Source organism: Arthrobacter sp. UYEF36 (assembly GCF_040547025.1).
GTDB lineage: Bacteria > Actinomycetota > Actinomycetes > Actinomycetales > Micrococcaceae > Arthrobacter.
Window position 1 is genome coordinate 1 of record NZ_JBEPOX010000001.1, and the last position, 226,227, is coordinate 226,227.

At 67.1% G+C, this 226,227-nt stretch carries 213 protein-coding genes, 4 tRNA genes and 2 pseudogenes (1 of these 219 only partly in view); 129 read left to right on the forward strand and 90 right to left on the reverse strand.

Annotated features, from left to right (window positions below; all coding sequences use genetic code 11):
* Window positions 1-42: 42 nt before the first annotated feature.
* A complete protein-coding gene (locus ABIB29_RS00005; RefSeq protein ID WP_354170234.1) occupies window positions 43-624 on the reverse strand; it encodes an ATP-binding protein in 582 nt (193 codons plus the stop codon).
* A 36-nt stretch (window positions 625-660) separates the two neighbouring features.
* Window positions 661-2,165, reverse strand: a pseudogene (gene istA / locus ABIB29_RS00010) (IS21 family transposase); the annotation flags it as partial.
* Between the two features lie 1,400 nt (window positions 2,166-3,565).
* Here istA and ABIB29_RS00015 point away from each other — a divergent pair.
* A complete protein-coding gene (locus ABIB29_RS00015; RefSeq protein ID WP_354170235.1) occupies window positions 3,566-4,852 on the forward strand; it encodes a polysaccharide deacetylase family protein in 1,287 nt (428 codons plus the stop codon).
* A gap of 34 nt (window positions 4,853-4,886) precedes the next feature.
* Here ABIB29_RS00015 and ABIB29_RS00020 read toward each other — a convergent pair whose 3' ends face one another.
* Window positions 4,887-6,032 carry a glycosyltransferase family 4 protein gene (locus ABIB29_RS00020; protein WP_354168842.1) on the reverse strand — a complete coding sequence of 382 codons (1,146 nt, stop codon included), beginning with the start codon at window positions 6,030-6,032 and terminating at the stop codon, window positions 4,887-4,889.
* A 517-nt stretch (window positions 6,033-6,549) separates the two neighbouring features.
* On the opposite strand from ABIB29_RS00020, the gene ABIB29_RS00025 reads away from it, so the two are divergent.
* Window positions 6,550-8,106 (forward strand): tyrosine-protein kinase domain-containing protein, encoded by a 1,557-nt coding sequence (locus ABIB29_RS00025; RefSeq protein ID WP_354168845.1) that lies wholly within the window; start codon window positions 6,550-6,552, stop codon window positions 8,104-8,106.
* Between the two features lie 141 nt (window positions 8,107-8,247).
* Window positions 8,248-9,528: an oligosaccharide flippase family protein gene (locus ABIB29_RS00030; RefSeq protein ID WP_354170237.1), complete on the forward strand. Its 1,281-nt coding sequence runs from the start codon at window positions 8,248-8,250 to the stop codon at window positions 9,526-9,528.
* Window positions 9,529-9,582: 54 nt separating this feature from the next.
* Here the strand turns inward: ABIB29_RS00030 and ABIB29_RS00035 are convergent, their stop codons facing one another.
* Entirely contained in the window at window positions 9,583-10,047 is a 465-nt protein-coding gene (locus ABIB29_RS00035) for an Lrp/AsnC family transcriptional regulator (protein WP_354168848.1), read from the reverse strand.
* Between the two features lie 159 nt (window positions 10,048-10,206).
* Here ABIB29_RS00035 and pdhA point away from each other — a divergent pair, with 159 nt between their 5' ends.
* The 4 genes from pdhA to ABIB29_RS00055 all read left to right on the forward strand — a co-directional run bounded on the left by pdhA (window position 10,207) and on the right by ABIB29_RS00055 (window position 15,362).
* Complete coding sequence (gene pdhA, locus ABIB29_RS00040; protein ID WP_354168851.1) at window positions 10,207-11,457, forward strand: pyruvate dehydrogenase (acetyl-transferring) E1 component subunit alpha; 1,251 nt, start codon at window positions 10,207-10,209, stop codon at window positions 11,455-11,457.
* The gene (locus tag ABIB29_RS00045) at window positions 11,454-12,578 is read left to right on the forward strand and encodes an alpha-ketoacid dehydrogenase subunit beta (protein ID WP_354168853.1); all 1,125 of its coding nucleotides are present in this window, start codon (window positions 11,454-11,456) and stop codon (window positions 12,576-12,578) included. The genes pdhA and ABIB29_RS00045 overlap by 4 nt, the downstream gene beginning before the upstream one ends.
* A 2-nt stretch (window positions 12,579-12,580) precedes the next feature.
* A complete protein-coding gene (locus tag ABIB29_RS00050) occupies window positions 12,581-14,032 on the forward strand; it encodes a dihydrolipoamide acetyltransferase family protein (protein WP_354168856.1) in 1,452 nt (483 codons plus the stop codon).
* A gap of 226 nt (window positions 14,033-14,258) precedes the next feature.
* Complete coding sequence (locus ABIB29_RS00055; protein WP_354168859.1) at window positions 14,259-15,362, forward strand: acyltransferase family protein; 1,104 nt, start codon at window positions 14,259-14,261, stop codon at window positions 15,360-15,362.
* Window position 15,363: 1 nt separating this feature from the next.
* Here ABIB29_RS00055 and ABIB29_RS00060 read toward each other — a convergent pair whose 3' ends face one another.
* Complete coding sequence (locus tag ABIB29_RS00060; RefSeq protein ID WP_354170239.1) at window positions 15,364-16,668, reverse strand: SGNH/GDSL hydrolase family protein; 1,305 nt, start codon at window positions 16,666-16,668, stop codon at window positions 15,364-15,366.
* Window positions 16,669-17,136: 468 nt separating this feature from the next.
* Between ABIB29_RS00060 and ABIB29_RS00065 the strand changes: the two genes are divergently transcribed.
* The 3 genes from ABIB29_RS00065 to ABIB29_RS00075 all read left to right on the forward strand — a co-directional run bounded on the left by ABIB29_RS00065 (window position 17,137) and on the right by ABIB29_RS00075 (window position 20,988).
* Complete coding sequence (locus tag ABIB29_RS00065) at window positions 17,137-17,952, forward strand: MBL fold metallo-hydrolase (protein ID WP_354168862.1); 816 nt, start codon at window positions 17,137-17,139, stop codon at window positions 17,950-17,952.
* Window positions 17,953-18,908: 956 nt separating this feature from the next.
* Complete coding sequence (locus ABIB29_RS00070; protein WP_502915524.1) at window positions 18,909-19,526, forward strand: LysM peptidoglycan-binding domain-containing protein; 618 nt, start codon at window positions 18,909-18,911, stop codon at window positions 19,524-19,526.
* Window positions 19,527-19,767: 241 nt separating this feature from the next.
* Window positions 19,768-20,988: a MinD/ParA family ATP-binding protein gene (locus tag ABIB29_RS00075; protein WP_502915525.1), complete on the forward strand. Its 1,221-nt coding sequence runs from the start codon at window positions 19,768-19,770 to the stop codon at window positions 20,986-20,988.
* Between the two features lie 9 nt (window positions 20,989-20,997).
* Here ABIB29_RS00075 and ABIB29_RS00080 read toward each other — a convergent pair whose 3' ends face one another.
* A complete protein-coding gene (locus tag ABIB29_RS00080) occupies window positions 20,998-21,894 on the reverse strand; it encodes a nucleotidyltransferase family protein (protein WP_354168871.1) in 897 nt (298 codons plus the stop codon).
* Entirely contained in the window at window positions 21,894-22,190 is a 297-nt protein-coding gene (locus ABIB29_RS00085) for a PqqD family protein (RefSeq protein WP_354168874.1), read from the reverse strand. The genes ABIB29_RS00080 and ABIB29_RS00085 overlap by 1 nt, the downstream gene beginning before the upstream one ends.
* A 116-nt stretch (window positions 22,191-22,306) precedes the next feature.
* Here ABIB29_RS00085 and ABIB29_RS00090 point away from each other — a divergent pair, with 116 nt between their 5' ends.
* The 3 genes from ABIB29_RS00090 to ABIB29_RS00100 all read left to right on the forward strand — a co-directional run bounded on the left by ABIB29_RS00090 (window position 22,307) and on the right by ABIB29_RS00100 (window position 25,218).
* Complete coding sequence (locus ABIB29_RS00090; protein WP_354168877.1) at window positions 22,307-23,041, forward strand: GAF and ANTAR domain-containing protein; 735 nt, start codon at window positions 22,307-22,309, stop codon at window positions 23,039-23,041.
* Window positions 23,042-23,578: 537 nt separating this feature from the next.
* A complete protein-coding gene (locus tag ABIB29_RS00095) occupies window positions 23,579-24,793 on the forward strand; it encodes an MFS transporter (RefSeq protein ID WP_354168880.1) in 1,215 nt (404 codons plus the stop codon).
* Window positions 24,794-24,867: 74 nt separating this feature from the next.
* Entirely contained in the window at window positions 24,868-25,218 is a 351-nt protein-coding gene (locus ABIB29_RS00100) for a cytoplasmic protein (protein WP_354168883.1), read from the forward strand.
* A gap of 43 nt (window positions 25,219-25,261) precedes the next feature.
* On the opposite strand, the gene ABIB29_RS00105 is transcribed toward ABIB29_RS00100, so the two are convergent.
* Window positions 25,262-26,497 (reverse strand): aminotransferase class I/II-fold pyridoxal phosphate-dependent enzyme, encoded by a 1,236-nt coding sequence (locus ABIB29_RS00105; RefSeq protein ID WP_354168885.1) that lies wholly within the window; start codon window positions 26,495-26,497, stop codon window positions 25,262-25,264.
* Between the two features lie 340 nt (window positions 26,498-26,837).
* On the opposite strand from ABIB29_RS00105, the gene ABIB29_RS00110 reads away from it, so the two are divergent.
* Window positions 26,838-27,347, forward strand: coding sequence for a hypothetical protein (locus tag ABIB29_RS00110; protein ID WP_354168888.1), 510 nt, complete (start codon window positions 26,838-26,840; stop codon window positions 27,345-27,347).
* A 135-nt stretch (window positions 27,348-27,482) separates the two neighbouring features.
* Here ABIB29_RS00110 and ABIB29_RS00115 read toward each other — a convergent pair.
* The 6 genes and pseudogenes from ABIB29_RS00115 to ABIB29_RS00140 form a co-directional block, all read right to left on the reverse strand.
* Window positions 27,483-27,680 (reverse strand): annotated as a pseudogene (locus ABIB29_RS00115) (phosphatase PAP2 family protein); the annotation flags it as partial.
* Between the two features lie 43 nt (window positions 27,681-27,723).
* Window positions 27,724-29,199, reverse strand: a complete 1,476-nt coding sequence (locus ABIB29_RS00120; protein ID WP_354168891.1) for an amidase — start codon at window positions 29,197-29,199, stop codon at window positions 27,724-27,726.
* Complete coding sequence (locus tag ABIB29_RS00125; protein ID WP_354168893.1) at window positions 29,196-30,440, reverse strand: amidohydrolase; 1,245 nt, start codon at window positions 30,438-30,440, stop codon at window positions 29,196-29,198. The genes ABIB29_RS00120 and ABIB29_RS00125 overlap by 4 nt, the downstream gene beginning before the upstream one ends.
* Window positions 30,441-30,528: 88 nt before the next feature.
* A complete protein-coding gene (locus tag ABIB29_RS00130) occupies window positions 30,529-31,254 on the reverse strand; it encodes a hypothetical protein (protein WP_354168896.1) in 726 nt (241 codons plus the stop codon).
* Between the two features lie 44 nt (window positions 31,255-31,298).
* Complete coding sequence (locus ABIB29_RS00135; protein WP_354168899.1) at window positions 31,299-32,045, reverse strand: DUF5058 family protein; 747 nt, start codon at window positions 32,043-32,045, stop codon at window positions 31,299-31,301.
* 82 nt (window positions 32,046-32,127) lie between these two features.
* A complete protein-coding gene (locus ABIB29_RS00140; protein ID WP_354168902.1) occupies window positions 32,128-33,408 on the reverse strand; it encodes a M20 family metallo-hydrolase in 1,281 nt (426 codons plus the stop codon).
* A gap of 298 nt (window positions 33,409-33,706) precedes the next feature.
* On the opposite strand from ABIB29_RS00140, the gene ABIB29_RS00145 reads away from it, so the two are divergent.
* A complete protein-coding gene (locus ABIB29_RS00145) occupies window positions 33,707-34,678 on the forward strand; it encodes a LacI family DNA-binding transcriptional regulator (RefSeq protein WP_354168904.1) in 972 nt (323 codons plus the stop codon).
* 296 nt (window positions 34,679-34,974) lie between these two features.
* Window positions 34,975-36,204, forward strand: coding sequence for a hypothetical protein (locus ABIB29_RS00150; RefSeq protein WP_354168907.1), 1,230 nt, complete (start codon window positions 34,975-34,977; stop codon window positions 36,202-36,204).
* Here the strand turns inward: ABIB29_RS00150 and ABIB29_RS00155 are convergent.
* Entirely contained in the window at window positions 36,146-37,147 is a 1,002-nt protein-coding gene (locus ABIB29_RS00155; RefSeq protein ID WP_502915526.1) for a phosphatase PAP2 family protein, read from the reverse strand. The genes ABIB29_RS00150 and ABIB29_RS00155 overlap by 59 nt on opposite strands.
* Before the next feature lie 75 nt (window positions 37,148-37,222).
* Here ABIB29_RS00155 and ABIB29_RS00160 point away from each other — a divergent pair, with 75 nt between their 5' ends.
* Entirely contained in the window at window positions 37,223-38,575 is a 1,353-nt protein-coding gene (locus ABIB29_RS00160) for a glycoside hydrolase family 32 protein (protein WP_354168910.1), read from the forward strand.
* Between the two features lie 37 nt (window positions 38,576-38,612).
* On the opposite strand, the gene ABIB29_RS00165 is transcribed toward ABIB29_RS00160, so the two are convergent.
* From ABIB29_RS00165 to ABIB29_RS00180, 4 genes are all read right to left on the reverse strand, one after another.
* Window positions 38,613-39,023, reverse strand: coding sequence for a four-helix bundle copper-binding protein (locus tag ABIB29_RS00165; protein WP_354168913.1), 411 nt, complete (start codon window positions 39,021-39,023; stop codon window positions 38,613-38,615).
* Window positions 39,024-39,135: 112 nt separating this feature from the next.
* Window positions 39,136-40,017, reverse strand: a complete 882-nt coding sequence (locus ABIB29_RS00170) for a F510_1955 family glycosylhydrolase (protein WP_354168916.1) — start codon at window positions 40,015-40,017, stop codon at window positions 39,136-39,138.
* A gap of 89 nt (window positions 40,018-40,106) precedes the next feature.
* Complete coding sequence (locus ABIB29_RS00175) at window positions 40,107-40,748, reverse strand: DUF305 domain-containing protein (protein ID WP_354168919.1); 642 nt, start codon at window positions 40,746-40,748, stop codon at window positions 40,107-40,109.
* Window positions 40,749-40,879: 131 nt separating this feature from the next.
* Window positions 40,880-41,353, reverse strand: a complete 474-nt coding sequence (locus ABIB29_RS00180) for a hypothetical protein (protein ID WP_354168922.1) — start codon at window positions 41,351-41,353, stop codon at window positions 40,880-40,882.
* Window positions 41,354-41,558: 205 nt separating this feature from the next.
* On the opposite strand from ABIB29_RS00180, the gene ABIB29_RS00185 reads away from it, so the two are divergent.
* Window positions 41,559-41,951, forward strand: a complete 393-nt coding sequence (locus tag ABIB29_RS00185) for a hypothetical protein (RefSeq protein WP_354168925.1) — start codon at window positions 41,559-41,561, stop codon at window positions 41,949-41,951.
* Between the two features lie 56 nt (window positions 41,952-42,007).
* Here ABIB29_RS00185 and ABIB29_RS00190 read toward each other — a convergent pair whose 3' ends face one another.
* Window positions 42,008-42,346, reverse strand: coding sequence for a heavy-metal-associated domain-containing protein (locus tag ABIB29_RS00190; RefSeq protein WP_354168928.1), 339 nt, complete (start codon window positions 42,344-42,346; stop codon window positions 42,008-42,010).
* 289 nt (window positions 42,347-42,635) lie between these two features.
* On the opposite strand from ABIB29_RS00190, the gene ABIB29_RS00195 reads away from it, so the two are divergent.
* From ABIB29_RS00195 to ABIB29_RS00220, 6 genes are all read left to right on the forward strand, one after another.
* Window positions 42,636-44,003, forward strand: a complete 1,368-nt coding sequence (locus ABIB29_RS00195) for a phenylacetate--CoA ligase family protein (RefSeq protein WP_354168931.1) — start codon at window positions 42,636-42,638, stop codon at window positions 44,001-44,003.
* A 137-nt stretch (window positions 44,004-44,140) separates the two neighbouring features.
* The gene (locus ABIB29_RS00200) at window positions 44,141-44,665 is read left to right on the forward strand and encodes a DUF6993 domain-containing protein (RefSeq protein ID WP_354168933.1); all 525 of its coding nucleotides are present in this window, start codon (window positions 44,141-44,143) and stop codon (window positions 44,663-44,665) included.
* Window positions 44,666-44,679: 14 nt separating this feature from the next.
* Complete coding sequence (locus tag ABIB29_RS00205) at window positions 44,680-45,489, forward strand: class E sortase (protein ID WP_502915527.1); 810 nt, start codon at window positions 44,680-44,682, stop codon at window positions 45,487-45,489.
* A 3-nt stretch (window positions 45,490-45,492) separates the two neighbouring features.
* Window positions 45,493-45,648 (forward strand): hypothetical protein, encoded by a 156-nt coding sequence (locus ABIB29_RS00210; RefSeq protein WP_354168936.1) that lies wholly within the window; start codon window positions 45,493-45,495, stop codon window positions 45,646-45,648.
* A gap of 3 nt (window positions 45,649-45,651) precedes the next feature.
* A complete protein-coding gene (locus tag ABIB29_RS00215; protein WP_354168939.1) occupies window positions 45,652-46,644 on the forward strand; it encodes an o-succinylbenzoate synthase in 993 nt (330 codons plus the stop codon).
* Window positions 46,645-46,722: 78 nt separating this feature from the next.
* The gene (locus ABIB29_RS00220) at window positions 46,723-47,244 is read left to right on the forward strand and encodes a MarR family winged helix-turn-helix transcriptional regulator (protein ID WP_354168942.1); all 522 of its coding nucleotides are present in this window, start codon (window positions 46,723-46,725) and stop codon (window positions 47,242-47,244) included.
* A 185-nt stretch (window positions 47,245-47,429) separates the two neighbouring features.
* Here the strand turns inward: ABIB29_RS00220 and ABIB29_RS00225 are convergent, their stop codons facing one another.
* A complete protein-coding gene (locus ABIB29_RS00225; RefSeq protein ID WP_354168945.1) occupies window positions 47,430-47,831 on the reverse strand; it encodes a VOC family protein in 402 nt (133 codons plus the stop codon).
* A gap of 209 nt (window positions 47,832-48,040) precedes the next feature.
* Between ABIB29_RS00225 and ABIB29_RS00230 the strand changes: the two genes are divergently transcribed.
* The 5 genes from ABIB29_RS00230 to ABIB29_RS00250 all read left to right on the forward strand — a co-directional run bounded on the left by ABIB29_RS00230 (window position 48,041) and on the right by ABIB29_RS00250 (window position 57,732).
* Window positions 48,041-50,125, forward strand: a complete 2,085-nt coding sequence (locus tag ABIB29_RS00230; RefSeq protein ID WP_354168947.1) for a PhoX family protein — start codon at window positions 48,041-48,043, stop codon at window positions 50,123-50,125.
* Window positions 50,126-50,558: 433 nt separating this feature from the next.
* Window positions 50,559-52,313, forward strand: coding sequence for a multicopper oxidase family protein (locus ABIB29_RS00235; RefSeq protein ID WP_354168950.1), 1,755 nt, complete (start codon window positions 50,559-50,561; stop codon window positions 52,311-52,313).
* Window positions 52,314-52,490: 177 nt separating this feature from the next.
* Window positions 52,491-54,254: an arginine--tRNA ligase gene (gene argS / locus ABIB29_RS00240; protein ID WP_354168953.1), complete on the forward strand. Its 1,764-nt coding sequence runs from the start codon at window positions 52,491-52,493 to the stop codon at window positions 54,252-54,254.
* Window positions 54,251-56,089, forward strand: coding sequence for a 2-succinyl-5-enolpyruvyl-6-hydroxy-3-cyclohexene-1-carboxylic-acid synthase (gene menD / locus ABIB29_RS00245; RefSeq protein ID WP_354168955.1), 1,839 nt, complete (start codon window positions 54,251-54,253; stop codon window positions 56,087-56,089). Before argS ends, menD begins: the two co-directional genes overlap by 4 nt.
* 689 nt (window positions 56,090-56,778) lie before the next feature.
* Window positions 56,779-57,732 carry a type IV toxin-antitoxin system AbiEi family antitoxin domain-containing protein gene (locus tag ABIB29_RS00250; RefSeq protein WP_354168958.1) on the forward strand — a complete coding sequence of 318 codons (954 nt, stop codon included), beginning with the start codon at window positions 56,779-56,781 and terminating at the stop codon, window positions 57,730-57,732.
* A 133-nt stretch (window positions 57,733-57,865) separates the two neighbouring features.
* On the opposite strand, the gene ABIB29_RS00255 is transcribed toward ABIB29_RS00250, so the two are convergent.
* The 6 genes from ABIB29_RS00255 to pxpA form a co-directional block, all read right to left on the reverse strand.
* Entirely contained in the window at window positions 57,866-58,150 is a 285-nt protein-coding gene (locus tag ABIB29_RS00255; RefSeq protein WP_354168961.1) for a hypothetical protein, read from the reverse strand.
* 193 nt (window positions 58,151-58,343) lie between these two features.
* Complete coding sequence (locus ABIB29_RS00260; protein WP_354168964.1) at window positions 58,344-59,330, reverse strand: 5-oxoprolinase subunit C family protein; 987 nt, start codon at window positions 59,328-59,330, stop codon at window positions 58,344-58,346.
* Window positions 59,320-60,225: a 5-oxoprolinase subunit B family protein gene (locus ABIB29_RS00265; RefSeq protein WP_354168967.1), complete on the reverse strand. Its 906-nt coding sequence runs from the start codon at window positions 60,223-60,225 to the stop codon at window positions 59,320-59,322. The genes ABIB29_RS00260 and ABIB29_RS00265 overlap by 11 nt, the downstream gene beginning before the upstream one ends.
* Window positions 60,222-61,574 carry an acetyl-CoA carboxylase biotin carboxylase subunit gene (locus tag ABIB29_RS00270; RefSeq protein ID WP_354168970.1) on the reverse strand — a complete coding sequence of 451 codons (1,353 nt, stop codon included), beginning with the start codon at window positions 61,572-61,574 and terminating at the stop codon, window positions 60,222-60,224. The genes ABIB29_RS00265 and ABIB29_RS00270 overlap by 4 nt, the downstream gene beginning before the upstream one ends.
* Before the next feature lie 2 nt (window positions 61,575-61,576).
* A complete protein-coding gene (locus tag ABIB29_RS00275; protein ID WP_028276237.1) occupies window positions 61,577-61,816 on the reverse strand; it encodes an acetyl-CoA carboxylase in 240 nt (79 codons plus the stop codon).
* Window positions 61,817-61,854: 38 nt separating this feature from the next.
* Window positions 61,855-62,610: a 5-oxoprolinase subunit PxpA gene (gene pxpA / locus ABIB29_RS00280; RefSeq protein WP_354168974.1), complete on the reverse strand. Its 756-nt coding sequence runs from the start codon at window positions 62,608-62,610 to the stop codon at window positions 61,855-61,857.
* Window positions 62,611-62,729: 119 nt separating this feature from the next.
* Here pxpA and ABIB29_RS00285 point away from each other — a divergent pair, with 119 nt between their 5' ends.
* Window positions 62,730-64,175, forward strand: coding sequence for a PucR family transcriptional regulator (locus tag ABIB29_RS00285; protein ID WP_354168977.1), 1,446 nt, complete (start codon window positions 62,730-62,732; stop codon window positions 64,173-64,175).
* A 51-nt stretch (window positions 64,176-64,226) separates the two neighbouring features.
* On the opposite strand, the gene ABIB29_RS00290 is transcribed toward ABIB29_RS00285, so the two are convergent.
* A complete protein-coding gene (locus tag ABIB29_RS00290) occupies window positions 64,227-65,252 on the reverse strand; it encodes a LacI family DNA-binding transcriptional regulator (protein ID WP_354168980.1) in 1,026 nt (341 codons plus the stop codon).
* 285 nt (window positions 65,253-65,537) lie between these two features.
* Here ABIB29_RS00290 and ABIB29_RS00295 point away from each other — a divergent pair, with 285 nt between their 5' ends.
* The 5 genes from ABIB29_RS00295 (at window position 65,538) to ABIB29_RS00315 (ending at window position 70,418) form a co-directional block, all read left to right on the forward strand.
* Window positions 65,538-66,557, forward strand: a complete 1,020-nt coding sequence (locus ABIB29_RS00295; protein ID WP_354168983.1) for an asparaginase — start codon at window positions 65,538-65,540, stop codon at window positions 66,555-66,557.
* A gap of 73 nt (window positions 66,558-66,630) precedes the next feature.
* Window positions 66,631-67,521 (forward strand): polysaccharide deacetylase family protein, encoded by an 891-nt coding sequence (locus ABIB29_RS00300; RefSeq protein ID WP_354168986.1) that lies wholly within the window; start codon window positions 66,631-66,633, stop codon window positions 67,519-67,521.
* Window positions 67,518-68,912, forward strand: coding sequence for an MFS transporter (locus tag ABIB29_RS00305; RefSeq protein ID WP_354168989.1), 1,395 nt, complete (start codon window positions 67,518-67,520; stop codon window positions 68,910-68,912). Before ABIB29_RS00300 ends, ABIB29_RS00305 begins: the two co-directional genes overlap by 4 nt.
* A complete protein-coding gene (locus ABIB29_RS00310; protein WP_354168991.1) occupies window positions 68,909-69,676 on the forward strand; it encodes an SDR family NAD(P)-dependent oxidoreductase in 768 nt (255 codons plus the stop codon). Before ABIB29_RS00305 ends, ABIB29_RS00310 begins: the two co-directional genes overlap by 4 nt.
* 19 nt (window positions 69,677-69,695) lie before the next feature.
* A complete protein-coding gene (locus tag ABIB29_RS00315; RefSeq protein ID WP_354168994.1) occupies window positions 69,696-70,418 on the forward strand; it encodes an SDR family NAD(P)-dependent oxidoreductase in 723 nt (240 codons plus the stop codon).
* A gap of 500 nt (window positions 70,419-70,918) precedes the next feature.
* Here the strand turns inward: ABIB29_RS00315 and ABIB29_RS00320 are convergent, their stop codons facing one another.
* The 4 genes from ABIB29_RS00320 to ABIB29_RS00335 form a co-directional block, all read right to left on the reverse strand.
* Window positions 70,919-71,722, reverse strand: coding sequence for an amino acid ABC transporter ATP-binding protein (locus ABIB29_RS00320; protein WP_354168997.1), 804 nt, complete (start codon window positions 71,720-71,722; stop codon window positions 70,919-70,921).
* An 11-nt stretch (window positions 71,723-71,733) separates the two neighbouring features.
* Entirely contained in the window at window positions 71,734-72,525 is a 792-nt protein-coding gene (locus tag ABIB29_RS00325) for an amino acid ABC transporter permease (RefSeq protein WP_354169000.1), read from the reverse strand.
* 94 nt (window positions 72,526-72,619) lie between these two features.
* Window positions 72,620-73,423 (reverse strand): ABC transporter substrate-binding protein, encoded by an 804-nt coding sequence (locus ABIB29_RS00330; RefSeq protein WP_354169003.1) that lies wholly within the window; start codon window positions 73,421-73,423, stop codon window positions 72,620-72,622.
* A gap of 163 nt (window positions 73,424-73,586) precedes the next feature.
* A complete protein-coding gene (locus tag ABIB29_RS00335) occupies window positions 73,587-74,948 on the reverse strand; it encodes an isochorismate synthase (RefSeq protein WP_354169006.1) in 1,362 nt (453 codons plus the stop codon).
* Window positions 74,949-75,079: 131 nt separating this feature from the next.
* Between ABIB29_RS00335 and ABIB29_RS00340 the strand changes: the two genes are divergently transcribed.
* From ABIB29_RS00340 to ABIB29_RS00355, 4 genes are all read left to right on the forward strand, one after another.
* Entirely contained in the window at window positions 75,080-75,868 is a 789-nt protein-coding gene (locus tag ABIB29_RS00340) for a demethylmenaquinone methyltransferase (RefSeq protein WP_354169009.1), read from the forward strand.
* A 12-nt stretch (window positions 75,869-75,880) separates the two neighbouring features.
* A complete protein-coding gene (locus ABIB29_RS00345; RefSeq protein WP_354169011.1) occupies window positions 75,881-77,287 on the forward strand; it encodes a geranylgeranyl reductase family protein in 1,407 nt (468 codons plus the stop codon).
* Window positions 77,284-78,384: a polyprenyl synthetase family protein gene (locus ABIB29_RS00350; RefSeq protein ID WP_354169013.1), complete on the forward strand. Its 1,101-nt coding sequence runs from the start codon at window positions 77,284-77,286 to the stop codon at window positions 78,382-78,384. Before ABIB29_RS00345 ends, ABIB29_RS00350 begins: the two co-directional genes overlap by 4 nt.
* A 427-nt stretch (window positions 78,385-78,811) precedes the next feature.
* Window positions 78,812-79,633 (forward strand): endonuclease domain-containing protein, encoded by an 822-nt coding sequence (locus ABIB29_RS00355; protein ID WP_354169016.1) that lies wholly within the window; start codon window positions 78,812-78,814, stop codon window positions 79,631-79,633.
* Window positions 79,634-79,737: 104 nt separating this feature from the next.
* On the opposite strand, the gene ABIB29_RS00360 is transcribed toward ABIB29_RS00355, so the two are convergent.
* Window positions 79,738-80,166: a hypothetical protein gene (locus tag ABIB29_RS00360; protein WP_354169018.1), complete on the reverse strand. Its 429-nt coding sequence runs from the start codon at window positions 80,164-80,166 to the stop codon at window positions 79,738-79,740.
* A gap of 14 nt (window positions 80,167-80,180) precedes the next feature.
* A complete protein-coding gene (locus tag ABIB29_RS00365) occupies window positions 80,181-80,852 on the reverse strand; it encodes a trimeric intracellular cation channel family protein (RefSeq protein WP_354169020.1) in 672 nt (223 codons plus the stop codon).
* A 62-nt stretch (window positions 80,853-80,914) separates the two neighbouring features.
* On the opposite strand from ABIB29_RS00365, the gene ABIB29_RS00370 reads away from it, so the two are divergent.
* The 10 genes from ABIB29_RS00370 (at window position 80,915) to ABIB29_RS00415 (ending at window position 91,833) form a co-directional block, all read left to right on the forward strand.
* Entirely contained in the window at window positions 80,915-81,649 is a 735-nt protein-coding gene (locus tag ABIB29_RS00370) for a sirohydrochlorin chelatase (RefSeq protein WP_354169023.1), read from the forward strand.
* Between the two features lie 156 nt (window positions 81,650-81,805).
* A complete protein-coding gene (locus tag ABIB29_RS00375) occupies window positions 81,806-83,554 on the forward strand; it encodes a nitrite/sulfite reductase (protein ID WP_354169026.1) in 1,749 nt (582 codons plus the stop codon).
* Window positions 83,551-84,282 (forward strand): phosphoadenylyl-sulfate reductase, encoded by a 732-nt coding sequence (locus ABIB29_RS00380; protein WP_354169029.1) that lies wholly within the window; start codon window positions 83,551-83,553, stop codon window positions 84,280-84,282. The genes ABIB29_RS00375 and ABIB29_RS00380 overlap by 4 nt, the downstream gene beginning before the upstream one ends.
* Window positions 84,279-85,388, forward strand: coding sequence for a sulfate adenylyltransferase subunit CysD (cysD, locus tag ABIB29_RS00385; protein ID WP_354169032.1), 1,110 nt, complete (start codon window positions 84,279-84,281; stop codon window positions 85,386-85,388). The genes ABIB29_RS00380 and cysD overlap by 4 nt, the downstream gene beginning before the upstream one ends.
* Window positions 85,388-86,833 carry a sulfate adenylyltransferase subunit 1 gene (locus tag ABIB29_RS00390; protein WP_354169034.1) on the forward strand — a complete coding sequence of 482 codons (1,446 nt, stop codon included), beginning with the start codon at window positions 85,388-85,390 and terminating at the stop codon, window positions 86,831-86,833. The genes cysD and ABIB29_RS00390 overlap by 1 nt, the downstream gene beginning before the upstream one ends.
* Before the next feature lie 158 nt (window positions 86,834-86,991).
* Window positions 86,992-88,158: an RtcB family protein gene (locus tag ABIB29_RS00395; RefSeq protein ID WP_354169036.1), complete on the forward strand. Its 1,167-nt coding sequence runs from the start codon at window positions 86,992-86,994 to the stop codon at window positions 88,156-88,158.
* 237 nt (window positions 88,159-88,395) lie between these two features.
* Window positions 88,396-89,559, forward strand: coding sequence for an ABC transporter substrate-binding protein (locus ABIB29_RS00400; RefSeq protein WP_354169038.1), 1,164 nt, complete (start codon window positions 88,396-88,398; stop codon window positions 89,557-89,559).
* Window positions 89,560-89,615: 56 nt separating this feature from the next.
* A complete protein-coding gene (locus ABIB29_RS00405; RefSeq protein WP_354169040.1) occupies window positions 89,616-90,341 on the forward strand; it encodes an ABC transporter ATP-binding protein in 726 nt (241 codons plus the stop codon).
* Window positions 90,331-91,266, forward strand: a complete 936-nt coding sequence (locus tag ABIB29_RS00410; protein ID WP_354169043.1) for an ABC transporter permease — start codon at window positions 90,331-90,333, stop codon at window positions 91,264-91,266. Before ABIB29_RS00405 ends, ABIB29_RS00410 begins: the two co-directional genes overlap by 11 nt.
* Before the next feature lie 270 nt (window positions 91,267-91,536).
* Window positions 91,537-91,833: a putative quinol monooxygenase gene (locus ABIB29_RS00415; RefSeq protein WP_354169046.1), complete on the forward strand. Its 297-nt coding sequence runs from the start codon at window positions 91,537-91,539 to the stop codon at window positions 91,831-91,833.
* Between the two features lie 56 nt (window positions 91,834-91,889).
* Here the strand turns inward: ABIB29_RS00415 and ABIB29_RS00420 are convergent, their stop codons facing one another.
* Complete coding sequence (locus tag ABIB29_RS00420; protein ID WP_354169048.1) at window positions 91,890-92,381, reverse strand: cupin domain-containing protein; 492 nt, start codon at window positions 92,379-92,381, stop codon at window positions 91,890-91,892.
* Between the two features lie 75 nt (window positions 92,382-92,456).
* Between ABIB29_RS00420 and ABIB29_RS00425 the strand changes: the two genes are divergently transcribed.
* The 4 genes from ABIB29_RS00425 (at window position 92,457) to ABIB29_RS00440 (ending at window position 97,292) form a co-directional block, all read left to right on the forward strand.
* Window positions 92,457-93,131, forward strand: coding sequence for a TetR/AcrR family transcriptional regulator (locus ABIB29_RS00425; RefSeq protein WP_354169051.1), 675 nt, complete (start codon window positions 92,457-92,459; stop codon window positions 93,129-93,131).
* Window positions 93,132-93,185: 54 nt separating this feature from the next.
* Window positions 93,186-94,487, forward strand: coding sequence for a uroporphyrinogen-III C-methyltransferase (gene cobA, locus ABIB29_RS00430; RefSeq protein WP_354169054.1), 1,302 nt, complete (start codon window positions 93,186-93,188; stop codon window positions 94,485-94,487).
* 89 nt (window positions 94,488-94,576) lie between these two features.
* On the forward strand, window positions 94,577-96,055 hold the full coding sequence (locus ABIB29_RS00435) for an FAD-dependent oxidoreductase (protein ID WP_354169057.1): 1,479 nt from the start codon (window positions 94,577-94,579) through the stop codon (window positions 96,053-96,055).
* A 247-nt stretch (window positions 96,056-96,302) separates the two neighbouring features.
* Complete coding sequence (locus ABIB29_RS00440; protein ID WP_354169060.1) at window positions 96,303-97,292, forward strand: DNA topoisomerase IB; 990 nt, start codon at window positions 96,303-96,305, stop codon at window positions 97,290-97,292.
* Window positions 97,293-97,313: 21 nt separating this feature from the next.
* Here ABIB29_RS00440 and ABIB29_RS00445 read toward each other — a convergent pair whose 3' ends face one another.
* Window positions 97,314-98,039, reverse strand: a complete 726-nt coding sequence (locus tag ABIB29_RS00445) for a DUF1206 domain-containing protein (RefSeq protein ID WP_502915540.1) — start codon at window positions 98,037-98,039, stop codon at window positions 97,314-97,316.
* Between the two features lie 383 nt (window positions 98,040-98,422).
* On the opposite strand from ABIB29_RS00445, the gene ABIB29_RS00450 reads away from it, so the two are divergent.
* The gene (locus ABIB29_RS00450; RefSeq protein ID WP_354169065.1) at window positions 98,423-98,959 is read left to right on the forward strand and encodes a hypothetical protein; all 537 of its coding nucleotides are present in this window, start codon (window positions 98,423-98,425) and stop codon (window positions 98,957-98,959) included.
* Between the two features lie 96 nt (window positions 98,960-99,055).
* Here ABIB29_RS00450 and ABIB29_RS00455 read toward each other — a convergent pair whose 3' ends face one another.
* The 3 genes from ABIB29_RS00455 to ABIB29_RS00465 all read right to left on the reverse strand — a co-directional run bounded on the left by ABIB29_RS00455 (window position 99,056) and on the right by ABIB29_RS00465 (window position 102,657).
* Window positions 99,056-99,736 (reverse strand): FadR/GntR family transcriptional regulator, encoded by a 681-nt coding sequence (locus ABIB29_RS00455; RefSeq protein ID WP_354169068.1) that lies wholly within the window; start codon window positions 99,734-99,736, stop codon window positions 99,056-99,058.
* Complete coding sequence (locus tag ABIB29_RS00460) at window positions 99,736-101,037, reverse strand: MFS transporter (protein ID WP_354169071.1); 1,302 nt, start codon at window positions 101,035-101,037, stop codon at window positions 99,736-99,738. Before ABIB29_RS00460 ends, ABIB29_RS00455 begins: the two co-directional genes overlap by 1 nt.
* Before the next feature lie 177 nt (window positions 101,038-101,214).
* Window positions 101,215-102,657 (reverse strand): PucR family transcriptional regulator, encoded by a 1,443-nt coding sequence (locus ABIB29_RS00465; RefSeq protein WP_354169074.1) that lies wholly within the window; start codon window positions 102,655-102,657, stop codon window positions 101,215-101,217.
* A gap of 145 nt (window positions 102,658-102,802) precedes the next feature.
* Between ABIB29_RS00465 and ABIB29_RS00470 the strand changes: the two genes are divergently transcribed.
* Complete coding sequence (locus tag ABIB29_RS00470) at window positions 102,803-104,233, forward strand: gamma-aminobutyraldehyde dehydrogenase (RefSeq protein WP_354169077.1); 1,431 nt, start codon at window positions 102,803-102,805, stop codon at window positions 104,231-104,233.
* A gap of 80 nt (window positions 104,234-104,313) precedes the next feature.
* Entirely contained in the window at window positions 104,314-105,669 is a 1,356-nt protein-coding gene (gene gabT / locus ABIB29_RS00475; RefSeq protein ID WP_354169080.1) for a 4-aminobutyrate--2-oxoglutarate transaminase, read from the forward strand.
* 135 nt (window positions 105,670-105,804) lie between these two features.
* Here gabT and ABIB29_RS00480 read toward each other — a convergent pair whose 3' ends face one another.
* Window positions 105,805-106,620 (reverse strand): AMIN-like domain-containing (lipo)protein, encoded by an 816-nt coding sequence (locus ABIB29_RS00480; protein WP_354169082.1) that lies wholly within the window; start codon window positions 106,618-106,620, stop codon window positions 105,805-105,807.
* Between the two features lie 201 nt (window positions 106,621-106,821).
* Here ABIB29_RS00480 and ABIB29_RS00485 point away from each other — a divergent pair, with 201 nt between their 5' ends.
* Complete coding sequence (locus ABIB29_RS00485; protein ID WP_354169084.1) at window positions 106,822-107,694, forward strand: universal stress protein; 873 nt, start codon at window positions 106,822-106,824, stop codon at window positions 107,692-107,694.
* Window positions 107,695-107,751: 57 nt separating this feature from the next.
* Here the strand turns inward: ABIB29_RS00485 and rarD are convergent, their stop codons facing one another.
* Window positions 107,752-108,777, reverse strand: coding sequence for an EamA family transporter RarD (rarD, locus tag ABIB29_RS00490; RefSeq protein WP_354169087.1), 1,026 nt, complete (start codon window positions 108,775-108,777; stop codon window positions 107,752-107,754).
* Window positions 108,778-108,961: 184 nt separating this feature from the next.
* On the opposite strand from rarD, the gene ABIB29_RS00495 reads away from it, so the two are divergent.
* The 7 genes from ABIB29_RS00495 (at window position 108,962) to ABIB29_RS00525 (ending at window position 118,100) form a co-directional block, all read left to right on the forward strand.
* On the forward strand, window positions 108,962-110,422 hold the full coding sequence (locus ABIB29_RS00495) for an FAD-dependent oxidoreductase (RefSeq protein WP_354169090.1): 1,461 nt from the start codon (window positions 108,962-108,964) through the stop codon (window positions 110,420-110,422).
* Window positions 110,423-110,945: 523 nt separating this feature from the next.
* A complete protein-coding gene (locus ABIB29_RS00500) occupies window positions 110,946-112,334 on the forward strand; it encodes a GAF domain-containing protein (protein ID WP_354169092.1) in 1,389 nt (462 codons plus the stop codon).
* Window positions 112,335-112,490: 156 nt separating this feature from the next.
* The gene (exaC, locus tag ABIB29_RS00505) at window positions 112,491-114,014 is read left to right on the forward strand and encodes an acetaldehyde dehydrogenase ExaC (RefSeq protein WP_354169095.1); all 1,524 of its coding nucleotides are present in this window, start codon (window positions 112,491-112,493) and stop codon (window positions 114,012-114,014) included.
* Between the two features lie 165 nt (window positions 114,015-114,179).
* Window positions 114,180-115,190, forward strand: coding sequence for an alcohol dehydrogenase AdhP (gene adhP / locus ABIB29_RS00510; protein WP_354170245.1), 1,011 nt, complete (start codon window positions 114,180-114,182; stop codon window positions 115,188-115,190).
* 16 nt (window positions 115,191-115,206) lie between these two features.
* Window positions 115,207-115,614: a DUF779 domain-containing protein gene (locus tag ABIB29_RS00515; protein ID WP_354169098.1), complete on the forward strand. Its 408-nt coding sequence runs from the start codon at window positions 115,207-115,209 to the stop codon at window positions 115,612-115,614.
* Window positions 115,615-115,770: 156 nt separating this feature from the next.
* Window positions 115,771-117,345: an APC family permease gene (locus ABIB29_RS00520; protein ID WP_354169100.1), complete on the forward strand. Its 1,575-nt coding sequence runs from the start codon at window positions 115,771-115,773 to the stop codon at window positions 117,343-117,345.
* Between the two features lie 149 nt (window positions 117,346-117,494).
* Window positions 117,495-118,100 (forward strand): TetR/AcrR family transcriptional regulator, encoded by a 606-nt coding sequence (locus ABIB29_RS00525; protein WP_354169103.1) that lies wholly within the window; start codon window positions 117,495-117,497, stop codon window positions 118,098-118,100.
* Window positions 118,101-118,146: 46 nt separating this feature from the next.
* Here the strand turns inward: ABIB29_RS00525 and ABIB29_RS00530 are convergent, their stop codons facing one another.
* Complete coding sequence (locus ABIB29_RS00530; RefSeq protein WP_354169106.1) at window positions 118,147-118,782, reverse strand: DUF2461 domain-containing protein; 636 nt, start codon at window positions 118,780-118,782, stop codon at window positions 118,147-118,149.
* 285 nt (window positions 118,783-119,067) lie between these two features.
* On the opposite strand from ABIB29_RS00530, the gene ABIB29_RS00535 reads away from it, so the two are divergent.
* The 4 genes from ABIB29_RS00535 to ABIB29_RS00550 are packed head-to-tail and all read left to right on the forward strand — an operon-like array spanning window position 119,068 to window position 122,528.
* A complete protein-coding gene (locus ABIB29_RS00535; RefSeq protein WP_354169108.1) occupies window positions 119,068-120,054 on the forward strand; it encodes an ABC transporter substrate-binding protein in 987 nt (328 codons plus the stop codon).
* A complete protein-coding gene (locus tag ABIB29_RS00540; RefSeq protein ID WP_354169111.1) occupies window positions 120,051-120,893 on the forward strand; it encodes an ABC transporter permease in 843 nt (280 codons plus the stop codon). The genes ABIB29_RS00535 and ABIB29_RS00540 overlap by 4 nt, the downstream gene beginning before the upstream one ends.
* Window positions 120,890-121,663 (forward strand): ABC transporter permease, encoded by a 774-nt coding sequence (locus ABIB29_RS00545; protein WP_354169114.1) that lies wholly within the window; start codon window positions 120,890-120,892, stop codon window positions 121,661-121,663. Before ABIB29_RS00540 ends, ABIB29_RS00545 begins: the two co-directional genes overlap by 4 nt.
* Window positions 121,653-122,528, forward strand: a complete 876-nt coding sequence (locus ABIB29_RS00550) for an ABC transporter ATP-binding protein (RefSeq protein WP_354169116.1) — start codon at window positions 121,653-121,655, stop codon at window positions 122,526-122,528. The genes ABIB29_RS00545 and ABIB29_RS00550 overlap by 11 nt, the downstream gene beginning before the upstream one ends.
* A gap of 70 nt (window positions 122,529-122,598) precedes the next feature.
* Here ABIB29_RS00550 and ABIB29_RS00555 read toward each other — a convergent pair whose 3' ends face one another.
* Both ABIB29_RS00555 and ABIB29_RS00560 read right to left on the reverse strand, forming a co-directional pair.
* Entirely contained in the window at window positions 122,599-124,107 is a 1,509-nt protein-coding gene (locus ABIB29_RS00555; protein WP_354169119.1) for a catalase, read from the reverse strand.
* Window positions 124,107-124,598: a Fur family transcriptional regulator gene (locus tag ABIB29_RS00560; RefSeq protein WP_354169122.1), complete on the reverse strand. Its 492-nt coding sequence runs from the start codon at window positions 124,596-124,598 to the stop codon at window positions 124,107-124,109. Before ABIB29_RS00560 ends, ABIB29_RS00555 begins: the two co-directional genes overlap by 1 nt.
* Before the next feature lie 160 nt (window positions 124,599-124,758).
* Between ABIB29_RS00560 and ABIB29_RS00565 the strand changes: the two genes are divergently transcribed.
* Together ABIB29_RS00565 and htpX are read left to right on the forward strand one after the other, a co-directional pair.
* Window positions 124,759-126,030, forward strand: a complete 1,272-nt coding sequence (locus ABIB29_RS00565) for an MFS transporter (protein WP_354169125.1) — start codon at window positions 124,759-124,761, stop codon at window positions 126,028-126,030.
* 50 nt (window positions 126,031-126,080) lie between these two features.
* The gene (gene htpX, locus ABIB29_RS00570) at window positions 126,081-126,953 is read left to right on the forward strand and encodes a zinc metalloprotease HtpX (protein WP_354169128.1); all 873 of its coding nucleotides are present in this window, start codon (window positions 126,081-126,083) and stop codon (window positions 126,951-126,953) included.
* A gap of 160 nt (window positions 126,954-127,113) precedes the next feature.
* Here the strand turns inward: htpX and ABIB29_RS00575 are convergent, their stop codons facing one another.
* Window positions 127,114-127,605, reverse strand: coding sequence for a YajQ family cyclic di-GMP-binding protein (locus ABIB29_RS00575; protein ID WP_354169131.1), 492 nt, complete (start codon window positions 127,603-127,605; stop codon window positions 127,114-127,116).
* 212 nt (window positions 127,606-127,817) lie between these two features.
* Here ABIB29_RS00575 and ABIB29_RS00580 point away from each other — a divergent pair, with 212 nt between their 5' ends.
* Window positions 127,818-128,072, forward strand: coding sequence for a hypothetical protein (locus tag ABIB29_RS00580; RefSeq protein ID WP_354169133.1), 255 nt, complete (start codon window positions 127,818-127,820; stop codon window positions 128,070-128,072).
* A gap of 150 nt (window positions 128,073-128,222) precedes the next feature.
* Window positions 128,223-128,304 (forward strand) — tRNA-Tyr (locus tag ABIB29_RS00585).
* 71 nt (window positions 128,305-128,375) lie between these two features.
* Here ABIB29_RS00585 and ABIB29_RS00590 read toward each other — a convergent pair.
* The 6 genes from ABIB29_RS00590 to ABIB29_RS00615 all read right to left on the reverse strand — a co-directional run bounded on the left by ABIB29_RS00590 (window position 128,376) and on the right by ABIB29_RS00615 (window position 135,132).
* Window positions 128,376-129,605 carry a glycoside hydrolase family 26 protein gene (locus ABIB29_RS00590; RefSeq protein WP_354169136.1) on the reverse strand — a complete coding sequence of 410 codons (1,230 nt, stop codon included), beginning with the start codon at window positions 129,603-129,605 and terminating at the stop codon, window positions 128,376-128,378.
* 153 nt (window positions 129,606-129,758) lie between these two features.
* Window positions 129,759-130,187, reverse strand: a complete 429-nt coding sequence (locus ABIB29_RS00595) for an ATP-binding protein (RefSeq protein WP_354169139.1) — start codon at window positions 130,185-130,187, stop codon at window positions 129,759-129,761.
* Window positions 130,180-130,512, reverse strand: a complete 333-nt coding sequence (locus ABIB29_RS00600; RefSeq protein WP_354169142.1) for an STAS domain-containing protein — start codon at window positions 130,510-130,512, stop codon at window positions 130,180-130,182. The genes ABIB29_RS00595 and ABIB29_RS00600 overlap by 8 nt, the downstream gene beginning before the upstream one ends.
* Window positions 130,496-132,493 carry a glycosyltransferase family 2 protein gene (locus tag ABIB29_RS00605; RefSeq protein ID WP_354169145.1) on the reverse strand — a complete coding sequence of 666 codons (1,998 nt, stop codon included), beginning with the start codon at window positions 132,491-132,493 and terminating at the stop codon, window positions 130,496-130,498. Before ABIB29_RS00605 ends, ABIB29_RS00600 begins: the two co-directional genes overlap by 17 nt.
* The gene (locus tag ABIB29_RS00610) at window positions 132,490-133,734 is read right to left on the reverse strand and encodes a PP2C family protein-serine/threonine phosphatase (protein WP_354169148.1); all 1,245 of its coding nucleotides are present in this window, start codon (window positions 133,732-133,734) and stop codon (window positions 132,490-132,492) included. Before ABIB29_RS00610 ends, ABIB29_RS00605 begins: the two co-directional genes overlap by 4 nt.
* Window positions 133,735-133,914: 180 nt before the next feature.
* Window positions 133,915-135,132, reverse strand: a complete 1,218-nt coding sequence (locus ABIB29_RS00615) for a PP2C family protein-serine/threonine phosphatase (RefSeq protein WP_354169150.1) — start codon at window positions 135,130-135,132, stop codon at window positions 133,915-133,917.
* 392 nt (window positions 135,133-135,524) lie between these two features.
* Here ABIB29_RS00615 and ABIB29_RS00620 point away from each other — a divergent pair, with 392 nt between their 5' ends.
* Together ABIB29_RS00620 and ABIB29_RS00625 are read left to right on the forward strand one after the other, a co-directional pair.
* Entirely contained in the window at window positions 135,525-135,980 is a 456-nt protein-coding gene (locus tag ABIB29_RS00620; RefSeq protein WP_354169153.1) for a DUF6325 family protein, read from the forward strand.
* A 34-nt stretch (window positions 135,981-136,014) separates the two neighbouring features.
* Window positions 136,015-136,338 carry an SHOCT domain-containing protein gene (locus ABIB29_RS00625; protein WP_354169155.1) on the forward strand — a complete coding sequence of 108 codons (324 nt, stop codon included), beginning with the start codon at window positions 136,015-136,017 and terminating at the stop codon, window positions 136,336-136,338.
* Between the two features lie 105 nt (window positions 136,339-136,443).
* Here the strand turns inward: ABIB29_RS00625 and ABIB29_RS00630 are convergent, their stop codons facing one another.
* The 4 genes from ABIB29_RS00630 to ABIB29_RS00645 all read right to left on the reverse strand — a co-directional run bounded on the left by ABIB29_RS00630 (window position 136,444) and on the right by ABIB29_RS00645 (window position 137,916).
* The gene (locus tag ABIB29_RS00630; protein WP_354169158.1) at window positions 136,444-136,941 is read right to left on the reverse strand and encodes an SRPBCC family protein; all 498 of its coding nucleotides are present in this window, start codon (window positions 136,939-136,941) and stop codon (window positions 136,444-136,446) included.
* A 15-nt stretch (window positions 136,942-136,956) separates the two neighbouring features.
* Window positions 136,957-137,289 carry an ArsR/SmtB family transcription factor gene (locus ABIB29_RS00635; RefSeq protein WP_354169160.1) on the reverse strand — a complete coding sequence of 111 codons (333 nt, stop codon included), beginning with the start codon at window positions 137,287-137,289 and terminating at the stop codon, window positions 136,957-136,959.
* Between the two features lie 52 nt (window positions 137,290-137,341).
* Window positions 137,342-137,608 (reverse strand): hypothetical protein, encoded by a 267-nt coding sequence (locus ABIB29_RS00640; RefSeq protein ID WP_354169163.1) that lies wholly within the window; start codon window positions 137,606-137,608, stop codon window positions 137,342-137,344.
* Between the two features lie 119 nt (window positions 137,609-137,727).
* Window positions 137,728-137,916 carry a hypothetical protein gene (locus ABIB29_RS00645; protein WP_354169166.1) on the reverse strand — a complete coding sequence of 63 codons (189 nt, stop codon included), beginning with the start codon at window positions 137,914-137,916 and terminating at the stop codon, window positions 137,728-137,730.
* A 153-nt stretch (window positions 137,917-138,069) separates the two neighbouring features.
* Here ABIB29_RS00645 and ABIB29_RS00650 point away from each other — a divergent pair, with 153 nt between their 5' ends.
* Complete coding sequence (locus tag ABIB29_RS00650; protein ID WP_354169169.1) at window positions 138,070-138,384, forward strand: hypothetical protein; 315 nt, start codon at window positions 138,070-138,072, stop codon at window positions 138,382-138,384.
* A 153-nt stretch (window positions 138,385-138,537) separates the two neighbouring features.
* On the opposite strand, the gene ABIB29_RS00655 is transcribed toward ABIB29_RS00650, so the two are convergent.
* Entirely contained in the window at window positions 138,538-138,972 is a 435-nt protein-coding gene (locus tag ABIB29_RS00655; RefSeq protein WP_354170246.1) for a DUF1810 domain-containing protein, read from the reverse strand.
* 26 nt (window positions 138,973-138,998) lie between these two features.
* On the reverse strand, window positions 138,999-139,628 hold the full coding sequence (locus ABIB29_RS00660) for a GAF and ANTAR domain-containing protein (protein ID WP_354169174.1): 630 nt from the start codon (window positions 139,626-139,628) through the stop codon (window positions 138,999-139,001).
* Window positions 139,629-139,827: 199 nt separating this feature from the next.
* Between ABIB29_RS00660 and ABIB29_RS00665 the strand changes: the two genes are divergently transcribed.
* From ABIB29_RS00665 to ABIB29_RS00685, 5 genes are all read left to right on the forward strand, one after another.
* Window positions 139,828-140,097: a hypothetical protein gene (locus tag ABIB29_RS00665; protein WP_354169176.1), complete on the forward strand. Its 270-nt coding sequence runs from the start codon at window positions 139,828-139,830 to the stop codon at window positions 140,095-140,097.
* Between the two features lie 14 nt (window positions 140,098-140,111).
* The gene (locus ABIB29_RS00670; protein ID WP_354169178.1) at window positions 140,112-140,456 is read left to right on the forward strand and encodes a hypothetical protein; all 345 of its coding nucleotides are present in this window, start codon (window positions 140,112-140,114) and stop codon (window positions 140,454-140,456) included.
* 85 nt (window positions 140,457-140,541) lie between these two features.
* Window positions 140,542-141,267, forward strand: a complete 726-nt coding sequence (locus ABIB29_RS00675) for an MgtC/SapB family protein (RefSeq protein ID WP_354169181.1) — start codon at window positions 140,542-140,544, stop codon at window positions 141,265-141,267.
* Between the two features lie 21 nt (window positions 141,268-141,288).
* Entirely contained in the window at window positions 141,289-141,831 is a 543-nt protein-coding gene (locus ABIB29_RS00680; RefSeq protein ID WP_354169184.1) for a GNAT family N-acetyltransferase, read from the forward strand.
* Window positions 141,832-141,883: 52 nt separating this feature from the next.
* The gene (locus tag ABIB29_RS00685) at window positions 141,884-142,288 is read left to right on the forward strand and encodes a VOC family protein (protein WP_354169187.1); all 405 of its coding nucleotides are present in this window, start codon (window positions 141,884-141,886) and stop codon (window positions 142,286-142,288) included.
* Window positions 142,289-142,317: 29 nt separating this feature from the next.
* Here ABIB29_RS00685 and ABIB29_RS00690 read toward each other — a convergent pair whose 3' ends face one another.
* Complete coding sequence (locus tag ABIB29_RS00690) at window positions 142,318-142,806, reverse strand: GNAT family N-acetyltransferase (protein WP_354169190.1); 489 nt, start codon at window positions 142,804-142,806, stop codon at window positions 142,318-142,320.
* A 61-nt stretch (window positions 142,807-142,867) separates the two neighbouring features.
* On the opposite strand from ABIB29_RS00690, the gene ABIB29_RS00695 reads away from it, so the two are divergent.
* Together ABIB29_RS00695 and ABIB29_RS00700 are read left to right on the forward strand one after the other, a co-directional pair.
* Window positions 142,868-143,608, forward strand: a complete 741-nt coding sequence (locus ABIB29_RS00695) for a Type 1 glutamine amidotransferase-like domain-containing protein (protein WP_354169192.1) — start codon at window positions 142,868-142,870, stop codon at window positions 143,606-143,608.
* 10 nt (window positions 143,609-143,618) lie between these two features.
* The gene (locus ABIB29_RS00700; RefSeq protein ID WP_354169195.1) at window positions 143,619-144,164 is read left to right on the forward strand and encodes an acyl-CoA thioesterase; all 546 of its coding nucleotides are present in this window, start codon (window positions 143,619-143,621) and stop codon (window positions 144,162-144,164) included.
* 78 nt (window positions 144,165-144,242) lie between these two features.
* On the opposite strand, the gene ABIB29_RS00705 is transcribed toward ABIB29_RS00700, so the two are convergent.
* Both ABIB29_RS00705 and ABIB29_RS00710 read right to left on the reverse strand, forming a co-directional pair.
* Window positions 144,243-145,043: an ABC transporter permease subunit gene (locus ABIB29_RS00705; protein ID WP_354169198.1), complete on the reverse strand. Its 801-nt coding sequence runs from the start codon at window positions 145,041-145,043 to the stop codon at window positions 144,243-144,245.
* The gene (locus tag ABIB29_RS00710; RefSeq protein ID WP_354169201.1) at window positions 145,040-146,044 is read right to left on the reverse strand and encodes an ABC transporter ATP-binding protein; all 1,005 of its coding nucleotides are present in this window, start codon (window positions 146,042-146,044) and stop codon (window positions 145,040-145,042) included. The genes ABIB29_RS00705 and ABIB29_RS00710 overlap by 4 nt, the downstream gene beginning before the upstream one ends.
* A gap of 147 nt (window positions 146,045-146,191) precedes the next feature.
* Between ABIB29_RS00710 and trxA the strand changes: the two genes are divergently transcribed.
* A complete protein-coding gene (trxA, locus tag ABIB29_RS00715; protein WP_354169204.1) occupies window positions 146,192-146,605 on the forward strand; it encodes a thioredoxin in 414 nt (137 codons plus the stop codon).
* A 104-nt stretch (window positions 146,606-146,709) separates the two neighbouring features.
* Here trxA and ABIB29_RS00720 read toward each other — a convergent pair whose 3' ends face one another.
* On the reverse strand, window positions 146,710-146,988 hold the full coding sequence (locus ABIB29_RS00720; RefSeq protein ID WP_144671282.1) for a putative quinol monooxygenase: 279 nt from the start codon (window positions 146,986-146,988) through the stop codon (window positions 146,710-146,712).
* A 101-nt stretch (window positions 146,989-147,089) separates the two neighbouring features.
* Here ABIB29_RS00720 and ABIB29_RS00725 point away from each other — a divergent pair, with 101 nt between their 5' ends.
* Window positions 147,090-148,766: an AMP-binding protein gene (locus tag ABIB29_RS00725; RefSeq protein WP_354169207.1), complete on the forward strand. Its 1,677-nt coding sequence runs from the start codon at window positions 147,090-147,092 to the stop codon at window positions 148,764-148,766.
* A gap of 183 nt (window positions 148,767-148,949) precedes the next feature.
* On the opposite strand, the gene ABIB29_RS00730 is transcribed toward ABIB29_RS00725, so the two are convergent.
* The gene (locus ABIB29_RS00730; protein ID WP_354169210.1) at window positions 148,950-149,666 is read right to left on the reverse strand and encodes a GntR family transcriptional regulator; all 717 of its coding nucleotides are present in this window, start codon (window positions 149,664-149,666) and stop codon (window positions 148,950-148,952) included.
* Window positions 149,667-149,838: 172 nt separating this feature from the next.
* On the opposite strand from ABIB29_RS00730, the gene ABIB29_RS00735 reads away from it, so the two are divergent.
* From ABIB29_RS00735 to ABIB29_RS00760, 6 genes are read left to right on the forward strand one after another with little or no spacing between them, the layout of a single operon-like run.
* Complete coding sequence (locus tag ABIB29_RS00735; protein ID WP_354169213.1) at window positions 149,839-150,879, forward strand: sialic acid TRAP transporter substrate-binding protein SiaP; 1,041 nt, start codon at window positions 149,839-149,841, stop codon at window positions 150,877-150,879.
* Window positions 150,876-151,469: a TRAP transporter small permease gene (locus ABIB29_RS00740; RefSeq protein WP_354169216.1), complete on the forward strand. Its 594-nt coding sequence runs from the start codon at window positions 150,876-150,878 to the stop codon at window positions 151,467-151,469. The genes ABIB29_RS00735 and ABIB29_RS00740 overlap by 4 nt, the downstream gene beginning before the upstream one ends.
* A 9-nt stretch (window positions 151,470-151,478) precedes the next feature.
* The gene (locus ABIB29_RS00745) at window positions 151,479-152,759 is read left to right on the forward strand and encodes a TRAP transporter large permease (RefSeq protein ID WP_354169219.1); all 1,281 of its coding nucleotides are present in this window, start codon (window positions 151,479-151,481) and stop codon (window positions 152,757-152,759) included.
* 22 nt (window positions 152,760-152,781) lie between these two features.
* On the forward strand, window positions 152,782-154,113 hold the full coding sequence (locus ABIB29_RS00750) for an enolase C-terminal domain-like protein (protein WP_354169223.1): 1,332 nt from the start codon (window positions 152,782-152,784) through the stop codon (window positions 154,111-154,113).
* Window positions 154,110-155,648: an aldehyde dehydrogenase (NADP(+)) gene (locus tag ABIB29_RS00755; protein WP_354169226.1), complete on the forward strand. Its 1,539-nt coding sequence runs from the start codon at window positions 154,110-154,112 to the stop codon at window positions 155,646-155,648. Before ABIB29_RS00750 ends, ABIB29_RS00755 begins: the two co-directional genes overlap by 4 nt.
* Before the next feature lie 13 nt (window positions 155,649-155,661).
* Window positions 155,662-156,876 carry a fumarylacetoacetate hydrolase family protein gene (locus ABIB29_RS00760; protein ID WP_354169228.1) on the forward strand — a complete coding sequence of 405 codons (1,215 nt, stop codon included), beginning with the start codon at window positions 155,662-155,664 and terminating at the stop codon, window positions 156,874-156,876.
* Between the two features lie 130 nt (window positions 156,877-157,006).
* Here the strand turns inward: ABIB29_RS00760 and ABIB29_RS00765 are convergent, their stop codons facing one another.
* Entirely contained in the window at window positions 157,007-157,987 is a 981-nt protein-coding gene (locus tag ABIB29_RS00765) for a DNA-3-methyladenine glycosylase family protein (protein ID WP_354169230.1), read from the reverse strand.
* A gap of 177 nt (window positions 157,988-158,164) precedes the next feature.
* On the opposite strand from ABIB29_RS00765, the gene ABIB29_RS00770 reads away from it, so the two are divergent.
* The 5 genes from ABIB29_RS00770 (at window position 158,165) to ABIB29_RS00790 (ending at window position 163,681) form a co-directional block, all read left to right on the forward strand.
* On the forward strand, window positions 158,165-158,587 hold the full coding sequence (locus tag ABIB29_RS00770; protein ID WP_354169232.1) for a VOC family protein: 423 nt from the start codon (window positions 158,165-158,167) through the stop codon (window positions 158,585-158,587).
* Between the two features lie 112 nt (window positions 158,588-158,699).
* Window positions 158,700-160,085 (forward strand): cystathionine beta-synthase, encoded by a 1,386-nt coding sequence (locus ABIB29_RS00775; protein WP_354169234.1) that lies wholly within the window; start codon window positions 158,700-158,702, stop codon window positions 160,083-160,085.
* Between the two features lie 96 nt (window positions 160,086-160,181).
* Window positions 160,182-161,384 carry a cystathionine gamma-synthase gene (locus ABIB29_RS00780; RefSeq protein ID WP_354169236.1) on the forward strand — a complete coding sequence of 401 codons (1,203 nt, stop codon included), beginning with the start codon at window positions 160,182-160,184 and terminating at the stop codon, window positions 161,382-161,384.
* A 6-nt stretch (window positions 161,385-161,390) separates the two neighbouring features.
* Window positions 161,391-162,671, forward strand: a complete 1,281-nt coding sequence (locus tag ABIB29_RS00785) for a glycosyltransferase 87 family protein (protein ID WP_354169237.1) — start codon at window positions 161,391-161,393, stop codon at window positions 162,669-162,671.
* Between the two features lie 185 nt (window positions 162,672-162,856).
* A complete protein-coding gene (locus ABIB29_RS00790; RefSeq protein ID WP_354169239.1) occupies window positions 162,857-163,681 on the forward strand; it encodes an SDR family oxidoreductase in 825 nt (274 codons plus the stop codon).
* 10 nt (window positions 163,682-163,691) lie between these two features.
* Here ABIB29_RS00790 and ABIB29_RS00795 read toward each other — a convergent pair whose 3' ends face one another.
* A complete protein-coding gene (locus ABIB29_RS00795) occupies window positions 163,692-164,900 on the reverse strand; it encodes an acyl-CoA dehydrogenase family protein (RefSeq protein ID WP_354169241.1) in 1,209 nt (402 codons plus the stop codon).
* Window positions 164,901-165,079: 179 nt separating this feature from the next.
* Here ABIB29_RS00795 and ABIB29_RS00800 point away from each other — a divergent pair, with 179 nt between their 5' ends.
* From ABIB29_RS00800 to ABIB29_RS00820, 5 genes are all read left to right on the forward strand, one after another.
* Entirely contained in the window at window positions 165,080-165,733 is a 654-nt protein-coding gene (locus ABIB29_RS00800) for an MOSC domain-containing protein (RefSeq protein WP_354169243.1), read from the forward strand.
* A 391-nt stretch (window positions 165,734-166,124) separates the two neighbouring features.
* The gene (locus tag ABIB29_RS00805) at window positions 166,125-168,269 is read left to right on the forward strand and encodes a DEAD/DEAH box helicase (RefSeq protein ID WP_354169245.1); all 2,145 of its coding nucleotides are present in this window, start codon (window positions 166,125-166,127) and stop codon (window positions 168,267-168,269) included.
* Between the two features lie 231 nt (window positions 168,270-168,500).
* Window positions 168,501-168,572: transfer RNA gene (locus tag ABIB29_RS00810), tRNA-Thr, on the forward strand.
* Window positions 168,573-168,634: 62 nt separating this feature from the next.
* Window positions 168,635-168,708: transfer RNA gene (locus ABIB29_RS00815), tRNA-Met, on the forward strand.
* A gap of 139 nt (window positions 168,709-168,847) precedes the next feature.
* Window positions 168,848-169,507, forward strand: a complete 660-nt coding sequence (locus ABIB29_RS00820; RefSeq protein ID WP_354169246.1) for an NAD(P)-dependent oxidoreductase — start codon at window positions 168,848-168,850, stop codon at window positions 169,505-169,507.
* Between the two features lie 106 nt (window positions 169,508-169,613).
* On the opposite strand, the gene ABIB29_RS00825 is transcribed toward ABIB29_RS00820, so the two are convergent.
* Together ABIB29_RS00825 and ABIB29_RS00830 are read right to left on the reverse strand one after the other, a co-directional pair.
* Window positions 169,614-172,556: an FG-GAP-like repeat-containing protein gene (locus ABIB29_RS00825; RefSeq protein ID WP_354169248.1), complete on the reverse strand. Its 2,943-nt coding sequence runs from the start codon at window positions 172,554-172,556 to the stop codon at window positions 169,614-169,616.
* Between the two features lie 206 nt (window positions 172,557-172,762).
* Window positions 172,763-173,941, reverse strand: coding sequence for an ROK family protein (locus ABIB29_RS00830; RefSeq protein WP_354169249.1), 1,179 nt, complete (start codon window positions 173,939-173,941; stop codon window positions 172,763-172,765).
* Window positions 173,942-174,048: 107 nt separating this feature from the next.
* On the opposite strand from ABIB29_RS00830, the gene ABIB29_RS00835 reads away from it, so the two are divergent.
* The 5 genes from ABIB29_RS00835 (at window position 174,049) to ABIB29_RS00855 (ending at window position 179,081) form a co-directional block, all read left to right on the forward strand.
* Window positions 174,049-175,755: a glycoside hydrolase family 13 protein gene (locus tag ABIB29_RS00835; RefSeq protein WP_354169251.1), complete on the forward strand. Its 1,707-nt coding sequence runs from the start codon at window positions 174,049-174,051 to the stop codon at window positions 175,753-175,755.
* The gene (locus tag ABIB29_RS00840; protein ID WP_354169252.1) at window positions 175,752-176,726 is read left to right on the forward strand and encodes an aldo/keto reductase; all 975 of its coding nucleotides are present in this window, start codon (window positions 175,752-175,754) and stop codon (window positions 176,724-176,726) included. The genes ABIB29_RS00835 and ABIB29_RS00840 overlap by 4 nt, the downstream gene beginning before the upstream one ends.
* A 162-nt stretch (window positions 176,727-176,888) precedes the next feature.
* Window positions 176,889-177,752, forward strand: a complete 864-nt coding sequence (locus ABIB29_RS00845; RefSeq protein WP_354169254.1) for an HpcH/HpaI aldolase/citrate lyase family protein — start codon at window positions 176,889-176,891, stop codon at window positions 177,750-177,752.
* A 24-nt stretch (window positions 177,753-177,776) separates the two neighbouring features.
* Window positions 177,777-178,727: a DUF2797 domain-containing protein gene (locus tag ABIB29_RS00850; RefSeq protein WP_354169256.1), complete on the forward strand. Its 951-nt coding sequence runs from the start codon at window positions 177,777-177,779 to the stop codon at window positions 178,725-178,727.
* 129 nt (window positions 178,728-178,856) lie between these two features.
* Window positions 178,857-179,081, forward strand: a complete 225-nt coding sequence (locus tag ABIB29_RS00855; protein WP_354169258.1) for a DUF3188 domain-containing protein — start codon at window positions 178,857-178,859, stop codon at window positions 179,079-179,081.
* On the opposite strand, the gene ABIB29_RS00860 is transcribed toward ABIB29_RS00855, so the two are convergent.
* Window positions 179,071-180,732, reverse strand: a complete 1,662-nt coding sequence (locus ABIB29_RS00860) for a SulP family inorganic anion transporter (protein ID WP_354169260.1) — start codon at window positions 180,730-180,732, stop codon at window positions 179,071-179,073. The two genes, ABIB29_RS00855 and ABIB29_RS00860, sit on opposite strands and share 11 nt — an antisense overlap.
* Window positions 180,729-181,106 (reverse strand): ArsR/SmtB family transcription factor, encoded by a 378-nt coding sequence (locus tag ABIB29_RS00865; RefSeq protein ID WP_354170248.1) that lies wholly within the window; start codon window positions 181,104-181,106, stop codon window positions 180,729-180,731. The genes ABIB29_RS00860 and ABIB29_RS00865 overlap by 4 nt, the downstream gene beginning before the upstream one ends.
* Window positions 181,107-181,253: 147 nt before the next feature.
* On the opposite strand from ABIB29_RS00865, the gene ABIB29_RS00870 reads away from it, so the two are divergent.
* From ABIB29_RS00870 to ABIB29_RS00885, 4 genes are read left to right on the forward strand one after another with little or no spacing between them, the layout of a single operon-like run.
* Window positions 181,254-181,739 (forward strand): FAS1-like dehydratase domain-containing protein, encoded by a 486-nt coding sequence (locus ABIB29_RS00870; protein ID WP_354169262.1) that lies wholly within the window; start codon window positions 181,254-181,256, stop codon window positions 181,737-181,739.
* 2 nt (window positions 181,740-181,741) lie between these two features.
* Entirely contained in the window at window positions 181,742-182,179 is a 438-nt protein-coding gene (locus ABIB29_RS00875) for a MaoC family dehydratase (RefSeq protein WP_354169264.1), read from the forward strand.
* Between the two features lie 15 nt (window positions 182,180-182,194).
* Window positions 182,195-183,472 carry an MFS transporter gene (locus tag ABIB29_RS00880; protein WP_354169266.1) on the forward strand — a complete coding sequence of 426 codons (1,278 nt, stop codon included), beginning with the start codon at window positions 182,195-182,197 and terminating at the stop codon, window positions 183,470-183,472.
* 51 nt (window positions 183,473-183,523) lie between these two features.
* Window positions 183,524-184,591, forward strand: a complete 1,068-nt coding sequence (locus ABIB29_RS00885; protein ID WP_354169267.1) for a UDP-N-acetylmuramate dehydrogenase — start codon at window positions 183,524-183,526, stop codon at window positions 184,589-184,591.
* 7 nt (window positions 184,592-184,598) lie between these two features.
* On the opposite strand, the gene ABIB29_RS00890 is transcribed toward ABIB29_RS00885, so the two are convergent.
* Window positions 184,599-185,084, reverse strand: coding sequence for a hypothetical protein (locus ABIB29_RS00890; RefSeq protein ID WP_354169268.1), 486 nt, complete (start codon window positions 185,082-185,084; stop codon window positions 184,599-184,601).
* A gap of 69 nt (window positions 185,085-185,153) precedes the next feature.
* Here ABIB29_RS00890 and ABIB29_RS00895 point away from each other — a divergent pair, with 69 nt between their 5' ends.
* Window positions 185,154-186,260 carry a winged helix DNA-binding domain-containing protein gene (locus tag ABIB29_RS00895; RefSeq protein WP_354169270.1) on the forward strand — a complete coding sequence of 369 codons (1,107 nt, stop codon included), beginning with the start codon at window positions 185,154-185,156 and terminating at the stop codon, window positions 186,258-186,260.
* 18 nt (window positions 186,261-186,278) lie between these two features.
* Here the strand turns inward: ABIB29_RS00895 and asd are convergent, their stop codons facing one another.
* From asd to ABIB29_RS00960, 13 genes are all read right to left on the reverse strand, one after another.
* Window positions 186,279-187,421, reverse strand: a complete 1,143-nt coding sequence (gene asd / locus ABIB29_RS00900) for an aspartate-semialdehyde dehydrogenase (RefSeq protein WP_354169271.1) — start codon at window positions 187,419-187,421, stop codon at window positions 186,279-186,281.
* Window positions 187,422-187,473: 52 nt separating this feature from the next.
* On the reverse strand, window positions 187,474-187,890 hold the full coding sequence (locus tag ABIB29_RS00905) for a hypothetical protein (RefSeq protein WP_354169273.1): 417 nt from the start codon (window positions 187,888-187,890) through the stop codon (window positions 187,474-187,476).
* 5 nt (window positions 187,891-187,895) lie between these two features.
* Window positions 187,896-188,549, reverse strand: a complete 654-nt coding sequence (locus tag ABIB29_RS00910; protein ID WP_354169274.1) for a hypothetical protein — start codon at window positions 188,547-188,549, stop codon at window positions 187,896-187,898.
* A gap of 19 nt (window positions 188,550-188,568) precedes the next feature.
* Window positions 188,569-189,567: a WXG100 family type VII secretion target gene (locus ABIB29_RS00915; RefSeq protein ID WP_354169276.1), complete on the reverse strand. Its 999-nt coding sequence runs from the start codon at window positions 189,565-189,567 to the stop codon at window positions 188,569-188,571.
* 158 nt (window positions 189,568-189,725) lie between these two features.
* Complete coding sequence (locus tag ABIB29_RS00920; RefSeq protein ID WP_354169278.1) at window positions 189,726-189,944, reverse strand: NF038396 family protein; 219 nt, start codon at window positions 189,942-189,944, stop codon at window positions 189,726-189,728.
* 4 nt (window positions 189,945-189,948) lie between these two features.
* On the reverse strand, window positions 189,949-190,536 hold the full coding sequence (locus tag ABIB29_RS00925) for a dihydrofolate reductase (RefSeq protein WP_354169280.1): 588 nt from the start codon (window positions 190,534-190,536) through the stop codon (window positions 189,949-189,951).
* Window positions 190,533-191,336 (reverse strand): thymidylate synthase, encoded by an 804-nt coding sequence (locus ABIB29_RS00930; protein ID WP_354169282.1) that lies wholly within the window; start codon window positions 191,334-191,336, stop codon window positions 190,533-190,535. Before ABIB29_RS00930 ends, ABIB29_RS00925 begins: the two co-directional genes overlap by 4 nt.
* Window positions 191,337-191,369: 33 nt before the next feature.
* Window positions 191,370-191,786 carry a GntR family transcriptional regulator gene (locus ABIB29_RS00935; RefSeq protein ID WP_354169284.1) on the reverse strand — a complete coding sequence of 139 codons (417 nt, stop codon included), beginning with the start codon at window positions 191,784-191,786 and terminating at the stop codon, window positions 191,370-191,372.
* Window positions 191,783-193,429, reverse strand: coding sequence for a hypothetical protein (locus ABIB29_RS00940; protein ID WP_354169285.1), 1,647 nt, complete (start codon window positions 193,427-193,429; stop codon window positions 191,783-191,785). Before ABIB29_RS00940 ends, ABIB29_RS00935 begins: the two co-directional genes overlap by 4 nt.
* A 79-nt stretch (window positions 193,430-193,508) precedes the next feature.
* A complete protein-coding gene (locus ABIB29_RS00945; protein WP_354169287.1) occupies window positions 193,509-194,486 on the reverse strand; it encodes an NUDIX hydrolase in 978 nt (325 codons plus the stop codon).
* Between the two features lie 11 nt (window positions 194,487-194,497).
* Window positions 194,498-196,762 carry an RNA degradosome polyphosphate kinase gene (locus tag ABIB29_RS00950; RefSeq protein ID WP_354169289.1) on the reverse strand — a complete coding sequence of 755 codons (2,265 nt, stop codon included), beginning with the start codon at window positions 196,760-196,762 and terminating at the stop codon, window positions 194,498-194,500.
* Window positions 196,763-196,876: 114 nt separating this feature from the next.
* Entirely contained in the window at window positions 196,877-197,860 is a 984-nt protein-coding gene (gene mshD / locus ABIB29_RS00955; RefSeq protein ID WP_354169291.1) for a mycothiol synthase, read from the reverse strand.
* Between the two features lie 285 nt (window positions 197,861-198,145).
* Window positions 198,146-198,844 (reverse strand): winged helix-turn-helix transcriptional regulator, encoded by a 699-nt coding sequence (locus tag ABIB29_RS00960; protein ID WP_307465631.1) that lies wholly within the window; start codon window positions 198,842-198,844, stop codon window positions 198,146-198,148.
* A gap of 215 nt (window positions 198,845-199,059) precedes the next feature.
* On the opposite strand from ABIB29_RS00960, the gene ABIB29_RS00965 reads away from it, so the two are divergent.
* From ABIB29_RS00965 to ABIB29_RS00990, 6 genes are all read left to right on the forward strand, one after another.
* On the forward strand, window positions 199,060-199,794 hold the full coding sequence (locus ABIB29_RS00965) for a permease (RefSeq protein WP_354169293.1): 735 nt from the start codon (window positions 199,060-199,062) through the stop codon (window positions 199,792-199,794).
* Window positions 199,795-199,969: 175 nt separating this feature from the next.
* Window positions 199,970-200,584 (forward strand): nitrobindin family protein, encoded by a 615-nt coding sequence (locus tag ABIB29_RS00970; RefSeq protein WP_354169294.1) that lies wholly within the window; start codon window positions 199,970-199,972, stop codon window positions 200,582-200,584.
* 90 nt (window positions 200,585-200,674) lie between these two features.
* Window positions 200,675-201,409, forward strand: coding sequence for a flavodoxin family protein (locus ABIB29_RS00975; protein WP_354169295.1), 735 nt, complete (start codon window positions 200,675-200,677; stop codon window positions 201,407-201,409).
* Window positions 201,410-201,431: 22 nt separating this feature from the next.
* Entirely contained in the window at window positions 201,432-202,514 is a 1,083-nt protein-coding gene (ygfZ, locus tag ABIB29_RS00980; RefSeq protein ID WP_354169297.1) for a CAF17-like 4Fe-4S cluster assembly/insertion protein YgfZ, read from the forward strand.
* Window positions 202,511-202,906: an ankyrin repeat domain-containing protein gene (locus ABIB29_RS00985; protein ID WP_354169299.1), complete on the forward strand. Its 396-nt coding sequence runs from the start codon at window positions 202,511-202,513 to the stop codon at window positions 202,904-202,906. The genes ygfZ and ABIB29_RS00985 overlap by 4 nt, the downstream gene beginning before the upstream one ends.
* 92 nt (window positions 202,907-202,998) lie before the next feature.
* Window positions 202,999-204,525, forward strand: coding sequence for a DHA2 family efflux MFS transporter permease subunit (locus tag ABIB29_RS00990; protein WP_354169301.1), 1,527 nt, complete (start codon window positions 202,999-203,001; stop codon window positions 204,523-204,525).
* A 19-nt stretch (window positions 204,526-204,544) separates the two neighbouring features.
* On the opposite strand, the gene ABIB29_RS00995 is transcribed toward ABIB29_RS00990, so the two are convergent.
* The 5 genes from ABIB29_RS00995 to ABIB29_RS01015 form a co-directional block, all read right to left on the reverse strand.
* Entirely contained in the window at window positions 204,545-205,255 is a 711-nt protein-coding gene (locus tag ABIB29_RS00995) for a GNAT family N-acetyltransferase (protein WP_354169302.1), read from the reverse strand.
* Between the two features lie 51 nt (window positions 205,256-205,306).
* Window positions 205,307-206,332 (reverse strand): 6-phosphofructokinase, encoded by a 1,026-nt coding sequence (locus ABIB29_RS01000; protein WP_354169304.1) that lies wholly within the window; start codon window positions 206,330-206,332, stop codon window positions 205,307-205,309.
* A 171-nt stretch (window positions 206,333-206,503) separates the two neighbouring features.
* On the reverse strand, window positions 206,504-206,758 hold the full coding sequence (locus ABIB29_RS01005) for a PspC domain-containing protein (protein ID WP_354169306.1): 255 nt from the start codon (window positions 206,756-206,758) through the stop codon (window positions 206,504-206,506).
* Between the two features lie 3 nt (window positions 206,759-206,761).
* A complete protein-coding gene (locus tag ABIB29_RS01010; protein WP_354169307.1) occupies window positions 206,762-207,058 on the reverse strand; it encodes a hypothetical protein in 297 nt (98 codons plus the stop codon).
* 1 nt (window position 207,059) lies between these two features.
* Window positions 207,060-208,748: a PspC domain-containing protein gene (locus ABIB29_RS01015; RefSeq protein WP_354169309.1), complete on the reverse strand. Its 1,689-nt coding sequence runs from the start codon at window positions 208,746-208,748 to the stop codon at window positions 207,060-207,062.
* A gap of 124 nt (window positions 208,749-208,872) precedes the next feature.
* Between ABIB29_RS01015 and ABIB29_RS01020 the strand changes: the two genes are divergently transcribed.
* Window positions 208,873-210,285 (forward strand): ATP-binding protein, encoded by a 1,413-nt coding sequence (locus tag ABIB29_RS01020; protein ID WP_354169311.1) that lies wholly within the window; start codon window positions 208,873-208,875, stop codon window positions 210,283-210,285.
* Window positions 210,282-210,956 (forward strand): LuxR C-terminal-related transcriptional regulator, encoded by a 675-nt coding sequence (locus ABIB29_RS01025; RefSeq protein WP_354169313.1) that lies wholly within the window; start codon window positions 210,282-210,284, stop codon window positions 210,954-210,956. The genes ABIB29_RS01020 and ABIB29_RS01025 overlap by 4 nt, the downstream gene beginning before the upstream one ends.
* Before the next feature lie 209 nt (window positions 210,957-211,165).
* On the opposite strand, the gene ABIB29_RS01030 is transcribed toward ABIB29_RS01025, so the two are convergent.
* On the reverse strand, window positions 211,166-212,383 hold the full coding sequence (locus tag ABIB29_RS01030) for a pyridoxal phosphate-dependent aminotransferase (RefSeq protein WP_354169315.1): 1,218 nt from the start codon (window positions 212,381-212,383) through the stop codon (window positions 211,166-211,168).
* Window positions 212,384-212,645: 262 nt separating this feature from the next.
* Between ABIB29_RS01030 and ABIB29_RS01035 the strand changes: the two genes are divergently transcribed.
* From ABIB29_RS01035 to rplL, 9 genes are all read left to right on the forward strand, one after another.
* A tRNA-Trp gene (locus ABIB29_RS01035) sits at window positions 212,646-212,718 on the forward strand.
* 78 nt (window positions 212,719-212,796) lie between these two features.
* Window positions 212,797-213,081 (forward strand): preprotein translocase subunit SecE, encoded by a 285-nt coding sequence (secE, locus tag ABIB29_RS01040; protein ID WP_354169317.1) that lies wholly within the window; start codon window positions 212,797-212,799, stop codon window positions 213,079-213,081.
* A gap of 115 nt (window positions 213,082-213,196) precedes the next feature.
* A complete protein-coding gene (gene nusG / locus ABIB29_RS01045) occupies window positions 213,197-214,045 on the forward strand; it encodes a transcription termination/antitermination protein NusG (protein ID WP_354169319.1) in 849 nt (282 codons plus the stop codon).
* Between the two features lie 130 nt (window positions 214,046-214,175).
* Window positions 214,176-214,607, forward strand: a complete 432-nt coding sequence (gene rplK, locus ABIB29_RS01050; protein WP_024365990.1) for a 50S ribosomal protein L11 — start codon at window positions 214,176-214,178, stop codon at window positions 214,605-214,607.
* A gap of 141 nt (window positions 214,608-214,748) precedes the next feature.
* Complete coding sequence (gene rplA / locus ABIB29_RS01055) at window positions 214,749-215,456, forward strand: 50S ribosomal protein L1 (RefSeq protein ID WP_104172017.1); 708 nt, start codon at window positions 214,749-214,751, stop codon at window positions 215,454-215,456.
* Window positions 215,457-215,549: 93 nt separating this feature from the next.
* Entirely contained in the window at window positions 215,550-216,659 is a 1,110-nt protein-coding gene (locus tag ABIB29_RS01060) for a GNAT family N-acetyltransferase (protein WP_354169321.1), read from the forward strand.
* A gap of 123 nt (window positions 216,660-216,782) precedes the next feature.
* Complete coding sequence (locus ABIB29_RS01065) at window positions 216,783-217,892, forward strand: GNAT family N-acetyltransferase (RefSeq protein WP_354169323.1); 1,110 nt, start codon at window positions 216,783-216,785, stop codon at window positions 217,890-217,892.
* A gap of 309 nt (window positions 217,893-218,201) precedes the next feature.
* Window positions 218,202-218,810: a 50S ribosomal protein L10 gene (gene rplJ, locus ABIB29_RS01070; protein ID WP_354169324.1), complete on the forward strand. Its 609-nt coding sequence runs from the start codon at window positions 218,202-218,204 to the stop codon at window positions 218,808-218,810.
* A 73-nt stretch (window positions 218,811-218,883) separates the two neighbouring features.
* Entirely contained in the window at window positions 218,884-219,258 is a 375-nt protein-coding gene (rplL, locus tag ABIB29_RS01075) for a 50S ribosomal protein L7/L12 (RefSeq protein WP_024365995.1), read from the forward strand.
* Between the two features lie 256 nt (window positions 219,259-219,514).
* Here the strand turns inward: rplL and ABIB29_RS01080 are convergent, their stop codons facing one another.
* Window positions 219,515-220,042 (reverse strand): aminoacyl-tRNA deacylase, encoded by a 528-nt coding sequence (locus tag ABIB29_RS01080; protein WP_502915528.1) that lies wholly within the window; start codon window positions 220,040-220,042, stop codon window positions 219,515-219,517.
* Window positions 220,043-220,047: 5 nt separating this feature from the next.
* Window positions 220,048-221,247, reverse strand: a complete 1,200-nt coding sequence (locus ABIB29_RS01085; protein WP_354169326.1) for an acetyl-CoA C-acetyltransferase — start codon at window positions 221,245-221,247, stop codon at window positions 220,048-220,050.
* A gap of 400 nt (window positions 221,248-221,647) precedes the next feature.
* Here ABIB29_RS01085 and rpoB point away from each other — a divergent pair, with 400 nt between their 5' ends.
* Together rpoB and ABIB29_RS01095 are read left to right on the forward strand one after the other, a co-directional pair.
* On the forward strand, window positions 221,648-225,166 hold the full coding sequence (gene rpoB, locus ABIB29_RS01090; protein WP_354169328.1) for a DNA-directed RNA polymerase subunit beta: 3,519 nt from the start codon (window positions 221,648-221,650) through the stop codon (window positions 225,164-225,166).
* Between the two features lie 105 nt (window positions 225,167-225,271).
* Window positions 225,272-226,227: the start of a DNA-directed RNA polymerase subunit beta' gene (locus ABIB29_RS01095; RefSeq protein ID WP_307465583.1), read on the forward strand. It continues 2,944 nt past the right edge of the window; 956 of the gene's 3,900 nt are visible here — the first part of the coding sequence; it begins with the start codon at window positions 225,272-225,274; the stop codon falls past the right edge of the window.

A 226,227-nucleotide genomic window follows, 5' to 3' on the forward strand; every position in this document is an offset into this window, starting at 1 on the left:
AGAACGTCCATCACGGCCTGAAACGCCCCACCGTCAACGGCTTTACCGGCCACCACCGAATGCCTCGGCATAGTCACGGGCTCGGCATAGGTCGATCACCACGAGCTCGGCGCGCAGGATCCGGGCCACGGCCCGGGTGACGCTGTCATCGGTGCGATGCGCGCGGATCAGGACGCCGAGGTCCTCGAGCCTGAACCACGCCACCCGCATCCCGGCTTCCACGGCCTGCTGGCCGAGGGCTTCGAGGAAGAACGTCTTGCCGGTGCCGGACGGACCGCAGACGACCAGGTTCTCCCGCCGGGTGATCCATTCCAGGGTCCGCAGCGCCTGCTGGGTCGGGGCCGGGATGGAGGACGCGGCCGGGTCCCAGGCATCGAAGGTTTTCCCGGTCGGGAAGCCCGCGGCCTTGCGGCGGGAGGCGAGCATGGACCGGGCCCGGCCGGCGGCTTCCTCGGTGAAGAGGGCCTTGATGACCTCGGCCGGTTCCCAGCGCTGCGCGCGGGCTGTCGCGATCAGGTCCGGAGCCAGCGCCCGGGCGTGAGGCATCTTCAGGGACCGCATCAGGGCCTCGAGGTCCGCCGGCAGCGGCGGGGCTCCGGTGTTGGTCGTCGTGACGGGGCTCATCGGGCGTCCTCCGGGGCGATGTTCTTGGCCGTGGTGTTCAAGGGTGGGGTTGCCGATCGCGGCCCACGCGCCGGTTCCCTGGGTCAGTGAGGTGGCTTCGTTGGCGGCGTGCGTGGTGGTGCGGCGGATGTTGGCGTTCAGGATGGAGGCGAGGTCCGGGTGCGCGAAACGGCCGTGCAGGGCCGCGTCGCCCAGGGCCCGGTCCACCTGGTCGGTGCCGGCGATTTTCGCCAGGGTCACGGCCTCGGCCATCTTCACGTTCATCCGTGCCGTCCCGGCCGCGGCGGCCTCGACCAGCCAGGTCCTGGCGCCGTCACCGATAGCCAGGAACGCGGCCTCATCCGCGCTGCGGGCCCTGACCTCGTAGTCGCCGGGGATCCGGGTCCTGGTTCCGGGGAAATGCTCATCGTTGATGGCGGGGCTGCCGGGCCGTGCCCGGTCGTGGCAGGCGACTTCGACCGGGCCGAGGCACCAGCGTGGACGATGATGACCTGTTCGCCGGGTCCCGTCCCGTGGGTTCGCACGAACACCCGGGCCCCGAGCAGGTGCGCCGGCACAGAGTATTGGGCGTTCTCGAACGTGACCATCGGGGTGTTCTCCGGGACGGTGCGGGCCAGCCCGAAGGCGACCGTGTGGGCGGTATCGGGGATCCGGTGCAGCCTGGGGGCTTCCTCCGCGAGCATGGCCGCCGGTCTGCGCCGGGTCCCCCGATGCTCACGGTTGTTGACCTCCTCCATGAACGCCGCGCAGGCAGCCTCGAGTTCGGCGAAGGTGCCGTACTCGTCGCGGAGGTTGGTGTCCTCGGGCACGATGTCGGCCTTGGCGAGTTTCACGGACGCTTCGACCCCGCCTTTGGTGGCAGGATCCGCCGGCTGGCAGGTCAGCACGGTGACACCGTAGTGCCGGGCGAAGTCCAAAGTCTGCTGGTTCCTGATCGGGACCCCGGCGACATGGGCGGTGGTGACGGTCTTCTCGTTGTCCGTCAGCACATACGTTGGTGCCCCGCCGAGGATCCGGAAGCACCGGTCCAGGGCAGCGAACACGCTTTGCGCGGTCCGGTCTTTGAGCGGGATCACGATGCGGAACCGGGAGAACGCCAGCCACGCCACGAACAGGATGGTCTTGACCCCGCCGATCCGGGGCCCGTCGCCGAAGTCGTACCGCAGCCACATCCCCGGCTCGGTGATCCAGGGCCGGTGCACGCGGGTATGGCCCCGCCGCCACGCCGCTTTGACCTGCGCGATCGCGCGGCGGGTGGATCGTTCCGAACCCGTATAACCCAGGGCGAGGAGCTTTTCGTGGGCTTTGTCCGCGCGGATCCGGCCCTTGGATCCTTCGATCCATTCCTCGATCTTGGGCAGAAACGCATCGGTGACCCGGCCGCGGGCTGCGGGTTCCCCGATCGGCCGGCCAGCATCCCTGGCAGCGACGTGTTTGGCAACGGTGTGGTGCGAGCAGCCCGTGAGCTCCGCGGTGGCGCGCAACGATCCGGTCAGATCGTAGGCAGCAAGAACTTCCATGATTTCTCCGTCAGACTTCATACAGGGCCTCTTCCTGGTTCGCTTTTGGTGCGCTTAGACACCGTCATCAAACCCCAGGGAGAGGCCCCCACCGCTTAAGACGCGGTCGGTTCAGTAAGGAAGTGGGCAGATCTCATGGCCACCGCCGGGCAGTTCTACTGGCCGTCAGTGGGCACTTTCCTGGCCGCCCATGGGCAGTTTTTCATGGCCGCTAACAGGTTGAGCAGACAGGCTTCGGTCAGCGGGGCACGGACCATCCACTAGGACACTGCAAACGCCGCACCAGTCTCGGAAACGGCCCGGCGTGAACTGGTGATCGCGTCAACGACGTGGTCCCGGCCCATGGACAGGGCACGGCGGCGGGCAAACATCGTCGTCTGGGGTCCCTCCGGGCGCCGCAGCGGAGGCAAGGAAAGTGCCGGGGGCAGGCGCGTTTGCCGCGTAGTCGGTGCCTAACAAGCAAGCTCCTCTGCACCGCATGCAGGTGGTGGGACGAGACCGATCTCCCCATAGTCACCTGCGTCATCACACGCCATGCCGAAGCCCAGTAACACCAGGATCCTGGGGTCAGATGCACCGCAACGCAGGCAATTACAATTCGGTAAATCCGGACTGCCGCTGTCCGGATGGCACTCTGACTACTTACCCCGCATCTCATGCACCCACGAACCTGGTATAACCACCACCACTGGTATAGGGCGGAGCCATTACTGGTTTCTGTACAGGACTGCAGTGCCAGGTCGATCGGGTACGACCTGGCGCAAGGCTGCCCTACACTTTCATGCTCGGAACGATGGAGACGGCTCAGCTACGCATTTCCGTCAGCGTTGCATTCTGGAGCGTGATCTCCTTCCGGGCTGTACCTGATGGTTGCGCCGGCAGTAGACATTGCCTTAATGCAACCACCGCACGCGACCAGCCCGTATTTCCCGCGGACCTACACGCATTATCCAACAAAGGCACGGTCGGTACATTCATTTCGGTGCGAGAAGCAAGTAGTTGCAGCATCATTCCGCAGAATTTCCAAGTACTCGCTACTGGTGTGCCCGATCCTCCATTCCGGATTAGATGAACTCGTCCGACAACTGGAGAGGCGATCGCGAGTCGTTTCTCCGGCCAGATGGGCGTGATTGAAAAGCTGGCAGTGCGTCTCAGCTACATTGCTGAGGCGCACAAGTGTATCGAATACTAATCGGAAGCCGAGGCGGTCATACGTGAAGTCCTTAGTTGGCGTTTTGGGAACGGCGTGGAGTGCCAAATTGAGACGGATTGTTGGCGCAGCGCACTCTGCTGACGCTGAGTTCAAAGAGCCGACCGCTGCGCTAGTGGATCGACCTTTCACACAACCAGCTGATAAATTCGAAGTGGATGCTGACTCGAGGCTTCCGCTCTGTAGCAGCCCGGATATCAAGCGGAGATCAATGCTCCGGATAAGTACTGCTGCCGCAATCGGTGCGGGCGCAGCCACTGTTCAGGCAGCGGCTCCAGCAGGTGCTGAACCGGTTCGACCAACAGCGTTAGTCAGGAGTTTAGCGGTGTCGTCGCCGCGGAGTTCGCCCTCGGGGCGCGGCGCAGTGATGCTGTCTATGGATGACGGATATCTGGCAATGGACACAGTCCGGAGAATGCTCGACGACCGGGGTCAGAGAGGCACATTCTTCATAACACCAGGACTGCTTAACGGCCCTTCGAAGATTGATGCTTCACATATCTCGGCGATGACAGAAAACGGTCATGAAGTTGGCGCGCATTCCCAAACCCATCCTAACTTTACGAAGATCACACAGTCGCAGCGCATCGCTGAACTCGAAACACCTAAGGTCTACTTGCAGAGCATTACGGGACTCCCAGTGGGCTCATTTGCCTACCCCTACGGTATCGATGGCAGGAATTCGACGACGGATCTGGAACTGTACCTTCGGTATGAGCGGGTATTCGATACTGCCCAATACAACCAGACAGCTCTTCAGGGCCGATACTCAAGGGCGCAAACCCTGATTCGGCGGACCTGCGTAGACGGAAGCAACCACAATCAATGCCTATCCATGATCCGAGAGGCTGCCGTGCGTCCCGTGATTGCTTCGCTTTTCTTTCACAACATCGATACACCGATTAATCCATCCATGACGCAACTAACCGAAATGTTGGATCTTGCCCAGACCTTGGGAGTTGAGCTGTGCACGGCGTCGGAGGCGTTCAGCTCGCATAGAATGATCGCGAACGCCGGGTTTGAAAGTAGCAGTGTTGATGCTTACCCCTGGAGATGGTTCAAGAGCGGTACGGGAGGTCTCTCTATAACGACAGAAGATCCCCCGCCTGGACTTCCCGGCACGCGATCGTTACACCTGCACACGTCGGACAGGTCGTATTCGCAAGTTGCACAAGCTATAGAGGTTGAGCCGGGTACGACTTACGTATTATCGTTCCGCGCGAGAGCCGTCTCCGGGCCGGCCTGGGGAACAAACTGCGCTTATGGGAGCGTCACTGCCCTGGACTACGCACAGGCGCCGATTTCAGGCTCACAAGTTCGTAGCGGACCCATAATGGCCACGAACACCAGCTGGGACAAATATAGAGCCGAATTCACCCCCTCCGCAGCGTGCACAAGAGTGCTTGTGGGCCTGACGATTGACGGCCCTTGGGGCGGCGGCAGGGTGGCTTTTGATCACGTTTGGTTCGGGCCAAGTTCAATGGCCGACTTAGGCTAGATACGGGTGAGCTCTCGTACTTTCGGCTCGTGGCTCAACTCGATCCCGAACCACGAGCTAGAGACATCATGTTTTCGACAAGGCCCATTACACGCTGCCCACATCTGGCCCACGTAAAGTGCTCTTCGTATCGCGTCCGGGCGGAGCGGCTCATCGTGGCGTAGATAGACTTATCTTTGATGATGGTCGAAATTGCGAGAGCATAATCTGCAGTGCTGGCGTCTTCTTCTAGGGTAAGGCCGGTCACGCCATGCTCGATGATTTCGGGCACGCCGCCAATTTTCGCTGCCACCGATGGCAGCGCGTAAGCAGCCGCCTCTTGGAAGACTATGCCGAAGGGCTCATTCCGGGTGGGTAACACAAAGATGTCTGCTTTGGTGTAAAGAGAATGTAATTTCTGAACATCAGTTGGCCGGTCCTTTCTTAGGCGGCCATGGTACGTGACGTGAGCCCGCAGCCATGTGTTGTCCGGTGGGTGCACACCAACTACGTCGAGATGAACATCGAGTCCTTGCGCTACGAGGTTGTCCGCGGCAGCGACGGCTCTGTCCATGCCCTTCCTGTGCCATTTGACGCCGACTGCCAGGAGCTGCGTCGGTCTGACCTGCGCGGATCCACGCGGAACTGCGAGGGGGTCTTCCAAATTGGACGCAAATGGAACGCAATGCGTATTCGTCAACCCGTAGCGGTTTATGGCATCGTTCTGTGCCCACTTTGAAGCCCAGAAGGTTCCGGCCAGAGAACCTAGGCACTTCGCTTCGATGTGCTGAGCCTGAGTCCGGGTTCGCGCCGAAAGATTGCTCCAGTGGGGGGCCAGATCGATTCGTTGGCCGATGGTGGCATCACCCCAATAGATCATTGGAATCTCGCTACGCGAATTTAGCGGGAACCACCCCATTAGAATAACGACGTCCGGGCGGATCCGATCAAGCTGTGCGTCGAGTGCGCGGGTGAACATCCGAAGGGCTAGCGGTTCTGTTTCCCAGTTCAATTTCCTGCCCAAACGGCCGCTGGCTCCGGAGACCTTGTTCAGCAGCTGATATGCCATCCGATAGAGCGGACCAATGCTAATGACTTCCGCCCCAGCCGACCTCAATCCTTGAACAAAATGAGCAGGCGTCCCTGACCAGACCGTCACGTCTTCTGGACTACCGGCCAGTGTGCAAACTGCAATCTTCATTGGAACTCCAGAATAGGTGGTTCGGACGAGTCGACATCCGCCGCTGATCCAAAATTCAGGCTTGCTAATTGCTCCCGCAAGAAGCAAAGGTCCAGCGACGCCGGAACGGTTGAACAACTCGGTGTCAACGGGAGCTGACATCTTCGGGAGGTCCGGAGTCCATACTTATTTCGAAAGTCTAGTCATTGCAGGCATGCTCCTGGCTCTGCCGGGAGGATTGTGACCCGTCTGATCCTAGACTTGAAGGATCCGTGAGATGGCATAGGCAGGCTACGCGCCAGCAGTTGCCTAAAGGGCGAGGCACGCTCGAACACTCGCACATCCGATTGCGACCCGACAGACGTCGGTCCGGGTCGTGGTCACTAACGCGATGTGGACGTCTGAGAGTATCTCGATGCCCCGGCCCCACGGCGTTACTGAGCGCTGATGGCCTGAAGGTATAGTGGGGGCGACCGACAGAGTATTGCAGGCGGGCCGCAGAGCGCCGAGGCCAGTGACGAAAACAGGGGGACCGGCTTTGGATTTACGAGACTACGCACGCATACTGCGCCGCAGTTGGAAGTTGATTCTTGCCACAACACTATTAGGGCTCATTACTGGCGGAGCCGTGTCGGTAGCAGTGAAGCCGACTTACACATCGCAGACTCAGCTTTTTGTTGCCATTCAGAATTCGGGCACGGTTCAAGAGCTTCAGCAGGGAAATACCTTCACGCAGTCGCGTGTTCAATCGTATGTTAAGACAACCGTTACGCCTGTAGTATTGCAGCCGACTATTGACAGCCTAGGCTTGAATATCAGCCCGGAAGAGCTGGCAACAAAGGTCAAAGCTGGCACCGACTTGAACACAGTTCTAATAAATATTGAGGTGTCTGATACGTCGCCCGTCCAGGCGGCTGCCATTGCTCAGAGTGTGGCCAGTAGCCTGATCAAGGCAGTAGACGCGCTGGAGGAACCCAAAGCCGGCGGGACTTCGCCGGTTAATTTGTCGGTGATAACGCCCGCTGTTGCCCCGACCTCGCCGTCCGCGCCAAATACGAAGTTAAACCTTGCGTTGGGGCTCCTTGTCGGTTTGGGGGCTGGCCTGGGTGTCGCAGTAGTCCGAGGTAGCTTCGATACGCGTATCCGCGGAGAGGCCGAACTGCGGAACGTCACAAACGCGCCTTTGCTGGGGGGAATCGCGTTCGAATCAGATGCGGTACGCAAACCGCTCATTACACAAGTGGGCCATCAGAGTCCAAGGGCGGAGTCCTACCGCACTCTGCGAACAAACCTTCGATTCGCTAACGTTTCAGTTCAGGCGAAGTCGTTTATCGTAACGTCCTCATTGCCGGGCGAAGGGAAAAGTACGACCGCGACCAACCTTGCGATAACGCTGGCTCAATCCGGACAATCAGTCTGCCTTGTCGACGCCGATTTACGACGCCCCATGGTTGGTGAATATCTTGGCCTTGAACGGGGGGCAGGCTTAACGACTGCCCTAGTAGGAGCAGCGGACGTTAACGACCTTCTCCAGCCTTGGGGGGAAGACAACCTTTACGTTTTGACTTCTGGTCAAGTTCCGCCCAATCCGAGCGAACTCCTTGGGTCCACGCCGATGCAAGATCTAGTCAAACGGTTGGAATCAGTGTTCGATACCGTAGTAATTGATGCTCCGCCGCTGCTTCCTGTGACTGATGCGGCTGTACTTGCCCAACATGTAGGGGGAGTCGTCATGGTGGTCGGGGTCCAGAAGGTGCGCCAGCCGGCACTCGAAAGGTCCATAGCTGCACTTGAGATGGTCGGTGCAAATCTTCTAGGAGTCGTCCTGAACCGCCTGCCCAACAAGGGACCTGATTCTTATTCATACAGCTACTACAGCCAGCAAGACAGCCTCGATGGTCAGAAATTCACGCCAGGATTGGTGAGCTCGCCGTCCTCGCATCTCCGTTTCAATAACCCGGAGCACCGCGGATCCCAACCCGACATTTTCGCCGATTCCTTGAATGCTGTCCATCCAGTGTCTGAGGCCGAGGTACGAGATGCGAGGTTGCGTGAAGCCCGCAAGTTTCCAATCTCAGGCGCGGTCACCGACTGATGTAACCTCGGCATTGAGTGACTTCTGACAACCCTGCTTTGATATCGTTTGCCCTTTTCACTGTTGGAAATTAACGGAGTGGTTGACCTAACCTCTCGTGCGGCGAACGCGGACTATAAAGGACTTTCAGTGTCATTAAGCATGGCTTCTTTTCGGGGAAACGTACTTGGTTTGCTAGCGGGACAGTTGACGCGTCTTGCACTCCAAGCCGGATACTTTGTTATCTTGGCGAGAATGTTGGGCGCTACGGGGTATGGAGCGTTCGCGGCCGCAATTGCACTTTGCGCGCTGGTAACTCCGTTCACTAGCCTCGGCGCGAACACGCTCATGCTGAAGAACGTTTCGCGAGACGCGACCTCCGCAGCCCGCGAATGGAAGAAGGCTCTCGCCTACACAGTTATGGGCGGTCTACTCTTAGCGGCTGTCCTGACGTTGTTGGCACATCTCATCGCTCCGCCCGAGCTGTCTCGACTTTCGATCTTCCAAATCGCAATAGCTGAGCTGATTGGTTTGAAATTGGTGGAGCTGACGGGTGCCGTGTGGCAGGGCCTGGGGCAAAGCCGACCTTTGATCGTATGGCCCACACTGTTGAACCTGATTCGACTAGTTGCTGCTGGTGCGACATTCTTCTGGGTGGGTGAGTCTTCGCTTGAACTTTGGGCCACTATTTACACGGCTTCCACCCTCCCTCTCGGCCTGTTAGTGGCTATGCGCACCACTTCCAAGCTTGGCTACACAAAAGGGGGGATGCGCCTACGAGGGCGAGACGTCAAGGAAGGACTCCTCTTTTCTGTTGCGATGTCATCCCAGAATGTTTACAACGACATAGACAAAGCAATGCTCGCGCGAATCGACTCAGTAGGTGCAGCCGGTGTCTATTCAGCGGCATTCAGGATTATTGACATGGCGTACGCCCCAATTAGGTCAATCTCGGCTGCCGCGTATCCCCTCTATTTTCGCGAAGGTGAGGGAGGATTGGCCGCCGCTCTTCAGTTGACGCGCAAAATCACCGCTCCGGTACTGATCGTCGGAAGTCTCGCTGCAATTGGCGCGTTTGTAACCGCGCCGGTTGCACCACTTATTTTAGGGGCCGACTACGAAAGCGCAATCGATGTCATCAGGCTGTTGGCTCCGTTGATTCTTCTTCGAGGGTTAACATTCCTTGCAGCCGACACTCTCACCGGGTGCGGACGACAAGGCTTCCGGACCGGTACCCAGATTGCCGTTGCGGTAGCCAATATATGCATGAATCTGATTCTCATCCCGTCTCTCGGGATTATTGGCGCCGTTGTGGCTACTCTTTTTTGCGAATTTCTCCTGGCATCAATTTTGTGGATCTATATCTACGTTGCCCGCAAGCGGACTGGCGGAGATGTGCACTCAAAGTTGGCTTCTGAACAGTTTCTGGGAGGCAAGGGATAGTTCTTCTACCGTAAATTTCGGATCAAGACTCCCGGTCCAGCTATATCCAATCCATTAGCGCGTATCCAAGTCCTCAAACACGAGAAACGTCTGCGTGTCCAGCACCCCCGGCATGGACTGTAGCTGGTCGAAGATCACCCTGCGCAGGTCGATGTTGTCCACGGCGCGCACCAGCAGGATGACATCGAAGTCCCCGCCCACCAGGGCGATGTGGTGCACTTCCGGGATGGCACGCAGCAGCTCCCGGAGTTCCCGCCAGGAATGCTGCCGGACCTTAAGGGTCACGTAGGCCGAGGACTTCAGGCCGGCCTTGATCGGATCCACCAAGGCCGTGAACTTGGTCAGAACCCCCTCGCCGGTCAGCCGGGCAATCCGCGTGTACGCGTGGGCGCGCGAGATGTGGACATTCTCCGCGACCTGCGTGACGGACATCCGGCCGTCCCGGGTCAGCTCCGCGATGATGTTCCGGTCCACACCATCCAGCGGCACCGCCGCCTGGTCCGCCTCGTCCTCTGCCATTCGTCCACCACCCCTGCCGGTAATGCAGCTCACACTTACGATTCGTCTTCCAGAGTAGGCCAATATTCTGGACTTCTCCACGATTCCCGCCGGAGCTGGATACGAAACATCGCCCGGGGCCATACTTGGAACGATTAGTGGCTACAGAAGGACGGACCAATGACGATCTCCGCAGACCACACTGCGCAGCACCCGGCGCCCGAGGACCAGATGCCTGGTGCCGCGGGACCCGGCACTGCTCCGGAAGACGCCGCCAGCGAGGCGGTGCGCAAATTCGGCATCACTGTCGAGGACTACATGCTGCCCGCCCGGCACCAGATCCAGATGGTCGGCCCGGACGGCACCCTGAACCCCCACACCGAACAGGGCACCCAGCCCGGCCACGAATACTCCCTCCCCGGCGACGAGGAACTGCTGGCCGCCTACGAGCAGCTGGTCGTCGGACGCCGCGTCAATGACCAGAACTCCGCACTGGTCCGGCAGGGCCGCATGGCCGTCTACCCGTCCAGCCACGGCCAGGAGGCCTGCCAGGTCGCCGCCGCCCTGTGCCTGTCCGACGGCGACTGGATGTTCCCCACCTACCGCGACTCCGTGGCCGTGATGGCCCGCGGCGTCGACCCGGTCCAGACCATGACGCTGTTCCGCGGCGACTGGCACGGCGGCTACGACCCGTCCCAGCACAAGGTCGGCATCCAGTGCACCCCGCTGACCACCCAGCTGCTGCACGGCGTCGGCGTGGCCCACGCCGCCAAGCTGCGCGGCGAGGACACCGTGGTCCTGGCCATGTGCGGCGACGGCGCCACGAGTGAAGGCGACTTCCATGAGGCGCTGAACTTCGCTGCGGTGTTCCACCTGCCGGTGGTGTTTTTCGTCCAGAATAACCAGTACGCGATCTCCGTGCCGCTGGCGCACCAGTCCGTCGCGCCGTCGCTCGCCCACAAGGCCGTGGGCTACGGCATGGCCGGCGAACGCGTGGACGGCAACGACGTCGTCGCTCTCCTCGCCGTGCTGGGCCGCGCCGTCCGGCTCGCCCGGGAGGGCTCCGGCCCGCTGCTCGTGGAGGCGCACACCTACCGCATGCAGGCCCACACCAATGCCGACGACGCCACCCGGTACCGCCAGGACAGCGAAGTCGCCGAGTGGGTGGCAAAGGACCCGCTGAGCCGGATGAAGACCTACCTGACGGACCGCGGACTGCTCGACGACGACCGCGCCGCCGGGATCGCCGAGAAGGCCGAAGCCATCGCCACCCAGCTCCGCGAGGGCCTCAGCGAGGAAGTCCCGGTGGAACCGCAGGATCTTTTCAAGTACGTCTTCTCCACCCCCACCCCACAGCTGAACGAACAGTCCGCCATGCTCGCCGACGAACTCGCCCGCGACGCCGAATCGAAGACGGAGGCCGCGAAATGAGCCCCACCATCACCACCTCATCCGAGGCGAACGGCAACGTCAGCGCCGCCACCGCCCGCGCCGCCGCCGCGGCCGCAACTGCTGCTGAGCAAAAAGCAGCACAGGCCGGCCCGCAGACCATCACCCTCGCCAAGGCCCTGAACACCGCCATGGTTGACTCCATGCACGCGGACCCCTCGGTCCTGGTCTTCGGTGAGGACGTCGGCATGCTCGGCGGCGTCTTCCGGATCACCGACGGGCTCACCAAGACCTTCGGACAGAGCCGCTGCTTCGACACCCCGCTGGCCGAGTCCGGCATCGTCGGCATGGCCGTGGGCATGGCGATGAACGGTATGCGCCCGGTCATCGAGATGCAGTTTGACGCCTTCGCCTACCCGGCCTTCGAACAGATCGTCAGCCACGTCGCCAAGATGCACAACCGCACCAAGGGCACGGTCAAGCTGCCCATGGTCATCCGTGTGCCCTACGCCGGCGGGATCGGGGGAGTGGAGCACCACTGCGATTCCTCCGAGGCCTACTACGCCCACACTGCCGGCCTGAAGGTTTTCACTCCGGCCACCGTTGCCGACGGGTACCGGATGCTCCGCGAGGCCATCGACTCCGACGACCCGGTGATGTTCATGGAGCCCAAGAAGCTCTACTGGTCCAAGGACCAGGTGGACCTGGACGCCCTGCGCGCCGAACACACTGAGAACGCCGAACGCGGGACTTCCTCCGAAGGCCGCGCGGCCGTCGCCCGCCCCGGCACCGACGCGACCCTGATCGCCTACGGGCCATCGGTCCCGACGGCGCTCGCCGCGGCAGCCGCGGCCGCCGAGGAGGGACGCTCGCTCGAAGTGATCGACGTCCGCTCGATCGTGCCGTTCGACGACGAAACGGTCTGCGCCTCGGTCCGCAAGACCGGCCGCGCCGTGGTCATCGCCGAGGCCCACGGTTTCGCCTCCGTGTCCTCCGAGATCGTCGCCCGGGTCCAGGAACGCTGTTTCCACCACCTGGCCGCCCCGATCCGCCGGGTCACCGGCTTTGACGTCCCGTACCCGGCGCCGAAACTCGAGCACTACTACCTGCCCGGCGTGGACCGCATCCTCGACGCCGTTGACGACCTCCAGTGGGAAGACTGACCATGAGCGAACCGAAAGTATTCCTCCTCCCGGACCTCGGCGAGGGCCTCACCGAAGCCGAACTCGTGAACTGGCTCGTGGCCGTGGGCGACGAAATCCGCGTCGACCAGCCCATTGCCGAGGTCGAAACCGCCAAGTCCATGGTCGAGGTGCCTTCCCCATACGCCGGCACCGTCGCGGTGCTGCACGGCGAGCCCGGCCAGACCCTCGACGTCGGCAAGCCGCTGATCTCCGTGACGCCGATCGGTGCGGCGGCTGGGCCCCCTAAGGCAGCGGCGGCCGAGCCGGCCGACACCGCTGACGTTGCCGCGGAGGTTTACCGCGAGGAAGAAAAGGCCGGGTCCGGAAATGTCCTGATCGGGTACGGCACTCCCGGCGGGCACGGGGTTGCCCGCAGGACACGTCCCCGGAAGTCCTCGGCCGGGACCGCGGTGGTCGAGCCGGTGGCCCCGGTGCCCGCGGCCGAGAAGGCTGCCGATGACCTGCTGCTGATGCGGACCCGGGTGCCCGGTAAGCTCGGGGCCGTTATTTCCCCGCTGGTCCGGCGGATGGCCCGCGACCACGGGGTCGACCTGGGCGAACTCCAAGGCTCGGGGGCCAGCGGGCTCATCATGCGCCGCGACGTCGAGGCTGTCATCAAACCCCCCGTGGTTGAGCGTCCGGAGGCTGAGCCGGTCGAAAGCACGCCTGCGGCTCCGGTTCCGACCACCGGTGACACCGACACCCGCACCGGACTGGGCATCACCGGCAGGACCGCCGTCCGCGGCGTCCGGAAGGCCGTCGCGGCGAACATGGCGCGCAGCCGCTCCGAGATCCCGGAAGCCACGGTCTGGGTGGACGTGGACGCCACCGCGCTCGTGGAGATGCGCGCCGCGTTGAAGAAATCGGACCCGCACCACACTCCGGGTTTGCTCGCGTTCATCGCGCGCTTCGTCACCGCTGGGCTGAAGAAGTTCCCGGAACTGAACACCCGAATCGTCACCACCGAAGATACCGCCGGTGGAACATCCCAGGAGATTGTGGCCTTCGACGGCGTCAACCTCGGCTTCGCGGCGCAGACCGACCGCGGCCTGATGGTGCCGTCGGTGCGCAATGCGGACAAACTCAGTGCCCGCGAACTGGACGCCGAAATCCGGCGGCTCACCGCCGTCGTCCGCGACGGCAAGGCCAGCCCCGCGGAACTGGGCAGCGGCACCTTCACGCTGAACAACTACGGCGTGTTCGGGGTGGACGGCTCCGCCGCGATCATCAACCACCCCGAGGTCGGGATCCTGGGCGTCGGGCGCATCATCGACAAGCCCTGGGTCGTTAACGGCGAGCTCGCGGTCCGCAAGGTCACCGAGCTGACGCTGACCTTCGACCACCGCGTCTGCGACGGCGGCACCGCTGGCGGTTTCCTCCGCTATGTGGCCGACGCGATTGAGAACCCGGGCTCGGCGTTGGCTGATATGTGAGACACGAGAAGTCGGCCTCGCGCCGAGCCTTGGCGTGATGGTGACTGACGGGGGAGTAATCAAGCAGTCCACGGTGGCTCTCATGTCATTTGAATACGAATGTCGATGGGGGTTGGCGGACGTCGCGGCCACGAGACCTGTCACGGCCGCGCCGGGGCACTTATCCGGTCTTATTGGCCCCTTATAATGGGGGCAGTCTCGCGTCAAAATCTCTGGGGGAACGACCATGTCAACTGCCGCTGCGGCGCGCCGCCCGAACCTTGCCAGCCTCACCGGCTTCCGTTTCTTCGCGGCGCTGCTGGTCGTCCTCTATCACGCATGGAAGATTCTCGACCCGAACGGATGGCTGGTTCCGGTTGCCGGGTTCGGACACACAGCGGTGGCGTTCTTCTTCATCCTGTCAGGGTTCCTGCTGACGTGGTCTTGGCGGCCAGGGAACTCCGTACGCAGCTTCTACCAGCGACGCTTCGCCAGGATTTGGCCGGCGCACGCCCTCACCACGGCAATAGCCGTTCCGGTCCTGCTTCTCACGGGCGGAACCATCATGTGGTCGGCGCTCCCGCTGGTCCTGACCCTAACGCAAGCGTGGCTCCCGGGTGATACCCGGTTTGCGTTCAATCTTGTATCGTGGTCGCTGGCCTGCGAGGCCTTCTTCTACCTGATGTTCCCCGCACTAATTTTGTGGATCGAAAAGCGGGGGCGGCTAGTGACTCTGGCGCTGGGCATTTTCGCGGCCATGGTCATTGGTGGTGGAACTGTCGCCATTGCGGCACGCGGGCAGGGGCTCCACTTCCTGCTGTACACGATGCCCGCCTACCGGATCGGGGAGTTCATTATCGGGATGTGTCTGGCCCTGGCCCTGCGCCGTGGATGGCGGCCGGCTTTCCGGGTTGGGCATGCAGTCGCGCTCACTGTGGGGTCCTATGCCGGGCTGATGCTCGTCGTGTTCCTGGCGGGCGGTAGCCCGGTCGACGTCCCCGAGTTCATCCCCGACCTCCTGATGATCCCGGCGTTCGCGGCCCTCATAGCTGCCTCCGCCCATGCGGACGCATCGGGTGCGCGCCAGAGCTTCATAGGTTCCCTGCCCATGGTCAAGCTTGGGCAGTGGTCGTTCGCGCTGTACCTAGTGCACTTCATGCTATTCAAGCTCGCTGAGCCGATGGTCGATGGAATGGCACCCGCGCTGGCCGGGGTATCGACTGTTGTCCTGATCGCCATCGCAGTGGGGCTCTCCGCAGCACTCTACGAATTCTTCGAGCGTCCCCTTGAAATCCGACTCCGCGGCCGGTCCCGGCCCCGTAGGGACGCCGTCCTCGAACCAGCACCGTGACCTATACTTCACGCATGGGGGCTCTTCCGATTGACCGTTTACGGCTTGGCTGGTTTCGACTCGTCCACGGCGTACCGGCTGGTGACGCCGCGCCGTGCCGGCGTCTACTGCGACGACGACTGCTCCCGACTGGACTTCGAGCGCATCGCTTAGAGCGGCATGTGCTCGAAGTTGTCGAACTCGGACGGCACGCCAAGGTTTGTCCATGCGCCCTGACGGGTGCCGGTGTTGCTGGCATCGGTGATGTCAGCGAACTGCACGCCGTTGATGCTCGCCTTGATGTTGACCCGTTGAGGATGACGCTGACGACGTCGTCGGCTGTCGGGGTGATCCCGGAGGAGGTGACAAGCGTAGTGTAAGCAACCGCGGTCGTCCGCTTGGCGGGCAGGTAGTTGCCGCTGCTGCGGTAGATCAGGTAGCCGGTGGAGTTGTCCGCCGACACACGGAACGCGAGGCCGGAGCTGGTCGGGTTGGACGACCGCGTGATCTTGACCGTGCCGTTTGCCTGCCCGGTGTTGACGAGGCAGTCGTTGGGTGCGATGCCGCCGGCGGCACTGGTGGAGACGAGCTTGTTGAGAACAATGTTCCAGTACGTCGGGTTGGCGGTGGTCCACGCCTGCCCACCGGTTTCGGCGTTCCCCAGGTTTGCACTGTCTCCCCGGCTGAACGTGTCCGCAGAGTAGGGCTGCACGGGCGGGGTGTAGGTGATGAGGGTGCGTCCGGCGATGGCGCGGGCAATGTTGGTCGCCCACTGGTCGTATCCGGTGTCGTTCGGGTGGATGCCGTCAGTGAGGTTCTGCGGTTCACCCTGGAAGGCGGCGAACAAGTCCACAACCTGCACACCAAGCTCGGCCATTGCGGCTTTCACAAGCGTGTTAGCCTGACCCTGTTCGGTGACGGACTGGGCACTGTAAGGTGCGCCGAATGTCTGCCAGAAGATCGGCGCGGACGTGCCCACGATCGGGGTTGCCCCGAACATGCGAACCATGGACACGGCGGCGCGCATGTTTTCCACGGTGTGGTCCGGGGTGATGGCGAGGTCGTCGCGGGTGTCGTTGATCGACGTTTCGATGAAGACGTAGGCGGGTCGGTGGGTTTCCATTTGCCCCTGGAGCCTCACGTACATTTGCCCCGACGTGTTGCCGTTTACGCCTGCCGGGACGGATGTGATGGTGAGGCTTTGCAGGAGTGCGCTGGTCTTCGCCGCGAGCAGGGTTGCGTAACCCTTCGCTACGGTGGTTGCCCCGGTGGCGTTGGCGATTGACGTACCCAGGACGAGTACCTTGCCGAACGATCCGGCTACTATCCCTGCGGTTGAGCCCTTCGGCTCAAAGGTGGCAGAAAGTGCCGCAAGGACGCGTTTTGCCGCAAAATAACCACCGCCGCGCTTTCGTCGGGTGAGTAGGTTTAATGGGGTCCGAGAAAGAGATTATTGAGGACAACCACTGAGCGCTGGTGGCAAGCCTGCGCCGGGATTGTTGACCCAGAAATCAGGAACATGGCCGTCCGCAACAGCACCGAGCTTAGGCTCCCATCCGTTAACTACGTGTGGGATGTGAGCCGCCGGTGGCTTGCTGCGCTACGGCCTGCACGTTCCAGACACGTAGGACGGTGTACTGGTGGAAGACCAGAATGAGGCGAACACCGCGCAGGAGGAAAGGGCTCCCTCGGGGTGCCCGCTTCCAGCTTCCGGCCAGCTCCCGCGGGTACAATCGAGGGCAGAACATCGCACCAACGACGCCGGGAAAAAAATGCCGGAATACGGAGATTCTTAATGTCACGATGGCTCGAGATTGGCCCGGACAACTACGTCCTGACCACCCAAGGTTCCCTGCTCAACACCGGGCTTGTGATCGGCTCCGAACGCGCGCTGGTGATCGATACCGGCAGCGGACCCCGGCAGGGCCGCGAGATCCTTGAGGCCGTGCGGGAAAGGACCCGGTTGCCGCTTGTGGTGGTCAACACCCACGCCCACTATGACCACTTTTTTGGCAACGCGGTGTTCGCCGAGGCCGGAGTGACCGAGTTCTGGGCGCACGAGAACTGCGCCGCAGAGATCGAGGAGAACGGCGACAGCCAGCGCCGCTCCGTCGGGGCCGATGAGCCGGAGATGGCAGCCGGCGAGGGCGGCAACGTGGAACTGGTGGTCCCGAACGCCGTCGTTAAGGACCAGCCTGTCCTGCTGGACCTCGGCGGCCAGGCCGTCACGCTCTTCTACCTGGGCCACGGGCACACCGACGGCGACCTCCTCGTGGGCACCGCCACGACCCTGTACACCGGCGATCTGGTGGAGCAGGGCTCGCATCCGTCCTTCGAGGATTCATATCCCGAACAGTGGGCGGACGTCCTTCGGCATGTCTCGGCCCTCCGCCACCGGTACGAATTCCTGATTCCCGGGCACGGCGAGCCCTGCAGCGACCAGTTCGTTAAGACCATGGCCAACACGATGACCACGGCGGTGCGTCAGGCCACCCAGGCGACACGGGAGACCCCGGATGACGCCACCAAGGCCATCCCGATCCTGCCCTATGGGCCGGAGCAGTCCCGTTGGTTCATCAAGCGCCTGCAGGAGACTCGGGCGCACCACTGAGCCGCGGAGGACTTGGGCGCGTCGCATGGACAACGAGGGTAACCCGTGAGTAACCTCGTGGAGTATCCGCAACCGGGGTCCAAACCCGCTAGCGCTCAGCTCGCCCGGGGGATGGGGATCCCAAGGCGCGTCAACGATGACGCTGTTCCCAGGAGGTCTCACCTGTGACTCTGCCCGGCTATATGTTCGCCCTGTGCATTTTGTTGGGAAGCCTGGTGCTTCTCTCCGCGGTTTTCTACGTGATTCTTCGCCTCCAACGCGCACGGCAAGCTTCCGTCCTTCAACGACAGGTACCCTAGTTGTGCCTTACATCGACATCAACCCCCACCGCAACCGCCCCAAGTGGTGGGCGTATGTGGGCCTTGCGCTCCTCGCGCTGGTAACAGTGATCGTCGTCGTTTTGGCCCTGACACCCCGCTAGCAGCAGTGGCGCTAAGCCCGGCACAGCAACCGCGTAGACCACTGGGCACCCACGTGGCTTGGCCGAAAAAACTTGGGTAGCGGGTACGCGTGTGAAAAGCGTTTCCGCTTCATACGCTCAGCCTAAGTCCGGAACTGCCCGGGGTTTCCGCCGGGTTCGGGGTGTCTGCCACCGCATCTTGGAGAGTGCAGCCACCTTGAAGTTTTGAGTTCGGCGCAAGGCCAGGACCGGTTGGCTCTGGTCATGAAGCGGGCTGATGCAGATGGTTCCGAACGAGTACGATTTCCGGGGCAACCGCAGGACGACGCAAGTCGCCAAATCACTGATCACCGCGGGGTCTTTGCTGCTCGCCTGCGTTCTGGCGGCCTCCCTTGCGCCTCAACCGCCTGCCGGCGTTTCTACCACAGCCCGCCAGAGCCTTGCAGCTTCGGACACGTCGTCGCCGGCTGTTCAGGAGTCATCGTCCGAGCCCCCTGCCATCCCGGTTTCAGCTGCTGTGCCTCCACCAGCCGCTCCCTTTGAGGCAGGCGGCGGGGTGGCTGAGCCGTCACGGGCAGCTCCTCCGGAGGCGCCCGGAGTCGATGCAGATTCCAACCGGTACCTCGTGGTTGCCGGAGACACTGTCGGCGCCATCGCGTCACGGTTCGGCGTCAACGTCTACGACATGCTGGCAGCCAACGGGCTGGGCGCTTACAGCCTCATCTACCCGGGCCAGACACTGAAACTGTCGGGTCCCCCCGTTCCCGTTCCCGTTCCCGTTCCCGTGCCGGCCCTTGCCGCCCCGGTTCCCGCCGCCCCGGCGTTAACCGCGGCGGTCGCTCCAGCTGTGCGCACCGTTTTCGTGGCGGGCGCGGGCGGCCAGGCCATGGTGGACCGGTGCATCGGCCCCATCCACTTCACGCCCACTGATGCCTATTCGCTGTTCATCACCGAACACGACTTCTGCGGAGGGTGGGCGCGATTCTCGGGGGTCGGCGTCGGCGAAACCGTGGTCATCTCCGGCTACGGCACTTACACCGCGACCGGCCGCGGGCAGGTTGCCCAGGGGGCTACAACCAACGCCGTCTCTGCCGTCTTCGGGGGCTTCCCCCGGGCGATTCTGCAGACCTGCATTCCCGGCACGAACCGGATGCTGCTGATAGCGCTGAACTAGCCGGATCGATACGTGCGAAGGCTTGCCTGTCCGCGTGCCAATGCGTCTGCGCCTAGAATTGCGGTTGAACCAATTCAAACGAGCACCGCAGCGGTCTGCGCTGTGAGTCCCAGGGGGGACCAACATGCCCGATCCGGTGAACAACGACACTGCCTACACTACCGAGGAGGCAGAACAGCCCGAACTCCGGCGGCGGCGTGACCGCCGACGCGGCGATGACTCCGACCCCCGGACAGGAACCATGCCTACCATCACGCCCGACGATGTCGACAGCCCGCCGGCGCGTACAGTCCGCAGCGGCTCCTGGGCCGAGGCGGCCGCCGCGGCCGACGCACCTGCGGCGCCTAGCCGTGCTCCGCAGGACAGCGCTCCCATCACGTCGGTTTCACTGGATGCATCTACCGACAACTCGGGCGTGCTTCCTCCATCGAGGGCGGCCGTGCCCGCCGCGCCCGAGACCGCGCCGTCTGTGCCGCCGATGCCGGTCCGGTCCAGCCGGTCTGAAAGCCGCGCAGCAGCCCTCGCCGCCCCCGCCCCAGACTTCATCAGCTCGCCCGGGCTCTTTGTCCGCGAACAGAAACCCCGCCCGGTCGGAGGTTTCCGCGGCGCCCTCTACAAGATGACCGGCGGCGGTCTGAACTTGGGACCCAGCGCCCGGCAGCGCGAGGAAGACGAACTCGCCCGGCGCATCTCCCGCCAGCTTCAGGGCAGTTACAACACCGCAGTGCTGAGCCTTAAGGGCGGCATCGGCAAGACGTCCACGACGGTAGGCGTCGGACTGACCCTGGCAGAGTTCCGCGGCGACCCGCCCTGCGCGATCGACGCGAACCCGGACTCCGGCGACCTAGTGGAGCGCGCACTCGGCGAGGGCATCTACCAGCAGCAGAGCCCCCGCACCATCACGGACCTGCTCAAGAATGTCGACTCCATCGATTCGCTCACCGCGCTGGCCCGGTACATGCACCATGCCGGCCGGTTGCACCTGATTGCCGGGGAACAGGATCCTGAGGTCTCGGATTCGCTGACTGCCGAGGAATATCTGCGGATCCGCAAGCTCATCTCCGGCTACTACTCGGTGGCCCTCACCGACTGCGGCACCGGCGTCACGCATAACGCCATGAGCGGCATCCTGCAGTCCGCGGACAACCTCATCATCGCGGCGGGCTATGCCGTCAGCGGCGCCAAGCGTGCCCGTAGCACGCTGCAGTGGCTCGCCAGCCACGGCTACGAGGAACTGGCTCGCAAAGCGATCGTGGTCATCACCGACAAGGACGAGGTGTCCTCGCGGGTGGACAAGGACGCGATCGAGGACCACTTGGCCGGGATCTGCCGCCAGCTGATTGCCGTGCCGCACGACCGGGGCGTGGCCGACGGTGACCTGGTTACCCTGGATGTGCTGCGTCCGGATACCCGTCGCGCTTACCGGGAGATCGCCGCCGCGATCGTGGACGGGTACGTCTAGGGCGGACCGCTATCGGCCGCGTGACGCTCGGATCTTCCAGGCTGCTGCTGGAAGGCTGACCAGTATGCGGCGCCAACGGGCAATGTAGGCCCTGGAGAGCCCCGAGAGGGATTCGTCCATATGAAGGTCCTCGTGGCGTAAGGTCTGCCGCGATGGGAAGACCGTTTGAGTGAGCAAACGCGGTTTGGCTCGCCAGGGACTTTCCAGGAGAGCGACTAGGTGGGCCGTCCCGGTTCCTTGAACGGAAGTGCGGTGCCGCCACTCCTCGCTGACAGTTCCCTGCCGGTCCGGCAGATCTGCTATGCCCAGGTCGCTAAGGAGAGGTTTCAGCGCCGCCGTCGCCTGCAGCTCGACGCTGAGATCCACGATGTCCCGGTGCTTGGAGGCATCCACCCACTGGAGCAGCCCTGAGTACTCACGTTGATGGCGTGCATCGTCCATGGCCCGAAGACTGTGCAGCGCCTGGAAAATCACCGCTGCAGGGATGGAAGGAACGGGCACGCTCCTGGTCGCCATGACCAGGAGTTGTCTGTCGCGCCAGAGCGTGTAGAACGCGCCGTCTGGTGGGGCTTCCATCCCGGGGAATCTGTCATGCACATCGATATCACAGTTCCATTGCGGATGGTACAGAGTCCTGGAGTGCGAGTAACGGCGGACGACTGACACGCCGGACGGCCGTTCGAGCCAGCCCCGTCCGCCCAGCAGTTCCACCATTTTGTCCAGGTCATCCGGGCGGACCAGGACATCCACGTCCGCAGAGACATGGTTCTCGCGCAGCCCCATCATAGTGGCCCCGGGACCTTTGATGAACAGCGCTTGGAGCCCGGCGGATGCCGCCACGTAGTCCACGAGGGCCGTGGCCAGGAGGACGGCTTCCTCCTGGTGCAGGGTCTCTGCAGCGGCCATCAGCTGACCGCCGTGCCGCGGGACGACAGGGTAATCATTCCGCTGTTGCTCAGACTGCGGATCAGGTCCATCACGTCCCCGTTGATCGCGGCGGCATCAGTTCCGTAGTCGCGGGCAAGGTCCTCGATGAGCTCGGCCTCGGTTCTGGTCCCGTCCAGCCCGTTCCAGACGGACGCGGCCGTACCCACCAGAATGACCGGCACGTCCTGCTGCAGGTGCAGGACGGCGACGCGGCCGCCGTCGGGACTTTGGACGCAGGCAACGCAGTCACTGACGCGCCACACCTGTTCCGTCATGAGACCTCCACCGGTACCAGAGGAGCCGCAGATCATCACGCGGGGCCCTCTCAAAGCTTCATGCTACCGCGCAGCACGCACGTTGTTTCGCGGCCGGGACCGGCTAAGGTTTAGGAATGACCAACAACCTCGGGGATGAAGCCGCCCTGCAACTGCAGGACCTCCTGATGGGGACGGAAAACGTCGAGGACTTCCTCGGCCGCCTCGCTGAATTCGCGGCGTCCACGCTGAGCAACGCCGCCGGCGCTGAAATCGAATGCGGCGTGACGCTGCAGCGCCGGAAGAAGACTGCCACCGTGGCCGGAAGCAGCCCCCGAGCCGTCGTCCTGGACCGCATCGAGCAAAGCCTCGGTGAAGGCCCGTGTATCGAGGCCCTGCGGACTCGCTCCGTGGTCCTGCTGGCGGACGTCCACACCGACCCGCGCTGGCCCGCGTACCAGCGGGAGCTCGCCGCCCAGGGCGTCCGCAGCACCCTCGGCGTTCCCCTGGAAATCGGCAAGGACGCGGCCGCGGCCCTGAACTTCTTCGGCGCCAAGACCGATATGTTCACCGAGGACATCATTGCCGAAGCCTCCGGATTCGCCGACCTCGCGGAACGTTCCCTCCGCCTGGCCGTCCGGATCGGGACCGCCCAGTCCCGGGCCGAGGACCTGAAGGCCGCCATGGAGCACCGCACCTCGATCGACCTGGCCTGCGGCGTGGTGATGGCCCAGAACCGCTGCTCCCAGGAGGAAGCCATGGGCATCCTCACCCGGGTGTCCAGCAACCGGAACCAGAAGCTCCGCGACGTCGCCGCGGACGTGCTCCGGAACCTCACCGCAGCGGAAGTCCGCACGCACTTCGACGCCTGAGCGGCCTGGCGCGTCCAGCCGGATCGGCTTTTCATCGGCGCCGACGGGGTCGGCTTCGTCGCCAAGGTTGCGGGCGCCGCCCTGTCTCCGGCGGAGCCGACCTGGCCCGGACGCGGAGCCTTCCGCTGGAGCCGTCCTAATAAACGAAGCAAGTAGTCGGTGAGACGAAGACAGGTACTCACCACTCTGTCCCCGCGTATTCCCAATCTTGCACGCTTGGTCGCGTGGGTGACATACCTGCGCAGCCGGGGAAGGCTGTGACGCTGAGTCTGGGGAGATCAAAATGAGCACTAGCAACGACATGTATGCACGTGAGGAACTGGGTTCCTCGCGGCGACGGGCTTGGCGATTGGCGCAACTTTCTGGGCTGGCTGTCCTCGCTGCCATAACGTTCACGGTTGTTTACCTCGCTCTAACCCGTCAGTTCTAGGTCCGACAACTCGGGTGATCCAGCCCCAGGGAGCTGGAAGACCCGAGTTTCTCGCTGACCACGAGTGCTTGCGGGCTGATGCGGGTGCCCGTCCTAGGATGAAGGGGATGACCACCACAAACACCGCACCCTTCAGCTTCCGCAGCATCGCCGTCCCCGCGTTCGGCCCGGCCCTGCTGTTCAGCATCGGCGAGGGCGCCATTTTGCCCGTGGTGGCGCTGTCCGCCCGTGGCCTTGGCGCGTCGGTGGCCGTCGCCGCCCTGGTGGTCACCCTGATCGGCCTGGGCTCCTGGTTCTTCAACCTGCCCGCCTCGCTCATCACCCTGAAGTTCGGCGAACGCTGGGCGATCGTCGGCGCCGCGGCGGCCAGCGCCGTCGCCCTCTCCGCCGCGGCCCTGGCCCCGCTGGTCTCGGGAGGGCTCTGGCTGCTCGCCGCGGCGATGCTGGTGGTCGGCATGGCCTCGAGCGTCTTCAGCCTGGCCCGGCAGAAGTACCTGACCGAAGCGGTGCCGGTGATCCTCCGGGCCCGGGCCCTGTCCACGCTCGGTGGCGTCAACCGGATCGGCATTTTCATCGGGCCGTTTATCGGCGCCGCCGCGATGCAGTTCGTCGGCATCACCGGCGCCTACTGGGTGGGCGTCGCCGCGATGGCCGCGGCCGCCGTCGTATCCGTGCGCATCCCGGACCTTGTGGCCAAGCCCGCGGCGGACGACGGCGTCCCCGTCCAGCAGGCGACGCTGCGCAGCGTCGCCGTCTCCCACGCGGGGGTGTTCCTGAGCGTGGGCATGGGGGTGCTGCTGCTCAGTGCGCTGCGCGCGTCCCGGCAGGTGGTGATCCCGCTGTGGGCCGAGCACCTCGGGATGGACGCGACGCAGGCCTCGCTGATCTACGGGCTCTCCGGCGCGATCGACATGCTGGTGTTCTATCCGGCCGGGAAGCTGATGGACCGCAAGGGCCGGCAGTGGGTGGCCATCCCGTCGACCCTCATCATGGGCACGGCCATGCTGCTGATCCCGCTCAGCACCGGCTTCGTGGGGCTGCTGCTCGCGGCCCTGCTGATCGGGTTCGGCAACGGCATCAGCTCGGGCCTGAACATGACGCTGGGGGCCGACTTTTCACCCGACAACGGCCGCGGCCAGTTCCTGGGCATCTGGCGGTTCATGGCCGACGCCGGGGCCACCGGCGGCCCGGTGCTGCTCTCCGGTGTGACCGCCGTGGCCTCTCTCGGGGCGGGGGTGGCCGCCACCGGGGCGCTGGGCTTCGCTGCCGCCTTGGTCTTCGCCGTCACCATTCCCAGGCTGAAGCACCGGCGCAACTACTGACGGGTCCGGTCCACGCATGCACCGGAACCAACTGCCCTCTGGCGCAGTAGACCGTGCCAGCGTAGATTCCGCCCATGGCAAAGGATCCTGTTGAGACGAATCCGGAGAATTACCGGGTGGTATTTGAGAACGATCGGGTGCGTGTGCTCGAGTACACGGACGGCCCCGGTCACACGACAACGGAGCACCATCATCCCGACACTGTGATGCTTACGACCAGCGCCTTCCGGCGCCGGCTTTCCTCGAACGGTAAGACCCTTGAGGTGGAGTTGCCGGCCGGCGTGGCCCGGTGGGTGCCGGCCCAGGACCATTCCGGAGAAAACATCGGGGAGACGGACACCCACGCTTTTTTTGTGGAGCTCAAGGAAGCCGCTCCGGGTTCGTCCCGTGAGAGGGGTGATCATCTGGGGCCCACCGGATCGTAGAACATCCCGTGGCGCAGCCGAACGAGCTTGCATGCCCGCCCTGTCAGCCCTGCGGCAGAGCCCCGCCCGAGCGCTGGATCGCCGCCGCGAAGACCGGCAGGGCCCGCTGGATCATGTCCTCGGACGCGGTGAGCGAGATCCGGAAATAGCCCGGGGTCTCGAACAGGGTGCCGGGCAGCACGAAGACGTCCTGGTCCGCGAGGGCGGAGGTGAACTGCTCGTCGTCGTCGGCCGGGGTGCGGACGAACAGGTAGAACGCCCCCTCCGGCCGCGTGACCTGGTACCCCATGCCGGCCAGCGCCTCCACCATCAGGTCGCGTTTGCGTTGCAGCTGCCCGACGTCGATCGAGAACTGTTCCAGCCGCGGCAGCGCATACTGCAGCAGGGCGTTGGGGTAGATCCAGCCCATCGCCATCTGCAGGGCGCTGATCGCCTCCCGCAGCGGGCCGCGGTCCGGCATGGTGGGCGGCAGCGCCAGGTAGCCGATCCGCTGCCCGGGCGCCAGATGGGTCTTGCCGTACGAGTAGGCCAGGAGGGTGTATGGATAATATTCGGCGGGGCTGTGGAACCGGGCGCCGTCGTAGACGATCCGGTTGTACGGCTCGTCGGAGAGCAGGTAGACCCGCCGCCCGTTGCTGCGCGAGGCCCCTTCCAGCATGGCGGCCAGGTCCTTCAGCAGCGACGGCGGGTAGATCCGGCCGGTCGGATTGTTGGGCGTGTTGACGATCACCACCCGGGTCCGCGGGGTGATGGCCGCCCCCAGCGCCGCCAGATCGACGTCGAACGTCTCGGGCTCGCAGCGGATCTTGACCGGCACCAGCCCGGCCTCGAGCACGAGCGGTTCGTAGAAGAACCAGGGCGGCAGGGTGAAGATGACCTCGTCGCCGGGATCGGCGACGGCCTTCAGCGCCAGCGGAAGCGCGGTGAAGCCGCCCGTGGTGAGGTGGATGTCCGCCGGCTCGAAGGGCATGCCCAGCAGGCGCTGCAGGGACGCCGCCGCCGCGGCCTGCGCTTCCGGTTCGTTGGTCTTGTAGGCAAACCAGCGCTCATTCCGGGGCGTCAACGCGTCCGCCAGGGCCTCGACGTAGGCGGCCTGCGGCATCTGGTGCGGGTTGCCCAGGGCCAGGTCGCAGATCCCCGGCACGTGCTGGCGCCGGGCGTAGACGGAGTCGCGGAGGAAGGTGTTGATCCGCTGTTGCGACGGGACGGACGCGAGGGTGGTGGCGCGCCGTGAAACGCTCGGTGAAGTTCCCGGTGAAACCGGAGAATCAGAGCTCATGACACTCCCTCAAGACGTGGCGGCTTGACCGGGGTGGGTCCGGCGCTGCGGGGCCAGTGGCTGTGCGGGACTAATTGTGGCCCTCGGCGGGCCGGATGTAAACGGGTCCGGGGTCGGGTGGCGGTCCTCAACCGGGAGCGGGTACCCGCGGGGCGAGTTACGAGTACCCGCTACTCGGGCGGAAGCCAAGGGGGGCTTAGTACGGTCGGGCGAGTGCGCCGGTGCATCCGACAAAACCGGCCCTACGTGGGGCGGCAGGAGTGCCGCCGTCAGGGTTCGCCCGTGACTATTTGCCGCGCATGGTCTCCGCCCGGAAGGGTGATGCGTTTCGACGTAAAAAATGGAGGAGAAACTCATGTTTGGAAAGACGCCCCGCCGGTTCGCCCCGGCAGCAGCCCTGTTAGCTGCCCTCACGCTCGCAGCACCGCAATCTGCCTTCGCCGCGGAGCCCGTGTTGGAATACCCTGGCTGCGACGGCTTCGCCATCACCATTTCGGGCACTGGCGGTAACCAGGCGGTGAGGTTGCTCCGGGATAAGGACGGTGTCACCTACACCATTATTGGCGGACACGGCACAGTCCTGACAGTCGGCAAGGCCGGAACAGATAAGTCAGTGACGTTTCCCACCAACGGATCAGTCACGAAGATTACCAGCTACCCGGACGGCACAGCTGATTTCCAGCTGACGGGGAAGAACTTGTTTGTCCTTTTCCCAACGGATGAACCCGGACCCTCCACCGTCCTCTATACCGGTCGCGTCACGTTCAGCAACGATGCCACCGGTGTTTCTACAGTGACGAGTACCTCTGGTACGCAGAGAGACATCTGCGCAGAACTAGCCGCCCTCTAGGTTTACACCTCCGGGGACGACGGGTGGGTGAACGTGCTAGCGCGCTGGGGTCTTTGACTCAAAGATGAGGACCTCCGGTTGCGCCAAACTGAACAAAGAACGGCCCCGCACGCGCTGGCGTGCGGGGCCGTTTTAGGCTGCTCCGGTGAGCGGCGGGGTGTGCTCGGAAAAAGCCCAGTGCTGGCCGTAGCCGTCCCAGACGTTCCGGAGCGGACCGTTGCGGATGATCAGCCAGCCCGCCGGGAGCATAAACACGGCCACGACGAGGAGGGCGGCGACGACGTCGGCGGGCCGGTGCCACTGGTTGATCAGCGTGGACACCCCGGTGGCGAGGTTGGCGCCCACGCGTGCCGCCACGGCGATCCCCGCCGTCCCTTCACCCCACCGCCGGCTCCCGCCTCGCGTGGCCGGTGGCCTGCTCGAAGCCGTAGGCCACCTGGAGCAGCTCGAAATCCTGCCCGTGGTTCATGGCCAGCTGCAGCCCCACCGGCAGGCCGCCGTCGCTGAACCCTGCCGGGACCGAGATGGCAGGGATGCCGGTCGCGGAGATCAGGCAGGCCGAGCGCATCCAGTCCAGGTAAGTCTCGAACTCGACGCCGTTGATGGACGTCGGGTACCGCAGGGACGCCTCAAAGGGCAGCAACTGCGCGGTGGGGCTGGCGAACACGTCATACCGGCCGAAGAAGCGCCGCACGCTGGTGTCCAGCCGGGTCCGGGCGAGGGCTGCGGAGACCAGGTCCTGGCCGCTGAGTGCCCGGCCCCTGTCCACGTTCCAGCGCACCTCGGGCTTGACCACGTCCAGGTGCTTGGCCACCAGCTCACCCAGGGCCAGGGCAAAATCGAACGCCCGGGTGGTGCCGAACACTTCATCCGCGTCCCGCAGGTCCGGCGCGGCTTCCTCCACGGTGGCGCCGAGATCCTCGAAGATCCGCAGCTGGCTTTCCAGGACGCGCAGCACCTCCTTCTCCACCGGCACGCCCAGGCCGAAGTCCGGCGACCAGCCAATCCGCAGGCCGGTCAGGTCGCGCCGCAGCGGTTCGGTGAATCGCCCGGCCGCCACCGGAGCGGCGTAGGGCACGGCGGCGTCCGGCCCGGCCACGGCCGCCATGGCCAGGGCAATGTCTTCCACGTCGCGGGCCATGGTGCCGGTCCGGGCGAGCCAGGCCCACGCGTTGCGGGTCGGCGCCACCGGGATCACGCCCACCGACGGCCGGAACCCCACCACGTTGCAGAACGACGCCGGGATCCGCAGCGAGCCGCCCATATCGCTGCCGTCACCGAGCGGCTGGATACGGGCCGCGATGGCGGCGGCCGCGCCGCCGCTGCTGCCGCCGGCGCTCTTAGCCGTGTCGTAGGGGTTGACGGTGGTGCCGAAGACGTCGTTGAAGGTGTGCGAGCCCGCCGCGAACTCCGGCACGTTGGTCTTGCCGGTGGTGACCACCCCGGCCGCCTTGAACCTGGCGATGATGAGGTCATCAAAGTCCGGCACAAAATCCCGGAAGATGACCGAGCCCTGCGTGGTCCGCAGGCCCTTGGTGTTGTTGGTGTCCTTGTGCGTCATGGGCAGGCCATGGAGCGGCGGGAGCTCCGCCCCGGAGGCGGTGAGCGCGTCGGCGGCCGCGGCCAGCGCCGCAGCACCCTCGCGGTCCTCGGTCACCACGGCGTTGAGCTGTCCGTTCACGGCGTCGATCCGGGCGAAGTGCGCATCGAGGGCCTCCCGTGCGGAGATGTCCCGACGCCGGATGGCCGCGGTCAGCTCCGTGGCGGACAGCGCGCTGATGCCGTCGGCGGCCGCGAAGGCCGCTGGGCGTGTGGCCGGGCCGGTCCCGGACCGGGCCGCCGCCTCGGTCATAGCGCGGCCCCGGACCGGCCCACCCGGGAGAGCAGGGAGGTCAAGGCGGCGCGGAGGCCCGTGCTCAGGGTCGGCTCGATGTCCGGTGCGAAGTACGGAGAGTGGTTCCCGGGAAGGGGAGTCTCGGCGTCGAGCCTTTCCTGCGTGTAGGCACCGAACATCCAGTACACGGACGGTACCTCCAGCACCTCGGCGAGGAGCCCGAAGTCCTCGCTGCCCATCACCGGCGGGACCACGTTGACGCAGTCCTCGCCGAGGGCGGCCTGGAACTCGCTGATCAGGGAGTCAGCGGAGGCGGGGTCGTTGTAGCACCGCGGGAAGCTGGAGATTTCCTCGATCTCGGGGGCGGGGGCTCCGGAGGCATCCGCTTCGGCGTGCAGTATGCGTCGCAGGGAATCGAGCACGCGGGTGCGGACGTCGACGTCGAACGTCCGGACATTGACGGAGAATTCAGCCGTGGCCGGGATGATGTTTTCCTTCAGCCCGGCATGGAAGGTGCCCACGGTCACCACGGCGGACTTCATCGGGTGGACCTCGCGGGAGACGATGGTCTGCAGCCGCACCACCATGTGGGCGCCGAGGACGATCGGGTCGATGGACTGTTCCGGCTGGGAGCCGTGCGCCTGGCGGCCGTGGACGGTGATCTTCCAGGAGTCGGCCATGGCCATGGCCGTACCGCTGCTGATGTTGACTGTCCCGGACAGGCCCGGCCAGACATGCTGCCCGTAGATAATTTCCGGCTTCGGGGCCTTGTCCCAGAGCCCGTTTTCGATCATGGCCTTGGCCCCGGCGGCGGTTTCCTCGCCGGGCTGGAAGATGAAGACCACGGTCCCGGACCACGCGTCTAGGTTTTCGCTCAGCAGTTGGGCGGCCGTCAGGGCGACGGTCATGTGGGTGTCGTGGCCGCAGCCGTGCATCACCGGGACGGCCGTGCCGTCCGCGAGCGTGCCCGTGGCGGTGCTGGCGAACTCCAGGCCGGTGTCTTCCTTCATCGGCAGGCCGTCGGTGTCCGCGCGGTAGCCCACGACGGGTCCAGTCCCGTTGCGCAGGATCCCCACGACGCCGGTGCCGCCGCAGATAAACGTGTCCAGGCCCAGCACGTCGAGCTTTTGCTGGATGAACGCCGCTGTGTTGGTCTCCTGCATGGAGAGTTCAGGATGGGTGTGAAGGTGGCGGTAAAGCTCGTGCATTTCGGCCCGGCGGGTGTCGGTGAGTTCAAACAAGGCAGTGCTGGTGGTCATGGTGTTCCTTCCGGAAGAGTTCGGAGTTCGGTTCGGGGCGCTCTGTGGGCTTGGTTCAGCGGCCCTGGTTCGCTGGGTGCAGATGCGCCTAGTTCACGAGGGTGGCGGCGGGCGCGTGCTTGCGGGGCCGCAGGAACCACGCCAGGGCCGCCGTCAGCAGGACCACGATCCCGGTGGCCGGCTTGGCGAGCGCCGGGACGGCGGGGACCAAGACGAAGAGGACGACGACGGCGACGAGGACGGCGATAACCGTCACCCGGGGCTGCTTCATGGTGACGACGAGCTGGACCAGAACCGCGCCGATGATGCTGGGGAAGATGTAAAGCCGGGCGACGTCGACGACGCCGGCCGGGATGACGCTGACCAGCCAGGTGCCGAGCACACCGACGAACAGCAGCATCGAGAACACGTGCACCATCGCGGCTCCGCAGATGGCCATGAGGGCCGCAAACTCGCCGCGTTTGGTGCCTGCCTTGGCGCCAATGGTTGCTTGGGCCACGAGGGCCGACGGGAGCAGCTTGTTGGCGATGTTGCCGATCATAAAGGCCTGGTACATCGCGGCCGGGCCGAGGACCGGGTAGTAGGTGATGGGCTCGACAAACCACAACACGAAGAACGCGGCCGCGACGGCGAAGAAGGCCGTCCAGACCTGGCCGGAGGTGATGCCCAGATCGCCGAAGAGGACCAGGTAGAGCGGAGCCGCGAGCGAGAGGATGAGCGCGGAGCCCATGGTGATCTGGCCCCAGCGGGAGGTGGTGCGGTCGAATTCAAGGAGGGTCGCGGCGCGTGAGGCATCAGTAGCGAGAGCAGTCATGAAAATCAATCCTTTCGAGACGGGAGATGGCTGGAATTCGCTGCCTAGGCAGCCATGCCGGACGTGTGGGCGGCGTAGGCGACGAACAGGCCAACCAGGATCGAGATCCCGAGTCCCCATTCCCGGAGCCACGCGACGTCGAACTTCTTGGCCAGCGCGAGGCAGATGCCCATGACCAGGGCGGACACGATGACCGTGATGATATGCACGGGGGTCTTGCCGAGCTCCGCGATGCCAAGGCTGGCGAACGCCCCAATCAGGGCCGCCGCGGGAACGATCGCCATCAGGGCCGGGTTGACCCTGCGCAGTTTCGAATCACCGCGCCGGAGGATCGGGGTGAGGATCAACGTCGAAATCATCCACATGGCACCGGACATGCTCATCGCCATGAACGCCACCGCAAAGACGCCCTGGTTGTAACCCGGGCCGCCGAGCGTTGCCCCCATGGTGGTGGCGGCGAGGCTCGCCGATGCGGATTCTGTGGCTGCGGAACCCACCAGGCCGATCCGCACCAGCACCGCGGGCGTCCCGAACAGTGTCATCAGCGCAATGCTGACCAGCACGACGGCGAGGGACGGGCCGATCGCCGCCACGCCCCCGGCACGGAATGCTTGTTTCAACTCGGTCTGGGAAATGTCAGCAGCCGGCCCGGCCTTCCTGGCGGCGCGCATGTAGATGACGGATTGGAGAATGATGGCCCCGAAGACACCGATGGCCAGAACCCACAGGACGGGGATGTTGGCGATCGAGAGGATGTCCGTGGAGGCCCCGGGAGTTTCTGCAGTAGTCATGGATGCTCCGATGCTGGATGAGGATGCGAGCGGATAAGGGAATGGCGTGCTGCTGGGTGAATGAAGCTCAGGTCAGGTCAGGTCAGGTCAGGTCTGCGGGGGACGGCTCGGTGCGGTCGAGCAGGGTCAGCGTCTGCGCCAGGGCGCCGACGCCGGTGGCAATGTCCGCGAAATCGGTCCATTCCTCCGGGCAGTGGCTCTTGCCAGCCCTGGAGGGGACAAAAATCATGCCCATCGGCGCCAGCGCCGCCATGTGAACGGCGTCGTGGGTGGCCCCGCTGGGGATGGGCATCCACGGAATGCCGATGGCGTCGGCGGCCGCGGCGGCGACGTCGTGGATACGGGGGTGGGCGTGAACCACGGTGTTGTCGGTGGTCCAGTCGAACTCGACGTCGACCCCCAGATTCCGGGCGTTGGCCAGGATCTCCTCGGCCAGGCGGCCGCGGACCCCGCTGAGCCAGGCGGTGTCGACGCTCCGGACTTCGCTGGTCATCCGGACGAGGGACGGGACCACGTTGGGCGACCGCGACTCGGATTCGATGCGGGTGGTGGTGGCGACCCCGTGGTTGGGGGCTCCGCAGCCTTCGCGGCGGACCGAGAGCACCGCTTCGGCCGCGGCGACCATGGCGTCCTTTCGATCATTCATCGGCCGGGTGCCGGCGTGGTCGGGGCTCCCCGTGAAGGTTGCGACGAGCCGCTCGATCCCGGTGATCGCGGTGACGATGCCCAGCGGCAGCTGGCGCTGTTCCAGCGTGGGGCCCTGTTCGATGTGCAGCTCGATGAAGGCATGGAGCGGTGCGGTGCGGGCCCAGCGTGTCTGGAGCACGGCCGCGGGATCGAGCCCGAAGTCCCGGTACGCCTGGCCGAGGCTGGCGCCGCGGTAATCCTGCCGGTCAAAGTCGGCGGGGGTTAGTTCGCCGGCGATGGCCCTGCTGCCCAGACAGCTGAGGCCGAAGGCATTGGATTCCTCGCCGAGGAAGTCCACCACCAGAAGGTCGCGGCTGAGCCGTTGCCCGGATTCCCGAAGCAGCTGCACGGCTTCCAGCGCGCCGAGCACCCCCACGACGCCGTCGAAACGGCCGCCGCCGTCGACCGTGTCCGTGTGTGAACCGGTCACCAGCGCCGGGGCCTTGGGGTCTGTGCCGGCGAGCCGGCCGACGATATTGCCGGCGGAGTCCACCTGGACCTCCAGCCCCGCGGCAGCCATCCGTCCGGAAACCCACTGCCGGGACTCCCGGTACGCCTCGCTGAACACCTCCCTGGTCCAGCCGGGCCGGGCCGTTTCCCGGTACTTGGCCAGTTCCAGGATGCCGTCACCGAGTCGGTCGGCGGCTTCCTGGCTCTGAACGGTGAGGTCGAGCATCGGGCTCCTTCGTCGAGCATCGGTCCGGACATGCGACGGTTAGTGCAATCGATTGCGCTGCGCCGGTTGCAGGACGGAGCGGAGGGAAGAGTTACGTACATCACACTAGAATCCTGCTGTTTCGTCAAGGTTTCTTCCCGATTAATATTTGGATGATCATGCTGGTCTGGTGAAATGGCGCAAACCTTTGCATTGATTTCAACCGGATGGCTCTAGACTTCAGGGAACACTCGAAGGGGGCACTACCATCGCCGATTCACCCGCACCCGGGCGCTCCAAGCCCGTCACGCTGGCCACGGTGGCCCGTCACGCCCAGGTGCATGTCTCCACCGCCTCCCGGGCGCTCAGCGACGACCCCGCGGGGATCAGCACCGAGACCGTCCGGCGCGTGCGCGAGCTCGCTGCCATGCTCGGTTACCACCGCAATCTGGGCGCCGCCGGGCTCCGGACCGGAAATTCACGACTGATTGGCGTATTGGTTCCCCGCCTGACCGATCTGGCGCTCGCCACGATCTACGAGAGCATTGACGCGACTGCGGAGTCGGCCGGCTACAGCACCGTGGTAGCGAACACCTACGACGACCCCGAGCAGCGCCGGGCCCGGCTCGATGCCATGCTGTCCCGGCGGATGGACGGGGTGATTATTGGGGATTCGCACATCGGTGACACGGCCGGCTACGAGCTGCAGAGCCGCGGCGTCCCCTATGTGCTCGTGATGCGCCGGCTGGAGGGTCATCTGTCCGTGGCGACCGACGACGAGCTTGGCGGCAGACTGGCCGCGCAGCACCTTTTGGAGTTGGGTCACAAGCGGGTCGGCATCATCGCCGGGGACCTGCTGGCGAGCACCGGACGGGAACGGTCCCAGGGCTTCCGGCGTGCGTTCGAAGCCGCGGGCTATCCGGTGGAGGACCCGTATGTGGTGAGCACCGGATTCGGCACGGCTGCCGGTCGCGTGGCCGGAGCGCAGCTGCTGGCACTGCCCGAGCCGCCCACGGCGATCTTTGCCGTGGACGACCTCACCGCCCTTGGTGCGATGGGTGCCATCCGGGCCGCCGGAAAAAGGCTGCGAGAAGATGTAGCGCTCATCGGCTACAACGACCTCATCCTGGCCGCCAACCTGCCCGTCCCGCTCACGTCAGTGCGTTCGGACCTGAAGGCCATGGGCCGGCTCAGCGTCGAGGCCCTGCTGCAGGGGATCGGCGGCAAAACGGCGAGCTCAACGCTGCTCCCGCCGGTCCTGGTGCCGCGGGCGACGACGGTGGCTGACTAGTTGAAATTCCCACTGACGTCGTGAATGCGCCCGATGGGTGAGCGGCCTTTGATGCCGCTGTGGGGTCTGTGGTGAACGTAGTGGTGGCCCAAGTCCGGGTGCCGAACCAGAAGCCGGCCGCGGTGTCCTTCCTTCCACGGCTCGCCGCCGGTGGTGGAGGTCCCGCAGGCTCACTCCAGGTGCGGATAGCCTGCCAAGATCAGGCCGGCCGTGGCAATGCCATGCCCTGCGGCAGGACACCTCTGTAACGGAAAGCGAGCACATTCGTCGTGACATCTGGCCCCCACCCCCACCCCGTGCCGGAGACCTCTGTGGCCGGCAGCCCGGCCATCCACGTTCAGCAAGAGAAAGCAGCCGACCTGTTCTGGCAGGTCGCCGCCGTCGTCGCTTTGTTCTTCGTCGCGGTGATTATCGCTATCGCCATCGGAGTCCCCATCCTGCTGATGCTGATGTTCTGGAACCCCTGGCTGCTGTTCCTGCTGGTGATGGTTGCCGGCGGGGTTTGGCTTCTGGTAAAGACGGTGGCTGCGGTGCGGAACATGGCCTGGCGCTCGCGGCACCGCTCGCGCTTTGAGCTGCGCCAGGCCGGGATCGAGACGACGGAGTGGAACACCCTGGGCGCAGACTTCCCGGTGCGCCGGACGATTCCCTTCGACTCTGTGACCGGGGTGGTGGCCTCCTACCGGATCGTGCGCCGCATGGTCCGCGTGAACCGCATGATCCCCATGGGAAACGGCCCCCGCACGATCACCGAGACGGCACCGGTCCTCCATGTCCTGTTCCACCAGGATGGGCGGCGACAGATCACCAGCATCCCGTTCACCTCCCATCAGGACCCCGGTGTGGACACCTGGATCGCGGAGCTCCGGAAGCGCGGCGTGGAGCTGGGCTACACCTCCAGGTTCCTCGTCTGGCAGGACGAGAAATACCTCAGCGATGAGGCCCGGCTCGAGTACTTCAAGACGACCGGGGAGGTCATTCCCTTTCCGGAGGCGGGCGGCTGGCTGGAGAACGTGGTTCCGCTGGACCATCTCTGGTCCGGGCACACCAGACAGCTCCAGGAACAGGCGGAACAGCGGGACCCTGCGCTGCGGGCCGCCCGCCTGAAACCCACGGCCAGGGACTGGCTCAGGGGTGCCTGGTTTGCCACCATGTACGCCTTGGGGTCCAGCTACCTTCTCCTGCATCTGGTGAACGACGGGACGCTGCCCGCGGGCAGCTGGCCGCTCGGGGTCGGCGTGATCCTGCCGGCCGCTGCGCTGTTTTTCCTGCCGCTGCGCCACGGCCTGCGCTGGTATCACGCGCTGGGCTGCTGGCTTCTGCTGCTGGTCATCTCCTTCACCGGCGTGGTGAACACCCTCGAGGTCATGCCCGCGGCCGAGCAGGTGGCCCTGGCCCTATTGGGGTTGACCGCCGTGTCTCCGGCGCTGTTGTGGATCCCGTACCTGCTGGTGAAACGGACGGCGCTCAGCGGCGGGACGCGCTCCGCCGTCGTGCCGCATGCCCGAACAGCCACACGCCGGTGACGGTGGCGAGGTAGCCGGCGATGACGATCAGCGCGGTCCCGGCCCAGAAATAGTGGGTGGTGCTGCCTGCGAGGCCCGTGGCGGCGACGCTGAGCAGTGAAAAGGCGGCCACGGCGGCTGCGAGGAGCCCGGCAATCAGCGGCAGCGCCAGCCACAGCCGGGAGGAAGCCCAGTGCCGCCCGTAGCCGTCCCAGACGTTCCAGCGCGGACCCTTGCGGATGATCAGCCAGCCAGCCGGGAGCATAAACACCGCCACCACGAGGAAAGCGGCGACGACGTCGGCGGGCCGGTGCCACTGGTTGATCAGCGTGGACACCCCGGTGGCGACGGCGAAGCTGCCGCCCAGAAAACCGACGAGCGGGCGCCAGCGCGGGGAGACCATCAGGAACACCGCGGCCGCGGCCGAGGCCGCCAGGGTGGTGTGGCCGGAGGGCAGCGAGTTCAGCTCCAGGGTCTCGATCCCGCGGTAGGGCCGGTCCGGGACAATGTCCTTCAGGATCTGGGTGGCCACGTTGGCGCCCACGCAGGCCGCCACGGCGATCCCCGCCGCGGTCCAGCGCCGCTTCACGACGGTGACGATCAGGACCACCACCGCGGAGATCAGCAGGGACAGCGCGGGCAGCGAGTCGAGGAGCCTGTTGGCGGCTTTGCCGGCGGTGCCGTGGGTTTCGACCGCCTCCACGAGGGCCGATTCGTCGATGAACTGGCCCGTGGTGGTGCGGACGAAGAAGTAGTAGGTCGCGGCCAGCGCCGCCATGCTGGCGAGGGTGGCCAGGAAGAACAGGAACCCGGTTCCCCAGCCCTGGCGGCCGGCGGGCTCCGCCGGGGTGCCCTCGCGGCTGCTCTCGCGGGTGCCCGGGCGGGTGCCCGCGGCGCGCGGGGACGCCGGCTGCGGGTACGCCGAAGCCGGCTGCATACTGGTGTGTTCCTGCCGAAAAATCATCCATCTCAGGTTCCCACAGAACCCTGCGAACTTTCTGAGGGCACCCCGCTGCGGCGCACGGGTAGTGTTTTGGCCATGGACACCGCCACGCCGCATCCGGACCCAGCCTTCCCCCGCTTCCACCCGCGGCCCGCGCACGGCTGGATCAACGACCCCAACGGCCTGAGCTACGTGGACGGCCGCTACCACGTGTTTTTCCAGTACAACCCGGACTCGGCGCGGCACCACAGCATCTGCTGGGGGCACCTGAGTTCCCCCGACCTGGTCCACTGGGACGAGGAGCCGGTGGCGCTCCGGCCCCAGCCCGGCGGGCCGGACGCGCTGGGCTGCTGGTCCGGTGTGGTGACCGACGACGGCGGCGTCCCCACCGCCGTGTACTCCGGCGTCGACACCGTGGGCGGCCACTCCCGCGTGGTCCTGGCCCGCGCGGATGAGGCCCTGCGCAGCTGGACCCAGGACGGGCACGTCGCGGCAGAGGTGCCCCCCGACCCGCAGGTCACCGCCGTCCGCGACCCGTTCCTCTTCACTTTCCAGGGCCGCCGCTTCGCCCTCCAGGGCGCCGGGCTCGCCTCCGGCCACGCCGCCGTGCTGCTCTACAGCGTGGAGGACCTCCGCCACTGGAGGTACGAGGGGATCTGGTTCAGCTCGGAGGACCCGCTCGCGGCCCGGCACCTGCCCGCGGAAATCTGGGAATGCCCGCAGCTGGTCCGGGTCCCGGATTCCTCCGGTGCGGAGACCTGGGTGCTGATGGCCTCGCTGTGGCTCGCGGCCGACCACCACGACCACCCCAACGGCGTCGGCTACCTCCTCGGCTCGCTGGCGCCGGACCCCGCCGGGCTGCCGGTGTTCACGCCGGCGTCGGGCGGGAAAGCCGACCTGGGCCGGGACTTCTACGGCCCGCAGCTCCTCTCCCTGCCGGACCGGGCGCTGCTCTGGGGCTGGTCCGGTGAGGCGGAGGACCGCGAGGACCGGCCCGGACGCAGCCAGGCGGACACGGACGACGCCGGCTGGGCCGGGATCCTGACGTTCCCGCGCCAGCTGTCCGTGCACGGCGAAGTCCTCGCCGTCGAGCCTGCCCCCGAACTCCGTGCGTACCGCGGCGCCCGGCTGCACCACGGCGCGGCGGGAACCGTGCCCCTGCCGGCCGCGGCGGAGGTCCGGGTGGCCGGGGGAGAGGGCACCCTCCGGCTGGTCCTCGTCTCGGCGGAGCGGCGGCGGACCGTGTTCGCCGACGCCGTGGCGGGCGGCGACGAACTGCGGATCTTCATTGACGCCTCGATCGTGGAGGTCTACCGCCACGGCTCCGTGCCCACGACGCTGCGCGCCTACCCCGGCCCGGGCGAGGAATGGCAGCTCGAGCTGCCGCACGGCGCCGCGGCGGACGTCTGGGAACTCCGGCACCCGGAGGGGCCGGAAACGGTCCGGTAGACGACGGCTTTCCCGCCGGCGGATGGCTACCTGGTACTCAGGCCAAGGCGGCGAGGAGAGAGGCGCAGGCTGTTTCGCACCGGCGGCAGGCCTCGGCGCAGATCCTGCAGTGCTCGTGCATACCGGAGTGCTTCTCGCACTCTTCGGCACAGGCGGCGCAGGCGGTGCGGCAGGCCTCCAGAATTGCGTGGCTGATGCCCGCGTTGGACGCTGTTTGGCGGGTCATGACAGCACCGGTGGCGGCACAGATGTCCGCGCAGTCCAGATCCATGCGGATGCACGGGACAAGGTCGGCAACCATGTCTTCGGCCAAGCACGCGTCAGCGCAAGCTGTGCAGGTCATGGCGCACTCAAAGCACGCGGCGACGCATTCGGCCAGCATTGTTTTCTCCGCACCTTCCGCAGCCTGCGGGTGAACGTCGAGCATGGCAGTGATGTGGTGGGTCATGATGCAGCTCCTCACGGGTGACGGGCGGCCGGCCAGCCCGGCCGTCATGCCCACCCTAATCCCGTGACGCTCACGCCGTCATCCCTTCTCAGGACAGCCACCCGGGGTGGGGTCAGGAGGCGCCGGCGGGCCGGAACGTGACTCCGCCGTCGGTGGAGACGAGGAGCCCGCTGGCCGTGGCGGCCCAGATGGTAAGGCCTGCCTCCGCGCCCTTGACTGCTGCCACAGCCTGGACCGTGTCCTGGATTTTGCCCTTTCGGGACCAGGTCGCGCCGGCGTCCGCCGAGACGTGGATTGTCCCGTCGGGTTCGATCCCGACCGCCTCGGCGGGGCTGGCGAAGGCGGCAAACTGGACCACGGGTGCGGCACTTACCGTACTCCAGGTCTTACCGCCGTCCGTTGACCGGCGGATCCCTTGTGGAGTGGTTGCCAGGACAGTGTCGCTGGTGGGGTTTCCGGCGAGTGCGGCCGGGACGAAATCGGCAGCCACGCTGTTCCAGGTTTTCCCGTCCGGGCTGGTGCGCAGTGCGCCGTCGAAGCCGACGATGCCGGATTTGGTCGCGGTGAGTGCGTGGAAGTCGGATTCGCCCTGACGGGAGAGCTTTTCCCAGGTTTTACCGCCGTCGGTGGATTTGATCAGCCCGAGCGGGTTGGCCAGGTCGGAGCCTTGTCCGGGGTGTCCGGAAGCGTAGAGGACCCCGTGGTCGGTGCCGCCGGTGAAGCCCATCAGGTCGTTGGTGGGGCCGATTTTGGCAGCGGGTTGGTTCGTGACGTCGAACAGGCCATCGTGGGTGGCCAGGAGCACCTGGCCGGTTGTGCTGCTGACGCTCAGCCCGTGAACGTGCGCGTCCGGCAGGGGACTGCCGGTGCTGCCTGAGGGGAAGGGGCCTGCCGTGACGGCGGACGGGCTGCATGCTGACAGGGCAAGGATGAGGCCGGCGGCGGATGCCAGAGCAGCTGCGGCGCGGACGCGGGGGCGGGAGGGAATAGGCATGGGGGCTCCAGGGATTCAGTGGGTGTGGCGGGGGTGGGCGCCGGCCCGTGCGCCGGCCCGTGAGGGTCCGGCGCCGGAGGACACACCGGTCAGAGAGTGGCCAGCAGGTCCTGCATTTCCTTGATTTCGGCTTCCTGGGCGGTCACGATGTCTTTGCTTAGTTGGACCGCGTCGGCGTTCTTGCCCTGGGACATTTCGGTCCGGGCCATGATGACCGCGCCCTGGTGGTGCGCAACCATCTGCGTCAGGAAGAGCTTGGCCGCTTCGGTGCCCTGGGCGACGTCGAGCTGCTTCATGTCATCCTCGCCCATCATGCCGTCCTTGTTGTGGCCGGCACCCATGGTCGGGGATTCGTTCCAGGCCGTGAGCCAGCCGGCCATCGTTTCGATTTCCGGTGCCTGGGCTGCTTTGATCCGTGTGGCCAGGTCGGTGACCGACGCGGGGATGTCGTTCTTCTGGAGTATCGTCTCGCTCATTTCCACGGCCTGTTCGTGGTGCGGGATCATTCTCTGGGCGAAGATGGTGTCGGCTTCATTGTGTTCGGCAGCGACAGCCGGTGCACTGCTGGACATCATCCCGGCGCCCGGGTCCATTCCCGGCATCGAGCTGGCAGAGGAGGCAGGGCTGCTGGACGTGACGGGCGGTGCGGAGGGGCTGGTTGAGCAGCCGGCGAGGGCGAGTGCCCCGGCGATGGCGGCCGAGGAAAGGGTCAGAAACTTTGTGTTCATCATGGCTTTTCAAGTCCTTTAGGACATTAGGGGGCGCGTGGGCGCCAAGGGTGAGTGCATTAGCGATGCGCCCGGCTCAGAAGCGAGTCAGGCAGGAACGGGCGCCGGTCAGGTCACAGCGCGGGGCCCCTGTTTTACGTTCGGCTGATGCAGAGCCGGCCCGGTGAAGGGCTGCCGGGAAGATAGGACCAAAGCGCGCCCATAGTGCTCTGCATCCCTGGGTTGGTGTGCCGGGCGATGACTCCGGTGCCCGGCAGCGGGGCTGCCAAGGAACCGGTTTTCGCCGACGGGGTGCAGGATGCGGTCATGGACTGCCTGCTGGTGCAGTGGTTCGAGTCCGTGCACTGCACGGTCCGGGCAACCGCTTCGTCCTGCGCTGCGGGCATCTCCGGGGATGGTCCCGCAGGATGTTCTCCCGCGTGGCCGGCACGGGGTGAGTCCTGATGGGCGGCGCTGATAGTTGCTGCCGCCGCGGCCGGGGAGTGCATGGCATGGGTCGCGGTCATGACGTGCATACCCAAAATCCCGGCGATGAGGGCCAGGACGGCGGTAAGCAGGCCCGCAAAGCGAAGGAACGCGATCGCGGCGGTGTGTGCCGGTGCGGTCATGACGGTCCTTCCTTCCTGTGGCGGGCTATCTGTTTCAAGGCTACCGGCCCTGCGGAAGGGCGCCTACCGGTACAACGATCCTGTACCGGATTCTGTTTCTGCCGCCGGCCGGTGCACGTGGTCGGGACTTTCGATCTTGCGGGAAAAACCTTGCGCGGACCACACTAAGGGCAACAGTTGCAGGATTTGGCGGAGGGCGGCGCTCGTGGGCGGCGACGACGGTGTACCCAGGACGGTCCGGGGCAGGCTCCACTCGCTGTGGCACACGGTGGTCGGGGCGGTGGGCCTGCTCATGGGCCTCCTTCCACACGTGCTGCACCACATCGGACTGCTCGCCGGAACCGCACTGGTGGCCGGGTCCGGCGGCACCGCACTCTTCGGGGTGCTCGGGCTTCTGGCATCCATTCCCATGCTGGTGCGCCTCTACCGCCGGTTCGGCAGCTGGGTCGCGCCGGCGCTGGGACTGGCCGTCTTCGCTGCCATGTTCTCCCTGTCAGCGTTTGTCATTGGCCCGGCAATCAGCGGCACCGGAGCGGACGTGACCCCGGGCCCCGTACCCACCCCGGGCCACACCGGCGAGCACACCGGAGGCCACTGAACACGCCTGGGCACGCGGGAACCACGTCCTTGACCGGAGCCAAGGACGTGGAAACTCTATTTCGCGCCGGTCAGGACGTAGCCGGAGGCGCGCACAGCCTCAGTTAGCGCCTCATGGTCTGCGGTGCCGGTGACGCTGAGGCGCGAGGTGCCGCCCGGGACCAGGTCTACGGCCACTGACTGGACCCCGGATACCCGGGACACGGCCTTTTCGACGGTCTGGACGCAGTGCCCGCAGGTCAGCCCTTCCACGGCGTACTGCGCGCCGGACGCCTGGGCCTCCGACGTTTCCGCTGCCGGAGCCTGCGTTTCGGCCGCGGGGCCGCAGCAGCTGCAGCCGTGTTCCGCAGTGGAGGCCAGAGGGAGTTGGGTTCGTGTTTCGGTTGTTCCGCACATGTCAGTTTTCCTTCGAAGCGAGGGATAAAGGGGGCTGTTGTGGTTGAACGGCTGTAGCGGCCCGGGGCCGGACAAACCACGTCACTGACAACAGTCCAATGATACCCCTAGGGGGTATCGGTCGCAAGAGTCAAGGCACCACCGAGCCGCCGTTCCACGCCGGGGGTCTTCAGGCTCTACTCCATCAGCCGGGCCGGGGCGATACTCAGGGCATGGGCATACCTCCTGAACTCGAGCAGTTCTCTGAGCGGCCGCGGGCCAGTGCCGGGAACCGCTAGGCAACCCGGCCATGGACCTCCGCCTCGTGTCCCGGGTGTTGTTCCTGCGGGGCGCGTGGCGGAGGCGGGACCACTGGGACGCGCCCCGGATCGCTGCCCACCAGGACCACGCCCTGCGGGAGCTGCGCCGCGCAGCCTACGCCGGCTCCGAGTTCTACCGGCGCCATCACGCAGGCCTGCACGATGCTCCCCTGGACCAGCTGCCGTCCGTGACCAAAGCGGACCTGATGAACCACTTCGACGAGGCTGTTACCACACCGGACGTGAGGCTGGCGGATCTGGAGCACCATCTGCGGTCCCTGACGGAACGCGGGGGAGACCCGGGGCTGCCGTGGAAGGGCCGGTGGTGGACGGCGGCAACCGCCGGGACCACGGGCCGGCGCGGAACTTTCGTCTGGAACCGTTCCGAATGGGGGACGATCCTTGCCTCCTACACCCGGGCCAACGATTGGGCCGGGATCCCCGTCGGCCCTGCCCGCCCCCTGAAAATGGCGTTGGTGAGCTCCCGCGTCCCCACGCACCAGTCCGCCGTCGTCGGTGCCTCGTTGCGCTCCGGGCTCGTCCCCACCCTCCGCCTGGACGTCACGGCGCCGATCGATGAGACGGTCGCCGCGCTGAACCGGTTCCAGCCCAGGGTCCTGGTCGGCTACGCCTCAGCACTCAAACCGCTGGCGGCAGAGCAGCTCGCCGGACGCCTGCACATCTCACCCGAAGGCGTGATGTCCGCCTCCGAAGTGCTCAGCCCACACACCGCCTCTGGACTGGAGGCGGCATGGGGAAGCACACCCTTCGATGTCTACGCAGCCACTGAAACGGCCGGAATCGCGTCCCCCTGTATCTATGGGAACCGCCACGTTTACGAGGACCTGCTGATCATCGAGCCCGTCGACCGGAACGGAAACCCCGTGCCGCCGGGGACAACCGGGGCCAAGCTCCTCGTCACAGTCCTGTTCTCCCGCACCCTTCCGCTGATCCGCTACGAAATGTCCGACACCGTGAGATTGGGGGGACGAGGATGCCCCTGCGGCCGCTCCTTCACCATTCTGGAGGACATCGAAGGGCGGATCGAAGACGTCCTCCAGCTCCCAGGCAAGGCAGGCCATGTAGGTGTCCATCCAATCGTGTTCCACCATGTTCTGGACCAGGCCGCTGCTTCGGGGTGGCAGGTCATCCAGGAGAACTCGGGGCTGCGCGTGCTCCTCGTCGGCCTCGCTCCGGGAGCCTCCATCGAGGGGGTTCGGACTGCCGTGGCCGCCGCGTTGGAGGAGGCCGGTGTCATAGACACCCCGGTGGACGTTCACGTTGGGGAACGCGTCGAGCGGACCGCCCTGGGGAAAGCGCCTTTCGTGCGGGGGTTAAGGGGCGCGGCGCCTTTCTGATGGGTCGTTCCAACGGACGGGCGGTCATACTTTCCGCATTTCGTGCAGTGCCGGCGCGCCAAGCCCCGTCCGGGAGCGGAGGTGTGGGCACGTCATCGGGGCCGGCACTCCAGCCCCGGTATGAAAGGATGATCCCGATGACTTCCCGCGACCCCGCCCCGCTCCGCCGCCCCCGCGGCCGCCGGTTCAGTGGACGCGTGCACGTGGGCCTGGTGGCTGCGGTCTTGCCCCTGGCGATCGGGATGGCCGCGTGCTCGGCCCCCGCGCCCACGGTGTCCTCCGGCCCCTCCGGCTCAGCCGGCTCGGTGAGCGCGGCGCCGGCACCCGCGGAGGCTGTCCCGCCCGCTGCTTCTGCCGCCACCCCCGCTCCGTCCGGCGTTTCCTCTGCGGTGGAGGCGGCGCTGCAGGCATTGCTCGCGTCATCGCCGCAACCCACCACGGCGCAAATCCGCGAAATCCTCTCCGCAGCGGGGTTCGCCCCGGCCGCCGTCGAGGTGTCGGCGTCGCGCACCCCCACCGGACTGGCCGCCGACGCCGTCGAGGTCGGCGTCCTGGGCGAGAACGAATGTGTGTTGGCGCAGGTCCGGTCCGGAACTGTGGCAACGTCAGTCTTGCCGGTTCTTCCGAACGGGCGATGCTTTATCGGCAGCGTCCAGCGGTAGCTAACAGGAGTGGCATGACGAAGGTACTGAACCGCCGCGCCGGGATTGCGCAGGAAACCCGCCGCACCCGCCCGCGGCGCTCGCTGATGGCTGTCCAGGTGGCCGGCGAACTGCTGATCACCCTCGGCGTGATCGCAGGCCTCTTCGTCGCCTGGCAATTGTGGTGGACCAACGTCGAGGCGGACGCGGCCCAGGGTGCTGCCGTGAAGCAATTCGTCCAGGAGCACCAGGCACCGATCCCGGCTGACCCGTCCGGCAGCGGGGCTGCCCCGGCGGATCCCGCGGCGCCCGTAGACCCCGCCACCGTGCCGGTCGGTAACGCGCCGGCCCACGGGGCGGCAATCGGAGTCGTCTACATCCCCCGCTTCGGAGCCGACTACAGCCGCCCGATCATCGAGGGCACCAGCAGCGACGTGATCGACACCCTGGGCCTGGGCCGCTACGCGGGCACGGCGATGCCCGGGGCCGTGGGGAACTTTGTGGTGGCAGGCCACCGCCAGACGCACGGCGCGGTGCTGGACAACATCCATACCCTGGTGCCCGGGGACAAAATCTACGTCCAGACCGCCGACGGGTTCTACACCTACGTCTTCCGGAACCAGGAGATCGTCCTGCCGGACCGGACCGACGTGATCGCGCCCGTGCCCACCCAGCCCGGGGCGGTGCCGGAGCAGCGGCTGCTGACCATGACCAGCTGCAATCCGCGCTTCGGGTCCGAGGAGCGCATCATCGCCTACTCGGCCTTCGAATCCTGGCAGCCGCTCAGCGCCGGGCCCCCGGCACCCATCGCCAAACAACTCGCCGCACTGCAGGGGAAAGGCTAGACCATGTACCTTTGGCTTTTTCAGCACCTCCCCGGGCCGCTCTGGCTGAGGATCCTGCTCTCCGCCGCTCTCCTCGCGGGGGCGCTGTTTCTGCTGGTCGACTTTGTCTTCCCCTGGCTGGCCGACATCACCAACCTGACCGACGCGACGGTGGGCTGACCGGTGCAGCTCCCGTCTTTGGAGGAACTGCTCGCCGGCGCCCATGTGGTGAGCCTGCCGATGCGGGTGAAGTTCCGCGGCATCGTCCAGCGCGAGGCCCTGCTGCTGGACGGTCCGCTGGGCTGGGGTGAATTCTGCCCGTTCCCGGAGTACGGCGACCCGGAAGCCTCCCGCTGGCTCGCCGCCGCCATTGAGGCCGGCTGGCAGGGCTTCCCCGCGCCGGTCCGTACGCTGATTCCCGTCAACGCCACGGTTCCGGCGGTCGCCGCGGACCGGGTCCCGGAGATCCTGGCCCGCTTCGGCCGGGTGGACGCCGTCAAGATCAAGGTGGCGGAGCCCGGGCAGAGCCTCGACGACGACGCCGCCCGGGTCGCCGCGGTCCGCGCGGCTTTGCCGAACGCCGCGATCCGGGTGGACGCGAACGGCGGCTGGGACGTCCCGGCCGCCGTCGAGGCACTGACCCGGCTGGCCGACGTCGGGCTGGAATACGCCGAACAACCGGTGCCGGACATCGCCGGCCTCGCCGAGGTCCGCCGCCGGCTGCGCGACGCGGGGATCCCGGTGCTGATCGCCGCGGACGAAAGCGTGCGCAAGGAGGACGACCCGCTCAAGGTGGCCCGCGCCGGCGCAGCGGACCTGATCGTCGTGAAGGTGGCACCGCTGGGGGGAGTGCGGCGCGCCCTGGACATCGTGGCGCAGGCCGGGCTCCCCGCCGTCGTCAGCTCAGCGCTGGACACCTCCGTGGGAATCCGCGCCGGACTGGCGCTCGCCGCCGCGCTGCCGGACCTGCCGTACGCCTGCGGGCTGGGGACCGTGTCGCTGCTCGCCGCCGACGTCACCCGGGACTCCCTGGTGCCTGACGACGGCGCCATCCGGGTCCGCGAAGTCGCCGCCGATCCGGGGCTGCTGTCGGAATACGCGGCCGCGCCGGAGCGCCGGGACTGGTGGCTGGAGCGCCTGCGCCGGGTCCACGCGGTGCTGGCCGCCGACGGGTGACGCACCCGGGTGCGAGTAAAGTGGTTGCGGACGCGGCGACGTTGCCGCCGGAATTAGCTTTAGAACGGAAGATTCGTCATGACCACCCCGGTACCCCAGCACGTTAACGAGCTGGCCAAGGCCACGCCTGCGGAGGGCCACGACGCGACCCACCAAGCCGGGCTGCTCCGCATTGTCCAGGGCCTGCGGCGCGTTGACACGGGGACCTATGCGCTCCGGATCCGGCTGTCCGAAAAACTGGGGATCGGCACGATCGACATCAATGCGATGGCCTTCGTGGGCGAGGTGGACGGGCTCACCCCCAAGGACCTGGGCAAGGCGCTGAACATCACCACCGGCTCGGTCACCGCGATGGTGGACCGGCTGGAATCCAAGGGCTTTATGGTGCGCAAGCCCAACCCCACGGACCGGCGCAGCGTGCTGCTGCACCTGAGCCCGGAAGGGACCGAGGCGATGCAGTGGGCCAACGACCACTTCGCCGCGGCCGCCGGGGCCCTGCTCCAGGCCTCCTCGGAGGAGAGCATTGTGGACATCGCCGAATTCCTCGAAGGGATCGGCCAGCGGCTGATGGCCGCCGCCAGCTCCCCGGAAGAGGACTAACCCCCGACGCTCCCTCAGGTGTGGCGGGTGTCGGGGGGACGCTCCCTCAGGTGTGGCGGGTTTCGGGGGGACGCTCCCTCAGGTGTGGCGGCCGAAGCCATGTCGGAGGCAGCGCCGAGATCCGGAACATGTCGTCGTCGAGCGCGAAGCGGTCAAGAAGCCGCCACGATCGTCCGGTGCCTCGCTCAGGGTGTGGGTTCGTAGCCGATGAGCCAGTGGAGTCCGTGCCGGTCGATCACCTGGCCATCCGATGCGCCCCAAGGCTTGGGGGCGAGAGGATCGACCACGCGGCCGCCGACGGCAAGCTTGTCGAACCACTCGTGGAGGGTCTCCGGTTCGGCGGTCCCGAGCAACGAGAGCATGAGGCCTTCGAACCGGACCGTCTCCCCGTCGGCTGGCGCATCCGATCCGGCCAGGGCGACGGTGCCACTGAGAACTCCGTGGGCGATGTGATCCGGCGGGCCGTCGCTGTTGCCGAAGTCCTCCTTGGTGTGAAGAGATAGCTCTCCGCCGAAGACGTCACGGTAGAAGGTGAGTGCTTCGCGCGCCGTGCCCGGGAAACTGACATAGATCTGCGGTGCTGTCATGCACACAGCCTACACACGCGGTTTTCGGCGCCGGTGTCCCGCTGGCGGCGCTGTATCGGGGCCGCGATGGCAGCCAGAAACCGACCCGTTGACGAGATTCCTTCGTTTGGCCCGCGGTGTTCACCCGGACTTCATGTAAGAGTCGGCTCCGCGTCGTCCGCGGCTGGAACGGTGGGCAGGCCCCCAATCCACCCGTGGAAGGTCCCTCCATGTCTGTTTCCTCCGGACGCAAGTTCTCCCTGCTCCCCATGCTTGGCCACACCAAAGGCAAGCGAAGCGCCGTCACCTGCGCGCTGAAGTGCGACAACGCCTGCACCGGCGAGGTCTGCAACACCAGCTCGAACAGCTACTTCCGCGACATCGCCTCCGCGACCATGTCCCGCCGCGCCGCCCTGGGCTTCGGCGCCGCCGGAGCCCTCGCCGTTGCGTTCGGCGGTGCCCTGGCCTCGCCCGAGGCCGCAGTGGCCGACGGCGGTCCGGGCCTGTCCGCTGCGGCCAAGAACGGCTACGGAGCCTCCAAGCTCCGGTTCACGGCCATCGCCCCGGTGGATGCCGCCGTCGACGCCGTCACCGTGCCGGAAGGCTTCACCTGGCAGCCCGTGATCCGCTGGGGTGACCCGATCTTCAACGATGCCCCGGACTTCGACCTCGACAACCAGAGCGCGGCCGCGCAGGCGCGGCAGTTCGGCTACAACAACGACTACACGGACATCCTCGAGATCCCGGGCAGCAAGGGCCGGCGCGCGGTGCTGTTCACCAACCACGAATACACCAACGAGGCCATCATGTTCCCGGCCTCGCTGCCCGCCGCAGACGTCCGGGCGATCGGCGCCGCCGCGCACGGGCTCTCCGTGGTGGAGCTGGAGCGCAAGAACAAGAACAAGCCGTGGAGCTACGTCAAGGGTGCCGGGCTGAACCGCCGCTACCTGAACTCGACGCCGTACCAGCTCACCGGCCCGGTGGCCGGCTCCTCGCTGGTCCGCACCGTTGCCGACCCCTCCGGCCGCAGCATCCTCGGCACGCTGGGCAACTGCTCCGGCGGCACCACCCCCTGGGGCACCATCCTCTCCGGCGAGGAGAACTTCAACGGGTACTTCGTTACGCCCGGCACCTCGGCCGAAGACAAGCGCTACGGGCTCACCAACAAGCCCACGGCGCGCCAGTGGGAGCTCGATGACCCGCGCTTCGACACCCGCAACTCCGGCTACGAAAACGAGGCCAACCGCTTCGGCTGGATCGTGGAAGTCGACCCGTTCGATCCCACCTCCACCCCGAAGAAGCACTCCTCCCTGGGCCGGTTCAAGCACGAGGGCGCCAACGTGATCGTGGCCGAATCCGGCCATGTGGTGGCCTACATGGGCGACGACGAGCGCTTCGACTACCTCTACAAGTTCGTCTCCGCCGCGAAGTACCGTGAAGGCGACCGCAAGCACAACATGACCCTGCTCTCTGAGGGCGACCTTTACGTGGCGCGGTTCAGCGGCAACTCCCCGGCCCTCGAGATCACCGGGACCGGTGCGGTCCCGTCCGACGGCGGGTTCGACGGCACCGGCGAATGGCTGCCGCTCGTCGTCGGCGGTGCGTCCAAGGTGCCCGGAATGTCCGTCGAGGAGGTGCTGGTGTACACGCGCCTGGCCGCGGACAAGGTGGGCCCCACCAAGATGGACCGCTGCGAGGACGTCGAGCCCAGCCTGCACACCGGCAAGGTCTACGTGGCCTGCACCAACAACTCCGACCGCGGCAAGATCGGCAAGGAAGGCGCCACCGAGGTCAACCCCCGCAACGCCAACCGCGACGGCCACATCGTGGAAATCACCGAGACCGGCGGCCAGACCTCCACGAAGTTCACCTGGAACCTGCTGATGGTCTGCGGCGATCCGGCTTCCGGCGACGTGACCTACTTCTCCGGCTTCCCGGTGGACCAGGTCTCGCCCATCTCCTGCCCGGACAACCTCGCGTTCGACTCGGTCGGCAACCTCTGGATCTCCACCGACGGCGCCCCCTCCGGCATCGGCAAGGCCGACGGGCTGTTCAAGGTCACCCTCGACGGCGCCGAACGCGGCCGCGTGGAGCAGTTCCTCGCCGTCCCGCGCGACGCCGAGACCTGCGGACCGATCATCCGCGACGAGGAACGCACGGTCTTCGTCTCCGTGCAGCACCCGGGCGAGGACGGCACCTTCGACGCGCAGCTGTCCTTCTTCCCGGACTACGTCCCGGCAGGCACGACGCCGGCCCGGGGCCAGGTCCGCGCCCCGCGCCCCTCGGTGGTCCAGGTCTTCCGCACCGACGCCTGACCCTTCCCCCTTCCGGCGCTCCCTCACGTTTGGCGGGTTTCCGGTTGACGCTCCCTCACGTTTGGCGGGTTTCCGGTTGACGCTCCCTCACGTTTGGCGGGTTTCCGGTTGACGCTCCCTCACGTTTGGCGGGTTTCCGGCCCGACGCTCCCTCACGTTTGGCGGGTTTCCGGCCCGACGCTCCCTCACGTTTGGCGGGTTTCCGGTTGACGCTCCCTCACGTTCCGCATTTCGATGGCGGTACGTGAGGGAGCGTTTGTTCGCGGCGGCCGGTTCACGTTCCTGACTCAACTGGGAGGCGCAGGTGTTTCCGGCCACGAACCAAGTGTTGGGTCCGTCCAGATCCGCATTGGTGCTACTCGTGCGCTGACACGGTTAGGCCCGTATCCTTCGACTCATTCGGGGAAACCGACTAGCCGGGGGATCGTTTGATATGGACATCACAAGGCGAACTCTGCTTGAGGCCGGCGCTGCGGCCGGCGCAGGTTTGTTACTGGCGCCGGTCATCACAACGGCGGCCTCCGCGGCCGTTCCAGCAGGGGTCACACCCTTCACCGAGCAACTGCCGACCCTGGCGGACCTGGGCGTCATCGATGCTACGGACGGTGGCAGCGCAACCATCGAGATGGTCAACGCAACCCATCAATTCCACAGCGCGATGGCCGCGACACCGACGTATGCCTACCGGGGCGGTGCCGTCTCGCAGAACTACCTCGGCCCCGTCATCGTAGCGAAGCAGGGTGTCCCGTTCGACCTGACAATGGTAAATAGTCTCGGCGCGCACCCGCTGGCGTCCGCCATCGACTACGGACTCGACGGCGTCGCCGCCGCCGACGCCACCGCCCCACGGGCCTCCATCCACCTGCATGGTGGGAACACCAGCCCGGGCAACGACGGCGACCCCACCGACACCTTCGTAACTGGCGAATCGAAGACCTACCATTACGGGAACACGCAGGAGGCTGCTGGTCTCTGGTATCACGATCATGCCGTGGGCATCACGAGGCTCAACGTGTTCGCGGGACTTGCCGGCGGCTACCTGGTTCGCAACGGCGATGACCCCGGCGACGGCACGACGGGCCTGCCCCCTGCCCCGTTCGAGGAGCCGCTGATAATCCAAGATCGTATGTTCAACGGCGACGGGACATTCCTTTACCCGCCCAACGAAAATCCTGGAACGGTTGGCCGGCCTTGGGCCCCCGAATTCTTCGGCGACGTGGCAACGGTCAACGGCAAAGTGTGGCCGAACCTCGACGTCGCCCGGGGCAAGTACCGGTTCCGCGTCTACAACGGGTCCAATGCGCGTTTCTACAGCCTCAGTCTCAAGTCCGCCGGCCCTGCCAACACGTTCTTCCAGATCGGCTCGGATGGCGGCCTCCTTAACGCTCCCGTTCCCCTTAGAACGCTGTTGCTCGGCCCCGGCGAACGCGCCGACATCGTGATCGACTTTGCCGGGATGAAGCCGGGCGCCAAGGTCGTTCTCACTAACGACGCCCGTGTTCCGTTCCCTGGAGGTCCGCGCGCAGTGAGGCGAGGTGGTTTGCCCCTTCCTCAGATCATGCAGTTCTCGGTGACGAGTGCACCCGGGTGGACAGCGCCGCTGCCTGCAACTCTGCGCGCAGTGCCCATCAGGCCGCTGGCCACCGCGGCCCGGCCGGTTGCAGTAGTCCGGACCATGACGATGGTTGAGAACCTTAACACGTTTGGTTCTCCGCTCATGGCGTTGCTGAACAACAGGAAGTTTGAGGCCCCGGGCGCGACCACAAACGTCGGCACAGACACCCTCGAACGGTGGGATTTGGTCAACACCACCGTCGACGCTCACCCGATCCACTTGCACTTCACCCAGTTCCAGTTGCTCAACAGGCAGAAGTTCGACTCTGCGGGATATCTGGCCGCCAATTACGGGCCGCAACCGTTGGCGCCCGGCACCGGTTCCTTCCCGCCACCACCCGTTGCCGCGTTCCTGAGAGGCGGCCCGCAGGTACCCCCTGCCAACGAACAGGGGTGGAAGGACACCGTCGTAGCCATGCCGGGAGAGGTCACCCGGATCGTTGTACCGTTCGGCGCGAACGCGGGCGGGTCCGTGACCGCTTTCCAGACCTCGTTCACCGGGCCATACGTATGGCACTGCCACATCCTCGAACACGAGGACAACGACATGATGCAGCGCTACGTCATCGCCTAGCCACCCCGCCCGCGGACGCTCCCACACATGCCGCAGACTTCGGGAGGGACGTGAGGGAGCGTTTGCCCTTTGACGGTCGGACGTGAGGGAGCGTTGGTCGTTTGGGGGACGGAAGTGAGGGAGCGTCGGGGGTGGGGCGGAACTGATAATTTGAACAGTGTGAATAATCCGGCCGAAATGGTTGTCCCCAGAGTCCAGGCAGCAATTGCCAGCGCGTTCGGCGAAGAGTACCGGGACACGGATCCCGTGGTCCGGCCCTCGCAGTTTGCGGACATCCAGATCAATGCGGCGATGGCGCTGGCCAAGAAGGTCGGCCTGCCGCCGCGGGACGCCGCCGCCCGGATCGTCGAGTCCCTGGACCTGGACGGGATCTGCACCTCGGTCGAGATCTCCGGACCCGGCTTCATCAACCTCACCTTCGACGGGACCTGGATCGAGGAACTGCTCAACGCCCAGTCACCCGGCGCCCCGGCCGTGCCGGCAGCGGAAGCCCAGCGCGTCGTCGTCGACTATTCCTCCCCGAACGTTGCGAAGGAAATGCACGTCGGCCACCTGCGCACCACAGTGGTGGGCGACAGCCTCGTGAAGGTCTTCGAGGCGCTGGGGGACACCGTCATCCGGCAGAACCACATCGGCGACTGGGGCACCCCGTTCGGCATGCTGATCGAGCACTGGCTGGAGATCGGCGAGGATTCCCCGGAAGCGGCGCTGCTGGTTGATGACCCCAGCGCGTTCTACCAGGCCGCGCGGGCCAAGTTCGACGCGTCTGCCACCGACGAGGACGGCTTCGCCACCCGCGCCCGGCAACGGGTGGTCGCGCTGCAGGGCGGCGACGCGGAGACCTTCGCCGTCTGGCAGCGGCTCGTGGCCCAGTCCAAACGCTACTTCAACGCCATCTACTCGATGCTGGGCATCAGCCTCACCGACGACCACATCGCCGGCGAAAGCTCCTACGACGCCCATCTGGCACAGCTGTGCCAGGAGCTCGAGGAACGCGGCATCGCACGGCTCAGCGACGGCGCCCTCTGCACGTTCCCGGCCGGCTTCACGGGCCGCGACGGCGAGCCGATGCCGCTGATCATCCGCAAGTCCGACGGCGGCTACGGCTACGGCACCACGGACCTCGCCACCATCCGGTACCGGGTCCGCGAGCTCGAGGCCAACCGCGTCCTGTACGTCGTGGGCGCCCCGCAGAACATGCACCTGCGCATGGTCATGGCCACGGCCCGCGACGCCGGGTGGCTGCCGGACGCGGTAGAGGCCGTGCACGTGCAGATCGGCAACGTGCTGGGGGAGGACGGGAAGATCCTGAAGTCCCGCTCCGGCGCCCCGGTCAAGCTGATGGCCCTGCTGGAGGAGGCCGTGGACCGCGCCCGCGCCGTGATCGACGCCAGCCGGCCCGAGCTCACAGAGGAGGAACGCACCGTGACCGCCCGGCAGGTGGGCATCGGCGCGGTCAAATACGCCGACCTCTCCGTGGGCCACGACACCGAGTACGTCTTCGACTTCGACCGGATGCTGGCCCTGAGCGGCAACACCGGGCCCTACGTGCAGTACGCCGCCGCCCGGATCCGCTCGATCCTGCGCAAGGCCGGTGTGCTGGAGCGGTACACCGCGCTGGACTTTGCCGACAGCGACAGCGACGGCGGCACGCCGGCGACACCGATCGCCGTCGTCGAACCCGCTGAACGCGCCCTGGCCCTGCACCTGCTCGAGTACGGCGTCACGCTGTTCAAGGTGCGCGAGGCGCTGGAGCCGCACCGGCTGTGCACCTACCTGTTCGAACTCGCCCAGCTGTTCACGTCCTTCTATGACCAGTGCCCCGTGCTGAAGTCCGAGGATTCGGTCCGGGAATCGCGGCTTGCCCTGTGCGCCCTGGTGCTGCGCCGGCTGTCCGAGGGCCTGGACCTGCTCGGCATCGAGACGCCGGAGAACATGTGAGTTCGGAGGAGCTGAGCGCGCTGGATGCGGCCCGGATCGCCGTCGCGGCCCTGCTGCTCGAGGGCGTGCGGTACGTGGTGGTGGCGCCGGGCTCGCGCTCCGCACCGATGGCGTACGCCCTGGCCGAGGCCGACGCCGCCGGACGGGTCGAGCTGCTGGTCCGGATCGATGAGCGCGACGCCGGATTCACCGCCTTGGGTCTGGCCCTCGCCACGGGCGCGCCCGCGGCCGTGCTGACCACCTCCGGGACCGCCGTCGGCAATCTCCTGCCGGCCGTGATGGAGGCCAACCACGCCGCCGTTCCGCTTGTGGTGATCTCCGCCGACCGGCCCGGGGAGCTCCGCGGGACCGGCGCCAACCAGACCACCGTGCAGCTGGATTTGTTCGGTGAGCATGTCCGGTTCGCCGCCGACGTGCCAGCCGGCAGCGACCCGCGGCGTGCCGTCGAGACCGCACTCAGCGCCGCCACCGGGGCCTTCGAGGACACCCCGCCCGGGCCGGTGCAGCTGAACCTGGCCTTCCGCGACCCGCTCGTTCCCGCGCCCGGCGACCGGCTGCCGCCCGAGTCCGGCCGCCGGGTGTACCGCGCGCCCCGAGGCCCGCTGGCCCTCGACTTCCCGCCCGCCTCGGCCGGCCTGCCGGAACGGCGCACCGTGGTGCTGGCCGGGCACGACGCCGGCCCGGTCGCCGAAGCTTTCGCCCGCGCCCACGGCCTGCCGCTGCTCGCCGAGCCGTCCTCCAACGCGCGGTTCGGGCCCAATGCGGTGGGACCGTACCGGATTGTTTTGGATGCGTTCGGCCCGGAGTCCGCGCAGCCGATCGAGCGCGTGGTGCTCTTTGGCCGGCCCACCCTCTCCCGCCCGGTGAGCGCCCTGCTGGCCCGTGCCGACGTCCCCTCCGCGCTGTACCAGCCGGTTCCCGTGGCCTGGTATGAGCCGGGCCGCCGCACGGAGCTCCCGCTCAACAACCTCGGCGACCTGGCGGATTTCGCCGGCCGCGGTTCCGCTGCCTGGCTGGATGCCTGGCTCCTGGCCGGGGCCGCCGCGCAGCACGCGGTCGACGTGGTGCTGTCCGGGGCCGGGGCTGGGGCTGGGGATGCGACCGGGCCCGCGACTGGGACCGGGGCCGCCGCGACCGGGCCCGCGGCCGCCGGTCCCGCGGCGACCGGGACTGGTGACGCTGGGCCGTCGACCGGGCCCGCGGCCGCCGGCCCTGCGGCGACCGGGCCCGCCGTCGGCGCCCTGGTCTGGGAACATACGCGCGGGCAGCTGGTGCTCGGTTCCTCCAATGGCATCCGCGACGTGGACCTCGCCGGCGCACCCGCATCCGAGCCGGCCGCCGTCGTCTTCGCGAACCGCGGCCTGTCCGGCATCGACGGGACCCTCGCCACGGCCACCGGCATCGCCCTGGCCGGCCGGCAGGAAACCACGGTGCTGCTGGGCGACGTCACCTTCCTGCACGACGCCGGCGGGCTGCTGCTCGGCGCCGGGGAGGAGGAGCCCACCCTGCGGATCGTGGTCCTCAACGACGCAGGCGGGGCCATCTTCGGGCTGCTGGAACACGGCGCCGTCGAGGCCGCGGGCCGTTACGGAACCGCCGTCGAACGCCTCTTCGGCACCCCGCACAACGTGGACCTGGCGGCACTCGCGGCCGCGTACGGCGTCGCGCACCGCTCGGTCAGCACAACGGCGGAGCTCGCCGCGGCGCTGGCGGAGCCGTGGGAGGGCCGCAGCATTATCGAGGTCCACACGGACCGCCACGGGCTGCGGGATCTGCACGAGCGCATCCGTGCCGCCGTTGGCGCCGCCGTGGCCGGAGTGCTCGCGGCGCAGTAGCCCGGGCGCGAGCATGCCTGGCGACGCGCCACGCACCCGGCGACGCGCGAGGTACCGGGCGATGCGCCACGAGCTTTCCGGTGCGCGGCATGTCCTGCGATGCGCCAAATACCCTGCGCGCTCGTATACCCGCCGCGTCAGGATTTTCGCGCCGCGCACAACGCGAAGCGCGTCGCAGGGTGCGGGGCCCCCGCGCGCAAGGAGCCCGGCGATGCGCGAGGTACCCGGCGACGCGCCACGTGTCCTGGGACGCAGAACGCACCTGGCGACGCGCCACGAGCTTTCCGACGCGCCAAATACCCTGCGCGCTCGTATACCCACCGCGTCAGGATTTTCGCGCCGCGCACAACGCGAAGCGCGTCGCAGGGTGCGGGGCCCCCGCGTGCAAGGAGCCCGGCGATGCGCGAGGTACCCGGCGTCGCGCCACGTGTCCTGCGACGCAGAACGCACCTGGCGACGCGCCACGAGCTTTCCGACGCGCCAAATACCCTGCGCGCTCGTATACCCGCCGCGTCAGGATTTTCGCGCCGCGCACAACGGGAAGCGCCGCGCACAACGGGAAGCGCGTCGCGGAACGGGAATCGCGTCGCGGAACGGGAATCGCGTCAGAGAACGGGAAGCGCCTCCGATTGTCCACATGGCAGCGCTGCGGGATGGTGCGGCCGCCGATGGGCTGGGACCTTCGTTCCATGAACGAGCTGCCAAAGTTGATCCTCACACGCGAGAACATCCAACAAGGGCTGACCCCCAAGGAGCTGGCTAGCCGCTGCCGCTCAGGCGCGCTGGTCCGAGTGCGCCGCGGTGTCTATGTCGACGGCGGCGTCTGGCGGGCCTTGAAACCGTGGGAGCAGTACCGGGTCCGGGTCAGTGCAGCGGCGGAGACCTTTGTTGCCCCGACGATCTTCGCCCGGCACTCAGCTGCGTCCGTGTGGCGGATCCCGACCATCGGACTCCGGCACCCCCTGCATGCCCTGACCCTGCAGAACGACGGCGGACGCTCCCGGGCGGGTGTGCTGAGGCATTACGCTCCTTCGGCCGGATTGGAGTGCGTCCGGCGGGACGGGCTCCTGGTGACCGGGAGAGTGCGCACAGTGCTGGATCTCGCGGCCTTCACGCCGTTTGTCGAGGCAGTGGTCCCTGTGGACCACGTGCTCAAGCCGGACACTGCGCAGCGCCTGCCGGCCCTGACTAAGGAGCAGCTTCTGGCCGGAATCGAGGGAAATTACACTGCGGCTGCGGAGCGGCGGATCCGGACGGCAGTGGAGTTTGCCGATCCGAGGTCCGGCTCTGCCGGTGAGTCATACAGCCGCGCGCTCATGCGGGCAGCTGGGTTCCAGGCGCCGGAACTCCAGCACGAGATTCGCGATAATTCAGGACTCGTCGGCTACACCGACTACTACTGGGACGGCGTGCGGGTTGCGGGCGAGTTTGACGGCGTCGAAAAGTACGTCAAAACCGAATACCTGAACGGCCGGACCACCTCGCAAGCCGTTGTCGAGGAAAAGGACAGGGAGAACCGGATCCGCGCACTGGGCAACGGCGTGGTCCGGTGGGTCTGGGCCGATCTGATGGCAGCCGGGCAACTCGAACGGAAACTGGCAGCGGCGGGCGTGCGCAGGCGTCGTGCACGCTCGGCGCGGTGACGGCGATGCGCAATCCGTCTCAGGACGCGCCAAAGCCCCGACGGCGTGACGGCCACGCCATTGACGCTTGGCGAACCGACTTCCGCCGACCGTCCCTGGCGACGACCGTTCTCGACCCTCGCTCCTCGTTGCCTCATTCCTTGAGGTGTCGTGTCAGCACTTCGAATTCCTCGACGCCCAGGATCTGCAAGTGCTGCTCCGCGCTGGTCTCGGAGCGAATTTTGCCGGCTGCCTGCTCACTTCCGGCGAGAGCGTCCGCATCCTCCCACAGCGTGATGGACAGTGACTTGTTGTCCTTACCCAGCAAGTAATAGATGCCCAGGCATCCCGGCAGCTGGAGCACCCGGTTGACGGTGTCATCTGAGGGTGCCCCGGAGCTGTCCGGGCCGGGCTGATATGTGCTGACGCGAGCGAACATCACTGTCCTCCTAGGTCCAGATCTGACGGTCGGAGCGCCTGCCGCCCAACCCGTTGAACTGGGAGCTGGATCCTTGGGATATCGCGCCCTGGTCGCGGGCGGCCTGGTCTCCTCCCACCAGTAAGGACCCGTCGGCGCAGAAGCACAAGGATCCTGTACCGGGGCCATCCGCCGTAGTTTGCCGGTCCGCTGCTCAGCTGCCGGCGCCGAGGGCCGCCCGGGCGCTTCTCTTCAGCTCGGCGAGTTCCCTGCGCGCCACGAGAGCCTCGTCCTGGCTGACGGCCACAAATCTGGTGGCCGTTCCGGGGGCGGCGCGGGCCACCAGATCCATGTCGGCGCTAATCACAGTACCCACCATGGCGTAGCCGCCACCGGATACGGCATCGCGGTGCAGGATGATGGGTTGCGTGCCGCCGGGAATCTGGATCGACCCCACGGCGTAGCCGGCATCCACAATGTTGGACGGGTCGGAGCCGGCGCCGAACGGCTGCTCCCGTTCCTTCCACTTAACTCCGGGACCGGAGTACCTCAGCCCCATCCGGTCAGCCACCGGGGTCACCTTCCATTCGCCCTGCAGCAGGTTGTCCAGTCCTTCGCCGGTGAGGCGGTGGTCGTACAGGCCCAGGACGATCCGGACGGACTGTTCCTTCGCGAACACGGGCCGGAATTCTTCCGGAACAGTATCGGCGTCGGGCACGGTTCCGCCGTTGAGCGGGCTGCCCACGGGAATCCGGTCGCCGGCCTCCAGCTTCCGGCCGTGGAAGCCGCCGATCGCGCCCAGGCTGTAGGTGGACCGGCTGCCGAGCACCTCGGGAACGTCGATCCCGCCCTGGACCGCGATGTAGTAGCGCGTGCCGCCCCTGATGACCCCGAAGCTGAGCTCGTCGCCGGCCACCAGCTGCAGCCGTGTCCACTGCGGCCGGGACTCACCGTTCACCTTGACCTCAACCGGTGCTCCGGTGACGGCGACGACGGCATCCTGGTCGGTGGTCAGCACGGGGCCCATGTAGGTGCATTCCAGGACAGCTTCCGCGGCGGAGTTGCCCACCAGGACGTTGCCGAGTTCGGCGGAGTACTGGTCCATGGAACCGCTCTGCGGGATGCCCACGTTGTAGTGGCCGGTCCGTCCCTGGTCCTGGACGGTGGTGGCCAGTCCGGGGTTTTTGATATCAAACGCCATTGAGGGCCTCCATAAGTTCCTGGTTGTAACCTTCGGGATTCGCCAGGGCCTTGGACAGGTCAAAGGTCACGGGCGCCTGCCGGTAGCGGAATGTTCCCGCGTCGATCTCGGCCTGGATGTTGTTATATTCGGACTCGGTGACCGGCTTGAACTTCACGATGTCGCCGGGCTTGAAGAACACCATGAAGTCCTTGAAGTCGGCAAGGGACTGGGCAGGGTCGAAGATCGGCGCGGCGGCGACGCCGAACATCTGGTACCCGCCGGCCCCCCGCACGGAGTAGATGCAGCCGAAGCAGCCGCCGTGGCCCACCGTCAATTTGGGGGTATCGGTGCGGGGACTCAGATACTTCGGAACTTCGAGTTGCTTCTCCCGTTCCACCAATTGGAAGAGGAACGGCAGTCCTGCAACGAACCCCACCATGGAGACAAGCCACGGCTGCTCATGGTGGCGCTGGATGAATTCCGCGGCATCCTTGAGGTTGTTGACTTTGGCCGCGTAATCGATGTCGGTGCCACCGGGCTCCTGGTGGAATCCTTCGCGGAAACGTTCCGCCACCTCCGCCGTGAACGGATCGTCGTACCAGACCGGGACTTCAACGATCCGTGTTTCCAGCGCCTGGTCCTGGTGGTGGGCCAGGTCCCCTTCAATGGTCCGGACGGTCTCTTCAAGGGTCGACGGCGGCAGGACGTCGGGATCGAACCTCACCAGTAGCGAAGCGTTGGCAGGACAGACATCCACGATGCCGGGCAGGTCCATGGCGGAAAGCCCAGCAGCCATGGACATGACCCTGAAGTTGGCGGCCAGGCTCATGGACTCCGAGACTTCAACGAACAGGAATTCGTCGCCGCCCCAGGTGTAACGTGCCTCCGCAACGGTCGCTTCCGGGCTGGTCACTTTGCCTCCATCAGATTGTCGACGGTTTCGATGAACTTCGAGTGGTGGCTGACCGCCGCAAATTCGGGCCGCCTCAGCAGTTTCTTGTGCACCGGGATGGTGGTCTTGACCCCTTCTATGCGGGACTCATCCAGGGCCGTCAGCATCGTGGCAATGGCCGCTTCGCGGGTGTCCGCATGCACAATCAGCTTGGCCAGCAGCGAGTCGTAATAGGGACTGACCGTGGATCCGGCCTCCACCCCGGTGTCCACCCTGACGCCGGCGCCCGCGGGCCACTCCATGGCCGTGATGAGGCCCGGGCTCGGGAAGAAGTGGTGGTCGGGGTCCTCGGCATTGATGCGGCATTCGATGGCGTGGCCATGGAATGCGATGTCCTCCTGGCGGAGGGACATCACCCCGGTGGACGCTATCTGCAGCTGTTCGCGGATCAGGTCGATCCCGGTGATTTGCTCGGTGATCGGGTGCTCAACCTGGATACGTGTGTTCATTTCGATGAACGCGGCTTCGTGGTTGACCGGGTCATAGAGGAATTCGACGGTCCCGGCGCCGCTGTAGCCGCACTCCCGGGCGAGTTCCACGGAGGATTCCCGGATCCTCTGGCGGACGTGGTCCGGGAGGTCCGGCGCCGGTGCTTCTTCAATGACCTTCTGGGAGCGCCGCTGCATGGAGCAGTCGCGGTCGCCGAGGTGGACGAAGTTTGTACCGTCGCCGAGGACCTGTACCTCCACGTGACGGGCATGCTGCACAAAGCGTTCCAGGTAAACCGTGGGATCGCCGAAGACGGCCGCCGCTTCGCCGCGCGTCTGCTCAATGGATTCCAGAAGCTCGGCTTCGCCGTGTACAAAGCGGATGCCCCGGCCGCCGCCGCCGGCGGAGGCCTTGATCACGAGCGGGTAGCCGATGCCACGGGCGATTTCTACGGCGTCGGCCGCCGGATCGAGGGGTCCGTCAGAGCCGGGGAGCACGGGGACGCCGGCTTTCCGGGCCGATTCCCTGGCCATGGACTTGTTGCCCATCATCGCGATGGCGTCCGCACGCGGCCCCACCCAGATCAGGCCCGCATCAGCGACCTTCCGGGCGAAGTCCGCATTCTCGGAGAGGAACCCGTAGCCCGGATGGACGGCATCGCAGCCGTTGTCCACGGCCGCGGCGACGATGGCGTCCTGGTTCAGGTAGCTGGCGGGGGCAGGAGCCGGACCCACCACGACGACGTGGTCAGCAGACCGGGCAGCCAAGGATTCGACGTCGGCTTCGCTGGCCACCACGAGTGTCTCGATGCCCATTTCGCGGGCGGTCCGGGCGATGCGCACCGCGATCTCGCCGCGATTGGCGATGAGTAGTTTCTTCACGGCTATCCTTCCCGGACGACGACGATTGCATCGCCCGGGTTGACCATGTCGCCCTCGTTGACCTCAAACGACTCCAGGGTCCCGGCCACATCGGACTGGATTTCGGTGAACTGCTTCATGATTTCGATGATGCCGAGGGTCTGTCCGACCTCGATGGCGTCGCCTTCATTGGCGAAAGGCGGCTTGCCGGGGCCGGGCTTGCGGTAGAAGACGCCGGGGAGCGGGGAAACGATGGTTGCCACGGGATGCTCTCTTTCAGATGGTTGGATAGATCGGGTGTTCAGCCCAGGACCGCACGCACTGCGGTGGCTACTGCAACAGAATTGGGTGCGTCGGAGTGGACGCAAATGCTTTGAAACTGGATGTCCAGCTCGGTGCCGTCCACGGCGAGGACTGACTTGCCGGCCAGCGCCCGGCTCACGCGCTCGGCGGCGGCGTCGGGGTCGGTGGGCGCCGGACGGCGCTGGATCAGCAGCTCACCGGCCGGACCGTAGTTCAGGTCAACATAGAGTTCCGGCACGAATTCCACCCCCATGGCCCGGCACACGCGTTCGTGGGCGGTGCCGGCGAGCCCAAAGAAGGGCACGCCGAACTGCAGGGCAGTTCCGGCGGCGGCCTGCATCAGTTCCTCGTCGCCGGCCAGCATTCCGTACAGGGCGCCATGGGGCTTGATGTGATTCAGTTCCAGCCCGTGCTTTCCGAGGAACGCCGTCAGGGCTCCGGTCTGGTAGAGGATGATCGACTCGACCTCATCCGGGCTTAGGACCATTCGACGGCGTCCAAAGCCCACGACATCCGGGAGGCCAGGGTGCGCCCCGACTGCCACGCCGTTTTCCGCAGCCAGAGCCACGGTCCGGTTCATGACGTCGGGATCACCCGCATGGTATCCGCAGGCCACGTTGGCGACGTCGATGATGCGCATGAGTTCTTCGTCGTTGCCGAACTCGTGGAGGCCGAGGCCTTCGCCCATATCCGAGTTCAGGAGAACACGCCCTTGGGGCCGGGCAGGGGTGTCGTGAGTCACAGTGGTTTGCATAAGGGCAACGCTACTCAGCAATGCGTGATCGGGATATTGTGCAGCTCGCTGAATCTGGCGGCTTGAATTATGGTTGTTGCACTGCCCGGCGGGCTGTCCCCGCCGTTTTGGAGGTTTCCGTGCGTATTTCTGACCTGGTGGACGACGCCGATCTCAACATCCGCCTTTGCGTTGCCGGAAGCGAAGACCGCCTGGCCCGGCCGATCACTTGGTGCGCCCCCACCGAACACATGGACCCGACGCCCTTCCTCAGTGTCAATGCCCTTGTGCTGACCAACGGCATGGGGTTGAACGTCAAGGATTTCAGAATCTGGGATGCCTACGTGGAACGGCTGGTCGCCGTTCCCGTCTCCGGACTGGTGTTCGGCCTGGGGGCCGCGCACAGCGAGCTGCCGGCGGGGCTGGTCCAGGCCTGCGAGCTGCACGGTCTGCCGCTGCTGGAGCTGCCGCACGAAGTGCCCTTCGTGCTGGTCATGCGCCACGTGGAGCAAATTATCGCCGCGGAGCGCTACGAGGAGCTGCGCCAGGGCTGGGAGTTGGCGGATGAATGCACCCGGCTGGCGGCCGACGGGCATTCTTTGGCCGAAGTCCTTGGACGGGTGGCGGACGCCGTCAATGCGAGGGTGGCTGTGATCGACCACAACGCGTTCGAGCTCGTGTCCGCCGGCGCAGCTCACGGCGGGACCGCGCGGACCACGCTGCGTCTGCCGAGCGGCGCATCCGAGCAATTCCGGCTTGCTATCGAGGGGATGGGCAGCAGCATCGTGCTGCAGCCCATTCTGGGTCCTGTGGCCGCCGTGATCGCCATGCAGCTGAGCTATACCCTCGGATCCCGTTCACCCCTACATTCCCGGGAGGCTGCACGCTTCATGGAGGCCCTCTATGAGGACCGCGGCGAGCCCTCCGCCCCGCTGCGCCGCTATGCCCTCGAGGCCGGGTTTGATCCCGACGGCGACTGGGGCGCGGTACTGATCGGCAGTTCAGAAGACGTGGCCCCCGCCAAGCTGCGGGCCATCGCGTGGCGCGCACGCGTGGGGCTGCAGGACACGTTCAGCACGGTGAGGTTCATGGAGGAATCCGGGCTCACCACGCTGCTGCTGCAGGACAGGCACGGCGCCGCAGAGTTGCTTGATGCCGTCCAGGATTTCTTCACGGATGCGCCGGAACTGTCGGTCATCGTCTCAGAACCCGTAAGCCTGGGCGAACTGCCGCTGATGCTTCAGCTTTCCCGCCGTCACGTGGGCCGGCCCGGCGTGCGCCGGGCGCCGCTGGCTGATCTCGCCGGCATTGTGCAGGGGTTGCCCAGTTCCGGCCTGCTGGCAATGTGCCGGCGCCTGCTGGCCCCGCTTGCTTCCGACGGCGGCAGCGCGTTGTGGGAGACGTTCGACGCCTACCTGCGCCACAGCGGGAATTCCGCGAAGATTTGCGATGACCTCTTCATCCACCGGAACACGCTCAGCTACAGGTTGCGGAAAATCGAGGAGATCCTCCAGCTGGATTTGTCCGACGGCGAAGTCCGCGCCACCTGCATGCTCGCCTTCAGAATCGTCGCGGCAGCGCACTGACTCAATCCCGCTCGGGTCTTTCCGGAACATCCCTCCGGGCCTCACCCGGCCTCAGGCGCTGCTTTCCCGCACGCACAGGGTCGGCTCCAGCCTGACGGATTCGACCTCCCGGCCGTCCAGGACAACCTTGAGAAGCCGCACAGCCGTCCGCCCGATGTCCAGCATGGGCGATCGGACCGAAGAGAGCGGGATGGGAAGTTCCGCGGCCAGGGAGGTGTCATTGAAGCCAACAATCGCCACGTCGCGGCCGACGCTGAGGCCATGGGAACGCACGGCTCCCATGGCGCCGATGGCCGCGAAGTCGTTGACGGCGAACAGTGCAGTCGGACGGGGGTTGCAGTGAGCCAGGATGGTCTCGGCCGCCTCCCGTCCACCGGCCGTGTCGAACCGGGACCACACAACTGCGTCCCGGGGAATCGCCCCACCCAGCGCAAGCCAGCGCTCCACGAAGCCGGCCGTCCGGTCGACGGCCGTGCTGGCATAAGGCTCGCCGGCGATCACGGCGACGTTCCGGTGTCCTTTGTTCCACAGGTGGTCGGCCACGAGCTCGCCGCCAAGGACGTCGTCGCACGTGGCCGACGGGAAGCCCGGGACGCGGCGGTTCACGAGCACGAACGGCACCTTCCGTGCGGCCAGCTGCCGCAACGGGCCGCTGTCCAGGTGTGCGTCGCCGATAATCAGCCCGTCCACGCGTCGGGCCAGCATGGAGTCCGTTTTGCGGCGCTGCTCCGCCGGGTCGTCGCGGGAGTTCATGACGAACGTGGAATAGCCGAGCTCCGCCGCGGCCTCGTCAATTCCCTCGTACATGATCGCCAGGACGAGGTCCGATAGTCGGGGAACGATCACGCCCATGAGGTTCGTGCGTCGCGTCCGCAAGCCGGCGGCCTGCGGGTCGGGGGAGTAGCCGCGCTTCCGCGCCAGCTCGCGCACTCGTTCGGCCGTAGCCACGGAAGCTGCCCCTCGTGCCACCTCGGATCCCGAATGCAGGATCCTGGACACGGTCGACGGGTGGATGCCGAGTTCGTTCGCGAGATCCTTCAACGTGACTGTCCGGCCCCCGGCCGCGCTTTCTTCCATTCGTTCCCTGCCTCGGCTCCAAAAGACGTCACTACCAAGACTGCCCGATATCGGGCGGATCGCTGACCCGGGTGCCCTTGACGTGCCGCAGCTCACATTCTATAGTCATTTCACCGCTAACCCAATCGATTGGGTTGTTGCGATTCCGGTACAAGCCGGCGAAATGTTTACAGCCTCGAAACACCCGGAGGCATCTGCGGGAAACAACGCATCGATACTTTTTATCCGACAGCCCAATCGATTGGGTGAGCATCCGGCAGCAGATGCAAAACAAACGGAGTGGACATGACTGGCACAGATTTGCTTGGCCCCCACGTGGTGCTGTTGGCCACGGGAGGAACAATTTCCTCCCGCGGGTCGGCGGCCGGGGGAGCCTCCGTGGCCTCGGACACGGGCGAGCAGGTGTTCGCCGGCATGGGGGTGCCGGCCCCGCATCCGGTCCGCGTGGTCGATGTCTTCCGGAAGGGCTCGTACCTGCTGACGGTCGAGGACATGATCGCCGTCTGCGCCAGGATCAGCGAAACTCTGGCCGACCCGCAGGTGTTGGGTGTCGTGGTCACCCACGGCACGGACACGATGGAGGAGACGGCGTACCTTGCCAGCCTGACTCACGATGATCCCCGCCCCGTGGTGTTCACCGGAGCCCAGCAGGCGGCCGACTCCGAAGACCCGGACGGTCCCGGCAATCTCTCCCGCGCGATCGCCGTCGCCGGTTCCCCGGAAGCGCGGGAGCGGGGCGTGCTGCTGGCGTTTGCGGGGACCATCTTTCCGGCGGCCGGAGTCCGGAAGAGCCACACAACGAGGCTCGATGCTTTTGCCAACCCGGATTTCGGGACCGCAGGATCCGTTTCCGGCGCCGGCGAGGTCCGTATGCAGCCGGCCCGGCCCGGTATTGCGTCATTGCCGTTGCCGGGCGTAGGCGCCGGTTCGCCGCGCGTGGACCTCATCGCCGCCTATCCCGGCGCGGATGCCACCCTTTTTCGGGCCGCCCGCCAGGCGGGGGCGGCGGGCGTTGTGCTCCAGGGGACGGGCACGGGCAACGCCAACCCCGCGCTGTGCCGTGAAGTGGCCGACGCCACCGCGGCCGGCGTCGTGGTGGTGACGAGCACGCGGGTGGAAGCCGGCGCCGTCGTACCCCGGTACGGCGACGGCGGCGGTGACGACCTGCGCGCGGCCGGTGCCATACCGTCCGGGCTCCTGAAGCCATCCCAGGCACTGGTGCTCCTCAGTCTTCTGCTCAGGCTGGACACGCCTGCCGCCGGCATTGCGGAAACCTTCGCCCGCCGGGGCGCGCTCCCTGACTAGCTCCACCCCGACACCACAACCCAGCACCAGAACCAGAACATCCCAACAAGAACCGCAGTGAAAGGTTGAACTCATGACTAAGGACATCCAAGTCGCGTTCGGCGTCGACGTGGACGCCGTGGCCGGAATGCTCGGCTCCTATGGGGGCGAGGATTCCCCATGCGATATCTCCCGCGGCCTGTTCAGCGGCGAGGTCGGCGGCCCGCGCCTCATTCGTCTCTTCGAGAAATACGGACTGCCCGCGACCTGGTTCGTGCCGGGCCACTCGATCGAAACGTTCCCGGACCTGACCCGGATGATCGTGGACGCAGGGCACGAAATCGGCGTGCACGGGTACTCGCACGAAAACCCCATCGCCATGAGCCGCGAGCAGGAAACGGCCATCCTGGACCGGTCGATTGAACTCATCGAAAAGGTGTCCGGCCGCCGTCCCACGGGTTACGTCGCTCCCTGGTGGGAATTTTCGCCCGTCACCAATGAGATCCTCCTCGAACGCGGGATCAAGTACGACCACTCCCTGATGCACCGTGATTTCGAACCGTACTACGTCCGGGTTGGTGACAGCTGGAAAAAGATCGACTACACCAAGGCCGCAGAAACCTGGATGGAGCCGCTCGTCCGGGGCAAGGAAACCGACCTCGTCGAGATCCCGGCGAACTGGTACCTGGATGACCTCCCTCCCATGATGTTCATCAAGGCGGCCCCGAACTCGCACGGTTTCGTCAGCCCCCGGGACATCGAACAGATGTGGCGGGACCAGTTCGACTGGGTGTACCGGGAAATGGACCAGGCAGTCTTCACCATGACCATCCACCCGGATGTCTCGGGCCGCCCCCAGGTCCTGCTCATGCTCGAACGCCTCATCGAACATATCAACTCCCATGAGGGAGTCAGTTGGCTCACATTCGACCAAATCGCGGACTCCTTCCTCGCCCGCAGCCCCCGAAAGGATAACCAGTCATGACCCTCCAGCAGCCCGCCGTCGACCTGACGCAACCCGGACCCAACGAAAAACGCCGCTTCCCGGTATTCTCCAAGCACCACACGACCACCGCCACCGTCCTGGCCCTGCTGGCCTGGACCGTGGCCGTGTTCGACTTCGGGCTATTTGGCACCCTCCTGCCGGCCATGCAGGAAGAGTTTGGTTGGACTGAAACCGAAGCCTATGCGCTCAATACCTGGATCGCCGTCGGCACCGCGATCGTCTGCTTCGGAATCGGTCCGGTCATTGACCGGCTCGGCCGCCGCAAGGGCATGATGGTCACCGTCGGCGGAACCGCCGTTGTCTCCGGTCTGACCGCCCTGATCCCGACCGGAATCCCGTTCCTCAGCAACGGCCTGCTGGTGCTGGTCCGTTCCTTCGGCGGGCTCGGATTCTCGGAGCAAGCCGTCAACGCGACTTACATGAACGAGGTCTACCAAGTCACTGAAGTCGCCGACAAGCGCAAGCGCCCCGGCTTCCACTACTCCTTCATCCAGGGCGGCTGGCCGCTGGGATTCCTGCTCGCCAGTGCCCTCGCCCTCGTCTTCCTTCCGTCCCTTGGCTGGCGCGCCCTGTACGTGATGGCGACTGTTCCGGCAGCAATCATCGTGTGGCTCATTGCCAAGAAACTGAAGGAGACGCCGCAGTTCGAACTCCACCACAAACTGACCGAACTCGAGAAGAGCGGCAAGACCGAGGAAGCCCACTCCCTGGCCCACGCATTCGGCGTCGAGCACTCCTCCGCGGCCCCGCTCAAGCGCATCTGGGAGCCGCACCTGCGCCGGAACACGATCGTCTTCTCGCTGGCCTGGATCTTCAACTTCTTCGGCATCCTGATCTTCAGCATTCTCGGCAGCTCCGTCCTGAAAAACGCCAAGGGTGTGGAACTTTCCGATGCCTTCTGGATGCTGATCGTCATCAACTTGCTGGCGTACTTCGGCTACGTCTTCCACGGCTGGATCGGTGACAAGATCGGCCGGAAGCGGACAATCATCGGCGGCTGGATTCTCTCCGGCATTTCGTTCACCATCATGCTCAGCCCGCTCGCCGAGAGCCCCTTCATGATCATCGTGACTTACGGTGCCGGACTGTTCTTCCTGGTCGGACCGTACGCCGCGATCCAGTACTTCATGGCCGAGTGCTACCCCGTCAGCTGCCGTGCCACCGGCACGGCGTTCATCGGGGCCATGAGCCAGCCCGGAACCATTCTCGGCGGTGCACTCTTCACAGCAGCAGCCGCCAGCGCAGGAACCGGTACTGCAGCCCTGTGGGTCGGTGCAGCCGGAACGCTGTTCTCCGGACTCCTGATGATCGCCGCCAAGCCGCCGGCTGAGGCCCTGCTCGAGGACCACCCGCACGAGGTCGAAGCATGACACCGGAAACAAGGGTGGCCGTGATCACCGGAGCTGCCAGCGGCATCGGACGGGCCCTCGCGGTCCACTACGCCCACCGGGGCGTGCATTCGGTGATCGGCACCTTTCCCGGCGACCCGCACGACCCGGAGGAAACCCTGCGCCTGGTGAAGGACGCCGGCGGCGAGGGGGTGGTCCAGGAAGTGGACGTCCGGAGTACTCCGTCCGTTGATGCTTTCGCCGAACGGGCCGTTCAGGAGTACGGACGTCTGGACTACGCGGTGGCCAACGCCGGAATCCTGCGTAATTCACCGCTAAAGGAGATGACCGATGAGCGCTGGCACGACATGCTCGACGTCGACCTCACCGGCGTGCTGCGGACCCTGCGCGCCGGGTCCGCGAAGATGACCGACGGCGGAGCGATGGTTGCCGTGTCCTCCATTGCCGGAGGCGTCTATGGGTGGGAGGAACATGCCCACTACGCCGCCGCCAAGGCCGGTGTGCTCGGGCTGGTCCGCAGCGTCGCCGCCGAACTGGGCCCGCGCGGCATCCGCGCCAACGCCGTCATTCCCGGACTCATCGAAACTCCACAGTCTTTGGACCCGGTGAACTCCCTTGGACCCGACGGCCTGCAGCGCGCCGGGCTGGACATCCCCTGGGGCCGGGTCGGACAGCCCCAGGAAGTTGCCAGCGTGATCGGCTTCCTGACCTCCGATGACGCCGTCTACGTCACGGGCCAGTCGCTGATAGTCGACGGCGGTCTCACCATCAAGATGCGTGCCTGAAAGCACTGGAAGGACAACAATGAACAACCCTGACGCCTCCCGTCACACGGAGGGCCGCGCCGTCGTGGTCACGGGCGGAGCCAGCGGCATCGGCAAGGCCATCGCCGAAGCCTTCGCCTCCAACGGGGACAGAGTGGCAGTCCTGGACAGGTCAGGCGGGGCGGGTACCATCGCCGTCGACGTTTCGGATGAAGCCAGCGTCAAAGCGGCGTTCACCGAAGCGCGGACGCAGCTCGGCAGTATCGACATTCTCGTGAACAGCGCAGGCCTGCTGACCGAATCGCGGTTGGAGGACATGTCCCTTTCCATGTGGAACGAAACGATTGCCGTTGACCTGACGGGTGTGTTCCTTTGTTGCCGGGAGGTGGTGGGGGAGATGCGGCAGCAGAAGTGGGGCCGCATCATCAACATCGCCTCCCAGTTGGCCATCAAGGGCGGCACCGGGCTGAGTCACTACAGCGCGGCCAAAGCCGGAGTCGTGGGGTTGACCAAGGCGCTTGCCCTGGAATCCGCCGCCGACAACGTGCTGGTCAACAGCATCGCCCCGGGTCCCATCGAGACACCCCTGGTGGACGGCATATCCGAAGAGTGGAAGGCGGCGAAGCGCGCCGGGCTGCCGCTGCTTCGCTTCGGGCAGGCTGCAGAGGTGGCCCCGACGGCGCTGCTTCTTGCCAGCGATCCGGGTGGCAACTTGTATGTCGGACAGACGCTCGGGCCAAATTCCGGCGATGTCATGCCCTAGGAGGACTCTCACATGTGCGGTGCCTGCGGACGAAGTGTAGTGAGCGATCCCGTCCTGGGGCCGATCAGGACGCTGCGGCTGCACCTGATCGTCGCCCAAACGGTCAACGGTGCTTGCCAATCCTGGCCGGGAGCGCCGAAAGTGGCCGCTACCAGCATCGGATGGCTGGTCTCGGGACCGACGGGAGTCACGGAACCCGTATCGACCGTGGAAGCGCTGTGGTCGGCTGTCCTCCGGGGCACGCCGGGAGCACGGTGGCAGGACCTGCGTCGAGCCACGGACCCGGAAACGGAGGACCCGGAAGGGGAGGGCTTGTCCCTCCGGGTGCTGAAAGTCGGCCGTGAGATGGCACGCAGCGCGGGTGCGTCACGTCGCGCTCCGCTCGGTCAGCACGACGGCGGAGCTCGCCGCGGCGAATCCGCTACGGAAACAGACAGCCGCCACGTGGATCCACGTAGCGGCTGTCTGAAATCGGCGCGGAATCCGCCGCGGTAGGGAAACTACTCCGCGATGTCGATGTGCGTCGGGTCGAGGACGCGGCGGAGGAACTCCTTGGTCCGGGCGTGGGTGGGGGCGCTGATGACCTTCTCGGCCACGCCTTCCTCCACCACGACGCCGCCGTCCATGAAGACCACACGGTCGGCGACCTCGCGGGCGAAGCCCATCTCGTGGGTCACCACCAGCATGGTCATGCCTTCCTTGGCCAGGTTCCGCATGACGGACAGGACGTCGCCCACGGTCTCCGGGTCCAGGGCCGAGGTGGGCTCATCGAAGAGCATCAGCTCGGGGTCCATGCTCAGCGCCCGGGCGATCGCCACGCGCTGCTGCTGCCCGCCGGAGAGCTGGTCGGGGAAGCGGTCGGCGAGGTGCCCCAGGCCCACGCGCTCCAGGTTCTTCATGGCCGCGGCCGAGGCGTCCGCCTGGCTGCGCTTGAGCACCTTGGTCTGCGCGATGGTGCAGTTCTGCAGTGCACTCAGGTGCGGGAAGAGGTTGAACTGCTGGAAGACCATACCGACCTTGCGGCGCATCTTGTCGATGTCCACATCCGGGTCGGTGGCCTCGAAGCCGCCCACGTGGACGCTGCCCACGTTCGGCTGCTCCAGCAGGTTGACGCAGCGGAGCAGGGTGGACTTGCCGGACCCGGACGGGCCGATCAGGCAGACAACCTCGCCGGGGGCGACGGTCAGGCTGATGCCCTTGAGCACCTCGTTGGTTCCGTAGGACTTGCGGAGGTCCGTGATGGACACGCCGGCGGCCTTGACGGCCCCGCTGCGGTCATTCGCGTTCTGTACGACGTCGTTCATGACTGTCCTGCCTATCGCTTCGTCCGCGCGGAGCGGCTTTCGAACTTCCGGGCCAAGAGGCTCAGCGGGATGGTGATCACCAGGTAGAAGGCGCCGGCGACCAGGAGCGGGGTCAGGCCCGCGCCGAGGCTGGAGATGCCGTCGCGGCCGAACTTGGTGAGCTCGTACTGCGAGGCGGTGAGGCCCAGCACGTAGATCAGCGAGGAGTCCTTGGTCAGCAGGATGACCTCGTTGGTCAGCGGCGGCAGGACGATCCGGAAGGCCTGCGGGATGACGATGGAGATCATCGCCCGCCACTGCGGCATGCCGAGGGACCGGGCGGCCTCCAGCTGGCCCTTCGGCACCGCCTGCAGACCGGCGCGCAGGGTTTCGGCGATGTAGGCCGCGGCCACCATACCGAGCGAGACCATAACCACCACGGTCACGTTCCAGGAAACACCGAAGGCCAGCGGCACGCCGTAGCCGAACGCGATGAAGACCAGCAGGGCCGGGATGCCGCGGAAGAACTCGATGTACCCGGTGGCCAGCCAGCGGTACAGCGGGAACGAGGAGAGCTTCATAAGGGCCAGCAGCAGGCCGCCGGACAGGCCCACGATGAAGCCCAGGGCGGTGTAGATCAGGGTGTTCTTCAGGCCCACCAGGATGATGTCCGGGAACATCGGGCCGATCTTGGCGAAGTTGAAGACGCTGGTGCTGATGGTCTTCCAGTCCGTGGCCAGGATCAGGGCGATCAAGGCCACCACAAAGATGCCGGCCTGGACGTACAGGCTGACTCTGGCTCGTTGACGTGCGGTCATTGCCATGGTGCTCTCACATTCGTTTTGCGCAGTTGAGGCCCCGTACGGACTGTCGTCCAGCGGTACGGGGCCTCAACTGTGTCGGTCTCAGGCCGGGGTGCTACTTGGCGGCTTCGCCGAACCAGGTGGTCTCGAACTTCTTCAGGGTGCCGTCGTCGGTCAGGCGCTTGAGCGTGCCGTTGACCTGGGTGGCCATCGCGGTGTTGCCCTTCTTGATGGAGATGCCGAGCTGCTCGCCCGTGGTGTAGTTCTCCACGCGCTTGAACTTGGCGTCGTCCTTGATGGCGTAGGCGAGGACGGACTGGTTGCCCAGGGCGGCGTCGATGGTGCCGGCCTGCAGGGCCTGGACCAGGAGGCCGGAATCCTCGAACTGCTGGGCGTCGAGGCCCTTTTCCTGGGCGTACTTGGCGCCGGTGGTGGCCTGCTGGACGCCGACCTTCTTGCCTTTGGCGCCCTCGAGGTCGTTGATCCCGGAAGCCTCACTGGCCACCAGGGTCAGGTCATCGTCCATGTACGGGCTGGAGAAGTCCATGACCGACTTGCGGGTGTCCGTGATGGAGACGGAGGAGATGGAGACGTCGCACTGGGTCAGCGCGGTGCCGGTCTCGATGGCCTCGAAGGAGCTGTCCACGACGCTGAGTTCGGCCTTCAGGTCCTTGGCCACCTCCGCGGCGATGTCCATGTCGAAGCCGACGATCTTGCCGTCCTGCTGGAATTCGAACGGCTCGTAGGGCACGTCCGAGCAGACGGTCAGCTTGCCGGCGTTGATGAGCTGCACGCCGCCTTCGGAGGAGGCTGCGGGGGTGGAGCTGCCGCCGCAGGCCGTGAGCGTGAGGGCGCCGACGGCGAGGAGGGCGGCTGCCTTGGCGGCCACCTTTGCCGTGGCGAGGGACTTGAGCTGCATGGTTTTTTACCTCTTGTTGCAGGAGCAGACGTGACTTAGTCGGCTTATAGTGTAACGCCGAAAACGAGATGTGCATCACAGGAAACTAAGTTTCACCATTGGATAACTATTGACGACACTAATGCAAGCCCCGGCGGACCCGCAGTGTCTCCTATCCCGGACTCTAGCTTTTGATCCCGAGCGACTCCAGCATCGGCCGGAACTTCGCCCAGGTTTCGGCGAGCTCGGCTTCCGGCACGGAGCCCTCGACGACGCCGCAGCCCGCGTAGAGCCGCACGGTCTCCGGGGACTCAATGACGGCGCCGCGCAGCGCGATGCCCCATTCCCCGTTGCCGGCCGCGTCCAGCCAGCCGACCGGTCCGGCGTACGGGCCGCGGTCCAGGTGCTCGAGCTGGCGGATCAGGGCGCCCGCCACGGTGGTCGGTGTGCCGCAGACCGCCGCGGTGGGATGCAGGGCGTTGATCAGCGCGAGGCAGGTGGGCACATGGCCTTCGACCTCGGCGAGCTCGGCTTTTACATCCGAGGCCAGGTGCCAGACGTTGGGCAGTTCCAGGATGAAAGGTTCGCTGTGGGCGTTCATCGCCTCCGAGAACGGTGCCAGCTGCGTGGTCAGCGACTGGATGGCGATGTCGTGTTCGTGCCGCTGCTTTTCGGACCCGGCCAGCACACGCTCGGCGAACTCCAGCGGCGAGCCGTCCATGCCGTCGGCGTCGCGGCGGTCCAGAGTGCCGGCCAGGACGCGGGCCTGCGCCGTGCGGCCCTCCACCTGGATCAGCATCTCGGGGGTCGCGCCGACGAGCCCGTCCACGCCATAGGTCCAACATTCGCGGTAGCGGACGGCGAGCTGGCGGAGGATCTCGGCGGCGTTCACGCCGGCCGGAACGGTGGCGACGATGTCGCGGGCCAGCACCAGCTTCTCCAGCGCCCCGGTGCGGATTTCCGCCACGCCCGCGGCCACGGCCGCCATCCAGTCCGCCTCGCTCAGCGACCCGGTGTTCAGGGTGGCCTCGCGCGGCGGCAGGGCAGCCGGGGCTGCACCAGGGTCTGCGGCGGCGTCTGCTTCAGCGGGTACGACGCCGGGTGTCCCCAGCCAGCGGTCCAGCGCGGCGCGCGCGCCCGCTTCGGTGAGGTCGCCGTCGTCGAACGTCATCTGCGTGAGCCAGGCCTTGCCGTCACGCATGCCGACGACGATTTCGGGAACGATCAGCCGCGACTCGTGCGCGGAGGCTTTGGAGAAGGCGAAGGAGCCGAAGGCGACGGGGCCGGTGCCGGGCCAGTCGACGGGGTCGTCGATCTCGGCCTCGATGACCAGGTGGCGCCACCAGATGTCCGCCTCGAGGAAACGCTCGGGTCCCGTGGCGGTGAAGCGGGCCACCTCGCCGAAGCCGACCAGGCCGGCTTCGCGGCGGGTCCAGCAGAGGAGGTCGTCCCGGACCAGAAACGACGGCAGCCCCCCGGGGAAAGATTCTGCATCGAGGGGCAGTGTCAGTGTTCTGATAGTTCTGGTTGGGAACGCGCTCGTCATAGTGAGACAACACTACTCCCGCCCCCGCCGTAGCCCCTGCCGGAGGCTCGGCCCTGCCGCCGCGGATACCCGGTTCAGCACCAGTTCAGGCGTGGTTAGGGTGTGTGCTGATCATTTGAGACAATGTCAGGGTGAACCGAGCATCCTTGGATAAGCGTCCGGACGAAGTAGCCACGATGTTTGACGACGTCGCCCCCAAATACGACGTCGTCAACGATGTCCTGTCGATGGGGCAGACGCGCCGTTGGCGCAAGGTTGTGGTCGAAGCCATGGATGTGAAGACCGGCCAGCGGGTCCTCGATCTCGCCGCCGGCACCGGCACCTCCAGCGAACCGTATGCCGACGCCGGCATCGACGTGATCGCCTGCGACTTCTCCCTCGGCATGCTCAAGGTCGGCAAGCGCCGCCGCCCCGACATCGACTTCATCGCCGGTGACGCCACCCGTCTGCCGTTCGCGGACAACACCTTCGACGCCAGCACCATCTCCTTCGGCCTGCGCAACGTCAACGAGCCGAAGAAGGCCCTGGCCGAGATGCTCCGGGTCACCAAGCCCGGCGGCAAACTGGTCATCGCCGAGTTCTCCCAGCCCGTGGTGCCGCTGTGGCGCACCATGTACACCGAGTACCTCATGCGCGCGCTGCCCGCGATCGCCGTCAAGGTCTCCTCCAATCCGGACGCCTACGTCTACCTCGCCGAGTCCATCCGCGCCTGGCCGGACCAGGACCACCTCGCGGCCTGGCTGCAGGAAGCCGGCTGGGACAAGGTCTCCTACCGCAACCTCAGCGGCGGCATCGTCGCCGTTCACCGTGCCGTTAAGCCCGGCGCCGAGGCCGGCCCCTCCGCGGCCGCCGCGGCGCTGGCCGCCCACACCGGACCGGTGGCGAAGCTGCGCCGCAACATCACCCGGCCCGCGCGTTAGTCCGTCGCTGCCGTGAAAGTACTGATCGTCGGAGCAGGTCCGGCCGGATCCACTGCCGCCTACTACCTGGCGCAGGCGGGCATCGACGTCACGGTGCTGGAAAAAACCAGTTTCCCCCGGGAAAAGGTCTGCGGCGACGGGCTCACCCCCCGCGCCGTCCGCGAGATCCAGAAGCTTGGCCTGCCGCACCCCGAAGGCGACGGCTGGCGCCGCAACAAGGGCCTGCGCCTGCTGGCCGGCGGGCGCAGCATCGAACTGCCCTGGCCCGAGGTCTCCGACTTCCCGCAGTACGGCCTGATCCGGACCCGCCTGGGCTTTGATGAGGAACTGGCCCGGCACGCCCAGTCCGCGGGCGCCGTCGTGCTGGAACGCCACAGCGTCACCGAGGCACTGCGCGACGACGCCGGCCGCGTCACCGGGGTCCGTGCCGCGTTGCTGGATGAGTCCGGCCGCAAGACGGGGCAGACCCGGGACTTCGGTGCCGACGTCGTGCTCGCCGCGGACGGGAACTCGAGCCGCACGGCTGTGTCGCTGGGCATCCGGAAGCGCGACGACCGGCCGCTCGGCGTCGCCGTCCGCACGTATTTCACTTCTCCGCGGCACGACGACGACTGGATGGAAGGCTGGCTGGAGCTCCCCGGCCGCGACGGAAAGCTGCTGCCCGGCTACGGCTGGGTGTTCGGCGTCGGCGACGGCACCTCCAACGTGGGCCTGGGCATCCTGAACTCGTCCAAGGAATTCGGCAAGCTGGACTACAAGCAGGTCCTGCGTGAATGGACCGCCGGCATGCCCGCCGAGTGGGGCTTCACTCCGGAAAACCAGGTCGGCGAGATCCGCGGCGCCGCGCTGCCGATGGGCTTCAACCGCACCCCGCACTATTCGCCCGGTCTGCTGCTGCTCGGCGACGCCGGCGGCATGGTTTCCCCGTTCAACGGCGAGGGCATCTCCTACGCAATGGAGTCGGCCCGGTTCGCGGCCGAGTTCATCATCGACGGCGCCGCCCGCTCGGCCTCGGCCGGCTGGAACGAGGCCGACGCCGATGCGCACCTCGCCCGGTACGCGGACTACGTGCGGGACCAGTGGGGTTCGCACTTCACCCTGGGCCGCGCCTTCGCGGCCTTGATCGGCAAACCGGCCGTGATGAAACTGGCCCTCCGGACGGGCATGCCCATCCCTGTGCTGATGCGGTTCGTAGTGCGGCTGCTGGCCAACCTGACCGATCCCGCGGCCAAGGGCTTCGAGGACCGCGTCATCCGGGTGCTGGAATCGCTGGTCCCGGCGACGTCGAACCAGGGCCTGTCCAGGGCGGACGCTGCCAGTGCGGGCTCGTCGCAGATCGGCCCGACCCGCACCGACACCCCTGCGCACACCGGCGCCAACTCCGCGGTTTCCGCAACAAAAGTTAGGGTTAACCCGTGACCAACTCTGCAGACCAAAGCTGGACGCACGCCGGACACGGCCTGCCGAGCTCCGAACCCAGCCTCAATACCACCGCGATCGCCACCGGATTGCAGCTGCCGGCCGGCTTTGCCGCGATCGCGGGGGACCCCGAACTGGGGCCTGCGATCACCACCAACCTGGCCCGCGTCGAGAAGAAGCTGCGCGAGGCCATCGCCAACTCCGATCCGCTGGCTGACGCGACGTCGCGCCACCTCGTGGAAGCCGGTGGCAAGCGCATCCGGCCTTTGTTGACTCTGCTCTGCGCCCACCTGGGCGACGCCTCCCGGCCGGCCGTGGTGCAGGCCGCCGTCGTGGTTGAACTGACCCACCTGGCGACGCTCTACCACGACGACGTGATGGACTCCGCGCCGTTCCGCCGCGGCGCCCCCACGGCCCACGAGGTCTGGGGCAACTCGGTCGCGGTCCTGACCGGCGACCTGATTTTTGCCCGCGCCTCCATCCTGGTCTCCGAGCTCGGTTCCCGCGCGCTTGGCATCCAGGCCCGCACCTTTGAGCGGCTCTGCTTGGGCCAGCTGCACGAAACCGTGGGCCCGCGCCCGGACGAGGACCCGGTGGAGCACTACCTCTCGGTCATCGCGGACAAGACCGGCTCGCTGGTGGCGGCCTCCGGTCAGCTCGGCGCGATCTTCTCCGGCGCCGACGAGGCCTACGAGCCGATGCTGGTCGAGTACGGCGAAAAGGTGGGTGTGGCTTTCCAGCTCGCCGACGACGTCATTGATGTCACCGGCGTCAAGGTCAAGTCCGGCAAGTCCCCGGGCACCGACCTGCGCGAAGGTGTGCCGACGCTGCCCGTGCTGCTGCTGCGCAAGAAGGCCGAGGCCGGCGACGCGTCCGCCGTCGAACTCCTGAAGCTGATCGACGGCGACCTCAGCTCCGACGAGGCCCTCGCCGCCGCGGTTGCCGGCCTGCGGGAACACCCCGTGACGGCGGAATCCTGGGTGGTGGCCCGGGCCTGGGCCGATGAGGCGATTGCCGCCCTCGCGCCGCTGCCCGAGGGTGTGGTCAAGACCTCGCTGAGCAACTTCGCGCTGGCCGTGGTGGACCGCGCCAGCTGAGTTTGTCCCGGGTTGCGCCTTGGCGGGGCTGCTTTTGTCCTATAACCGTTTCCCCGGTTGCTGGTTCTACGGCTTAAACGGAATGGCCCCGGTTCCTTGCAACGTTTCGAGTCAAACGTTGCGTCGAACCGGGGCCATTTCTCCGTTCGCATCAGGTCCACCGGAGGCATTTGATGAACCCATGAACGAGCATATGACAGAAATGTCACGTTGTCTAGGCCGACTGTAAATTGCTTGTCACAGGGCCCTTTTGGGTGATGCCCGGTGGACTTTCCCCATGTTTCAACGTTTCGACGACGGAAACCCCGGCCTTTCGCAGCGGCACGCCGTGGAGGTGTCTGATACCCGGGGAAATCCGGCGGCGAGTTTGTCCACATAGTCCAACAGCCGGGGCTACGGCGTGGTCACCGCCGGGTCTGCTGGAGTCATGGACGTCACCGAGTACTTGAAATACGCCGGCTCAGTGGCCCGGACGGCGACGCTGTTGCAGGCCGGATTCACCGAACGGACCATCAGGAGCACCCTGGCTTCCGGGCAGGCGGTGCGGTTGCGGCACGGAGTAGTGGCGCTGCACAATGCGCAGCCGGACCTCGTTGCCGCCGTGCTGGCCAACGGCCTGCTGTGCTGTGCCTCGGCGGCCCCGCACCACAGGCTCTGGCGGCTCCACGCCCCCGAGCGGCTGCACCTCCTGTGCCGGCACGGCTCGGCTGCCGGCGTCGTGGTTCATCGGGGCAGTGTGGTGCCGCCGGATTTCCCCCGCCCGGTGGCCGGGTTGACCGACTCGTTGTTGCATGCACTGAGATGCCTGCCCGCCGTGGAAGCCGCGGTCATGGTGGAAAGCGCCCTGGTTCAGGGCCGCACCACGCTCGGCTATCTTGGGCAACGTCTTCCGGGAAATCGAAACGGCGGGGCACGCAGTGTCCTGGAGCTGGTCGACGGAACCGCGGACTCCGCGATAGAAGTTGTGGCCAGGCTGCTGTTCCGGAGCGAAGGGATCTACACCCAGACGCAGGTGGACCTGCCGGGAATCGGCATCGTGGACTTCCTGCTGGAAGGCTTCCTCATCGTGGAGATCGATGGATGCACGCACTTGGAAGCCCGGCAGGTCAAGAAAGACCGCCTGAGGAACAATGCCAGCACACTCACCGGCTACGCCGTACTCCGTTACGGGTACCAGGACGTGGTCTACAACCCGCAAAAGATCGTCCGGGAGGTGTGGCAGGTTCTGCGGGGCCGGGTGGTGCGCTGAGATTCCCCACTTTTGGCTTCCTGGCGCCGGGTATCCCCAGCGGTTCCGGGCAACACGCGGGTTGCGCCAGTCAAAGGTGGGGAGAATCCGCCGGCTGGGGGAGCTTAGTCCTCGTCCTCGTCGTTGAACGCCCACTCGAACATGTCGAAGACGAACTCGGAGAAGGTGCCTTCCTCGCTCTTCCACTGGCCGCGGGCGTTGTTGCGGCGGTACACAATCGGGTCCGGGACACTGAGGTCGCCGACCCGGAACCCCCAGGTGAACTGTTCTTCCTCGTCCTCGAGGAACATGAGGAAGCCTTCGTCATCGACTTCGAGCTCTTCGGGGTCCCAGAAGTAGTGGTACGCCTCCATGATGTCCTCGCAGCCGCCGACCGCCAGGTAGAACTCCCGCAACACCATCGGCACCTGGAACTGGTGCTCGGCGAGGGCCTCGTCCAGTTCCCCGGCCAGGAGGCCGTCCTCTTCCTGCCATTCGTCTTCGAGATACTTCGGAACAAGCGCGCGGAATTTCTCGAGGAACATGTCAGTCATGGTTCTTATCCTAGCTAATCCTTGGACCCGCCATCCCCAGCGCCCAGGCCCAGCCGGTGCCAGCCGCGGACCGCCAGCGGAACGTGCCACTTCCGCCGCCAGGCCGTGACCCGGAAGGCGAAGACGATGGCCGCAACAGCCCCCGCGGTGACTGCGTTGAAGGTGCCGGTGAGGGACAGGACCACGGTCAGGGCCGCCCCCGTGAACGCCGGCAGCGCGTAGATATCCTTCGGGTCGAACAGCTGCGGCACCTCATTGGCGGTGATGTCGCGCAGCAGGCCCCCGCCCACCGCCGTCGTGACCCCCAGCAGTACCGCTGCAATGGGGTTCATCCCGGCGTCCATCGCCTTGAGGCTTCCGGTGATGCAGAAGAGCGCCAGGCCGCCGGCGTCGAACAGGACCAGCAGCGAGGTGTAGCGCTGGACGCTGGAGAACAGGAAGTACACCAGCACCGTGGCGAGCAGCGGCGGCGCCAGGTACGCGGGGTTGGTGAAGGCCGCGGGCGGGCCGGCGTTGATGATGATGTCGCGGATGACGCCGCCGCCCAGGCTCACCACCGAGGCCAGGAGCAGGGAGCCGATGATGTCGAACTGTTTCCGCGCCGCGAGCAGGGACCCGGAGACCGCGAAGAAGAAGACGCCAGCCAGGTCCAGCCAGAGCAGAACAACGCTGAAGGAAAAAGTCATGGAGGGTCCCGGTGGGATATCAAGGGGGCGGATGGGGCGGCTCCAAGGTTACGCTAACGGCTATGAATAGCCCCATCCTGATCGCCTGCGCCCACGGCACCTCGAGCACCGAGGGTGCCGCCGAAGTCAACGCCCTCCGGGACGGGATCGCCGCGCTGCGGCCCGGACTCGACGTCCGCGAGGCCTACGTCGACGTCCAGGACCCCGAGCTGCCGGACGTCGTCGCGGGCCTGCCGGCGGGGGAGACCGCCGTCGTCGTCCCGCTGCTGCTCAGCGTCGGGTACCACGTCAAGGTGGACATCGCCCGGGCCGTCAAGAGCCGCCCGGACACCCGCGCCGCCGCTCCGCTGGGGCCCGATCCGCGGCTCGCGGCGCTGCTGGACGTCCGGCTCCGGGAAGCCGGCGTGACCGACAACGACGCCGTGATCCTCGCCGCTGCCGGTTCCTCCGACCCCACCGCCGCGCAGAATGTCGAGGAACTCACGGACCAGCTCCGCGCGCTGCGGTCCAACCGCATCGTGGCCGCCTACGGCGCGTCCGCGAAGCCGTCCGTGCCTGAGGCCGTGGCCATGCTCCGCGAGGAGGCCGCGGGCGGCGCGGGCGCGGGGGAATCCGCCGGGGGAGTGGACCTGGGCGGCCGTGTGGTGATCGCCGCCTACCTGCTGGCCCCGGGCTTCTTCCACGACCAGCTGCACAAGGCCGGCGCGGACCTCGTCACGGCGGCCCTGCTGCCGTCGCCGGTCCTCGCCGAAATCGCGCTCGAACGCTACGACGCCGCCCTCGCCGCCGGTGCCTGACCCGCCGCCGCGGCACAACCGTCCCGCGCCCCTTCCCTTGCACACCACCCGCGCCACTTCAAGGCTCGCCGACGCTTCGTGACGATTTGTTGCCCTAGGTGACCCCGCGTTTCCGGACCTTTGTGACGGCATTACGGCCACCCCTACAGTCGATCCATGACTGATACAGCTCTAGCCGGAGCGTCCCCGGACCAGGCTGCCCCAGGCCGCACCAAGCGCCCCACCTCCCGCCCCGCCGCAAAGCCGCACGGGCAGTGGAAAGTGGACGGCACCGCGCCGCTGAACGCCAACGAAACCTGGAAGCAGGAAGACAACGGCCTCAACGTCCGCGAGCGTATCGAGTCCGTCTACTCCAAGCACGGCTTCGACTCGATCGACGGCACGGACCTGCACGGCCGCTTCCGCTGGTGGGGCCTCTACACCCAGCGCAAGCCCGGGATCGACGGCGGCAAGACCGCCACGCTCGAGCCGCACGAGCTGGAGGACAAGTACTTCATGCTGCGGGTCCGGATCGACGGCGGCGCCCTCACCACCGAGCAGCTGCGCGTCATCGGCCAGATCTCCGTCGACTTCGCCCGCGACTCGGCCGACCTCACCGACCGGCAGAACATCCAGCTGCACTGGATCCGGGTCGAGGACGTGCCGGAAATCTGGCGCCGGCTCGAATCGGTGGACCTGTCCACCACGGAAGCGTGCGGCGACGTGCCCCGCGTCATCCTCGGCTCACCGGTCGCCGGCATCGCCAAGGACGAGATCATCGACCCGACACCGCTGATCCACGAGCTCGCCGAACGCTTCATCGGCGACCCGGAACTGGCCAACCTGCCGCGCAAATTCAAGACCGCCATCACCGGCCACCCCAGCCAGGACGTGGTCCACGAGATCAACGACGTCGCCCTGGTGGGCCTGGTCCACCCCGAACTCGGCATCGGCTACGACCTTTGGGTGGGCGGCGCGCTCTCCACGAACCCGATGCTGGGCAAGCGCCTCGGCGCCTTCGTCCGGCCGGACCAGGCCGCCGACGTCTGGCTCGGCGTCACCAGCATCTTCCGCGACTACGGCTACCGGCGCATGCGCACCAAGGCCCGGCTGAAGTTCCTGCTGGCTGACTGGGGCCCGGTGAAGTTCCGCCAGGTCCTCGAGGACGAATACCTCGGCTACAAGCTCAACGACGGCCCGGCCGCGCCCAAGCCCTCCACCCCCGGCGACCACATCGGCGTGCACGAGCAGAAGGACGGCAAGTTCTTCATCGGCGCCACCCCGCTGGCCGGACGCCTCTCCGGCGGCCAGCTCGTGAAGCTCGCGGACACCCTGGAGGCCCGCGGCTCGCACCGGCTGCGCACCACCCCGCACCAGAAGCTCGTGGTCCTCGACGTGCCCAAGGACCAGGTGGAACCGCTGGTCGCCGAGCTCGACGCCCTGGGCCTCTCCGCCCGGCCGTCCGTGTTCCGCCGCGGCACCATCGCCTGCACCGGGATCGAATACTGCAAGCTCGCCATCGTCGAAACCAAGGTCACGGCCGCCACCGCCGTCGCCGAGCTGGAACGCCGCCTCGCCGACCTGGTCGAGACCAAGCAGCTCCCGCAGGCCCTGTCGCTGCACATCAACGGCTGCCCCAACTCCTGCGCCCGGATCCAGACCGCGGACATCGGCCTCAAGGGCATGATGCTTCCCACGCCCGACGGCGACCCCACCCCGGGTTTCCAGGTCCACCTCGGCGGCGGGCTGGCTTCCGACAGCCGCGAGGAAGCAGGCCTGGGACGCACCGTCCGCGGCCTCAAGGTCACGGCCGAGGATCTGCCCGACTACGTGGAGCGCGTGGTCCGGAAGTTCGTCGCCGACCACGCCGAGGGCCAGACCTTCGCCGAGTGGGCCTTCGCGGCGGACGAGGGTGATCTGCAGTGAGCAAGCACGCCCTCGGAGTGGACCCCGTCCTTCGCACCCACGACGAGCTCAAGGCCATCGCCGAGTCCGGCGCGGCCGAACTCGGCTGGGACGCCCCGGCCCGCGAGGTGATCGCCTGGGTGGCGCGCAACTTCGAGCTGCCCGCCGTCGCCGTCGCCTGCTCCATGGCCGACGCGGTCCTTCCGGCGCTCGTCGCCGACCAGCTTCCCGGCGTCGACGTGCTCTTCCTGGAGACCGGCTACCACTTCCCGGAGACCCACACGACCCGCAACGAGGTCGCGGCGAGCCTGCGCGTCAACGTCGTCGACGTGCTGCCGGAGAACACCGTGGAGCAGCAGGACCGGCTGCTCGGCAAGGACCTCTTCGCCCGCGACCCCGCCCAGTGCTGCGCGCTGCGCAAGGTGGCCCCGCTGCGCCGCACCCTGGCCGGCTACGAACTTTGGTTCACCGGCGTCCGCCGCGACGAGGCCCCCACCCGCACCAATACGCCGCTGGTGACATGGGACGACACCAACGGTCTGGTCAAGGTCAACCCGGTCGCGGCCTGGAGCTTCGACCAGCTGGTCCAGTACTCCGATGACAACCTCCTCCCCGTCAACCCGCTGCTTTCACAGGGCTACCCGTCCATTGGCTGCCAGCCCTGCACCCGCAAGGTAGCGCCCGGCGATGACCCCCGCACCGGACGCTGGGCAGGAACCGACAAGACAGAATGCGGACTACACGTATGAGCAACTTGAGCACGACGACGACGGCTGGCTACGCCTCCGCAGCAGATGCCGCCCCCGCCCCTGCGCCGCGCGGCATACGTCCTTCGGACGATGCGCGCGGCTCCGACAGCGGCAGCGGCCTTCCCAACGCTCGCAAGCTCGCGCCGGGTCCCTCGGCCGATGCCTTAGATGCCACTCCCGGGGCGGCATCTGCTGCTCCGGCTTTGCGGTCGGGTCGGCTCTCGTCCCTGGACACGCTCGAGTCCGAGGCGATTCATATCATCCGCGAGGTCGTTGCCGAGTTTGAGAAGCCTGCGCTGCTGTTTTCCGGCGGCAAGGATTCCGTGGTGATGCTGCACCTGGCCACCAAGGCGTTCTGGCCGGGCAAGGTTCCGTTCCCGGTGCTGCACGTGGATACCGGGCACAACTTCCCCGAGGTCATCGAGTTCCGCGACCGGACCGTGGAGCGGCTGGGGCTCAAGCTCGTCGTCGGCAGTGTCCAGGAGTTCATTGATTCCGGCGAGTTGGCCGAGCGGGCCGACGGGACCCGCAACCCGCTGCAGACCGTGCCGCTGCTGGACGCGATCCAGCGCAACAAGTTCGACGCCGTGTTCGGCGGCGGCCGCCGCGACGAGGACAAGGCCCGGGCCAAGGAACGCATCCTGAGCCTGCGCGACGAGTTCGGCCAGTGGGATCCGCGCAACCAGCGGCCCGAGCTGTGGAACCTCTACAACGGCCGGCACACCGTGGGCCAGCATGTCCGCGCCTTCCCGATCAGCAACTGGACCGAACTCGACGTCTGGCGCTACATCGAGCGCGAAAACATCGACCTGCCCGGCCTCTACTACGCCCACGACCGCGAGGTCTTTGCCCGCGACGGCATGTGGCGCGCGGTCGGCGAGGTCTCCCAGCCCCGCGACAACGAGCAGGTCATCACCAAGACCGTCCGCTACCGCACCGTCGGGGACATGTCCTGCACCGGCGCCGTGGAATCGGCCGCCGCCACCGTGCGCGACGTCGTGATCGAAGTTGCCGCCTCCACCATCACCGAACGTGGCGCCACCCGGGCGGATGACCGCATCTCCGAGGCAGCCATGGAAGACCGCAAGAAGGATGGCTATTTCTAATGAGCACCGACATCGACACCGCCCGCGCGGCTGCCCTTCTTGACGAGGCCCCGCTGGCCCATGCTTCCCTGTTCCGCTTCGCGACCGCCGGATCGGTCGACGACGGCAAGTCCACCCTGGTGGGCCGGCTGCTGCACGACTCCAAGGCCATCCTCGCCGACCAGCTCGACGCCGTCGCCCGCACCTCCGCGGACCGCGGCTTCGGCGGGGCCGGCGCGGCCGAAGCCCCCGACGGGAAACAGCGGATCGACCTGGCGCTGCTCACCGACGGCCTGCGCGCAGAGCGGGAACAGGGCATCACCATCGACGTCGCCTACCGCTACTTCGCGACCGACCGCCGCAGCTTCATCCTCGCGGACTGCCCCGGGCACGTGCAGTACACCAAGAACACGGTGACCGGTGCGTCCACCGCGGATGCCGTCGTCGTGCTCATTGACGCCCGCAAGGGTGTCCTGGAGCAGACCCGCCGGCACCTGTCCGTGCTGCAGCTGCTGCGCGTGGCGCACGTGATTGTCGCCGTGAACAAGATCGACCTGGTGGACTTCAGCGAGGCCGTGTTCCGCGTGATCGAGGCCGACGTGCAGAAGGTCGGCCGCGAGCTCGGTTTGGGTTCCGATGGGATTGCCGACCTGCTGGTGGTCCCGGTGTCCGCGCTCGACGGCGACAACGTCGTGGACCGCTCGGACCGCACGCCCTGGTACGACGGGCCGGCCCTGCTCGAAGTCCTGGAGACGCTGCCGGCCGCGGACGAACTCGAAAGCCACCTGGAGAGCTTCCGGTTCCCGGTGCAGCTGGTGGTCCGGCCGCAGGGTGCGCTGGCTCCCGACGCCGTCGCTGGCGGGCTCGACGTCGAAGGTTACCGCGACTACCGCGCCTACGCCGGGCAGATCACCGAGGGCTCCGTGAAACTGGGGGACCAGGTCAGCGTCCTCACCCCGGGCCAGGCACCGCGCACCACCACGGTGGTTGGCATCGACTTCGCGGGACGGCGGCTCACCGAGGCCGTGGCACCGCAGTCCGTGGCGCTGCGCCTGGCGGATGAGTTCGACGTCGCCCGCGGCGACACGATCGCGGCGGCCGGCACCATCCGGGAAGCCTCGGCGGACCTGTACGCCGCGCTGTGCTGGCTCTCGCCGAAACCGCTCCGCGAGGGCGCCAAGGTCCTCGTCAAGCACGGCACCCGCACGGTCCAGGCCCTGGTCCGGAACGTGACGGGAAAGCTGGACCTCGCCACCTTCCAGCTGGAGCCCACCACCACCCTGGAGCTCAACGACATTGGACATGCCCAGTTGCGGCTCGCCGCGCCGCTGCCGCTGGAGAACTATCTGCACCACCGCCGCACCGGGGCGTTCCTGGTGATTGACCCGCAGGACGGCAACACACTGGCCGCGGGCCTGGTCAAGGACCACCCCGGCGACCACGAGGACGAGCGCTACTCGATCTGAGTGCCGGCTTCGTCGGCGCTGCTGCCTCGAAGTCGCCGGAAACGCTCGAGCTCGCGGGGAAACTTACGGCGAATTCGAGCGCTTCCGGCGAACCCGACGCCGGCGGCCCTTGCCACCGGGCTGCCCTCCCACGATCATCGTCATGGGAGGGCAGATCGTTGGAAGTCATCAACAACAAACTGTTCAACTGGGCGTCGATCCTGGATGACAAAACCCGCGAACAGGCCCTGGCCACGGCGCAGCTGTCCATCATCTATCCGCATCTGGCGCTGATGCCGGACGCCCACCTGGGCCTGGGCGCCACCGTGGGATCCGTCATCCCCACCCTCGGCGCCATCATCCCCGCGGCCGTGGGCGTGGACATCGGCTGCGGCATGATCGCCGTCCGTACGCAGTACTCCGTGAAGGACCTGCCCAGGGACCGCAAACCGCTGCGGGAGGGCATTGAGCACGCCGTTCCGCTGTCCGCCGGCCACTTCAACCACAGAATCAGCGCCACCGCCGCACCCCGGATTGACCAACTGCGGCGGATGGCAGCCAAGGCACGGTTCGACCCCGCCCAGTACGCCGCGAACTGGACACTGCAGCTGGGGTCGCTGGGCTCGGGCAACCACTTCATCGAGGTGTGCGCGGATGAGACGGACGCCGTGTGGCTGTTCCTGCATTCCGGCTCCCGCGGCGTCGGCAACAAACTCGCCCAGCGGCACATCGGCGAGGCCCGGAGCATCATCCGGAGCCGGCACATCGCCCTGCCGCATCCGGACCTGGCCTACCTCGAGGAAGGCACCCCGGAGTTCGACCGCTACATCAGGGAACTCCGCTGGGCCCAGCACTTCGCCCTGCTGAACCGTGAGGAGATGATGGACCGGGTGATCCGGCAGTTTGAATCCTGGACCGGCGGCTCGGTCCGGGAGGCCGAACGGATCAACTGCCACCACAATTTCACCGCGAAGGAACACCACTACGGCAAGTCCGTCTGGGTCTCGCGCAAGGGAGCGATCCGGGCCGAGGCGGGGGACCCCGGGCTGATCCCCGGCTCCATGGGCACCGCGTCCTATGTTGTGGTGGGCCTGGGGAACCGCGAGTCGCTGAACTCCTCGCCGCACGGCGCCGGGCGGGAATACTCCAGGCACGCCGCCCAGAAGATCTTTACCCTGGCCGAGCTGAAGACCGCCATGCAAGGCATCGAATTCCGGCCCAGCAAGGCCTTCATCGACGAGATCCCGGCGGCGTACAAACCCATCGACCAGGTGATGCGCGACTCCGCGGACCTTGTCAAGATACGGCACAAGCTCCGGCAGCTCGTCAACGTTAAAGGCGATTAATCCGCAATAATTCCGCTGCAGAGCCCCGATCGCAGCCCGCATGTGACGCTGCATGAACCCGCGTGACCCCGGGTTTCCGGTCCGTTGAACCGGGTTCCCCGCAGTCCCTATGGTGAAGCAATGACAACCACGGAACGGCTTTCCCCTGGCACCGCCAGCCGGGTAGCCCGGGGGCGATGTCGCCGGCGCTGACCACCCGCCCGGCCTCCCCGAACCCCCAGGAACAGGAACTCCACCATGTCATCCCGCTCGAACAACCCCACCCCCGGCCAGGTCCCCGGAACCATCCGGATCGTCGCCGGCGAATCCAGCAAGCCCAGGCGCAAGCGCATGCTGGAGATCTGCCTGGCTGTTGGCCTCGTGCTGCTGATCGGTGCCGGTGCCGCCGTCGCCTCAACGGTGTCCCGCACCCCTGACGCCGCCCCCGCGCCAACCCCCGCCGTCGAGCTCAAACTGGGCTACTTCGGCAACATCACCCACGCCCCTGCCCTGATCGGCACCAGCCAAGGCCTGATCGCGAAGAGCCTCGGCGACACCCGGCTCAGCACCCAGGTCTTCAACGCCGGCCCCGCCGCGATCGAAGCCCTCAACGCCGGCGCCCTCGACGCCACCTACATTGGCCCCAACCCGGCCATCAACTCCTACGTCAAGAGCAACGGCGAATCGGTCAGCATCATCGCCGGCGCCGCATCCGGTGGAGCGCAGCTGGTGGTCAAACCTGAGATCACCTCGGCCGCGGACCTGGCGGGCAAGAAGCTCGCGACGCCGCAGCTCGGCGGCACCCAGGACGTGGCACTGCGCGCCTGGCTCGGTGCGCAGGGCTACCAGACCAACACCGACGGCAGCGGCGACGTCGCCATCAACCCCACCGAGAACGCCCAGACGCTTAAACTCTTCCAGGACGGAAAGCTCGACGGCGCGTGGCTGCCGGAGCCCTGGGCCTCCCGCCTGGTGCTCCAGGCCGGCGCAAAGGTCCTCGTCGATGAAAAGGACCTGTGGGAGAAGGGCGAGTTCATCACCACCGTCCTGATCGTCAACAAGAACTTCGCCGCCGCGCACCCCGACACGGTCCAGGCACTGCTGAAGGGCCACGTCGAATCCGTGGACTGGCTCAACGCCGCCCCCGCGGACGAGAAGGCCACGGTCCTCAACGCCGCGCTCAAGGACTCCGCCGGCGCCGCCCTGCCGGCTGACGTGATTGACCGTTCGCTGAAGAACATCGTCTACACCGTCGACCCGCTCGCCGGCACATACCAAAAGCTGCTCCAGGACGGCGTCGACGCGGGCACCACCAAACAGGCCGGCATCAACGGCATCTTCGACCTCACGGCCCTGAACAGCGTCCTCGGCGCGGGCGCCACGGGCACGACGATCTCCGCGCAGGGACTGGGTACGGACTAAGCAGTTCCTTCCCCCGGCCCGCCAACAGAAGTGCCAACAGAAGTAAGGACGTGACCATGCCAGTCGTACTGGAAAACCTGGGCAAGCGCTTCGGCGACGGCGCCCCGGTGCTGGACGACGTCAACGCCACCATCGGGCAGGGCGAGTTCGTCGCCCTGCTCGGTGCGTCCGGCTGCGGCAAGTCCACCCTGCTGAACATCATGGCGGGACTGGAGGCGCCGACGTCGGGCGCCCTGGAAGTGCCGAGCGACGGCGCCGCCTTTATGTTCCAGGACGCGGCGCTGTTCCCCTGGCTGACCGCGCGGGAGAACATCGAGCTGGCCCTGAAGCTGCGCGGCGTCGGCAAGGCCGAGCGCCGGGTCAAGGCGGGTGAGCTGCTGGACCTCGTGCACCTGGGCGGCGCGGGGGACAAGCGCCCGCACGAGCTTTCCGGCGGGATGCGCCAGCGCGTTTCCCTGGCCCGCTCGCTGGCGCAGGACCGGCAGCTGCTGCTGATGGATGAGCCGTTCGCCGCCCTGGACGCGATCACCCGCGACCTGCTGCACGACGAGCTGGAGCGGATCTGGAAGGAAACCGGCCGCACCATCGTTTTTGTCACCCACAACGTCCGCGAAGCCGTCCGGCTGGGCCAGCGCGTGCTGCTGCTCTCTTCCCGGCCCGGCCGCGTGGTGCGGGAATGGCAGGTCAGCGAAGAGCACCGCACCGACGCCGGACTGGCGGGCCAGCTCACCGGCGAAATCACCGCCCGGCTACGCGAGGAGATCCGCCGCCATGCCAAATAAACAAACGTCGCTGGTTGAGCCCGCCGAGACCCGCCACATCACGGCGGCCCTGACCCGGTCCTCGACCGGCCCGGCCGACCTGCGCGAGCTCGAGGCGGGGCTGGACTCACTGCAGTCCGACGCCGTGCGCAAGGCCCGCGTCGACTGGAGCCGCGTCCTGCTGCCGGTTGCCGCGCTCGCGGTGCTCATCATCATCTGGCAGCTCTACGTGTCCCTGGGCTTCAAGCGGCAGGACCTGGTGCCCGGGCCGCTGGACGTGCTGGGCCAGCTGGGTACCCTGTGGGCCGACGGGAAACTGCAGGAAGCGGTGTGGACCTCGCTGCAGCGCGGGCTCGTCGGGTTCCTGATCAGCGTGGCCATCGCGACCCCGGTCGGACTCCTGCTTGCCCAGGTCGCCCCGCTGCGCCGCGCCTTCGGGCCGCTGATCTCCGGGCTGCAGGTGCTGCCGTCCGTGGCCTGGGTACCCGCCGCCATCATCTGGTTCGGCCTCACCGACGCCACCGTGTACTTCGTGGTGTTTATGGGCGCCATCCCCTCGATCATCAACGGGCTGATCTCCGGCGTGGACCAGATCCCGCCGCAGTACCGCAGCGTCGGGAAAGTCCTGGGTGCGTCCCGCCTGCAGCTGGCCCTGCAGATCATCCTTCCGGCCGCCCTGCCGGGGTACCTGGGCGGGCTCAAGCAGGGCTGGGCCTTCTCCTGGCGCTCGCTGATGGCCGCGGAAATCATCGCCGTCGGCGGCACCATCGGCTTCGGCCTGGGCTCGCTCCTGGACCAGGGCCGGGTGCTGTCCGACATGACGGTGGTGATGGCCGCCATCCTGCTGATCCTGGCCGTCGGCATCCTGATCGAACTGCTGGTCTTCGCCCCGATCGAAAAGCGCCTTCTCCGCCGTCGTGGCCTCCTCGCCGGCAGCACCCGCTAAGCACCACCCACCAACCCTCCCTCCCTCCCTCCCTCCCTCCAAGCACAAGCAACGCGGGGTCACCTAGCGCCCATAAACCTGGGGTTTATGGGCCGGAAGTGACCCCGCGTTGCTGTTGTAGAGCGGGTCATCCTGCGCCGCTATCTGGAACGTCTTATTGCCGGGCGCGGGGCGCTCCTCGCGACGCCTTGTCCGGACCCCGGGACCGGCCTACACTCGCGGCTATAGGCCGGTTTCCGGCCGATCCAGCCCAACTTTGAGGAGACAGCCGTGGCGCCAAAATTTGGAGTGCTGGCACTGGTGGAAGCCAAACCGGGGAAGGAACAGGACGTCTGGGACTTCCTCAACGGTGGCCGTGAGATCGTGCTCACGGAGCCCGGCACACGGACCTGGTACGCCTTCCGGGTCAACGAGAACACGTTTGGCATTTTTGACACTTTCGACACCGAGGAGGACCGGCAGGCCCACCTCAACGGAGCCATCCCCGCGGCCCTCGGCGAACACGGCCCCGCCCTGCTGGCCAAGGACCCCGACATCAAACTCATCGAGCTCATCGCGGTGAAGTAGGCGCCGGGTGCGGCCGGCCGCGCCGCGTACCCCGCGGCCGGGCCCCGACATTGGTCCTAATCGAACGGCGGGGGTCCCAGGATTTCGATGCCGCCGTGCAGACGCCCGGATTCGCGGATCCGGTCAAAGTCCACGGCCCGCTCACCATCGTCATCAACGCCAAGCGGCTCGCTTGCCCCAAAGTAGAAGGCCTGGGCGCCGCCGGGCGTGTGCAGGCAGAGTATGCGGGTCCCCTCCTGCAGCACCTTGAACGCATGGGGAACGCCGCGCGGGGCCAGGGCCAGTCCGCCGGCCGCAACCCGGTACTCCGTGCCGTCCATGTTCATCAGGATCTCGCCGGACAGGATGTACAGCGTTTCGTCGGAGGCGGGATGGGTGTGCATCGGGGTGACCTTGTTCAGGGCCATTTCGTCTTCGAAGAGAAGGAACGCCCCCGCGGTGTCCTCCTCTGTCGCCTTCCAGGTCTGCACCCCGCCGCCGAAGAACCACCGCCTGGCCCCTTCGCCGGGCTGCAGGACAATTGCGGATGCTGCGCTTTGCGTCTCCATGATGCTCGCCTCGATGCCTGACAAATGACTTATGGGACTGTTGTCCCATAACAAGACTCATGTACCATGAAGCACATGTCAAGACCCTATGTGGAGGCAGGCCGCACAGGCCAGAAGCGGCGTACCTTTGATGCTCTCGTGGCGGCGGCCCGCCAACTCGTCGCGTCCGGCACGACTCCCACCGTGGACGAGGCCGCTCTCGCAGCAGGGGTGGCCCGGAGCACCGCCTACCGGTACTTTCCCGGCCAACGGGAGCTGCTGGCGGCAGCCCATCCCGAGACCGCGCGCAAGTCGATGCTGCCGGACAATCCCCCTGAAGATGTGGCTGAGCGGCTTGATGCCGTGGTGGTCGAGTTCACCCGGATGATCGTCGAAACCGAGGCGCAGCAGCGCACCATGTTGCGGCTCTCCCTGGAGCCTGCCGACGGCCTGGAGAAGAGCCTGCCGCTCCGTCAGGGCCGCGCCATCGCCTGGATCGCGGAGGCGCTGGCCCCGCTGCAGAAACAGCTGTCAGAGCAGGAGATTCATCAGCTGGTGCTGGCGATCCGCAGCGCCATAGGAATTGAGTCCCTGGTCTGGCTGACGGATGTGGGCGGCCTGAGCAGGGAAGCCGCCGTCGCTTCGATGCGGTGGACAGCCGGTGCCCTTCTCAGCCGGGCGCTCCTGGGCGGGCTGCCGGCACCTGATCCGGCCCCATCCGGCGGCCACCGGCCCGAGTGGCCAAAGGTTACGCCCCGTTACCCCGCGTGAACGGGTGTTTCCGGACCGTTGTTCCGCTCCCTAACGCCGCCCTATCGTCGATGCATGGCAATTCAGGACATTTACCCCACGGCGCTGCGCCTCCTCGGCCGTCCCGTGCTGGTCGTTGGCGGCGGCCCCGTCGCCGCACGCCGCGCCAAGGGACTGCTCGACGCCGGCGCCCGCGTCACCGTCGTCGCGCCCCTGGCCTGCCCGGCCCTGACCGGTCTCGCCGACGCCGGCCTCCTCGCCTGGTATCCCCGCACCTACCGCACGGCCGACGTCGACGGCGTCTGGTTCGTCCAGACCGCCACCGGTGACGCCGCCGTGGACGCGCAGGTATCCGCCGACGCCGAGGCGCAGCGCATCTGGTGCGTCAACGCCTCCGACCACGAAGCCTCCGCCGCCTGGACGCCCGCCGTCGCCGTCGTGGATGACGTCAAGATCGCCGTGAACGCCGGGGGAGACCCGCGCCGCGCCATGGCCCTCCGCGACGCCGTCGCCACCGCCCTGGAAACCGGGGACCTGCCGCTGCGCCGGCGTCGAACCCCGGCCGATTCAACCCCCGGCACCGTCGCGCTCGTGGGCGGCGGACCGGGCGACACCGGACTCATCACCGTCCGGGGCCGGCGGCTCCTGGGCCAGGCCGACGTCGTCGTCGCGGACCGCCTGGGCCCGCGGGAACTCCTGGCCGAACTGGCACCCGACGTCCGAGTGATCGAGGTCGGCAAGACCCCCGGCCACCACCCCGTCCCGCAGTCCGAGATCAACCGGATCCTGGTCGACGAAGCCCTGCAGGGACACCGCGTGGTCCGGCTCAAGGGCGGCGACCCGTACGTCCTGGGCCGCGGCGGCGAGGAAGCCGAGTTCTGCCGGCAGCACGGCGTCGAGGTTGAAGTGGTTTCCGGCGTCACCTCCGCCATCTCCGTCCCGGCCGCCGCCGGCATCCCGGTCACGCACCGCGGCCTGGCCAAGGGCTTCAGCGTCGTCACCGGCCACGAGGAGCTCTCCGAAGTCCCCGCCCGGCCCGACCACACCGTGATCCTGCTCATGGGTGTGGGCCAGCTGCGCGATTCCGCGGCCTCGCTGGGCCGCGCCGGTTTGCCAGCGGAGACGCCTGTTGGCATCGTAGAGAATGGTTATCTGCCGAACCAGCGGGTGACCATCGGAACGCTCGGGACCATCGCGGACCAGGCGGAGGCAGCAGGCGTCGCGAACCCCGCCGTGATCGTGATCGGTGACGTGGTCCGCGTCAGTCCGTTCGCGCCGTCGCACTTCAAGACCGCGGACTACAGCACCACCTCCCCGAACGCCCCCCGCACGCCAAGCACCGCCCGCACCACCCTGACCCGCGTACTGACCCCCTAACCCCCGTCGATTGCCCCATAACTGCCGTTACCAAGCCTCAAAAGGGCGGTTGTGGAGCAACGGATGCAGAAGAACAAAGGAACACAGCCGTGTCAACGAACACCCCTGTAGGAACTGCTGCCCGCCCGCTGCGCATCGCCGTCGTCGGCTCCGGACCCGCCGGGGTGTACGCCGCGGACATCCTGACCAAGAGCGAGGCCGTCAAGAGCGGCGAGCTCACGGTCAGCATCGACCTCTTCGACCGCTACCCGGCGCCCTACGGACTGATCCGCTATGGCGTGGCCCCGGACCACCCGCGGATCAAGGGCATCGTCAACGCCCTGCACAAGGTCCTGGACCGCGGGGATATCCGCTTCTTCGGCAACGTCGACTACGGCACGGACCTCTCCCTCGAGGACCTCCGCACCCACTACGACGCCGTCATCTTCGCCACCGGCGCCATCAAGGACGCGGACCTGAACATTCCCGGGATCGAGCTTCAGGGCTCCTACGGCGGCGCCGACTTCGTCTCCTGGTACGACGGCCACCCGGACGTCTCCCGCGAATGGCCCCTGGACGCCAAGGAAATCGCCGTGATCGGCAACGGCAACGTGGCCCTCGACGTCGCCCGGATGCTCTCCAAGCACGCCGATGACCTCCTGGTCTCCGAAATCCCGGACAACGTCTACGCCGGCCTCAAGTCCTCCCCGGTCACCGACGTGCACGTCTTCGGCCGCCGCGGCCCCGCCCAGGTCAAGTTCACCCCGCTGGAGCTGCGCGAACTGTCCCATTCCAAGGACGTGGACATCATCCTGTACGCCGAGGACTTCGAATTCGACGCCGAATCGGACCGGCAGATCCAGAGCAACAACCAGACCAAGACCATGGCGGGCACACTCACCAACTGGATCGCCGAGCAGCCCGAGGACCTCGCCGAGCTCACCGCGTCCCGCCGCCTCCACCTGCACTTCCTGCACAGCCCGGTCGAGGTCTACGACGACGCCGAAACCCCCGGCCGCGTCGCCGGCATCAAGTTCGAGCGCACCGAACTGGACGGCACGGGCAACGCCCGCGGCACCGGCGAGGTCGTCGACTACCCGGTCCAGGCCGTGTACCGAGCCATCGGCTACTTCGGCTCGTCACTGCCCGAGGTCGAGTTCGACCACAGCAAGGGCGTTGTCCCGAACGACGGCGGCCGCGTCCTGGATGCCTCCGGCGCCCACGTGCCGGGCATCTACGCCACCGGCTGGATCAAGCGCGGCCCGGTGGGCCTGATCGGGCACACCAAGGGCGATGCCCTCGAAACCGTGACCTACCTGCTGGAGGACCGCGAAAACCTGCCGCTCGCCGCGGCGCCTGCCCCGGAGACGGTCGTCGAACTGCTGGAGAACCGCGGCGTGCAGTACACCAGCTGGGAAGGCTGGCTGGCCCTGGACGCGCACGAGCGGTCCCTCGGCGCGAAGGCCAGCGCCGACGCCGGTGCCGACGGCGATGCCGGCGGCGGCGGCATCGTCCGCGAACGCATCAAGGTGGTCCCGCGCGAGGACATGGTGGAGATTTCCCGCGGCGGGGTCGCCGCAGAGGTCTGATCCACGCGCCACCCGACACCACCGCACCGCAACGCGGGGTCACATCGCGCCCATCCCGGAGGGGATTATGGGCCGCAAGTGACCCCGCGTTGTTTTAAGTGGGGGCGGAAAACCCGGGTTTAGTCAGTAGGCTTACCGTCATGGATGAGCAGCGCATGCCAGCAACCCCCGGACCGGGATCCCGCCGAGCAGTAGCCACCCGACCAGCAACCCCCGGACTGGGATCCCGCCAAACGGGGGCCCGCCGATGAGGCTCCGGCGCAGCAACGCGTCCGGCCGCGGCTACCGTCGGGTCCCGGCCGGGACCGGCTTCAGCTACCGGGACCTGGACGGCTCCACCCTGCCGCCCGGACCCGTGCGCGAGCGGCTCGAAAGCGTCGGCATCCCGCCGGCCTGGACGGATGTCTGGATTGCGCCGTACGACAACGGGCACATCCAGGCCACCGGGCTCGACGCCGTCGGCCGCCGCCAGTACATCTACCACCCGGGCTGGCGCGAAAAGAAGGACCGGCTGAAGTTCGACCGCGCCCTCCAGCTCGCCGAAACCCTGCCGGCCGCGCGCCGGCTCGTCACCCTGGACCTCCGGTCGGAGGGCCTCACCCGGGAGCGGGTGCTGGCCGCCGCCTTCAGGATGCTGGACAGCGGCTCGCTGCGGGTCGGCTCCGAGCGCTACACGAACGAGAACGGCAGCCACGGCCTCGCCACGCTGCTCTGCGCCCACGTCGGCGTGCGCAAGGACGAGCTCCGGCTCAGTTTCCCCGCCAAGAGCGGCAAGAACTGGGAATCGCGGATCAACGACGCCGACCTCGCCGCCGTCGTGCGCCAGCTCAAGCGCCGCGGCGGCAACGCCCGCCTGCTGGCCTACAAGGACGGCCGGAGCTGGCACCCGGTGTCCAGCTCGGACATCAACCAGTACGTCAAGGAGCGCACCGGCCAGGACTTCACCGCCAAGGACTTCCGCACCCTGCGCGGGACGGTGGCCGCGGCCGCCAGCCTGGCGCGGACCGGCCCGCAGCCCAAGGTGTCTGCCCGGAAGCGGGCGGTGAGCCGCGCCATGATGGACGCGTCCGACGTCCTTGGCAACACGCCGTCAATCGCCCGGAAGAGTTATGTGGATCCGCGGGTCCTGGACCACTTCGCCGCGGGGGAGACCATCGACCCGAAACGGCTGGACTCCGCAGAATCCGAGGTCCGCGCACTGCTGTACCAGGAAGGCGACGTCGTTCCGCTGGGCTGAGGGGGCAAGGCGGCCGCCGGTCTACATCCGTCCGAAGCGGGCCCGGACCAGGGCGAACAGGCCGTAGGCGATGAAGCCCGCGCCGATCGCCAGGAGCAGGGCGGCGCCAAACGGGTGGTCCTGCAGGGCCTTGAGGCTGCCGTCGAGTCCGGTGGAGGAGGCGGGATCGTTGGTCACTGCGGCGATGACAAACAGCAGGCCCGTCAGGATCAGCGCCACCCCCTTGGCGATGTGGCCGGCGACGCCCAGGCCGCTGATCAGCCGGCCGCGGCGCATCCCCTCAAAATGGCGCAGCTCCTCTTTGAACTTCTTTCCCGCGCCCTTGACGATGAAGTACACGCCGATCCCGATGATGGTCAGGCCCAGGCCGATCAGCGCCGGCACCCCGAAGGGGGAGCGGACCAGGGCGGTGCTGAAGTCCCGGGTCGAGTCGCCCGAATCGCCCCGGTTGCCCAGCGCGAAGCCCGCGAAGCTGAGCCCCACGCTGCCGTAGGCGATGCTGAGGAAGCCGGAGGAAACGAGCTTCCCGAGCCGCTGCCGGCGCGGGAGATGCCTGGCCCGCAGGGTAGCCTCGCTCAGCTGCCACAGCGAGAGCCCGGCGCAGGCGATGAACCCGGCCCACATGACCGCCGGACCCCACGGGTTGGCCGCGAGCTGTTCGATCGCCCCGGTCGGCTCGGCCTGGCCCGGGGCGCCCAGGACCAGGGCCACCGCAATCGCGCCGATCACGATGTGCAGCAGCGCCATCACGGCAAAGCCGGACCGGGCGACGACGTCGAGCGTTGCGCTGTCCGACGCCGCTTCCGCGGCGTCGGCCGCGCCGCCGGCGGCCGTCCCGAGGGTCCCGGTCCCGCCGGCCGTCCCGAGGGTTCCGCCGAGGGTCCCGCCGGACGTTCCGCCGCCGGCCGTCCCGAGGGTCCCGGCGGACGTCCCGAGGGTTCCGCCGGGGGTTCGGCCGGGCGCTGGCTGGCCGCTTGGCCCGGGTGATTCCATGCCGTCGAGTCTACGCAGGGGCATTCCCGCCCATCGAACTATCAAGTTTTTGATAAGTGTGCTTACCATAGCCGGGACGTCGCCTTTCGCGGGCGACGACAGTTCCGGATTCGAACTCAGACGATAGGAAGCTCACCATGGCAGGAAATCTTGTTGCCCGATCCATCCACGACCTGACGGCGGGTGCCTGGTTCGGCGGTTCGCTGATGGGCGCCATTGGGCTGAACGGGGCGGCGGCGGAAGCCAAGGATCCGGCCGAACGCACCCGGCTGTCGAGCCTGGGCTGGAAGAAGTGGGCCCCGGTCCAGACCGCGGCCTTCGGCGCGCACTTCCTCTCCGGCCTCGCCATCATGTGGGAAAACAAGGGCCGGATGGCCAAGCAGGACGGCGTTATGCGCCTCAGCGTCATCAAGTCCATCGTCACCCTCGCCGGTGCCGGCGTGAGCCTCTACGCCGGGCTCCAGGGCGCCAAGGTGGACACGCTGGCCAGCGAGGGCGCCAAGGGTGCCACCGAGCCCAAGCCCGGTGCCTCCGAGGAACTCCGCTCCGCGCAGCAGCAGCTGAAAATCCTGCAGTGGGCCATCCCCGTCTTTGCCGGTTCGGTGATCGTCATGGGCGCCAAGCACGGCGAAATGCAGCGTCCCAAGAACGTCTTCGCGGGCCTCTCACGCTAGTCGCGGCTTCCGCGCCAGCCGCGCGGCATTGAGCCTGAACACAAAGGCCTCCGAACCGGAATCCCGGTGCGGAGGCCTTTGTGCTGTGCGGGGCAGCTATTGCTGGATCCACTCCGCGCAGGAGTTCAGGTTCCGGTGCACGCTCTCGACGGCGGCCGTCTCGTCGTGAGCGGCGATGGCGTCGACGAGTTCGTCGTGGCCTTCGTGCGGGACGCCGTTGAAGCCGGTGCGGCCCTGCTGCCGGAGCAGGTCGGCGTGGAAGACGACGCCGAAGCTGACGTACAGCTCGTGCAGCAGCGGGTTGCCCGAGGCCTGCGCCACGAGGACATGGAAGTCCCAGTCGGCCCGGGCCCAGCCGGCGTAGTCCTCCGCCAGCCACGCGACACGGCGCGCCTCCAGCAGTGCCCGCATCGCCCCGACGTCGTCGGCAGTGGCGTGGCGGGCGGCGAGCCGGCCGGCCTGGGTGTCCAGTCCGATCCGGACCTCCAGGATGTGGACCTGGGAGTGGTCCCGGTACATGCGCTGGGCCGCGCCGGAGATCTCGCTGGTGGCGCGGACGTAGGTGCCGTCCCCGCGCCGGACTTCCAGCATGCCGCTGTGGGCCAGGGCCTTGATGGCCTCGCGCAGCGTGCCCCGGGAGACGCCGAGGACGGCCATCAGCTCCGGTTCGGCCGGGATCCGCTGCTGCAGCGGCCATTCGCCGGAATGGATCAGTTCACGGAGCTTGGCGGTGATCTCCTCCACCAGCGGCGGGCGGTGGGACGTGGTGAGTGTCATCACTGTTCCTCTCGGGCGGAGACCAGGGTGGACGTCCCGGCAGCGCGCGGCTCCGTAGACCCCGGGTCCGGGCGGCGGGGGACCTTGGGTTTGGCGGTCAGCAGGTGCCCGACGGCGATCTGGGCCAGGGCCACGGCCAGCAGCAGGATCAGCGGCAGCGTCCAGGACCCGGTGGCGCTGTGCAGCAGCCCCATGCCGAAGGGGCCGAGCGTCGCCAGCAGGTAGCCCGCGGACTGCGCGACCGTGGACAGGGCCGTGGTTTCGGCGGTGGTGCGGCCGCTGCGGCTGATCATCACCATCACCAGCGGGAAGATGCCCAGCCCGAAGCCGAGCAGCACGGCGGTCAGCGGCGCCCAGGAGACCGGCAGGACCAGCATGGACAGGACGCCCACGGCCATCGTGACCGTCGCCAGGTAAAACGCGGTGCGCTGCATCCGGGGGCGTGAGCCGATCGCAACCAGCACCATGCCGGCCGGGACGGACACCAGCTGCATCAGGCCGAACATCAGCCCGCCCTCGGAGGCCGTCATGCCCAGCGTGACCAGCATGTAGGGGAACCAGCTCAGCACGGCGTAGGCCAGCAACGCCTGGACCGTGAAACCGAGTGTGATCAGCACGCCCGTGCGGGTCCGCAGCAGGGGCCAGGGGGACACCCGGCCGGCCTTGACGGCGGGCGCGTTCCGGTGCGCGTGCAGCGCGATCGGCAGGAAGCCGAGGCAGGCGCCCAGCGCCAGGAACCCGATCGCCCCGACGCCGGCAGAGGGCGAGCCGAGCTGCTGCGCGACCGGGACGATCAGCACGGCAACTACGGTGGCGCCCGTCGTCATGGTCACGGTATACAGCGCCGTCATCAGCGATGTCCGGTGCGCGAAATAGACCCGGATGAAGGACGGCATCGCCACGTTGCAGATCGCCAGTCCGGACATCCCGACGACGGTGCCCGCCATCAACATGCCGGTGGAGGGGATCCCGCGGACCAGCAGACCGGCCGCGAGCAGCACCAGGGAGAGCAGGATGGCCTTCTCGAGCCCCAGGATCCGGGTGAGCCACGAGGTTGCGGCACCGGCCACGGCGAAGGACAGCGTCGGAATGGAGGGGATGATGGCGGCGATCAGCGGCCCGTAACCCAGGACTGCCTGCAGGTCATGCAGGAGCGCGGCGGCGCCGGTGATGCCGGCGCGCAGGTTGAGGCCGATCAGCACGACCGCGACGACGCCGGCGATGATCACGCCGCGCGGTGCACGCACGACGGCGGGAGGTGCTGTCTGGGGAAGGGCGGACGCCGCCGTGCTGCTAGCCATTCCTAAAGGTTAGACGTTTGATGTTTGCACTTTCATCTTAAGTGGCGAATATCTCGGCACGTGACGCGGCCGCCGTCGCCCAGACAAGCAACGCGGGGTCACCTCGCGCCCATCCAAGGCCCAATTATGGGCGCGATGTGACCCCGCGTTGCTTTGGTGGTGGTGGTGGGGGGAGGGTCAGCGCGGGTGCCGGGCGCCCAGCCGCTGCACGGCCAGTGCGAGCCACAGCTGCACCCGGTCCGCGGTCTGGGCCGGGTCGTAGCCGGTGAGCTCGGTGATCTGGGCCAGCCGGTAGCGGACCGTGTTCCGGTGCAGCGTGAGCTCCTCCGCCACGGCCGCCACCGAGCCGTTGTTGTTCAGGTAGCTCTCCAGTGTCGTCAGCAGCTCGGCGCCGTGGGTGGCATCGAAGCTCCGGAGCGGATTGAGGGACTCGTTGGCCATGTCCGCCAGCGGCACGTCCTCGCTGGCCAGCAGCAGCGAGGTCAGGCTGAGCCGCTCGGGTTCGTTGACGGGCAGGCCGTGGCTTGCCGCGTCGCGGGCCTCGAAGTAGCTCCAGCGCAGCCCGTTGGGTTTCGTGTACGCCCCGCCGATCCCGATCGTGGCGTGGATCCCCGCCTCGGCCAGGTGGTCGCTGAGGCTTTTGGCCAGCGCACTGGCGCCGCTGCCGTCGTCGGGAAAGACCACCACCAGATCCTTGCCGACGACGGCGCTCACCGACCTTTCCAGCGGCTGCGGCAGGGAGGACGTGCCCAGCTGTTTGACGTGCGCGGCGGACTCGGCCAGCAGGACGACGTTCCGGCGGGTGCTGTTGACGCCGATGCCGGCGAGCCGCCGGGTGGCCTCGCTCGGGTCCAGGGTCCCGTGGATCACGTCCTCCAGAACCTGCCCGGCCAGGGCGCGCTGGGACTGCCGCTGCTTGGACATGTTGTTGAGCTCGACGCTGATCAGGTTCTGCGCGTACCCCACGATCCCCGAGTCGTCGAAGGGCTGCCTGACCCACAGTGTGCACGCGTCGCGGCGGCCGGTGGGAATCGGGAAGGACGCCCAGCCCTCGGCGCTCGGGGCGGGATGGCCGGCCACGCTGTTGTAGAGCTGGGCGGTGAACTGGGTCAGCACGATCTCGGTCCGCAGCATGGACCCGAGGTGCTTGAGGAGTTCGGCGAGCCCGCCGCCGGTGAGCAGCGCGCGGGCCAGGATCTGGTGCCCGGCGATAAGCCGCTCCAGTTTGGTGAAGTGGTCCGCGGACTGGGCGTCGGCGACCAGCTTGCCGATGGCGATAAACGGCGTCTCGTACGGCACCTCCACCACCGGCAGCCCCCAGCGGTTGGCCTCGGCAACCAGGGCCGGAGGCACGGCGTCGTGCGTCAGGCCGATGCCAAAGCCGATGCCCACCGCACCGGCGCGCTGGACCTGGCGGACGAAGCGGCGCTGTTCCGGGGCGCTCTTGAGCCGCATGCCCGTGGTGAGGACCAGTTCGCCGCCGTTGAGGAACCGCTGCGGGTCTTCCTGTTCGGTAACGGCCACCCAGACAATGTCCTCGTGCCAGGTGGTCTCCGCGAGGCCAGCCTTGGCGAGTTTGAGGGACGGCACCCCCAGCAGGGCAGCAAGTGAAATGGCCATGGATTCAGGATAACCGCGGGCTGGGCAAGCGCACTAAAATATGGCGGCAACGGTGTGCAGGTGACTATTCCCCGGGGTTGGCCGGCTGGCATAGGCTCGGAGCAGTCTCATTGGGTCCTTTTCAGCGCGAAAGAGGTTGTACACCGTGGTTCAAACCTTGCAGAACTTCATCAACGGCGAGTTTGTCACTCCTGCCGGAACCGGGATGCTGGACATCGTCAATCCCACCAACGGCGACGTCGTGGCGAAGTCGCCCGTCTCGGGGCAGGCCGACGTCGACGCCGCCATGACCGCCGCGAAGGACGCCTTCAAAAGCTGGAAGCACACGACGCCGGGGCAGCGCCAGCTGATGCTGCTCAAGCTCGCCGACGCCGTCGAGGCGAACAGTGACGAGCTCGTCGAGGCCCAGCACCGGAACACCGGACAGGTCCGGTCCCTGATCGCCTCCGAGGAAGTTGCCGCCGGTGCGGACCAGCTGCGCTTCTTCGCCGGGGCCGCCCGCATTATGGAGGGCAAGTCCGCCGGAGAGTACTTCGAGGGCCACACCTCCTACGTCCGGCGCGAACCCATCGGCGTCGTCGCGCAGGTGGCGCCCTGGAACTACCCGTTCCTGATGGCCGTCTGGAAGATCGGCCCCGCCCTGGCCGCGGGCAACACCGTGGTGCTCAAGCCCTCGGACACCACCCCGGAATCCACCCTCGTCCTGGCCCGGCTCGCCGGCGGGATCTTCCCGGCCGGCGTGCTCAACGTCGTCCTGGGCACCGGCGAGACCGGCGCCCTGATGGTGGAGCACAAGGTCCCCGGGCTGGTCTCCATCACCGGCTCAGTCCGGGCCGGCATCGCCGTCGCCTCCGGTGCCGCGAAGGGCCTCAAGCGCGCCCACCTGGAGCTTGGCGGCAAGGCTCCGGCCGTGGTCTTCGCCGACGCCGACATCAAGAAGAGCGCCGCGGCCATCGCCGAGTTCGCGTTCTTCAACGCCGGCCAGGACTGCACCGCGATCGCCCGGGTGCTGGTCCAGGACGCCGCCTACGACGATCTCGTGGCGGCCCTCGTGGAGCACACCAAGACCCTCCGCACCGGCTCGCAGAACGACGAGGACAACTACTTCGGCCCGCTGAACAACGTCAACCACTTCAACACGGTCAAGTCCCTGGTGGAGTCCCTGCCGGAGAACTGCAGGATCGAGACCGGCGGCCACCAGGCCGGGGAGAAGGGGTTCTTCTTCGAGCCCACCATCGTCAGCGGCGCGAAGCAGAGCGACGACATCGTGCAGAAGGAAGCCTTCGGCCCGGTCATCACGGTGCAGAAGTTCAGCACGGAGGAAGAAGCCGTGGAGATGGCGAACGACGTCGACTACGCCCTCGCCTCCAGCGTCTGGACCTCCAACCACGGCACGGCCATGCGCCTGAGCCGCGACCTGGACTTCGGCGCCGTCTGGATCAACACCCACATCCTCCTCACCGCCGAAATGCCGCACGGCGGCTTCAAGCAGTCCGGCTACGGCAAGGACCTCTCCATGTACGGCGTGGAGGACTACACCCGCATCAAGCACGTCATGAGTGCGCTGGACGCATAATCCCCACCGGCGCCCTAACCTCGCTCCGCTCGGCCAGGGAACCCTGCCGGCGTGGCCCAATCAGTTGAGAAGGAAACTCCATGACCACCACCGCGAATGACATCACCTACCGTCTTGAGCAGAAGCGCCGCGTCCAGGCCGACTTCCCGGGCCCCAAGTCCGTTGCCCTGACCGCGCGCCGCAAGGCCGTCGTCGCCGCCGGCGTCGCGTCCACCGTTCCCGTGTTCGTCGCCGACGCCGACGGCGGCATCATCCACGACGTCGACGGCAACTCCTTCATCGACCTCGGCTCCGGCATCGCCGTGACCAGCGTCGGCGCCTCCGACCCCGCCGTCGTCGGCGCGGTCAAGGAAGCCGTGGAGCACTTCACCCACACCTGCTTTATGGTCACGCCCTACGAGGGCTACGTCGCCGTCGCGGAGCAGCTGAACCGGCTCACCCCGGGCGACCACGAGAAGCGCACGGTGCTGTTCAACTCCGGCGCTGAAGCCGTGGAGAACGCCGTCAAGGTGGCGCGCCTGGCCACCGGCAGGGACGCCGTCGTCGCCTTCGACCACGCCTACCATGGCCGCACCAACCTGACCATGGCGCTGACCGCCAAGGCCATGCCTTACAAGACCAACTTCGGCCCGTTCGCGCCCGAGGTCTACCGCATGCCGATGAGCTACCCGTACCGCGAGGAAAACCCGGCGATCACCGGTGCCGAGGCCGCCAAGCGCGCCATCACCATGATCGAGAAGCAGATCGGCGGCGAGCAGGTTGCCGCGATCATCATCGAACCCATCCAGGGCGAGGGCGGCTTCATCGTCCCCGCCGAGGGCTTCCTCCCCGCGCTGGCAGCCTGGGCCAAGGACAAGGGCATCGTCTTCATCGCCGACGAGGTCCAGTCCGGCTTCTGCCGCACCGGCGAGTGGTTCGCCGTGAACCACGAGGGCGTCATCCCGGACATCATCACCATGGCCAAGGGCATCGCCGGCGGTATGCCGCTCTCCGCCATCACCGGCCGCGCCGACCTGCTCGACGCCGTCCACCCGGGCGGCCTCGGCGGCACCTACGGCGGCAACCCGGTGGCCTGCGCCGCGGCCCTGGCGTCGATCGGGTCCATGGAGCAGTACGGCCTCAATGCCCGCGCCAAGCACATCGAGGAGCTCGCCCTCGGCAAGCTGCGCGAACTGGCGTCCGAGCAGCCTGTGATCGGCGACGTCCGCGGGCGCGGCGCGATGCTCGCGATCGAACTGGTCCAGGCCGGCTCGAAGGAGCCGAACCCGGAGCTGACCAAGGCCGTCGCCGCGGCCTGCCTCAAGGAGGGTGTCATCATCCTCACCTGCGGCACCTACGGCAACGTCATCCGCCTGCTGCCGCCGCTGGTCATCAGCGACGAGCTGCTGCTGGACGGGCTGGCGGTCCTCGCCGCGGCCATCAAGGCCAACGCCTAACAAACCGGGCAGCCGGCCATCCGGGCAGCCGGGCAGCCGGCCATCCGCCGGACACACCGGATGCCTGGCACCAGCAGAGCCGCGGACAAACCGTCCGCGGCTCTGCTGCGTTAAGCCCGTGCTGTTTCTCGGGAGCTACTTCCAGGACGTGGCGTCGAGCTGGACCGCGACGACGTAGAGGTGCTGGCCCTGCTCGATTTTCTCTACTTCGTACACCCGCACCCTGGTCTCGGGAACCGTCTCCCTGGGCTGGCCGACGCCGATCCCGTAGCTGAGGACACCTTCGAAGTCTCCGGCGGGGGCGTAGCTGGTGAGGACCGGGTAACCGATGGTTGGGGCGGGTGCGCTGGTGATGGTGCTGGCCGTGCCGGCTGCCGTGTGCGCCTGGGCATCGCGGAACACCACCTTGAGGATGGCGGCGGTGCCGGGCATCGGAACCGGCAGGCCGCTGGCGTCGGCAAGCAGTTCGGGCACAAATTCGATGTCGTAGCCCGGGAACCCGCCCTGGAACCGGAAGCTTAGCTGGTCGTAGGGAGGCGTGTCCGCGGGGTGCATCCCGGCCCCGATGGCGTACAGGGTGGGCAAGGGTTCGGCCGGCGGCGGGGAAATCGGCACAGGGTACTCATGCGTGATCCGGAACGGCTGGCCCGGACCGGGCCAGGCCCAGTCGTGAGCGATCCTGGAGGAGATCACCTTGTCACCCGATTGCGGCGGCGCCGTTTCGTCAGTATCGGCCGGCACGGTGGCCGTCGCTGAGGGAGCCGCCGTCGCTGAGGGAGCCGCCGTCGACGTGGCAGGGGCGGTCGCGGTCGACGTGGCAGCGGGCGGGCTGGTGCCGCCGGTTTGCGGCGTGGACGGCGTACAGGCGGAGAGGGCCAGCAGCAGGGCCAACATCCCCAGCCCGGTGTTCCGTGTGGTGGCGTGGATCTTCCCGGTGTCAACCGCACCCATGGTGAGCTCCCCTCGACCCTGCCAGCCTAGGGACGGATGATTGCCCTGCTCAGGGCCGAAAGTCACGTCCTGACACGGCCAATTCCGGGCCCCGCTGGACTAGAGTCGTTCCTACCACTGCAGGAACGCAGACCGGCCGACGTCGCCCGGAACCCCCGGAGCAAAGCTGGCTTCTGCCACAGACCCATAAGGGGTTCATACATGCGATACGTAGTTGGCTACACCCCCAGCGACCGCGGCGCCGACGCCGTCGCGCTGGCCTCCGCGCTGGCCCGGGCCCAGGGCGCGCACCTTGACCTGGTCTACGTTGTGGACCGGCGGACCCCCTACGTCGCCCTGCACCCGGAGGGAAGCGGTGTCAGCGCCGCGGAGCAGGAAATGCTCACCGCGGAACGGGAGGGACTTTCCCTCATCCCCAAGGACGTGGAGGCCAAGTTCCATGTCCGCCACGCCGACTCACACGCCGCCGGCCTCATTGATGCAGCCCTGGACTACGAGGCCGGCCTGATCGTCGTCGGTGCCGCCAGCGCCGGGCTGTTCAAGCGGTACACCATCGGCAGCGCGGCCAACGCCCTGCTCCACGCCTCGCCCGTTCCCGTGGCGCTCGCACCGCGGGGTTACCACCGCACCGAGCCGATCACCCGGCTGACCCTCGCGGTGGGCCAGCGTCCCGGCGCGGAGGCGGCGATCGACGTCGCAATCACGGCCGCGGAACGCCGGGGGGTCCCGCTGCGGCTGGTATCCCTCGTGGAACTCGACGCCGAGGGGGACAGCGGCGAAAACATCAACGCGGCGCACATCCATGCCAATACCGTCCTCACCGCGGCCGCCCACCGGCTCCCGGCCGGTCACGACGTCGCCGTCGAAGTGGCCCATGGCCGCACCATCGAGGAAGCGATCGACGACCTGGACTGGGACGAGGGCGAGATCATGATCGTCGGCTCCTCCCGCCTGGCGGAGAAAAACAAGCTCTTCATCGGCAGCACCGCCCACAAGGTGCTCCTGGCCCTGCCGGTGCCCATGGTGGTGGTCCCGCGCGACTACTCACGGATGCACACCAGCCCCGGGGTCTGACAATCCGGGAGCGCACCGGCCGCCCGGGCCAGTCCCGGGCGGGCGGAGCGGCCGGCCTCAGGCGGCGGCGCGCGCCAGTTTCCGGGTGACGGCGTTCTTCCGGGTGGTCAGCAGCATGTCCACAGTGAGCACCAGCAGCGCCAGCCAGACGACGCCGAAGCCGATCCAGCGGTCCGTCGTCATGGGCTCGTGGAACACGGCCAGCGCCACGATGAACTGCAGTACGGGGGCGAAGTACTGCAGCAGGCCGATGGTGGTCATCGGCAGCCGCCGGGCGGAGGCACCGAAGAACAGCAGCGGCACGGCGGTGATGATGCCCGACGCCGCAAGGAGCCAGAAGTGCGAGGGGCCGTGGGCCGCCAGGGTCGCGGCTCCGGTGAGTGCCAGGATGACCATCGCGGCGGCCGCCACCGGCGCCAGCACGATCGTTTCGACGGTGAGGCTGGTGATCGCATCAGCGCGCGGGCCTACACGCTTCTTGACGAAGCCGTAGAGCCCGAAGCTCAGCGCCAGGGTCAGGGCGATCCACGGCAGCTTGCCGTAGGACACCGTCAGGACGCCCACGGCGATGAAGCCGATTCCGACGGCGGCCCACTGCAGCGGCCGCAGTCTCTCCTTCAGCACCACCACGCCCAGCAGGACCGAGACGAGCGGGTTGATGAAGTAGCCCAGGGAGGCTTCGACGGCCTGCCCGGTGGTCACGCCGTACACATAGGTCAGCCAGTTCACGGCGATCAGGACCGCGGCGATGATCAGCGGGAAGATCACCGTGCGGTTCCGGAAAGCGGCCCCCAGGACCCGCCAGGAGCGGGTGATGGTGATCAGCAGGGCGCAGAACAGCAGTGACCAGAGCACGCGGTTGGCCACGATTTCCACTGCCCCGGCCGGCTGGAGCAGGAAGAAGTAGAGGGGCATCAGCCCCCACAGGCCGTAAGCGCCGATCCCGAAGACGATTCCCGCCGTCGTGTCCGTGTCCACTGCCTTGAGGTCGGCCGGTGGTCGCTTCGACGGGCTTCCGCCGGGGGCAGCGGTGCCCGGAGCGCTCAGCGCGGCGGGGGAGGGGGAGCGGTCAGGGGTAGGCACAAGATCAATAACACCACCTGCGGGACCCCTATTCCTGCCATTCGGTCCGGCGGCGTCCGGCGCCGGGATGCGGATCCCCGCGATGTCGGTCCCCGGGGCGCCCATACTCTCCTGCGGACATTTAGAATGGGGGATTGTGCGCTGCATGTGCTGGCGCCGTCGCTAAGACTCAGAAGGGCTTCCGGTGTCCAACTCGGCCAAAACATCGCCTAACAGATCGCCTAACAGAACGTCCAAACGTCCGCTCCGCGTCGCGATTGTCGGCGCCGGACCGGCCGGCGTCTACGCCGCGGACATCCTGACCAAGTCCAACGAAGTCAAGGACGGCGACTTCGAGGTCAGCATTGACCTCTTCGAGGCGTACCCGGCCCCGTACGGACTGATCCGCTACGGCGTCGCCCCGGACCACCCCCGGATCAAGGGGATCGTGAACGCGCTGCACAAGGTCCTGGACCGCGGCGACATCCGTTTCCTCGGCAACGTCACGTACGGCCGTGACCTGACCCTGCACGATTTCCGCGCGTTCTACGACGCCGTGATCTTCTCCACCGGCGCCATCAAGGACGCGGAACTGGACATTCCCGGCGTCGGGCTCGACGGGTCCTTCGGCGGTGCCGACTTCGTCTCCTGGTACGACGGACACCCCGACGTCTCCCGCGACTGGCCGCTGGAGGCCAAGGAGATCGCGGTGATCGGGAACGGCAACGTGGCCCTCGACGTGGCCCGGATGCTGGTCAAGCAGGCCGACGATCTGCTGGTGACGGAAATCCCGGACAACGTCTACCAGGCACTCAAGAATTCCCCGGTCACGGACGTCCACGTGTTCGGCCGCCGCGGACCGGCCCAGGTGAAGTTCACGCCGCTGGAACTGCGGGAGCTCTCCCACGCCCGGGACGTCGACATCGTCCTCTACCCGGAGGACTTCGAGTTCGACGAGGCCTCGGACGAGGCGATCCGCAGCAACAACCAGATCCGCACCATGGTCAATACCCTCACGAACTGGCTCGTCGAGGAGCACGCCGAGGCCGAGGAGCCGTCCTCCCGCCGCCTGCACCTGCACTTCCTGCACAGCCCGGTGGAGATCCACGACGACGCCGCCCACCCCGGCACGGTCACCGGCATCAAGTTCGAGCGGATGCAGCTGGACGGCACGGGCAACGCCAAGGGCACGGGGGAATACCTCGACTACCCGGTCCAGGCCGTCTACCGCGCGATCGGCTACCACGGCTCGCCGCTGGACGAACTGGAATACGACGACCGCCGCGGCGTCATCCCCAACGAGGGCGGCCGGGTGCTCGACGCCGAGGGCAACCCCGTCCCGGGCATCTACACGACCGGCTGGATCAAGCGCGGCCCCGTGGGGCTGATTGGCCACACCAAGGGCGACGCGCTGGAGACCATTGGCTTCCTGCTCGAGGACCGGCTGAGCCTCCCGCCGGCGCGGAACCCGGACCCGCAGGCGATCATCGACCTCCTCGAGGAGCGCGGGATCGAATACACCACCTGGGACGGCTGGAACAGGCTCGACGCCCACGAACTGGCCCTCGGCGCGGAGTGGACGGCCTCGGGGGACGCCAACGGCATCGCCCGCGAACGCGTCAAGGTGGTTCCGCGCGAGGACATGGTGCAGATCTCCCGCGGCTGAGTGCCATGTACGGGCCCGGGTGCTCTGGCGCGGCGCAGGTTGTCCCGCGCGGCGCAGGTGCTCTGGCGCGGCGCAGCGTTGCCCGCGCTGCGCAAAAACGCCGGCGCGCACGGTATTCCGGTGTCGACAGCGCTTCGGCGCATCGCGGACCGGATTGCGCATCGTAAATCGGTTTGCGTGGCGCGGGACAGTTGGTGCAGTGCTGAGCTTTTCCGCGTGACCGGCCCGCGTCCTCCGTACGCTGCGCTCATTTTCCCGCGACGCAAGGGGGTTACCGCGCTGCGCAAAAACGCTGCCGCTTAGGGTATTCCGGTGTCGACAGGCCTTTGGCGCAGCGCGGGACAATTTGCGCAGCGTGAACCCGAACACCACCCGCGGTTTCCCGCCCGCCGTCCAGACCGCGCCCGCCGAGCCGTCCCACCACAGGGGCGCGCGAGCTCTGGCGGAGGGCCGGAACGGCCCGTAGACTCGACTCCACATGGCTGCCTCCGGCACGCCGTCGTGCCCGTCCGGTGGGAGTTCAATGAGGAATCCGATCCATCCGGCAGCCCTGCTCCCGCCAGCCGGCGGGATCCCCGCAGCGCTGCGCCAGAAGTATGCCAGCGCCGGCCACGAGCAGCTGGACCCCCAGGGGCTCGTATTCCCGGCCGATCTGCAGCTGCCGGGTCTCAGCAGCCTGATCCAGGAGTCCTGGCGGCGTTCCGCCCAGCTGCAGGCCAACCCGGACAATCCCGAGGCCCCGCTGGCGATGGACAGCGAAGAACTCGAGGAGTACCGGCGCCAGCACCCGCTGGCCGCCATCATGCCGGTCATCCACAAGCTCCTGGTCCTGCCCAGCCACGACAGCGGCATGCTGGTGGCCGTCGGGGACGAGGTGGGCCGGCTGCTCTGGGTCGAGGGAGATGCCGAAATGCGGCGCCGGGCCGAGGGCATGATGTTCGTTCCGGGGGCCGACTGGTCCGAGGCCACCGTGGGCACCAGCGCCCCCGGCACCGCCCTGGCCCTGGGCCGCGGCATCCAGATCTCCGGCGCCGAACACTACAAGCGTTCCGTCCACCCATGGAGCTGCACGGCCGTTCCGTTCCATGATCCGGATTCCGGCGCCGTGCTGGGCGTGGTCGACATCACCGGTACCGAGTCCGCCGTCGCACCGCACACCCTGTCCCTGGTCGAGGCCACCGTGGCCGCCGCCCAGGCGCACCTCCGCGTGGAGCGGCTCCAGCTCGCGGCCGCGAAGCAGTCCTCGCCGGCCCGACGCCGGGGCGCCGCCACCTCCGGGGCGGGCCGGGACGGGGGCGGGACGGCCGGCAGCCTGTACCGCAACAGCCTCCAGCTCCTCGGCCGGGACCAGGCGCTGCTCAGCATCGACGGCCGGACCGTGGCGCTGTCCGCCCGGCACAGCGAAATCCTGGCCCTGCTCAGCACCCACCCCGAGGGACTCAACGCCGAGGAACTGTGTGCCCTGCTGTACCCGGGGGACGCTTCCACCATGACGCTGCGGGCCGAGATGGTCCGGCTGCGCAAAGTCCTCCAGCAGCTCAACCCGGCCGCTGTTCCGGACTCACGGCCCTACCGGCTGCCGCTGGACCTGGTGCCGGACTCCGGCCAGGTCCTGAACTGCCTGCAGCGCGGCGCCCACCGGATCGCCCTGGAGATCTACCGGGGCGCCGTCCTGCCCCGCTCCGAGGCCCCCGGCATCGCCGAGCTGCGGACCCGGGTCTCCTCCCTGCTCCGCGACGCGGTACTGACGGACGGCAGCGCCGAGTCGCTCCTGAGGTATGCCGAGCTGCCCGAGGCGAGGGACGACGTCGAGGTCCGGATCGCGGCGCTGAAACTCCTGCCGCCGCGTTCGCCCAAGCGGGCCGCCGTTGTCGCTGACCTGGAACGGCTCGAGGCGGAACTCAGCGCCTGACCCGCCGCAACCTCCGGGACTGGCTGCTGAAGTGACCGCGGGAGTGACCCGGGTCACGTAGGCGCAACCTGACTGCAACCTCCTTGCTCCTAGGCTGAACGCAACGGTGGCGCCGAGAACTGGCCGCCACTATCTTGCACAGCAAAGGAGCTAGCAATGACTGTTTACGCACAGCCCGGCACCGAGGGCTCGAAGGTCACCTTCAAGGACCGCTACGAGAACTGGATCGGCGGCGAATGGGTCGCCCCGGTCAAGGGCCAGTACTTCGAGAACATCACCCCCGTCACGGGCAAGGCCTTCTGCGAGGTCGCCCGCGGCACCGCCGAGGACATTGAACTGGCGCTGGACGCCGCCCACAAGATTGCGCCCTCCTGGGGCAAGACCTCCGTCGCCGAGCGCGCCGCGATCCTGAACAAGATCGCCGACCGGATCGACGAGAACCTCGAAATGCTCGCCGTCGCCGAATCCTGGGACAACGGCAAGCCGATCCGCGAAACCCTCAACGCGGACATCCCGCTCGCCGCGGACCACTTCCGCTACTTCGCCTCCGCCGTCCGCGCCCAGGAAGGCCGGCTGTCCCAGCTCGACGACGACACCACCGCCTACCACTACCACGAGCCGCTCGGCGTCGTCGGCCAGATCATCCCCTGGAACTTCCCGATCCTGATGGCCGTCTGGAAGCTCGCCCCGGCCCTCGCCGCCGGCAACGCCGTCGTCCTGAAGCCGGCCGAGCAGACCCCGTCCTCGATCCTGGTCCTGATGGAACTCATCGGCGACCTGCTGCCGGCCGGTGTCCTCAACGTCGTCAACGGCTTCGGCGTCGAGGCCGGCAAGCCGCTGGCCTCCAGCCCCCGGATCCGGAAGATCGCCTTCACCGGCGAAACCTCCACCGGCCGGCTGATCAGCCAGTACGCCAGCCAGAACCTGATCCCGGTCACCCTGGAACTGGGCGGCAAGAGCCCCAACATCTTCTTCAACGACGTTGCCGACACCGACGACGCGTTCTACGACAAGGCACAGGAAGGCTTTGCCCTCTTTGCCTTCAACCAGGGCGAAGTCTGCACCTGCCCGTCCCGCGCCCTGGTCCAGGAAGACATCTACGATTCGTTCATGGCCGACGCCGTGGCCCGGGTCGAGAAGATTATCCAGGGCAACCCGCTTGATACCGAAACCCAGCTCGGTGCCCAGGCCTCCAACGACCAGCTGGAAAAGATCCTGTCCTACATCGACATCGGCAAGCAGGAGGGCGCCAAGATCCTCACCGGCGGCGCCCGGGCCGAACTGCCCGGCGACCTGGCCGGCGGCTACTACGTCCAGCCGACCATCTTCGAAGGCCACAACAAGATGCGGATCTTCCAGGAGGAAATCTTCGGCCCGGTGGTGTCCGTGACCCGCTTCAGCGACTACAGCGACGCCATGGGCATCGCCAATGACACCCTCTACGGCCTCGGCGCCGGTGTCTGGTCCCGCAACGGCAACGTCGCCTACCGTGCCGGCCGCGAGATCCAGGCCGGCCGCGTGTGGGTGAACAACTACCACGCCTACCCGGCGGGCGCTGCCTTCGGCGGCTACAAGTCCTCCGGCATCGGCCGCGAGAACCACTCGATGATGCTGGACCACTACCAGCAGACCAAGAACCTCCTGGTCAGCTACAACGAGAACAAGCTCGGCTTCTTCTAAGCCGCACCAGACCCGGGCGGGGCGGATCGGAAAAGATCCGCCCCGCCCGCACCACCTGTGCACCTACGGGGAAGGACGCCGCCTCACTGCACTCGCATTTTCAGCTCCACCCACGCTTGATGACGCAAGGATTTCGCTATGACGACGACAACGACGACGACGACAATGCAAGCCGCAGTAGTAACCGAATTCGGCAAGGACCTGCAGATCCAGACCCTCCCCGTTCCCGTTCCGGGCCGGGGCCAGGCACTCGTCAAGGTGCTCACCACCGGCGTCTGCCACACCGACCTCCACGCCGCGGAAGGCGACTGGCCGGTGAAGCCGAGCCCGCCGTTCATCCCCGGCCACGAAGGCGTCGGCGAAGTGGTTGCCCTCGGTGAGGGCGTCACCGACCTCGCCGTCGGAGACCTCGTCGGCAATGCCTGGCTCTGGTCCGCCTGCGGCGACTGCCAGTACTGCCGCACCGGCTGGGAAACTTTGTGCGAAGCGCAGCAGAACGCCGGCTACAGCGTGGACGGCTCCTTCGGCGAGTACATGCTGGTGGACACGCGCTTCGCGGCCCGGATCCCGGCCGGCTCGGACCCCGTGGAGGTGGCCCCGGTGCTCTGTGCCGGAGTGACCGTCTACAAGGGACTCAAAATGACCGAGGCGCGGCCCGGCCAGTGGGTCACCATTTCGGGCATCGGCGGCCTCGGCCATATCGCCGTCCAGTACGCGGTTGCCATGGGCCTGCGCGTTGCTGCGGTGGATATCGCCGATGACAAGCTCGCCCTGGCCAAGAAGCACGGTGCGGAACTGACCGTCAACGCCCTGCACGAAGATCCCGCCGAAGTCATTCAGCGCGAAACCGGAGGTTGCCATGGAGTCCTGGTCACGGCAGTGCACCCGTCAGCATTCGGCCAGGCGATCGGGATGGCCCGCCGCGGCGGAACGATTGTGTTCAACGGCCTGCCGCCGGGTGACTTTCCGGCGCCGATCTTCGAGATTGTGCTCAAGGGCCTGACCGTCCGCGGCTCCATTGTGGGAACCCGGCAGGACCTGCAGGAGGCCCTGGAATTCTATGCCCAGGGCAAGATCCACCCCACGGTCTCCACCCGGGAACTCTCCGAAGTCAATGCCGTCCTTGACGAAATGAAGCACGCCAAGATCGACGGCCGCGTGGTCATCAAGTACTGATCAAGAAAGGACTCTGATGCCACAGACAAGGCTCGACGCCGCCGTGACCCTCCCCGGGGAGGACTTCTCCCGGGTGGCGCTCACCCCCGCGGCGGTGGAACTGCTGCGCAAGCTGTGGCTCCAGCACGGACCGCTGATGTTCCACCAGTCCGGCGGCTGCTGCGACGGGTCCTCGCCGATGTGCTATCCCGCGGGGGAGTTCATCACCGGGGACTCGGATGTGCAGTTGGGCCTGTTCGACATTTCCGACGGTCTGCAGCCGCAGACGATTGAGTTCTGGATGTCAAAGGAACAGTTCAACTACTGGAGCCACACCCACCTGACCGTGGACGTGGTTCCGGGCCGGGGGAGCGGCTTCTCGGTGGAAGCACCCGAGGGCAAACGGTTCCTGATCCGGTCAACGCTGATGGACTGGCCGGTCTAAACCGGAACGCATCACGCGCGAGCGGGCCGTGCAGGGAAACCTGCGCGGCCCGCTTTGTCGCGTCTCACCATGTGGGATAAAAATGGCCGTCCAGTGGATGGACACTAATGTGGACAGGTCTGTTTCCACCAAGCTATCGAGATTGTGGACTTTTCTATGAACCTCTTCCGGACCAAGTCGATCGAGCAGTCCATGTCGGACGCTGATGAACCCGGACGCCAGCTGAAGCGCTCGCTCAGCTCCTGGGACCTGATGATCATGGGCGTCGCCGTGGCCGTCGGCGCCGGCATCTTCTCGGTGGGTGCCAAGGCTGCAGCAAACTTCGCCGGCCCGGCCGTGACCCTGTCCTTCGCCATTGCCGCCGTCACCTGTGCGCTGGCGATCATGTGCTACGCCGAGTTCGCCACGGCCATCCCCGTGGCCGGCTCCGCCTATGTCTTCACCTACGCCACCATGGGTGAGCTGCTGGCCTGGATCATCGGCTGGAACCTCATCCTCGAGCTGTTCACCGCCGGGGCGGTGATCGCCAAGTACTGGGGAATTTACCTCAGCAAGGTCTTCGCGCTGATGGGCGTCGACGTTCCGCCGTCGATCCCCCTGGGCGGTGTGGACCTCTACTGGGGCGCCTTCCTGATCGTTGCCGTGTTCACCGTGCTGCTCGTGCTGGGGACGAAGCTGTCCGCCCGCGTCGGCAACATCTTCACGCTGGTCAAGATCGGCGTCGTGCTCTTTGTGATCGTGGTGGGCTTCAGCTACGTGAAGTTCGAGAACTACGCTCCGTTCGTCCCGGCCTCCGAGCCGACCGGGGGCACCGGCGCCGCCGACGTCATGAAGCAGTCGTTCTTCGCGTTCCTTACCGGCGCCGCCCCGGCTCAGTACGGCACGCTGGGCATCTTCGCCGGCGCCGCCCTGGTCTTCTTCGCCTTCATCGGCTTCGACGTCGTCGCCACCTCGGCCGAGGAGGTCAAGAACCCGCAGAAGACCCTGCCCCGCGGCATCTTCGGCGGCCTCGCCGTCGTCACGGTGCTCTACATCCTGGTGTCCCTGGCGCTGACCGGCATGGTGTCCTACACGGAACTGGCCAAGGCCGAGAACCCCACGCTGACCACGGCGTTCGAGGCCGTGGGCAACACCGATGCCGCCAAGATCATCGCCTTCGGCTCCCTCGTGGGCCTGACCACCGTGATCATGGTGCTGCTCATGGGCCTCTCCCGTGTGGTGCTGGCGATGAGCCGCGACGGACTGCTGCCGCGCTCGCTGTCCAAGACCAGCACCATCCGTGCGACGCCGGTCCGCCTTCAGGTGATCTGTGGCGCCGCTGTGGCGGTTGTTGCCGGGCTCACCAACGTGGACCTGCTGGAGGAAATGATCAACATCGGCACGCTGTCCGCGTTCGTGACGGTCAGCATCGGTGTCCTGGTGCTGCGCAGGAAGCGCCCGGACCTGAAGCCCGCCTTCCGGGTGCCTTTCGGCAAGGTGCTCCCGATCGTCTCTGCCGTCCTGTGCCTGTACCTCATGACCAACCTGGCCGTGGAAACCTGGATCTTCTTCGCCGTCTGGCTCGTGATCGGCGTGGTCATCTACTTCTCCTACGGCCAGCGTCACTCCCGGCTAAACGAGAGGTTCGCCGAGGCCAAGGAGTCCGTCAACGGCCCCGCCGACCACGGCCCCGCCGACCAGAGCGCTGCCGACGCCAAGGCCACGGTCAACGCCGGAGCCAGCGCCAACTAGGGAGCCGGCCGGGGAGAACACTGACACCCTCACCGGCTCCCAACTGCAACGCGGGGTCACTTACGGCCCATTCCGACCCCGCGGTTGGGCCGTAAGTGACCCCGCGTTGTCCCTTCTTTGGGGGTGGATGGGCTCCCTATGATGGAACCATGGCCCGCCCAGCACGTCCGGAACGCAAGGCGGAGCTGTTGGCCGCGATTCTGGACTACCTCATGGACAAGACCCTCGCGGAGCTCACCTTCCGGAGCCTGGCCGAGGGCCTGGGGGTCAGCAGTTATGTCCTCGTCTACCACTTCGGGCACCGCGATCAACTGGTGAACGAGATCATCCGCACCATCGAAGCCCGGCTGGACGGCATCCGGGCCACGGACGTGCGGGACATTGACCGGGACGCCTGGCGGGAGTTCCTGCTCGAGTCCTGGCGCTGGACCATGGCGCAGCGGAACCGGCACCTGGCCCGGCTTGAATTCGAGGCGACGGCGCAGGACATCGTGGCGGCTTCGCCCCGCGGAACGGCGCAGGCACATTTCAGGATGCTGCACGGGAAGGCCCGGGACTGGCTGATGCTCCAGGGCATCCGGGAAGAGTTCGCCGGCACCGACGCCCGGCTGTTCACCGCCGCCTTCTACGGGCTGCAGTTCGACTTCGTCGTGAACAACCAGCCCGAGGAGGCCAGCCAGGCCTTTGACCTGATGCTGCTGGTGTTCTTCAACAACCTGGACCGGCGGCTCGCCACCGACGGCCAGCACATCTGACCTGGCACTCCTGGCGGGCACATCCGGCCATGGTTGACGCTCCGCCTCAGGGGGCGGCGTAGCGGCTTGTCCATTCAACGAGGGGCCGCAGCTCCTCCCAGCGCCGGGCCACCTCCCGGGCCGCGTCCGGCGTGGCGAGCCAGCCCGGCCGTCCCTGGTGCATTCCGGCGGCGAGTGACTTGTGCTTCAACAGCTCTGCGCGTGGATGGTCTTTGGCGAAGCCCCGCGGAACGGTTTTCAGGGTCTCTCCTTCCACCGCGAAGCCCAATGCCTCGACCTGACCGACGATCCTCTGCAGGACCCCGCCGCTGGACGGTGCGTCCACCGCGCTGCGGAAACGCGCCAGCTGGGACGGTGTATGGGTGTGGTAACCGCCGCCGATGAGCAGGCCGTCAGCGCTGAGCTGGATGTAGAAGCCCATGCCTTCGGCAACGGAGGCGACGGCGCCCTGAGCGGTCTTGTACGGGGATTTGTCCAGGGAGAACCGGATGTCCCGGTTGGGGCGGAAGAGCTTGGCCGCGCCGAACTCCGGCTCCAGCGCGGCCAGCAGTCCGGTCAGCGGTTCCTTGACCGCGGCGTCGTAGGTGGATTTGTGTTCCAGCCACCAGTCGCGGTTGTTGTTGTGTTCCAGCTCCGCATAGAACTCGAACGCGGCGTCAGGGATGCCTGCAAATGGGGTCATGCGTGCATCTTAGGGACACGGCGTGCCGTTCCGCGAGGGGCGCTGGCCCTATGTGGAAAAGCCGAGAACGCCCGCCCCGGAGCATCCGTGACGGGGTGTTTCGGGTGCGGGTTTGTTAGGCGGCGAGCATAGACGCACCCGTCTCAGAGCTGTAACAATGAGCCGAACGTGGTTGACCTCACATCAGGTTTAGAACAGACTTAATTTGAACGTCTGTTCGAACAGCGAACATCTGGGGCTTTGGGGGCTTGTCACTCCCACGCCAATGGGCACATAGGAGTGAACATGAAACGTCGTTTTATTGCCGTCTTGGCAGCAGCGTCCGTTCTGGGATTGTCGGCCTGCGGAAGTGGCTCGCCCAGTTCCACCGGAGGCGGAACCGCCACGGGAGGCTCCGGCGGAGGTTCGGATCTGACCAAGGTCAGCGTCGGCGTCATTCCGATCGTTGACTGCGCACCCATTTACCTCGGCGACAAGCAGGGCTTCTTCAAGGAAGAGGGACTGCAGCTGGACATCCAGACCGCAACGGGCGGCGCGGCGATCGTCCCCGGCGTCGTCAGCGGCAGCTTCGACTTTGCCTTCTCCAACCTGATCTCGGTCATGGTCGCCAAGGACAAGGGCCTGGACCTCAAGTTCGTCGCCAATGGTGCATCCACCACCGGTGAGATCGGCAAGGACATCGGCGGCGTCGTCGTACCGGCAGGCTCGGACATCCAGTCCGCGAAAGACCTCGAAGGCAAGACCGTCTCGGTGAACAACCTCTCCAACATCGGCGACACCACGATCAAGTCCGTCGTCGAAAAGGACGGCGGCGATCCCAACAGCGTGAAGTTCGTTGAAGTGGCATTCCCGGACGCCCCGGCGGCCCTGGCCAACAAGCAGGTGGACGCGGCGTGGATCCTCGAGCCGTTCCTGTCCAAGGCCGTCTCTGAAGGCGGCAAGGTGGTGTCCTGGAACTTCGTTGAGATGGACCCGGAGCTGGACATCGCCGGCTACTTCACCAAGGCTGAGACCATCCAGGGCAAGGCGGACCTGACGCAGAAGTTCACCCGCGCCATGAACAAGTCGCTCGAATACGCGCAGCAGCACCCGCAGGAAGTCCGCGACATCGTGGGCACCTACACCAAGATCGACGAGGCTGCCCGGGCTGCGATCACACTGCCGCGGTACCGGGTCGACTTCAACAAGGACGCGTTCAAGGTCCTCGGCGACGCAGCCGCCGGCTACGGCACGCTGACCAAAGCTCCGAACGCAGACGAACTGCTCCCGTGAGTTCAAAGACTCTGGCTGCCGGTGCTGCCGCTCCCGACGTGGAGCGGCAGCACCGGCAGGTCCGCAAGGTACCAACAAAGCAACTGCTTGGCGTCGCGGGGATTCTCGGATTCCTGCTCACCTGGGAGCTCATTCCCCGGCTCGGCATCATCGACGCAAACTATTTGCCGCCCGCCAGTGAGGTCATTGCCGCGCTGGTGGTCGATTTTGGACTCACGGCCTTTTGGGTTGCCGTGGGCGAGACCATGAAGGCCTGGTTCCTGGGCCTCCTGATGGCCGTGGCGGCAGCCGTGCTGCTTGGCTTCATCATTGGCTCCAGCAACTTCCTGCGGAGGGCCACCAACTCCACGATTGAATTCCTGCGCCCGATCCCGTCGGTGGCGCTGATCCCGCTGGCCGTGCTGCTCTTCGGCGTGAAGATCGAGTCGTCGCTGCTGCTGATCGTGTACGCCGCCTTCTGGCAGATCCTGATCCAGGTGCTCTACGGCGTGGCCGACGTCGATATGGTCGCCAACAACACAGCCAAGACTTACGGCCTGGGCAGGATGGCCCGGATCCGCTATGTCGTCTTTCCCACCGCCCTGCCCTACCTCATGACCGGGGTGAGGCTCGCCGGCGCGGTGGCGCTGGTCCTGGCCATCACCGCGGAACTTGTGATCGGATCCCCGGGGCTCGGCCGCGAAATCGCCCTGGCCCAGTCGGGCGGTGCCATCTCCGGCATGTACGCCCTGGTGCTCGCCACCGGCCTGATCGGCGTGCTGATCAATATGCTGATGCGCTTCATCGAAAAGAAGACCCTGGCCTGGCACTCGTCGGTCCGCTCCGAGGTGGTCGTATGAAGACCCTGAAGAATCTCGTTTACATCCTGGGCCTGCCGGTGATCCTGATCCTGATCTGGTGGGCCTCCACCCTGGGGACGGTCAACTTCTTCGTCCCCACCCCGGCCAGCCTGGTCGAAACCTTCGGCGAGGTCTGGTTCGGTGAACGGATCTTCACGGATGTGCTGCCCAGCATCGGGCGGCTCACGGTGGGTGTCCTCGCGGCGATCGTGATCGGCGTCGTCGGCGGGGTCCTGATCGGATCGGTCCGATGGCTCCGGTCGCTGCTGGAACCGACGCTGGAGTTTTTCCGCGCCATACCGCCTCCGGTCCTGGTGCCGGTCCTGATGCTGCTCATGGGCATCACCGACACCATGAAGATCGTCGTCATCATCTCCGGCTGTGTCTGGCCGGTGCTGCTGAACACGATCGAGGGCGTCCGCGCGGTCGACCCGGTGCTCTCCGACTCCGCCCACACCTACGGCCTCGACGGCTGGGCCCGCGTCCGGTACCTGGTGCTGCCGTCCGCCAGCCCGCAGATCATGGCCGGCGTGCGCCAGTCGATGTCCCTCGGGTTGATCCTGATGGTGATTTCCGAAATGTTCGCCTCGTCCTCGGGACTGGGCTTCACCATCGTCCAGTTCCAGCGGTCCTTCTCCATCCCGGAGATGTGGTCCGGCATCGTGGTCCTCGGGCTGCTGGGTGTGGGCATGTCATTCATCTTCCAGTGGGCCGAGCGGAATATCCTGCGCTGGTACCACGGCCAGAAAGAGGTAGAAAATGCAGCCTGACGCAACTCACGCGGGCCCGGAAGCGATGCTCTCCGTCCGCGGGCTGAAGAAGGTGTACCAGACCGACGGCGGCGATGTGGAGGCCGTGCGGAACCTTACCTTCGATCTGCGCGCGGGCGAACTGGCCTGCCTGGTGGGACCCTCCGGCTCCGGTAAGACCACGCTGCTCAAGTGCATCTCCGGGCTGATGGCCCCGACCGAGGGCGAAGTGCTCCTGGACGGCAAACGCGTCGTCGGCCCGCCCAAGAAGATGGCAGTGGTGTTCCAGGAATACGGACGCTCGCTGTTCCCGTGGATGCGGGTCCGGGACAACGTGGAACTGCCGCTGAAGAACCAGGGCGTCCCGAAGGCCGAACGCGACAAGCTCGTCGATGAGGCGCTGGAGGCGGTGGGCCTGTCCCACGTCCCGCGGTCCTACCCGTGGCAGCTCTCGGGCGGCATGCAGCAGCGCGTGGCGATCGCCCGCGCCATCGCGTACCAGCCCGAGGTCCTGCTCATGGATGAGCCGTTCGCGGCCGTGGACGCCCAGACCCGGGCGGACCTGGAGGACCTGATCCGCACCGTGTGGAAGAAGCTGGGGATCACGGTCCTGTTCGTCACCCACGACATCGACGAATCCGTCTACCTCGGCGAGCGCGTCATCATCCTCTCCAGCTCCCCGACGGTGATCCAGGAAGACATCACCATCGACCTGCCCGCGGACCGCGACCAGCTCGAGACCCGGTCCCTGCCGCGCTTCACCGAACTCCGCCACCACGTCTATGAGCAGATCCAGCTCGCCAAAAAGGGCCACCGCCCGGCCGCCGCGGGAGGCTCCGGTCCGGGCTCGACGCCGGCCGCCGCCTCGGGCGTGGATGTCACCTAGCAAGTAACGCCAGCAACGAAAACACCCCGCCGCGGAGGATCCGTGGCGGGGTGTTTTCGTTCGAAGCTGATCAGCCGATCTTGTTGGCTGCCTCAGCGTCGGAGAGAGAGGCGGTGCCCAGGTTGGCCCGCAGCTTGGCGCCGAGCTCGGCGTCGACGTTGGTCCAGTACTGGATGGCGCGTTCCTTGATCTCGGCGTTGTGCACGCCGCCCACGGCACCGGTGATGGTGTCGAGGAAACGGGCCTTGGCTGCTTCGTCAAAGACCTCGCGGTACAGCGTGCCGGCCTGGCCGAAGTCGCTGTCCTCGGAGTGCAGGGTCGCGGCGGTGCGGACCAGGGCGCCGTCGTACTCCCAGGAACCTTCACCGGCGCGGGCCGGGTCGGCCACGGGGCCGCCGAAGGAGTTGGGGGCGTAGACCGGGGCCGTTGCCGGCTTGTAGCCGTGGCGCAGCGAGCCGTCCTGCGAGTAGTTGTTCACCGGCGAGACCGGGCGGTTGACCGGCAGCTCGTTGAAGTTGGTTCCGACGCGGTAGCGGTGTGCGTCCGGGTAGGAGAACACGCGTGCCATCAGCATCTTGTCCGGCGAGATGTCGTGGCCCGGAACGACGTTCGCGGGAGACAGGGCGATCTGCTCGATCTCGGCGAAGAAGTTCTCCGGGTTGCGGTTCAGCTCGAAGCGGCCCACCTCGACCAGCGGGTAGTCCGCGTGCGGCCAGACCTTGGTCAGGTCGAACGGGTTGAAACGGTAGGTCTTGGCATCCTCGTAGGGCATGACCTGGACGTGCAGGTCCCAGCTGGGGAAGTTGCCCTCAGCGATGGACTCGTACAGGTCGCGGCGGTAGTAGTCGGCGTCGGCGCCGGCCAGCTGCTCAGCCTGCTCGTTGGTGATGTTGTGCTCGCCCTGGTTGGAGCGGAAGTGGTACTTGACCCAGAATCGTTCGCCTTCGGCGTTCGTCCACAGGTACGTGTGCGAGGAGAAGCCGTGCATCTCACGCCAGGAGCGGGGCAGGCCGCGGTCGCCCATGAGGTAGGTGACCTGGTGGGCGGACTCGGGGGAGAGGGTCCAGAAGTCCCACTGCATGTCGGCATCGCGCAGGCCGGAGCCCGGGAGGCGCTTCTGCGAGTGGATGAAGTCCGGGAACTTGATGCCGTCCTTGATGAAGAATACGGGGGTGTTGTTGCCCACGATGTCCAGGTTGCCCTCAGGGGTGTAGAAACGGGTCGCGAAACCGCGGACGTCGCGCCACGTGTCGGGGGAGCCCTGCTCGCCGGCCACGGAGGAGAAGCGGATGGCCGTGCCAACCTGGGCGCCCGGCTGGAAGGCAGCCACGCGGGTGTACCGGGAAACGTCGCCGGTCACCGTGAAGGTGCCGAAGGCGCCGCCACCCTTGGCGTGCACAATGCGCTCCGGGATCCGCTCGCGGTTGAACTGTGCGAGCTTCTCGACCAGGTAGCGGTCGTGCAGCGCGGTGGCTCCGTCGGCACCGGCGGTCAGCGAGTGCTCGTCGGACGCGACGGGGGCTCCGGTCTGGGTCGTGGTCGCGGTGTGCGAGATGGGCGCGGAAAGGTTCGCAGTCATCATTCTCCTTTGTTGATTTCTTGCTGTTCAGATGTGGAGGGAAGTTTTTGGGTGCGCTGGCAGTCCTGGCAGATGCCCTGGTACAGCACATCGGCGATCTGGATGGTCATCGGCCTGGCGTTCTCGTCCCAGCTCGGCGTCAGGCACGGCGCGTGGCCAACGGCGCATTCGACGTCCTCGACCCGGCCGCAGCTGATGCAGACGGCGTGGTGGTGGTTGTCGCCCACTCGCGTCTCGTACAGGGCAGGGGAGTGCGGCGGCTCAAAGCGGCGCAGCATCTGCAGGTCGGTGAGGTCACCCAGGACCACATAGACGGACTGTGCCGTGAGTTCGGGCAGGTCCTGGCGGGCGGCGGCGAGGATGTGCTCGGCGGGGGAATGCGGGTGATGCTCGACGGCGGTGAGCACGGCGAGCCGCTGTTTGGTCACCCGGCGGCCGTGGGCACGCAGGGCGGCAGCCCATGCTTCGTGGGTACCCGTCGATTCCGTCATGCCCCCATTCAAGCATTTATTATGAGTCGATCATAATAAGGCACGGCTTATGACGCCCCTACGGGCGGGTGCCGGGGTCCTGCCGGCAGACTGCGCGAAGGGCTGCGCGTCGGGCGCCGGGTGCGCAGGCCAGGCACTCCGGCGCCACTAGAGTATCCGGGTGGGGAAATATCTGGCGGACATCACGCCTTTGCGCGAGAGTCCGGCGTTCCGCCGCCTGTGGCTGGGATCCGCTGTCGCCGCCCTGGGCAGCCAGTTGACCCTGGTTGCCGTGAGCCTGGAGGTCTACCGGCTCACCCAGGACAGTCTCTACGTGGGACTGCTGAGCATCTTTGCCCTCGTCCCGCTGGTCTTCGGCGGGCTGCTGGGCGGCTCGATCGCGGACGCCCACGACCGCCGCAAGGTGGCGCTGCTGGCCTCCTCGGTACTGTGGCTGACCACCGCCTGCCTGGCCCTGCAGGCCTGGCTGCAGCTGGGAAATGTCTGGCTGCTGTACGTCCTGGTGGCGGTGCAGAGCGGTGCGCAGGCCATCAACCAGCCGGCCCGCAGCGCCATCATCCCGCTGCTGGTCCGCAAGGAACTCCTGCCCGCCGCCAACGCGCTGAGCATGATCAGCTTTGGCCTCACCCTGACCGCCGGGCCGCTGCTGGCCGGGCTGCTGGTGGCCACGGTCGGCTTCGCCTGGACTTACACGATCGACGTCGCCACCTTCGCCTTCGCCTTGTGGGCGTTGCTGAAGCTGCCCGCCATGCCTCCGGGCGAACATGCGCGGCCCGCGGGGCTGCGGTCCGTCGTCGAGGGCTTCCGTTTCCTGGGCACGCGCCCCAACCTGAAGATGACCTTCATCATCGACCTCGTCGCCATGATCTTCGCCCAGCCCCGGGCGCTGCTGCCCGCGATCGGCGCCGTGATGATCGGCGGCGGCGAAACCACGGTGGGGATCCTGCTGGCCTCCACCGCGGTCGGCGCGTTCCTGGCCGGCCTCTTCTCCGGACCTCTAGGGGCGGTGCGGCGGCAGGGGGCCGCGGTCGTCTGGTCCGTGATGGGCTGGGGCGCCTCGATTGCCGGCTTCGGCCTCGTCGTTGTCCTCGCCGGGAACTCCGGCGCCGGCGGTGTGACGTGGTGGCTCCTGCCGGCGGCCCTGTGCTGCGGGCTGGCTGGCATCGCCGACTCCGTCAGCGCCGTCTTCCGCACCACGATCCTGCAGGCGTCCACACCGGACCACCTGCGCGGGCGGCTGCAGGGCGTCTTCATTGTGGTGGTGGCCGGCGGGCCCCGGGTGGGAGACGTGCTCGCAGGCGGTTGGACTAAAATTCTGAGTGAAGGCTGGGTCCTGCTGTTGGGCGGCCTGGTGTGCATCGCGGTGGCCTGGGCCGTGGCGCACTGGCAGTCTGGCTTCCTGAAGTACGACGCGCGGAACCCGGTGCCGTAGCGGGACGTTTTTTCCGGGTGAGAGTCCATGGGACGACTTCTGGAGGAACAGTGCATCAGCATCACAACGGACTGAAGACCGCGGCCCTTTTCGGTGTGCTGTGGGCCGTGCTGCTGGGACTCGGCGCGCTGATGGCCTCCAGTATGCGCAGTGCCGCACCGATCTGGATCATGGCCCTGATCGGCGTCGCCACCACGGCCTACGGCTACTGGAACAGTGACAAAATCGCCATCCGGGCCATGCAGGCCTATCCCGTGACGGAGGCCCAGGCGCCGCAGCTCTACCAAATTGTCCGGGAGCTCTCCGCCACGGCGCAGCAGCCGATGCCGCGGATCTACCTCTCGCCCACGATGGCCCCGAACGCCTTCGCGACCGGACGGAACCCGCAAAACGCCGCGGTGTGCTGCACCGAAGGCATCCTCCGGCTGCTGGACGCCCGGGAACTGCGCGGTGTGCTGGGCCACGAGCTGATGCACGTCTACAACCGGGACATCCTGACCGCCTCGGTGGCTGCCGCCGTCGCCGGCGTCATCACCTCGATGGCGCAGATGTTCCTGATTTTCGGCGGCGGCGGGAACCGGCGCAACGCCAATCCGCTCGCCGCGATCGCGATGGCACTGCTGGCACCGTTTGCTGCCTCGCTGATCCGGACGGCCATCTCCCGCACCCGGGAGTTCGACGCCGACGAGGACGGTTCCCGGCTCACCGGAGACCCGCTGGCGCTGGCCTCAGCCCTGCGCAAGATCGAGCAGGGCGTCCAGCTCGCGCCGCTGCCGCAGGACCAGCGACTGGTCAACGCCTCGCACCTGATGATCGCGAACCCGTTCCGCGGCGGTGGTGCCGCGAAGATGTTCTCGACGCACCCGCCGATGAGCGAGCGGATCGGCCGGCTGGAGCGGATGGCGGGCCGGCCGCTGGGCTAAGCGGGCGCGTAAATCAGCTGCGCAAAAGGACTGCCGCTACGCTAAAAGTTCCGCGCTGCGCAAGAGGACTGTCGCTACCCGGATCCGGGTAGCGACAGTCCTTTTGCGCAGCGTCAGATTCGTCGCGCGTCGTGAGGCTCCTAGTGCCGCGGTCGCACAGTCAGCTGCGGAAGTTCACAAACTGCAGGTCGGCCTCGTCGAAGCCCTTCAGCAGGTTCATGGTCTCCTGCAGGTCATCGCGGGACTTGGAGGTCACGCGGAGCTCGTCGCCCTGGATCTGCGACTTAACGGATTTGGGGGCCTCGTCGCGGATGAGTTTGTTGATCTTCTTCGCGAGGTCCTGCGCGATGCCCTCCTTGATGGTGGACTCGAGCCGGAATTCCTTGCCGGAGGCGTAGGGCTCGCCTGTGTCGAGGGACTTCAAAGAGATGCCGCGGCGGATGAGCTTGGACTGCAGCACGTCCAGGACCGCGAGGACACGCTCTTCGGAGTTGGCCTTCATGAGGATCTTCTCGCCGCTGAAGTCGACCTCGGCGCCGACGCCCTTGAAGTCGTAGCGCTGGACCAGTTCCTTCTGGGCCTGGTTCAGCGCGTTGGCGACTTCCTGCTTGTCGACCTTGCTGACGACGTCGAATGTGGATTCGCCTGCCATGACTGTCCTCCTGGTGGTTGGGGGGTGCCCCGGTGAGGGGCCGTTGTGTCTGCAATCCAGCCTAGTACGGATGCCCCTTTGTGTGGTGGCCGCGGGGCATTGTCGCCTTCATAGTCACGTTCACAGTCCGCTCAAAGCTGAGTCAGGGCGGGAACGAAGTTTCGGGCGGCAGAGTTGCAGGAGTTGGAAGAGTCGCTCGAAAGGTAAAGCTCATGCAGAACAAGCCCGGCCGGAAAGTCATCCGCTCAACGGCGGCTGCCGCCGGCGGTATTGCCGCCGCCGCGTCCTCGGTGGCAGCCGCGACGCTGGCGGCTTCCATCATCTTCAGCCCCGCCGCGGATGCCTCGTCGCGGCTGGACGGCGTCCACACCGATCTAGCGCGTGCCGTCCAGCTGAACCAGATCACTGAGGAGCAGGCTGCGAGGTTCGAGTCCAAACTTGCCAGCCGCATCCTGGGTGAAGCCTGATTTTCCGGGGTTTTTGGGGCCCAAATCCGCCGATTCGATTCTTCGGCGGAAGTTCTGTAAAGTTGTCTTGCCCGCGGTTACTGGAAGCGGAACGGACTGGAAGCAGGCGTTCTGACGATGGCAGCCGCGAGTGATCTTCTTTTGAAGTTCGGCAGATTACCCGAGCGGCCAAAGGGGGCTGACTGTAAATCAGCTGGCAACGCCTACGGGGGTTCGAATCCCTCATCTGCCACCCTTGGAAAAGCCTCCGGAACCAACAGGTTCCGGAGGCTTTTTCTTTGCCCAGGGGGAAGCGGTAGCCGGCTATTGGCGGCGCGCGGCGAGGGCAGCGGCCAGCGCCGTGGCGGAGCCGGTGCTGCTGTTGATCCGCCAGTCTGTTTCCTTGTTGAAGTTGAACCAGACCACCGCTGTGACGTCGGACTGCGCTGAAAGGTAGCTGATCAGTGCTGTGTTCCAGTCCGCTTTGGAGCCGCCCTGTTCCGCGGACGATGTTTCTGCGATGAGCACCTGTTTGCCGGGTGCGAGCCGTCTGAGTTCGGCCAGGCCTGGGCCGAAGAGCTCCGTCGGCATGATCCAGCTGCTCCAGGCCGCCGACGTGCCCCAGTTGTACCCGTCGAGTGCCACCGCGTCCACGTACCCGGGGCCGGGGTACAGGCCGTCGAGCGGGGTTGACCCGAAATAAGGGACGTTGGGATTCCAGACCCAGGTGATGTTGGTGGCGCCGGTGGCAGCGACGACGTCGTGAACGTGCCGCCACGCGGCCGTGTAATCACCGGGTCCGTTGCCGTTGATGCCCTCGGACCAGGGGTACCAGTTGCCGTTCATCTCGTGCCCGAAGCGCAGCATCACCGGATGCCCCCAGGATGCCAGGGCCGCGCCCCACTGCCGCAGATAGGGGTCGAAGTCTCCGGCGGTGACGCGGTCGAGGGCATAGGCAGGCTGTTCGGTTCCGCCGCCCCAGGCCCAGGGCTCCCACGTCAGCAGGGTCGTGGCGCCCCGGCTGCGGGCGGCGTCCAGCTCCGGAACGGGCGGGGCCTGGTTGAAGTCCTTGTAGGACAGGATGATGGAGGGCACCTCGCCGGCAAGGGACGCGGCCTGGTCCAGTTCCGCCGATGCCAGCGGTCCGCCCGGCGTGCCGACGCCGAAGCGCAGCGGCGCGCTGCTGATGGCCGGTGGCGGCGGCTCAGGGTCGGTCACCGGGGCGGCGACGACGGTGAAGGCCGCCGAGGCCTTGACGGTCCCGGCCGTGGCCTGGACGTCAAGGACCGGCAGGGAAGTCTGCGGGATGACGACGGCGGCGGTGAAGTATCCGGAGGCGCCCACCTTGAAAGCGGCGGAGCTGGTGCCGGCGTCGAGGGTCCCGGAGCTCTTTTTTGGGAAGCCGGTGCCGGTGACGGTGACCGTGGTTCCCGCCGGGCCCTGGGCAGGACTGAGGCTGATGGCCGCGGCCGCGGCCTGGGCGGTGACCGCTGCCAGCGACAGGCTCAGGACCACCAGCGCCAGGACGCTGGCCAGGCTTCTAATCGGCTTCATCGGAAACTCCTCGGCCGGACGCCGGGTGCGGCGGGGCGTCGTGACGGTACCCGGCCCCCACCGGAAGCCGTAGCTTCCAGTGTCCGTTACGGCCGGCCCGCCCCGGGGACTAAAAAGACGCAGGACATCCCGAGGATTGTCCAAGCATTCCGCTCAGTCGTGCAGCGGGGACTTTGACAGGATCCAGGTGTTCGTCCCATCCTGGCGCTTGAACGTCACGGTGGTGACAAGGGCGCGGATGAGGGCGAGGCCGCGCCCGGATTCAGCCTCGCCGTCGGGCATGGCAGGGTCGGTGTCGATGGGGTCGGGGCAGGCTGCGCCGAAGGCGCTGACCCGGGCCTCGAGCCTGATGGGCGTGACGCTGATGTCGACCCCGAGTTCCACCGGTTCCGTCGATTCGGGGACGGCGTGCTGCACCACGTTACTGGCAGCCTCGATGACGGCGGTGGCGAAGGTCATGCGGTCCATGTCCGGGACAAAGGACGCGTCATCCCACAGGCCGTCCAGTTCGGTGTGCACGGCCTCGATGACTTCCGGAAGCGCCGCCTGGCGCAGCGTCCGCCGGGCGAGGACGTCAGTCATCGCCGAAAGCTTCGGCTGCGGAGGGGTACGACGTCAGGACTTTGTCCATGCTGGTCAGGCCAAGGACCATCTGGACCTGCGGCTGAACTGCCGCGATCCGAAGGTCGCCGCCGGCCTGCCGGGCGGCTTTGAGGCATCCGATGAGGGCTCCGAGGCCGGAAGAGTCCATAAAGGCTGTCTCCTGCAGGTTGATCACGATCCGGGAGGTACCCGCAGCGACAACTTCCGTAACCATTTCCCGCAGTTTCGGCGCGGACACCATGTTGAGCCGGCCGGCGGCCGTTATCTCGGCGTAGCTGTTTTTTACTTCATAGCTCAGGTCCACGGATGGCCCTTTCTTTGGATGACTCGGTGGTGCTGTCGGTCTCATCGGGGGAATCGCTGCCCGGGTACCCGCGGTACCTGACGGCCCGGAACAGGATACTCATGACGATGAGGTCAAACACCACCCAGAGTACGTTGACCAGTGTGCCGATCGGTTCGGACATTCCGGCAGCAAGCCGCCCAATCCCCACAACAGCCGCGATGACCAGAAGGACGGACACCGCAATCTGCGGGCGGATCAGGCTCCACCGCGGTCCGCCGGACTGGCGGTCCTTGGGGGTGACGGCGAATCCGAGGGGGCGTCCGAACCAGACGTTCCGGGCCGCCGTCGTGCAGGCTTTGATCCAGGTCGGAAACAGAGCGAGGCTGTACTGCTGCCCGCGCCACGTGGGGATGCCCTTCCCGGCGATGGCGAACAGGAGCTGGTTCACCACCATGAACGGTATGAATCGGACGAAGAAGTCAGTGCTGAGGCTGGTGACAGGCAGGATGCCGAAGAGCAGATAAACGATCGGTGCAGCGAAGTAGATGACGGCGGCGAAGCCGCTGAGGTAGGTCCACATGGTCGCAAAGTACATGAGCCGCTGGCCCAGTTTGAGTCCCCGCTGGACCAGCGGGTTTTCCCGCAGGAACACCTGCATGGTGCCCTGGGCCCAGCGGAGCCGCTGGGTCAGCATGGTGCCGATGTCCTCCGGTGCCAGCCCGTAAGCAAGGACTTCATGGTGGTACACGCTCTGCCAGCCCATGGCGTGGAGCCGCATGGCCGTGGCCATGTCCTCGGTCACGGAGATGGTGGCCAGCGGCATGACCGGCTGGGCCTCGTCGGTCCGTTCCACCGACAACGCGTCCAGCACGGCCTGGACGGACTCGATGGCCCCGAGGGGGGACCAGTCACGGGCCGCCATCCGCTGCACCGCATCCTCGGTCACCACCGGCACGCCCGCTTCTCCGACCTCCACCGGAGACATCGCTGCGATCTCCTCCAGGTCGGCCTGCAGGGCGGACACATCGGCCAGCACCAGCGACTGGACCGCCTGATCCACCCGCCGCCGCGCCCGGTAGGTGATCTCGCTCAATGACTCGCCGGCGTCGAGCTGGCGGCGGGCCTCCTGGGTTGCCGCTTCGACTTCGTCGAGGGTCTGCTGCAGGAGGACGGATTCGCTGGAGGCTGCTTTGCGTGCCTTGCGGATGGCGGCCTGGGAGGCGCTGAGGGCGCGCCGAATACTCTTTTCCGTTTCCTTGACATAGCCAACCAGCCCCAGCTGCATCAGGGCCTCCCGCCGGAGGACGGCGTTGGAGCCGCAGAAGAACGCAGCATTCCAGCCGTCTTTGCCCTGCTGGATCGGGCCGTAGAACAACGGAGCCTGGCTGCCCAGGGGATCGTCCGCCGGGACGTTGATGAAGTACTGGGGCGTCTGGACGAGGGCGACCCTGCGGTTGTTGAAGTAGCCCAGCGTTTTGTCCAGTATGTCCGGTTCGGGGATCTGGTCCGCGTCCAGGATGAGCAGGAACTCTCCTGAGGTCATCATCAGTGCGTTGTTCAGGTTCCCGGCTTTGGCGTGCCGGGGCATCCCGCTCCACGCCGCGCTGCGGGTCACGTACCCCAGCCCGTGCGCGGCGGCCAGGTCCCGGAGTTCGGGCCGGTCACCGTCGTCGAGGATCCAGGTGCTGTGCGGATGCCGGATCTGCTGGGCGGCCAGCGCCGTCGTCATCACCAGGTCCAGCGGCTCGTTGTACGTCGTGATGAAGACGTCGACAGTGGCGTCCGCAGGAGCCGGTGACGGCGGTGTGCGGGTCTTGAGCCGCCAGACCGTCATCCCGAAGAGCAGCACATCGATCAGGCTGTACGTTTCGGCGACGACGAGCGGCACGGCGATCCACCAGGCGTCCCAGTTCAGCGAGGCCAGCCAGCGCCAGGCTATGTAGTTGATCCCGGTCAGCACCGTCAGTACGACGACGAACCGGACCCAGAAGCGCCTCACAGGGTTTCCCGCCGGACGGCCAGGATGGTCACGTCATCGGGGTTGGAGGTTCCCTGTGCCCGCCGGCGCACGGCGTCGACGAGCTCTTCCGCGGACCCCGCGCAGACGGCGAGCCGTCCGATCTCGTCCACCGCGGCGAGTGTTCCGTCATAGAGGTCCAGGACGCCGTCGCTGAAGCTGACAATCATGTCCCCGGGTCCCAGCCGTGTTTCCAAGGATTCCCAGCGGGTGTCGGGGAGCAGGCCGACCGGGAAGTTGTCAGAGGCGAGCCTCTCCCAGGTGCCCGCCGCGCGGACGACCAGGGTCAGGCCGTGGCCGGCGTCGGAGAACAGGATCCGCCCGTCGGAGGCCCTGAGCCGGGCGTGGAAGAGTGTCGCGAAGGTGCCCGCCTGGCTCAGGTCGGTAGCCAGGCAGTCCTGCGTAAGGGTCAGGGCGGTCGCGGGGTCACCGCTGTTTCGGGCGCTGCGAATGACAGCCCGCGTCGTGGCGGCGACCATGCCGGCGCCGGCTCCCTTGCCCATGACGTCACCGAGGGTGAAGCCGAGCCCCTCTTCGATGAGGTACCAGTCAAAGAAGTCCCCTCCGACGGCGGTGGAGGGGATGCAGGCGCCGGCTGTCTGGTAGCCGGGGAGGGGAGCGGCGTTCTTTGGCAGCAGGAAGCGCTGGATCTGGGCGGCGCGGCTGAGTTCGGCAGTGGCCGCGGCCGCTTGCTCGCGCGCGGTGTGGAGCCGGCGTCGTGCCCGTTGCGCCAACTCGTTGACCACAAGGGCTCCCAGGATGAAGATCATCGTGCTGAACAGCCCGCGGAAGAGCTCGTTGGGGTTCGCGTCGATGCTCGACCCGAGAGCGAACGGGACCATGATGGCTACTGTCGCGCCTGCAGCGGCGTAGGCCACGTGGCGGCGGCCCTGCATGGCGGCGCACCAGAGCACCGGCAGCAGGACAATCGAGGCATAGATGGAGTGGCTTTCCCCCGTGCCGTGCCGCAAGGCTCCGGCTGCCAGGAAATCCAGGGAAGGCACAATGATGGCAAAGCGTGCCAGCTCCGGTTTGCCCGCTATGGCGGCGACACCGGTGGCCGCCGCCGTCAGCACCGCCCCGGCTGCCAGTGCCGTCCAGTCGCTGACCGTCAGGGTCGTGATCGCACTGCTCATGGCCGCGGCGACGATAAAGAACAGTGCGAACGGCAGCTGTTTCCGAAGCGGCGACAGCTCGTCCACACCCGTCACAATGGTCGGCATCCGTGGGCGCTGCCATGGTTTCCCGTCCACATCTTTCATGACGGCGTCCCGCGTTGCCGTTGCCGCCACTGATTCCCCTAAATCCAGACTTCCCCAGCTCTTGTCCCCATGAATCCTACCGATCCTTTGGCGGTGACAGCGCCAGCGGGACGCCTGCCGGCCCTGGACCGGTGTCGGGCCTTAGCTTCGTCCCGGCGCGCGCTGGAAGAGGACGGCCGTGATGTCGTCCAGGACGACGGATTTTCCTCTCCGGTCGCACAATTTCTTGACAGCCGTGTCCGCGTCGTTCCGCGCCAGGCAATCCGTCATGACGGTGGCTAGCAGGCCGAGGTCGCCGCCGTGGAGGTCGAGGAGGCCGTCGGTCGGAATCAGGATTGCGTCTCCGGGAGACAACGCGATGGGGCGCTGGTTCCAGGCCGCACCGGGGACCAGCCCCAGCGGTGGTCCTGTGGGGGGCAGGCGCTCGACGGTGCCGTCGGCGCGCAGGATGTGGGTCAACCCCTGTCCGGCGTCCGCATAGAGGCCCGTGCCGGTTGCCGGGTCGATGACCGCGTGGAAGACCGAGGCGAAGGACCCTGCGCGGGCCAGCGTCCCGTCAATGCGGTCAGACACGTCCCGGAGGAGGCGGGACGGGTCCGCGTCCCAGCCGGCGTCGGCGAAGGCCGAACGCGCCGCCCCTGCCACGAGCCCAGGACCGACACCCTTGCCCATGGCGTCGCCGACGGTCATGCGGAAGTGTCCGGACACCGTGGTGCCGAGGTCGTAGAAGTCCCCGCTGAGCCCGAAGGCGGGATAGAAGCAGACTCCCAGCGAATAACCGGCCGGGGCGGGAGGGGTGATCGGCAGTAGAGCTCGTTGCGTGCGGGCGCCCTGGTCGATGTCCCATGACAGGTTCATCTCACGCTGGATGATTTGGGTCAGGTCTTCGAGGATTTTTTGCTGTTCCGCACCGAATGACCGGGGCGACTGGTCGATGATGCAGAACGTCCCAACATGGGTGCCGCCCGGGCCGGTGAGGGGGTGGCCGGCATAGAACTTGATGTGGGGGTTGCCCGTCACGAGCGGGTTGTCCCGGAAACGTTCGTCGGTGAGGGCGTTCTCCACGATCATGGTTTCAGAGGACTTGAGCGTCTCGGCGCAGAACGCGTCACCCCGGTCCGATTCGCGGGACAGCGGGCCTACGAACGATTTGAGGTACTGGCGGTTCTCGGCGATGAGCGACACGCTGGCTGCGCTGACCCCGAAAAGGCTCTGCGCCAGGCGCGTGATCCGGTCGAAGCGCTCCTCAGAAGGTGTGTCCAGCAGGCGGGTCCTGGACAGGTCCTCCAGCCGCGCCCATTCCGGGGCATCAGGACCCCGGAGGCTGCTGGGGGATGGGTGGTGTTCCGTGCTTGTCATACGTCCTCCAACGTTGAGGGGGAGCATCCGTCACGGTCCTACTCGTCAGAGTAGCCGGGTCATCCCGGATACACGGTGGCGCTCAACCTCGAACGAGCTTACCGCCCATCGCAGGGGAGCAAAGAAGCGCCGTCCTTCCAGCGACGGCTGGACAGTATATTAAGCCGGGAACCGGGCAAGGTACCGCACTCTTGCCTCATTGCGGGGGCCGAGCCCGTTCGCTTGGGCTCACCCGAAAGGGATGATGTGGGTACCCCGCCGCGGGCGCTGTAGTGGTTTATAGGACACGCCCACGGGATCACCCGATGCGGGTGGTGACGCCCCGGCAGGCGACGTCCACACTTAGACGAGCGTGCCGGACAGGGCGCTCCAATCAGAACGGAGGAAAGCCAGTGACAACCACGCCGGAGACTGAGGCCCACGGGCCGGTCGACTTTGTGCTCCTCGAGTTCCCCAGGGCAGGGCTGACGGGACGGGCGGGTGAAGAGCTCATCAGGCTCGTGGAGCAGGGTGTGATCCGGCTCTTCGATCTCCTCATTGTCATGAAGAACGAGGACGGCGCGGTCGAGGTCCTTGAGCTCACCGACCCGGGCGGTCCCGCGGAGGCGTTCGCATACTTCGATGGCGCGCAGTCAGGGCTTCTCGGCGAGGAGGAAATCGCCGAAGCAACAGGCGCGCTGATGCCAGGGACCCTCGCCGCGCTGATTGTCTTCGAAAACGCCTGGGCGGCACCTTTTGTGGCGGCCGTTCGCGACGGCGGGGGCGAGCTCGTTGCGAGTACGCGGATCCCTGCGCCGGATGTGATGGCGGCGCTCGAGGCCCTCGACGCCAAGCGGCCCGTAGCCTGACACCCAAAAACGTGAGGAGAAGAGGAGAAAAATTATGGGACTGCTTAGGGGTATGGCGCGGACGGCGGTCGTTGCCGGGACGGCATCCGCGGTCAGCGGCCGCGTTCAGCGCAGGCAGGCTTCGAAGTTCGCCGAGAAGGATGCCGCGACCGCGGCGAAGCAGCAGCAGGCCTACGACCAGCAAGTGGGCCAGCAGCAGCAAGCTGCCTACCAGCCACCGGCTCCGCCCCCGGCCGCCGCAGGGGGAATCTCCACCGACGCCATCCAGCAGCTCAAGGAGCTCGCGGCGCTGAAGGAGCAGGGGATTCTCACGGAACAGGAGTTCGGGGTGCAGAAGGCGAAGATCCTCGGCGGTTAAACCGGCCGGCCCGCCCGACCCGGTAAATCACCCCCGCGCTGTCCCGGAAGGCAGCTGCGGAGGTGATTGCCGGCGGGTTCGGCTTCTACTGCGGACCCGTTCCGGTCAGCTGACTTTGGTCTCGGCGAGGATGGCGTCGATCTGGGCGAGGGCCTGTTTCATGCCCTCTTCCATACCCATGGCGAGCACCTTCTCCAGGGCATCTGCGGAGTCGAAGGTCGACACCATGGTCATCCGCGTGCGGTTGTCGATTGCCTCGAGCTCCATCACGGCGTGGCTCGTGCCCATGGCGGGGACCGGGTCGCCGTTCTCGTCGGCGAATCCGTCGTCGAACTCCAGGCGGCGTGGGGCCTCGATGGCGGTGAACCGCCACCATCCCCGGCTCTTCTCGCCTTCAGGACCGGTCATGTAATAGCTGGCCTTCCCTCCGGCCACGAAGTCGTGGCTGTCGAAGGTCGCGGGCCAGGTGGGCGGGCCCCACCAGCGTTCGAGCTTGCGCGGGTCTTCCCAGACCTGCCAGACTCGCTCGACGCCGGCATCGAACTCGGCGACGACGGTGAAGCTCAGGGCTTCGGCATTCTTGTGCGAACTGATTACGGTCATGACGGAACTCTCTTCCTATCCCTCTGCGAGAATGTCTGCGATCCGGTCAGCCCGCTGCCGCCAGATCGATTCGTACTCATCGAGCAGCCGTCGGGCTCGCTGTAGGCCATCGTGGTGGGCCCGCACGATCTGCTCCCGTCCGCGCCGTTCCTTCGTCACGAGGGAGGCGCGCTCCAATACCGCCACGTGCTTCTGGACGGCGGCGAAACTCATGGCGTAGTGCTCCGCCAGCCCTGATACCGAATACTCGCCGGCCGTCACGCGGGTGACAATGTCCCGCCGGGTGGCATCGGCGAACGCCTGGAACAGGCGGTCAAGGTCAGCATCCCTCAGCTCATCTACAACCATTTGGTTGTAGAATATTCCGCCCGTTCCGCGGTGTCAACAGTTTTTGAAAGCGCTATTTGGCCATGCCGGGGTGCACCGCGACGAACTCAATCGCGTGTGCAGGCTGGACCGTCTTTTTCGGTGCCCGGGAATGTCCCTTCGCATCGAGGTGATTCTCTGCCCGGTACACGGCGAGGGCCTCGTCGTAGAGGGTGTTGAGCTGCTGGCCGGAGAATTCCTCCGAGGAGCCATCATTGAAAGTCACGGAAATGACGGTGCTGCCGGGAAAATGCCGCTTCATGCGGATGAAGCCTTCGGCGTCCTGCTGGAGATTGATCACTGCGGTCCTGCCTTCGTATTGGGGACTCCCAGTCTCCCGCACGTTCTCCGGAACGCTCGCACGGCGGAGCCTGACGGAGCGGAAGGCTCCTCGGGGAGGAGCCTTCCTTGGTTTTCCGGCTAGACCTTCTCGCGGGTCCGGTCAGTTGTGGCCGGCTCCTCGACGGTGAATTCCCGGCTGCGGCGGGGGAAGGCCCAGAACTTGAAGCCGGGCGCCTCCGCCCGGGGCTCCGGACGCACCTCAGTTTCCTTTGGATCATCCTTCTTGATGTCCCGCCGGAACTCCCTGTTGTACTGATAGCACATCACTGACCTCCTTATCGTGACTGCCCCTTAATCCTCCTCCGCATCCCACCGCGCGTCGATACCCTGCTGGCTGAACCGGGGAACGCCGGGGCACCCTTCCGGATTGGCCGGGGAACGGCTTTACTGAACCTCAAGACACACAATGGAGGGGGAACCATGAGGTCCAAGGGGACGCGGGAAATCGTGGCGGGCAGCCTTGCCCTGGCTGCGACCATTTTTGTCCTGCCGATGCCGCTTTTCGACGTAGTCACCGGCCGTGCCGATGCGGGAGCGACGGGTCTGTTTATTCTGGGGCTGGCGCTACTGGCAGGCGGACTCGGATCGGTCGGCTTCGGACTGTATCGGCGCTCCCGCGACTTGAAAACTGCGCGGGGCTACGCCACCAGGGAGCCGTCCTCCCTGGACGAGGACCGGCCGGTCAACCCCTACGCGGTCCCGAAATCGTACGGCGCGGTACCCCCGCTGTCGTAACGAGGACCGGCGCTGGCGGTGCTCCCATCCGGCCGTATCCACAACGCAGAAACGGTTGCCCGGTCCTGCTGCTCCGAATAAAGGTTGAGGTGGATGCGGGGCGGGATCTGGACCTTCGACGGGACACGGTCCAGGGAGATGTTCGGTCCGGCCTTATCCCCTGCCGAGGAGCTGGTCGGTGGCCGCATCGGGCACCCCGTCAAAGTACTTCGCAAGGACCTCCTGGAAGACATCCTGCCGAGGGTCCGCCCGGAGGAAGAGGGTCATCGAGGAGTGCAGCTTCCGCTCGTCGGTGCCGCCGAAGACCTGCCTCGCGGTGCGCCCTTCGAGACCGGCCACCGCTCCGGCGCATTCGGCCAGGCGTGGACCAAGCACGGGGTGACCCAGATAAGCCTTCGCTTCATCGAGCGAGGTCACGGCATACCTCCGGGCGGTCGGGCTCTGCCCGAGCCCGGCGATCTGCGGAAACACAAACCACATCCAGTGGCTGCGCTTGGAGCCCGCGCGGAGTTCGTTGAGGGCATGCCGGTAAGTTCCGCCCGAGTCCTGGGCCGCAACGAACCGTTCCAGATCGAAGGGATCCTCCACTTGGTCCTCCCCGGCTCCGCGCGAACTCACTCCTCGAACCGTGCCGTCATGTCGGTATCGCCGGCGATGGAGGCCACGACAGCCGCCGCGACGTCGCGGATCTTCATGTTCCTGTTGTTGGAGGTATTCCGAAGGATCTTGAACGCCGCGTCCCTCCCGCACCGGTTCTGGGCCATGATGGCCCCGACCGCTATGTCGATGGTGGTCCTCGACTGCATGGCGGCGGCAAGGTCATCCCGGGATTCGCCGAGCTGCGAGATACTCAGTGCCAGCAGGAGTGCCCGCGAGGCTTCCGCAGCAAACTGGTGCGCCTGCTCCACCTCGTCGTTGGAGAACGCCCCGACCAGCGGCGAGTAAAAGCTGATGACCGCGGTACTCTCGCCGTCGAGAGCGAGAGGGATCCGGAGCGTGCTGGCGGATCCGTCGCCGGTGCTGCCCGCTGCTGAGGAAGGTTGCTTCCGCCGGTCGACGGTGAGCCCGCAGAACACGTCGCGTCCCGGGTGAGAGAGTTCCTCCGCCGCCAGGCCGGAAAGTTCGGTCAGGAAATCGTCGACGCCGGAACCCGCCTGGGTGCTCGCCAGCAAAAGATCCAACATCGTGCCGGCGCTGCCGCCAACGTTGTGCGCCGTCGACGAAACGGCACGGTCCTCACGCATAGCTGCCCCCAATTCCCGGCCGCACGCTGACAAAACGGCGGCTTTCTCCCATCCTATTGCGCAGGCTCCGCCGAAGGTAGAGCTGCGCCGGTACCGGAAACCGTGAATATAGGCGCCCCCGGCCGGCCCGCCGTATGCTTGAATCCTGCGGCGATGCGCGCAGGCGGGCCTCCTGCCGATATGGACTCCTGAGGTGAAAATGAGCGTGGAACTGCCGCTGGCTGAGGAGATCACCGCTGTTTCCGCCCAAGCCACCAGGCTGCTCCTGACCGAAGAGACGATAGCCCACGCCCTCCGGCTGATCACCGACGCCACGACAACGGCGATACCCGGAGCGATCGGCGCCGGAGTATCCCTAATCAGCCGTTCGGGTCAGCTGGACTTGATAACGCTGTCGCGGCAGACAGGGAAGCCCCTGGCCCTGGTCGCGGCGGAATTGCTGGCTACGGCCAGACCCTTCGAAAACTAACGCAGGACGACGGCATGGCCTTGGGCGACGAGGAGAGCGAACAGCGGCGGCGATTTGCCGATTCGCTGCGCCATGCCGACGTCGGCATCGAAGAGCTGTGGCTGAGGTACTTCACCCTCGGCGGCCACGCCGGACAGTTCGAGGTGGAGGCCTACATCCACGGCGCCATGGCTTTGCCCCCGCTGCAGCGCGACATCCTCGCCCACGCACTGAACGAACGCCTGGATGAGTTGTACTCCGGAACACCGCGGGCCCCGTACAGCGTCGATGCACCCGGCAGAACGCCCGACGGCGGAGCGGACGACGGCTCCGGTGACGCGGCAGACGAAAAGTCCGAAAACAAGTCCGACGACGAGTGAGCGCCGCGTTGCTAAAGTCAGCAAAAAGGGTGAGTGATTCCGGGCCGGCCCGCCACTGACTGACGGGCCGAGGAAGGTGGGTGGCATGTTCGCGTTCTTCACCGACACAAGCCTGGTGGAAGCCGGACTGCTGCTCGCGACGTTTGTGCTGTGTTCGCTGATCGGCATTGAACGGCAGGTCCGGCAGAAGAGCGCGGGTTACCGGACCCATGTGCTCGTGGGACTCGGCTCGTGCGCCTTCACCCTCGTGTCCGCATACGGCTTCGCCTTTGTGATGGAGCCTGGGGCCGTCCTGGACCCGTCCCGGATCGCGGCCCAGATTGTCAGCGGGATCGGTTTCCTGGGCGCCGGCGTCATTTTCAAGGGCCGGGACGTGGTCCGTGGCCTCACGACGGCCGCCACCATCTGGGTAGCTGCCGCGGTCGGTATGGCCTGCGGGGCCGGCATGGTCTCCCTGGGCGTCGTGCTCACGATCTTCCACCTCATCACGCTGTTTGTGGTTGCCCCCGCGGTCCGCAAGATCCCCTCCGTGGACAGGAACCGCGTGATGCACATCGAGTATGCCGACGGCCAGGGCGTGTTGCGGCAGATCCTCGAAATCGCCACCACCATGGGGTTCAGTTCCTCGATCCTGCGCACCCGGAGGACCGGGGACGAGCAGAAGCCGATGGTCTCGATGGAGGTGCGGTTCTTCGGCCGCCATCCGCTGCGCAACCTGGTCCTTCCCCTGATGGACCTGCACGGCGTGGCGAGCGTGACCGTCCGGGGTAGCGATTCGAGCGAAGAAGACGACGACGATGACGAAGACTGAGGCGCATCGCGGGGCTCCCGGGTGACCGGGACCAGCAGGGCGCTGGCGGGCAGCGTCCGGATCCGGGTGTTGAGAGCCGCCGACGCAGAACTCATGTGCGCCGCCTACCGGCGTAACCGCGAACACCTGGCGCCCTGGGAGCCGCTGCGGGCCGAGGAATTCTTTACCGTTGAGGGCCAGATGGTGAGTGTCCAGTCCAAGCTGGCCCTGTTCATCGCGGGATCCGATCTTCCGTGGGTGCTGACGGACGAGGAAGAGATCGTGGGTCTGATGACGCTCAGCGGCATCGTCCGCGGGCCGTTCCTCAGCGCCCACCTCGGGTACTGGGTGGACAAGGACTACAACGGGCGCGGGATCGGCTCCGCGGCAGTCGCTTTCGCCGTCGACGCGGCGCGGGACGAGCTGGGCCTGCATCGGCTGCAGGCTGCAACCCTGCAGCATAACGCCGCCTCACAGAAGATCCTCGTACGCTCGGGGTTCACGGAAATCGGTGTGGCGCCGGCCTACCTCAACATTGCCGGGGGCTGGCAGGACCACATTCTCTTCCAGCGCATCCTGTACTGAGGTGCCGGCACCCGGCGGAAACCCGCGCCCCCGGCCGTGCGAGACTCTCTGGGTGACTGATGAATCGCTCGGTGCCCTGCACCATGTTGAACTGTGGGTGCCGCACCTTGGCCGGGCCAGGGACGAATGGGGCTGGCTCCTGGCCCGGCTGGGCTACCAGGATTACCAGGACTGGCCGGACGGGTGCAGCTGGCGGCGGGGGCCGACCTACATCGTCGTCGAGGAATCCCCAGCCCTGAGCAGCCGGACGCATGACCGCACCGCTCCCGGCCTCAACCACCTTGCCTTCAGCGCGGGGAACCGGCAACAGGTCGGCGCGCTCGCCGCGGCCGCCGTCGGGCACGGCTGGCGTGAACTGTTCCCGGAGAAGTACCCGCATGCAGGGGGTCCGGACCACTTTGCCGCGTACCTGGTGAACTCGGACGGCTTCGAAGCCGAGCTGATCGCCACGGACTGACGCCGCGCCCGGTCGGCTCAGCGGTCGGCTCAGCGCACCATCCGCAGGATCCGGACCGGGATGCCGGCCAGCTCGTGCACCGCGGTGGCCCCGTCAGGGACGAAGCGGTTGCGCCGATAAAAGGCGAAAGCGCGGGGATTCTCCTCCGCAATCCAAAGGTAGGCGCCGGCGTCGCCCACGGCTGCGTCCAGCAGTAGCTGCCCCGCCCCCGAGCCGTACTGGCTGGCGAGCACGTAGATGCCCTCCAGTTCCCTGCGGCGGGGTCCGTTATCATCGCGGCCGGCCCCCGCGCTCGCCCAGCCGACAATCTCCTTCCCCGCGCAGGCTACCCAGATGTCCGAGGTGGCAGCGGTGATGATCCCGCGCCATCGGGCCTCCCGCGGGCCTTGCTGCAGCCCTGCCAGCGAGGAAGCGGGCAGCAGATGGGCGTAGCTCTCCCGCCAGGCCTGGAGGTGCACCCGGGCAATGCCGGCGGCGTCGTCCAGCACGGCGGCCCGAACGGTCGGCTCTGGTGTCATCCGCACAGCGTAGTACTCATTTTCTGCCCCCGCGTGGCAGCGGTCCGGGTACGTTGAACCCATGAGCATCTTTTTGGTAGGCGGCGGCCCGGATACCGTGACGACTCCGGTGATCTTCGACCAGTTCATGGCGGAGGCCCGGCAACAGGCCGGGGGCAGCCGGCCGCCGCGGATCGCTGTGGTGCTGGTTGACCACGGAGGCAGCGCCGAATACTTCCTGCCGGCCTATCTGGATCCCCTGCACAGCCGGACGCCGAGTGAGGTGACCACGGTTCTGCTCCACCGCAGCGAAGACGTGGACCCCCAAGCGTTCGACGGCGTCGACGCGATCGTCGTCGGCGGAGGTCCCACCCCGGTCTACGCCGCGGGCCTGCGGAAGGCCGCGGCCGCCATCCGCCAGGCGGTCGACGCGGGCGCCCCCTATTTGGGCTTCTCCGCCGGTGCCATGATTGCTCCCGAGCGGGCCATCGTCGGCGGCTACCGCGTCAGCGGCGTCGAGGTGTGCCCCGAGGACGCGTCCGAGGGGCTCGGGGAAGTGGAGCTCCGCGAGGGGCTGGGCCTCGTATCGTTCGCTGTCGATGTCCACGCCGCACAGGCCGGCACGCTGGGCCGGGCAGTCGCCGCCGTCGTGCACGGAATGGTCACCAGGGCGGTGGCTGTCGACGAGGACACGGCCCTGGTGCTGCCGCATGCGGACCCGGGGGAGCAGCGGGTGATCGGCGCCAACAACTGCTGGCTGGTCCGCGGTCCCGGACACAAGGCCACGGTTTCGGTCCTTGGCAGTGTTGTTACTCACGGGTAACATAGTCCCCATGCATCTGCTCCTCCGCGCGCTTGTCCTGCTGTTCACGTCCTCCCGCCGCTCCCCGCTGAGCATCTGGGACACGGCGTCGCTGCCGCTGAAGGTCCTGCCGACCGACATTGACATCGCGATGCATGTCAACAACGGCATGTATTTTTCCCTGATGGATCTGGGCCGTTTCGACCTGATGGCCCGCAGCGGAACGTGGAAGGCCATGCGCCGCCGGGGATGGAGCCCCGTGGCCGCGGGGGAGACCATCGCCTTCCGCCGGTCCCTGCACTTGTGGCAGCGGTACACGATCGAAACGAAGATCATCGGCCTGGACGAGAAAGCCATCTACTTCGAACAGCGCATGGTGGTGGACGGGGAAATCTACGCCCGCGCCTTCATCGCCACCCGCCTGGTCAGCAGGGGCAAGCCGGTCAGCCAGGAGGACATCCTCCGCGAGTTCGGGGCGCCGCCGGCGGACCTGGAGCTGCCCGAATGGATCCACGAATGGCGCGAAACGAACGCCCTGCCGGGCGCGCGGCGCCCGGCACCCCACGTCTGGGCCTAGGCGGGTCCGGGCCTGCGCCTGCCGACGTCCCTGGATCCCGACGTCGCTGGGTCCCGGCGTCCCTGGGTCCCGACGTCGCTACGTCCCGACGTCGCGCCGGCTTAGCGCCACGGCGCTAAGCGCCACGAGCGCGGCGGCAATTCCCCACAGCCAGCCCGCGGCCGCCCAGTCCGCGCCGTTGGCCACCGGGTTGTTGCCGTACGCCCAGCTGTAGGGCGAAAGGTGCAGAAGCCAGTCGACGTCCTTGCTTTGCCGGCCCACGGCGTTGAACACATAGCCCAGGACGCCGACGCCGGCACCGGCGGCCAGCCCGTAGGTCTTCCGCCCCGTCACCGCGCCGGCAAAAAGTGCCGTGCTGGCCGAGAGCAGGGCCAGCCCGGCGAACAGCACTGAGGTCCCGAAAAGGTTCCCCGGGCGGATGCCCAGCTGCGCGGAATCGGTCAGCAGCCGGATCAGCACGAACACGAGACCCACGAGCAGCAGCACGCGCACCAGGATGGCCAGCGCCCGCTCCAGGACAACCTGCGTGCGGGTCACGCCGTGCGCCAGGGTCAGTTCCAGCTGGCCCGATTCCTCATCGCCGCCCACCGCGGCCGCCCCCCACGCCACCGAGGCGATGGTCATCAGCATGAAGCCGATCAGCCCGAACATGGTGGCCTGGGTGTAGCCGGGTCCCGAGGTGATCTGGTCATAGTTGAGGGCCTTGATCATCTCCGGCGGGAAGGCATCCATCATGCCCTGCATCTCCGGGCTTCCGCCGATCGAGGGATAGAGCGGCAGGTAGATGAAGATCGCGGCGGCGAGCCCTGCCGCCCATCCGAGCGTGGAACGCCAGGAGTCCACGAACGCCCGCCTGAACAGCGGCAGCGGGTTCCTCATGCGCCGTGTCCCTTCCGTCTGCGGCGACCGTTGCCGCCGTTCGTGTTGCCGTTGCCGTTGCCGTTGCCGCGGATGGTGCCGTAGAGCTCAAGGACCGATTCCTCGAGGTCCGGGTCCTCCAGCACCAGTTCGGTGAGCTTGAGGGTGGCCAGGGCCTGGAGCAGCGGCTGGATCGCACCGCCCAGCGTGGCGGACAGCCCGACGCCGTCGCCCGCCGGCAGCACCTCGAGGTGCCCGATCCCGGGCACCCGCGCCAGCAGCGCGCCGGCGTCGGCCGCCGAAATCCCGATGGCCGTGAGCCGCACGTGCCGTACCGCGCCTTCCCGCAGGCTGGCGACGGTGGCGACGGTGATGATGCGGCCGTCGCGGAGGATCGCGACCGTGTCGGCGGCCTGCTGGACCTCGCTGAGCACATGGGAACTGAGGAAGACCGTCTGCCCCTTGGCCTGGGCCTCGCGGACCATGGTGAGGAATTCCTGCTGGACCAGGGGGTCCAGTCCGCTCGTGGGTTCGTCCAGCACAAGCAACTCGGGATCATGCATAAAGGCCTGGACGAGTCCCAGCTTCTGCTTGTTGCCCTTGGAGAGCTTGCGGGTGTGCCGGTCCAGGTCCAGGCCCAGCCGTTCGGCCAGGGCATCGACCCGGCCGGGCCTGACGGGTCCACTGATGTCCGCGTAATGCGACAGCAGCTTGCGGCCGGTGATCCGCCCTTCCAGGAACAGTTCGCCGGGCAGATAACCGATCCGGCGGCGGAGCGCAGGGCCAGCGGTCCGGGGGTTCTCGCCGAGCACCGTCGACGATCCGGCGGTGGGCCGGATGATGTCCAGCAGGCACCGCATGACAGTCGTCTTGCCCGCGCCGTTGGGCCCGATCATGCCGAAAACGGAGCCCCTCTCGATGGCGAAGCTGACGCCGTGCAGTACTTCCCGGTGGCTGAACTTCTTGGTCAGGGAGTCGACCGTGATGGCCTGGCTGGTGGTGTTTCCCGGGTCTGGGGGCATGGCGCCGATGGTAAACCGTGGCCGCCGTGCGGGCTAGGGTCCTAGGGCCCCGGACCGGATGGCAGGGGGCGCCGGAGGGCCGTCACATGGATGTGCCAAGAGCGAAATGCGGGGGACAATCCGGGGCTGCTCGCGTACCGTAGACCCATGGCTACCGTAGACATTACAGGTGAACAGTTCGCATCTACCGTCGAGGACAACGACATTGTCCTCGTCGATTTCTGGGCCGAATGGTGCGGCCCGTGCAAGCAGTTCGGCCCCACATACGCCGCAGTTTCCGAGAAGCACCAGGACGTCGTCTTTTCCAAGGTGGACACCGAGGCCGAGCAGCAGCTCGCCGCCGAGGCCGGCATTACGTCCATCCCGACGTTGATGGCGTTCCGCGAGAAGGTGCTCGTATTCTCCCAGCCGGGCGCACTGAATGCGCAGCAGCTGGAGCAGGTCGTCGACGCCGTCAAGGCCCTCGACATGGAAGAAGTCCACGCGCACGTGGCCCGGTCCCAGGCCGAGGCCGCCGCCTCTGCCGGCAAGCAGGACGGCAGCCAGATCCCCGAGGCCTGAGCGCCTCCCCTGACCGGCATACAGCAACGCGGGGTCACTCCGCGCCCATAATCCTCGGATTAATGGGCGCGGAGTGACCCCGCGTTGTTTGTACTGGGACTTGGTTAGAGCTTCACGAGTTGGACCGGCTCGGCCAGCAGGGCGCTGAGGGATTCATTGAGGTCCTGGACCGCCGTGCCCTTCGAGTGCTTGTCCAGGTCCTCCTGCGAGGCCCACCGTTCGGTCAGCACCAGCTTGTCCTCGCTGGCCTCGGTGAGCTCGTACCGGATGCAGCCGGGCTCGTTAACCACCTCGTCAATCGCGATTTCCAGTGCGAGCTTCACACGGAAGAACTCGCCGTCGTTGGGGATGAAGATGGCCTGAAGGTCAATGGGTGCGCTCATGGTTTTCACAATACCGGGCGAGGGCATTGTGTCCGGAAGATTTCGTAGGACATCCAAGCTTTAGTCTTCTTTTGGCGGCGGAGTGTTGGTAGCGTCACATCATGCTTGCATACACAGCCGGGGACACTGACGTCCCGCTGCTCGAGGAAACCATCGGCGACAATTTCGAGCGGATCGTGGCCAGATTCCCTTATCAGGACGCCCTGATCGAAGCCGCCGCGGTGCCGGGGGAAGAGGCACGGCGCTGGAGTTACACCAAGCTGAACGACGACGTCGACCGCGTGGCGCGCGCGCTGCTCGCCCTGGGCGTGGCCAAGGGTGAACGGATCGGCATCTGGAGCCCGAACTGCGCGGAGTGGACCATCCTGCAGTACGCGACCGCCAAGGTCGGGGCGGTCCTGGTTAACGTCAATCCCGCGTACCGGAGCCATGAGCTGGAGTTCGTGGTCAAGCAGAACGGCATGCGGATGCTGGTCGCGGCGCCGTCGGACCGCAACAGCGACTACACCGGCATGGCCCGGCAGGCGCTGGCCGAATGCCCCGAGCTGCGCGACCTCGTGTTCCTGCCCGACGCGGGCCTGCCCGGCCTCACCTCGGGCGTCCCCGAAACGGACGCGGAGCGGACGTTCGCGGAGCTGCTCAAGCGGGCCGACGACGTCGCGCACTCCGCGCTGAAGGCGCGCATGGCCGAGCTGGACCCCCACGACGCGATCAACCTGCAGTACACCTCCGGCACCACCGGCTTCCCGAAGGGGGCCACGCTGTCGCACTACAACATCCTGAACAACGGCTACTCGATCGGTGAGCTGCTGGAGTACACCGAGCACGACCGGGTGGTGCTGCCGGTGCCGTTCTACCACTGCTTCGGTATGGTGATCGGAAACCTGGCCGCCCTCAGCCACGGCTGCGCCACCATCATCCCGGGCCGGGGGTTCACTCCCGCCGCGGCGCTGGAAGCCGTGCAGGACTTCGGCGGGACGTCGCTGTACGGCGTGCCCACGATGTTCATCGCCGAACTCGCCCTGCCGGACTTTGCCTCCTACGACCTCTCCACCCTGCGGACCGGGGTGATGGCGGGCTCGCTGTGTCCGATTGAGGTGATGAACCGGGTCATCTCGGAGATGAACATGGCGGACGTGGCGATCTGCTACGGCATGACGGAAACCTCGCCGGTGTCCACCATGACCCGGAGCGTGGACACGATGGCCCAGCGCACCCAGAGTGTGGGCCGGACCATGCCGCATCTGGAGAGCCAGGTGGTGGACCCGATGACCGGCGACGTGATGCAGCGTGGCGAGATCGGCGAGCTGTGCACCCGCGGGTACTCCGTCATGAAGGGCTACTGGAACCAGCCGGACAAGACCGCCGAGGCGATCGACGCCGACGGTTGGATGCACACCGGGGACCTGGCCCGGATGGACGAGGACGGCTACATCGTGATCGAGGGCCGGATCAAGGACATGGTGATCCGGGGCGGCGAGAACGTCTATCCCCGCGAAATCGAGGAGTTCCTGTACACCCACCCGGATATCCAGGACGTCCAGGTGATCGGGGTGCCGGACGACAAGTACGGCGAGGAGCTGATGGCCTGCGTCATCCTCAAGCCCGGCGCCGCGTCGCTTGATGCCGGCAGCCTGGCAGAGTTCTGCCGCGGGAAGCTGGCGCACTACAAGATCCCGCGCTACGTCGACGTGCGGGAGAACTTCCCGATGACCGTCTCCGGGAAGATCCGCAAGGTGGACATGCGGCAGGAGGCCGTGGCCCGGCTGGGCCTCTAATACGAAAGCGCGTCGGTCCGGGGGCACTCTGGGCGCAACGTTCGACGCCGACGCCACAGATGACGGCGTGTCCGCGCCAAAGTACCCCCAGACGGCGGGCGGCGCCGCCCCTTAGGACGACGGTGATGCCGAACCACCGCCCTGGCGGCCGCCGAAACAAGGGTTTCGCTGCCGCGCTGGACCCTAGCCCACGTCCGCAACAAACGGCGCCCGGCGCGCGTCCAGCGTGACGGCGCTGCCGCCGTCGAACGCTTCGGCAAACCGTCGGTAGGAACCGGTCAGATGCCGGTACATCGCCTCCTCAGCGCGGTCCGGATCGCAGGCGCGGATGGCTTCGGAGACCTGGCGGTGCTCCTCGATGGTGATTGTGCCGTCCACGTCCGCCGGGTAGAGCCGGAACAGGTGCAGGTGGCAGTGGGTCTGCTCGAATGCGTTGGAGATCGCGCCATTGCCGGACGCAGCCAGGATGAGCTCATGGAAGTGTGTATCGTGCGCCACCAGGTCCTGCCGGATGTCGCCGCCGGAGCTGCTGCGCTCCCGGAAGCCGGCCAGCTCGCCGTCCAGCCGGCGCGCAGGGTTGCCCAGTCGGTCCACCGCGGCCGCGCGCGCGGCCCACGGTTCCACCAACAGCCGGAACTCGAACAGGTCACGCAACCCGCCGGCGTCGAGCAGCGCCGTGGTGCTGTACCCGCGGCCGGAGGTGGCAACCACCAGATTGTCGCCCTGCAGTCGCTGCAGGGCCTCGCGCACCGGAGTAGGTGAAACGCCCAGCTCCCGGGCCACCGCGTCAATGTTCACCTTGGTGCCCGGCGGGATCCTGTTATCGAGAATCTGGTCTTTAAGTGCCTCGTACACACCTTGGGCCGGACGCTGCCTCCGCGCCGCATCGGAGATTGCCACGTTGCAACCCTTTCAGAAGAAGTTTTCACATTGCGCTTGCAATGTGACTCCCATCATATATAGTTTTTTCACGAATCCTATATTTGTTTGGATTCAGCCGGCCGGACAGGGCCGCCACCCGAACTTTCGCGCATTCCTCAGCACAGCCCCGCCCCGTTCAAAGGAGAACCAGATGAACAAGACCACTCGCAAAATCTACCGTGGCATTCAGCTTTCCGTAGCCGCCGCAGCGGCACTTACCCTCGCCGGCTGCGGCGTGGGCGGCCCGGTGGACGCCGGCAAGAAGCAGGACGTTGCCGCCGCAGCCGCCAGCGAAGGACGCACCCTCAAGCTAGCCCACGTCTATGACGCCGCCCACCCGGTGGAAAAGTGCGGGGTCAAGACACTCACCGAAAAGCTGGCTGGCAGCGGCATCAACGTCAAAAGCTTTCCCGGTGGCCAGCTTGGCAGCGAAGCCCAGGCCCTGGAGCAGGTGGCCAGCGGCGCTCTGGACATGTCGATTGCCGGACCGTCCTTCTTGGGCGTCTGGCACGAACCAGCCGCGGTGCTGGACGGCGCGTATCTGTTCGAAAGCGTGGACCACTTCGCCAAGACCCTGGAAGGCGACACCATGAAGAAGATCTACAGCGACCTCAAGGACGAGTCCGGCCTGCAGGTCCTTTCCGGCTGGTACTACGGCACCCGCCACGTCACCTCCAACAAGCCCATCAACACTCCTGAGGACATGAAGGGCCTGAAGATCCGCACCCCGGACGCCCCGCAGTACATGCTCAACACCAAGATCATGGGCGGCACCGCAACCCCGATGGCCCTGGGCGAGGTCTACCTGGGCCTGCAGCAGGGTGTCATCGATGCCCAGGAAAACCCCATCCCCACCATCGCCACCGCCAAGTTCAATGAGGTCCAGGACTACGTAAACCTCACGGGGCACCTGGTCCAGGCCGTCAACGTGGTCACCAGCGCCTCCATCTACGACTCCCTGGATGAAGCCCAGCGAAAGGCCCTTGATGAAGGCATGGATGCCGCCGCCACCAGCGTCCGGGAATGCGTGGAAACGGCCGAGAAGGACACCCTGGCCAAGTGGAAGCAGGACGGCAGCATCAAGGTCAACGAGGGCGTGGACCGCGCAGCCTTCATGGACCAGGCCCGCGAAGCCCTGCCCGGCCAGGTCTCCTGGGGCGAGCTCTACAAGGAAATCCAGGCCAGCAAGTGACAGCCGAACTCACCGAAACAACGCCCCAGCCAGTGGCCGCTGTCCCGGACCACCCTGACGAACCGGACTTCCTCGAGGCCAAAAGCCGCGCTGTCCGCGCCCTGGTCAACGCCGAACGCGTGCTGGCCGCAGGCTTCCTGGTCCTGGTCTTCTTCCTGGTCCTGAGCCAAGTAGCCAGTCGGTACATCTTCTCCAGCCCGCTGACCTGGACGGAGGAACTCGCCCGCTTCGCCCTGGTGTGGCTGACATTCATTAGCGCCGGCTTCGTGATGGCCCGCCGCCTCCACGTCACTGTGGACTTGCTGGCCGCCAAACTGGGCAAGCGCGCCGCCCTGGCCATGGACTCCTTCGCCATGCTGGTGGTCCTGGTGGTCTCCGGGGCCATGGCCTACGCCGGACTCCAGTTTGCACTGACCGCCGCGCGGCTCAAGGCACCCGCCACCCAGCTGCCCATGAGCTTTGTGTACACGGCCGCGGCCGCGGGCTTCGCCCTGATCTTCATCCACGGCCTGCTGAACACCTACGTCAACCTGAAGCACCCGGACCAGGTTCCCGGCGCCATGGAAAACCTTGAAAAAGAATCCTTCTGAGGACCCGCAATGACACTTACCCTGATGCTCGCAGCGCTTCTGGGCCTGCTGGCCCTGCGCGTGCCCGTGGCCATAGCGCTGCTGGTCCCCGCCCTGGCCTACGTGGTCCTGGACCCCTCCGCCACCCTGGGCATCGCCGTCCAGCAGACCACCTCCGGTGTCAACAACTTCGCCATCCTGGCCGTGCCCCTGTTCATCCTGCTCGGTAACGTGGCCAACGTCTCTGGCGTCTCTGACCGCCTCTACACCGCCGCCGTCGCCTACCTGGGACACATCCGCGGCAGCCTGGGCTACGTCAATATCGCCACCAGCTTCGGCTTCTCCTGGATGAGCGGCGCGGCCATCGCCGATGCCGCCGCCATGGGCAAGATCCAGGTCCCGGCCATGAAGAAACGCGGCTACACCGAAGAATTCGGCGTGGGCATCACCGGCGCCTCCTCGCTGATCGCCCCGATGATCCCGCCCAGCATCCCCGCTATCATCTACGCCGTCACCGCCGGCGTCTCCGTGGGCGCCCTGTTCATGGCCGGCATCGTTCCGGCCCTGATCCTCATCGGCTGCCTGTGCTTTATGGTCTGGTGGCTCACCCGCAAACAGCACCATTTGGTGATGCCCCGCTCCACCTGGAGCGAACGCGGCAAGTCCCTGCTGGGCGCCCTGCCGGCCTTCGGCGCCGGCGTCGTCATCCTCGGCGGAATCCTCAGCGGAATCTTTACCCCCACGGAAGCTTCCGGCATCGGCGTGCTGTACATCTTCGTCCTGGCGCTGCTCTACAAGTCCCTGACCTGGCGCAAGACCTACCGCATCCTGCTCGGCTCGGTGGAAACTGCAGGCTCGGTGCTCCTGATCGTGGCCGCGGCGTCCCTGTTCGGATGGGTCTTGGCCCGCGAGCAGGCACCCCAGCTCGCCGCGGACTTCATCCTGGGCTTCACGGACCACCCCATCGTGTTCCTGATCCTGGTCAACCTGCTCCTGCTGGTGATCGGCTGCGTCCTGGAACCCACCGCCGCCATCCTCATCCTGGTGCCCGTGCTGGGACCGGTGGCCGAAACGTTCGGCCTCAGCCCCATCCACTTCGGCGTGGTGGTCATCTTCAACCTCCTTATCGGACTGCTCACCCCGCCTGTGGGCCTGGTGCTCTTTGTCCTTTCCAGCGTGACCAAGGTCCCCGTCCCGCAGGTCATCAAGGGGGTCATCCCCTTCTTCATCCCCATGCTCGCCACCCTGGTGATCATCACCTTCGTCCCCGCGCTCAGCCTGTGGCTGCCCACGCTGCTGGGCTTCCGCTAACCCTTCGAAAGGCTTCCCTACCGTGTCCAGAATCATCTCCATCACCACCCAGGACCTTCGGTTCCCCACCTCCCTTGAGCTGGACGGCTCCGACGCCGTCAACGTGGACCCGGATTACTCCGCTGCCTACGTCACCGTCACCGCGGACGACGGCGAGAGCGGCCACGGCTTCGTGTTCACCTGCGGCCGCGGCAACGAGATCATCACCGCGGCGATCGAATCCTACGGTCGGCTCCTGATCGGCCGGGACACCGACGAACTGGTCAACGACCTTGGCGCCGCGTCCCGCCGCCTGGTCCACGACTCCCAGCTGCGCTGGCTCGGTCCCGAAAAGGGCGTCTCCCACATGGCCTGCGGCGCCCTGGTCAACGCCCTCTGGGACATGCGCGCCAAGCGCGAGCGCAAACCCCTGTGGCTTCTCCTGGCCGAAATGCAGCCGGAGGAGATCGTCAGCGCCATCGACTTCACCCACATCCAGAACGCCCTCACCCCGGCCTACGCGCTGGATATCCTGCGCCGCGGCGCCGCCGGCAAGGAGGCCCGCATCGCCGAGCTGCTGCAGCATGGCTACCCCGCCTACACCACTTCCCCTGGCTGGCTGGGCTACAGCGATGAGAAGCTGGTCCGGCTCAGCAAGGAAGCCGTGGCGGACGGCTTCGGCCTCATCAAGCTCAAGGTGGGCGGCAGCCTTGAGGAGGACCGCCGCCGCATGCGCCTGGCCCGTGAAGCGGTGGGGCCGGATATCCGGATTGCCATCGATGCGAACCAGCGTTGGGAAGTGGGCGAAGCCATCGACTGGGTCAACGGCCTCGCTGAATTCAACCCGTGGTGGATCGAAGAACCCACCAGCACCGACGACATCCTGGGCCACGCAGACATCCGCAAGGGCGTCTTCCCCGTCAAGGTTGCCACCGGCGAAGCCGTGGCCAATCGGATCGTCTTCAAGCAGCTCCTCCAGGCCGGTGCCATCGACGTGGTCCAGATCGACTCCACCCGCGTGGCCGGTGTCAACGAAAACCTCGCCACCCTGCTTCTGGCCGCCCGCTTCGACACTCCCGTGTGCCCGCACGCCGGTGGCGTGGGCCTCTGCGAATTGGTGCAGCATTTTTCCTTCTTCGACTACGCTGCGGTCTCCGGGACCACGGACAACCGCGTGATCGAGTACGTGGACCACCTCCACGAGCACTTCACCGACCCGGTAAGGATCGAGGCCGGCCGCTACCTTGCGCCGCGCCTGCCCGGTTCCGGAGCGGAAATGCTGCCCGAATCCCGCGAACGCTGGACATTCCCCACCGGACAGGGCTGGCTGGAGATCGGCGACCGCGCCGCCGTCACTTCAGGAGTGAGCTCATGACCAGCACCCCCGCCACTCAAACCTGCACGCACTCACCCAGCACTGCCAGCCAGGCGGAGCAGCAGATCCTTGCCGCCCAGCGCGCCTACGAGCAGTCCCGCGACGCCGCCCCCGTGACCCGTGCCGCATGGCTGGAGGCCGTGGCGGCAGGGTTGGAAGCAAACGCCGATGAGCTGGTGGGCCTGGGCCAGGCGGACACGCACCTGGACGAGGGCCGGCTCCGCTTCGAGCTTCGCCGCACGGTGTTCCAGCTGCGGCTGATGGCCCAGGAGGTCCTTCGCGGCGAATCCCTTGAGGCCACCATCGACCCCGCCGACCCGAACTGGGGTATGGGACCGCGCCCGGACATCCGCCGGGTCAACGTTCCGCTGGGGGTGGTCGGCGTGTTCGGCGCCTCCAATTTCCCTTTCGCCTTCAGTGTGATGGGCGGCGATTCGGCCTCCGCGCTGGCTGCGGGCTGCGCTGTGGTGCACAAGATCCATGAAGGGCACCTGCAGCTGGCGCTGCGGACCGGCGATGTGGTGGTGGAAGCATTGAACGACTCCGGAGCTCCCGCCGGGCTGTTCTCCACGGTCACTGGCCGCGCCGCAGCCGAGACCTTGGTGGACCATCCGCTGGTCAAGGCGGTCGGCTTCACCGGCTCCACTGCGGGGGGCCGCGCCCTGTTCAACCGCGCCAACCGCCGCCCCGAGCCCATCCCCTTCTACGGCGAACTCGGCAGTATCAACCCGGTGTTCGTCACCGAAAGGGCGTGGGCCGCCCGGCGCGACGGGATCCTCGCCGCCTACGCCGGCTCCTTCACCCTGGGCATGGGCCAGTTCTGCACGAAGCCCGGACTGCTGTTCGTCCCGGCGGCGGATACGTACGACGTCGGTACCGTCTTAGGCGGCTACCTCGCCGGCAAGCCCAGCTTCCCGCTGCTGAGCCCCAAGCTCCGCGAAGGGTTCGACCAGGCCCTGGCCGGGCTGGCAGGAAAGGACGGCGTGGAGGTCCTGGTCCCTGGCGACCAGGCCGAAGCGCCCCGGCCCACGGTCCTGGCCACCACCGCCGAGGCCGTCCGCGCCAACCCGGCACTGCTGGAGCAGGAGATGTTCGGCCCGGCCACCCTGCTGATCCGATACCAGCCGGGCACGGACCTGGCCGGGCTCGCCGGATTGCTGGACGGCCAATTGACCGCAACCATCCAGGCCGAACCCGAGGAGGAACTCTCCGCGCTGGTCACCGTCTTACGCGAACGGGCCGGCCGGCTGCTCTGGAACGCCTGGCCCACCGGGGTCACCGTTAGCTACGCGCAGCAGCACGGGGGGCCCTACCCGGCCACGACGGCACCAGGCACCACCTCGGTGGGGACAGCCGCCGTCGGACGTTTCCTGCGCCCGGTGGCCTACGACTCTTTCCCCGAGCCACAGCTGCCGCCCGCCCTGCGCGACGCCAACCCGTGGGGCATCACGCGACGCATTGACGGTGTCTGGATTCCGGCCCCAGGCGCGGGCGCACCTGTCCAGGGCTCACCGGCTGCCAGGGACGGTGAGTGAGGTGACCGCTGACATGAACATCCTGCCCGCCGACTACGCGTCGGGACACTGGGTAGGCAGGGTCTGGGACCCGGAAACCGGCGGACCGCGCGTCGTTATGGTGACGGCCGCGGCGGACGGGGGCGCCGCCCTCGTCGACATCACGCACCTGGCCCCCACCGTCGCCGGGCTGATGGACCTAACGGACCCGATGGACGTCCTGGCCCAGGCCGGAGACAGTCCGCGTTGGCGGCTGGACCAACTGGTGAAAGCATCCCGGGAGCACAACGCTTCACGGCCGTTCCTGCTGGCGCCCATCGACCTGCAGGTGGTCAAGGCCTGCGGGGTCACGTTCGTGGACAGCATGTTAGAACGCGTCATCGAAGAGCGCTGCGCCGGGGACGCATCCCGGGCCGCTGAGGTCCGCGCCCAGGTGGCTCAGGCGCTGGGCGGCAGCATCGGCCAGCTGCGGCCCGGCTCGCCGGAAGCGGCGCACGCCAAGGAGGTCCTGATCCGGCAGGGCATGTGGTCGCAGTACCTGGAGGTGGGCATCGGGCCGGACCCGGAGGTTTTCACCAAGGCTCCGGTGCTGTCCTCCGTGGGGTACGGCTCGCGGATCGGAATTCCCTCCTTCTCCGCGTGGAACAACCCCGAGCCTGAACTGGTGCTGATCGCCGATTCCCACGGCCGGTTGCGCGGCGCCACCCTCGGCAACGACGTGAACCTGCGGGACGTGGAAGGGCGCAGTGCCCTGCTACTAGGCAAGGCGAAGGACAACAACGCCTCCAGTGCGCTGGGCCCGTTCATCCGCCTGTTCGACGATGCCTTCACCTTGGAGACGCTGCGCACGGAGGAGATCTGCCTGGCCATCACTGGCGGGGACGGATATATGCTGGAGGGCCGCAGCAGCATGTCCCGGATCAGCCGCACGTTCGAGGAACTCGCGGCCGCCACCTTCGGCCCGCACCACCAGTACCCGGATGGCTTCGCACTGTTCACCGGCACGCTATTCGCACCCAGTCAGGACCGCGACACCCCGGGCCTGGGCTTCACCCACAAGCCTGGGGACGTGGTCTCCATCAGCAGCTCGCATCTGGGCACGCTGGTGAACACCACCGGTATTGCCGAGGAGCTGCCACCGTGGGAGTTCGGGATCCGGGCGCTGTTCATCTACTTGGCGGCGGAGGGGCTCACCACGCAACCGGCCACGGGTGCAGGCACGCCATCCTTCAACGCCGCAGTTATGTAGACGAAGCAGGCCTTGATTCCCGCACTTTCCACCAGCTCGAGGCAACTGGCGATGTAGTCGTCACCACAGGCACGGCACCGGCATCACGGTGCCGTGCCTGTTCCACGGCGACCGATTCGGATTCTCTCATCTAGTGGCCGCGGTGGTCCTGGATGGTCATCCGCGGGCCGAAGGTCGGTTTGCGGAAGCCGCTGAAGCCGATCATCCGGACCACGCGCTGCCGGTGCCCGGCCCATGGGGCCAGCAGCCGGAGCATCCCGGCGTCGTCGGTCCGGCGGCCGGTCAGCGCCGCACCCACGTACGCCGCCAGGTGGTAGTCGCCCACCGCAATCGAGTCCGGGCAGCCGTGCGTGCGCTGCACGACCTCCGCAGCGGTCCACACACCGATGCCGGGAATGGTCTGCAGCTTCGCGGCGGCCTCCGCTGCCGGGAGCCCTGCCAGCCGTTCCAGCGCGACGGCGGAGCGGAGCGCGCGCATGACGGTCGCCGAACGCTGCGGACCGACCCCGGCCTTGTGCCATTCCCAGGACGGGATGCGCAGCCACTGCTCGGGGGTGGGCTGCACCAGCAGGTTCGCCGGGGCGACGGTGCCGGCGCCGGGGGCCGGGGTGCCGAAGCGGTACATCAGGTAACGGTAGCCGCGCCTGGCCTCGATCACCGTGACCTTCTGCTCCAGGATCGTGGGCACCAGGGAGTCGATCAGGCGGCCGGTCGCGGGCAGCCGCACGGCGGGGTTCCGGCGTCGGGCCTCAACAACCATCCGGGGGAGGGTGGCGTGGAACGCTGGCTCATCAAAGGCGGACCAGTCGTCGTCGCGGCCCAGCATCCGCGGCGCGGAACCGACGGCGTCGGCGGCACCCGGCCCCCAGGCACGGACGTCGACGGCGGGACCCGCCGGCGGACCGGCCGCAGCCAGCCGGAGCGTGGCCGGACCCGACGGCGTGGTAAACGCCATCCAGAGGCCGTCCGGCGATGTGCGGATGGACGGATCGCCGTGCCCCCGCAGCAGCGTACCGACGGTCTGCATCAAGTCGAAGGGACCGCCCGGGATCCAGCGCAGCGAGGCGTCCGCCGCGGCGGCAACACCGGCGGGGACGTCTGCAATGGTCATCCGACCATGATTCCACGAACGCCTGACAGCCAGGATTCCGGCGGGAGGGCGATGAAGGCCGGACGGCCCTTAGCTCCGGCCCTTACCTCCGGGGTTGACCGGCACTAGACTCCGGCTGTGGCGTGGACCGGCCATGCCATGCCGTGAGGCCCGAATCCCTGTTCCAAGGAGAGTGTGATGGCTGGCGGAGTAGTGCATTTCGAGATTCCCGCAGACGATGAGAACCGCGCGGGAAAGTTTTACCGCGACGCATTGGGCTGGGAAGTCAGTCCGATGCCGGAGCTGGGTTACACGATGATCAAGACCACGCCGACGGAGGCCGCGGGCATGCCCTCCGCGGCGGGCTCGATCAACGGCGGCATGTTCCGCCGCGAAGGAGACCTCACGTCCCCGGTTGTCACGGTGGACGTTGAGGACATCGACGCAACGCTGGAGAAGATCAATGCCGTTGGCGGCAGCACGGTGGTGCCACGGCAGGAAGTTGGCACCATGGGCTGGGCCGCCTATTTTCGGGACACCGAAGGCAACATCCTAGGTCTCTGGCAGAACGCCGTGCCCGAGGGCGACGCCGCGGCCGCCGTAAACGACATCGGCGCCTGAGGCGCCCCCGGGCCCGCCCGCCTCAGCCTCCGGAACCTCTGCGGCGTGCCCGGGGCCGGCCCTGTCGTGCCCGGGGCCGCCCCCGGCGGGCGGAGACGGTAACTTTGTACCTATGAAGTACGCCCAGTCCGTTCTGGACCTCATCGGCAATACGCCGCTCGTCAAGCTGCACCGCGTTACCGACGGCATCGGGGCCACGGTCCTGGTGAAGCTGGAATACCTGAACCCCGGCGGTTCCATCAAGGACCGCATCGCGGTGAAGATGATCGAGGAGGCCGAACGCACCGGCAAGCTCCTGCCGGGCGGCACCATCGTGGAACCCACCTCCGGCAACACCGGCGTCGGCCTGGCCCTCGTGGCCCAGCAGAAGGGCTACCGGTGCATCTTCGTAGTGCCGGACAAGGTCGGCGAGGACAAGCGCGCCGTGCTCCAGGCCTACGGCGCCGAGGTCGTGGTGACGCCCACCGCCGTTCCGCCCGACAGCCCGCAGAGCTACTACGGCGTCTCGGACCGGCTCGTCACCGAGATCCCCGGCGCCTACAAGCCCGACCAGTTTTCCAACCCGGCCGCCCCGGCCAGCCACTACGAATCCACCGGCCCGGAAATCTGGCGCGACACGGACGGCAAGATCACGCACTGCGTGATCGGCGCCGGCACCGGCGGCACCATCACCGGCACCGGCCGGTACCTCAAGGAAGCCTCGGCCCACCGCGCGGAGTCCGACGGCGGCGTGGTCAGGATCATCGGCGCGGACCCGGCCGGTTCGGTCTACTCCGGCGGCACCGGCCGGCCATACTTCGTCGAGGGTGTCGGCGAGGACATGTGGCCCTCCAACTACGACAAGTCCATCCCGGACGACGTCATCGCCGTCAGCGACGCCGACTCCTTCGAGATGACCCGCCGGCTGGCCCGCGAGGAAGGCCTGCTCGTGGGCGGCTCCTCCGGCATGGCCGTCGTCGCCGCGCTGAAGGTCGCCAAGGACCTGCCGGACGACGCCGTCGTCGTCGTGATCCTGCCCGACTCCGGCCGCGGCTACCTGGCCAAGATCTTCAACGACCAGTGGATGCGCTCCTACGGCTTCCTGGCCAGCGGCGACGAGGCCTCCGTGGGTGAGATCCTCAAGGCCAAGACCGGGGAGCTGCCGGACCTCGTGCACATCCACCCGAACGAGAGCGTCCGCGACGTCATCAACATCATGAACGAGTACGGCGTCTCGCACATCCCGGTGCTGTCCCAGGAACCGCCCGTCGTGATGGGCGAGGTCCTCGGCGCCGTCGACGAGCGCACCCTGACCGCCAAGCTGTTCCGCGGCGAGGCCAAGCTCTCCGACAAGATCTCCGAACACATGGAGGCCCGGCTGCCGGTGATCGGTTCGCTCGAATCGATCTCGACGGCCCGCGAACTCCTCTCCGACGCTGACACCCTCATGGTGACGTTCGTCGGCGCTCCGGTGGGGATCCTGACCCGCCACGACCTCCTCGCCTACCTGAGCAACTGACCGCCGCAACTGACCTCAGTATCTGACCCCAGCAACTGACCCGGCAGCCGGACCGCCCTCCCAGGGGGCGCCGGCCGCCGGCCGAAAGGAACGCACATGTCTTTGCCAGAGAACTCCTCCGCGAAAACCCCCGGCTTCAACACCCGCGCCGTGCACGCCGGCCAGGAGTTCGAGCCGCGCACCGGCGCTGTCGTGCCGCCCGTGCACTTCTCGACCACCTACGCCCAGGAAGCGATCGGCGTGCTGCGCGCCGGATACGAATACGGCCGCGGCACCAACCCCACCCGTGACTCGCTGCAGGAGCAGTTGGCCGCGCTGGAGGGTGGGACCGCCGCGTTCTCCTTCAGCTCCGGCCTCGCCGCCGAGGACTCCATGATCCGCGCGCTCACCCGCCCCGGTGACCACATTGTGCTCGGCAACGATGCCTACGGCGGCACCTACCGGCTGATCGCCCGGGTGCTGGGGGAGTGGGGGATCGGCAACACCCCGGTGGACATGTCCAACCTCGACGCCGTCGCCAAGGCGGTGGCGGCGAACAAAACCCGCCTGGTGTGGGTGGAGACGCCGTCGAACCCGATGATGAAGATCACCGACATCGCGGCCCTCGCCAAAGTGGCGCACGATGCCGGCGCCCTCCTCGTGGTGGACAACACCTTCGCTTCGCCGTACCTGCAGAATCCGCTGGCTCTCGGCGCCGACGTCGTGGTGCACTCCACCACCAAGTACATCGGCGGGCACTCCGACGTCGTCGGCGGCGCCATCATCGTCAACGACGCGGAACTGGCCGAGAAGATCGGCTTCGTGCAGTTCGCCGTCGGTGCCATCTCGGGCCCGATGGATGCCTTCCTGACCACCCGCGGCCTCAAGACCCTGGGCGTCCGGATGGACCGGCACAGCGACAACGCCCAGGCCGTGGCTGAATGGCTGTTGCAGCGCCCCGAGGTCGAGGCCGTGCTGTACCCGGGACTGCCCTCCCACCCGGGGCACGAGCTCGCCAGGAAGCAGATGAAGAAGTTCGGCGGCATGATCTCCGTACAGTTCAAGGGCGGCGAGGCGGCAGCACGCAAGGTGGCCGAATCGACCTCCGTGTTCACCCTGGCGGAGTCCCTCGGCGGGATCGAATCCCTGATGAACTACCCCTCGGAAATGACCCACGCCTCGGTCAAGGGCACCGAACTGGCCGTCCCGGTCAACCTGATCCGGCTCTCCTGCGGCATCGAGGACGTCGAGGACCTCATCGCCGACCTCGAACAGGCCTTCGCGAAGCTTGACTCCGCGCCCGGCACGTCAGGCAGCTAGGCGCCCGTGACCACCACCTCCACCAGGGCCACGCCCTCCACCATGCGCGGCTGGCTCGCGACGGCGGCCGGCGCGCTCGCCGTCGTCGTCGCCCTGGTGGTGCTGTACTCGGCCTACATCCCGCTGATGAACGACTTCGAGGTGTACTTCTACGGCGGCAGCCGGGTGCTCCAGACCGGAGAGACCGGCGTCAACGAGCTTTACGCGCCGCGGGACGGGCTGCCGTTCACCTACCCGCCGTTCGCGGCGCTGCTGTTCGCGGCCATGGCGACGCTGGGCCAGGGCGGTGGCAGCCTCGTGTTCATCACCACGGCGCTGCTGGGCGCCGCGATCGTGTCCGCCTGGCTGGCACGGCACTACTTCCGCCTCGGAAGCTGGCGGAACGCGTTTGCCGACTGGCGCTTCCGGGCCGTGGCCCTGGCCGGCACGGCCGCAATCCTGCTCCTGGGACCCTGGCGGGACACCTTCGATTTCGGCCAGATCAACATCATCCTGATGGGCCTGATCCTTGCCGACTTCGCGCTCTACGGGAAAGCCCGGGCCGGGGAGATCCGCTGGCCCGCGGGGCTGCTGATCGGCGTCGCGGCCGGGATCAAGCTGACCCCGCTGGCGTTCGGGCTGTATTTCCTGGTCCGCCGCGATTTCAAGGCCCTCGGCTGGATGGCGGCCGGCTTCTTCGGCTCGATCGGCCTGGCCTGGGCCATCCTGCCCACGGCCTCACTCACCTTCTGGACCAAGATCCTGCCGGACACCGGACGGATCGGCGGGCCGGCGTACGTGGACAACCTCTCGGTCAAAGGCCTGCTGCTGCACCTGGGGCTCCCGGATTCCGGCCTGACCAGCATGCTGTGGCTGGTGCTCTCCCTGGCCCTGGCCGCGGTTGCCGCGCTCGTGATCGCGTGGGCGGTGGCCGCGGACGAGAACTTCGTCGCGGTCTCCGCCACCGCCGTGCTGATGCTCCTGATCAGCCCGGTGTCCTGGTCCCACCACTGGGTCTGGATGGCCGTGGCGCTGCCCTGCATGGGCTTCGCGATCCACCGGGTGCCGTCCCGGAACGGACGGATGCGCCTGGCCGGGTGGATCATCGTCGCGTTCTCGGCCCTGGCCTTCTACCTGACGCCCAAGTACCTGTCGGTCATGGCAGGGGCGGCCGAATGGGGGAAGGACCCGCAGACCCAGTGGCAGCTCATCGTGGCGAGCCTCGGCGTGCTCTGCGGGATAGCCATGCTGGTCTACTGGGCGCTGGCCTACCGGCCCTCCCGCGCTGCGCTCCGCCAGAGGCCTTAGCGCCTCCGTCCGGCCTGACCGGGTGATCGATCAACCTACTCCTGGTTCGGCGCCGCGGCGATGTGCACCACCGCCGCGGTCACCAGCGCGGCCATCCGCAAGGACACCGGCGCGAAGGAGCCTGCTACCGTTCCGGCCCGGCCGGCTGCGGCATCTGCGGGAAGCCTGCCGCTAGGCTGGTCCGCATGGAAGCCACCCCGCCTGCCGTGACCCCGGCCGACGTGACCCCGGCCGCCGTGACCCCGGCCGCTGCGACCCCGGCGCCCCGCAAGACCGCCCTTGTGACCGGCGTCGGCCGGCAGGCGGGGATCGGCGCCGGCATCGCGCGCCGGCTGGCGGCCGACGGCTGGGACCTCGTGCTGAGCTACTGGCAGGACTACGATGCCCGGATGCCGTGGGGCGTCCAGCCTGACGACGTCGAACGGCTCGCCGCGGAACTCCAGGCCACCGGCGCCGCCGTCCTCGCGCTGCCGGCAGATTTCCAGGACCCGCAGGCCGTGGACCGGCTGATGGAGGCCACTGCGGCGGAGGCCGGGCCGCTGCAGGGACTGGTGCTCAGCCACGCGGAATCCGTGGATTCGGGCATCCTCGACACGTCCTTGGAGAGCTTCGAGCGGCATTTCGCCGTCAACACCCGCGCCAGCTGGCAGCTGATCGCGGCGTTCGCCCGGCAGGCCCCGGCCGGGGGCGGCGCGATCGTGGCCCTGACCAGCGACCACACCGCGTTCAACCTGCCCTACGGCGCGTCCAAGGGCGCACTGGACCGGATCGTGACCGCGGCCGCGCGGGAACTCGGGCCGCAGGGGATCAGCGCCAACGTGCTCAACCCCGGTCCGGTGGACACCGGCTGGATGGACCGGCCGCTGAGCGAAGAACTCGCCCGGCGCCAACCCGGCGGGCGGCTCGGAACCCCGGCGGATGTGGCCGGGACGGTGGCGTTCCTGCTCTCGCCCGACGGCCGGTGGGTGTCGGGCCAGCTGGTCAAGGCCGACGGCGGCTTCTCCGCCTGACCGCCCCGGACTAGCGGAAGGCGGCCAGCCCGGTGACGTGCTGGCCCAGGACCAGGGTGTGGACCTCATCGGTGCCCTCATAGGTCCGCACGGACTCGAGGTTGGCGGCGTGCCGGAGCGGCGAATAGTCCAGGGTGATCCCGTTCCCGCCCAGGATGGTCCGGGCCTCGCGGGCGATCGCGATCGCCTCACGCACGTTGTTCAGTTTCCCCAGCGAGATCTGCTCGGGCCGCAGCTTCCCGGCATCCTTGAGCCGCCCCAGCTGGAGGGCCACGAGCGTGCCCTTCTGGATCTCGAGCAGCATGTTCACGAGTTTCTCCTGGGTCAGCTGGTACCCCGCGAGGGGCTTGCCGAACTGCAGCCGCTCCTGCGAATACTTCAGCGCGGCCTCGTAGGAGTCCCGCGCCGCGCCCATCGCACCCCACGCGATCCCGTAACGGGCCTCGTTGAGGCAGCTGAACGGGCCCCGCAGCCCCCGGGCCGCCGGGAGCAGGGCCTCCGGACCCAGCCGGACGCCGTCGAACGCGACATCACACTGGATCGAGGCGCGCATCGAGAGCTTCTGTCCGATCGGTGTCGCACTGACCCCGGGCGTGCCGGCGGGGACCACGAAGCCGCGGACACCATCGTCGGTCATCGCCCACACCACCAGCACATCGGCCACCGAGGCGAGCCCGATCCAGCGTTTGGTGCCGTCCAGGATCCAGCCGGCGTCATCGCCGGAGCCGTCGCGGCGGGCGAAGGTCTTCATCGAGGCCGGGTCCGAGCCGGCGGTGGGCTCGGTGAGCGCGAAACTGCCGATCAGTTCGCCGGCGGCCATCCGGGGGAGCCACTGAAGTTTCTGCTCCTCGGAGCCCCACTTGTGGATGGCTGTCATGGCCAGCGAACCCTGCACGGAGACGAAAGTCCGGATCCCGGAATCGCCGGCTTCCAGTTCCATCGCCGCCAATCCGTATTCGACGGCGGAGCGGCCCGGGCAGCCATAGCCCTCCAGCTGCATCCCGAGGACGCCGAGTTCCCCGAGCTCGGGGGCCAGCTCCAGCGGGAAGACCCCCTCGTCATACCAGCCCGCGATGCCTGGACGGATCCGCTGCACCGTGAAATCGCGGACCCGTTCCCGGACGGCCAGTTCACCGGCGCTCAGCAGGGTGTCGATCGCCAGGATGTCGGACACGTCCGAACCGCCGGATCCATGGGGAAAATCAGCCTCGTTGCTCATTCCAGCATCCTACGGTCTTGGCGCAGCAGCCCGCCCCGGCCTTCCCGCCCAGTTACTTCCGGACGCCAGCCCGGCTCCCGGCCAACACGCCGGTGTCGCGGGGCATTTGCGGGGTGTGCGGGAAAGCAAGTGGGCAGGATCGTCGGGCGGCCGCGGGCGCCCAGGCCTACACTGGTGCCATGGACACCGCTTCTGTAGTCGCCGTCTGCCGTGTACACCAGTTGCTGGCCGACCCCGGAAGCGTGGGCGTGACAGCGATCGACAAACGGCCCGTGGCCGGGCCGGTCAGGGTACACAGGCTCGGGCTGCGCGGTGATGTCCAGGCCAGCCGGGTCCACCACGGCGGTGAGGACCAGGCGCTCTACGCCTACTCCCAGGAGGACGCCGACTACTGGGCCGCGGAGCTTGGCCGTGACCTGCCGCCGGGGATCTTTGGCGAGAACCTGCGCATCGCCGGCATCAGCGCCACCAACGCCATCATCGGCGAACGCTGGAAGATTGGACTCGATGTCGAAGTCGAGGTGACCTCACCCCGCACCCCCTGCGCAACTTTCCAGCGCCGGATGCATGAGCCGCACTGGGTCAAGCGCTTCGGCGATGCCGGGCGGGTGGGCACCTACCTGCGGGTCGTGCGGGTAGGCAGCATCCAGGCAGGCGACCACATCCACCAGATCTTCGTCCCCACCCACGGGGTGACCATCGGCAAATGGTTCAGCGACCCCACGGTCGAGGACATGGAGGCCCTGCGGGACGCCGACGCCGACGGCGAGATCCGCCTCCAGCCCGAGTACCACGGGGAGTTCGCGAAGCTTCAGCGCCGCCTCGGGGTGTAGCGCAGCCGGTGCCCGTGTGCGCAAGCTCACCGCCGTTGTGGGCCCCTGCGTTACCCATGGGCGGATCCATGCCCTACAATTGAACTATCCCCCACTCCGGAAATCCCTTATTTCCTGCCCAATTCTTGAGGCAAGACTGGTAAGTGTTGGGGCCCGCGCATTGAGATGCGGGCATTTTCATAGGGAGAGCCGGCTAAAGAAAACGCTGTATAGACTGCTGGGATAGCAGCCAAGAGATGCAGCGGGAAGTCCTGCCACGGGATTGCGAAAGCGCCGGGCTTCTATGTGACCGGCCGGTCAAAGTATGCCCGGCGATTTCGGTCACGCGTACTGCGGCTCCGCTCACCTCGGGTTGTGCCGCTTGGCCCCTATGGATGAGGATATTTCACCTATGCCCGAAAATCAGAACAACTCCGTCGAAACCGAACTCACCACCGAGAACAGCCAGGTCGACGTCGAGACTTCTGAAACGGCTGCCCCCGCAGCCGGCTCCGCCCCGGTATTCACCGAGGCTCCTGCGAACAACGACGCTCCGGCTGCTGCCGAAGCCGCTCCGCAGGCCGACGCTCCGGCTGCTGCCGAAGCCGCACCGAAGGCCGAAGCCCCGGCTGCCCCCGCGAAGGAAGAAGACGCCGAAGAAGAAGGCGTCAAGTTCGTGGATCTCGGCATCGACGGCCGCGTCCTGGCCGCCCTGCAGGACGTTGGCTACGAGAAGCCGTCCCCGATCCAGGCAGCAACCATTCCGCTGCTGCTCGAAGGCCGCGACGTCGTGGGCCTGGCCCAGACCGGCACCGGTAAGACTGCAGCATTCGCAGTACCGGCGCTGTCGCGTCTGGCCGAGCTCCACGACCTCAACGGCCCGTCCCGCAAGACCCAGGCCCTGGTGCTTGCTCCGACCCGCGAGCTGGCCCTCCAGGTCGCCGAGGCCTTCACCTCCTACGCCAAGCACATCGACGACTTCACCGTCCTGCCGGTGTACGGCGGCTCCGCCTACGGCCCCCAGCTCAACGGCCTGCGCCGCGGTGCCCAGGTTGTTGTCGGTACCCCCGGCCGTGTGATCGACCACATCACCAAGGGTTCCCTTGACCTGTCCGAACTCCAGTACCTGGTACTGGACGAGGCTGACGAGATGCTCCGCATGGGCTTCGCCGAAGACGTGGAGCAGATCTTCCAGCAGACCCCCGCGGGCCGCCAGGTTGCCCTGTTCTCCGCCACGATGCCGAGCCAGATCCGCCGGCTGTCCAAGCAGTACCTGAACAACCCGGCCGAGGTGCAGGTCAAGTCCAAGACCACCACGGGCGCCAACACCCGCCAGCGTTACCTGCAGGTCATGGGCCCGCACAAGCTGGACGCGCTGACCCGCATCCTCGAGGTCGAGCCGTTCGAAGGCGTCATCGCCTTCGTCCGGACCAAGATGGCCACCGAGGACCTCGCCGACAAGCTGCGTTCACGGGGCTTCCAGGCCGCCGCCATCAACGGCGACATCCCGCAGCAGCAGCGTGAGCGTACGGTCGAGGCCCTGCGTGACGGCAAGATCGACATCCTGGTCGCCACCGACGTCGCCGCCCGCGGCCTTGACGTCGAGCGCGTCAGCCACGTTGTCAACTACGACATCCCGCACGACACCGAGTCCTACGTGCACCGCATTGGCCGCACCGGCCGTGCAGGCCGTTCCGGCGACGCGATCCTCTTCATGACGCCGCGGGAGAAGTACCTGCTGCGGTCCATCGAGAAGGCGACCCGCCAGCCGGTGGAGCAGATGCACCTGCCCACCGCCGAGTCGGTCAACACCCTGCGCCTGGGCAAGTTCGCGGAGAAGATCACCGAGACCCTCGCGTCCGAGGACGTTTCGTCGTTCCGCGACCTCATTGCCTCCTACGAGGAGGAGCACAACGTTCCGGCCGCGGAAATCGCTGCCGCACTGGCAGTGATGGCGCAGGGCGGCCAGCCGCTGCTGGTCAAGGAACTGCCTGCTGCTCCTGAATTCCAGAAGCGCGAGCGCGCCAAGGACGGCTTCGGCTCCCGCGGCCCGACCCGCACCCTCACCGAGGGCAACGCCACCTACCGGATCGCCGTCGGACGCCGCCAGCGCGTGATGCCGGGTTCGATCGTTGGCGCCATTGCCAACGAAGGCGGTATCTCCTCGGCCCAGATCGGCGGCATCGACATCCGCGCCGACCACTCCCTCGTGGAGCTCCCGGCGGACCTGAGCGCCGACCAGCTGAAGGCCCTGTCCCGCACCCGGATCGGCGGCGAGCTGATCCACCTCGAGCTGGACAACGGCCGCAAGCCCTCCGGCGAACGCGGCAGCTACCAGGGTGGCGGCCAGGGCGGCAGCCGCGGCGGAGACCGTGGCGGTTACTCCGGCGGCGGCGACCGTGGAGGCAACTTCAAGGGCAACGGCGGCTTCAAGCGGGAATTCCGCAAGAACGACGGCGAGCGGTCCTCCGCTGACCGTGGCGGACGCTCCTTCAGCGACCGCAACGAGCGCGGCGTAGGCACCGACGCGGCCCGCAAGCCGCGCACCAAGTGGTAACCACCAGCCGCTAGGCACTGCACCACCCTGAAAACGGGCCGGCCCACCAGCCGGCCCGTTTTCGTTTAAGTTCCCTTGGTCACATCCGCGCCTCCGGTGGTGCCGCGGGGCTGCGTCTGAGGGGTTGCCCAACCCCCGGGGCCCCGGATTTCCGCCGATTTTGACGCTTTCGGGACTGCCTCTGGGCCGATTTGTTGGGAGCGGAATCTTCCGGTAGAGTATTTACTCGTTGCCCCCCTAGCTCAGTGGTAGAGCGCGTTCTTGGTAAGAACGAGGTCACCGGATCGATTCCGGTGGGGGGCTCTGAATGAGGGCCTGTGTCAAGGCGGTTTTTGACCGGCTTAGCGCAGGTTTTCCTCATTTATGGCGGCGTAGCTCAGTTGGTTAGAGCGCACGACTCATAATCGTGAGGTCGGGAGATCGAGCCTCCCCGCCGCTACAGAATGACCCTTCAGGCCCAGCCTGCGGGGTCTTTTTGTTTTAACCCCCGTTGCGCTATCACTCTTTGTGCCCAAATGGCCTTCAGAGCAGCGCTAAATGATAGGGCATCGGCGCCGGTTGTGGGACAGAATGGGTCCATGACGCGAATCGCAATCATTGGCGGCCACGGCAAGGTGGCTCTGGAACTGTCCCGCATCCTCTCCGGGGAGGGGATGGACGTGACGTCGTTCATCCGTAACCCGGACCAACGGGAGGACGTCGCGGCAGCGGGCGCCACTGCCGTTGTTCTGGATGTTGAAAATTCGACGACGGCGCAGATCGCCGAGGCGCTCCGGAACCAGGACGCCGTGGTCTGGTCGGCCGGTGCCGGCGGCGGAAGCCCGGAGCGGACCTACTCCGTGGACCGGGATGCCGCCATCCGGTCGATGGACGCGGCGGCCAAGGCCGGCGTCGGGCGGTACATCATGGTCTCCTACCTCGGCGCCGGGCCGGATCACGGCGTCCCCGAGGACAACAGCTTTTTCGCGTACGCCGAGGCCAAGGCTGCCGCGGACGCGTACCTGCGCGGAACGGACCTGGACTGGACCATCCTGGGCCCCGGAGCGCTCACTGACGGGCCCGGCAACGGCCTGATCGATGTGAACCCGGCCGACGGCTCCGGAGGCCAGGAAACGGCCCGTGCCAACGTGGCCCTCGTCGCGGCGGCAGTACTGGGACTGCCCTCCACGGCCGGGCGCACCATCGAATTCCGGGACGGCACGCTGCCCCTGGCCGCCGCACTGGAGCCGGTGACCTGACTGGCGGAGGTTGAACGCCGCCTCACCCCCGACAGAAAAGGGCCGGATCATTGATGATCCGGCCCTTTTCACCAGCTTTCGAGGCGCCTTAGCGGCTGCCCCGCACCTACGACACCGAGGCGGCGAAGATGCGGGGGATGTAACCCTCGTTCGTTTGCATGCCTGTTCCCGCATAGGCCCAGAGCGAACCGTCGGGCCGGCGGGCCACCATGTCCGGGAAACTGTCCGCAGTCAGGTTTCCCGCGCCCAGGACGGTGTCAAACACGTGCCAGCCTGTTCCGATTCTGCGCGGGGCGGAGAGCTTTCCCGTGCCGTCTCCCGGGTACATCCACAGGGTGCCGTCGAACTTCCTGGCGACGACGTCATTTCTTCCGTCTGTGTTGAAGTCCCCGGCTCCGAACACCTGGTCGAAGACTTCCCAGCCGTAATCACCGATCCTGATCGGCGAGGAGTATCCCTCGTTGGTGCCGCTGATGGTGCCCGTCCCGCGGTACAGCCAGAGCGAGCCGTCGGATTTCCGCGCCAGGAGGTCATTCTTTCCATCCCCGTTGAGGTCACCTGTTCCGGTCAGGGCGGTGAAGGCGTTCCAGCCGGCGGTGCCGATTTTCTTCGGCGCCGTGTAGCCGGGGTCGCCGGCGTCGACCCGGCCGGTGCCGGGGTAGATCCAGAGGGTGCCGTCGGGCTTCCGGGCGATGAGGTCGTTCTTGCCGTCCCCGGTGAAGTCCCGGACGCTGATCAGCGCATTGAACACTTCCCAGCCGCCGAGACCGATCTTCCGCGGCACACCGTAGGCGCCCTTGCCGTCGCCGGGGTAGAACCACAAGGTGCCGTCCGGTTTCCGGGCCAGGAGATCGGCCACCTTGTCGCCGTTGAAATCTTCGACGGCGGCCAGGTAGTCGAAGACCTCCCAGCCGAAGTCACCGATCTTCCGCGCGCTGCCATAACCCTCGTCCCGCATGGCGGTGCCGGCGTAGAAGAAGACGTTTCCGTCGGCCTGGCTGGCCACGAAGTCCGCGGTGCGGTCCCCGTTGGCGTCGCCGGTGCCCAGGACCGTGGTGTAGATGTCCCAGCCTGAGCCAATCTGCTGCGGCTGGACGAGTTTCGCCGGTCCGGAGTTGGAATACAGCCAGAGGGACCCGTTGGGGTGCCGTGCGGCCAGGTCGTTGGTGCCGTCGCCGTTGAAATCGTGAATCGGGATCAGCTGGTCAAAGATCTCCCAGCCGTAGTCGATTTCGCGGGGCGTTCCCGGCCGGCCGGTGCCCATTCCCGGGTACAGGACCAGCACGCCATCCGGGCGCCGGGCCAGGATGTCCGGCCTGGCGTCGCCGTCGAAGTCGCGGACGCCCAGCAGCGCATTGAAGGCATTCCAGCCGAAGTCACCGATCTTGACCGCTGCGGCGTACCCCTCGTTGCTGGCCGAAACGGCTCCCGTCCCGGCGTAAAACCAGAGCGAGCCGTCGAACTTCCTGGCGACGAGGTCGTTCCTGCCGTCACCGTTGAAGTCGCCGGTGCCGAGGATGCTGTTGTAGATTTCCCAGCCGGTGCCGATCCGCTGGGCGGCCCGGGACTTGCCGGTGCCGTCGCCGGGGTAGAGCCACAGCTCGCCGTTGACCTTGCGCTGAAGGAGGTCGGCGATTCCGTCGCCGTTGTAATCGCCGGGGGCGACCAGCAGGGGCTTGGCCGGGGGCATCGCATCAATCGTGATCCCCGCACCGGAATCCGAGATCCAGTCGATGGTCACCCGTGTGCCGGCGTGGGAGGTAAAGGTCTGGCCGGCCTGCCACGCCTGGTTGTAGCTGTAATAGCCGTTGAAGGTGGTGGTGCTCGGCTGCAGGGCGATGGAACCTGAGCCGTACCCCTGGACCACCTTGACCCCGCGGTTGCCGCTAAGGGCCGTGGCGGCGTCATTGCCCACCGGAAGACGAAGTTCCAGGTAGTAGGCCTCCCCGCTGATGGGATCGGTGAACTTCACGGCGCGGTGGTCGTCCGCGCTTCCCCAGGCCTTCAACTGGTAGGAATTCTTGCCCACCGCTTTCCCCAGATCCTTGACCTCGTTTCCGGAACCGAATCCGCCAAACTGGTACGTGGGGGAGCTGACCACCGGCTGGCTGAGCTGGGAGACACCCATCAGGTCCAGGTTGTCCTTGTATTCCTCGATGCTGCAGGTGCCGTTGGTGAACGATCCGTCCGCGTTGCTGGCGGTGTCCACGGCCCCGTTCGAGCACCTGAGCCGGTTGGCGTGCATAAGACCCAGCACGTGCCCGAATTCGTGGGCCAGGACGCTCTTGGTCAGGGTTGCCGGGAGCGGCATGAGTACGCGTCCGCTGGTTCCGTTGTAACTCCAGCCCGCGCCGTACGCCCCATCGGACAGGGTGGGAGTGGACACGAAGACCACGAGTGCCGTGTAGGAACTGGGGACCCATCCGATTTCGGCGGCGATCGTGTTCATCATGGAGGAATAACTCTGGGTGGAGGTTGCCTTGCTCGACCTGTTTTCGACCGTGTCGACGCTCATGGACAGCCTGCCGTTCGACATCGCCTGCCAGTACTCGCTGCTGGTCTGGATGGCGGCCCGGGCGTCCGACTCAGAGATAGCCGCTTTCTTGTCCGCCAACTGGACCATCACCAGCTTCACCTTGATATCGCCGCTCCGGGCGATGGAGTAGGCCTCGGTGGCTGCCGAGTGTTGGTCAGCCCCCTTTGGCCCGCGTCCCTCACTGCCGTGGCTGGAGGTGGGATTGCTGCCGCCGATGACCTCCGTGAACAGCGGCTCCGGAGAAGTCAGGGTCTGCGACTCCACCGTTGCCGGTGATTCCGGGGGTGCCGTCGGCGCGGACGACGGGGTGGCTGACGCCGTCGCCGTGGGAAGAGGCGTGGCTGTCGACGTGGGGACGGGCGTGGCCGTCGCCGACGTCGTCGTGGCTGATGCTGTCGACGTGGGTGTCGGCGTCGGGTTAGCGAGAGCCGGCGAGAGCGTCACAGCGGTGAGCGAGGCGAGAGTAACAACGAACGCTGTGAGCAGCGCAGTCGTCTTCCGTATTGAGTTCACGTGTTGTCTTTCATGAGACCGCCGCCCCACTGAACGCTCAGCAGGACGGCCGGGAGACCGGGAAGTGAGGTCAGTCTACGGATGGCGCGCCGCCGGAAACGGGAACCTGCACCAAACTTTCGTCTTTAGTAGCGAATCGTTGCCTAATCTTGAGCAATGCCCGTGCGCCCGCCAGATGGTGTCCCCCGCCACATCGAACGGGTGCCCTACCTTGCGAGCTCCAGCTCCGGCGCGTTCGCTTCGACGTAGTCCAGGGCATGCCGGACGGCGCCGACCGTGACAATCGCGTCACCCAGCGGCGAGACCGTCACACGCGGGGGAGTCGCCGTGAACCGGGGGAGCAGGGCCGTGATGCCCGGCAGGAGCACCCCGGCGGATTCAGCCACCGCCCCGCCGATCACCACCTGTTCCGGGTTCAGAAAGCTCGCCACGGAGGCGATGACCCGTGCCATCCGGTCCGAGATGCGCGCCAGGATGGCCAGCGCGGCGGGATCCCCGGCGGCCGCATCCTCAAAGACGCGGCGGGCGCTCGCCTCACCGCCCGCCGCGGGACCGCCGTCCGCTGCGGACCACTGCCGGGCGAGGCTGGCGATGCCGTCGCTGGAGCCGACGCCCTCCACGAGGTCCAGGTACCCCATTTCGCCGGCTGCGCCGCCACGGCCGTGCAGCAGCCGCCCGGACTCCATCACCCCGGCGCCCAGCCGTTCGCCGGCCAGCAGCACCACAAGATCGTCGACGCCGGTGCCGGACCCCCGCCAGCGTTCACCCAGGGCGGCAAGGTTCGCGTCGTTCTCCAGCAGCACCGTCCAGCCGTGCAGCTCCTTCAGCGCCGCGCGGAGCCCGACGTCGAACAGGCTCCAGAAATGCTGGGTGACCAGCACGTTCCCGTCACGGTCCACGGGGGCGGCGATGCCGGCACCGACGGCCAGGACCTTGTCCGGGCCGGTCCCGGCGGCGGACAGCGCCCGGCGGCAGGCACGGTCGACGACGTCGATCCGCTCCGCCGCGGGGATGTCGGTGGCCCGGAAGCTCTCGCTGGACCGGCCAAGGATGGTGCCGCGGAGGTCCGCGACCGCCGCGGTGGTGGTGGCCGCGCCGATGTCCAGGCCCAGCACAAACCCGGCGCCGCTGTTGAGCTCGAAGCGCCGGGCCGGGCGCCCCTTGCGCGGACTCCCGGGCTGTTCCTCGTCGCGCGCCTCCAGTTCACGGATCCAGCCGCGCCGGATCAGGTCCTCGCAGACGGCGATGACCGATGCCCGCGTCAGCCCGGTCCGGGCCATCAGCTCCGTCCCGGTGGCCACGTCCGTGGTCCGGATGACGCCGAGCACGGAGCGGGCGTTGACCCGGCGCAGCAGCTGGGGCGTGGCGGCGGCTGCATGCGGCATCAGAATCTTGACCTCCCCGTGAATCCGGACCCATAATTGATCCGGCAATATATTTAGCTTGTATCTAAATTATCAGAAGCACCGCTCCGAACCCGAAGGATTATCCCTTGTCCAACACCGCCACGCTGGCAACCCTGTCCGGTTCCGATCTCGCCGCCGACCCCAACTGGTGGCGCCAGGCTTCCGTGTACCAGATCTACCCGCGCAGCTTCTCCGACTCCAACGGCGACGGACTCGGTGACATCAACGGCATCACGGCGAAGGTCCCCTATCTGAAGGAACTCGGGATCGACGCCGTCTGGCTGAGCCCGTTCTACCCCTCAGCCCTCGCGGACGGCGGCTACGACGTTGATGACTACCGCGACGTCGACCCCAAGCTGGGAACGCTGGCGGACTTCGCCGAGATGTCCGCCGCCCTGCACGCCGCCGGCATCAAGCTGATCGCCGACATCGTCCCCAACCACTCCTCGAACCGCCACGTCTGGTTTCAGGAAGCCCTCGCGTCCCCGCGCGGCTCCGATGCGCGGGAACGCTACATCTTCCGCGATGGCAAGGGCGAGAACGGTGAGATCCCGCCGTCGGACTGGGAGTCCGTGTTCGGCGGCCCGGCCTGGGAACGCATCACCGAACCGGACGGCACCCCCGGCCAGTGGTACATGCACATCTTCGCCAAGGAACAGCCCGACCTGAACTGGTCCAACCGGGAAATCCGTGACGACTTCCTCAAGACCCTGCGCTTCTGGTCCGACCGCGGCGTGGACGGTTTCCGCGTCGACGTCGCGCACGCCCTGACCAAGGACCTCACCGAGCCGCTGCTGTCCAAGGTCGAGCTCAGCGAGGCCAACAGCGGCACCGACGGCTTCGACGACGGCTCGCACCCGTTCTGGGACCGCGACGAGGTCCACGAGATCTACGTGGAGTGGCGCGAGGTCTTCAACGAGTACAACCCGCCGCGCACCGCCGTCGCCGAAGCCTGGGTCCACGCCAGCCGCCGCGGCCGCTACGCGAGCCCGGAGGGCCTGGGCCAGGCGTTCAACTTCGACCTCCTGCAGGCCGACTTCGACGCCGACGAGTTCCGCGAAATCATCACCCGGAACCTCGCAGAGGCCACCGAATCCGGTGCCTCCTCCACCTGGGTGTTCTCCAACCACGACGTCGTCCGCCACGCCACGCGCTACGGGCTGCCCAAGGGCGGCGGCAAGCACGCCAAGGGCCAGGACGGGAAGGGCTGGCTGCTGGCCGGCGCCCCGCCCGAGGAGCTGGACGTGGAGCTCGGTTTGCGCCGTGCCCGCGCGGCCACCCAGCTGATGCTGGCGCTGCCGGGGTCCGCGTACCTGTACCAGGGCGAGGAGCTGGGGCTCCAGGAAATCACGGAAATCCCCGATGCCGAGCGGCAGGACCCGACCTTCTTCCGCAACAAGGGCGTGGAGATCGGCCGGGACGGCTGCCGGGTGCCGCTGCCCTGGGCCGCTGAGGGCAGCTCCTTCGGCTTCGGCGACGGCGGGGCGCACCTGCCGCAGCCGGCGTGGTTCAGCCGTTACGCCGTCGCCGCCGAGGACGGCGTGGAGGGTTCCACGCTGGAGTTCTACCGCCGGGCACTGAAGCTGCGCCGGGAACTGCAGACCTCGGAAGAACTGGAATGGCACAGCACCGCCAGCCCCGAGGTGCTGCACTTCAGCCGCCCCGGTGGCTGGCAGACAATGACCAACTTCGGTGACGAACCCGCCCCGCTGCCCGCCGGAACAGTCCTGCTCAGCAGCGGACCGCTGGAGAAGAACCTCCTGCCGGGCGGCACCACCGTCTGGCTGCGGTGAGCACCCAGCCGGCCCGCGGACCCGTCCCCGGCCAGGAACTGATTTACGGCTGCATGGGCCTGGGCGGCAGCTGGTCGCCGGAGCCGCACTCGTCCGCGGATGTGGACGAGGCGGCTGCGGCCGTCGACGCCGCCCTGGCGGCCGGCATCACCCTGTTCGACCATGCCGACATCTACCGTGGCGGCAAATCCGAAGCTGTGTTCGGCGAGGTGCTCGCACAGACCCCGGGGCTGCGGGACCGCATCCGGCTGCAGACCAAATGCGGCATACGGCTCAACGAACAAGGCCTAGAGACGTACTACGACCTGAGCCGGGACGCCATCCTGGCCCGGGTCAATGAGAGCCTCGGCCGGCTCCGCACGGACTACGTGGACGTGCTGATGCTGCACCGCCCCGATCCGCTGATGGATCCCGCTGAGGTTGGCTCCGCCGTCGGGCAGCTGATGGCCGAAGGCAAGGTCCGGGCGCTGGGCGTGTCCAACATGTCCGGGGCGCAGATTGAGGTGCTGCAGGACCGGCTCGAGACGCCGGTGGTCGCCAACCAGCTGGAGATGAGCCTGTTCAAACGCGCCTGGTTGGAGAGCACTGTGCTGGTCAACCATGCCGAGGGCACGGACTACAGCTTCCCGCACGGCACCGTGGAGCACTGTGTCCGGCACGGAATCACCCTGCAGGCCTACGGTTCCCTGGCCCGGGGCCTCTACACCGGGGCCCCGGCAGCAGCGCCGTCGGCCGCGGAGGAAGCGACCGCCAGGCTGGTGGCGCAGCTGGCCGCGGAGAAGAAGACGACCGGGGAATCGGTGGTGCTGGGCTGGCTGATGAAGCACCCGGCCGGAATCGCCCCGGTGATCGGCACCGCCAGGCCGGACCGCATCCGCGCCTGCGCGGACGCTGCCGAGGTCGCCGCGGGCATGACGCGGGCCGAGTGGTACCGGCTCTGGGTGACGGCGCGCGGCAGCAACATCCCGTAGACGCGCGCCGTCCCCACCAGCTGGCGGCGGAAGCCGTGACGGTCGCTGAAAACGGCTTCTGCTGCCAGCTGGAGGGGCGGGGACGTGATTTTGGTCGTAATGGTCGCCCCGGAGGGCCGGATCGCTTAGCCGCAAACGCCCCCGGGCGGCTAGCGTAGATACATGACTTCCACCACCACCGCCGGGACCGTCCGGCCCCAACGCAACATCCCAGCTGAAATCGCCCGCTCCTGGCTGCTGGTCAATGCCATGAAAACCGAACTCTTCGACCAGTCGGCCGCCTCCCGCGCGGACGCCATCATCCTGGACATCGAGGACGCGGTGGACCCCTCGCAGAAGGACGCCGCCCGCGGACACGTCGTGGACTGGCTGACCGCCGGCGGCAGCGCCTGGGTCCGGATCAACGACGCCACCAGCCCCTTCTGGGCCGACGACCTTGCCGGCCTCCGCGGCACCCCGGGCCTGCTCGGCGTGATGCTGGCCAAGACCGAATCCGCGGACCAGGTCACCGAGAGCTTCCACCGCATGGACGGCAAGACGCCGGTCATTGCACTGGTCGAGTCCGCCGTCGGCATCGAGGAAGCCAACAACATCTCCAGGGCCCAGGGCGCGTTCCGGCTGGCCTTCGGCTCGGGCGACTTCCGCCGCGACACCGGTATGGCGGCCACCCCGGAGGCCATGGCCTACCCGCGCGCCAAGCTGGTAGTGGCCAGCCGCGTCGGGAACCTGCCGGGCCCCATCGACGGCCCCACCGTCGGCACCAACCACCCGATCCTCCGTGAGCAGACCGGGATCACCGTGATGATGGGCATGACCGGCAAGCTCTGCCTCGCGATCGACCAGACCCACGTCATCAACGAGGTCATCAGCCCGACGCCCTCCGACGTCGCCTGGGCCACCGACTTCATGGCCGACTTCGAGGCCAACGGCCGCGTCATCCGCGACGGCTCCGACCTGCCCCGCCTGGGCCGCGCCGAGAAGATCATGAAGCTCGCGGTAGCCTTTGGGGTGCAGCCGGCCCTGTAGCCGGCCCCGAACCGAGGAGACCCCGTGACCGATACCTGTTATCTGGTCCACGGGGTCTTTTGGGATGCCGGGCCGGCCGAAGCGGGAGATGCCGGCACCCCCGACGGCGGGTGCCCGGCGATGCGCCTGCAGGACCCTGACGGCGGCTTCACCGAACTGCCGCTCGACGCCGGAACCCGGCTCGGCTTCCGGCTCGCCGCCGCGGGGAAGCACTGCCTCGGGCACTACAAGGTCCACGGGCCCGCCGACCGCGACCACATCCTGTGCCCCGGCCGGTCACCGGCCGCGAAGGGCAGCCAGTGTGAGCGGTGCTTTGTCGTCGACGATTCCCGGCTCATCCACGATTTCCACCGCGGCGGTCGCGTGCCGCCCGGCCTGCGGGCCTACCTGATGCAGCCGCACTGGCTGTACATCGCCACTTTCGCCAACGGTGCCAGCAAGGTGGGCACCGCGGCGAACCTGCGGAAATGGAAGAGGCTCGCGGAGCAGGGCGCCGTCGCCGCCCGGTACGTCGCCCGGGCCGACGACGGCCGGGTGGTCAGGAACCTCGAGGACCTGGTGACCCGCGACGCCGGCATTCCCCAGCAGATCCGCTCCGCGGCCAAGGCCGCAGCCCTGACCGGGCCGGCGCCCGCCGTCGCACTGGAGGCCCGGAACAGAAAGCTGGCCGCGGAGGTCCGCGGGCTGCTGGCCGGCGCCGGGGGCGGCGGCTTCGACGTCGTGGATGAGCGCTGGCCGCGGCCGGGGTTCTCGGATGCGGTCTGTGCGCCGGCTGCCCGGCACGCCTACCCGCAGGAACTCAGCACCGGTGCCCACGGATTCCGGATCGACTCGCTCAGCGGCAGCGTCGCCCTGGCCCGGCTCGACGGCGCCGATCTTGAATTCGTCGTCAACCTTGGCCAGCTGAAGGCGCGGACCATTGTGCTCGGCGACCACGGCACCGGCGTCCCGGCAGTCCAGGAGTCCCTGTTCTGACGCTGAAATTTCCCAGCGACGCGTAAAATACCGGACGCGCCCGTATTCCTGCGTCGCCAGGCATTTGGAGTGTCGCCAGGAATTTTGCGGCTCGCGGCGACGCCGGGCGGTCCCCAGTAGACTGTCACGGTGCTGAAAGAATTCTGGGACTCCGCGCCAACCACCTACAAGGTGCTCGTTTTCAGTGCCATGGCCCTGCTCGGCATCGGCATCGTCCTGAACCTGGTCGGTAACAGCTCCGGCAACCAGGACCTGGCCGTCGCCTCCCTGGCCGTGATCGGGCTCGGCCTGGTCCTGCACATCGCCGGGATCGTGGTCCGCGGCCAGACGATCCGCAAGAACCTCAAGCGTTAGCGGCGGCGTTACGCAGCACGTGGCTGCGGGCGTGCGCCACGGCCTCGGGCAGGGACGAGAACAGGTGCTTGTGGTGCCGCAGCGAGCGGATCACCCCGACGTTGGTCACGAGCTCCAGGTGCTGCGGCTGGACGCCCTTCAGCAGGACCGTCACGCCGCGCAGCTCCAGCGCCGAAATGACCTCCACCAGCGTGTGCGCCCCGGTAGCGTCCAGCATCCGCACCTGGGAGAGCCGGATGATGGCCACTTGGATGTCCTTGACCTGGCTGATTTCCTGCAGGACCCGCTCCGCGGCGCCAAAGAACATGGCCCCGTCCAGCCGGAAGATCGCGATGTGCTCGTCCCCGTCCTCGCGCGGTCCCGGAATCTCCTCGCGCTTCACCCCGCTGAGCGAGGCGAACTTCCGCAGCGTGAAGATGGCCGCGGCGACCAGGCCGATCTCAATGGCCACAATCAGGTCGAAGGCCACAGTGATCAGGGCCGTCAGGACGAACACGAAGGCGTCGGCGCGGGTGGAGCGCATGATGGCGGTGACCGTGTGTTTGGACACCATGCGCGTGGCCGTGACCATCAGGATCCCGGCCAGGACGGCCAGCGGGATCCTCCCGACCAGGCCGGCCGCCAGATAGATGATGGCCAGCAGGACCAGGGCGTGCACAATCGCGGAAAGCCGGGTCTTCGCGCCCGAGCGGACGTTGACCGCGGTCCGGGCGATCGCGCCCGTGGCGGGCATGCCGCCGAAGAACCCCGCGGCCACCGAGGCGAGTCCCTGCCCCATGAGCTCCCGGTCCGGACTGTAGGCCCCGGAGGGCCTCCCGTCCGGCCCAACCATGCCGGCGGCCACCCGCGCGGAGAGCAGGGATTCGATGGCGGCCAGCATCGCGATGGACACCGCCGGCATCAGCAACGCGCCCAGCAGCGCCGGATCCAGGGACGGGATCGACGGTGCGGACAGGGAATGCGGCAGCGCGCCGATCCGGGGGATGTCCAGCTGCATCAGCTCGGCGGCCACGGTGGCCAGCAGCACCGCGATCAGGCTCGCGGGCAGGGCCTTGTTCAGCTTCGGGAGCAGGAACATAACGGCGGCCACCCCCGCGACGACGCCGAGTGTCTGGAGAACAGTGGGCAGGGTGGCCCGGGAGGCGCTCTCGAAGGCGCCCAGCAGGGTGTTGTGGCCCGGCACTCCCTCGGTGCCGGTGGCCAGGGGCACCTGCTGGAGGAAAATGATCGCGGCGATGCCGAGCGTGAAGCCTTCCACCACCGGCCAGGGGATGAAGGCCACGGCCCGGCCCAGTCCGCTGATGCCCAGGATCACCACCAGCAGCCCGGCCATCAGGGAAACCAGCGCGATGCTGCCGACCCCGTGGATGGCGACGACCGGAGCCAGCACCACGACCATCGCGCCCGTGGGGCCGGAAACCTGGACATGCGAGCCGCCCATGACCGCGGCGACCAGGCCGGCCACAACGGCGGTGATGAGCCCGGCTTCGGCGCCGACGCCGGAGCTCACGCCGAAGGCCAGCGCCAGCGGCAGGGCCACGATGCCTACCGTGATGCCCGCCAGCAGATCCGTTTTCCAGGTTGAGCCCAGCCCCTCGTAGTCACGGCGGGAGGGCAGGAACCGGCGGAGCTGGCCGAGCACGGCACTCATGAAGCGGAACCCTGCAGGTGCTCGCTGGGGAGTCCCTGGGCGAGTTTGAGCTGTTCGTTGGAATCGGCCAGGGTGTCGAGGAGGAAGGTCCGGGCGATGGCCAGCAATTCGGCGATCTTTGGATGGGCCAGCCGGTAGGTCACGGCGTTTGCGGACCGGGACGACGTGACCACGCCATGCCGGCGCAGGGTGGCGAGGTGCTGGGACAGATGGGAGGCCTCGAGGCCCGTCTCTGCCAGCAGGAAGCTGACGGGCGCCGACTGGTCCGGCGCGGCGGACAGCAGTTCGAGCACGCGGATCCGCGCCGGATGGGCGAGGGCCTTGAACAGGTTCGCCTTGATCTCGTACAGGGGGGTTTGCGCTGGGGAAATCATCGCTGCCTGGGCTTTCTGGTCCGCGGAGCCGGGAAGCCGGCCATGAATTGATGAGATGATGTTTTCATCATACCGCATGATTGCCAGCCTGTCGGGTCCCGTGTCATCGGCGCGGGCCGCCGGAGGCCTGCCGCTAGGCTGGAACCCATGACTATCAATCCGGATCTGCAGGGGCGCAGCTACCCTGCCAAAGAGGTGTACGACGTCGGCCGCGAGAAAATCCGCGAGTTCGCCCGCGCGGTCAAGGCCACCCACCCCGCCCACTTCGACGTGGAGGCGGCCACGGCGCTGGGGCACAGCGACCTCGTGGCACCACCGACCTTCGCCATCATCGTGGCGCAGCGGGCTGACGCCCAGTTGATCGAGGACCCCGAGTCCGGCATCGACTTCTCCCGTGTGGTCCACGCCGACCAGCGCTTCATCCACCACCGGCCCATCGTTGCCGGGGACCGGCTGGTCGCGGAGCTGCACGTCGACGGCGTCCGGGCCATGGGCGGGGGAGCCATGATCACCACGCGCTCGGAAATCTTCGCCCTGGCCGCCGGCGCAGCGGCCGGTACTGCCGGCGACGCGGCGCGCGAGGCCGTCGCCACCACCACCTCGTCCCTCCTGGTCCGCGGAGAGGGACAGTAGCCATGACACCCACACTTTCGGAACTCGCCGTCGGCCAGGACATCGGCAGCCGCAGCATCGACGTCACCCGCACGGACCTGGTCAAGTACGCCGGCGCCTCCGGCGACTTCAACCCCATCCACTGGAACGAAGCCTTCGCAACCAGCGTGGGACTGCCCGGCGTGATCGCGCACGGCATGTTCACCATGGGCTCCGCCGTGCAGCTCGTCACCGACTGGGCCGGCGACCCTGCCGCCGTCGTCGATTTCCAGACGCGCTTCACGAAACCGGTCCCGGTGTCCGACACCACGGGAACGGCCGAGGCCGGCGCCGCGGTCGAGGTCAGCGGCGCCATCGGAGCGATCGACGCCGACAAGGGCACCGCCCGCGTGGACCTCACCGTCACCTGCGCGGGCCAGAAGGTGCTGATGAAGGCCCAGGCCGTCGTCAGGCTGGCCTAGCCCCATGGCGATGCCGTGAGCGTGGCCACGGGCCAGTCCGCGGAGGTCACGCACTGGCGGAACGCCGTCGTGGCCGCCTACGCGTTCAGCGGCGTCGCCTTCGCCACCTGGGTGTCCCGGCTGCCGGCCATCCGGGACGGGCTGGACCTCACGCCGGGGAATGTCGGGCTGCTGCTGCTGTGCATGACCCTCGGTTCCTTCATCTCGGTCTCCGCGTCCGGTCTGATCGTGCTGCGTTTCGGATCCAAGCAGACCATCCGGATCGGCAGCATCATGGTGGGCGCCGGGCTGGTCCTCACCGGACTGGGAACCTCGGTCCTGGTCAGCCCGCCCGCCGTCGCCGCGGGGCTGGCCGTGATCGGCCTGGGCACGGCGAGCTGGAACACCGCCTCCAACGTCGAGGGGGCCGCGGTGGAACGCGCCGTCCGCCGGCACATTATGCCGCGGTTGCACGGGGCGTTCAGCCTGGGCACTGTCGCCGGCGCCGCGGCGGGTGCCTGGGCCGCTGGCGCGGGCGTTCCCGTCGTCTGGCACTTCGCCGTGGCGGGGCTGCTGGTCGCGGGCTCCGTCGCCACCGCGGCCTCCTGGTTCCGGGCGGACATCACTCCGGTCGAGGGCAGGCAGAGCTTCAGGCCGGCCAGGCCCGATACCTTCGAGGATCCCTCCACCGGGCCCATCCCGATCATCCGGCAGGAGACAGACCGGGCCGAGGCCCCGCTGGACAACAAACGCCAGATTGCCCTGGCCTGGCGGGACCGCCGGACGCTCCTGCTGGGGGTGCTGGTACTGGGGCTGGCCCTCGCCGAGGGTGCGGCGGGGGACTGGGTGGCCCTGGCGCTCGCCGATGGCCACGGCCAGTCCGGCGCCGCGGGCGCCGCCGGCTACGGATTGTTTGTCACGTTCATGACCGTGGGCCGGTTTGCCGGCACCGTGGTGCTGGACCGCTTCGGCCGGGTCCCGGTGATGCGCTGGTGTGCGGCCCTTGCCGTGCTGGGCCTGGGCCTGTTCGTCTTCGCCCCGGTGCCGTGGGTTGCGTATGTGGCCCTCGCGGTCTGGGGGCTCGGTGCCTCGCTGGGCTTCCCGGTGGGCATGTCCGCCGCCGCCGACGATCCGCTCAAGGCCGCCGCCCGGGTGTCCGTGGTCTCCACGATCGGCTACGGCGCGTTCCTCTGCGGACCGCCCCTGCTGGGCCTGCTGGCCGAGCACGTCGGCATCCTGCACTCGCTGCTGGCCGTGATGGTGATGCTCGTGGTCAGCTTCCTGCTCTCCCCGGTGGCCCGGAAGCCCGGGTAGCGCGCGGGCCCTGCTTAGGGGAGTCCGGCGTTACCCGGCTAGGCTGGTCGGGTGACCCAGACACTGCTTTCCGACCTGACCACGGCCGCCGTCGGCGGCCCCGCCGGCAGCTTCATCGAGGCCCGCACCGAGGCAGAGATCATCGAGGCCGTCCGCTCAGCGGACGCCGCCGGTGAGCCCCTGCTGATCATTGGCGGCGGCTCGAACCTGCTGGTGTCCGACGGCGGGTTCCCCGGCACCGTGCTGAAGATCGCTTCGGAGGGGTTCACCGTCAACGCGGAGGACTCCTGCGGCGGCGTCGCGGTGGTGGTCCAGGCCGGCCACAACTGGGACGCCCTGGTGGAGCACGCCGTGCGGCACGCCTGGTCCGGCATCGAGGCGCTCTCCGGCATTCCGGGCGCCACGGGCGCCACGCCGGTCCAAAACGTCGGAGCGTACGGCTCGGACGTTTCCCAGACCATCGCCACCGTGCGGACCTGGGACCGGCAGCGCAACGCCGTGCAGACCTTCACCAATTCGGAGCTGAAGTTTGGCTACCGCGATTCGATCCTCAAGCAGACCACCGTCAGCGGCTCCCCGCGCTACGTCGTGCTCACGGTCGAGTTCCAGCTGCCGCTGGGCCGGATGAGCGCCCCCATCCGCTACGCCGAGCTGGCCCGGGCGCTGGGCGTCGAGGCCGGCCGGCGGGCCTATTCCAACGACGTCCGGCGTGAGGTGCTCCGGCTCCGGGCGTCCAAGGGCATGGTGTGGGACGCCGCGGACCGGGACACCTACTCCACCGGTTCCTTCTTCACGAACCCGATTGTGCCGGCAGCAGTGGCCGCCGGGCTGCCCGACGACGCGCCGCGCTACCCGGGCGGCGCGGACGGGCAGACCAAACTCTCGGCGGCCTGGCTGATCGACCAGGCAGGCTACGGCAAAGGATTCGGGCTCGAGGCGGGCAGCGTCTCCGGCGGGCGGGCCTCCCTGTCGACCAAACACACCCTGGCCATCACCAACAGGGGAAACGCCAGCGCCGCGGACCTGCTGGCGATCGCGCGTGAGGTGCGCCGCGGCGTCGTCGAACGCTTTGGGATTGAACTGCACCCGGAACCGCTGCTCATCGGCGTGGAGCTCTAGGAGGCGCTCAGGTCCTGCGGCGCTGCCCGACGCTGCTGAAGAGCATGAAGGTAAAACCGGACGCGGCGGAGCCGAGGAAGAACACCTGGCAAAACGCCACGGACTGCGTGCTGGGGCCGCTGCGGAGCACCAGGCCGGCGAGGGCGAAAACGACTGCCCCGGCCAGCAGGGCCAGCGAGCAGAGCATGAAACTTTGCACGGTGTCCGGGAATCCCTCGACTTCCAGCCTCTCCGGTGGGCCAGGTGATTCACCGGTTTCCCGCACGGCATGACGCGGCTGCACCGAGGCGGCCGTGACGAAACTGGTGACCGCCACGGCCATGGACGCCACAGCCACGAGTTGCAGGGTGCTCATCATGGGCGAAAGCCGCGTCCCGCTTGCAATGGCAACGGCGAGCCCGGCGCTCATGCCGGCGGCGCTGGACACCCAGCCCAGCAGGGCCAGCCTCCGGCTCAGGGGCCGCAGCAGCGGCCACATCTCACGCAAGGTCATCCATCAAGGGTAGGGAGTCCGGCTGAACGGCGGCTGGGAACCACCGGCCAGGAGTCTTAGCATGGGTGCATGGCAGCAACGGCGCGTGCCCGGCTGACCCGGGGGATCCTGGGACGTCTGCGGCTGGCCTCACAGGGGCTGGCCGGGGCGGGATTCCGCAGCGTCCCCGAGGCTGTGCGCTGGATGACGGCCATGCAGGCGCAGGATCTGCAGTCTGCCCTGTGGGCGGTGGGCCAGCGCGTGCCGGGGTCCCGCATCGGCGATGTCCGCAGCGCCCTGGACCGGGGCGAAATAGTCCGCTCCTGGCCGATGCGCGGCACCCTGCACCTGCTGGCGCCGGAAGACCTCAAATGGATGCTGGCCATCACCTCCGATCGGCTGATCCGGGGCCTGGCGGGGCGGCACCGGGAACTCGAGATCACTCCCGGGGACGTCGACGCGGCGGCGGAAACCGCGCTGCAGCTGGTCTCCGGCGGTGCAGCCGCCAGCCGGGCGGAGCTGTTCCAGGCCTTCGAACGGGCGGGCCAGTCCACGGCCGGCCAGCGCGGCATTCACCTGCTGGGGAGCCTGTGCCAGCGGGGCTGGCTGGTGCAGGGCCCGCTGGCCGGCAACCAGCAGCTGGTGGTGGCCTTCGGCGACTGGATCACGGAGTCGCGGACCCTGGACCGTGCGGAAGGCACCGCCGAGTGGCTGCTGCGGTATCTGCGCAGCCACGGTCCCGCCACGGAGCGTGACTTTTCCTGGTGGTCCGGGATTCCCCTGACCGAGGTCCGCGCCGCCCTGGCCCGGGTCAAGGACCAGCTGGTGGAGCTGACGTTTGAGGGGACCAGCTACTGGCTCTCCCCGGAGGCGGCCGCGCTGCTGGACGTAGGCGTCCCCGCAGGGCGCCTGGTGCTGGCACTGCCCGGCTTCGACGAGTTCCTGCTCGGCTACACGGACCGGTCGCTCGTGTTGCCGCCGGAGCATGCGGACAAGATTGTGCCGGGCGGCAATGGAGTCTTCCGGAAAACGATTGTTGCCGGCGGCCAGATCGTCGGCACCTGGGACGTGTCCCGCAGCGGAAAGGCTCCGGTGGTCGTGCCCGAACCCTTTGATGACGTTAACGGGCTGCGGCCTGCCGCCCAAAGATCCTTTGAGCTGCAGGCCGCGAAGTACCGGAGATTCCTCGGCACCTGACCGGCGGTGGTGAGGCCCCTAGAGCTTGCCGGTGGCGATGTTGAGCATCCGGCGCAGCGGTTCGGCCGCACCCCACAGGAGCTGGTCGCCCACGGTGAAGGCGCTGATGTACTGCGGGCCCATCTCCAGCTTGCGGATGCGACCCACCGGGATGTCCAGGGTGCCGGAGGCTGCCACGGGCGTGAGGTTCGCCATGGAATCGTCTTTGGTGTTGGGCACCACCTTGGCCCACTCGTTGTCGGTGTCCAGGAGCTTCTCGATCTCGGCGACGGAGAGGTCTTCGCGCAGCTTGAGCGTAAGCGCCTGGGAGTGGGAGCGCATGGCGCCGATCCGGACGCACAGCCCGTCCATGATGATGTGCCCGTCGCCGGAGGTGCCAAGGATCTTGTTGGTCTCGACCCCGGCCTTCCACTCTTCCTTGGACTGGCCGTTGCCGAGGTCCGCGTCGATCCAGGGGATCAGCGATCCGGCCAGCGGCACGCCGAACTGGGTGGCGTCGATGTCGGTGCGCTGGTGGGCCAGGACCTTGCGGTCAATCTCCAGGATGGCCGACGCCGGGTCGTCCAGTTCCGAGCTGACCTGGGCGTTGAGCGTGCCGAACTGGCTCAGCAGTTCGCGCATGTGCCGGGCACCGCCGCCGGAGGCGGCCTGGTACGTCATGGAGGTGCCCCATTCGACGAGGCCGTTCTTGAACAGCCCGCCCAGTCCCATCAGCATGCAGGAGACGGTGCAGTTGCCGCCAATGTAGTCCTTGACACCGCCGGAGAGCCCGGCGTCGATGACGTCCCGGTTGATCGGGTCCAGCACGATGATCGAATCGTCGTTCATCCGGAGGGTCGACGCGGCGTCGATCCAGAGACCGTCCCAGCCGCGGCTGCGCAGCTCGCCGTGGACCCGTTTGGTGTAGTCCCCGCCCTGGGTGGTCACGATAATCGGCAGCTTGGCGAGCGTCTCGACGTCGAACGCGTCCTCAAGCTTGCCGGCATCGCCCCCGGCAGAACCGGCGACGGAGGGGGCGGCGCCTCCCGCGTTCGAGGTGGAGAAAAATACCGGGTTGATGTTGGCGAAGTCGCCCTCGTCCTGCATGCGCTGCATCAAGACGGAGCCGACCATGCCGCGCCAACCGACAAGTCCAACGGACGGAGTAGCTGCTGTAGTCATGGGCCCAGTTTAGACTTTGCCGGCTCCGCGGCGCAGTCGGTTACGTCACCGCTTAGTTCAACTGGCGCGGACTGGGATCGGGGATGCCCCGCTCCCGGCGGATCTTTCGCGCCCGGAATTCGGACAGCGCCAGCCGCACGGCGTAGACCAGGCCGGCGATCCCGCCGATGGTCAGTACGAGTGCCCCCCACAGCGGGTCCTGGCCGTTAGCAGCGGGAGCGGCAATCAGGAAGATGGAGAATGCCGTTACCCCGGCGAAAACGACGCCGAGGACCAGCATTCCCGGTGCGGTGGTAACGATGGGTCCCGAACCGGCCCGGGCAAAGCCGATCTCATCCGCGGCGTAGCTGTGCAGCCTGCCGCCGTCCATTGTCCGGGTCAGCAGGCGCTTTTCGCCGGCAGCCACGGCCTGTTCGTGCATGGCCCTGGTCTGCTCGTCCTCGGAGCGGCGGGCCGCGTCATTGTCCATCGTGTTCAGTCTTTCCGGATTGAGCGGATGCGTTCGAGTACCTGGGCGTCAGTGAGTCCGGCGATCTCCTCGATCGCTCCGGTGCCCCGGCCGCTGTAGCCGACGCTCCAGGAGCCGCCAGCGCGCTTGAGCAGCAACTGCCCGCCGTCCGGATCTTCGAGGCGTTTGAGGGTGGCCCCGCCGTCGGGGTGGTCTTCCAGATGCTTGCGCATGATGAAGAAGTTGGCCTCAGCGGCGGAAATGTCCGGGTCCTGCGCCATGGCGAACCAGCTCAGGAAGGCGCGGGGCTGCAGCAGGATCCGGAAACCCTGCGATTCTACGGTGAGTACGCTGTCTGCCGATTCGGGCGTCAACAAGGTGATCTGCATGCGGCGCTCGGCCGATGTCAGGGCACGGGTCACCGCCGCGACCGGGCCGCTGACCGACAGGGTTCCGTCCGGCTCCACTGTGGCCGCTCCCCGGGCCACCAGTGAGGAGGCGCCGGCGGAAAGGATCATCGGATCCTCGAGCTCGTTGGCGATGCGGAGGGCTTCGGCGCTGGCGGTTGCCGCAGGCCCGTGCTGCAGGTTCAGCAACGCGATCAGTTCGGCGAAGCCAAAGCCGATGGCGTCCGGGTAGACCGCCTGCACGGGCGCGGGGGCGGTGCTTGTCTCAGTCACGATGTGAATCTCCTCGTTGTTAAAAGCCAAAGAAATCGCCGACGGCGTCGGCGCCGTCACTCACGGAATCGGCCACGGCGCTGGCACCGTCACTCACGGAATCGGCCACGGCGCCGGCGCCGTCGGCGATTTGGCCGCCCACGTAGTTCACCGAGTCGTGGACGACCGGGACGTTGTCGTAAATGGCCAGTCCGGCGCTGGCGACCATGCAGACGGTCCCCGCGGGCGGCGGCAGGAAGGAGCCGGCGCCAATCAAGGCCTTCGTCCCGGAATAGGCTGCTGAGCTGTACTCGCCGTCTTTGGCCGCGTTGACGGCGTCCAGGCTGTCCAGCCCCACGCCGAGCACGCCCAGGCCCTTGCCGAGGCCGTCGAAGGCCTGGAATGCCTTGGTGCCTTCCGTGAGGTTGAGGGCTTCGTGCCAGCGCCCCTCAAACAACTGGTTCGAGACGTTGAAGAATTTGCTGAATTCGTTGGAGTTCTGAAAGGTGCGCCAGGCGCTGGCGTCCAGGAAGTCGCCAATTCTGGACTTGTGCAGCATCGCGCCGATATCGAACAGCCCGGAACGGAGATTGGGCAGCGCCTTGACCAGGTTGTAGATGTCCCAGCCGCCACGGAACGGCGAGTCCGGGCCGGTCAGCCAGTCCGGTCCCCAGGGGTCGTTGCGGGTGCCGCGTCCGCCCTGGCCTCCCGGGGCGCCAGGCGTGCCAGGCGTACCCGGGGCCCCGGGAGCGCCTGAACCGGATCCGTTGTTGCTGGCCTTTTCCTGCTGCTCGGCGTGGGTCATCAGCCGTTTGGACTCTGCTTTGAGCGCCAGCGCGGTCTTCTGGATCAGGGCGCGGTGGCTGCCGTTCCACTCGGAGGTGAAGCGGGCGCCGTCGGCTCCCTTCCAGGCCGTATTGCCGTTGATGGCCGACGTCAGCGTCGTGGACTGCTGCAGCAGCGTCTCGGACGTCTTGCCGAACTGTTGCGCAAGTGTGCGCAGCTGGGCGACGTCGGCGCCCCACAAGTTTCCTGCCATAGCGGCATCCCCCTTTTACCTGCATCAGCCTAACCGGCTGCGACCGGGACCTGGTGTATTCCGGTGTGAGTATCTAACCGGCACCAATGTAGCCGGAACGGCGGCACCAGGCGATGGGGTGATCTCCCCATCGCCCAGGGCCGGAGCCCAACGCGCCGTTACTCGCCGCTGTGTTCGGTAAGCAGCGCGTGCTTGCGCTTCCGGAGGGCGTAGAACGCTCCGAAGGCGAAGGCCTGGGTGACCACCACCAGCACGATTGCTCCGACGATCTTGTTGCCGCCCAGGATCATGGTCAGTCCCACAATCGCGGACAGCAGCGCCAGCAGCGGCAGCAGCATGTAGCCAAGGACAAAGAGGGTTTCGGGTTTCTTCAACATTGGTTCAGTGCTCCGTCCGGCGCCACACGTTGATGCGGTAGCGGGTGCCGTTCCCGGCGGTTTCCCAGCCGTCGGCCGGCAGGCTTGCGCCCATGGTCCAGTCGTAGCCCAGGTCCGGGGCGAAGGTGTCGCCCTCCGTCGTGGCGTCGATGGTGGTGATCACAGCGACGTCGGCGAGGTCCATGGACTGCGCGTAGATGTTGCCTCCGCCGATGATCCAGACCATCTCGTTGCCCGGCGCGAACTGGGACTCCAAGAGCGCGTCGTCCAGGGACTTGACCGCGATGGCGCCTTCCGCCGCGGGCGTCCCGCCCCACTCTTCCTGCCGGGTGATGACGATGTTCGTCCGCCCGGGCAGGGGGCGGTACTGGTCGGGGAAGGATTCCCAGGTCTTGCGGCCCATGATCACCGGGTGGCCTGTGGTGAGCCGGGTGAAGTGCCGCATGTCCTCGGGCAGGCGCCACGGCATCCCGCCGTCCTTGCCGATGACACCGGTGCTGGTCTGGGCCCACACGACGCCGAGCCCGGTAAGGGCCGCCAGTGTGTCGGTGAAGCCGGCGGGCTGCGTGCCCTGGATTTCGTCGTTGCTCATACGGCTATCGGGGCCTTAATCGTCGGGTGGTGCTGGTATCCGACCACCTCGAAGTCATCGAGGGTGTAGTCGAAGATGGAGGCAGGTTTGCGGGTGATCTTCAGCTGCGGGTACTCGTAGGGTTCGCGGGCGAGCTGCTTGAGCACCTGGTCCATGTGGTTGTCATAGATGTGGACGTCGCCGCCGGTCCAGACGAATTCGCCGGGTTCCAGGCCGGTCTGCTGGGCGATCATGCAGGTCAGCAGGGCGTAGGAGGCGATGTTGAACGGCACGCCCAGGAACGTGTCCGCGGAGCGCTGGTAGAGCTGGCAGGAGAGCTTGCCGTCGGCCACGTAGAACTGGAAGAACGCGTGGCACGGCGGGAGGGCCATGTCCTTGAGCTCGGCGACGTTCCAGGCGGAGACGATGTGCCGGCGGGAATCCGGGTTGCTCTTGAGGTTCTCGATGAGCTCGGCGATCTGGTCGATGTGGCCCCCGTCCGGGGTGGGCCAGGAGCGCCACTGGACGCCGTAGACCGGGCCAAGTTCGCCGTCGGCGTCGGCCCATTCGTTCCAGATGGTGACACCCTGGTCCTGCATCCACGACACGTTCGTGTCCCCGCGGAGGAACCAGAGCAGCTCCACGGCGACGGACTTGAAGTGCACGCGTTTGGTGGTGATCAGGGGGAAACTCTTGCTCAGATCGAAACGCATCTGGCGGCCGAACACACTCAGGGTGCCCGTCCCGGTACGGTCCGATTTGTGTGTGCCGTGCTCCAGCACATCGCGCAGCAGGTCTTCATAGGGCGTTGGAATGCTCACGGTCCCAGTCTACTGAGAACTCGCTGCCGCACCTTATCCGTCTTGCTGGCTGAGCTTCGCCCGCAGGATTGCCAGCAGCGCGGCGTCGTCGAAGTCGGCGCGCCGGCCCTCGGCAATGTAATGCTCGACGGCGGCAGTCACCCGGGCGGCGACGGCCCCCGGCGCGGGAGTGGTGGCCGGGGCCCGGGATTCTGTTTCGTCGGCCGGCGTTCCGGCGACCACGGTGCCGTTGCGCCGCCGGGTGTCGATCAGCCCCGCCTGCTCGAGCTCCCGGTAGGCGCGGGCGACGGTCCCGGCCGCGATCCCCAGGTCCGCCGCGAGGCTCCGGACCGTCGGCAGCCGGGTGCCCGGCGCCAGGGCTCCGAGGGCGATCAGCGAGGAGATCTGCGCCCGGATCTGTTCGTACGGCGGGGTGGCCGAGCCGAGGTCCACGGAGATCCCTGCCGTCACGCGGACACTTCCGTCCTCGGCAGGGGAGCCGGGGCGGGCCGGGCCGGACCGCGCACCGGGATGACGGCGATCACGGTGGCCGCGACGCCCAGCACTGCGCCGGCCGTGATCGCCGGCCACCAGGTTGTCGCCGCGGGGTCGGTCTCCCCGAAGGCCGCCCGGCCCAGCACCGCCGCCCAGGCGTTGCTTCCGGTCAGCAGCAGGACAGCGGCCTGGGCGGTGAGGGTGGCGGCCAGGGTCCGCACCACCCGGTGGACGGTGATGGCGCGAAGGGCCGCGTCCAGGCCGGCCGGGGCGCCGGCAACACCCTGGCGGCGCCTGGCCAGGACGAGCGCCGGCAGGGCGAGGGCAGATACTCCGGCCGTGAGCAGCCCGGCCGGAACCCAGCCCGGGCCCCCGGCGAGACGGGCCTGACCCAGCGCCGTGACAGCCAGGACGATCAGGAAGGACAACAGCCCCAGGACAGCCGTGGTCAGCAGGGCGGGGCTCACCGGTGGCCGGGGCCAGCCGCGCGGCGCATCCGGGCGTCCGTAGTTGTGCTGCAGCAGGAGCTCGCCGGCGGTCATAACGAGCAGCACGGAGGCGGCCATCAGCGCCACGAAACCGGCAAAACCGTAGCTGGCGGCGGCCACGAGGGCCTGGGAGAGGAAGACTCCGGACAGCAGCGGCACAGCGGCCGCCAGCCCCAGCAGCGCCCCGAGGGAGGCGACGAGCCGGGCCGCCGGGTGCTGCCCGTCGGTGGCGATCCCTGGTTCCGGGCGGTTCCGGACACCCAGCCCGGCGGCCGCGAGCCGCGGGGGCCGCCACCACCACATCACGAGCAGGACCGCGGCGCACGCCAGGCCTTCCGGGTTCGCCCACGATCTCATCCCCTGGGCCGGATCGGGCCGGGCCGCGAAGTTCCCGGCGATGGCTGCCAGCCCGGCAGCCACCGTGGACACCGTGCGCAGCAGCCGGTTCATCGCGATGGTCCGCAGCACGGCGTTATCGGCCGCGTCGAGGGACTCCAGCTGGCGGCGGCTGGCAATCAGCCACAGCACCAGACACGTTCCGCCGGCCAGCACCAGCAGGGCGGCGCCGAGCCAGCCGGCCACTTCGGGCCCGGGGATCCGGCCGTCACCGCCGCCGTTGTAATAGGTGGATTGGCCGTCGCTGACCTGGGTGGGTGCCACGGCCGCGAACCCGGGGAGGGTGGCCGTCCGGGCGATGGCCGCGGCGGCGCTGACAAAGATGGCGGCCGTGGTCAGGCCCAGCCGGCGGGGCAGGAAGTCCCGGATATGCCGGACTGACAGCACGGCCTGCCGCCGCATCCGCCGGGGACCCGGGTAACTGACCTGGCCGATGGCGTGCACGGTCAGGCAGCCCAGAACCGGCCACAGCAGTGCCGGCAGGATCATCCCGGCGCTGGTCAGGCCACCGCCGGAGGACGGATTGGCCGGAATGATGCCCAGGTTCATCGCCCCCTGGAGGGAGCTTGCCAGCCAGCCGATGACGCCCACCCACAGCGCGTGCTCCGACACCGACGCCGGGGAGGTCCCAGTGCGCGGTGCCCAGACTACCCAGCGCAGCACTCCGTACACGACGACGGCGGCGAGGAGCGGGCCAAGCAACAGCAGCGGCGGCAGCTCGGACTGGAGCGGCATGAAATCCCCCAAAGATTCAGCGGCAATGTATCAGGTGTTTGATACAAACTATGGCCGGCAGGGGGGAGGGTCAAGGACCTCAGTCGTCGAACGGCCTGAACCGCTCGACCGCGACAACCTTGTCTTTGCTGTGGTGCGCCACGTGGCACACGACAATCTCGCCGGGAGCAAGGAACGGGTCGGAGTCCGGCAGCAGGGCCCGCAACCGGGACCCCATGTGCTTTCCCAGCTGGGCGAAGACGGTGGGCAGGGCGGGGCGGTGTGTGCAGAGGACCACGGCCCGCTGCTTGTCGAAGAGGCCCTCGACGGCGGCGGCGGTCTTGTGCGGATGGCGGCCGTGCCGGTGCTCGGTGAGGGCTTCGTTCAGCTTCACCTTCGCGTCGGACGCCTTGGCGTAGGGGGCGATGGTGGCAACGCAACGCAGCCACGGGCTGGAGACGATGCGCCTGGGCTTCCAGGCCTGCAATAGCCGCCCGACTGCCTGCGCCTGCCGCAGCCCGGTGACCGCGAGGGGCCGGTCCCCTTCGGCTTTGGACCATGAGGAGCGCGGCTTGGCCTTGGCATGGCGCACGATCACCAGCGGCCAGGTCTTTAGTTCGCCGCGGGCGTGGGCGGCCGCCAGGTGCTCCAACGGGGCCACGTCGCTGGGGTTGCTCAGCAGGCGCGCCGCCTTCTCCGGCGAGCACCACATGACGCTGTCCACTTCCTTGCCGTCCGGGCGGAGGGCGGCCCCGTCGACGTCGATGGCCCAGTAGTGGACCACCTTCAGCCCGGCCGGGACGTGGTAGTGGATGGCGGGCAGCGGAATGCCCAGGGTCGCCTTCAGGCCGATTTCCTCTTCGACCTCGCGGGCGGCGCACTCGGGCACCGTCTCGCCGGCGTCGATCTTGCCCTTGGGCCAGGACCAGTCGTCATACCGCGGGCGGTGGATCAGCAGGACCTCGACTTGGTCCTTGTCGCCAGGGGCGACGCGCCAAGGCAGGGCGCCCGCAGCCACCACCGCAATTGCATCGCCGGGATGGTCTGTCTGGTCGGCGACCAGTGAATCGCTACTCAAAGCCAGAGCCCCTACCGCAGCCCGGACGAGCGCTGGCGCGAGCGGGAATTGAGCAGCCAGGACTGGATGTCTTCGAGATCCTGACCGTCTTCGGTGAGGTGGTGGCGGGTCCATTCCGCCTCGTTGTTCAGGTGCCAGCTGGCGGTGCCGGGATCCATGTAGCGGCGCAGCAGGTCCATGACATACGTCGTGTCGTCCCCGCTGGTGAGCTGGACGAGGGCTTCCACCCGCCGGTCCAGGTTGCGGTGCATCATGTCCGCCGAACCGATGTAGACCACCGGGTCCCCGGCATTGGCGAAGGCGAAGACGCGGGAGTGCTCCAGGAACCGGCCCAGCACGGAGCGGACCGTGATGTTCTCGCTGAGGCCGGGCACCCCGGGACGCAGGGAGCAGATGCCGCGGACGATGATGTCCACGGGGACGCCGGCCTGGGAAGCCCGGTACAGGGAATCGATGATGGCTTCGTCCACCATCGAGTTGACCTTGATCTGGACCCGGGCGGTGAGGCCTGCCCGGGCGTTCCGGATTTCCGTTTCGATCCGGTCGATGAGTCCTGAACGCACCGACCGGGGAGCCACGAGCAGCCGCTTGAAGGTTGACTTCGGGGCGTAGCCGGAGAGCTGGTTGAAGAGCCTGGAGAGGTCCTCGCCCACCTGCTCGTTGGCCGTCAGAAGGCCCAGGTCCTCGTAGTAGCGGGCGGTGCGCGGATGGTAGTTGCCGGTGCCGATGTGGCAGTAGCGGCGGAGGCCATCCACCTCCTGGCGCACCACAAGGGAGAGTTTGCAGTGGGTCTTGAGGCCCACGATGCCGTAGACCACGTGCACGCCGGCCTGCTCCAGCTTCCGGGCCCACGAGATGTTGGCCTGCTCGTCGAAGCGGGCTTTGATTTCGACCAGGGCCAGGACCTGCTTGCCGGCCTCGGCGGCGTCGATCAGGGCGTCGACGATCGGCGAGTCGCCCGAGGTGCGGTACAGCGTCTGTTTGATGGCCTGGACCTTCGGGTCCGAGGCCGCCTGTTCCAGGAACGCCTGCACCGAGGTGGAGAACGAGTCATAGGGGTGGTGCAGCAGGATGTCCCGCCGCCGCATGGCCGCAAAGACGTTCGCCGCCTTGGACGTTTCCGACTCGTTGAGATGCCGGGAGGTGTGCGGGACATGCTTGGGGTAATGCAGGTCGGCCCGGTCGATTCCGGCGATGACCGAGAGCCCGCGGAGATCCAGCGGCGCCGGGACAGAGTAGACCTCGGATTCCTCGACGCCCAGCTCGCGGATCAGCAGCGCACGGATGTTCGGGTTGATGTCGGTTGTGACTTCGAGCCGGACCGGCGGGCCGAATCGGCGGCGCAGCAGTTCCTTTTCGAGGGCCTGCAGGAGGTTCTCGGCGTCGTCCTCTTCGACCTCGACGTCCTCATTGCGGGTGACGCGGAAGGTGTGGTGCTCCAGCACTTCCATCCCGGCGAAGAGCTGGTCCAGGTGGACGGCGATGACTTCCTCGAGGGCGATGAAACGTGCCACCCTGCCCGGCACGGAGCCGGCGCGCGGGCCGTCGATCGAGATCAGCCGGGGGAGCTGGTCCGGGACCTTGAGGCGGGCGAAGAGTTCCTTGTCGCTGACCGGGTTGCGGACGACGACGGCGAGGTTCAGCGAGAGCCCCGAGATATACGGGAAGGGGTGGGCCGGGTCCACGGCCAGCGGGGTCAGAATCGGGAAGACCTTCTCGGCGAACATCGCGCTGAGCTGGTCCTTGGCCTGGGAATCGAGTTCCTCCCAGTGCATGAGATGGATGTGCTCATAGGCCAGCGCCGGGCGGATCTGCTCGGCGTAGACGCGGGCGTGGCGCTGCTGCAGCCGGTGGGCTTCGTCGCCGATCTGTTCAAGGACCTGCATCGGGCTGAGCCCGGCGGGGGAGGGGACGGCCAGGCCGGTGGCGATGCGGCGCTTCAGCCCGGCGACACGGACCATAAAGAATTCGTCCAGGTTGGACGCGAAGATGGACAGGAAGCTGACGCGTTCCAGCAGGTGCAGGTTCGGGTCTTCGGCGAGTTCCAGCACCCGGGCGTTGAACGAGAGCCAGCTCAGTTCGCGGTCCAGGAAGCGGTCCGGGCTGAAGTCGCCCTCCGGCTCCAGGTTGGGCGCGAATTCCGGGATGTCGATCCGGTCCTGGGTGGCACGTGAGGCAGGCACTTCGGAGGAACCGAATTGGGCACGCGCGGGTCTGACTTTTTTGTCCGACGTGGCGGCCCCAGACGTGGCTGTCCGGGCAGAATCCCGTTGCATGGTCTCTCCTAATGCTGGCTCGATTTAGCTTCAACCTTACAAGCAATCATCCGGCGATCAGCTTTCGCAGAGCCCGGATTTCCCCGGGCGTAAAGAAGATGTCCGCCGACTGGATTAACGCCCTTCCAGCGGGGCGTACATAACGTCGACGTCCCAGCGGGTGAAGCCCAGCCGCCGGTACAGCGAAACGGCCGGAATGTTGTCCGCATCGACGTAGAGCATGACGGCGTGCAGGCCCTGGTGCTGCAGGTGACGGATGCCGGCCACGGTCAGCGCTTTCCCCAGTCCGGTGCCCTGTGCCCCGGGAGCGACGCCCACGACGTACACCTCGCCGATCGCCGGGTGGTCACCGTGCCGGGGATGCACCTTGGTCCAGTGGAACCCGAGGATCCGGTCCGAGGCATCGACGGCCAGCAGGAAACCGGCGGGATCGAACCACGGCTCGTCCATCCTGGCGGCCAGGTCGCCGCGGGTCATGGCGCCCTGCTCGGCATGGTGCGCGAACGCGGCCCGGTTCGCCGCGAGCCAGGCGTCCTCATCCTGGCCCGGGACGAAGGAGCGCAGGCTCACTCCGGCGGGCAGCGGGACGTCGGGCAGCTCCGCCGTCGACCCGGCGAGCCGCATCTTCCACAGCTCGCGGACCGGGCCGTAGCCGTAGCGCGCGGCGAGGTCGGCCGCGGCTTCATGGTTGCCATGGGACCAGGCCTTCAGGCCCGCGAAGCCGCGCGTCGCCTGGAGTTCGCCGACCAGCCGGTTCGCCACGCCCTGGTTGCGGTAGCTGGGGTGGACGGCAATTTCCAGCACCCCCGTGCCGTCCGGTTCCTCGATCACGACGGCGACCCCGGCCAGATCCTCTGCCGTCGCCGGGTCCGATTTCTCGTCGGGGCAGTAAAGGGCGAGGGTCAGTGCGGTGGGTGTGCCTGCGGCCCCGCCTGCGTCCGCGGCACGCAGGGTCACGAGTGTCTGCTCGGACAGCGGCGGATTGCCGTCGGATTCCTCAGCGGCGGCCGCGAGGGCTTTGACGTCCTTCAGGAGCTGCGGGTCCGCAGCTCCTGTGGCGGAGAGGACGGGCCAGTTCTCGGGGTGCACAGGACTCATGGTGCAAGGCTATACGGTGCCGCCGGGGCGGAGCCGATTTTGTTGTTTCCGGAACTCTTACGTATAGTCGTTACTCGTCCGGCTGTTCGGTCCATAACCTGTTTCTCGGTGCCGCCGGCAGTGACACGAGGGGGATCCACCACTGGGGTGGCCTCGATACGTTCGACCCGTATGTCCTCCACTGAAGTAGAAAAAGCCCCGGACTGGTGTCCGGGGCTTTTTGCTTGCTCCGTGCGGGAGCTATCGGGCTGCACTCGAAAGGGAAGGTGCCCGGGCCCCTGCACGTCAGGCCTCGGTGAGTTCTTCCTCCGGATGCCGGACCAGGGTCAGGCGGTAACCCACGTTGCGGACCGTGCTGATCAGGTTCTCGTGGTCGGCGCCGAGTTTGGCCCGCAGGCGCCGGACGTGGACGTCCACCGTGCGGGTGCCGCCGTAGTAGTCGTAGCCCCAGACTTCGGTCAGCAGCTGCTGGCGGGTGAAGACCCGCCCGGGGTGCTGCGCCAGGTACTTGAGCAGTTCGAATTCCTTGAAGGTCAGGTTCAGCGGTGCGCCGTTGACGCGGGCGGTGTAGCTGGCCTCATCGATGACGACGCCGGCAGCCCGGATCTCCGTCGGGGCGTCGTCCTGGTCCGGCACGGCCCGGGCGACGCCCAGGCGGATGCGGGCTTCGACCTCGGCGGGTCCGGCGGACTCCAGCAGGATGTCGTCGACCGCCCATGCCGAGGACACGGCGGCCATGCCGCCCTCGGTCAGGATCAGCATGAGGGGGGCGCTCAGGCCGGTGGCCTTGAGCAACTGCGTCAGGGAGCGGGCGCCGACGAGGTCTTTGCGGGCGTCCAGCAGGACGATGTCGCACGGGTCGGTCTCCAGCAGCGCCGTCGGCTCGGCGGGGAGAATATGGACCCGGTGGTTCAGTAGTTCCAGCGCAGGCAGGACGTCCACCGATGAGCCGGTGCTGTTCGTCAGTAACAGGATGTGCGACATGTTTCCTCCAAGGGGTGTCCGCGCATCGTTGGGCGTCTGTAGCTGTGTCTGAGTATACCCAAAGGCCCCTTGCCGGACATGCTTCCGTCACCTGCGTCGGGTTCTTTTGCGACACAAAACGGTCATATAGGGCAGGATTGATCCGTCGGGGCCTGCCGCCCCCATGACGAAAGACCAGGTCGACGAATGACGGATATACACATGTTGGGTATGCAGTGAGGGATTGGTCCATCGGCGTCATCGGCCTGGCCGGACTCGCCGCGATTGTTGGCGCGTCCTACACCTCGCCGGAGGCACTCCTGGCAGTGGCGGTGCTCATCGCCGCCGGCGTCGGAATCGGCTGGCCGCATTTCCTGGGCATCCCGGCCAAAAAAACCCTCGCCGTCCTGATCGGCCTGCCGGGCGTGGGCGCCGCAGTTGCCGCCACCTACCTTCCCGCCCCGGGTTTCCTGGACTGGACGCCGTCGTTCATGGCAGCCGGCGTGATGGCCATCTTCGTGATGCAGCTGATCCGCGGCACCGGCCAGGCGCAGCGCCTGGAGTCCACGCTCGGTTCGTCCGCCGGCGTGATGTTGTCCTGCCTGGGCGCCGGCTGGATCGCGTGCTTCCGCTTCAATGGCGTCCGCGAGATGGTCCTGGTCGCCGCGATCAGCGCTGCTGTCGCCCTGCTGGCGGGCCTGATCCGCTGGCCGGACCGGGTCGTGGCGCCACTGGGCATCGTCGCTGCCGGCCTGGCAGGACCGCTCGCGGGCCTCGTCTTCTCGGACATCGCCGTGCTCCCGGCGGCGATCGTCGGGGTGGTGGTGGGAGCCGTGCTGGTGAGTTTCCGCCGGCTGGTCATCCTCCGCGGTGAATCGCTAAGCTTTGCGGCAGCCCTCGGAATCGGACTGGGCCCGGTGTCCGCCGTCGGTTCGCTGGCTTACTTCATAGACAAACTACTCATCTTCTAAAGCGCTAGGATGGCATCATGTCCGTACTTGCATTTGAAATCTTCTTCCTTGTTCTCCTCGGCGTTGCCAGCCTGGCCATGGCCTGGTTCGCGGGTTTCGTGGTGTACCGCCTCTTCAAAGGCCAGAAGTAACAGCCAGAAATTACTAGCCGTCTTCGTTTCCAGAGGTAGCTGCTGTGCCGATTGAAATACCTACAGATCTGACCCCCGAAATCGTTCCGCTGTCCTGGCTCATTGGTGAGTGGGAGGGCCGAGGCCGGTTGGGGGCCGGGGAAGAGGAGTCCGAGCACTTCGTGCAACGCGTCTCCTTCACACACAACGGCCTGCCGTACCTGCAGTACCGTGCGGAGAGCTGGCTGACCGACGACGAGGGCACCAGGCTGCGTCCGTTGACGGTCGAAACCGGTTTTTGGGCCCTGGAGCGCAAACAGCGCGAGGAAGACGGCGGCCCCGGGCTGATCCCGGCGGACATCGTTCCCGTGCTCAAAAGCGCCGACGAAGTCGAGGCCCTGCGCAACAAGGACGGCGGCTTCGACATCTCCGTCTCGATCTCCCACCCCGGCGGGATCTCCGAGCTGTACTACGGCCAGATCAAGGGCCCGCAGATCCAGCTCAGTACCGACATGGTGATGCGCGGCAGCCACTCCAAGGAGTACACGGCCGCCACCCGGATCTTTGGACTCGTGGACGGCAACCTGCTCTGGCGCTGGGACGTGGCCACGGGCAAGACCCCTGCGGGGGGCAGCGGCCTGGAGGCCCACGCGTCCGCCATCCTCCACAAGGTCACCTGACCGGCGTCACGCCGCGCGCGGCCTGACCGGGGCCCGTTGTAAGGTCTCACTGATTTTCCTTTGTCCGTAGCGACCGCAGGGAGCACCACAGTGAATACCGCAGCTGCTCAGCCCGGGAGGTCAGCCGACTTCAGCGACCTCAAAGCCGTGTACTTCAACGGCACCCTCAAGAAGTCCCCGGAGACCTCCAACACGGAGGGCCTGATCGAGGTCAGCCGCCGGATCATGGACAAACACGGCGTCAGCACCCGGGTCATCCGGACGGTGGACCACGATATCGCCAGCGGCGTCTACCCGGACATGCGCGAGCACGGCTGGCTGACCGATGAATGGCCGGAGCTGTATCCGGCCGTCCGGGAAGCAGACATCGTCATCGTGGCCGGACCGATCTGGCTGGGCGACAACTCCTCGCAGACCAAGAAGCTGATCGAACGCCTCTACGCGCACTCGGGCGAGCTTAACGACAAGGGCCAGTGGGCGTTCTATCCCAAGGTGGGCGGCTGCCTCATCACCGGCAACGAGGACGGCATCAAGCATTGCGCCATGAACGTCCTCTACAGCCTCCAGCACGTTGGCTTCACCATCCCGCCGCAGGCCGACGCCGGCTGGATTGGCGCCGTCGGGCCGGGCCCGAGCTACCTTGACGAAGGTTCCGGCGGCCCGGAAAGCGACTTCACCAACCGCAACACCACCTTCATGACGTGGAACCTGCTGCACCTGGCCCGGATGCTCAAGGACGCCGGCGGCATCCCTGCCTACGGAAACCTGCCCGAGGCCTGGAAAGCGGGGACAAGGTTTGACTTCGAGAATCCGGAATACCGCTAGCCCTTAAGGACTTCTACTTCATATGACTATCAAGAGCCCACTGCTCGCGCGCCCTGGCGCCGTCGAAGCCGGCGGTGCTGACGCCGGCGTCGCCTCCCACTATGGCGAACCGCTGCGCGAACAGCGGGCGCTGGCCGCCGGCACCGCCGTCGTGGATCTGTCCCACCGCGGCGTCGTCACCGTCACCGGGCCGGACCGGCTGAGCTGGCTCAATACGCTGTCCTCCCAGCAGCTCACCAACCTGGCGCCCGGGCAGTCCAGCGAACTGTTGCTGCTCAGCGTGCAGGGCCGGATTGAATTCGACGCACGGGTGGTGGACGACGGCGCAACCATGTGGCTGGTCGTCGAGGCAGCCGAGGCCGCTCCGCTGGCCGAGTGGCTCAACAAGATGAAGTTCATGCTCCGCGTTGAGATCGCCGACGCCTCGGCGGACTGGGCTGTCCTGGGAGCCACCCGCCCGGTGCCGGAATTCTCCGGTCTGCTGGTCTGGGAAGACCCTTGGCCGCATGTCGGCGCCGGCGGCTACTCCTACGCCGTGGTCGCGGAGGATTCCCACCCCGGCCTGGAACGGCCGTGGTTCGAATACCTTGTCCCGGCCGCCGAGCTGGAAGCCACGGTCGGCGACCGCCCGCTCGCCGGGATCTGGGCCGCCGAGGCGCTGCGCATCGCAGCCTGGCGCCCGCGCTGGGGTGCCGAAACCGACGACAAGACCATCCCGCACGAACTGGACCTGCTGCGCACCGCCGTGCACCTGAACAAGGGCTGCTACAAGGGCCAGGAAACCGTGGCCCGGGTCCACAACCTGGGCCATCCGCCGCGCCGGCTGGTGTTCCTGCAGCTCGACGGCTCACAGCACACCATGCCCGCCGTCGGCAGCGAGGTCCGCTCCGGTGACCGCAAGGTCGGCACCGTGACCTCCGTGGCGCAGCACTACGAAATGGGGCCGGTGGCACTGGCCGTGGTCAAGCGATCGGTCGCGCCGGAGGACGTCCTGACCGTCCTCGACGGCGACGAGCCCTACACCGCGGCGCAGGAAGTCATTGTGGCTCCCGACGCCGGCCAGGTCGTGGGCCGCCAGACCGGCTTCCTGAGGGGAACGCGATGACCAGCGAGAACACCGGGCCGGACGACGAGACGCTGGCCCTGGCCCACAAGCTCTTCGACGCTGCCCGCCAGGGGGACTCCGGGCTGCTCGCCGGCTACCTCGCGGCCGGCGTGCCGGCGACACTCACCAACGAAGCGGGGGACACCCTCCTGATGCTCGCGGCCTACCACGGCCACGCCGGCACCGTCCGGCTTATCCTCCAGCACGGCGGAGACGCCAACAGCGCCAACGACCGTGGCCAGACGCCGCTCGCAGGAGCCGTGTTCAAGGGCTACACGGAGGTGGCGCAGGTGCTGGTGGACGCCGGAGCGGACCCCGGCGCCGGTACGCCCTCCGCCCGCGCGGCCGCGCAGATGTTCGAGCGCAAGGACATCCTGGCACTGCTGGGTTGAGTGCACCCGACGGGAGGCCGGTGAGGATCCGGTCCGGACGCACCGCACGCCCCCAGAACCACCCCGGCATCCCCTCCAGCCCTAAGGAACCCATGGAAAACGTAGCCAGGCCGTGGCCGGCACTCTGGTCGCTGGTGATCGGCTTCTTCATGATCCTGATCGACACCACCATCGTGTCGGTGGCCAATCCCCGCATCATGGAAGGCCTCAACGCCGATATCAACTCGGTGATCTGGGTGACCAGCGCCTACCTCCTCGCCTACGCCGTTCCGCTGCTGATCACCGGCCGGCTGGGTGACAGGTTTGGCCCGAAAAAGCTCTATCTGTCCGGTCTAGTCGTCTTCACCTTCGCCTCGCTCTGGTGCGGTCTCTCCGGCGACGTCCAGACGCTCATCATGGCCCGGGTACTCCAGGGCTTCGGCGCGGCGATGATGACACCCCAGACCATGGCGGTCATCACCCGGATCTTCCCGCCGGACCGGCGCGGCGCTGCGATGGGCATCTGGGGCGCCACGGCCGGCGTCGCCACCCTCGTGGGACCGATCCTTGGCGGCGTCCTGGTGGACGGACTCGGCTGGGAATGGATCTTCTTCATCAACGTCCCGGTGGGCATCGCCGGCTTCTTCCTCGCGCTGCGCTACGTCCCGGCCCTGAGCACCCACCCGCACAAGTTCGACATCCCGGGCGTGCTGCTCAGCGCCGTCGGCCTGTTCCTGTTGGTGTTCGGCATCCAGGAAGGCGAGACCTACAACTGGGGCACCATCACCGGACCCATCACGGTGTGGGGGCTGATCATCTCCGGAATCGCCGTGCTGGTGGTGTTTGTTGTGTGGCAAAAGGTGAACAAGGGCGAGCCGCTGCTGCCGCTGTCACTCTTCAAGGACCGCAACTTCTCCCTCGCCAATATCGGCATCACCACCGTGGGATTCACCGTGACCGCGTTCACGTTGCCGCTGATCTTCTACTACCAGATGGTCCGGGGCCTGACCCCGACCGAATCCGCGTTGATGATGGTGCCGATGGCGCTGATCTCGGGTGGTCTGGCCCCTGTGGTGGGCAGGTTCATTGACCGGGTCAACCCGAAATTCATCACCGCGGCCGGCCTGGTGCTGATGTCCGTGGCGCTGTTCTGGAACGCCTTCCTGATGCACCCGGACACGCCGATCTGGCTGTTCCTGCTGCCCAGCGCGGTGCTCGGCTTCGCCAACGCCGGCATCTGGGCTCCGCTGAGCACGACCGCCACCCGGAACCTGCCGCCCCGGCAGGCTGGCGCCGGCGCCGGCGTCTACAACACCACGCGCCAGATCGGTGCCGTCCTGGGCAGCGCCGCCATCGCGGTGCTGATCCAGGCGAGGCTCGCGGCGGAACTCCCGTCAGCTCCGGGAGGGGCCGGGGAAGCCAGCCCGATGTCCTTTGGCGGTGCCCTTCCCGCGGCCCTGGAGCAGGGCTTCTCGACGGCGATGGGCCAGTCCATGCTGCTGCCCGCCGCGGTCATCCTGCTCGGCGCGGCGGTGGCGCTGTTCTTCGCCAAGCCCCAGCCGATGCAGGGCTGGGGCACGGCCCCCGGTTCCCCGGCGAAGGCCGCCGAAGGCGAACCCGCCGCGGCCCAGCCAAGCTGAGGCCACCCCGGACTCCGGTTCAGCCCAGCAGGACGCTGGTCTGGATGCCGCCGGCGGTGAAGCCCAGGCTGCGGGCGATGGCCAGTGAGCCCTTGTTGCTGACGTCGGAGCGCCACTGCAGCGTCAGCCCGGAGGCGAGTGCCTCATGGGCCGCGATGGAGGCTGCCAGGGAGCCAAGTCCCCGGCGGCGCCACTCCGGTGCCACCAGGACCCCCATCTGCGCCAGGATGCCCTCCCACTCGGTGTAGGCACCGCACGCCACGGGGGTCCGGCGGCCGTCCTCCGCGTGCAGGATGGTGAAGCGGTGCTCCAGGCCCGCGAGGCCCACTTCGTTGACGTCATCCGGCGGGCAGGCGGCTTCCAGCTCGATCGCTTCCGGATGGCCGTGCGAGACGGTCAACTCCTCCGAGGGCTGCCGCAGAGGCAGATCGTCTGCGAAGAACAGCGCGGCGGCGCCGAGCCCGTGGCCGCCGTGGTCCCGGGTGATGGTCAGCAGCGTGACATGCTGCGCGAGTTCCTCGTCGGACAGCCCGACGGCGGCGTCCAGCGCCCACTGCGGGCCCACCAGGGCGGAGTTGCCGAACAGCCTGACGAACTGGACGTCGCGGGCCGCGTCATCGGCGCGCGTGATCCGGACTCCCGCGGCCGCCGCAAAGGCGCCGTCGTCGAGCCCCAGGCGGCGGGCCCACGCGAGCTGGATGATGTCGACCGAACCGGGCTCAAGTGTCATGCCTCCACCCTACCCACGGGCGTGTCGGGCTCAGTGCGGCGGACCGGGGGCTCAGCCGAAGAGGACCGCGGCCTCGTCGTAGCGGTACTTCGGGACGGTCTTGAGATTGCCGAGCGCGGCGTCGAAGCCCACATGGACGATGTCGGTTCCGTTGAGGGACACCATGGTGCCCCAGCGTTCTTCCACGACGGAGTCGATGGCCGCCATGCCCAGACGGGTCGCCAGCACACGGTCGAACGCGGTGGGGACCCCGCCGCGCTGGATGTGGCCCAGCACTGTCGCCCGGGTTTCGATGCCCGTCATGGCCTCCAGCTCCGGGGCCAGCCGTTCGGAGATCCCGCCCAGCCGCGGACGGCCGAAGGTGTCCAGTCCGCGTTCGGAATGCGGTGTTTCCTGGCCATCCGGGACGAATCCCTCCGCGACGACGACCAGCGGTGCGCGGCCGCGGTCCCGCGCCGAGGTAACCCATTCGGCGATCTGCTCCATCGAGGCTTTTTGCTCCGGGATCAGGATGGCGTGGGCGCCCGAGGCCATGCCGGCGTGCAGCGCGATCCAGCCCACGTGCCGGCCCATCACCTCGGCTATCATGCAGCGGTGGTGGGACTCTCCGGTGGTGCGGAGCCGGTCGATCGCCTCGGTGGCAATCTCGACGGCGGTGTCGAAGCCGAAGGTGTAGTCCGTCGCGTCGAGATCGTTGTCGACGGTCTTGGGGACGCCGACGATCTTCAGGCCGGCGTCGGTGAGCCGCTTGGCTGCGGCCAGGGTGCCCTCGCCGCCGATGGCGATGAGGGCGTCGATGCCCAGCCGGTCCATGTTGGCCTTGATGACCTCGGGCCCGCCGTTGTTCTCGAACGGGTTGGTGCGGGAGGTGCCCAGGATGGTCCCGCCCTGCTTGGCGATGCCGCGGACCATGGTGCGGGGGATATCGATGATGTCGCCCTCGACCACGCCGCGCCAGCCGTCGAGGAATCCCACGAACTCGTGGCCATGGACGGCGATGCCCTTCAGGACGGCGCCACGGATGACGGCATTCAGTCCGGGGCAGTCTCCGCCGCTGGTGAGGATTCCAATTTTCATGTTTCGGCTCAAATCCTGGCTTGAAGGGTTACAGGCAGAGCGCCACGCTGAGCTCACCTAAAGTCTAGTGGGGCATGTGGGGCAGGACACAAACGATGACAACGCGAAGTGCCCCTGCCGGGGCGGCAGGGGCACGTGACGTCATCGCTGTATTTTCCTCGAGGAGGCGCCTCAGGGGCGGTTCGGGCGCTTCGCCAGGAACGACTCGAGGACGATGGCGTTCCGCTGATCCGGCAGGAGCAGCCAGGCCGCGACATACAGGACAAAGGCTGGTCCGGGCAGCAGGGCAAAGAGCAGGACAGCGATCCTGACGAACGCAACATCCACGTTCAGCTTGGCGGCGATTCCGCCGCAGACACCGCCCAGCCAGCGCTGCGGACCACGTTTCAGGCCAAGGCCCCGGACGGTGCTAAAGAACTTTTCCATGGCTCAAGACTTCCTTGTCGATGCGTCTTTGTCACGCCCGCGGGCGGAGAGCAGCCCGCCGATCACGAGTGCCGCGCCGGCGCCGATCATCAGGCCGATCACCACATAGGTGCCGTTGAGCGCCACGATGCCGAGCTGGGCGACGATGATGAGGACGGCGAGAGCCGCCACGATCAGCCCCCAGACGATGGTGCCGACCCGGGCCGGGGAATCCTCCGGCGGCTCGGGGGCGCCGGGCCGCAGGGGAGCGGCGGGGCGGCTGTCTTCCGTGCTGCCGGTCGGTGCGTTATAGCTGCTCATGTCAGTTCCCTTCCCTGATGGTGACGTTGCTGAAAGTACCGTCGATCTCCACGATCAGCGTCTCTCCCGGCTTGTCGGTGTTGTAGTTGCTCTGCTGGGTGGTCATGCCACCGTGGTTCTGACTGCCCTCATTGAGGTTGCCCATGGTCATGTCGGCGCGGATCTGCACCGGAACGGTGTCCGGGATGACCACCGTGAGGTTGCTCGCCGTCGCGTCGATGGGGACCACCAGGTCGGCCCTCAGCGGCGGGTTGATCGCGAGCCTCGTCAGGTCCACGGTCCCGGTCCCGGCTGTGATGTCGAAACCACCCCGGGCCTGCTCGATGCTCACCGGTGACCAGTCGGCGTTCTGCGGGCGGAATCGGTCGCCGTTCGGAAGCGCGCTGTAAATGCCGCCAACGATCAGGGTCACCACCGCGAAGAATCCGAGGACGCCCGAGGTGCGGCCCCTGAGGCCGGCGAAGAGGATGCCGAGACCCAGGACCACCGCGGCGCTGGCCCAGACGACAGCGTTGCTGGAGGTGCCAAGCTCGATCACGTTCGCGACGTCGAGGGCCTTGAGGCCGCCGCCCACCAGCAGGGCGAGGCCGGCGGTGACTGCGACGGCGGGGGCGCCGGGGCCGAAGTTCCGGATCTTGTCCGGCGGGACGGGGCCGCCCCCGGGTACCGGCCGGTAGCCGCCCCCTGGGGGAGGGGTGGGACCGGCGGGCGGAGGCGTACCCCAGCCCGGGCCGGAAACCGTTGACCCGCCGTAGCGGGGCAGCGTCTCCGCGCCGCGGTAGCCGGTCGCGGCGTAGGAAGCCGTCGGTGTTGACGGGTTTGTCGGTGTGATCGGTGTCGACGGTGTCGACGGTGTTGACGGGTTCGGGTTCGGCGGGTAGCCGGGGTTTGCCGGGCCGCCGGACTGGGGGCTCGAGGACATCGGGGTGACTCCGTTCCGGGAGTTGTTGCGCTGTGTCAGGTAGTAGATGAGGTAGATGGCGCCAGCTACCCAGACGACGGTCCAGACGAGGGCGCCGAAGCCGTAGCGGTCCCAGCCCCAGACGCCGGTGCCCAGGGATGGGAAGCCAATGATGGTGGTGATCAGGGCACCGGTCATCCCGGACGACCAGCGGCCGGCGGCGGCCTCCTGGACATGGATGCGGCCGTCCGGTTCGGGCAGGAGGGCCCAGGCGATGCCGTACAGGAGGACACCGACGCCGGCGAAGACCGTCAGGACAATCAGGATGCCGCGGACAATCAGCGGGTCGACGCCCAGGCGCTGGGCGATGCCTTTGGCGACGCCCCCGACCCAGCGCTCGCGGCCACGGTACACACCCTGGCTGCGGATCCAGTCGAAGAAATTCTGCGGCTGGCTGCCGGCAGGTGGGGGTGTCGGGCCGTAGTAGTACGGCGGCGGAGGCGGCGGGGGTGGCGGCGTGCCACCAGCCCCAGCGCCGGGCCCGCCAGCCGAAAAGTCCAGGGGGAGGGTCGCGGAAGTATCCGGCGGAAGAGCGTCGGAGGTGTCTGCCGCGGGGGGCTGGTCCGCGGCGGAACCGCGGGTGGCGTCGGCGCCGGCGCTGGCCGGAAAGTCCAAGGGGAGCGTCGCGGAAGTATCCAGCGGAAGGGTGGCGGACGTGTCTGCCGTCTGCCCGGCTTTGCGGCCCGCCGGGTCGGGGCCTTCATCGGGGTGCTCAGTGTGCGGATTCATACTTCGATCCTCCCGTCCGCTAAGGATCCGCTCTACTGGGGAACACCCTGAACTGTCCCTGAGTCACCCCCGGTTAGGGCTGCAAACGGGTCCGGGGCACCCTGATCCATGCTTGGATTGAGTCATGACAACCGCCGCTTCGCGCCCGCCGCTGGTCCGCGGCAGCGATCGGGTGATTGCCGGGGTCTGTGCCGGCCTCGCCCAGCACCTGGGCTGGCCGGTGCGTATGGTCCGCCTCGGCATGGCGTTGGCCGCGCTCGCCGGCGGCGCCGGCGTCGCCTTCTACGCCTGGCTCTGGATCATGGTTCCCACCGCGGACGAAAGCGCCAAGCGCGACGCCCGCCAGCCGGCGTCGCCGATTGCCCCGGCCGTCAGCGCACCGTTCGCGGCCCCCTTGGCCGGGCCTGCCGGCCCCCTCACGGCGGCCTCGTTGCCGGGACCGGCCGCAGCCGCGGGCAACGCAGCCGGGGGAGCGGCGGCCGCACCGGCCGGGGCGGTTGCTGCCGACTCCTGGCAGAGCCGTGTCACCGGCGTGCGCTACGGCAAGGAGATTCTGCTAGGGGCGGGTCTGCTGCTGGCTGCCGGCATCCTGATCGCCCGCCTGCTCGGTGTTGATGTTCCGCTCGGGACCCTCATCCCGGTGGCGGCCATTCTGGGCGGCGCCGCCATCGCCTGGATGCAACTGGACGAGACCCGCAGGGCCGGCCTCGTGGACAAGACCAAAGCCGACCAGGCAGGTGGCTGGGCCCGGCTTGCGGCCGGGCTGGCCCTCGTCGTGACCGGTGTCCTGGTCATGGTGTCCGGCTCCGGGTCCTGGGAACAGACCTGGCTGGCCCTGCTGTCCTCGGTGGCGGTGCTCGGGGGAGTGGCCCTGGTCCTCCTGCCCTGGGGGCTGAAATTCTGGCGGGACCTGGAGGCGGAGCGGGCCGGCCGGGTCCGCGCAACCGAGCGGGCCGAGATCGCCGCCCACCTGCACGACTCCGTGCTGCAGACGCTGGCCCTGATCCAGCGCCGCGCCGGCAACGAGACCGACGTCGTCCGCCTTGCCCGCGCCCAGGAGCGCGAGCTGCGGGGCTGGCTTTACCGGGATCCGGCCAAGGAAGCCGGGCAGCTGTCCGAGGGCATCAAGACCGCGGCGGCGGAAGTGGAGGACTCCCTTGGCCGCGCGGTGGAGGTGGTCACGGTGGGCGATTCCGCCATGACCGAACGCCACGAGGCACTCGTCCAGGCCGCCCGGGAGGCCATGCTGAACGCGGCCCGGCACGGCGGCGGCGCCGTATCGGTGTACCTGGAAGTCACCGACGGCGCGGCGGAGGTCTTCGTGAAGGACCGCGGTCCCGGCTTCGATCCGGACGCCGTCCCCGCTGACCGGATGGGAATCCGCGAATCGATTGTCGGCCGGATGAACCGCCACGGCGGCACGGCCACCATCACCAGCACCCAGGACGGCACCGAGGTGCGGCTCAGGCTGCCCCTCCCCACGGGAGCGCCCGCCGGCGCCACCACCAGCAACAGCAACGGAGAGGCAAGACTGTGAACAACACCGAAGCGGATCCCCCGGCCCGGGGGATCCGGGTGGTGATCGTGGACGACCACGCCATCTTCCGGTCCGGACTGAAGGCGGACCTGGACCCGGACATCGTCGTCGCCGGCGAGGCCGGAACGGTCGAGGACGCCGTCGCGGTGATCGCTGCCGTGCGTCCCGACGTCGTGCTCCTCGATGTCCACCTGCCGGGAGGACTCGGCGGCGGCGGACGCGAAGTGCTGGCCGGTTCCGCGCCCTTGCTGGGCAGCACCCGGTTCCTGGCCCTGAGCGTCTCGGACGCGGCCGAGGACGTCGTCTCGGTGATCCGGGCCGGGGCCCGCGGCTACGTCACCAAGACCATCTCCGGAACACAAATTTCCGACGCCGTCCGCCGCGTCGCCGGCGGGGACGCCGTCTTCTCGCCCCGGCTGGCGGGTTTTGTGCTGGATGCCTTCGGTACCGCCCCGGCCGACATTGCCGACGACGAGCTGGACAGGCTCTCCGCCCGCGAGCTCGAAGTGATGCGGCTCATCGCCCGCGGCTACAGCTACAAGGAAGTCGCGAAGGAGCTGTTCATCTCGATCAAGACCGTGGAGACCCACGTCTCGGCGGTGTTGCGCAAACTCCAGCTCTCCAGCCGGCACGAACTCACCCGCTGGGCCGCCGAACGCCGGCTCCTCTAACGCACCCAACCCTCCCGCAGGTCCGGCGGCTGTACGTCCGACGCTCCCGCAGGTTCGGCGGCTGTACGTCGAACGCTCCCTCACCCCTGCGCTGCACAGGTGAGGGAGCGTTGATGTTTTACCCGCCTGAGGTGAGGGAGCGTTGGTGTTTTACCCGCCTGAGGTGAGGGAGCGTTGGTGTTTTACCCGCCAAACGTGAGGGAGGGCTGCTACTTCGCCTTGCCGAGGAAGTCCTGCAGCCGGGCGACGCCGGTGGCGAGGTCCTCGTCGCCCAGGGCGTAGGAGAGGCGCAGGTAGCCGGAGGGGCCAAAAGCCTCGCCAGGAACCACGGCCACTTCGACCTCTTCCAGGATCAGCGTGGCCAGCTCCGCCGACGTCGACGGCCGGACGGGACCGTTCGCGGCGGGGAACTCCTTGCCGAGCAGGGCACGGACGTCCGCGTAGACGTAGAAGGCGCCCTTCGGCGTCGGGCATTCGACACCCTCGATCGCATTCAGCCCGGCCACGATGGCTTTGCGGCGGCGGTCGAAGGCGACTTTCATCTCGTCGACGGCGGTCAGCGGCCCGGACACGGCGGCGAGGGCGGCCATCTGCGGGATGTTGGAGACGTTGGACGTGGCGTGCGACTGAAGGTTGGTGGCGGCCTTGATGACGTCGGCCGGACCGATCATCCAGCCCACGCGCCAGCCGGTCATGGCATAGGTCTTGGCAACACCGTTGAGGATGACAACCTTGTCACCCAGCTCGGGGACGGCCGTGGCAATCGAGGTGAACGGCACGCCGTCGTAGGTCAAGTGCTCATAGATCTCATCCGTGACCACCCACAGGCCCTTGGCGGCGGCCCACTGGCCGATTTCCCTGACCTGCTCCGGCATGTACACGGCGCCGGTGGGGTTGGAGGGGGAGACGAAGAGCAGGATCTTGGTGCGGTCCGTGAGGGCTGCCTCGAGCTGCGCCACCGTGACCAGGTATTCCTGCTCCGGTCCGGCGAAGACCTCGACCGGCACGCCTCCCGCGAGCCGGATGGCCTCCGGGTAGGTGGTCCAGAACGGCGTGGGCACAATGACCTCGTCGCCCGGATCAAGCAGGGTGGCGAAGGTGTTGTACACGGCCTGCTTGCCGCCGTTGGTGACCAGCACCTGGGCTGCCTCGGCCTTGTAACCGGAATCCCGGAACGTCTTGTCCGCGATCGCCTGCTTCAGCTCCGGCAGGCCACCCGCCGGCGAATAGCGGTGGTACTTGGGCTGGCCGGCGGCTTCGATGGCTGCCTGCACGATGTAATCGGGGGTCGGGAAGTCCGGCTCGCCGGCGCCGAAGCCGATGACTGGGCGGCCCGCCGCCTTCAGCGCCTTCGCCTTGGCATCAACAGCCAATGTGGCGGATTCGGCTATGGCGGAAATTCGCTGTGAAATGCGGGCGGCAGGCATCGCGGGTCCATTCTTCGCTAGCAGCTTCGGTGGTTGTTTGTGGGATTCGACGGAACCTACTCTATGCTGTTCACCGGATCGTCCGCGGTGCCGGGATGGAAATGTGACTGCATGTTCATCAGAGGGTTTCGGGGGTCCGTGAGGGCCGGTTCGACGTAGGCGCAGTTGTTGCGTAGACTGGTTCTCCGGTGTTGAAAACACGATGATGGTCTGCGCCTCAGGGAAGTCTGGGGAATCGGGCCGGAACCGGTTTTCGATCCATAGGGTAGTGGCGCAATTGGTAGCGCAGCGGTCTCCAAAACCGCAGGTTGCAGGTTCGAGTCCTGTCTGCCCTGCGCAAGCTGTTTCGGTTTCTCCGGAACAAGCGCAGCAACCATGGTTCAGTTCAGAGCCGGGTATCCGACATTGCGAGGATGAGTGAGGACCAGGTGACCGAAACGGCTGCAAGCAGCTCCAGTGGCCGCCCCGCCAAGAATGCCCCCAAGGCAGGCTTCTTCTCTCGAATCGCGCTCTTCGTCCGCCAGGTCATCGGCGAGCTGAAGAAGGTCGTTGCACCGACCCGCAAGGAACTGATCAACTACACCCTCGTGGTGCTGGTGTTCGTGGTCATCATGATGCTCATCGTCACCCTGCTGGATCTGGCCTTCGGGACCGGAGTGGGCTGGGTCTTCGGCGGCACGGGCCCCACGGACAGCTAAGGCGACCGGTCCGCAGACTGCGTGGATTGCCACCGGGATTCCGGAGGTTCCGCGGGGTGTGCGGAATTGAGTCATTTAAATAGGCATGTTTAGCAATGAGGAAGCAGGAGACCAAGTGTCTGAGCAGGAGCTCGAGGTAACTGAGACTGAGCTGGATAAGAGCCAGGACGCCGCGGTGGAAGCCGGGGAAGAGTCCGAGGCTGTGTCTGCTGCGCCCGAATCCGACGTCGCTGACGAGGCCGTTGACACGGCAGAGACCGCCGCTGACGAGTCCGCCGAGGTTGACGTGGCAGACGCCGACGCCGGCGAGGAAGCCGATGACGAGTCGGGCGACGCACTGGCCGCTGCTGCCGCCGCCGCCGAGGTCGATCCGGCCGACGAGTTCAAGGCCAAGCTGCGCCGCCAGGAAGGTGACTGGTACGTCATTCACTCCTACGCCGGCTACGAGAACCGCGTCAAGGCCAACCTGGAAACCCGCATCCAGACCTTGGACATGGAAGATTACATCTTCGAAATCCAGGTTCCGATGGAGGAAGTCGTTGAGATCAAGAATGCTCAGCGCAAGGTCATCAACCGCGTCCGCATCCCCGGTTACGTCCTGGTCCGCATGGACCTGACGGATGCCTCCTGGGGCGCCGTCCGCCACACCCCCGGCGTCACCGGCTTCGTGGGCAACGCCCACAACCCGGTCCCGCTGCGCCTCGACGAGGTCTTCTCCATGCTCGCCCCGGTCTTCGAAGAAGAGCAGGCCGAGAAGGGCAAGCCGGTCAAGCACGCTGCCGCGCACGTCGACGTCGACTTCGAGGTCGGCGAATCCGTCATCGTCAAGGAAGGTCCCTTCGAGACCCTTCCGGCCACGATCTCGGAAATCAAGGTGGACTCCCAGACCCTTGTGGTGCTGGTCTCCATCTTCGAACGCGAGACCCCGGTCACGCTGGCCTTCAACCAGGTCAGCAAGATCTAACCACCCCCACAGAATTCGCCCCGGACTGCCCGCTTTAGCAGCCAGGGGCGGCCGGCCGCCTCGCCATGGCGGCCAACAACCTGAGGCACGCTCCTGTGTCCCAGGACGTAATTGAGAGAAGGACCCTACATTGGCTCCCAAGAAGAAGGTCACCGGCCTCATCAAGCTGCAGATCCAGGCAGGTGCCGCTAACCCGGCCCCGCCGATCGGTCCTGCGCTTGGCCAGCACGGTGTCAACATCATGGAATTCTGCAAGGCGTACAACGCTGCGACGGAAGCCCAGCGCGGCAACGTTATTCCGGTGGAAATCACGGTCTACGAGGACCGTTCATTCACGTTCATCACCAAGACCCCGCCGGCCGCGGAGCTCATCAAGAAGGCTGCAGGCGTTGCCAAGGGTTCACCGACCCCGCACACCGTCAAGGTTGCCAAGCTGACCCAGGCCCAGGTCAACGAGATCGCCACCACCAAGATGGAAGACCTCAACGCCACCAGCCTGGAAGGCGCCGCGAAGATCATCGCCGGCACCGCCCGTTCCATGGGTATCACCGTCGAAGGCTAATAGCCTTTTTCCGCCGGGCAACCGGCACCACCTAAACATTGAGATGTTGAAAATCCGGGACGGACAAACCGTTCGGAGTTCCAACTGTGGCAGGGCCCAGCGCGGTCCGCAGACCACAACTGCACAAGGAGAATAAGCAGCATGGCAAAGCGCAGCAAAGCATATGAGGCAGCCGCAGCCAAGATCGACGCGGAGAAGTTCTACGCGCCGTTCGAGGCAGTGACGCTGGCCAAGGACACCAACCCGTCCAAGTTCGACGCCACCGTTGAGGTTGCTTTCCGCCTGGGTGTAGACCCGCGTAAGGCTGACCAGATGGTCCGCGGCACCGTCAACCTGCCGCACGGCACCGGTAAGGTCGCCCGCGTCCTCGTCTTCGCAACGGGCGACAAGGCTGAGGCAGCAATCGCAGCCGGCGCCGACTTCGTTGGTTCCGATGACCTGATCGAAAAGATCGCAGCCGGCTGGACCGACTTCGACGCCGCCGTCGCCACCCCTGACCTCATGGGCAAGGTTGGCCGCCTCGGTAAGGTCCTGGGTCCGCGTAACCTGATGCCGAACCCGAAGACCGGCACCGTGACCGCTGACGTCGCCAAGGCCGTCAACGACATCAAGGGCGGCAAGATCGACTTCCGCGTCGACAAGCACTCGAACCTGCACTTCATCATCGGCAAGGTTTCCTTCGACGCCCTCAAGCTGGCCGAGAACTACGCAGCCGCTCTGGAAGAGGTCCTCCGCCTCAAGCCGTCCGCTTCCAAGGGCCGCTACATCCAGAAGGCCACCGTCGCCACGACGTTTGGCCCGGGCATCTCGGTTGACCCCAACGTCACCAAGGTCCTGACCGAGGTCTAAGCTTCACCTTTTTTGCAGTAGGCAACAGGAAGACCGTCCCGCATCCGCGGGGCGGTCTTTTCTGCGTTCCGGGGCGCCGGTTAGGCTGTCCCGGTGACAGCCGCGCCGTACCGCATCGAACGCCTCGTGCTTCCGGACGCCCCCGGTTCCCCGGACGCCGGAAATTTCCTCCAGTTCAGCAAGCTCAGCGACGCCCTGGTGCTGGAGACCTGGGGCAACCTGGACCGCGCCACCCCGACCGGGGCCCGGCTCCGGTACTGGAGGGACGACGCCTACAAGCGCATGCAGCTTTTCTTCGTCCGTGTCGGCGGCCGGATGGTCGCGCGGTCCTGGATACGTTATGAGCTCCAGGACAACCTGGGGAGCGCGCTCGTCCATGTGGACGTCCTGAACGACTTCGCCGGGCGCGGGATCGGACGGACCCTGCTGGCCCATGCCGAGGCGCTGGCGGCCGCAGACGGCCGCACCGTCCTGATGACGTTCACTGAGCATCCCGCCGATTTCGACGCCGAGGGCCCGGACGTCCTCCGGCCCGCCACCGGTACCGGCGCGCTGCCGGCGACCGCGCGTGCGGTCCGCTTCGCGCAGCAGGCGGGCTACCAACTGGAGCAGGTGGAGCGGTTTAGCTCCCTGGCCGTGCCGCCGGCACCGGCGTTGCTGGACGCCCTGGACCGGGAGGCGCTGGCCAGGGCGGACGCGTACGAGCTGCTCACCTGGACCGACCATTGCCCGGAGGCGTACGTGGAGCAAATGGCCGTGCTGATGTCCCGGATGAGCACGGACGCGCCGACCGGAGGGCTTAGCTACGGCGAAGAGACCTGGGACGCCGCCCGCGTCCGGCACGTTGAGGAGACCTGGAAGCAGGCCGGAAACACCTCGCTCGTCACCGCCGCCCGGCACCGCGAACGGGACGAACTGGCGGCCTACACCGTGCTCGAGCTGGCGCCCGGCAAACCGTGGCTGGCGGACCAGGACGACACCCTGGTCGCGGCAAGCCACCGCGGGCACCGCCTGGGAATGCTGGTGAAAATCCGCAACCTGCGCCGCCTGCTCGCCGGGTACCCGGCGGTGGAACGCGTCATCACGTTCAACGCCGCGGAGAACGACCATATGCTCGCCATCAACGTGGCGCTCGGTTTCCGGCCCGCAGGCTACGACGGCGAATGGCAGCGGAGAGTCGACGCCACCGGCCGCGGATCGTAGTGGTACCTGCGCAGGTCACCGATGGAACGCCGGCGCAAACCGGCATATGCTGACGGTGGAACCCTGTTAGTGCAGGAAATCCGGTACCCGTAGATGGCAGAACAGCTGGGGATGATGCCCGTTATGGCAAACGACGTACGGATTGAACAGCTGTGGATCCCCGATTCGCTGGACGGGCCGGACGCCGCCGACTTCATTGCCGCCGTCGAAGTGGGCCGCAAGGTGCGCATGCAAACGTGGGGCAGCGACGATCTGGCGTACGCGCCGCGGGAGAAGTTGCTCGAAATGGCTGACCCCTACGAGCGCCAGGTGATTCTCGTGGCCAGGATTGGCGGGGAGATCGTCGGAACAGTGGATATCGCGCTGCCTCTCTCGGAGAACCTCGACATGGCCGAATTCGATCTGGACGTCCTGCCGGAGTTCCAGGGCCGGGGCGTCGGCCGGCGACTGATTGAGGCTGCGGAGCACTTCGCCCGCGACGAGGGCCGCCACACCATCCTGATCGACACGAACCATCCGAGGTCCTCGCTGGGGGACAGTGAAGCCGGCCAGCTGGTGCCCGGCACTGGCCTCGGCTTCGTGCCGGTGAACAGCCGGGAGGTGGAGTTCGCCCGCCACAGCGGCTACACCCTCCAGCACATCGAGCAATTCAGTGCCTGCGCGCTGCCGTTGGACAGCGAGCTCGTGGAGGAGCTGCATACCGAGGCCGGGGAAGCCAACGGCGGCCGCTACCGCCTGCACCATTGGACGGACCGGTGCCCGGAGCAGTGGCTTGAGGCTGTCGCGGCGCTGGAAAACAGTGCGGGCGAAGACGGCGTGCCCGGGGTCGACGACACGGACATGGTGTTCGACGGCGGCATCCTCCGTGAGGCGGAAGACGTCGCCATCGCGCAGGGCCGCCGGACGGTGGTCACCGCCGTCGAACACATTGACAGCGGTGTACTCGTTGGCCTGACCACCATCAGCGTCCTCGCGATGCGCCCCGACGTCGTGTTCCAGGACGATACCGTGGTCCTGCGGGAGCACCGCGGCAACAAGCTGGGCCTGCTGATCAAGGTCGCGAACATGGAGCGGCTCTCCGAGCAGTTCCCGGATGCCCGGGTCCTCTACACCTGGAACGCACCCGAAAACCGGTACCTGCTCCAGGTCAACCTGCAGCTGGGGTTCAAGACCGCCGGGGTGACGGGTATCTGGCAGAAGGAACTCCCGGATTTCAGCCCCAGCAGTAGCTGAACCGCACCCCGGGGGCCCGATTTGGAGCACACGCCCCGGGTCGCGTAAGCTGGGGGGACCAAAGACCGTCGGTTGTTGGAAATCCACTCTCCCAAGCAAGACTCACTTCTGCAGTCGCGCCGGGAGAGCCAGTGGATCTCCAGACGAAGGACCCTGAACATAGGGCGGCCGGCGCAGGTGAACGAAGCAAAGCTCCGCAGTCATGGACTGCGTCGAGACAAGCCCCGTGCATCTGCGCGGGGCGTTTTTAGTTTTTAGCTCTTTTGAGCGGGGACCGGAAACACCGGCACTATCCCCGGAAGGAGGGTTATGGCAACGCCTAGCAAGGTTTCAGCAGTAGCTGAGATCACTAACGATTTCAAGGAATCGAACGCCGCTGTCCTGACCGAATACCGTGGGCTCACCGTTGCACAGCTCAAGCAGCTGCGTGTCTCTCTCGGCCAGGACACCAAGTTCTCGGTCGTCAAGAACACCCTGACCGCCATTGCAGCCAAGGAAGCTGGTGTCGAAGCATTCGACGGCCAGCTCGCCGGCCCCACTGCAATCGCGTTCATCAAGGGTGACGCAGTTGCCGCTGCCAAGAGCCTGACGGATTTTGCCAAGACCAACAAGCAGCTGGTTATCAAGACCGGTTACTTCGAGGGCAAGGCACTGAACGCCAGCGAAGTTGCTGCCCTGGCAGCACTCGAGTCCCGCGAGCTGCAGCTTGCCAAGGTTGCAGGCATCCTCAAGGCTCCTGCTGCCGCTGCTGTCCGCATCATCGACGCACTGCGCCTCAAGCTTGAAGAAGAGAACGGTGCACCGGCTGAAGCCGAAGCGCCCGCCGCTGACGAAGCCCCGGCCGACGCAGCAGCTGAAGCTCCGGCTGACGCCGCCGCTGACGCTCCGGCCGACGCTGCAGCCCCCGAAGAGAACTAACTCTCTAAACCAGACTCCGGTGCGAAGGCACGGCTCCGGCCGCCGAGCACCACTATAGGAAGGACGCCACACCATGGCGAAGCTCACCAACGAAGAGCTCATTGAAGCTTTCAAGGAACTGACCATCATCGAACTCTCTGAGTTCGTCAAGCTCTTCGAAGAGACCTTCGAAGTTACGGCTGCTGCTGTTGCAGTTGCTGGCCCCGCTGCCGGCGGCGCTGCAGAAGAAGAAGAGCAGACCGCATTCGACGTCATCCTGGAGCACCCGGGCGACAAGAAGATTGCAGTCATCAAGGAAGTTCGCGCGATCACTTCCCTGGGCCTCAAGGAAGCCAAGGACGTTGTTGACAGCGCTCCGAAGGCCATCCTCGAAGGTGTCACCAAGGAAGCTGCCGAGAAGGCTGTTGCACAGCTCGAAGAAGCCGGCGCTCGCGTTACCCTCAAGTAACTCGCCGCTTCAGGAACTGTCCGGGAACCCCGCGTTCCCGTTCTGCTCCGGAAACCCCGTCCACTCCGGTGGGCGGGGTTTCCTGCGTTAAGGCCCGAGCGGAACCCAGCAGGTCTGAGCACGCCCAGCCGCCCCGCCACCAGCAACGTGGGGTCACTTACGGCCCATCCGGACGCCCGGAAGGGGCCGCAAGTGACCCCGCGTTGTTTGTTAACCCGGGGGAGTTAACCCGCGCGGGCTAGATGGTTCGGGTGTGTCAGTTTGGTTCGGAGATGTCCGCGACGACGGCTGCGAGGGCGGCGGTCAAGGCGTCGGCGTCCACGAAGGCGCTGTAGCCGTGCTCCCCGGCACCCATCGATATCCTGCGACCGGTGATGCTCCGGTCCGCATAGACCGGCCAGGCGACGGTGCTTCCGAGCGGAGTGATGGTGCCGCGCTCGTAGCCCGTGGCGGCCAGGGCCACGTCCGCGGTCGGAAGGGACAGCTTGTTTACCCCGATCAGCGCGCGGAGCTTGGGCCAGGAGATCTGCCGGTCGCCGGGAATCAGGGCGAACAGGAAACTGCCGTCCTTGTGTTTGACCACCAGGGACTTCACGATGTCCCCGGGCTGGATCCCCAGGATCCGGGCCGCCTCCACCAGGCTATTCGCGGCCAGGCGCTCCACGAGCTGGACGCTGAGGCCGCGGGCGGCGGCGTCGGCCAGGAACCGCTCGCGGCCGGTGGCGCCACCACCACCGGCGGTCCCGCCACTTTTCAGTCCCTGCCCGGGCACGGGGTCCGGCACGGCGCTCAGTCGCGGAACAGCAGGAGCGCTTCGCCCTGGCCGCCACCGCCGCACAGGGACACCGCAGCCTTGCCGGCACCGCGCCGTTTCAGCTCGTGCGCCGCGTGCAGGGCAAGCCGGGCACCGGAGGCACCGATCGGGTGGCCCATCGCGATCGCGCCGCCATGGATGTTGCACTTCTCCAGCGGGTAGTCGAGGTCCTTGAGCGACTGAACGGCGACGGAGCCGAAGGCCTCGTTGATCTCGATGAAGTCCAGGTCCGCGGCGGACCAGCCGGCCTTGTCCAGCGCGCTCTTGATCGCGTTGGCGGGCTGGGAGTGCAGCGAGTTGTCCGGACCGGCCACCTGCCCGGGTTTCCCGACGACGGCAAGGTACTCCAGGCCGTTGTCCGCGGCAAACTTCCGCGAGGACAGCACCAGGGCGGAGGCGCCGTCGGACAGGGGAGAGGAGTTGCCGGCGGTGATGGTGCCGTCCGTGACGAACGCCGCCCGCAGCCCGGCCAGCGAACTGACGGTCGTGTCCGGCCGGATGCCCTCATCCGCAGCCAGGATGACCGGTTCCCCCTTGCGCTGCTTGACGCTGATCGGGGCGATTTCGCCGTCGAACACGCCGTCCTTGGCGGCACGGGCGGCGCGCTGGTGGGACGCTGCCGCCACCTCGTCCTGGGACGTCCGGTCGATCCCCAGCGTGAGGTTCTTGGTCTCGGTAGACAGGCCCATCGACTGCCCGTCGAAGGCGTCGGTCAGGCCGTCATGGGCCGCGACGTCGAGCGCCTGGATGGAACCGTAGGTCCAGCCCTGCCGGGACCCGGGGAGCAGGTGCGGTGCGCGGGTCATGGACTCCTGGCCGCCGGCGACGACAACCGTGGCGTCGCCGCTGCGGATCATCCGCGCCGCATCGATCACCGCGGTCAGCCCGGACAGGCAGACCTTGTTGATGGTCACGGTGGGAACGTTCCAGCCGATACCGGCGCCGATGGCGCTCTGGCGGGCGGGGTTCTGGCCTGCCCCGGCCTGCAGCACCTGGCCCATGATCACCGAGTCCACCTGCTCGGCCTTCACTCCGCTGGCGGCCAGCGCTGCGCGGATGGCGTGCGCGCCGAGCTCCACGGCTGTGAAGCTGGCGAGCTGCCCGTTGAGGCGCCCCTGGGGCGTGCGGGCGGCGGCGAGGATGACAACATCATTGTTGTCTGCAGGGTTGCTCATGGTTTTCTCTTCCGATCTTGAACGATGTACAGCAAGGTTATCGTGACCCCGGTCACGGAGCCATCCGCCGGCCGATAGGGCGCCGTAATCCGCGGGCGTTATACCTTATCCGGAAGCCGGGGCCAGTGCTTGCAATCCCGGACGAAGTGGGGTAGACAAGTAGGTTGCTTTGCCGTATCGTAGATATTTGCGTCTTCCCTGTTTACCTTCAGCCTTCATATAGCGGTGGGCTTAGCCTGGCAGCTGCGCCATCAATGTGCCGTCAACAACGGCACCAACATGGCCAGCGCGGGTCCCGGGTCATATAGCGGAACCGGATTGGTAGCACTGCGGAGTCACTCCGCAGGGTGCATAACGGGGGAGAACTGAAAACGCCTGAAGGTCTGTGGAAGGATCCCTCTTGGTCGCCTCGAGCACCTCTAATGTAAACAACGCTGCAACCGCTATCAATGCCGACAGCACCGACGGTGCAACCCGCCGGCTCTCATTCGCAAAGATTCACGAACCTCTTGACGTTCCGAATCTGCTTGCCCTGCAAACGGACAGCTTTGACTGGCTGGTCGGAAACGAACGCTGGCAGGCACGCGTAGCCAAGGCCGTCGAAGAAGGCGACCTCAGCGTCGCCACCTCGTCGGGTCTGTCCGACATCTTCGAAGAGATCTCCCCGATCGAGGATTTCCAGGGCACCATGTCCCTGAGCTTCTCCGAGCCGGAGTTCGCTGATCCGAAGTACACCATGGCCGAGTGCAAGGACCGGGACGCAACGTACTCGGCTCCGCTGTACGTCAAGGCCGAATTCATGAACAACAACACGGGCGAAATCAAGCAGCAGACCGTGTTCATGGGTGACTTCCCGCTGATGACCGAGAAGGGCACCTTCGTCGTCAACGGCACCGAGCGTGTCGTTGTCTCGCAGCTGGTCCGCTCCCCGGGCGCCTACTTTGAGCGCACCGCCGACAAGACCAGCGACAAGGACATCTTCACCGCGAAGATCATCCCGTCCCGCGGCGCCTGGTTCGAACTCGAAATCGACAAGCGCGACCAGGTCGGCGTTCGCCTCGACCGCAAGCGCAAGCAGTCCGTCACGGTGCTGCTGAAGGCCCTCGGCTGGACCGAAGGCCAGATCCTCGAAGAGTTCGGCCAGTACGACTCCATGCGCGCAACGCTGGAGAAGGACGCCACCGAAACCCGCGAAGACGCCTTGCTGGACATCTACCGGAAGCTGCGACCGGGCGAGCCGCCCACGGTCGAGGCTGCCCAGTCCCTGCTGGACAACCTGTACTTCAACTCCAAGCGCTACGATCTGGCCAAGGTCGGCCGCTACAAGATCAACCGCAAGCTCGGCATCGACCGCTCCCTTGGTGACAAGGAAGCGTCTGTCCTGCACGTTGAAGACATCGTCGCCATGATCAAGTTCCTCGTTGCCCTGCACGCCGGTGAGAAGACCCTCACGGGCAAGCGCGACGGCCAGGACCACGAGCTGCGCGTTGAGATCGATGACATCGACCACTTCGGCAACCGCCGCATCCGCGCCGTCGGCGAGCTCATCGAGAACCAGGTCCGCACCGGCCTGTCCCGTATGGAGCGCGTTGTCCGCGAGCGTATGACGACCCAGGACGTCGAGGCCATCACGCCGCAGACGCTGATCAACATCCGCCCCGTCGTGGCAGCGATCAAGGAGTTCTTCGGAACCTCCCAGCTGTCCCAGTTCATGGACCAGAACAACCCGCTGTCGGGTCTGACCCACAAGCGCCGCCTGTCGGCGCTTGGCCCGGGTGGTCTGTCCCGTGACCGTGCAGGCATGGAAGTCCGAGACGTTCACCCGTCCCACTACGGACGTATGTGCCCCATCGAAACTCCTGAAGGCCCGAACATTGGCCTGATCGGTTCGCTGGCTTCCTACGGACGCATCAACCCGTTCGGTTTCATCGAGACCCCCTACCGCCTGGTGGCCGAGGGTGTCGTCTCCGATGAGGTCCAGTACCTCACCGCCGACGACGAAGCAGAGGTCCTGATTGCACAGGCCAACGCTCCGCTCGATCAGAACAAGAAGTTCGCCGAAGAGACCGTCCTGGTCCGCGCCCGTGGTGGTGGAGGCGAGCCCGTGCTGGTTCCCGCCGCCGACGTCGAGTTCATGGACGTTTCCCCGCGCCAGATGGTGTCCGTGGCTACCGCGCTGATCCCGTTCCTCGAGCATGACGATGCTAACCGCGCACTTATGGGTGCCAACATGCAGCGCCAGGCTGTGCCGCTGGTCCGTTCCGAGGCGCCGTTCGTCGGCACCGGCATGGAACGCGCCGCAGCAGTCGACGCCGGTGACGTCACCATCGCGAAGAAGGCCGGTGTGGTCACCGAGGTTTCCGCCGAGCTGGTCATCATGCTCAACGATGACGGCACGGAAACCAACTACCGGATCAACAAGTTCGCCCGCTCCAACCAGGGCAACTGCTACAACAACCGCGTTCTGGTGAGCGAAGGCCAGCGCCTGGAGGTCGGCGGGATCATCGCTGACGGCCCGGCAACGGACCAGGGCGAACTGGCCCTCGGTAAGAACCTGCTCGTGGCATTCATGTCATGGGAAGGCCACAACTTCGAGGATGCCATCATCCTGTCCCAGCGCATCGTGGCTGAGGACGTTCTTTCCTCCATCCACATCGAGGAGCACGAGATCGATGCCCGCGACACCAAGCTTGGTGCCGAGGAAATCACCCGTGACATCCCGAACGTGTCCGAGGAAGTCCTGGCTGGCCTGGACGAGCGTGGCATCATCCACATCGGTGCCGAGGTTGAAGCCGGCGACATCCTGGTCGGAAAGGTCACGCCCAAGGGCGAGACCGAGCTGACCCCGGAAGAGCGCCTGCTGCGCGCCATCTTCGGTGAGAAGTCCCGCGAAGTGCGCGACACCTCCCTGAAGGTTCCGCACGGCGAGTCCGGCACCGTCATCGGTGTCCGCGTCTTCGACCGCGACAACGACGACGAGCTGCCCCCGGGCGTTAACCAGCTGGTCCGCGTCTACGTGGCCGCCAAGCGCAAGATCACCGACGGCGACAAGCTCGCCGGCCGTCACGGCAACAAGGGTGTTATCTCCAAGATCCTCCCGATCGAGGACATGCCCTTCCTTGCCGACGGCACCCCCGTTGATATCGTCCTGAACCCGCTGGGTGTTCCGGGCCGTATGAACGTCGGCCAGGTGCTGGAAACGCACCTCGGCTGGGTTGCCAAGACCGGCTGGAAGATCGAGGGCGAGCCCGAGTGGGTCAAGCAGCTGCCGAACCTGCCGCGCGAGAGTGGCTCGACCACTGTCGCAACGCCGGTCTTCGACGGTGCGCGTGAAGAGGAAATCACTGGTCTCCTAGACTCCACCAACGTCACCCGCGACGGTGTCCGCCTGATCAACTCCTCAGGCAAGACCCGCCTGTTCGACGGCCGCTCCGGCGAGCCGTTCCCGGATCCGATCTCGGTCGGCTACATGTACATCCTGAAGCTCCACCACCTGGTGGACGACAAGATCCACGCGCGCTCCACCGGCCCGTACTCCATGATCACGCAGCAGCCGCTGGGTGGTAAGGCACAGTTCGGTGGCCAGCGCTTCGGTGAAATGGAAGTGTGGGCGCTCGAAGCTTACGGCGCCGCCTACACGCTCCAGGAGCTCCTCACGATCAAGTCGGATGACATCCATGGTCGTGTGAAGGTCTACGAAGCCATCGTCAAGGGCGAGAACATCCCCGAACCGGGCGTTCCTGAGTCCTTCAAGGTCTTGATCAAGGAAATGCAGTCGCTGTGCCTGAACGTGGAAGTTCTTTCCACGGACGGAACCACAATTGAAATGCGTGACTCTGATGACGCAGTCTTCACGGCTGCGGAAGAACTGGGCATCGATCTGTCTCGTGCAGAGCCCAGTTCCGTAGAAGAGGTTTAGCAGAGGGTGTACGACGGCGGGTTCCCACCCGCCGTCGTACACCACCTCCCTCTTCCCGTAACCCAAGACTTCAGAATTTAGAGAACAAGAGAGAACAGGGACCATATGTCCAGCGAATCCTCCTTCGGCCTCATGCAGATCGGCCTCGCCACCGCGGAAGACATCCGTGGCTGGTCTTACGGCGAGGTTAAGAAGCCGGAAACCATCAACTACCGCACGCTCAAGCCTGAGAAGGACGGCCTCTTCTGCGAGAAGATCTTCGGCCCGTCCCGCGATTGGGAGTGCTACTGCGGTAAGTACAAGCGCGTGCGCTTCAAGGGCATCATCTGTGAGCGGTGTGGCGTTGAGGTCACCCGCGCAAAGGTCCGCCGTGAGCGCATGGGCCACATCGAGCTGGCCGCCCCGGTCACGCACATCTGGTACTTCAAGGGTGTTCCGTCCCGCCTGGGCTACCTCCTTGACCTGGCACCGAAGGACCTCGAAAAGGTCATCTACTTCGCCGCCTACATGATCACGAGCGTCGACGCTGACAGCCGCCACGAAGAACTGCCCAACCTCCAGGTTGAGCACGACATCGAGAAGAAGCAGCTGATCGACAACCGCGACTCGGACATCGCCACGATCGCCCGCGACCTCGAGAACGAGCTTGCCCGTCTCGAAGGCGAAGGCGCCAAGGCTGCCGACAAGAAGAAGGCCCGTGACTCCGCTGACCGCCAGATGGCCAACGTCCGCAAGCGCGCGGATGCTGAAATCGAGCGCCTCGAGCAGGTCTGGGACCGCTTCAAGAACCTCAAGGTCGCTGACCTTGAAGGCGACGAAGGCCTGTACCGCGAACTGCGCGACCGCTACGGTATGTACTTCGAAGGCTCCATGGGTGCCGAAGCGATCAAGAAGCGTCTTGAGAACTTCGACATGCAGGCCGAGTCGGACATGCTCCGCGACATCATCGCCAACGGCAAGGGCCAGCGCAAGACCCGCGCCCTGAAGCGGCTCAAGGTGGTCAACGCGTTCCTGACGACCAACAACAGCCCGCTCGGCATGGTGCTGGACGCCGTCCCGGT

What these genes read in the sequence shown, in the direction of transcription:
- ABIB29_RS00080 (WP_354168871.1), bottom strand. Translation starts at nt 21,894, where the DNA reads ATGGCCGCTGCAGAGACCCTGCACCAGGAGGAAGCCGTCCTCCTGGCC.
- ABIB29_RS00580 (WP_354169133.1), top strand. Translation starts at nt 127,818, where the DNA reads ATGCAGAACAAGCCCGGCCGGAAAGTCATCCGCTCAACGGCGGCTGCC.
- ABIB29_RS00895 (WP_354169270.1), top strand. Translation starts at nt 185,154, where the DNA reads ATGGCAGCAACGGCGCGTGCCCGGCTGACCCGGGGGATCCTGGGACGT.
- ABIB29_RS00630 (WP_354169158.1), bottom strand. Translation starts at nt 136,941, where the DNA reads ATGACCGTAATCAGTTCGCACAAGAATGCCGAAGCCCTGAGCTTCACC.
- ABIB29_RS00035 (WP_354168848.1), bottom strand. Translation starts at nt 10,047, where the DNA reads ATGGCAGAGGACGAGGCGGACCAGGCGGCGGTGCCGCTGGATGGTGTG.
- secE (WP_354169317.1), top strand. Translation starts at nt 212,797, where the DNA reads ATGAGTGAGGACCAGGTGACCGAAACGGCTGCAAGCAGCTCCAGTGGC.
- ABIB29_RS00155 (WP_502915526.1), bottom strand. Translation starts at nt 37,147, where the DNA reads ATGATTTTTCGGCAGGAACACACCAGTATGCAGCCGGCTTCGGCGTAC.
- ABIB29_RS00445 (WP_502915540.1), bottom strand. Translation starts at nt 98,039, where the DNA reads ATGGCGCTGCTGCACATCGTGATCGGCGCGATTGCGGTGGCCCTGGTC.
- ABIB29_RS00095 (WP_354168880.1), top strand. Translation starts at nt 23,579, where the DNA reads ATGACCACCACAAACACCGCACCCTTCAGCTTCCGCAGCATCGCCGTC.
- ABIB29_RS00615 (WP_354169150.1), bottom strand. Translation starts at nt 135,132, where the DNA reads ATGACAAGCACGGAACACCACCCATCCCCCAGCAGCCTCCGGGGTCCT.
- ABIB29_RS00545 (WP_354169114.1), top strand. Translation starts at nt 120,890, where the DNA reads ATGAAGACCCTGAAGAATCTCGTTTACATCCTGGGCCTGCCGGTGATC.
- ABIB29_RS00455 (WP_354169068.1), bottom strand. Translation starts at nt 99,736, where the DNA reads ATGACACTCACCACGTCCCACCGCCCGCCGCTGGTGGAGGAGATCACC.
- ABIB29_RS00755 (WP_354169226.1), top strand. Translation starts at nt 154,110, where the DNA reads ATGACCAGCACCCCCGCCACTCAAACCTGCACGCACTCACCCAGCACT.
- ABIB29_RS00090 (WP_354168877.1), top strand. Translation starts at nt 22,307, where the DNA reads ATGACCAACAACCTCGGGGATGAAGCCGCCCTGCAACTGCAGGACCTC.
- ABIB29_RS00425 (WP_354169051.1), top strand. Translation starts at nt 92,457, where the DNA reads ATGTCAAGACCCTATGTGGAGGCAGGCCGCACAGGCCAGAAGCGGCGT.
- ABIB29_RS00135 (WP_354168899.1), bottom strand. Translation starts at nt 32,045, where the DNA reads ATGACTACTGCAGAAACTCCCGGGGCCTCCACGGACATCCTCTCGATC.
- ABIB29_RS00200 (WP_354168933.1), top strand. Translation starts at nt 44,141, where the DNA reads ATGACTTCCCGCGACCCCGCCCCGCTCCGCCGCCCCCGCGGCCGCCGG.
- ABIB29_RS00625 (WP_354169155.1), top strand. Translation starts at nt 136,015, where the DNA reads ATGGGACTGCTTAGGGGTATGGCGCGGACGGCGGTCGTTGCCGGGACG.
- ABIB29_RS00790 (WP_354169239.1), top strand. Translation starts at nt 162,857, where the DNA reads ATGGAAGCCACCCCGCCTGCCGTGACCCCGGCCGACGTGACCCCGGCC.
- ABIB29_RS00290 (WP_354168980.1), bottom strand. Translation starts at nt 65,252, where the DNA reads ATGGAAGAAAGCGCGGCCGGGGGCCGGACAGTCACGTTGAAGGATCTC.
- rplJ (WP_354169324.1), top strand. Translation starts at nt 218,202, where the DNA reads ATGGCAACGCCTAGCAAGGTTTCAGCAGTAGCTGAGATCACTAACGAT.
- ABIB29_RS00875 (WP_354169264.1), top strand. Translation starts at nt 181,742, where the DNA reads ATGACACCCACACTTTCGGAACTCGCCGTCGGCCAGGACATCGGCAGC.
- ABIB29_RS00695 (WP_354169192.1), top strand. Translation starts at nt 142,868, where the DNA reads ATGAGCATCTTTTTGGTAGGCGGCGGCCCGGATACCGTGACGACTCCG.
- argS (WP_354168953.1), top strand. Translation starts at nt 52,491, where the DNA reads ATGGTTGTCCCCAGAGTCCAGGCAGCAATTGCCAGCGCGTTCGGCGAA.
- ABIB29_RS00055 (WP_354168859.1), top strand. Translation starts at nt 14,259, where the DNA reads ATGTCAACTGCCGCTGCGGCGCGCCGCCCGAACCTTGCCAGCCTCACC.
- ABIB29_RS00335 (WP_354169006.1), bottom strand. Translation starts at nt 74,948, where the DNA reads ATGACGAGCGCGTTCCCAACCAGAACTATCAGAACACTGACACTGCCC.
- ABIB29_RS00820 (WP_354169246.1), top strand. Translation starts at nt 168,848, where the DNA reads ATGACGCGAATCGCAATCATTGGCGGCCACGGCAAGGTGGCTCTGGAA.
- ABIB29_RS00870 (WP_354169262.1), top strand. Translation starts at nt 181,254, where the DNA reads ATGACTATCAATCCGGATCTGCAGGGGCGCAGCTACCCTGCCAAAGAG.
- ABIB29_RS00120 (WP_354168891.1), bottom strand. Translation starts at nt 29,199, where the DNA reads ATGACCGAGGCGGCGGCCCGGTCCGGGACCGGCCCGGCCACACGCCCA.
- ABIB29_RS00260 (WP_354168964.1), bottom strand. Translation starts at nt 59,330, where the DNA reads ATGGCGTTTGATATCAAAAACCCCGGACTGGCCACCACCGTCCAGGAC.
- ygfZ (WP_354169297.1), top strand. Translation starts at nt 201,432, where the DNA reads ATGACTATCAAGAGCCCACTGCTCGCGCGCCCTGGCGCCGTCGAAGCC.
- ABIB29_RS00050 (WP_354168856.1), top strand. Translation starts at nt 12,581, where the DNA reads ATGAGCGAACCGAAAGTATTCCTCCTCCCGGACCTCGGCGAGGGCCTC.
- ABIB29_RS00725 (WP_354169207.1), top strand. Translation starts at nt 147,090, where the DNA reads ATGCTTGCATACACAGCCGGGGACACTGACGTCCCGCTGCTCGAGGAA.
- ABIB29_RS00575 (WP_354169131.1), bottom strand. Translation starts at nt 127,605, where the DNA reads ATGGCAGGCGAATCCACATTCGACGTCGTCAGCAAGGTCGACAAGCAG.
- ABIB29_RS00400 (WP_354169038.1), top strand. Translation starts at nt 88,396, where the DNA reads ATGTCATCCCGCTCGAACAACCCCACCCCCGGCCAGGTCCCCGGAACC.
- ABIB29_RS00450 (WP_354169065.1), top strand. Translation starts at nt 98,423, where the DNA reads ATGGCAGGAAATCTTGTTGCCCGATCCATCCACGACCTGACGGCGGGT.
- ABIB29_RS00670 (WP_354169178.1), top strand. Translation starts at nt 140,112, where the DNA reads ATGGCCTTGGGCGACGAGGAGAGCGAACAGCGGCGGCGATTTGCCGAT.
- ABIB29_RS00320 (WP_354168997.1), bottom strand. Translation starts at nt 71,722, where the DNA reads ATGAACGACGTCGTACAGAACGCGAATGACCGCAGCGGGGCCGTCAAG.
- ABIB29_RS00295 (WP_354168983.1), top strand. Translation starts at nt 65,538, where the DNA reads ATGACTGGCACAGATTTGCTTGGCCCCCACGTGGTGCTGTTGGCCACG.
- ABIB29_RS00315 (WP_354168994.1), top strand. Translation starts at nt 69,696, where the DNA reads ATGAACAACCCTGACGCCTCCCGTCACACGGAGGGCCGCGCCGTCGTG.
- ABIB29_RS00235 (WP_354168950.1), top strand. Translation starts at nt 50,559, where the DNA reads ATGGACATCACAAGGCGAACTCTGCTTGAGGCCGGCGCTGCGGCCGGC.
- ABIB29_RS00460 (WP_354169071.1), bottom strand. Translation starts at nt 101,037, where the DNA reads ATGGCTAGCAGCACGGCGGCGTCCGCCCTTCCCCAGACAGCACCTCCC.
- pdhA (WP_354168851.1), top strand. Translation starts at nt 10,207, where the DNA reads ATGACGATCTCCGCAGACCACACTGCGCAGCACCCGGCGCCCGAGGAC.
- ABIB29_RS01085 (WP_354169326.1), bottom strand. Translation starts at nt 221,247, where the DNA reads ATGAGCAACCCTGCAGACAACAATGATGTTGTCATCCTCGCCGCCGCC.
- ABIB29_RS00325 (WP_354169000.1), bottom strand. Translation starts at nt 72,525, where the DNA reads ATGGCAATGACCGCACGTCAACGAGCCAGAGTCAGCCTGTACGTCCAG.
- ABIB29_RS00105 (WP_354168885.1), bottom strand. Translation starts at nt 26,497, where the DNA reads ATGAGCTCTGATTCTCCGGTTTCACCGGGAACTTCACCGAGCGTTTCA.
- ABIB29_RS00360 (WP_354169018.1), bottom strand. Translation starts at nt 80,166, where the DNA reads ATGACTGACATGTTCCTCGAGAAATTCCGCGCGCTTGTTCCGAAGTAT.
- ABIB29_RS00865 (WP_354170248.1), bottom strand. Translation starts at nt 181,106, where the DNA reads ATGATTTCCCCAGCGCAAACCCCCCTGTACGAGATCAAGGCGAACCTG.
- ABIB29_RS00705 (WP_354169198.1), bottom strand. Translation starts at nt 145,043, where the DNA reads ATGAGGAACCCGCTGCCGCTGTTCAGGCGGGCGTTCGTGGACTCCTGG.
- ABIB29_RS00125 (WP_354168893.1), bottom strand. Translation starts at nt 30,440, where the DNA reads ATGACCACCAGCACTGCCTTGTTTGAACTCACCGACACCCGCCGGGCC.
- ABIB29_RS00805 (WP_354169245.1), top strand. Translation starts at nt 166,125, where the DNA reads ATGCCCGAAAATCAGAACAACTCCGTCGAAACCGAACTCACCACCGAG.
- cobA (WP_354169054.1), top strand. Translation starts at nt 93,186, where the DNA reads ATGGCAATTCAGGACATTTACCCCACGGCGCTGCGCCTCCTCGGCCGT.
- ABIB29_RS00830 (WP_354169249.1), bottom strand. Translation starts at nt 173,941, where the DNA reads ATGCCGCATGCAGCCGCCGCCACGCCCCAGCTGCTGCGCCGGGTCAAC.
- mshD (WP_354169291.1), bottom strand. Translation starts at nt 197,860, where the DNA reads ATGAGTCCTGTGCACCCCGAGAACTGGCCCGTCCTCTCCGCCACAGGA.
- ABIB29_RS00130 (WP_354168896.1), bottom strand. Translation starts at nt 31,254, where the DNA reads ATGACTGCTCTCGCTACTGATGCCTCACGCGCCGCGACCCTCCTTGAA.
- ABIB29_RS00365 (WP_354169020.1), bottom strand. Translation starts at nt 80,852, where the DNA reads ATGACTTTTTCCTTCAGCGTTGTTCTGCTCTGGCTGGACCTGGCTGGC.
- ABIB29_RS00905 (WP_354169273.1), bottom strand. Translation starts at nt 187,890, where the DNA reads ATGGACAATGACGCGGCCCGCCGCTCCGAGGACGAGCAGACCAGGGCC.
- ABIB29_RS00760 (WP_354169228.1), top strand. Translation starts at nt 155,662, where the DNA reads ATGAACATCCTGCCCGCCGACTACGCGTCGGGACACTGGGTAGGCAGG.
- ABIB29_RS00690 (WP_354169190.1), bottom strand. Translation starts at nt 142,806, where the DNA reads ATGACACCAGAGCCGACCGTTCGGGCCGCCGTGCTGGACGACGCCGCC.
- ABIB29_RS00780 (WP_354169236.1), top strand. Translation starts at nt 160,182, where the DNA reads ATGTCTTTGCCAGAGAACTCCTCCGCGAAAACCCCCGGCTTCAACACC.
- ABIB29_RS00995 (WP_354169302.1), bottom strand. Translation starts at nt 205,255, where the DNA reads ATGACACTTGAGCCCGGTTCGGTCGACATCATCCAGCTCGCGTGGGCC.
- trxA (WP_354169204.1), top strand. Translation starts at nt 146,192, where the DNA reads ATGGCTACCGTAGACATTACAGGTGAACAGTTCGCATCTACCGTCGAG.
- ABIB29_RS00075 (WP_502915525.1), top strand. Translation starts at nt 19,768, where the DNA reads ATGCCTACCATCACGCCCGACGATGTCGACAGCCCGCCGGCGCGTACA.
- ABIB29_RS00160 (WP_354168910.1), top strand. Translation starts at nt 37,223, where the DNA reads ATGGACACCGCCACGCCGCATCCGGACCCAGCCTTCCCCCGCTTCCAC.
- ABIB29_RS00925 (WP_354169280.1), bottom strand. Translation starts at nt 190,536, where the DNA reads ATGAGCAACGACGAAATCCAGGGCACGCAGCCCGCCGGCTTCACCGAC.
- ABIB29_RS00045 (WP_354168853.1), top strand. Translation starts at nt 11,454, where the DNA reads ATGAGCCCCACCATCACCACCTCATCCGAGGCGAACGGCAACGTCAGC.
- ABIB29_RS00005 (WP_354170234.1), bottom strand. Translation starts at nt 624, where the DNA reads ATGAGCCCCGTCACGACGACCAACACCGGAGCCCCGCCGCTGCCGGCG.
- ABIB29_RS00520 (WP_354169100.1), top strand. Translation starts at nt 115,771, where the DNA reads ATGAACCTCTTCCGGACCAAGTCGATCGAGCAGTCCATGTCGGACGCT.
- ABIB29_RS00985 (WP_354169299.1), top strand. Translation starts at nt 202,511, where the DNA reads ATGACCAGCGAGAACACCGGGCCGGACGACGAGACGCTGGCCCTGGCC.
- rplA (WP_104172017.1), top strand. Translation starts at nt 214,749, where the DNA reads ATGGCAAAGCGCAGCAAAGCATATGAGGCAGCCGCAGCCAAGATCGAC.
- rplL (WP_024365995.1), top strand. Translation starts at nt 218,884, where the DNA reads ATGGCGAAGCTCACCAACGAAGAGCTCATTGAAGCTTTCAAGGAACTG.
- ABIB29_RS00940 (WP_354169285.1), bottom strand. Translation starts at nt 193,429, where the DNA reads ATGCCGCTCCAGTCCGAGCTGCCGCCGCTGCTGTTGCTTGGCCCGCTC.
- ABIB29_RS00190 (WP_354168928.1), bottom strand. Translation starts at nt 42,346, where the DNA reads ATGTGCGGAACAACCGAAACACGAACCCAACTCCCTCTGGCCTCCACT.
- ABIB29_RS00440 (WP_354169060.1), top strand. Translation starts at nt 96,303, where the DNA reads ATGAGGCTCCGGCGCAGCAACGCGTCCGGCCGCGGCTACCGTCGGGTC.
- ABIB29_RS00745 (WP_354169219.1), top strand. Translation starts at nt 151,479, where the DNA reads ATGACACTTACCCTGATGCTCGCAGCGCTTCTGGGCCTGCTGGCCCTG.
- ABIB29_RS00890 (WP_354169268.1), bottom strand. Translation starts at nt 185,084, where the DNA reads ATGACCTTGCGTGAGATGTGGCCGCTGCTGCGGCCCCTGAGCCGGAGG.
- ABIB29_RS00555 (WP_354169119.1), bottom strand. Translation starts at nt 124,107, where the DNA reads ATGACTGCGAACCTTTCCGCGCCCATCTCGCACACCGCGACCACGACC.
- ABIB29_RS00665 (WP_354169176.1), top strand. Translation starts at nt 139,828, where the DNA reads ATGAGCGTGGAACTGCCGCTGGCTGAGGAGATCACCGCTGTTTCCGCC.
- ABIB29_RS01010 (WP_354169307.1), bottom strand. Translation starts at nt 207,058, where the DNA reads ATGAGCAGCTATAACGCACCGACCGGCAGCACGGAAGACAGCCGCCCC.
- ABIB29_RS00710 (WP_354169201.1), bottom strand. Translation starts at nt 146,044, where the DNA reads ATGCCCCCAGACCCGGGAAACACCACCAGCCAGGCCATCACGGTCGAC.
- ABIB29_RS01015 (WP_354169309.1), bottom strand. Translation starts at nt 208,748, where the DNA reads ATGAATCCGCACACTGAGCACCCCGATGAAGGCCCCGACCCGGCGGGC.
- ABIB29_RS00230 (WP_354168947.1), top strand. Translation starts at nt 48,041, where the DNA reads ATGTCTGTTTCCTCCGGACGCAAGTTCTCCCTGCTCCCCATGCTTGGC.
- ABIB29_RS01000 (WP_354169304.1), bottom strand. Translation starts at nt 206,332, where the DNA reads ATGAAAATTGGAATCCTCACCAGCGGCGGAGACTGCCCCGGACTGAAT.
- ABIB29_RS00085 (WP_354168874.1), bottom strand. Translation starts at nt 22,190, where the DNA reads ATGACGGAACAGGTGTGGCGCGTCAGTGACTGCGTTGCCTGCGTCCAA.
- cysD (WP_354169032.1), top strand. Translation starts at nt 84,279, where the DNA reads ATGAGCAACTTGAGCACGACGACGACGGCTGGCTACGCCTCCGCAGCA.
- ABIB29_RS00560 (WP_354169122.1), bottom strand. Translation starts at nt 124,598, where the DNA reads ATGACGGAATCGACGGGTACCCACGAAGCATGGGCTGCCGCCCTGCGT.
- ABIB29_RS00180 (WP_354168922.1), bottom strand. Translation starts at nt 41,353, where the DNA reads ATGACCGCACCGGCACACACCGCCGCGATCGCGTTCCTTCGCTTTGCG.
- ABIB29_RS00990 (WP_354169301.1), top strand. Translation starts at nt 202,999, where the DNA reads ATGGAAAACGTAGCCAGGCCGTGGCCGGCACTCTGGTCGCTGGTGATC.
- ABIB29_RS00920 (WP_354169278.1), bottom strand. Translation starts at nt 189,944, where the DNA reads ATGTTGAAGAAACCCGAAACCCTCTTTGTCCTTGGCTACATGCTGCTG.
- ABIB29_RS00225 (WP_354168945.1), bottom strand. Translation starts at nt 47,831, where the DNA reads ATGACAGCACCGCAGATCTATGTCAGTTTCCCGGGCACGGCGCGCGAA.
- ABIB29_RS00020 (WP_354168842.1), bottom strand. Translation starts at nt 6,032, where the DNA reads ATGAAGATTGCAGTTTGCACACTGGCCGGTAGTCCAGAAGACGTGACG.
- ABIB29_RS00170 (WP_354168916.1), bottom strand. Translation starts at nt 40,017, where the DNA reads ATGCCTATTCCCTCCCGCCCCCGCGTCCGCGCCGCAGCTGCTCTGGCA.
- ABIB29_RS00675 (WP_354169181.1), top strand. Translation starts at nt 140,542, where the DNA reads ATGTTCGCGTTCTTCACCGACACAAGCCTGGTGGAAGCCGGACTGCTG.
- ABIB29_RS00700 (WP_354169195.1), top strand. Translation starts at nt 143,619, where the DNA reads ATGCATCTGCTCCTCCGCGCGCTTGTCCTGCTGTTCACGTCCTCCCGC.
- pxpA (WP_354168974.1), bottom strand. Translation starts at nt 62,610, where the DNA reads ATGCAAACCACTGTGACTCACGACACCCCTGCCCGGCCCCAAGGGCGT.
- ABIB29_RS00960 (WP_307465631.1), bottom strand. Translation starts at nt 198,844, where the DNA reads ATGTCGCACATCCTGTTACTGACGAACAGCACCGGCTCATCGGTGGAC.
- ABIB29_RS00720 (WP_144671282.1), bottom strand. Translation starts at nt 146,988, where the DNA reads ATGAGCGCACCCATTGACCTTCAGGCCATCTTCATCCCCAACGACGGC.
- ABIB29_RS00300 (WP_354168986.1), top strand. Translation starts at nt 66,631, where the DNA reads ATGACTAAGGACATCCAAGTCGCGTTCGGCGTCGACGTGGACGCCGTG.
- ABIB29_RS00795 (WP_354169241.1), bottom strand. Translation starts at nt 164,900, where the DNA reads ATGAGCAACGAGGCTGATTTTCCCCATGGATCCGGCGGTTCGGACGTG.
- ABIB29_RS00610 (WP_354169148.1), bottom strand. Translation starts at nt 133,734, where the DNA reads ATGCCGACCATTGTGACGGGTGTGGACGAGCTGTCGCCGCTTCGGAAA.
- ABIB29_RS00465 (WP_354169074.1), bottom strand. Translation starts at nt 102,657, where the DNA reads ATGGCCATTTCACTTGCTGCCCTGCTGGGGGTGCCGTCCCTCAAACTC.
- ABIB29_RS01020 (WP_354169311.1), top strand. Translation starts at nt 208,873, where the DNA reads ATGACAACCGCCGCTTCGCGCCCGCCGCTGGTCCGCGGCAGCGATCGG.
- gabT (WP_354169080.1), top strand. Translation starts at nt 104,314, where the DNA reads ATGACCACCACCGCGAATGACATCACCTACCGTCTTGAGCAGAAGCGC.
- ABIB29_RS00175 (WP_354168919.1), bottom strand. Translation starts at nt 40,748, where the DNA reads ATGATGAACACAAAGTTTCTGACCCTTTCCTCGGCCGCCATCGCCGGG.
- ABIB29_RS00100 (WP_354168883.1), top strand. Translation starts at nt 24,868, where the DNA reads ATGGCAAAGGATCCTGTTGAGACGAATCCGGAGAATTACCGGGTGGTA.
- ABIB29_RS00420 (WP_354169048.1), bottom strand. Translation starts at nt 92,381, where the DNA reads ATGGAGACGCAAAGCGCAGCATCCGCAATTGTCCTGCAGCCCGGCGAA.
- ABIB29_RS00255 (WP_354168961.1), bottom strand. Translation starts at nt 58,150, where the DNA reads ATGTTCGCTCGCGTCAGCACATATCAGCCCGGCCCGGACAGCTCCGGG.
- ABIB29_RS00390 (WP_354169034.1), top strand. Translation starts at nt 85,388, where the DNA reads ATGAGCACCGACATCGACACCGCCCGCGCGGCTGCCCTTCTTGACGAG.
- ABIB29_RS00110 (WP_354168888.1), top strand. Translation starts at nt 26,838, where the DNA reads ATGGAGGAGAAACTCATGTTTGGAAAGACGCCCCGCCGGTTCGCCCCG.
- ABIB29_RS00330 (WP_354169003.1), bottom strand. Translation starts at nt 73,423, where the DNA reads ATGCAGCTCAAGTCCCTCGCCACGGCAAAGGTGGCCGCCAAGGCAGCC.
- ABIB29_RS01065 (WP_354169323.1), top strand. Translation starts at nt 216,783, where the DNA reads ATGGCAAACGACGTACGGATTGAACAGCTGTGGATCCCCGATTCGCTG.
- ABIB29_RS00310 (WP_354168991.1), top strand. Translation starts at nt 68,909, where the DNA reads ATGACACCGGAAACAAGGGTGGCCGTGATCACCGGAGCTGCCAGCGGC.
- adhP (WP_354170245.1), top strand. Translation starts at nt 114,180, where the DNA reads ATGCAAGCCGCAGTAGTAACCGAATTCGGCAAGGACCTGCAGATCCAG.
- ABIB29_RS00660 (WP_354169174.1), bottom strand. Translation starts at nt 139,628, where the DNA reads ATGCGTGAGGACCGTGCCGTTTCGTCGACGGCGCACAACGTTGGCGGC.
- ABIB29_RS00800 (WP_354169243.1), top strand. Translation starts at nt 165,080, where the DNA reads ATGGACACCGCTTCTGTAGTCGCCGTCTGCCGTGTACACCAGTTGCTG.
- ABIB29_RS00205 (WP_502915527.1), top strand. Translation starts at nt 44,680, where the DNA reads ATGACGAAGGTACTGAACCGCCGCGCCGGGATTGCGCAGGAAACCCGC.
- ABIB29_RS00590 (WP_354169136.1), bottom strand. Translation starts at nt 129,605, where the DNA reads ATGAAGCCGATTAGAAGCCTGGCCAGCGTCCTGGCGCTGGTGGTCCTG.
- ABIB29_RS00485 (WP_354169084.1), top strand. Translation starts at nt 106,822, where the DNA reads ATGCGATACGTAGTTGGCTACACCCCCAGCGACCGCGGCGCCGACGCC.
- ABIB29_RS00735 (WP_354169213.1), top strand. Translation starts at nt 149,839, where the DNA reads ATGAACAAGACCACTCGCAAAATCTACCGTGGCATTCAGCTTTCCGTA.
- ABIB29_RS00305 (WP_354168989.1), top strand. Translation starts at nt 67,518, where the DNA reads ATGACCCTCCAGCAGCCCGCCGTCGACCTGACGCAACCCGGACCCAAC.
- ABIB29_RS00915 (WP_354169276.1), bottom strand. Translation starts at nt 189,567, where the DNA reads ATGGCAGGAAACTTGTGGGGCGCCGACGTCGCCCAGCTGCGCACACTT.
- ABIB29_RS00500 (WP_354169092.1), top strand. Translation starts at nt 110,946, where the DNA reads ATGAGGAATCCGATCCATCCGGCAGCCCTGCTCCCGCCAGCCGGCGGG.
- ABIB29_RS01030 (WP_354169315.1), bottom strand. Translation starts at nt 212,383, where the DNA reads ATGCCTGCCGCCCGCATTTCACAGCGAATTTCCGCCATAGCCGAATCC.
- ABIB29_RS00650 (WP_354169169.1), top strand. Translation starts at nt 138,070, where the DNA reads ATGAGGTCCAAGGGGACGCGGGAAATCGTGGCGGGCAGCCTTGCCCTG.
- ABIB29_RS00950 (WP_354169289.1), bottom strand. Translation starts at nt 196,762, where the DNA reads ATGCAACGGGATTCTGCCCGGACAGCCACGTCTGGGGCCGCCACGTCG.
- ABIB29_RS00405 (WP_354169040.1), top strand. Translation starts at nt 89,616, where the DNA reads ATGCCAGTCGTACTGGAAAACCTGGGCAAGCGCTTCGGCGACGGCGCC.
- ABIB29_RS00535 (WP_354169108.1), top strand. Translation starts at nt 119,068, where the DNA reads ATGAAACGTCGTTTTATTGCCGTCTTGGCAGCAGCGTCCGTTCTGGGA.
- ABIB29_RS00515 (WP_354169098.1), top strand. Translation starts at nt 115,207, where the DNA reads ATGCCACAGACAAGGCTCGACGCCGCCGTGACCCTCCCCGGGGAGGAC.
- ABIB29_RS00775 (WP_354169234.1), top strand. Translation starts at nt 158,700, where the DNA reads ATGAAGTACGCCCAGTCCGTTCTGGACCTCATCGGCAATACGCCGCTC.
- ABIB29_RS00370 (WP_354169023.1), top strand. Translation starts at nt 80,915, where the DNA reads ATGAATAGCCCCATCCTGATCGCCTGCGCCCACGGCACCTCGAGCACC.
- ABIB29_RS00770 (WP_354169232.1), top strand. Translation starts at nt 158,165, where the DNA reads ATGGCTGGCGGAGTAGTGCATTTCGAGATTCCCGCAGACGATGAGAAC.
- ABIB29_RS01005 (WP_354169306.1), bottom strand. Translation starts at nt 206,758, where the DNA reads ATGGAAAAGTTCTTTAGCACCGTCCGGGGCCTTGGCCTGAAACGTGGT.
- ABIB29_RS00530 (WP_354169106.1), bottom strand. Translation starts at nt 118,782, where the DNA reads ATGACCCCATTTGCAGGCATCCCTGACGCCGCGTTCGAGTTCTATGCG.
- asd (WP_354169271.1), bottom strand. Translation starts at nt 187,421, where the DNA reads ATGACTACAGCAGCTACTCCGTCCGTTGGACTTGTCGGTTGGCGCGGC.
- ABIB29_RS00765 (WP_354169230.1), bottom strand. Translation starts at nt 157,987, where the DNA reads ATGACCATTGCAGACGTCCCCGCCGGTGTTGCCGCCGCGGCGGACGCC.
- ABIB29_RS00015 (WP_354170235.1), top strand. Translation starts at nt 3,566, where the DNA reads ATGCTCCGGATAAGTACTGCTGCCGCAATCGGTGCGGGCGCAGCCACT.
- ABIB29_RS00220 (WP_354168942.1), top strand. Translation starts at nt 46,723, where the DNA reads ATGACCACCCCGGTACCCCAGCACGTTAACGAGCTGGCCAAGGCCACG.
- ABIB29_RS00635 (WP_354169160.1), bottom strand. Translation starts at nt 137,289, where the DNA reads ATGGTTGTAGATGAGCTGAGGGATGCTGACCTTGACCGCCTGTTCCAG.
- ABIB29_RS00195 (WP_354168931.1), top strand. Translation starts at nt 42,636, where the DNA reads ATGGACCTCCGCCTCGTGTCCCGGGTGTTGTTCCTGCGGGGCGCGTGG.
- ABIB29_RS00030 (WP_354170237.1), top strand. Translation starts at nt 8,248, where the DNA reads ATGGCTTCTTTTCGGGGAAACGTACTTGGTTTGCTAGCGGGACAGTTG.
- ABIB29_RS00860 (WP_354169260.1), bottom strand. Translation starts at nt 180,732, where the DNA reads ATGAGTGCCGTGCTCGGCCAGCTCCGCCGGTTCCTGCCCTCCCGCCGT.
- ABIB29_RS00480 (WP_354169082.1), bottom strand. Translation starts at nt 106,620, where the DNA reads ATGGGTGCGGTTGACACCGGGAAGATCCACGCCACCACACGGAACACC.
- ABIB29_RS00210 (WP_354168936.1), top strand. Translation starts at nt 45,493, where the DNA reads ATGTACCTTTGGCTTTTTCAGCACCTCCCCGGGCCGCTCTGGCTGAGG.
- ABIB29_RS00595 (WP_354169139.1), bottom strand. Translation starts at nt 130,187, where the DNA reads ATGACTGACGTCCTCGCCCGGCGGACGCTGCGCCAGGCGGCGCTTCCG.
- ABIB29_RS00525 (WP_354169103.1), top strand. Translation starts at nt 117,495, where the DNA reads ATGGCCCGCCCAGCACGTCCGGAACGCAAGGCGGAGCTGTTGGCCGCG.
- ABIB29_RS00140 (WP_354168902.1), bottom strand. Translation starts at nt 33,408, where the DNA reads ATGCTCGACCTCACCGTTCAGAGCCAGGAAGCCGCCGACCGACTCGGT.
- ABIB29_RS00355 (WP_354169016.1), top strand. Translation starts at nt 78,812, where the DNA reads ATGGACGTCACCGAGTACTTGAAATACGCCGGCTCAGTGGCCCGGACG.
- ABIB29_RS00065 (WP_354168862.1), top strand. Translation starts at nt 17,137, where the DNA reads ATGTCACGATGGCTCGAGATTGGCCCGGACAACTACGTCCTGACCACC.
- ABIB29_RS00375 (WP_354169026.1), top strand. Translation starts at nt 81,806, where the DNA reads ATGACTGATACAGCTCTAGCCGGAGCGTCCCCGGACCAGGCTGCCCCA.
- ABIB29_RS00250 (WP_354168958.1), top strand. Translation starts at nt 56,779, where the DNA reads ATGAACGAGCTGCCAAAGTTGATCCTCACACGCGAGAACATCCAACAA.
- ABIB29_RS00410 (WP_354169043.1), top strand. Translation starts at nt 90,331, where the DNA reads ATGCCAAATAAACAAACGTCGCTGGTTGAGCCCGCCGAGACCCGCCAC.
- ABIB29_RS00550 (WP_354169116.1), top strand. Translation starts at nt 121,653, where the DNA reads ATGCAGCCTGACGCAACTCACGCGGGCCCGGAAGCGATGCTCTCCGTC.
- ABIB29_RS00165 (WP_354168913.1), bottom strand. Translation starts at nt 39,023, where the DNA reads ATGACCCACCACATCACTGCCATGCTCGACGTTCACCCGCAGGCTGCG.
- exaC (WP_354169095.1), top strand. Translation starts at nt 112,491, where the DNA reads ATGACTGTTTACGCACAGCCCGGCACCGAGGGCTCGAAGGTCACCTTC.
- ABIB29_RS00845 (WP_354169254.1), top strand. Translation starts at nt 176,889, where the DNA reads ATGACTTCCACCACCACCGCCGGGACCGTCCGGCCCCAACGCAACATC.